At 63.1% G+C, this 221,705-nt stretch carries 220 protein-coding genes, 4 tRNA genes and 7 pseudogenes (1 of these 231 only partly in view); 149 read left to right on the top strand and 82 right to left on the bottom strand.

Annotation, left to right across the window (positions count from 1 at the left end; translation table 11 throughout):
• From GWG67_RS06330 to GWG67_RS06320, 3 genes are all read left to right on the top strand, one after another.
• A protein-coding gene (locus GWG67_RS06330; protein WP_275168259.1) for an ABC transporter ATP-binding protein crosses the window boundary here: on the top strand, positions 1–449 show its 3' portion. The gene continues 277 nt to the left of window position 1, outside the view; only the last 449 of its 726 coding nucleotides appear in the window; the start codon falls outside the window, past its left edge; it ends in the stop codon at positions 447–449.
• Between the two features lie 46 nt (positions 450–495).
• A complete protein-coding gene (locus GWG67_RS06325) occupies positions 496–1,257 on the top strand; it encodes an SDR family NAD(P)-dependent oxidoreductase (protein WP_275168258.1) in 762 nt (253 codons plus the stop codon).
• Between the two features lie 188 nt (positions 1,258–1,445).
• Positions 1,446–2,849 (top strand): amidase, encoded by a 1,404-nt coding sequence (locus tag GWG67_RS06320; protein WP_275168257.1) that lies wholly within the window; start codon positions 1,446–1,448, stop codon positions 2,847–2,849.
• 524 nt (positions 2,850–3,373) lie between these two features.
• On the opposite strand, the gene GWG67_RS06315 is transcribed toward GWG67_RS06320, so the two are convergent.
• Entirely contained in the window at positions 3,374–4,534 is a 1,161-nt protein-coding gene (locus tag GWG67_RS06315) for an iron-containing alcohol dehydrogenase (RefSeq protein WP_275168256.1), read from the bottom strand.
• A 35-nt stretch (positions 4,535–4,569) separates the two neighbouring features.
• Positions 4,570–5,148: a TetR/AcrR family transcriptional regulator gene (locus GWG67_RS06310; RefSeq protein ID WP_275168255.1), complete on the bottom strand. Its 579-nt coding sequence runs from the start codon at positions 5,146–5,148 to the stop codon at positions 4,570–4,572.
• A 281-nt stretch (positions 5,149–5,429) separates the two neighbouring features.
• Between GWG67_RS06310 and GWG67_RS06305 the strand changes: the two are divergent.
• From GWG67_RS06305 to GWG67_RS06290, 4 genes and pseudogenes are all read left to right on the top strand, one after another.
• Positions 5,430–5,600: pseudogene (locus GWG67_RS06305) on the top strand (efflux RND transporter periplasmic adaptor subunit); the annotation flags it as partial.
• A gap of 25 nt (positions 5,601–5,625) precedes the next feature.
• Positions 5,626–6,081 (top strand): nuclear transport factor 2 family protein, encoded by a 456-nt coding sequence (locus tag GWG67_RS06300; RefSeq protein ID WP_275168254.1) that lies wholly within the window; start codon positions 5,626–5,628, stop codon positions 6,079–6,081.
• 653 nt (positions 6,082–6,734) lie between these two features.
• Positions 6,735–7,934: an ABC transporter substrate-binding protein gene (locus tag GWG67_RS06295; RefSeq protein ID WP_275168253.1), complete on the top strand. Its 1,200-nt coding sequence runs from the start codon at positions 6,735–6,737 to the stop codon at positions 7,932–7,934.
• Positions 7,918–9,792, top strand: coding sequence for an AMP-binding protein (locus GWG67_RS06290; protein ID WP_342761020.1), 1,875 nt, complete (start codon positions 7,918–7,920; stop codon positions 9,790–9,792). Before GWG67_RS06295 ends, GWG67_RS06290 begins: the two co-directional genes overlap by 17 nt.
• Positions 9,793–9,825: 33 nt before the next feature.
• Here the strand turns inward: GWG67_RS06290 and GWG67_RS06285 are convergent, their stop codons facing one another.
• Complete coding sequence (locus GWG67_RS06285; protein ID WP_275168251.1) at positions 9,826–10,338, bottom strand: helix-turn-helix domain-containing protein; 513 nt, start codon at positions 10,336–10,338, stop codon at positions 9,826–9,828.
• A 239-nt stretch (positions 10,339–10,577) separates the two neighbouring features.
• Between GWG67_RS06285 and GWG67_RS06280 the strand changes: the two genes are divergently transcribed.
• Both GWG67_RS06280 and GWG67_RS06275 read left to right on the top strand, forming a co-directional pair.
• Positions 10,578–11,210: a 2-hydroxychromene-2-carboxylate isomerase gene (locus tag GWG67_RS06280; protein ID WP_275168250.1), complete on the top strand. Its 633-nt coding sequence runs from the start codon at positions 10,578–10,580 to the stop codon at positions 11,208–11,210.
• Positions 11,211–11,296: 86 nt separating this feature from the next.
• Entirely contained in the window at positions 11,297–12,496 is a 1,200-nt protein-coding gene (locus GWG67_RS06275; RefSeq protein ID WP_275168249.1) for a CaiB/BaiF CoA-transferase family protein, read from the top strand.
• A 33-nt stretch (positions 12,497–12,529) separates the two neighbouring features.
• Here the strand turns inward: GWG67_RS06275 and GWG67_RS06270 are convergent, their stop codons facing one another.
• Together GWG67_RS06270 and GWG67_RS06265 are read right to left on the bottom strand one after the other, a co-directional pair.
• The gene (locus tag GWG67_RS06270; RefSeq protein ID WP_275168248.1) at positions 12,530–13,207 is read right to left on the bottom strand and encodes a glutathione S-transferase family protein; all 678 of its coding nucleotides are present in this window, start codon (positions 13,205–13,207) and stop codon (positions 12,530–12,532) included.
• 1 nt (position 13,208) lies between these two features.
• Complete coding sequence (locus tag GWG67_RS06265) at positions 13,209–13,952, bottom strand: SDR family NAD(P)-dependent oxidoreductase (protein ID WP_275168247.1); 744 nt, start codon at positions 13,950–13,952, stop codon at positions 13,209–13,211.
• A gap of 501 nt (positions 13,953–14,453) precedes the next feature.
• On the opposite strand from GWG67_RS06265, the gene GWG67_RS06260 reads away from it, so the two are divergent.
• The 6 genes from GWG67_RS06260 (at position 14,454) to GWG67_RS06235 (ending at position 20,544) form a co-directional block, all read left to right on the top strand.
• Entirely contained in the window at positions 14,454–15,191 is a 738-nt protein-coding gene (locus GWG67_RS06260) for an SDR family oxidoreductase (RefSeq protein ID WP_275168246.1), read from the top strand.
• 9 nt (positions 15,192–15,200) lie between these two features.
• Positions 15,201–16,382 (top strand): acyl-CoA dehydrogenase family protein, encoded by a 1,182-nt coding sequence (locus GWG67_RS06255; protein WP_275168245.1) that lies wholly within the window; start codon positions 15,201–15,203, stop codon positions 16,380–16,382.
• A gap of 24 nt (positions 16,383–16,406) precedes the next feature.
• Positions 16,407–17,537, top strand: coding sequence for an acyl-CoA dehydrogenase family protein (locus GWG67_RS06250; protein WP_275168244.1), 1,131 nt, complete (start codon positions 16,407–16,409; stop codon positions 17,535–17,537).
• 14 nt (positions 17,538–17,551) lie between these two features.
• Entirely contained in the window at positions 17,552–18,739 is a 1,188-nt protein-coding gene (locus tag GWG67_RS06245; protein ID WP_275168243.1) for an acetyl-CoA C-acyltransferase, read from the top strand.
• A 21-nt stretch (positions 18,740–18,760) separates the two neighbouring features.
• Positions 18,761–19,774, top strand: a complete 1,014-nt coding sequence (locus tag GWG67_RS06240) for a nitronate monooxygenase family protein (RefSeq protein WP_275168242.1) — start codon at positions 18,761–18,763, stop codon at positions 19,772–19,774.
• 116 nt (positions 19,775–19,890) lie between these two features.
• Positions 19,891–20,544, top strand: a complete 654-nt coding sequence (locus GWG67_RS06235; RefSeq protein ID WP_275168241.1) for a flavin reductase family protein — start codon at positions 19,891–19,893, stop codon at positions 20,542–20,544.
• Positions 20,545–20,554: 10 nt separating this feature from the next.
• On the opposite strand, the pseudogene GWG67_RS06230 reads toward GWG67_RS06235, so the two are convergent.
• Both GWG67_RS06230 and GWG67_RS06225 read right to left on the bottom strand, forming a co-directional pair.
• A pseudogene (locus GWG67_RS06230) lies at positions 20,555–21,672 on the bottom strand (multidrug effflux MFS transporter).
• A gap of 185 nt (positions 21,673–21,857) precedes the next feature.
• Positions 21,858–23,057 carry an acetyl-CoA C-acyltransferase gene (locus GWG67_RS06225; protein ID WP_275168240.1) on the bottom strand — a complete coding sequence of 400 codons (1,200 nt, stop codon included), beginning with the start codon at positions 23,055–23,057 and terminating at the stop codon, positions 21,858–21,860.
• Between the two features lie 169 nt (positions 23,058–23,226).
• Here GWG67_RS06225 and GWG67_RS06220 point away from each other — a divergent pair, with 169 nt between their 5' ends.
• The 10 genes and pseudogenes from GWG67_RS06220 to GWG67_RS39080 all read left to right on the top strand — a co-directional run bounded on the left by GWG67_RS06220 (position 23,227) and on the right by GWG67_RS39080 (position 33,997).
• Positions 23,227–23,847, top strand: a complete 621-nt coding sequence (locus tag GWG67_RS06220; protein WP_275168409.1) for a TetR/AcrR family transcriptional regulator — start codon at positions 23,227–23,229, stop codon at positions 23,845–23,847.
• A gap of 19 nt (positions 23,848–23,866) precedes the next feature.
• Complete coding sequence (locus GWG67_RS06215; protein WP_275168239.1) at positions 23,867–26,188, top strand: molybdopterin-dependent oxidoreductase; 2,322 nt, start codon at positions 23,867–23,869, stop codon at positions 26,186–26,188.
• Positions 26,189–26,205: 17 nt separating this feature from the next.
• Complete coding sequence (locus tag GWG67_RS06210; protein ID WP_275168238.1) at positions 26,206–26,910, top strand: SDR family NAD(P)-dependent oxidoreductase; 705 nt, start codon at positions 26,206–26,208, stop codon at positions 26,908–26,910.
• An 83-nt stretch (positions 26,911–26,993) separates the two neighbouring features.
• A complete protein-coding gene (locus tag GWG67_RS06205) occupies positions 26,994–27,815 on the top strand; it encodes an enoyl-CoA hydratase-related protein (protein ID WP_275168237.1) in 822 nt (273 codons plus the stop codon).
• Positions 27,816–27,907: 92 nt separating this feature from the next.
• Positions 27,908–28,687 (top strand): SDR family oxidoreductase, encoded by a 780-nt coding sequence (locus GWG67_RS06200; RefSeq protein ID WP_275168236.1) that lies wholly within the window; start codon positions 27,908–27,910, stop codon positions 28,685–28,687.
• Between the two features lie 392 nt (positions 28,688–29,079).
• Entirely contained in the window at positions 29,080–30,675 is a 1,596-nt protein-coding gene (locus GWG67_RS06195) for a class I adenylate-forming enzyme family protein (RefSeq protein WP_275168235.1), read from the top strand.
• A 100-nt stretch (positions 30,676–30,775) separates the two neighbouring features.
• Positions 30,776–31,974 (top strand): annotated as a pseudogene (locus tag GWG67_RS06190) (ABC transporter substrate-binding protein).
• A 70-nt stretch (positions 31,975–32,044) separates the two neighbouring features.
• Positions 32,045–33,145, top strand: coding sequence for an NADH:flavin oxidoreductase (locus GWG67_RS06185; RefSeq protein WP_275168234.1), 1,101 nt, complete (start codon positions 32,045–32,047; stop codon positions 33,143–33,145).
• A gap of 65 nt (positions 33,146–33,210) precedes the next feature.
• Positions 33,211–33,492 (top strand): hypothetical protein, encoded by a 282-nt coding sequence (locus GWG67_RS06180; RefSeq protein WP_275168233.1) that lies wholly within the window; start codon positions 33,211–33,213, stop codon positions 33,490–33,492.
• A pseudogene (locus GWG67_RS39080) lies at positions 33,459–33,997 on the top strand (enoyl-CoA hydratase-related protein). The gene GWG67_RS06180 and the pseudogene GWG67_RS39080 overlap by 34 nt, the downstream one beginning before the upstream one ends.
• Before the next feature lie 585 nt (positions 33,998–34,582).
• Here GWG67_RS39080 and GWG67_RS06165 read toward each other — a convergent pair.
• Both GWG67_RS06165 and GWG67_RS06160 read right to left on the bottom strand, forming a co-directional pair.
• Positions 34,583–35,623, bottom strand: coding sequence for a tripartite tricarboxylate transporter substrate binding protein (locus GWG67_RS06165; protein WP_275168231.1), 1,041 nt, complete (start codon positions 35,621–35,623; stop codon positions 34,583–34,585).
• Positions 35,624–35,833: 210 nt separating this feature from the next.
• Complete coding sequence (locus tag GWG67_RS06160) at positions 35,834–36,778, bottom strand: LysR family transcriptional regulator (RefSeq protein ID WP_275168407.1); 945 nt, start codon at positions 36,776–36,778, stop codon at positions 35,834–35,836.
• 158 nt (positions 36,779–36,936) lie between these two features.
• Here GWG67_RS06160 and GWG67_RS06155 point away from each other — a divergent pair, with 158 nt between their 5' ends.
• The 11 genes and pseudogenes from GWG67_RS06155 to GWG67_RS06105 all read left to right on the top strand — a co-directional run.
• Entirely contained in the window at positions 36,937–37,557 is a 621-nt protein-coding gene (locus tag GWG67_RS06155; protein WP_275168230.1) for a UbiX family flavin prenyltransferase, read from the top strand.
• Between the two features lie 27 nt (positions 37,558–37,584).
• Positions 37,585–39,006 carry a UbiD family decarboxylase gene (locus tag GWG67_RS06150; RefSeq protein ID WP_275168229.1) on the top strand — a complete coding sequence of 474 codons (1,422 nt, stop codon included), beginning with the start codon at positions 37,585–37,587 and terminating at the stop codon, positions 39,004–39,006.
• Between the two features lie 124 nt (positions 39,007–39,130).
• Positions 39,131–39,970 carry an AraC family transcriptional regulator gene (locus GWG67_RS06145; RefSeq protein WP_275168228.1) on the top strand — a complete coding sequence of 280 codons (840 nt, stop codon included), beginning with the start codon at positions 39,131–39,133 and terminating at the stop codon, positions 39,968–39,970.
• Between the two features lie 142 nt (positions 39,971–40,112).
• Positions 40,113–43,115, top strand: coding sequence for a molybdopterin cofactor-binding domain-containing protein (locus GWG67_RS06140; protein WP_275168227.1), 3,003 nt, complete (start codon positions 40,113–40,115; stop codon positions 43,113–43,115).
• On the top strand, positions 43,112–43,927 hold the full coding sequence (locus tag GWG67_RS06135; RefSeq protein ID WP_275168226.1) for a xanthine dehydrogenase family protein subunit M: 816 nt from the start codon (positions 43,112–43,114) through the stop codon (positions 43,925–43,927). The genes GWG67_RS06140 and GWG67_RS06135 overlap by 4 nt, the downstream gene beginning before the upstream one ends.
• The gene (locus GWG67_RS06130) at positions 43,924–44,442 is read left to right on the top strand and encodes a (2Fe-2S)-binding protein (RefSeq protein WP_275168225.1); all 519 of its coding nucleotides are present in this window, start codon (positions 43,924–43,926) and stop codon (positions 44,440–44,442) included. Before GWG67_RS06135 ends, GWG67_RS06130 begins: the two co-directional genes overlap by 4 nt.
• On the top strand, positions 44,435–45,979 hold the full coding sequence (locus GWG67_RS06125) for an AMP-binding protein (protein WP_275168224.1): 1,545 nt from the start codon (positions 44,435–44,437) through the stop codon (positions 45,977–45,979). The genes GWG67_RS06130 and GWG67_RS06125 overlap by 8 nt, the downstream gene beginning before the upstream one ends.
• 30 nt (positions 45,980–46,009) lie before the next feature.
• Positions 46,010–46,816 (top strand): enoyl-CoA hydratase/isomerase family protein, encoded by an 807-nt coding sequence (locus tag GWG67_RS06120; protein ID WP_275168223.1) that lies wholly within the window; start codon positions 46,010–46,012, stop codon positions 46,814–46,816.
• 73 nt (positions 46,817–46,889) lie between these two features.
• Positions 46,890–48,221 (top strand): MFS transporter, encoded by a 1,332-nt coding sequence (locus tag GWG67_RS06115; protein WP_275168222.1) that lies wholly within the window; start codon positions 46,890–46,892, stop codon positions 48,219–48,221.
• Between the two features lie 60 nt (positions 48,222–48,281).
• Positions 48,282–49,979: a GMC family oxidoreductase gene (locus tag GWG67_RS06110; RefSeq protein ID WP_275168221.1), complete on the top strand. Its 1,698-nt coding sequence runs from the start codon at positions 48,282–48,284 to the stop codon at positions 49,977–49,979.
• A 317-nt stretch (positions 49,980–50,296) separates the two neighbouring features.
• Positions 50,297–51,258 (top strand): annotated as a pseudogene (locus GWG67_RS06105) (5-methyltetrahydropteroyltriglutamate--homocysteine methyltransferase); the annotation flags it as partial.
• A gap of 266 nt (positions 51,259–51,524) precedes the next feature.
• On the opposite strand, the gene GWG67_RS06100 reads toward GWG67_RS06105, so the two are convergent.
• Both GWG67_RS06100 and GWG67_RS06095 read right to left on the bottom strand, forming a co-directional pair.
• On the bottom strand, positions 51,525–52,259 hold the full coding sequence (locus GWG67_RS06100; RefSeq protein WP_275168220.1) for an SDR family NAD(P)-dependent oxidoreductase: 735 nt from the start codon (positions 52,257–52,259) through the stop codon (positions 51,525–51,527).
• A 9-nt stretch (positions 52,260–52,268) separates the two neighbouring features.
• Positions 52,269–53,309 (bottom strand): LacI family DNA-binding transcriptional regulator, encoded by a 1,041-nt coding sequence (locus GWG67_RS06095; protein WP_275168219.1) that lies wholly within the window; start codon positions 53,307–53,309, stop codon positions 52,269–52,271.
• 192 nt (positions 53,310–53,501) lie between these two features.
• Here GWG67_RS06095 and GWG67_RS06090 point away from each other — a divergent pair, with 192 nt between their 5' ends.
• The 7 genes from GWG67_RS06090 to GWG67_RS06060 all read left to right on the top strand — a co-directional run bounded on the left by GWG67_RS06090 (position 53,502) and on the right by GWG67_RS06060 (position 60,746).
• Positions 53,502–54,800 (top strand): ABC transporter substrate-binding protein, encoded by a 1,299-nt coding sequence (locus GWG67_RS06090; RefSeq protein WP_275168218.1) that lies wholly within the window; start codon positions 53,502–53,504, stop codon positions 54,798–54,800.
• A 63-nt stretch (positions 54,801–54,863) separates the two neighbouring features.
• Positions 54,864–55,751, top strand: coding sequence for a carbohydrate ABC transporter permease (locus GWG67_RS06085; protein WP_275168217.1), 888 nt, complete (start codon positions 54,864–54,866; stop codon positions 55,749–55,751).
• Positions 55,752–55,755: 4 nt separating this feature from the next.
• On the top strand, positions 55,756–56,583 hold the full coding sequence (locus GWG67_RS06080; protein ID WP_275168216.1) for a carbohydrate ABC transporter permease: 828 nt from the start codon (positions 55,756–55,758) through the stop codon (positions 56,581–56,583).
• A gap of 7 nt (positions 56,584–56,590) precedes the next feature.
• On the top strand, positions 56,591–57,595 hold the full coding sequence (locus GWG67_RS06075; protein ID WP_275168215.1) for a zinc-binding dehydrogenase: 1,005 nt from the start codon (positions 56,591–56,593) through the stop codon (positions 57,593–57,595).
• Positions 57,596–57,601: 6 nt separating this feature from the next.
• Positions 57,602–58,675, top strand: coding sequence for an ABC transporter ATP-binding protein (locus GWG67_RS06070; RefSeq protein ID WP_275168214.1), 1,074 nt, complete (start codon positions 57,602–57,604; stop codon positions 58,673–58,675).
• 68 nt (positions 58,676–58,743) lie between these two features.
• Positions 58,744–59,631, top strand: coding sequence for a sugar kinase (locus GWG67_RS06065; RefSeq protein ID WP_275168213.1), 888 nt, complete (start codon positions 58,744–58,746; stop codon positions 59,629–59,631).
• On the top strand, positions 59,628–60,746 hold the full coding sequence (locus tag GWG67_RS06060) for a tagatose 1,6-diphosphate aldolase (protein WP_275168212.1): 1,119 nt from the start codon (positions 59,628–59,630) through the stop codon (positions 60,744–60,746). The genes GWG67_RS06065 and GWG67_RS06060 overlap by 4 nt, the downstream gene beginning before the upstream one ends.
• Here GWG67_RS06060 and GWG67_RS06055 read toward each other — a convergent pair.
• From GWG67_RS06055 to GWG67_RS06040, 4 genes are all read right to left on the bottom strand, one after another.
• Entirely contained in the window at positions 60,717–61,715 is a 999-nt protein-coding gene (locus GWG67_RS06055; RefSeq protein ID WP_275168211.1) for a 3'-5' exonuclease, read from the bottom strand. The two genes, GWG67_RS06060 and GWG67_RS06055, sit on opposite strands and share 30 nt — an antisense overlap.
• A complete protein-coding gene (locus GWG67_RS06050; protein ID WP_275168210.1) occupies positions 61,715–63,277 on the bottom strand; it encodes an AAA family ATPase in 1,563 nt (520 codons plus the stop codon). Before GWG67_RS06050 ends, GWG67_RS06055 begins: the two co-directional genes overlap by 1 nt.
• An 82-nt stretch (positions 63,278–63,359) precedes the next feature.
• Positions 63,360–63,899, bottom strand: coding sequence for a hypothetical protein (locus GWG67_RS06045; RefSeq protein WP_275168209.1), 540 nt, complete (start codon positions 63,897–63,899; stop codon positions 63,360–63,362).
• A 142-nt stretch (positions 63,900–64,041) separates the two neighbouring features.
• Positions 64,042–64,917 (bottom strand): hypothetical protein, encoded by an 876-nt coding sequence (locus GWG67_RS06040; RefSeq protein ID WP_275168208.1) that lies wholly within the window; start codon positions 64,915–64,917, stop codon positions 64,042–64,044.
• 125 nt (positions 64,918–65,042) lie between these two features.
• Between GWG67_RS06040 and GWG67_RS06035 the strand changes: the two genes are divergently transcribed.
• Entirely contained in the window at positions 65,043–65,321 is a 279-nt protein-coding gene (locus GWG67_RS06035; RefSeq protein ID WP_275168207.1) for a helix-turn-helix domain-containing protein, read from the top strand.
• Between the two features lie 149 nt (positions 65,322–65,470).
• Here the strand turns inward: GWG67_RS06035 and GWG67_RS06030 are convergent, their stop codons facing one another.
• Both GWG67_RS06030 and GWG67_RS06025 read right to left on the bottom strand, forming a co-directional pair.
• Complete coding sequence (locus GWG67_RS06030) at positions 65,471–65,905, bottom strand: PQQ-binding-like beta-propeller repeat protein (RefSeq protein WP_275168206.1); 435 nt, start codon at positions 65,903–65,905, stop codon at positions 65,471–65,473.
• A gap of 155 nt (positions 65,906–66,060) precedes the next feature.
• On the bottom strand, positions 66,061–67,206 hold the full coding sequence (locus tag GWG67_RS06025) for a hypothetical protein (RefSeq protein ID WP_275168205.1): 1,146 nt from the start codon (positions 67,204–67,206) through the stop codon (positions 66,061–66,063).
• Between the two features lie 391 nt (positions 67,207–67,597).
• On the opposite strand from GWG67_RS06025, the gene GWG67_RS06020 reads away from it, so the two are divergent.
• On the top strand, positions 67,598–67,807 hold the full coding sequence (locus GWG67_RS06020) for a hypothetical protein (protein WP_275168204.1): 210 nt from the start codon (positions 67,598–67,600) through the stop codon (positions 67,805–67,807).
• Positions 67,808–68,412: 605 nt separating this feature from the next.
• On the opposite strand, the gene GWG67_RS06015 is transcribed toward GWG67_RS06020, so the two are convergent.
• Together GWG67_RS06015 and GWG67_RS06010 are read right to left on the bottom strand one after the other, a co-directional pair.
• A tRNA-Thr gene (locus GWG67_RS06015) sits at positions 68,413–68,487 on the bottom strand.
• Positions 68,488–68,652: 165 nt separating this feature from the next.
• Positions 68,653–69,162 (bottom strand): hypothetical protein, encoded by a 510-nt coding sequence (locus GWG67_RS06010; RefSeq protein ID WP_275168203.1) that lies wholly within the window; start codon positions 69,160–69,162, stop codon positions 68,653–68,655.
• Between the two features lie 283 nt (positions 69,163–69,445).
• Between GWG67_RS06010 and GWG67_RS06005 the strand changes: the two genes are divergently transcribed.
• The gene (locus GWG67_RS06005; protein ID WP_275168202.1) at positions 69,446–69,931 is read left to right on the top strand and encodes a hypothetical protein; all 486 of its coding nucleotides are present in this window, start codon (positions 69,446–69,448) and stop codon (positions 69,929–69,931) included.
• 39 nt (positions 69,932–69,970) lie between these two features.
• A complete protein-coding gene (locus GWG67_RS06000; protein ID WP_275168201.1) occupies positions 69,971–70,504 on the top strand; it encodes a hypothetical protein in 534 nt (177 codons plus the stop codon).
• Positions 70,505–70,570: 66 nt separating this feature from the next.
• Here GWG67_RS06000 and rlmB read toward each other — a convergent pair whose 3' ends face one another.
• Positions 70,571–71,401, bottom strand: coding sequence for a 23S rRNA (guanosine(2251)-2'-O)-methyltransferase RlmB (gene rlmB, locus GWG67_RS05995; RefSeq protein WP_275168200.1), 831 nt, complete (start codon positions 71,399–71,401; stop codon positions 70,571–70,573).
• Positions 71,402–71,607: 206 nt separating this feature from the next.
• Between rlmB and GWG67_RS05990 the strand changes: the two genes are divergently transcribed.
• Positions 71,608–71,693: transfer RNA gene (locus tag GWG67_RS05990), tRNA-Tyr, on the top strand.
• 121 nt (positions 71,694–71,814) lie between these two features.
• Here GWG67_RS05990 and GWG67_RS05985 read toward each other — a convergent pair.
• Complete coding sequence (locus GWG67_RS05985; protein WP_275168199.1) at positions 71,815–72,846, bottom strand: LLM class flavin-dependent oxidoreductase; 1,032 nt, start codon at positions 72,844–72,846, stop codon at positions 71,815–71,817.
• Between the two features lie 152 nt (positions 72,847–72,998).
• The gene (locus tag GWG67_RS05980) at positions 72,999–73,928 is read right to left on the bottom strand and encodes a LysR family transcriptional regulator (protein WP_342761018.1); all 930 of its coding nucleotides are present in this window, start codon (positions 73,926–73,928) and stop codon (positions 72,999–73,001) included.
• Between the two features lie 107 nt (positions 73,929–74,035).
• Between GWG67_RS05980 and GWG67_RS05975 the strand changes: the two genes are divergently transcribed.
• The 3 genes from GWG67_RS05975 to GWG67_RS05965 are packed head-to-tail and all read left to right on the top strand — an operon-like array spanning position 74,036 to position 77,147.
• The gene (locus GWG67_RS05975) at positions 74,036–75,394 is read left to right on the top strand and encodes an MFS transporter (RefSeq protein WP_275168196.1); all 1,359 of its coding nucleotides are present in this window, start codon (positions 74,036–74,038) and stop codon (positions 75,392–75,394) included.
• On the top strand, positions 75,391–75,882 hold the full coding sequence (locus GWG67_RS05970; RefSeq protein ID WP_275168195.1) for a GAF domain-containing protein: 492 nt from the start codon (positions 75,391–75,393) through the stop codon (positions 75,880–75,882). Before GWG67_RS05975 ends, GWG67_RS05970 begins: the two co-directional genes overlap by 4 nt.
• Before the next feature lie 17 nt (positions 75,883–75,899).
• Positions 75,900–77,147, top strand: coding sequence for an amidohydrolase family protein (locus GWG67_RS05965; protein ID WP_275168193.1), 1,248 nt, complete (start codon positions 75,900–75,902; stop codon positions 77,145–77,147).
• A gap of 30 nt (positions 77,148–77,177) precedes the next feature.
• Here the strand turns inward: GWG67_RS05965 and GWG67_RS05960 are convergent, their stop codons facing one another.
• Both GWG67_RS05960 and GWG67_RS05955 read right to left on the bottom strand, forming a co-directional pair.
• Positions 77,178–78,158 (bottom strand): NADPH:quinone oxidoreductase family protein, encoded by a 981-nt coding sequence (locus GWG67_RS05960; RefSeq protein ID WP_275168191.1) that lies wholly within the window; start codon positions 78,156–78,158, stop codon positions 77,178–77,180.
• 57 nt (positions 78,159–78,215) lie between these two features.
• Positions 78,216–80,273 carry an ATP-dependent helicase gene (locus tag GWG67_RS05955; RefSeq protein ID WP_275168190.1) on the bottom strand — a complete coding sequence of 686 codons (2,058 nt, stop codon included), beginning with the start codon at positions 80,271–80,273 and terminating at the stop codon, positions 78,216–78,218.
• Between the two features lie 129 nt (positions 80,274–80,402).
• Here GWG67_RS05955 and GWG67_RS05950 point away from each other — a divergent pair, with 129 nt between their 5' ends.
• Positions 80,403–80,993 (top strand): TMEM175 family protein, encoded by a 591-nt coding sequence (locus tag GWG67_RS05950; RefSeq protein ID WP_275168189.1) that lies wholly within the window; start codon positions 80,403–80,405, stop codon positions 80,991–80,993.
• 9 nt (positions 80,994–81,002) lie between these two features.
• Here the strand turns inward: GWG67_RS05950 and GWG67_RS05945 are convergent, their stop codons facing one another.
• The gene (locus GWG67_RS05945; RefSeq protein ID WP_007611703.1) at positions 81,003–81,389 is read right to left on the bottom strand and encodes a YciI family protein; all 387 of its coding nucleotides are present in this window, start codon (positions 81,387–81,389) and stop codon (positions 81,003–81,005) included.
• 196 nt (positions 81,390–81,585) lie between these two features.
• On the opposite strand from GWG67_RS05945, the gene GWG67_RS05940 reads away from it, so the two are divergent.
• Complete coding sequence (locus tag GWG67_RS05940; protein WP_275168188.1) at positions 81,586–81,765, top strand: hypothetical protein; 180 nt, start codon at positions 81,586–81,588, stop codon at positions 81,763–81,765.
• A gap of 29 nt (positions 81,766–81,794) precedes the next feature.
• Positions 81,795–81,998, top strand: a complete 204-nt coding sequence (locus GWG67_RS05935; RefSeq protein ID WP_275168187.1) for a hypothetical protein — start codon at positions 81,795–81,797, stop codon at positions 81,996–81,998.
• A gap of 7 nt (positions 81,999–82,005) precedes the next feature.
• Here GWG67_RS05935 and GWG67_RS05930 read toward each other — a convergent pair whose 3' ends face one another.
• Positions 82,006–82,719, bottom strand: coding sequence for an ABC transporter substrate-binding protein (locus GWG67_RS05930; RefSeq protein WP_275168185.1), 714 nt, complete (start codon positions 82,717–82,719; stop codon positions 82,006–82,008).
• Between the two features lie 381 nt (positions 82,720–83,100).
• On the opposite strand from GWG67_RS05930, the gene GWG67_RS05925 reads away from it, so the two are divergent.
• The gene (locus GWG67_RS05925; protein WP_275168184.1) at positions 83,101–85,512 is read left to right on the top strand and encodes an ATP-binding protein; all 2,412 of its coding nucleotides are present in this window, start codon (positions 83,101–83,103) and stop codon (positions 85,510–85,512) included.
• A gap of 366 nt (positions 85,513–85,878) precedes the next feature.
• A tRNA-Gly gene (locus tag GWG67_RS05920) sits at positions 85,879–85,952 on the top strand.
• Between the two features lie 763 nt (positions 85,953–86,715).
• Here the strand turns inward: GWG67_RS05920 and GWG67_RS05915 are convergent.
• The 3 genes from GWG67_RS05915 to GWG67_RS05905 all read right to left on the bottom strand — a co-directional run bounded on the left by GWG67_RS05915 (position 86,716) and on the right by GWG67_RS05905 (position 87,861).
• On the bottom strand, positions 86,716–87,048 hold the full coding sequence (locus GWG67_RS05915) for a hypothetical protein (protein WP_342761017.1): 333 nt from the start codon (positions 87,046–87,048) through the stop codon (positions 86,716–86,718).
• A gap of 64 nt (positions 87,049–87,112) precedes the next feature.
• Positions 87,113–87,376, bottom strand: coding sequence for a GlsB/YeaQ/YmgE family stress response membrane protein (locus GWG67_RS05910; protein WP_007611688.1), 264 nt, complete (start codon positions 87,374–87,376; stop codon positions 87,113–87,115).
• 26 nt (positions 87,377–87,402) lie between these two features.
• Positions 87,403–87,861: a YidB family protein gene (locus GWG67_RS05905; RefSeq protein WP_275168181.1), complete on the bottom strand. Its 459-nt coding sequence runs from the start codon at positions 87,859–87,861 to the stop codon at positions 87,403–87,405.
• 476 nt (positions 87,862–88,337) lie between these two features.
• Between GWG67_RS05905 and GWG67_RS05900 the strand changes: the two genes are divergently transcribed.
• From GWG67_RS05900 to GWG67_RS05885, 4 genes are read left to right on the top strand one after another with little or no spacing between them, the layout of a single operon-like run.
• The gene (locus GWG67_RS05900; RefSeq protein ID WP_275168180.1) at positions 88,338–88,790 is read left to right on the top strand and encodes a DUF2231 domain-containing protein; all 453 of its coding nucleotides are present in this window, start codon (positions 88,338–88,340) and stop codon (positions 88,788–88,790) included.
• The gene (locus GWG67_RS05895) at positions 88,787–90,121 is read left to right on the top strand and encodes a sorbosone dehydrogenase family protein (RefSeq protein ID WP_275168179.1); all 1,335 of its coding nucleotides are present in this window, start codon (positions 88,787–88,789) and stop codon (positions 90,119–90,121) included. The genes GWG67_RS05900 and GWG67_RS05895 overlap by 4 nt, the downstream gene beginning before the upstream one ends.
• Positions 90,122–90,139: 18 nt before the next feature.
• A complete protein-coding gene (locus GWG67_RS05890; RefSeq protein WP_007611681.1) occupies positions 90,140–90,343 on the top strand; it encodes a hypothetical protein in 204 nt (67 codons plus the stop codon).
• Between the two features lie 35 nt (positions 90,344–90,378).
• The gene (locus GWG67_RS05885; protein ID WP_219683770.1) at positions 90,379–90,549 is read left to right on the top strand and encodes a hypothetical protein; all 171 of its coding nucleotides are present in this window, start codon (positions 90,379–90,381) and stop codon (positions 90,547–90,549) included.
• 57 nt (positions 90,550–90,606) lie between these two features.
• Here the strand turns inward: GWG67_RS05885 and GWG67_RS05880 are convergent, their stop codons facing one another.
• Both GWG67_RS05880 and GWG67_RS05875 read right to left on the bottom strand, forming a co-directional pair.
• Positions 90,607–90,990 carry a type II toxin-antitoxin system VapC family toxin gene (locus GWG67_RS05880; protein WP_275168178.1) on the bottom strand — a complete coding sequence of 128 codons (384 nt, stop codon included), beginning with the start codon at positions 90,988–90,990 and terminating at the stop codon, positions 90,607–90,609.
• Positions 90,987–91,244, bottom strand: a complete 258-nt coding sequence (locus GWG67_RS05875; protein WP_275168177.1) for a type II toxin-antitoxin system Phd/YefM family antitoxin — start codon at positions 91,242–91,244, stop codon at positions 90,987–90,989. The genes GWG67_RS05880 and GWG67_RS05875 overlap by 4 nt, the downstream gene beginning before the upstream one ends.
• A gap of 343 nt (positions 91,245–91,587) precedes the next feature.
• On the opposite strand from GWG67_RS05875, the gene GWG67_RS05870 reads away from it, so the two are divergent.
• The 7 genes from GWG67_RS05870 to GWG67_RS05840 all read left to right on the top strand — a co-directional run bounded on the left by GWG67_RS05870 (position 91,588) and on the right by GWG67_RS05840 (position 98,394).
• Entirely contained in the window at positions 91,588–92,976 is a 1,389-nt protein-coding gene (locus GWG67_RS05870; RefSeq protein WP_275168176.1) for an MFS transporter, read from the top strand.
• A gap of 120 nt (positions 92,977–93,096) precedes the next feature.
• Positions 93,097–93,945, top strand: coding sequence for a 3-keto-5-aminohexanoate cleavage protein (locus GWG67_RS05865; protein ID WP_275168175.1), 849 nt, complete (start codon positions 93,097–93,099; stop codon positions 93,943–93,945).
• A 114-nt stretch (positions 93,946–94,059) separates the two neighbouring features.
• Positions 94,060–95,265 (top strand): MFS transporter, encoded by a 1,206-nt coding sequence (locus GWG67_RS05860; RefSeq protein ID WP_275168174.1) that lies wholly within the window; start codon positions 94,060–94,062, stop codon positions 95,263–95,265.
• 170 nt (positions 95,266–95,435) lie between these two features.
• A complete protein-coding gene (locus tag GWG67_RS05855) occupies positions 95,436–96,665 on the top strand; it encodes a CaiB/BaiF CoA-transferase family protein (RefSeq protein WP_275168173.1) in 1,230 nt (409 codons plus the stop codon).
• A 30-nt stretch (positions 96,666–96,695) separates the two neighbouring features.
• Positions 96,696–97,574, top strand: coding sequence for a 3-keto-5-aminohexanoate cleavage protein (locus GWG67_RS05850; RefSeq protein WP_275168172.1), 879 nt, complete (start codon positions 96,696–96,698; stop codon positions 97,572–97,574).
• Positions 97,575–97,677: 103 nt separating this feature from the next.
• Positions 97,678–97,893: a hypothetical protein gene (locus GWG67_RS05845; RefSeq protein ID WP_007602925.1), complete on the top strand. Its 216-nt coding sequence runs from the start codon at positions 97,678–97,680 to the stop codon at positions 97,891–97,893.
• A 108-nt stretch (positions 97,894–98,001) separates the two neighbouring features.
• A complete protein-coding gene (locus GWG67_RS05840) occupies positions 98,002–98,394 on the top strand; it encodes a RidA family protein (RefSeq protein ID WP_275168171.1) in 393 nt (130 codons plus the stop codon).
• Between the two features lie 2 nt (positions 98,395–98,396).
• On the opposite strand, the gene GWG67_RS05835 is transcribed toward GWG67_RS05840, so the two are convergent.
• Positions 98,397–99,059, bottom strand: coding sequence for a TetR/AcrR family transcriptional regulator (locus GWG67_RS05835; protein WP_275168170.1), 663 nt, complete (start codon positions 99,057–99,059; stop codon positions 98,397–98,399).
• Positions 99,060–99,296: 237 nt separating this feature from the next.
• Between GWG67_RS05835 and GWG67_RS05830 the strand changes: the two genes are divergently transcribed.
• The 3 genes from GWG67_RS05830 (at position 99,297) to GWG67_RS05820 (ending at position 102,440) form a co-directional block, all read left to right on the top strand.
• Positions 99,297–100,532 carry an acyl-CoA dehydrogenase family protein gene (locus GWG67_RS05830; protein WP_275168169.1) on the top strand — a complete coding sequence of 412 codons (1,236 nt, stop codon included), beginning with the start codon at positions 99,297–99,299 and terminating at the stop codon, positions 100,530–100,532.
• Positions 100,533–100,664: 132 nt separating this feature from the next.
• Complete coding sequence (locus GWG67_RS05825) at positions 100,665–101,723, top strand: phosphotransferase family protein (RefSeq protein WP_275168168.1); 1,059 nt, start codon at positions 100,665–100,667, stop codon at positions 101,721–101,723.
• Between the two features lie 90 nt (positions 101,724–101,813).
• Positions 101,814–102,440, top strand: a complete 627-nt coding sequence (locus tag GWG67_RS05820; RefSeq protein ID WP_275168166.1) for a LysE family translocator — start codon at positions 101,814–101,816, stop codon at positions 102,438–102,440.
• Positions 102,441–102,579: 139 nt separating this feature from the next.
• Here the strand turns inward: GWG67_RS05820 and argE are convergent, their stop codons facing one another.
• Both argE and GWG67_RS05810 read right to left on the bottom strand, forming a co-directional pair.
• On the bottom strand, positions 102,580–103,752 hold the full coding sequence (gene argE, locus GWG67_RS05815) for an acetylornithine deacetylase (RefSeq protein WP_275168165.1): 1,173 nt from the start codon (positions 103,750–103,752) through the stop codon (positions 102,580–102,582).
• A 462-nt stretch (positions 103,753–104,214) separates the two neighbouring features.
• Complete coding sequence (locus GWG67_RS05810; protein ID WP_275168163.1) at positions 104,215–105,000, bottom strand: SDR family NAD(P)-dependent oxidoreductase; 786 nt, start codon at positions 104,998–105,000, stop codon at positions 104,215–104,217.
• Between the two features lie 134 nt (positions 105,001–105,134).
• Here GWG67_RS05810 and GWG67_RS05805 point away from each other — a divergent pair, with 134 nt between their 5' ends.
• Both GWG67_RS05805 and GWG67_RS05800 read left to right on the top strand, forming a co-directional pair.
• On the top strand, positions 105,135–105,833 hold the full coding sequence (locus GWG67_RS05805; RefSeq protein WP_275168162.1) for a histidine phosphatase family protein: 699 nt from the start codon (positions 105,135–105,137) through the stop codon (positions 105,831–105,833).
• 115 nt (positions 105,834–105,948) lie between these two features.
• Positions 105,949–106,716 carry an SDR family NAD(P)-dependent oxidoreductase gene (locus GWG67_RS05800; RefSeq protein ID WP_275168160.1) on the top strand — a complete coding sequence of 256 codons (768 nt, stop codon included), beginning with the start codon at positions 105,949–105,951 and terminating at the stop codon, positions 106,714–106,716.
• 164 nt (positions 106,717–106,880) lie between these two features.
• On the opposite strand, the gene GWG67_RS05795 is transcribed toward GWG67_RS05800, so the two are convergent.
• The 3 genes from GWG67_RS05795 to GWG67_RS05785 form a co-directional block, all read right to left on the bottom strand.
• Positions 106,881–108,134, bottom strand: a complete 1,254-nt coding sequence (locus GWG67_RS05795) for a serine hydrolase (protein ID WP_275168158.1) — start codon at positions 108,132–108,134, stop codon at positions 106,881–106,883.
• 1,843 nt (positions 108,135–109,977) lie between these two features.
• The gene (locus GWG67_RS05790) at positions 109,978–110,142 is read right to left on the bottom strand and encodes a hypothetical protein (protein WP_275168157.1); all 165 of its coding nucleotides are present in this window, start codon (positions 110,140–110,142) and stop codon (positions 109,978–109,980) included.
• 545 nt (positions 110,143–110,687) lie between these two features.
• Positions 110,688–111,257 carry a hypothetical protein gene (locus tag GWG67_RS05785; RefSeq protein ID WP_275168155.1) on the bottom strand — a complete coding sequence of 190 codons (570 nt, stop codon included), beginning with the start codon at positions 111,255–111,257 and terminating at the stop codon, positions 110,688–110,690.
• A 333-nt stretch (positions 111,258–111,590) separates the two neighbouring features.
• Here GWG67_RS05785 and GWG67_RS05780 point away from each other — a divergent pair, with 333 nt between their 5' ends.
• Positions 111,591–112,049 (top strand): hypothetical protein, encoded by a 459-nt coding sequence (locus tag GWG67_RS05780; RefSeq protein ID WP_275168153.1) that lies wholly within the window; start codon positions 111,591–111,593, stop codon positions 112,047–112,049.
• A gap of 116 nt (positions 112,050–112,165) precedes the next feature.
• On the top strand, positions 112,166–112,453 hold the full coding sequence (locus GWG67_RS05775; protein ID WP_275168152.1) for a hypothetical protein: 288 nt from the start codon (positions 112,166–112,168) through the stop codon (positions 112,451–112,453).
• A 52-nt stretch (positions 112,454–112,505) separates the two neighbouring features.
• Here GWG67_RS05775 and GWG67_RS05770 read toward each other — a convergent pair whose 3' ends face one another.
• The 14 genes from GWG67_RS05770 to GWG67_RS05705 form a co-directional block, all read right to left on the bottom strand.
• A complete protein-coding gene (locus tag GWG67_RS05770) occupies positions 112,506–113,531 on the bottom strand; it encodes a phage tail protein (RefSeq protein WP_275168151.1) in 1,026 nt (341 codons plus the stop codon).
• Complete coding sequence (locus GWG67_RS05765) at positions 113,531–113,965, bottom strand: hypothetical protein (RefSeq protein WP_275168150.1); 435 nt, start codon at positions 113,963–113,965, stop codon at positions 113,531–113,533. The genes GWG67_RS05770 and GWG67_RS05765 overlap by 1 nt, the downstream gene beginning before the upstream one ends.
• Positions 113,966–114,247: 282 nt before the next feature.
• Positions 114,248–114,616 carry a hypothetical protein gene (locus GWG67_RS05760; protein WP_275168149.1) on the bottom strand — a complete coding sequence of 123 codons (369 nt, stop codon included), beginning with the start codon at positions 114,614–114,616 and terminating at the stop codon, positions 114,248–114,250.
• Positions 114,609–115,163 carry a hypothetical protein gene (locus GWG67_RS05755; protein WP_275168147.1) on the bottom strand — a complete coding sequence of 185 codons (555 nt, stop codon included), beginning with the start codon at positions 115,161–115,163 and terminating at the stop codon, positions 114,609–114,611. The genes GWG67_RS05760 and GWG67_RS05755 overlap by 8 nt, the downstream gene beginning before the upstream one ends.
• A 14-nt stretch (positions 115,164–115,177) precedes the next feature.
• Positions 115,178–116,623 carry a hypothetical protein gene (locus GWG67_RS05750; protein ID WP_275168145.1) on the bottom strand — a complete coding sequence of 482 codons (1,446 nt, stop codon included), beginning with the start codon at positions 116,621–116,623 and terminating at the stop codon, positions 115,178–115,180.
• Positions 116,623–117,483, bottom strand: a complete 861-nt coding sequence (locus GWG67_RS05745; RefSeq protein WP_275168144.1) for a hypothetical protein — start codon at positions 117,481–117,483, stop codon at positions 116,623–116,625. Before GWG67_RS05745 ends, GWG67_RS05750 begins: the two co-directional genes overlap by 1 nt.
• 1 nt (position 117,484) lies before the next feature.
• Complete coding sequence (locus GWG67_RS05740) at positions 117,485–117,865, bottom strand: hypothetical protein (protein ID WP_275168143.1); 381 nt, start codon at positions 117,863–117,865, stop codon at positions 117,485–117,487.
• An 865-nt stretch (positions 117,866–118,730) separates the two neighbouring features.
• On the bottom strand, positions 118,731–120,065 hold the full coding sequence (locus GWG67_RS05735) for an AAA family ATPase (RefSeq protein ID WP_275168142.1): 1,335 nt from the start codon (positions 120,063–120,065) through the stop codon (positions 118,731–118,733).
• Complete coding sequence (locus GWG67_RS05730; protein WP_275168141.1) at positions 120,062–120,592, bottom strand: hypothetical protein; 531 nt, start codon at positions 120,590–120,592, stop codon at positions 120,062–120,064. The genes GWG67_RS05735 and GWG67_RS05730 overlap by 4 nt, the downstream gene beginning before the upstream one ends.
• Complete coding sequence (locus GWG67_RS05725) at positions 120,592–120,813, bottom strand: hypothetical protein (protein ID WP_275168140.1); 222 nt, start codon at positions 120,811–120,813, stop codon at positions 120,592–120,594. The genes GWG67_RS05730 and GWG67_RS05725 overlap by 1 nt, the downstream gene beginning before the upstream one ends.
• Positions 120,813–121,232 carry a RusA family crossover junction endodeoxyribonuclease gene (locus GWG67_RS05720; protein WP_275168139.1) on the bottom strand — a complete coding sequence of 140 codons (420 nt, stop codon included), beginning with the start codon at positions 121,230–121,232 and terminating at the stop codon, positions 120,813–120,815. The genes GWG67_RS05725 and GWG67_RS05720 overlap by 1 nt, the downstream gene beginning before the upstream one ends.
• Entirely contained in the window at positions 121,232–121,543 is a 312-nt protein-coding gene (locus GWG67_RS05715; protein WP_275168138.1) for a hypothetical protein, read from the bottom strand. Before GWG67_RS05715 ends, GWG67_RS05720 begins: the two co-directional genes overlap by 1 nt.
• Positions 121,540–121,731: a hypothetical protein gene (locus GWG67_RS05710; protein ID WP_275168134.1), complete on the bottom strand. Its 192-nt coding sequence runs from the start codon at positions 121,729–121,731 to the stop codon at positions 121,540–121,542. The genes GWG67_RS05715 and GWG67_RS05710 overlap by 4 nt, the downstream gene beginning before the upstream one ends.
• A gap of 3 nt (positions 121,732–121,734) precedes the next feature.
• Complete coding sequence (locus tag GWG67_RS05705; RefSeq protein WP_275168133.1) at positions 121,735–121,923, bottom strand: helix-turn-helix domain-containing protein; 189 nt, start codon at positions 121,921–121,923, stop codon at positions 121,735–121,737.
• A gap of 173 nt (positions 121,924–122,096) precedes the next feature.
• On the opposite strand from GWG67_RS05705, the gene GWG67_RS05700 reads away from it, so the two are divergent.
• The 3 genes from GWG67_RS05700 to GWG67_RS05690 all read left to right on the top strand — a co-directional run bounded on the left by GWG67_RS05700 (position 122,097) and on the right by GWG67_RS05690 (position 123,773).
• Positions 122,097–122,456, top strand: coding sequence for an Arc family DNA-binding protein (locus GWG67_RS05700; RefSeq protein ID WP_275168132.1), 360 nt, complete (start codon positions 122,097–122,099; stop codon positions 122,454–122,456).
• Positions 122,453–123,628, top strand: coding sequence for a tyrosine recombinase XerC (gene xerC / locus GWG67_RS05695; protein WP_275168131.1), 1,176 nt, complete (start codon positions 122,453–122,455; stop codon positions 123,626–123,628). The genes GWG67_RS05700 and xerC overlap by 4 nt, the downstream gene beginning before the upstream one ends.
• Before the next feature lie 69 nt (positions 123,629–123,697).
• A tRNA-Trp gene (locus tag GWG67_RS05690) sits at positions 123,698–123,773 on the top strand.
• Between the two features lie 73 nt (positions 123,774–123,846).
• Here the strand turns inward: GWG67_RS05690 and GWG67_RS05685 are convergent.
• From GWG67_RS05685 to GWG67_RS05610, 16 genes are all read right to left on the bottom strand, one after another.
• Entirely contained in the window at positions 123,847–124,881 is a 1,035-nt protein-coding gene (locus GWG67_RS05685) for a Gfo/Idh/MocA family protein (RefSeq protein WP_275168129.1), read from the bottom strand.
• On the bottom strand, positions 124,878–126,089 hold the full coding sequence (locus GWG67_RS05680; RefSeq protein ID WP_275168128.1) for a class I SAM-dependent methyltransferase: 1,212 nt from the start codon (positions 126,087–126,089) through the stop codon (positions 124,878–124,880). The genes GWG67_RS05685 and GWG67_RS05680 overlap by 4 nt, the downstream gene beginning before the upstream one ends.
• Complete coding sequence (locus GWG67_RS05675; protein WP_275168127.1) at positions 126,082–127,299, bottom strand: class I SAM-dependent methyltransferase; 1,218 nt, start codon at positions 127,297–127,299, stop codon at positions 126,082–126,084. Before GWG67_RS05675 ends, GWG67_RS05680 begins: the two co-directional genes overlap by 8 nt.
• Positions 127,292–127,912, bottom strand: a complete 621-nt coding sequence (locus tag GWG67_RS05670; protein ID WP_275168125.1) for a WbuC family cupin fold metalloprotein — start codon at positions 127,910–127,912, stop codon at positions 127,292–127,294. The genes GWG67_RS05675 and GWG67_RS05670 overlap by 8 nt, the downstream gene beginning before the upstream one ends.
• The gene (locus GWG67_RS05665; RefSeq protein ID WP_275168124.1) at positions 127,890–128,555 is read right to left on the bottom strand and encodes a class I SAM-dependent methyltransferase; all 666 of its coding nucleotides are present in this window, start codon (positions 128,553–128,555) and stop codon (positions 127,890–127,892) included. The genes GWG67_RS05670 and GWG67_RS05665 overlap by 23 nt, the downstream gene beginning before the upstream one ends.
• A 25-nt stretch (positions 128,556–128,580) precedes the next feature.
• Positions 128,581–128,973: an LIC12192 family sporadic carbohydrate cluster protein gene (locus tag GWG67_RS05660; RefSeq protein WP_275168123.1), complete on the bottom strand. Its 393-nt coding sequence runs from the start codon at positions 128,971–128,973 to the stop codon at positions 128,581–128,583.
• A complete protein-coding gene (locus GWG67_RS05655) occupies positions 128,966–129,772 on the bottom strand; it encodes a sporadic carbohydrate cluster 2OG-Fe(II) oxygenase (RefSeq protein ID WP_275168121.1) in 807 nt (268 codons plus the stop codon). The genes GWG67_RS05660 and GWG67_RS05655 overlap by 8 nt, the downstream gene beginning before the upstream one ends.
• Entirely contained in the window at positions 129,769–130,887 is a 1,119-nt protein-coding gene (locus GWG67_RS05650) for a DegT/DnrJ/EryC1/StrS aminotransferase family protein (protein WP_275168120.1), read from the bottom strand. Before GWG67_RS05650 ends, GWG67_RS05655 begins: the two co-directional genes overlap by 4 nt.
• Positions 130,877–131,983, bottom strand: a complete 1,107-nt coding sequence (locus GWG67_RS05645; protein WP_275168119.1) for a DegT/DnrJ/EryC1/StrS aminotransferase family protein — start codon at positions 131,981–131,983, stop codon at positions 130,877–130,879. The genes GWG67_RS05650 and GWG67_RS05645 overlap by 11 nt, the downstream gene beginning before the upstream one ends.
• A gap of 8 nt (positions 131,984–131,991) precedes the next feature.
• Positions 131,992–132,951 carry a transketolase family protein gene (locus GWG67_RS05640; RefSeq protein WP_275168118.1) on the bottom strand — a complete coding sequence of 320 codons (960 nt, stop codon included), beginning with the start codon at positions 132,949–132,951 and terminating at the stop codon, positions 131,992–131,994.
• A 10-nt stretch (positions 132,952–132,961) separates the two neighbouring features.
• Entirely contained in the window at positions 132,962–133,810 is an 849-nt protein-coding gene (locus tag GWG67_RS05635; RefSeq protein ID WP_275168117.1) for a transketolase, read from the bottom strand.
• Positions 133,807–134,835 (bottom strand): aminoglycoside phosphotransferase family protein, encoded by a 1,029-nt coding sequence (locus tag GWG67_RS05630; RefSeq protein WP_275168116.1) that lies wholly within the window; start codon positions 134,833–134,835, stop codon positions 133,807–133,809. Before GWG67_RS05630 ends, GWG67_RS05635 begins: the two co-directional genes overlap by 4 nt.
• Positions 134,832–135,443: a hypothetical protein gene (locus GWG67_RS05625; RefSeq protein WP_275168115.1), complete on the bottom strand. Its 612-nt coding sequence runs from the start codon at positions 135,441–135,443 to the stop codon at positions 134,832–134,834. The genes GWG67_RS05630 and GWG67_RS05625 overlap by 4 nt, the downstream gene beginning before the upstream one ends.
• Positions 135,444–135,448: 5 nt before the next feature.
• The gene (locus GWG67_RS05620; RefSeq protein ID WP_275168114.1) at positions 135,449–136,450 is read right to left on the bottom strand and encodes an NAD(P)-dependent oxidoreductase; all 1,002 of its coding nucleotides are present in this window, start codon (positions 136,448–136,450) and stop codon (positions 135,449–135,451) included.
• 27 nt (positions 136,451–136,477) lie between these two features.
• Positions 136,478–138,049: a PfkB family carbohydrate kinase gene (locus tag GWG67_RS05615; protein WP_275168113.1), complete on the bottom strand. Its 1,572-nt coding sequence runs from the start codon at positions 138,047–138,049 to the stop codon at positions 136,478–136,480.
• Positions 138,050–138,132: 83 nt separating this feature from the next.
• Entirely contained in the window at positions 138,133–139,161 is a 1,029-nt protein-coding gene (locus GWG67_RS05610; RefSeq protein ID WP_275168112.1) for an SDR family oxidoreductase, read from the bottom strand.
• 161 nt (positions 139,162–139,322) lie between these two features.
• Between GWG67_RS05610 and GWG67_RS05605 the strand changes: the two genes are divergently transcribed.
• The 13 genes from GWG67_RS05605 to GWG67_RS05545 all read left to right on the top strand — a co-directional run bounded on the left by GWG67_RS05605 (position 139,323) and on the right by GWG67_RS05545 (position 159,531).
• Complete coding sequence (locus GWG67_RS05605; protein ID WP_275168111.1) at positions 139,323–139,910, top strand: SIS domain-containing protein; 588 nt, start codon at positions 139,323–139,325, stop codon at positions 139,908–139,910.
• Positions 139,911–139,962: 52 nt separating this feature from the next.
• On the top strand, positions 139,963–141,255 hold the full coding sequence (locus tag GWG67_RS05600) for a class I SAM-dependent methyltransferase (protein WP_342761016.1): 1,293 nt from the start codon (positions 139,963–139,965) through the stop codon (positions 141,253–141,255).
• 375 nt (positions 141,256–141,630) lie between these two features.
• Positions 141,631–141,822 carry a preprotein translocase subunit SecE gene (gene secE / locus GWG67_RS05595; protein WP_007602984.1) on the top strand — a complete coding sequence of 64 codons (192 nt, stop codon included), beginning with the start codon at positions 141,631–141,633 and terminating at the stop codon, positions 141,820–141,822.
• Entirely contained in the window at positions 141,822–142,376 is a 555-nt protein-coding gene (gene nusG / locus GWG67_RS05590) for a transcription termination/antitermination protein NusG (RefSeq protein ID WP_007602985.1), read from the top strand. The genes secE and nusG overlap by 1 nt, the downstream gene beginning before the upstream one ends.
• A 130-nt stretch (positions 142,377–142,506) precedes the next feature.
• Positions 142,507–142,935, top strand: coding sequence for a 50S ribosomal protein L11 (rplK, locus tag GWG67_RS05585; protein ID WP_007602986.1), 429 nt, complete (start codon positions 142,507–142,509; stop codon positions 142,933–142,935).
• A gap of 6 nt (positions 142,936–142,941) precedes the next feature.
• Positions 142,942–143,634 (top strand): 50S ribosomal protein L1, encoded by a 693-nt coding sequence (gene rplA / locus GWG67_RS05580; RefSeq protein WP_007602988.1) that lies wholly within the window; start codon positions 142,942–142,944, stop codon positions 143,632–143,634.
• A 90-nt stretch (positions 143,635–143,724) separates the two neighbouring features.
• Positions 143,725–144,672: a 2-hydroxyacid dehydrogenase gene (locus GWG67_RS05575; RefSeq protein ID WP_275168108.1), complete on the top strand. Its 948-nt coding sequence runs from the start codon at positions 143,725–143,727 to the stop codon at positions 144,670–144,672.
• Positions 144,673–145,250: 578 nt separating this feature from the next.
• A complete protein-coding gene (gene rplJ / locus GWG67_RS05570) occupies positions 145,251–145,769 on the top strand; it encodes a 50S ribosomal protein L10 (RefSeq protein ID WP_275168107.1) in 519 nt (172 codons plus the stop codon).
• Between the two features lie 54 nt (positions 145,770–145,823).
• Positions 145,824–146,201, top strand: coding sequence for a 50S ribosomal protein L7/L12 (gene rplL / locus GWG67_RS05565; RefSeq protein WP_007602994.1), 378 nt, complete (start codon positions 145,824–145,826; stop codon positions 146,199–146,201).
• Positions 146,202–146,684: 483 nt separating this feature from the next.
• Positions 146,685–150,800: a DNA-directed RNA polymerase subunit beta gene (gene rpoB / locus GWG67_RS05560; RefSeq protein ID WP_007602996.1), complete on the top strand. Its 4,116-nt coding sequence runs from the start codon at positions 146,685–146,687 to the stop codon at positions 150,798–150,800.
• A gap of 128 nt (positions 150,801–150,928) precedes the next feature.
• Positions 150,929–155,125 (top strand): DNA-directed RNA polymerase subunit beta', encoded by a 4,197-nt coding sequence (rpoC, locus tag GWG67_RS05555; protein ID WP_275168106.1) that lies wholly within the window; start codon positions 150,929–150,931, stop codon positions 155,123–155,125.
• 191 nt (positions 155,126–155,316) lie between these two features.
• Complete coding sequence (locus tag GWG67_RS05550) at positions 155,317–157,377, top strand: FAD-dependent oxidoreductase (RefSeq protein ID WP_275168104.1); 2,061 nt, start codon at positions 155,317–155,319, stop codon at positions 157,375–157,377.
• Positions 157,378–157,509: 132 nt separating this feature from the next.
• Positions 157,510–159,531, top strand: coding sequence for an ABC transporter ATP-binding protein (locus GWG67_RS05545; RefSeq protein WP_275168103.1), 2,022 nt, complete (start codon positions 157,510–157,512; stop codon positions 159,529–159,531).
• On the opposite strand, the gene GWG67_RS05540 is transcribed toward GWG67_RS05545, so the two are convergent.
• Positions 159,459–160,697 (bottom strand): NAD(P)/FAD-dependent oxidoreductase, encoded by a 1,239-nt coding sequence (locus GWG67_RS05540; protein ID WP_275168102.1) that lies wholly within the window; start codon positions 160,695–160,697, stop codon positions 159,459–159,461. The genes GWG67_RS05545 and GWG67_RS05540 overlap by 73 nt on opposite strands.
• A 639-nt stretch (positions 160,698–161,336) precedes the next feature.
• Here GWG67_RS05540 and rpsL point away from each other — a divergent pair.
• The 34 genes from rpsL (at position 161,337) to GWG67_RS05370 (ending at position 183,277) form a co-directional block, all read left to right on the top strand.
• Positions 161,337–161,708: a 30S ribosomal protein S12 gene (rpsL, locus tag GWG67_RS05535; protein ID WP_007603006.1), complete on the top strand. Its 372-nt coding sequence runs from the start codon at positions 161,337–161,339 to the stop codon at positions 161,706–161,708.
• A 15-nt stretch (positions 161,709–161,723) separates the two neighbouring features.
• Positions 161,724–162,194 carry a 30S ribosomal protein S7 gene (gene rpsG / locus GWG67_RS05530; protein WP_007603009.1) on the top strand — a complete coding sequence of 157 codons (471 nt, stop codon included), beginning with the start codon at positions 161,724–161,726 and terminating at the stop codon, positions 162,192–162,194.
• Between the two features lie 30 nt (positions 162,195–162,224).
• Positions 162,225–164,297 (top strand): elongation factor G, encoded by a 2,073-nt coding sequence (gene fusA, locus GWG67_RS05525; protein WP_275168101.1) that lies wholly within the window; start codon positions 162,225–162,227, stop codon positions 164,295–164,297.
• Positions 164,298–164,337: 40 nt separating this feature from the next.
• On the top strand, positions 164,338–165,528 hold the full coding sequence (tuf, locus tag GWG67_RS05520; RefSeq protein WP_007603012.1) for an elongation factor Tu: 1,191 nt from the start codon (positions 164,338–164,340) through the stop codon (positions 165,526–165,528).
• 82 nt (positions 165,529–165,610) lie between these two features.
• Positions 165,611–165,919 (top strand): 30S ribosomal protein S10, encoded by a 309-nt coding sequence (gene rpsJ, locus GWG67_RS05515; protein ID WP_002712302.1) that lies wholly within the window; start codon positions 165,611–165,613, stop codon positions 165,917–165,919.
• A gap of 53 nt (positions 165,920–165,972) precedes the next feature.
• Positions 165,973–166,686 carry a 50S ribosomal protein L3 gene (gene rplC / locus GWG67_RS05510; protein ID WP_007603016.1) on the top strand — a complete coding sequence of 238 codons (714 nt, stop codon included), beginning with the start codon at positions 165,973–165,975 and terminating at the stop codon, positions 166,684–166,686.
• Between the two features lies 1 nt (position 166,687).
• A complete protein-coding gene (rplD, locus tag GWG67_RS05505; protein WP_211399436.1) occupies positions 166,688–167,308 on the top strand; it encodes a 50S ribosomal protein L4 in 621 nt (206 codons plus the stop codon).
• Positions 167,305–167,607 (top strand): 50S ribosomal protein L23, encoded by a 303-nt coding sequence (locus tag GWG67_RS05500; RefSeq protein WP_007603019.1) that lies wholly within the window; start codon positions 167,305–167,307, stop codon positions 167,605–167,607. Before rplD ends, GWG67_RS05500 begins: the two co-directional genes overlap by 4 nt.
• A gap of 12 nt (positions 167,608–167,619) precedes the next feature.
• Positions 167,620–168,453 (top strand): 50S ribosomal protein L2, encoded by an 834-nt coding sequence (gene rplB / locus GWG67_RS05495; protein ID WP_007611609.1) that lies wholly within the window; start codon positions 167,620–167,622, stop codon positions 168,451–168,453.
• Between the two features lie 12 nt (positions 168,454–168,465).
• Positions 168,466–168,744 (top strand): 30S ribosomal protein S19, encoded by a 279-nt coding sequence (gene rpsS, locus GWG67_RS05490; protein ID WP_007603021.1) that lies wholly within the window; start codon positions 168,466–168,468, stop codon positions 168,742–168,744.
• A gap of 10 nt (positions 168,745–168,754) precedes the next feature.
• Complete coding sequence (gene rplV, locus GWG67_RS05485) at positions 168,755–169,141, top strand: 50S ribosomal protein L22 (protein ID WP_007603022.1); 387 nt, start codon at positions 168,755–168,757, stop codon at positions 169,139–169,141.
• Between the two features lie 18 nt (positions 169,142–169,159).
• Positions 169,160–169,885: a 30S ribosomal protein S3 gene (gene rpsC / locus GWG67_RS05480; RefSeq protein WP_247497528.1), complete on the top strand. Its 726-nt coding sequence runs from the start codon at positions 169,160–169,162 to the stop codon at positions 169,883–169,885.
• Between the two features lie 32 nt (positions 169,886–169,917).
• On the top strand, positions 169,918–170,331 hold the full coding sequence (gene rplP, locus GWG67_RS05475; RefSeq protein WP_007603024.1) for a 50S ribosomal protein L16: 414 nt from the start codon (positions 169,918–169,920) through the stop codon (positions 170,329–170,331).
• A gap of 5 nt (positions 170,332–170,336) precedes the next feature.
• A complete protein-coding gene (gene rpmC, locus GWG67_RS05470; protein ID WP_007603026.1) occupies positions 170,337–170,543 on the top strand; it encodes a 50S ribosomal protein L29 in 207 nt (68 codons plus the stop codon).
• Between the two features lie 13 nt (positions 170,544–170,556).
• Entirely contained in the window at positions 170,557–170,805 is a 249-nt protein-coding gene (gene rpsQ, locus GWG67_RS05465; RefSeq protein WP_007603028.1) for a 30S ribosomal protein S17, read from the top strand.
• A gap of 83 nt (positions 170,806–170,888) precedes the next feature.
• Complete coding sequence (gene rplN, locus GWG67_RS05460) at positions 170,889–171,257, top strand: 50S ribosomal protein L14 (RefSeq protein WP_007603030.1); 369 nt, start codon at positions 170,889–170,891, stop codon at positions 171,255–171,257.
• Positions 171,257–171,571 carry a 50S ribosomal protein L24 gene (rplX, locus tag GWG67_RS05455; protein WP_007603031.1) on the top strand — a complete coding sequence of 105 codons (315 nt, stop codon included), beginning with the start codon at positions 171,257–171,259 and terminating at the stop codon, positions 171,569–171,571. Before rplN ends, rplX begins: the two co-directional genes overlap by 1 nt.
• On the top strand, positions 171,564–172,121 hold the full coding sequence (rplE, locus tag GWG67_RS05450) for a 50S ribosomal protein L5 (RefSeq protein WP_007603032.1): 558 nt from the start codon (positions 171,564–171,566) through the stop codon (positions 172,119–172,121). Before rplX ends, rplE begins: the two co-directional genes overlap by 8 nt.
• Before the next feature lie 46 nt (positions 172,122–172,167).
• Positions 172,168–172,473 carry a 30S ribosomal protein S14 gene (gene rpsN / locus GWG67_RS05445; RefSeq protein ID WP_275168100.1) on the top strand — a complete coding sequence of 102 codons (306 nt, stop codon included), beginning with the start codon at positions 172,168–172,170 and terminating at the stop codon, positions 172,471–172,473.
• Positions 172,474–172,487: 14 nt separating this feature from the next.
• Positions 172,488–172,886 (top strand): 30S ribosomal protein S8, encoded by a 399-nt coding sequence (gene rpsH / locus GWG67_RS05440; protein WP_007603034.1) that lies wholly within the window; start codon positions 172,488–172,490, stop codon positions 172,884–172,886.
• A gap of 16 nt (positions 172,887–172,902) precedes the next feature.
• On the top strand, positions 172,903–173,436 hold the full coding sequence (gene rplF, locus GWG67_RS05435; protein WP_007611603.1) for a 50S ribosomal protein L6: 534 nt from the start codon (positions 172,903–172,905) through the stop codon (positions 173,434–173,436).
• Between the two features lie 11 nt (positions 173,437–173,447).
• Positions 173,448–173,810, top strand: coding sequence for a 50S ribosomal protein L18 (rplR, locus tag GWG67_RS05430; RefSeq protein ID WP_007603036.1), 363 nt, complete (start codon positions 173,448–173,450; stop codon positions 173,808–173,810).
• 47 nt (positions 173,811–173,857) lie between these two features.
• Positions 173,858–174,445 (top strand): 30S ribosomal protein S5, encoded by a 588-nt coding sequence (gene rpsE, locus GWG67_RS05425; RefSeq protein ID WP_007603037.1) that lies wholly within the window; start codon positions 173,858–173,860, stop codon positions 174,443–174,445.
• Between the two features lie 25 nt (positions 174,446–174,470).
• Positions 174,471–174,677 (top strand): 50S ribosomal protein L30, encoded by a 207-nt coding sequence (gene rpmD, locus GWG67_RS05420; RefSeq protein WP_007603038.1) that lies wholly within the window; start codon positions 174,471–174,473, stop codon positions 174,675–174,677.
• Between the two features lie 73 nt (positions 174,678–174,750).
• Complete coding sequence (gene rplO / locus GWG67_RS05415; protein WP_247497526.1) at positions 174,751–175,236, top strand: 50S ribosomal protein L15; 486 nt, start codon at positions 174,751–174,753, stop codon at positions 175,234–175,236.
• Between the two features lie 152 nt (positions 175,237–175,388).
• The gene (gene secY, locus GWG67_RS05410) at positions 175,389–176,720 is read left to right on the top strand and encodes a preprotein translocase subunit SecY (RefSeq protein ID WP_007611601.1); all 1,332 of its coding nucleotides are present in this window, start codon (positions 175,389–175,391) and stop codon (positions 176,718–176,720) included.
• Between the two features lie 265 nt (positions 176,721–176,985).
• Positions 176,986–177,891 carry an adenylate kinase gene (locus GWG67_RS05405; protein WP_275168099.1) on the top strand — a complete coding sequence of 302 codons (906 nt, stop codon included), beginning with the start codon at positions 176,986–176,988 and terminating at the stop codon, positions 177,889–177,891.
• Between the two features lie 188 nt (positions 177,892–178,079).
• Positions 178,080–178,448 carry a 30S ribosomal protein S13 gene (gene rpsM, locus GWG67_RS05400; RefSeq protein ID WP_007611599.1) on the top strand — a complete coding sequence of 123 codons (369 nt, stop codon included), beginning with the start codon at positions 178,080–178,082 and terminating at the stop codon, positions 178,446–178,448.
• Positions 178,449–178,570: 122 nt separating this feature from the next.
• Entirely contained in the window at positions 178,571–178,960 is a 390-nt protein-coding gene (gene rpsK / locus GWG67_RS05395) for a 30S ribosomal protein S11 (RefSeq protein WP_007603045.1), read from the top strand.
• Between the two features lie 111 nt (positions 178,961–179,071).
• Positions 179,072–180,103 (top strand): DNA-directed RNA polymerase subunit alpha, encoded by a 1,032-nt coding sequence (locus GWG67_RS05390; RefSeq protein WP_007603046.1) that lies wholly within the window; start codon positions 179,072–179,074, stop codon positions 180,101–180,103.
• 120 nt (positions 180,104–180,223) lie between these two features.
• Positions 180,224–180,640, top strand: coding sequence for a 50S ribosomal protein L17 (gene rplQ / locus GWG67_RS05385; RefSeq protein ID WP_275168098.1), 417 nt, complete (start codon positions 180,224–180,226; stop codon positions 180,638–180,640).
• A 160-nt stretch (positions 180,641–180,800) separates the two neighbouring features.
• A complete protein-coding gene (locus tag GWG67_RS05380) occupies positions 180,801–181,589 on the top strand; it encodes an SDR family NAD(P)-dependent oxidoreductase (protein ID WP_275168096.1) in 789 nt (262 codons plus the stop codon).
• Between the two features lie 9 nt (positions 181,590–181,598).
• A complete protein-coding gene (locus tag GWG67_RS05375; RefSeq protein WP_275168095.1) occupies positions 181,599–181,895 on the top strand; it encodes a DUF1330 domain-containing protein in 297 nt (98 codons plus the stop codon).
• 56 nt (positions 181,896–181,951) lie between these two features.
• The gene (locus GWG67_RS05370) at positions 181,952–183,277 is read left to right on the top strand and encodes a chloride channel protein (RefSeq protein ID WP_275168094.1); all 1,326 of its coding nucleotides are present in this window, start codon (positions 181,952–181,954) and stop codon (positions 183,275–183,277) included.
• Positions 183,278–183,280: 3 nt separating this feature from the next.
• Here the strand turns inward: GWG67_RS05370 and GWG67_RS05365 are convergent, their stop codons facing one another.
• Together GWG67_RS05365 and GWG67_RS05360 are read right to left on the bottom strand one after the other, a co-directional pair.
• Positions 183,281–184,294 (bottom strand): zinc-binding alcohol dehydrogenase family protein, encoded by a 1,014-nt coding sequence (locus GWG67_RS05365; protein WP_275168093.1) that lies wholly within the window; start codon positions 184,292–184,294, stop codon positions 183,281–183,283.
• A gap of 82 nt (positions 184,295–184,376) precedes the next feature.
• Positions 184,377–185,990: an OprO/OprP family phosphate-selective porin gene (locus GWG67_RS05360; RefSeq protein ID WP_275168092.1), complete on the bottom strand. Its 1,614-nt coding sequence runs from the start codon at positions 185,988–185,990 to the stop codon at positions 184,377–184,379.
• Positions 185,991–186,301: 311 nt separating this feature from the next.
• Between GWG67_RS05360 and GWG67_RS05355 the strand changes: the two genes are divergently transcribed.
• Genes GWG67_RS05355 through GWG67_RS05345 form a run of 3 tightly spaced genes read left to right on the top strand, consistent with a single transcriptional unit; the run spans position 186,302 to position 190,307 of the window.
• Entirely contained in the window at positions 186,302–187,708 is a 1,407-nt protein-coding gene (locus GWG67_RS05355; RefSeq protein ID WP_275168091.1) for a DegQ family serine endoprotease, read from the top strand.
• Positions 187,705–189,036 (top strand): replication-associated recombination protein A, encoded by a 1,332-nt coding sequence (locus tag GWG67_RS05350; protein WP_275168090.1) that lies wholly within the window; start codon positions 187,705–187,707, stop codon positions 189,034–189,036. Before GWG67_RS05355 ends, GWG67_RS05350 begins: the two co-directional genes overlap by 4 nt.
• 56 nt (positions 189,037–189,092) lie before the next feature.
• The gene (locus GWG67_RS05345; protein WP_275168088.1) at positions 189,093–190,307 is read left to right on the top strand and encodes an RluA family pseudouridine synthase; all 1,215 of its coding nucleotides are present in this window, start codon (positions 189,093–189,095) and stop codon (positions 190,305–190,307) included.
• A 51-nt stretch (positions 190,308–190,358) separates the two neighbouring features.
• Here GWG67_RS05345 and GWG67_RS05340 read toward each other — a convergent pair whose 3' ends face one another.
• Positions 190,359–190,805, bottom strand: coding sequence for a hypothetical protein (locus tag GWG67_RS05340; protein ID WP_275168087.1), 447 nt, complete (start codon positions 190,803–190,805; stop codon positions 190,359–190,361).
• A gap of 74 nt (positions 190,806–190,879) precedes the next feature.
• Here GWG67_RS05340 and GWG67_RS05335 point away from each other — a divergent pair, with 74 nt between their 5' ends.
• From GWG67_RS05335 to GWG67_RS05315, 5 genes are all read left to right on the top strand, one after another.
• Positions 190,880–191,674 (top strand): ATP12 family chaperone protein, encoded by a 795-nt coding sequence (locus GWG67_RS05335; RefSeq protein ID WP_275168086.1) that lies wholly within the window; start codon positions 190,880–190,882, stop codon positions 191,672–191,674.
• A gap of 57 nt (positions 191,675–191,731) precedes the next feature.
• On the top strand, positions 191,732–193,336 hold the full coding sequence (locus GWG67_RS05330) for a flagellar hook-length control protein FliK (RefSeq protein WP_275168085.1): 1,605 nt from the start codon (positions 191,732–191,734) through the stop codon (positions 193,334–193,336).
• Positions 193,333–193,593 (top strand): EscU/YscU/HrcU family type III secretion system export apparatus switch protein, encoded by a 261-nt coding sequence (locus tag GWG67_RS05325; RefSeq protein ID WP_275168084.1) that lies wholly within the window; start codon positions 193,333–193,335, stop codon positions 193,591–193,593. The genes GWG67_RS05330 and GWG67_RS05325 overlap by 4 nt, the downstream gene beginning before the upstream one ends.
• 128 nt (positions 193,594–193,721) lie before the next feature.
• On the top strand, positions 193,722–194,540 hold the full coding sequence (locus GWG67_RS05320) for a penicillin-binding transpeptidase domain-containing protein (protein WP_275168083.1): 819 nt from the start codon (positions 193,722–193,724) through the stop codon (positions 194,538–194,540).
• Positions 194,541–194,602: 62 nt separating this feature from the next.
• A complete protein-coding gene (locus tag GWG67_RS05315; protein ID WP_275168082.1) occupies positions 194,603–195,259 on the top strand; it encodes a carboxymuconolactone decarboxylase family protein in 657 nt (218 codons plus the stop codon).
• A gap of 139 nt (positions 195,260–195,398) precedes the next feature.
• Here GWG67_RS05315 and GWG67_RS05310 read toward each other — a convergent pair.
• The 3 genes and pseudogenes from GWG67_RS05310 to GWG67_RS05300 all read right to left on the bottom strand — a co-directional run.
• Positions 195,399–195,506: pseudogene (locus GWG67_RS05310) on the bottom strand (carboxymethylenebutenolidase); the annotation flags it as partial.
• A 153-nt stretch (positions 195,507–195,659) separates the two neighbouring features.
• On the bottom strand, positions 195,660–196,253 hold the full coding sequence (locus tag GWG67_RS05305) for a hypothetical protein (protein ID WP_275168406.1): 594 nt from the start codon (positions 196,251–196,253) through the stop codon (positions 195,660–195,662).
• A 140-nt stretch (positions 196,254–196,393) separates the two neighbouring features.
• A pseudogene (locus GWG67_RS05300) lies at positions 196,394–196,798 on the bottom strand (DUF4260 domain-containing protein).
• A gap of 138 nt (positions 196,799–196,936) precedes the next feature.
• Here GWG67_RS05300 and GWG67_RS05295 point away from each other — a divergent pair.
• A complete protein-coding gene (locus GWG67_RS05295; protein ID WP_211399411.1) occupies positions 196,937–198,469 on the top strand; it encodes an acyl-CoA carboxylase subunit beta in 1,533 nt (510 codons plus the stop codon).
• 121 nt (positions 198,470–198,590) lie between these two features.
• Positions 198,591–198,938, top strand: coding sequence for a hypothetical protein (locus tag GWG67_RS05290; protein WP_275168081.1), 348 nt, complete (start codon positions 198,591–198,593; stop codon positions 198,936–198,938).
• A 10-nt stretch (positions 198,939–198,948) separates the two neighbouring features.
• On the opposite strand, the gene GWG67_RS05285 is transcribed toward GWG67_RS05290, so the two are convergent.
• Together GWG67_RS05285 and GWG67_RS05280 are read right to left on the bottom strand one after the other, a co-directional pair.
• The gene (locus tag GWG67_RS05285; RefSeq protein ID WP_018456483.1) at positions 198,949–199,101 is read right to left on the bottom strand and encodes a hypothetical protein; all 153 of its coding nucleotides are present in this window, start codon (positions 199,099–199,101) and stop codon (positions 198,949–198,951) included.
• A 90-nt stretch (positions 199,102–199,191) separates the two neighbouring features.
• Entirely contained in the window at positions 199,192–199,839 is a 648-nt protein-coding gene (locus tag GWG67_RS05280) for a glutathione S-transferase family protein (protein WP_275168080.1), read from the bottom strand.
• Positions 199,840–199,964: 125 nt separating this feature from the next.
• On the opposite strand from GWG67_RS05280, the gene GWG67_RS05275 reads away from it, so the two are divergent.
• Positions 199,965–200,279, top strand: a complete 315-nt coding sequence (locus tag GWG67_RS05275) for a hypothetical protein (RefSeq protein WP_275168079.1) — start codon at positions 199,965–199,967, stop codon at positions 200,277–200,279.
• A gap of 130 nt (positions 200,280–200,409) precedes the next feature.
• Positions 200,410–200,688, top strand: coding sequence for a twin-arginine translocation signal domain-containing protein (locus GWG67_RS05270; RefSeq protein WP_275168078.1), 279 nt, complete (start codon positions 200,410–200,412; stop codon positions 200,686–200,688).
• Positions 200,689–200,832: 144 nt separating this feature from the next.
• Here the strand turns inward: GWG67_RS05270 and GWG67_RS05265 are convergent, their stop codons facing one another.
• From GWG67_RS05265 to GWG67_RS05255, 3 genes are all read right to left on the bottom strand, one after another.
• Positions 200,833–201,084 carry a GCG_CRPN prefix-to-repeats domain-containing protein gene (locus GWG67_RS05265; protein ID WP_007603074.1) on the bottom strand — a complete coding sequence of 84 codons (252 nt, stop codon included), beginning with the start codon at positions 201,082–201,084 and terminating at the stop codon, positions 200,833–200,835.
• Between the two features lie 192 nt (positions 201,085–201,276).
• Complete coding sequence (locus tag GWG67_RS05260; protein ID WP_275168077.1) at positions 201,277–202,287, bottom strand: alpha/beta fold hydrolase; 1,011 nt, start codon at positions 202,285–202,287, stop codon at positions 201,277–201,279.
• Positions 202,288–202,463: 176 nt separating this feature from the next.
• Positions 202,464–203,162: an ArsR family transcriptional regulator gene (locus GWG67_RS05255; protein ID WP_275168076.1), complete on the bottom strand. Its 699-nt coding sequence runs from the start codon at positions 203,160–203,162 to the stop codon at positions 202,464–202,466.
• A gap of 193 nt (positions 203,163–203,355) precedes the next feature.
• On the opposite strand from GWG67_RS05255, the gene GWG67_RS05250 reads away from it, so the two are divergent.
• From GWG67_RS05250 to GWG67_RS05240, 3 genes are read left to right on the top strand one after another with little or no spacing between them, the layout of a single operon-like run.
• Positions 203,356–203,664: an NIPSNAP family protein gene (locus GWG67_RS05250; protein ID WP_275168075.1), complete on the top strand. Its 309-nt coding sequence runs from the start codon at positions 203,356–203,358 to the stop codon at positions 203,662–203,664.
• Between the two features lie 25 nt (positions 203,665–203,689).
• On the top strand, positions 203,690–204,040 hold the full coding sequence (locus GWG67_RS05245) for an antibiotic biosynthesis monooxygenase (protein WP_007603077.1): 351 nt from the start codon (positions 203,690–203,692) through the stop codon (positions 204,038–204,040).
• 51 nt (positions 204,041–204,091) lie between these two features.
• Positions 204,092–204,901, top strand: coding sequence for an oxaloacetate decarboxylase (locus tag GWG67_RS05240; protein WP_275168074.1), 810 nt, complete (start codon positions 204,092–204,094; stop codon positions 204,899–204,901).
• Between the two features lie 58 nt (positions 204,902–204,959).
• Here the strand turns inward: GWG67_RS05240 and GWG67_RS05235 are convergent, their stop codons facing one another.
• The gene (locus GWG67_RS05235) at positions 204,960–205,352 is read right to left on the bottom strand and encodes a hypothetical protein (protein ID WP_275168073.1); all 393 of its coding nucleotides are present in this window, start codon (positions 205,350–205,352) and stop codon (positions 204,960–204,962) included.
• Positions 205,353–205,516: 164 nt separating this feature from the next.
• Here GWG67_RS05235 and GWG67_RS05230 point away from each other — a divergent pair, with 164 nt between their 5' ends.
• Complete coding sequence (locus tag GWG67_RS05230) at positions 205,517–206,161, top strand: trimeric intracellular cation channel family protein (RefSeq protein WP_275168072.1); 645 nt, start codon at positions 205,517–205,519, stop codon at positions 206,159–206,161.
• 182 nt (positions 206,162–206,343) lie between these two features.
• Here the strand turns inward: GWG67_RS05230 and GWG67_RS05225 are convergent, their stop codons facing one another.
• A complete protein-coding gene (locus GWG67_RS05225) occupies positions 206,344–207,570 on the bottom strand; it encodes a cytochrome c (protein ID WP_275168071.1) in 1,227 nt (408 codons plus the stop codon).
• A gap of 280 nt (positions 207,571–207,850) precedes the next feature.
• On the opposite strand from GWG67_RS05225, the gene GWG67_RS05220 reads away from it, so the two are divergent.
• The 9 genes from GWG67_RS05220 to GWG67_RS05180 all read left to right on the top strand — a co-directional run bounded on the left by GWG67_RS05220 (position 207,851) and on the right by GWG67_RS05180 (position 221,056).
• Positions 207,851–211,342 carry an indolepyruvate ferredoxin oxidoreductase family protein gene (locus GWG67_RS05220; protein WP_275168070.1) on the top strand — a complete coding sequence of 1,164 codons (3,492 nt, stop codon included), beginning with the start codon at positions 207,851–207,853 and terminating at the stop codon, positions 211,340–211,342.
• 390 nt (positions 211,343–211,732) lie between these two features.
• On the top strand, positions 211,733–212,890 hold the full coding sequence (locus tag GWG67_RS05215; protein ID WP_085360843.1) for a thiolase domain-containing protein: 1,158 nt from the start codon (positions 211,733–211,735) through the stop codon (positions 212,888–212,890).
• Positions 212,890–213,279 carry a Zn-ribbon domain-containing OB-fold protein gene (locus GWG67_RS05210; RefSeq protein ID WP_275168069.1) on the top strand — a complete coding sequence of 130 codons (390 nt, stop codon included), beginning with the start codon at positions 212,890–212,892 and terminating at the stop codon, positions 213,277–213,279. Before GWG67_RS05215 ends, GWG67_RS05210 begins: the two co-directional genes overlap by 1 nt.
• A gap of 214 nt (positions 213,280–213,493) precedes the next feature.
• Positions 213,494–214,354: a MaoC family dehydratase gene (locus tag GWG67_RS05205; protein WP_007603085.1), complete on the top strand. Its 861-nt coding sequence runs from the start codon at positions 213,494–213,496 to the stop codon at positions 214,352–214,354.
• Between the two features lie 149 nt (positions 214,355–214,503).
• Positions 214,504–215,382, top strand: a complete 879-nt coding sequence (locus tag GWG67_RS05200; protein WP_275168068.1) for an SDR family oxidoreductase — start codon at positions 214,504–214,506, stop codon at positions 215,380–215,382.
• 107 nt (positions 215,383–215,489) lie between these two features.
• On the top strand, positions 215,490–216,443 hold the full coding sequence (locus tag GWG67_RS05195; protein ID WP_275168067.1) for a dihydrodipicolinate synthase family protein: 954 nt from the start codon (positions 215,490–215,492) through the stop codon (positions 216,441–216,443).
• A 4-nt stretch (positions 216,444–216,447) separates the two neighbouring features.
• On the top strand, positions 216,448–217,248 hold the full coding sequence (locus GWG67_RS05190) for an NUDIX hydrolase (RefSeq protein WP_275168066.1): 801 nt from the start codon (positions 216,448–216,450) through the stop codon (positions 217,246–217,248).
• Positions 217,249–217,328: 80 nt separating this feature from the next.
• Positions 217,329–218,243: a DMT family transporter gene (locus GWG67_RS05185; RefSeq protein WP_275168064.1), complete on the top strand. Its 915-nt coding sequence runs from the start codon at positions 217,329–217,331 to the stop codon at positions 218,241–218,243.
• A 125-nt stretch (positions 218,244–218,368) separates the two neighbouring features.
• Complete coding sequence (locus GWG67_RS05180) at positions 218,369–221,056, top strand: PAS domain S-box protein (protein ID WP_275168063.1); 2,688 nt, start codon at positions 218,369–218,371, stop codon at positions 221,054–221,056.
• 102 nt (positions 221,057–221,158) lie between these two features.
• Here GWG67_RS05180 and GWG67_RS05175 read toward each other — a convergent pair whose 3' ends face one another.
• Positions 221,159–221,509, bottom strand: coding sequence for a GrlR family regulatory protein (locus GWG67_RS05175; protein ID WP_007603093.1), 351 nt, complete (start codon positions 221,507–221,509; stop codon positions 221,159–221,161).
• Positions 221,510–221,705 lie beyond the last annotated feature (196 nt).

Here is a 221,705-nt window from a genome sequence, read left to right as displayed (position 1 = left end):
AAGGGCGCGACGTGTTTCCACAGATGACCGTCGAGGAGAATCTTCAGGTCGGAGAGCTGATCGGCGGCCCCGGCGGCAAGAAGCTGCCGGAGCTCGTCTATGAATATTTTCCGCGGCTGAAGGAGCGTCGCCGGCAGGCCGCGGGCACCATGTCGGGCGGCGAGCAGCAGCAGCTCGCCATCGGCCGGGCGCTGATCGGCAATCCGTCGCTCATGATCCTGGACGAGCCGTCCGAGGGCATCCAGCCGTCGATCGTCCAGCACATCTGCGAGGCGCTGCGGTCGTTCCGCAACGAGCTCGGAACCACCATCATCTTCGTCGAGCAGAACCTCGACACGATCCTGGCGGTCGCCGAGCGCTGCTACATCATGGAGAAGGGCAAGATTACGCAGTCGCTGGCAGGCGCCGAGGTCAACGAGGAGAACGTCCGCGAACAGCTTCTGCTCTGAATGGCAGCATGCGTGTCTTGAAGTCGTCGATAGGGAGGAAATGAACATGGATCTGGGACTCAAGGGAGCAAGGGTTCTCGTCACGGGCAGCACCAAGGGCATCGGCAGGGCGATCGCCGACACGTTTGCGGCCGAAGGCGCCAATGTCGGCATCTGCTCGCGCAACCAGGCCGACGTCGACAACGCGGTCACCGCGATCAAGGCGAAGGGCGTCGCCGCGTTCGGCAGCTCGGTCGACGTTTCCAACGGCCCGGCGCTCAAGGCCTGGGTAGAGGATATGGCCTCCAGGCTCGGCGGCATCGACGTCGTCGTCGCCAATGTCAGCGCGTTGTCGATCGGGCAGGACGAGGAGAGCTGGGAGAAGGAGTTCTCCACCGACATGATGGGCACTGTGCGGCTGGTCAATGCGGCGATGCCGTATCTGGAGAAGAGCAAGGCCGCCGCGATCGTCACCATCTCCAGCGTGTCGGGCCGCGAGGTCGATTTCGCCAGCGGGCCCTATGGCACGTTCAAAGCCGCGATCATCCACTACACGCAAGGGCTCGCATTCCAGCTTGCTGGCAAGGGCATCCGCGCCAACTCGGTCTCGCCGGGCAACACTTATTTCGAGGGAGGCGTCTGGAACCAGATCAAGGATGGCAATCCCGAGCTGTACAAGGCTGCACTTGCGCTGAACCCGACCGGCCGCATGGGCACGCCGCAGGAAATGGCGAACGGTGCGGTGTTCCTCGCCAGCAAGGCTGCAAGCTTCATTACGGGGACCAACCTCGTGGTCGATGGCGCGCTCACGCGCGGCGTGCAGTTCTAGGGCCGCGAGCGCATCGCGCTTTCTCCCCCCGCCTGCGGGGGAGGATCGGCGAGAGGGTGTCTCCGCGTCGGGAATCCCCAAGAGGAGAAAGCCCTTATCCGTGCAGCGGCGCGACCTCTCCCGCGAGCGGGCGAGGTGCACCGAGTTTGTCGTTCAGTTGAGAATAACACCAAGAAGAAGAGCCTCCAATGTCCACCGATCCAATCCACTACAAGCAGATCACCGAACTCTCCGAACTGTTCCGCCGGGGTGAGCTCCTGCCGTCGAAGGTGACGGAGGCCATGCTGAGCCGGATCGAGAAGCTCGACGGCAGGTTTCACGGCTACGCACTCGTCCTCGCCGAGCGCGCCATGGCTCGGGCGAAAGTTTGTGACGCGGAGCTCGCGAAAGGGATCTGGCGCGGGCCGCTACACGGCGTGCCGATCGGGCTGAAGGATCTCTGCTACACCACCTTTGCGCCGACGGCGGGCGGCACCACGATCCACGCCAAGTTCGTCCCGTCCTTCAATGCGACGATCGTGGACCGGCTCGAGCATGCCGGCGCCGTTACGCTCGGCAAGCTGAAGATGACCGAGGGTGCCTACACCAGTCACCATCCGGACGATCAGGCGCCGCTCAATCCCTGGAACGTCGACTACTGGGTCGGCTCCTCCTCGAGCGGATCGGGCGTGGCGACCTCGGCGGGGCTCTGCTTCGGCTCGATCGGTAGCGACACCGGCGGCTCGATCCGGTTTCCGTCCGCGACCTGCGGGCTGACCGGCATCAAGCCGACCTGGGGACGCGTCAGCCGTCACGGCATCTTTCCCCTGGCGGACTCGCTCGACCACGTCGGGCCGATGTGTCGAAGCGCAGCCGATGCGGCCGCCATGCTTGGCGTGATCGCGGGAGCGGATGTCAACGACCCGACGGCGCTGCAGGCGCCGGTGTCGAACTATCTAGCCGCGATCGGAGACGGCATTCGAGGCTTACGGATCGGCATGGACCGCAGCTACACCCAGAATGGGATCGATCCGCAGGTGGTCGCCGCGCTGCTGGACGCCGAGCGGACGCTTGCGGCGCTGGGGGCCGACATCCGCGAGGTCAAGTTTCCGGCCTATGAGAAGCTCGTGAGCATGTGGATTCCGATGTGCTCGATTGAGACCGCGGAGGCGCATCTCGAGACCTATCCGTCGCGGAAGTCGGAATACGGCCCCGATCTGGCGCAGCTGATCGAGCAGGGGAGGTCAATGAGCGGCGTCGAGATCGCGCAGATCCATCACGAGCGCCTGAAGTTCTGCGGCAGCCTCTCCGCGTTGTTCCGTGACGTCGACCTGCTGCTCATTCCCACCATGCCCGTGCCGATCCCGACGCTAACCAAGATGGGGGAATACGGCGCAGATCCGGGTGTGCTGCTCAGCATCCTGCGCTTCACCGCGGTGTTCGACTTCTCCGGCAGCCCGACGATCACGCTGCCGAACGGCATAGCGTCGGACGGCCTACCGCTGAGCATGCAACTGGTCGGCCCTCATCTGTCCGAGGATGTGCTCGCCCGCTCCGGGCATGCCTTCCAATCGGTGACGGACTGGCACACCCGGCGTGCTCTGATCGATTGAACCTATGTCGGCCCGGCTCAGGGGCCGAACCGTCGCTTTCCGCATCACTGACGGTATTTTGAATTGATACTGTGGCAGTTCAAGAAGTGGCGATTTCCGCCACTTCTGTAGACTATTCGTCGATCGTCTCCGACAGGTAGCCATATCGCCGATACTTCGAACAGCGCAAATTATCCTGTGAATTCGAGATCGAAAATTGCAGCGGATATACCATCGGGATATGTCCGTCAGATGTGGAGATTTGTGCTTGTAGAACAAGGACGAAACTTTCTGCTCAACAATCGAGTGGGGGTAGTGTGGCCGGCGGCTGCCGCGCAATTTGGCTTGGTTTGGCGCGTCGACCTGAGTTGCGGCACCCACTTACCCCCTATCAGGGTGTGAATCCCACAGGCTTACGCAAGCAGCGTGTTGTGGCGCGCTCCAGCGGCCTCCACGAGTTCAACAGGTGTTTTTGTTCTGATGAGCCAATCGCACGTTGCGGCTTCGCGTAACTATCGGTGTGGAGATACTTTGCTGATTGATAGCTAAGCGGCCATTCGCAGCAGATCGAGGATGTCGGCTTCGCTTTTGAATGGCCGCGGATTGGCCAGGACGAAGCGATGATTGATTGCAATCTTGCTAATCTGGTCAAACTTGTCTTCGCCAATCCCGACGTCGGCAAGACGGCCGGGCAATCCAAGTTTCTTGGTGAATTGCGCGAAGGCGGCGGCGGCTTCCATACCGGGCTCGCCAAGGGCCGTCGCCAGGCGTTGCTGCGCATCCTCAGTGAACGGCTTGTTGTAACGAAGCAGGCTCGGCATGATGACCGGTGTGCAATAGTAGTGCGGAACGCCGAACGTTCCGCCGAGCACATGGCCAATGCCGTGACTGGCTCCCATCGGTACCCGCGCCTGGAGGCCGAAAGCGGCGAGCCACGCGCCGTATTGGGACAGTCGGCGCGCCTCCAGATCATCAGGTTGCTGCAAGGTCCGGAGCATTCCGTCGCGCAGGGTGCGGATGCCCGCCAGGACGACCTCGTCGGCGAGCGGGGTGCCGGCAGGGGAGCACAAGGCTTCAATGCCGTGATCCATCGAGCGCGTTCCCGATCCCATCCACAGCTTGGAAGGCGTATGAACGGTGAGCGCAGGGTCGAGAATGATCGCCACCGGCATCATCCGGGGATGAAAGAAAATCTGCTTCAGCCTGTTGCGTTCATCCGTGACAAGCGCTGCTGCATTGTATTCGCCGCCATTCAGCGTCGACGGCACCGCGATCTGTCGAATTTTTGGCGATCGGAACGGTGAGACGGTGACCCCAGGCCCCATCGGGAAGGGATCGAAACCCGCTTCGTCGGCGATGTCATGTTCCATCGCCATGATGACGATCTTGGCGAGGTCGATCGCCGAGCCTCCGCCGACGGCGACGACCAGGTCGGCTCCGGCATCCTTGGCTTGACGGGCAACCTCGGCAGCTTGCTTGCGCGTGGTGTGCTCTGCAATTCCATCGAAGGTCGCGACATGTCTTTCGCCGAGCGCGCGCCGGATCTTCTCGATCTCGTCGGTCCTGGTGTTCAAGGTGCGGCTGACGATCAGGAAGATGCGCTTGGCATCCAGCCGCACCGCTTCATCGTTCAAGGCGTCAGACGCAGCTTTGCCGTATACGACACGATCTATTGCCGGAAAATTGTGTATCCCTGCTTTGCGCATTTGCGTTGTCCCTGTGAGTTATCGAGCACCGGTCCTCAAGCGGCGACAGTGTCGCGAATCTGTCGCGACGCCGTTTTCAGAAAGGCCTGAGCGAGATCGGGATCGTTGACAACGCGTGAGAGTGTCAACGCCCCGACCATTGTCGAAAGAACGGCCATGGCTTTGCTCCTGGATTCTTCGTCGCTCGTTTCAGCGATCAGCCGGCTGAGGATTTCGATATGAGCTTTGATCCCGCCTTCAAACGACGCTTTCACCTCGCTGCTCTGTCTGGCCACATCGGAGCCGAGCGCCACGATCGGGCAGCCGTCCATCTTTTCGTCGCGATGATCCATGCTGAGATAGAACCCCATCACTGCCCGCAGGGGATCCTCAGGGGCCGCGGCGATGGCCGTCGACCACCGAAGTGTGGCGCTCTCCAGCGCGCGCGCCGACGCCTGCGTGGCCAGGTCCTCCTTCGACTCAAACTGCTTGTAGAATGCGCCTTGGGTCAGCCCGGCAGCTTCCATCAGGTCCTTGAGCCCGATGCCGTCAAATCCCCGCGACCGAAACAGGCGGCTTGCGACGTTGATGACGTTTTGCCGGTTTTCCTCAGCCTGATTGCGACTCACTCGCATCACTGGGTCTCCAAATTTGGATTGCGTTCAACATCTATTATTCGATATAGAGCTCGAGCGCAATCTATCTGGTATGAGGCGATCGTATGAGAGCGCGACCCGTGATCGAGCTTGGGAGCGTCCTGATGCGCGGTGGCCGCATTCGTTGCGCTTCGCGCGCCGGCAGCCTCCGCCGTGGGCGACCCGAGACAGGAAGCACCGGTCGTCAGGATCGCGGCCGCGGCGCGGATTACCGGATCGTAGCGTGGCTTCACCGGCATCCATCGGGGCGCGGATACCTTACCGTAAGCTTTCGGCCGATCAAACTTGTTCGGGTGACAGACGAAACGGCCGTGATCTCCGGGTTGACCTCTGGTGATGCGATCGTTTCGCTCGGCGCTCACCTCCCGCAGGAGGGCGCCCGCGTCAGGACCACCGCTGGAAGCCGGAGCAACTGCCTGGTCTCAATCTAACCGCGCTAACCGTTGGAGAAGCTATATGTACAGCTACATTGTCGAGCAAGAAATCCGAAAGAGCTTCGACCATGTCAACAACCATCGCTGGGATGAAGTGGTGAACGGGGCCGTGCCGCACGTCCATCACCGTGTTTCCGGCAATCACGCGCTGGGTGGGGAGCGCCACGACAAAGCCGCCCTGCGCCGCTGGTTCGAGCGGCTCGGACGCGTCCTGCCAACTCTCCAGATTAAGATCAACAACGTGTGGGTGAAGGGCTGGCCCTGGAACACCACCGTGTTTGTCGAGTGGGACGGCACCGCAACGCTGCTCGATGGCGACGGCTTGTACGTCAACCGCGGTCTCCACGTGTTCACCCTGCGGTGGGGCAGAGTCCATGCAATCGATGAATTTCTGGATTCACAGGAAGCCGCGCGCGGGCTTGCAGCCCAAGCGGCAGCTGGCCTCAAGGAAGCTGCCGCCGAACCAATTGTAAGTTAGTAAATGAACCTCAATCTTTCCGCGAAGGCCGTTCGCGAACGGGCCGTCACCCTGTCCGATGGCCTATACGCTGATCGGCGGCACGGCGGTCGGAACGGTGCTGAACCTGCTGTTTCTTCCTGCGCTCTACGTCGCGTGGTTTCGGATCAAGCCCCGGACGAACTCTATGAGAGTTCGGCCAAGAATTTAGAATTGCGAACAGCAATGGCCGCCGAGTAGGGCTCGGCCAAATCTCTCAGTGCAGCGGTGGGTGTCTGCTTAGATAAGCCAGGCACTGCGTGCCCTCGCACCGGCCTCACAGTTCAAAAACAGAATGTAAAAGGATCTTCAGGAGCGTGGAAATACGCCAGCGATCCTCTCCCAGAATAGCCGAATACGCGGCATTTCAGGCTCGATTATAGATCAAAAGCTTTCCAGTGCGAGAGCGGCCCTTTGTCCGAGTCCCGGCACGTGAGCATCTAATCGCTTGACGAGTTCAAAAAAAGAACTGTAGTCTGCGCGAAGGTGGCCGAGCGCAACGGCCGCGAAGCGCCGGATTACAGCTCGACCCGTTCAGCGCGTGCCTCTTCGCAAGGACGCGCGACGAGCCGCCGCCGGCGCAACAAAACAAAAGCCGCACACCCGAAAAGGGTGCACGTTTGGGAGGACGAGCAATGTTGGTGAGATGGAAGATCGTCGCGGCTCTGGCTCTGTTCTTGAGTGGTCCCGCATTCGCCGCTTCCGAGCCGGGAATCTCTGCTACCGAGATCAAGATCGGCGGGGTTTTTCCCTTCAGCGGACCGGCATCATCGATCGGTTTGGTGGGCAAGGGCCTTATGGCCTACATTCAGGCCCTGAATGACCGCGGCGGCGTCAACGGACGCAAGATCAACTACATCGCCTATGACGACGGATACAGTCCTCCCAAGGCGGTGGAGCACGTCCGCAAGCTCGTCGAAAGCGACGAAGTATCGTTCATGTTCGGCCAGCTCGGCACGCCCGGCATCTCGGCCACTGCAAAATACCTGAAGGCCAAGGGGGTACCGAGTGTCGCCATCGTCAGCGGCTCGTCCAAATTCACGGATGTCGCCAATTTCCCGCTGATCACCACGGGTCTCGTCAGCTACGACAACGAAGGAAAAATCTACGCCAAATACCTGACGAGGACGTTGCCGAACGCCAAATATGCCATCCTGTATCAGAACGACGATCTCGGCAAAGATTACCTCGGCGCCTTCAAGGCGTTCCTCGGAAAGGATTTCGATCGCAAGGTCGTCAGCGCTTCCTATGAGGTCACCGAACCGACGATTGACTCGCAGATTACCAATCTGAAGAGCTCGGGTGCCGAGGCGCTGGTGATTGCCGGGACACCCAAGTTCGCGGCACAGGCCATCCGCCAAGCTTCCGTGATCGGCTGGAAGGCGACCGTGATCATCAATTTTCCGTCCGGATCGGTCGGAGGCACGCTTGCACCGGCCGGCCTGGACAAATCGGTTGGCGTGATGGTCGGGACGATCAACAAGGATATCCTGGACGAGACATGGAAGGATGACCCGGGCATGCAGGCCTACCGGGCATTTCTCGACAAATATCTCCCGGGCGTCGATGTCACCAACGGCAGTTATCTGACGGGCTATCAGCAAGGCGTCCTGCTCGAGCAGATTCTGAGGCAATGCGGAGATGATCTGTCGCGGAAGAATATTCTGGCACAGGCGAAGAACCTTAAAGATGTCGTCGTTCCCACTGCGCTGCCCGGGATCAAGGTCAACACCAGCGAGACGGAGAACATGATCTGGACGCAGATGCGGCTGCAGCGCTGGACCGGCACGACGTGGCAAGCCTTCGGAGAAGTCCTGGATGCCAGATCCGAGTGAATCTGGCGCCGCCCGCCGTTCTATCCGTCCGCGGAAATTCAGGAGATCGTTTTCGATGTCGACGAGGCCATTGACGTTTGCGCCAAGGGAGCTCTCTGTCGAGCGTCGGATCGACGGCACGCTCATATTGAGGTCGCCGCTCGAATTGGGGCCATGCGACTGGCGCGTCACCGATTTTCTGCCGCGCTGGGCAAGCGCGGTTCCGGACAGAATATTCCTCGCGCAACGCAATGCCAAAGGGGGATGGGACGAGATCACCTATGGCGAGGCATGGGCGCAGGTCCAGGCGGTCGGCCAGAGCCTGATTGATATGGGCGCAAAGCCGACTGACAGGCTGGCCGTGCTTTCGGGCAACTCCATCGAGAATGCGGTGATCTCCTTTGCGGCAATGTCGATAGGCGTCATTCTGGCGCCAATATCGCCGAACTACACGCTGATGCCCGGCGGCCTTGCGCGCCTCAAGGACATCGCGCAGGTGCTGCGGCCAAACTTCGTTTTCGTTCAGAGTGGACGCGATTTTTCTGCAGCCCGTTCCATTCCCGAATTGGCAGACTCGGCCTGGATCAGCGTCGATGGCACGCCGCAGACGACGCCCTTCCGTGTCCTGATGGATCGAACGGACCGTGACGGATTCACGCGTGCGTCGGGTGCAATCTCCAGCGACGCCGTTGCGAAAGTTCTCTTCACCTCCGGTTCGACCGGCCTGCCAAAGGGCGTGCTGAACACGCACCGCATGATGGCGAGCTCCCTGCAAATGGGGAGCCTGCTCGTGTCGCCTCCGGAGGCGCCGGTTCAGGTCGAATGGCTGCCGTGGCACCATACGATGGGCAGCAACGTCATTCTTCACGGCATTCTCAAGAACGGTGGCACGCTCTACATCGATGACGGCCGGCCGCTGCCTCAGCTCTTTCACAAGTCGGTGGCGAACCTCAAGGAGATCTCGCCGACGGCGATGTTCAACGTTCCCGCCGGCTATAATCTGTTGTGCGATGCCATCGAGAACGACGTCGGCCTCGGCGCGAGCATCTTCAAGCGGCTGGATCGACTGAGCTACGCTGGGGCTGCCATTTCACAAGGCACACTCGAAAAACTCTATCGGTTGACCTCGTCGATCACGGGCCGGCGGATTCCGGTGATGTCGGGCTACGGGACGACCGAAACGGCGCCGACAATCAGCACGACCCATTGGGCAACGGATCGGCCGGGCGAGATTGGCCTTCCCGCGCCGGGCGTGCAGCTGAAACTGATCCCTGTTTCCGACACCTTCGAGGCCAGGGTGAAGGGGCCCAACGTCACCCCCGGTTACCTCGGCAGGGACGATCTCACCGAGAAGGCCTTCGACGAGGAGGGGTTCTATCGCATCGGCGACACCGTGTCGTTTATCGATCCCGAGATGCCGGAGCTTGGTCTGCGTTTCACGGGCAGAATTTCCGAGAACTTCAAGCTCGCGAACGGCACCTGGGTTGCGATCGGAGCGATGCGTGCCGCCATCCTGGCCGCAACGTGCGGCGTCCTGCTGGACATTGTCGTTGCGGGAGAAAACCGTGAAGCCTGCGCGCTGCTATGCTGGCTGAACCCGACCGAGGCGGCGCGGATTTCGAACGCGCCAGCTGCTGATTTGACCTGCGACCCCCGAGTGATCGAATTCCTGAGGCAGCGCTTGCGGGAATACAATGAGGCGGTTGGAAGCAGCGAAAAAATCTGCTCATTCACCCTGCTGAAGGATCCGCCCTCGTTGGCCGCGGGAGAAATCACCGACAAGGCCTATGTCAATCAACGTGCTGTGCTCAAACACCGGGCTGATCAAGCGGACCGTCTCCACTGCAACGAACCCGACGCAGCCGTGATTCGAGTCTGAGGATGCGCTCGGTTCGTGATGCCAGTGGCTGGCTCAAGCGGCGCTGCGGCGCGGCTTTGCCTTCGGCTTGTCAGGTGCCGCGATCGTCCGCAGGCTTTGGGCGCCTGGGCCTGGATGGGTATGAACCTCCTTGGCCAGGAGCGGCTCGCCGCATTCAGAGCACACGATGACCGGATCGAAGTCCTTTCCGCACTTGCGATGCTGGTGCAGCAACGGCCGGCCGCGCTCGTCGACCATGTGAGTGTCGCCCCAATGCACGAGTGCCATCATGATCGGATAAAGATCGAGGCCCTTCTGGGTCAGGATATATTCGTGACGCTTGGGCGCCTCCTGGTAGGGAATGCGGCGCAGGATGCCCTGCCGAACCAGCTTCTTCAGCCGTTCGGCGAGGAGATGACGGGTAATTCCGAGCGCCGACTGGAATCCTTCGAAGCGCCGCGTGCGCAGAAAGCATTCGCGCAGGATCAGAAGGGTCCAGCGGTCGCCGATCACGCCGATGGTTCGGGCCATCGAACACGGCTCTTCCTCCAGTTCTTTCCACTTCATCCGTACTCTCCAATCATCCCGGCAAGGCCCGCTCGAATCGCCGCCGAGGTCGCTGCATTTCCCTAACATTCTAGATAGGTACTGAATTCCAAACAATACCCGATGAACTGGTCAAACCAGCACAAATACCGTCAAATTTGACAGTTCGATTTTAGAACTATAGAAGTGAGAACAGGCAAGCCATGCGATTGGATCGCCGGTCCCTGACCATCCAATACGCTCTGCGGGAGAAAGCGGTCATGACCCTCAAGGTTGAATTCCAGTTCGATTTCGGCAGCCCGAATGCCTATCTGGCGGAGGTCGCCATCCCAGGGATCGAGCGGCGGACGGGCGTAAAATTCGAGTACGTCCCGGTCCTGCTCGGCGGGATCTACAAGGCGACCGGAAACATGTCGCCGTTCGATTCGCTTCGCGGGATCAAGAACAAGCCGGAATACCAGGCGCTCGAAACCCAGCGGTTCATCCGGCGCCACAACATCACGAAATTTCGCCAAAACTCCTTCTTTCCGGTCAATACATTGATGCTGATGCGCGGGGCCGTCGCGGCCCAGTTCGAAGGCGTGTTCGAGCCCTATTTCCGTGCCGCCTATCATCACATGTGGGAGGAGCCCAAGAAGATGGACGATCCCGAAGTGTTCCGGAGTGCATTTGCTTCCTCGGGGATCGACATCGACAGGCTGGTCGCGCGCGCGCAGCAGGATGACGTCAAGAAGAAACTGATCGAGCTCACCAATGACGCCGTCAGCCGCGGCGTCTTCGGCTCGCCGACATTCTTCGTCGGCAAGGAGATGTTTTTCGGCAAGGACCAACTCCGGGACGTCGAGGAATCGATCGTCAAACAGACCCGGCAGCCCGTTTCCAAGACCGGCTAGTTGCCTGTCCGGGCGATCGTGGTGAGGGGGGCAGCGGGAAGAGTTAACCTCAGCCCGTTGGCATAAAAAAATCCAGGGAGAGTGCAATGGCTGGTCCGCTTGGCGGCGTTCGTGTCCTCGATCTGACCGGCGTGGTGTCGGGCCCGTTTGCGACGATGTTTCTGGCAGATCAGGGCGCCGACGTGCTCAAGATCGAGCCGATCGGCGGCGATATCACCCGTCGCAGCCGTGCCACTATCGACAAGGATGGCGAATTCTCGGCGCTGTTTATCTCGTCGAACCGTGGCAAGCGCTCGCTCTCGATCGATGTCAAGAGCACGGCCGGGCGCGAGGTGCTGGCCAAGCTGGTCGCGCAGGCCGATGTCCTGGTGCAGAACTTCCGCCCCGGCACCATGGAGCGCCTCGGTCTCGGCGTCGAAGAGTTGCGTCGGCGCCATCCGCGCCTGATCTACGTGTCGATCAGCGGCGTCGGCGAGACCGGACCGTATGTGAAGAAGCGCGTCTACGATCCAATTATTCAGGGCCTGTCGGGCTTTGCCGATATCCAGTCGCAGCCGGTCACAAACCGCCCGCAGATGATCCGCACCATCGTTTGCGACAAGACCACCGCCGTGTTCACCGCGCAGGCCGTGGCGGCCGCGCTTTACGCGCGTGAGAAGACGGGGCAGGGGGATCATATCCAGGTCGCGATGCTGGACGCGATGATTTCCTATCTCTGGCCGGAAGGCATGATGCAGTACACCGTGGTCGGAGCCGAGGCCGCCGCCGCCGATCCCAACGACCGGCCGGATCTCGTGTTCAAGACCAGCGACGGCTACATCACGGCCGGCACCATCTCCGATTCCGAATGGCAGGGCTTCTGCCGGGCGTCCGGCGATGCCGAGCTTGCCAAAGATCCGCGGTTCGCGACCCCCTCGGCACGTTCGGTCAATGCGACGGCGCGCATCAACAAGATGGCGGAGTATATCGGCCAGCACACGACCGCCGAATGGCTGGAGCGTCTGGACGTCGCGGATGTGCCTTGCGCGCCGATCCTGCGGCGCGGCGAGATCATCCACAATGAGCAGGTCGTGGCGCGCGGGATCATCGCGGAGTTCGATCAGCCGAAGGTCGGCCGTGTGCGCCAGCCCAAGCCCGCGGCCCGCTTCGAGGTCAACCAGGCCGCGATCGGCGGCCCAGCCCCGCGCGTGGGCGAGCACTCGCGCGAGGTACTGCGCGAACTTGGCTACGATGATGGCGCGATCGACGATATGGTCGCTGCTCGCACGTTGCGCGTGGCCGTTTAGGCCGACGCCCTTTCCTCGTCCGGCGATCGGCGATCAAGCCTTGGCAGGCACCGGTGTAATCGGTGCTGCCGGAACATTCGCCGCAGCCGCGTGCTGGTAAGCCTCCCGGCTTCGCATACGCTCGAGATAAGGCAGCGCATTGTCGCAGATGCCGACACCGTAGGCGACCGCCCAGTCCAGGCACGTCGTCAGCAGGATATCGGCGCTGCTGAATCGCTCGCCCATGATAAAATGTCGGCCGTCGGCCAGCGCGACCTCGACATGGCGAAGCTGCGCCCGAAAATATTCGGCGGCTTGAGCTACGACCTCCGGTGCGACGCCGTAGATCGGGCCGAGCGCATCGGCGCTGTGACGGCGCATCACATACAGGCTGGTCGAGTCGAGCTCGGTGACGATGAAGAAGCACCATTCCAGCCACGCTGCATAGTCGCGGGTGGATTCAGGGATCAATGCGCGCTCCGGCGTAGAGTACATGCGCGACAGATAAGCGACGATCGCGGCGCTCTCGCCGATGCGGAAGTCACCGTCCTGCAGCAGCGGAATCTTCTGGCGCGGATTGAGCTTGGTGTATTCGGCGGTCTTGGTCTCGCCGGTCCGTGGGCCGATCGGCTTGATCTCGTAGGGCAGGCCCAGTTCGTGCATCGCCCAGTGCGGCCGAACGGTGCGGCTTGTCCCGACGCCCCACAAAGTGAGGTCTGGACTGTCGCCCATGTCACCATTTCTCCACAGAGGGGCGAAGATCGAGTTCATGGGTCCAGCCGTCGCGGCTTTGCTGATGGGCAAACCAATACGCTTCCGCAATCGAGGAGGTCTTGGTCAGGCTGTCGGGAGGGATTTCACTGGCCTCGATCCCCTTGGCTGCCTTCATGCGCTGATGAATGGCTTCGCTATCGACGCCGGCGTCGATGATGAGATGGACGACGTGAATGTTCTTGGGCCCGAGCTCGCGCGCCATGGCTTGGGCCAGCGCGCGAAGACCGAATTTTGCCGATGCGAACGCGGCAAACCCCTTGCTGCCGCGGATGCTTGCGGTCGCGCCGGTGAAAAAGATGGTGCCGCGTCCGCGCTGAAGCATGACGCGTGCGGCCTCACGTCCGACCAGGAAGCCCGCGTAGCACGCCAGCTCCCAGGCTTTGAAGAAGAGCTTCTCGGTGGTCTCCAGCAGGGGCTTGTTGACGTTCGATCCGGCATTGAACAGACAGATCTCGATCGGCCCGATGTCGCGTTCGACGTCCGCGAACAGCTTCTGCACCTCCGCTTCCTGGCGGGCATCGACGCTGAATGCGTGGATGTCGCAGCCTTTCGCCCTGAGCTCATCCACCAGCGCCTGGGACTTGGCTGCATCGCGCCTGCAGATGCAGACAGTGTAGCCGCCGTTAGCAAACCGCCGCGCAACGGCAGCGCCGATGGCATCACCCGCGCCGACCAGCATCGCGACCCCGCGACTTTCTCCCATGCTCGCCCCTCCCATAAGTTCTTATTTGATACGTTATGCGTAATGGCAGGAAGCTGCGTTGTAAACGGCGATCTCGCAGGTTGGCGATTATGGCAGTGAACTTGCCATTTCCTGATCCGGTTGTGAGAGCAAAATAGCAATTGACGAGTTCTAAAAAAGAACGCATGTTTCGACGCGAGGCGCATTGATGAGGAAGCGTCGATGTTCTTCAGGCGGGAGGTGGTTGGTCGTGGCGAAACTGTCGCAAGCGCTTGGCCTCGACGAGACTGCTGTCGGGTTGCGAGCCGCATCCATCGATCGGCCGGCCGCCAGGCTTCCAAACGCTTGGAGCGAACCACGCCGCTTGATGACTGCGCCTTTGCCCATGGTAACCTCACCAGCGTACTAGCGAGACGGGAGGGGACGAGCGCCTCGTCATCGGCCGCAAAATTGCGCTCCTCGTTCCAGGGCCACTAGAACAGCTTTGCGCACAGCGCGCCTAACCTAACCGGGAGAAGTTCCTTGAAAAAGAGAAATGCAACCGTCGCCGTGATCGGCGCGGGCGATTTCATCGGCGGCGAGATCGCCAAGAAATTTGCCTCCGAGGGCTTTACCGTCTTCGCGGGCCGCCGCAACGGCGACAAGCTGGCGCCGCTGGTCAAGGAGATCGAGGCCGCCGGCGGCGAGGTGCACGCACATTCACTCGACGCGCGCAAGGAGGAGGAGATCATCTCCTTCCTGAATGACGCTGACAAGCACGCGCCTCTGGATGTCTGCATCTTCAACATCGGCGCCAACGTCAACTTCCCAATTCTCGACACGACCGAGCGCGTGTTCCGCAAGGTCTGGGAGATGGCCTGCTACTCGGGCTTTCTCGCCGGGCGCGAAGCGGCCCGGCTGATGCTGCCGCGCGGCCAGGGCAACATTTTCTTCACCGGCGCGACTGCTTCCTTACGCGGTGGCAGCGGCTATGCCGCCTTTGCCAGCGCCAAATTCGGGCTGCGCGCTGTGGCGCAGGCGATGGCGCGCGAACTCGGCCCGAAGAATATCCATGTCGCCCACTTGATCATCGATTCCGGCGTGGATACCGAGTGGGTTCGGCAGCGTCGCCTGGAAGCACTCGGGCCCAATGCGCTTGACGATCCCGATGCACTGATGCCGCCGGCCTCGGTCGCGACGTCCTATTGGCAGCTCTATCAGCAGCCGAAGAGCGCATGGACCTTCGAGCTGGAAATCCGGCCCTTCGGTGAGAAGTGGTAGGACGCCTCGATGGAACTCGCACTGTCTCCTGAAGACGCCGCCTTCCGCGATGAGGTGCGCGCTTTCATCGCCGAGAACTATCCGAAGGAAATGCGGGTCCCCAATCCGGAGACCGACCTCACCAAAGAGCAATCGTTGCTCTGGCATCGCATTCTCTACAAAAAGGGCTGGATCGCGCCGCTCTGGCCCAGGGAATATGGCGGCCCCGGCTGGTCGATTACCCGACGTTTCATCTTCGAGCAGGAGACGAGCCGGGCCGGCACGCTGCCGCCGTTGGCATTCAGCGTCACCATGGTGGGGCCGGTCATCTACACTTTCGGCAACGACGCGCAAAAGCAGAAGTTCTTGCCGCGGATCCTGTCGGGTGAGGATTGGTGGTGCCAGGGCTATTCCGAGCCGGGCTCGGGTTCGGACCTCGCTACCGTCCGCACCAAGGCCGTTCGCGACGGCGACCACTACATCGTCAACGGCCACAAGACCTGGACGACGTTGGCGCAGCACGCCGACTGGATCTTCTGCCTGGTGCGCACAGATGCGAGCGCAAAGCCTCAGGCGAGCATCTCGTTCCTCCTGATCGACATGAAATCGCCCGGCGTCACGGTGCGTCCGATTATCACGATCGACGGATCGCATGAGGTCAACGACGTCTTCCTCGAGGACGTCCGCGTCCCCGTCGAGAATTTGATCGGCGAGGAGAACAAGGGCTGGACCTATGCAAAATTCCTGCTGGGCAATGAGCGCACCAGCATGGCCGGTATCGGGCGGTCGACGCGCTATCTCGACCGGCTGAAGAAGATCGTGAACGCGGAGATCACAGCGGACGACCCGGCCCATCTCGAATTCCGCAAGGAGATCGGTCGGATCGAGCTCGACGTGCTTGCGCTTGAGGCGACCGAGTTGCGCGTTGTTGCCCAGATGGCGCGCGGCATTGATCCGGGTCCTGCGGCCTCGCTGTTCAAGATCCGCGGCACCGAGATCTTTCAGGGGATCACCGAGCTGACGCACCGTGCCATCGGAAATTACGGGCTGGCGCTTCGCGAGCAGCCGCTGAGCGCAAACCAGTTCATGCCGGGTCCCGATTACGGTCATACCGCGACGGAGAAGTACCTGAACGCGCGCAAGCTCAGCATCTACGGCGGATCGAACGAGATCCAGCGCAACATCATCGCCAAAGCAGTGCTCGGTCTCTAGCAACAGGCGCGACAAGAGGATCGGATGGATATCCAGTTCACGGAAGAGCAGGAACTGTTGCGCTCCAGCGTACAGCGCATGCTGCGCGACCAATACAGCTTCGAGGCGCGCCGCAAGATCGTCACCGGCGAAGAGGGATGGAGTCGGAAGCAGTGGAACGGCTTTGCCGAGCTCGGCCTGCTTGCCGCGCCGTTCTCGGAGGAGAGCGGCGGGCTCGGCGGCGGCCCGCTCTCCACCATGATCGTTGCCCAGGAGTTCGGACGCCACCTCGTCGTGGAGCCGTACGTCGAAACGGTCGTTCTGGCCGGGGGCTTGATCGAGCATGCAGGGACAGATGAGCAGAAGCAGGCGTTGATTTCCGATATCATCGCCGGACAGAAGATCTGGGCGCTGGCCTGGACGGAAAAGGGCGCGCGTTTCGATCTTGCCAATGTCGCGACTGCGGCGCGGCGCGACGGCAAGGATTACATCCTCAGTGGTGAGAAGACCGCTGTCATCGCCGCGCCCTGGGCCGATTATCTCATCGTCTCCGCCCGGACTGCTGGCAAGCGCGACGATCGCGCCGGCGTCAGCCTGTTCGTCGTCGACGCCCGGGCGGCCAATCTCGATCTGCGCAGCTTCAAGACCATCGATGGCCGCCGTGCCGCGGAGATCGCCTTCCGCGATGTGCGCGGCGAGTTGCTCGGCAGCGAGGGCGAGGGCGTCGCCTTGTTGGAAGCCTGCCGTGACAGGGCCATTGGCGCGCTCTGTGCCGAGGCGGTCGGCGCCATGGCCGAACTGAACTCCGCAACTCTGGAATATTCCAAGACCCGAAAGCAATTCGGCGTCACCATCGGCAGCTTCCAGGTGCTGCAACACCGGATGGTCGACATGTTCATCGCTCATCAGGAGGCGCTCTCCCTGATGCAGCATCTCAGTCTCAGCCTGGGCGCCGGCGAGAGCGGCGTCTCCCGCCTAGCGTCCGGCGTCAAGTCGAAGATCGGCTATGCCGGCAGGTTCATCGCCGACCAGGCGGTGCAGCTCCATGGCGGCATGGGCATGACCGACGAATTGAATGTCGGCCATTACTTCAAACGAATCTCCTCCATCAACATCCAGTTTGGCGATCCCGCTCACCACTTGCTGCGTTATGTGCAGCTCGACGCGGCTGCGTAACAAAAGAGGCAAGCATGACGACAGAGGCAGTTATCGTTTCCACCGCCCGCACCGGTGTCAGCAAGGCCTATCGGGGTGCATTGAACAACACCGAGGGACCGAGCATGGCCGGTCATGTCATGGCTGAAGCGGTCAGGCGCGCAGGGATCGAACCCGGCGAGGTCGAGGACGTGGTGATGGGCTGCGCGATGCAACAGGGCACCATGGTGATGAACGTCGCACGCAAGGGGGCGATTCGTGCCGGCCTGCCGGTTACCGTCGCCGGCACCACGATCGATCGGCAGTGCGCCTCCGGCCTGCAGGCCATAGCGGTCGCGGCACGCTCGATCATGCTGGACGGCGTCGAGATCGCAATCGGAGGCGGCATCGAATCGATCAGCCTGGTGCAGAACGAGCACATGAACAGGTTCCACGCGGTCGACGACGAGCTGATGGCAATGAAGCCGGACATGTACATGTCGATGCTCGACACTGCGGAAGTCGTCGCCGAGCGTTACAAGATCGGCCGCGACCGGCAGGACGAATACAGTCTCGAATGTCAGCGCCGTATCGGTGCCGCGGTGCAGGCCGGCCGCTTCAATGATGAGATCGTCCCGATCACGACCAGGATGGCCGTCGTCAACAAGGACACCAAGGAGGTCACCTATCAGCAGGTGACGCTCTCGAAGGATGAAGGCCCGCGCCCCGAGACCACGGCGGAAGGCCTTGCGAAGATCAAGCCGGTGTTCGAGGGCAAGACCATCACGGCGGGCAACGCCAGCCAGCTCTCCGACGGCGCATCGGCCTGCGTGATCATGAGCGACAAGATCGCCGCCAAGAAGGGCCTGAATCCGCTCGGCATCTTCCGCGGCTTCGTCGCCGCCGGTGTCGAGCCGGACGAAATGGGCATCGGCCCGGTAGCGGCGATCCCGCGCCTTCTCAAGCGCCACGGCCTGAAGATCGATGACATCGATCTCTGGGAGCTCAATGAGGCCTATGCCGTCCAGGTGATCTACTGCCGCGACAAGCTCGGCATCGATCCGGACAAGCTCAATGTGAATGGCGGCTCGATCGCGATCGGTCATCCCTACGGCATGACCGGCAGCCGGCTCGCTGGCCACATCCTGATCGAGGGGCGGCGGCGCAGGGCGAAGTACGGCGTTGTGACCATGTGCATCGGCGGCGGCATGGGCGCGGCCGGCCTGTTCGAAATCGTCAACTAATCGGAAAGCGGAGAAGCGCACGTGAAGACAGCAATTACCGAACTGTTCGGCATCAAGCATCCGATCATCCAGGGCGGCATGCATTACGTCGGCTTTGCCGAGTTGGCAGCCGCGGTGTCGAACGCCGGCGGACTCGGCATCATTACGGGCCTGACCCAGCGGACGCCGGAGCTGCTGGCGAAGGAAATCGCGCGCTGCCGCGACATGACCGACAAGCCGTTCGGCGTCAACCTGACCTTCCTGCCGAGCTTCACCGCGCCGCCTTATCCGGAATACATCGCCGCCATCAAGGAAGGCGGCGTCAAGGCGGTGGAGACCGCCGGCCGCAGCCCCGAGCAGTACATGCCCGCACTGAAGGCGGCTGGCATCAAGGTGATCCACAAATGCACCTCGGTACGGCATTCGCTGAAAGCCGAGAAGATCGGTTGCGATGCCGTCAGCGTCGACGGTTTCGAATGCGGCGGCCATCCCGGCGAGGACGACATCCCGAACATGATCCTGCTGCCGCGCGCGGCGGATGAGCTGAGAATTCCGTTCGTGGCCTCGGGGGGCATGGCGGATGCGCGGAGCCTTGTTGCCGCGCTGTCGATGGGGGCCGCCGGGATGAACATGGGGACCCGCTTCGTCGCAACCAAGGAAGCGCCCGTCCATGCCAACGTGAAGCGGGCCCTGGTCGGAGCCACCGAGCTCGACACGGTGCTGGTGATGCGTGCGCTGCGCAACACCGAGCGCGTGCTGAAGAACAAGGGTGTCGATCAGCTGCTCGAAGTTGAGCGCGAGAAGGGCGCCAGCCTCAAGATCGAGGACATCCATGAGCAGGTGGCGGGCGTCTACCCCAAGGTGATGGTCGACGGCGATATGGACGCGGGCGCCTGGAGCTGCGGCATGGTGGTCGGACTGATCCACGACATCCCGACGGTGAAGGAGCTCATCGACCGCATCATGATGGAGGCCGAGCAGATCATCCGGGAGCGTCTGATCGGGTTCCTCGATGCTGCCGAGCACAGGCCGGCTGTCGCCCGGGCGATTGCATAAGGGCTTCCACGGTTGTGCTGCTACCGTATGTCTTGACGAGGTTGCGCACACATGATCGAGCGTGCGTTGATTACTATCGATCAGGCTCGACTGTCGGCAGCCTTGAAGGAGAATGTATGGATCCGGCCGACTTCCACTACTATGAGCCTTCGAAGGGTCACGGACTCCGGCACAATCCGTTCAACGCGATCGTCGCGCCGCGTCCGATTGGCTGGATTTCATCGCGGAATGCGGCCGGGCAGCTGAATCTTGCTCCGTACAGCTTCTTTAATGCGTTTCTCTACGACCCTCCAATAATCGGGTTCTCCTCTATTTCATGGAAGGACACCGTCAAAAACGTCAGCGAGACCCGGGAGTTTGTCTGGAATCTGGTTACGATGGATCTGGGCGAGCGCATGAACACGACTGCGGCGCCTCTCGATCACGGCGTGAGCGAGTTCGAAGCGGCAGGGCTTACGCCAGTACCCGGGCGACACGTCGCTGTGCCGCGGGTAGGCGAGAGCAGGGCGGCAATGGAATGCAAGGTCGTCGACGTCTCTCAGTTGGCGAATGCGCGCGGCGAGAAGGTAGAAGGGTGGTTCGTGCTCGGCGAGGTCGTCGCGGTATACATCGACAAGTCCTTGATCGAGGACGGCGTCTACAACACTGCACTTGCGCGTCCCATTCTGCGCGCCGGCCGTGGTGGAGATTACCTCGAGGTCAGGACGGAAAACATGTTTGAGATGAAGCGGCCGCCTGGCAGCAGCAAACCGGAATTCCACGGCACTTGATTGACGCCAATCAAGACCCCCGGCGCCGCGCGTACAGGCAAAGAGCCAGCAGCGAAAACGTGCTCAACACGATGCCTAGCGCCAACATCGCTTGATGCGACACCGTGGCGGCAAGCCATACTCCGATTGCGGCAGTCATCATTTGCGAGAAGCCGAGCAGCGCCGACGCCGCGCCGGCTTTCTCCCCGAATGGAGACAGCGCTCGCGCGGTGGCTAATGGACTGACAATGCCCATGCCGAGGAGAAATACGCTCATCGCGCCTAGAAATGGCAAGAAAGTCGGGTCGACCATCGAGATGAGCAGGATCGCAAGGCTGCTGGCGGCCGTCGCCCACAAGCCTGCCCGGATCGGGCCATCGAGCCCGTAGCGTGGTGCCAATCTCGTTGCGAGTATACCGGCGGCGAATACGATAAAGACGGTTCCGGCGAAGAAGAGACCGAGCTGGATTGGCGTGAAGCGCAGCGCTTCGATGAACAAGCGCGGTGCAGCCGAAAACATCGAGAACAACCCGCCCATGATTAGGCTTGAGGTCGCAGCTGGGATAGCGAAACGACGGTCGCCAATCAGGCCAGCATAGGTCTTTGCGATAGCGAGGGGATTGAGCGGCGTGCGGGTCGAATTGTGGGTTTCGCCAAGGACAATGCTGTAAGCAATTGCGCTAAAAGCGGCAAAGGCCGCGACCAGCACGAATTCGGAGCGCCAGCCAAAACTATGATCGAGTGCGCCACCAAGCAGGGCGAGAATCCAGGAGCTGCTGACATCACGATCATGATCAGCGCCATCGCGCGTGCCAGCGCCGCGCCACTGAACATGTCGCGGGCGATGGCGCGAGACAGCACGGATGTCGCGCAAGCGCCGGCAGCCTGCACGATGCGGCCGGCCAAGAGATTAGGTAAATCGTTGGCCAAACCGCACCAAATGCTGCCGCCAAAGAACACGGCAAATCCGATCAGGACCGGCCAGCGTCTTCCGTAGCGATCCGAAAGCGGTCCGACCAGAAGCTGGCCTACCCCAAACACTGCAAGAAACGCGGTGATGGCGGACGTGACCGCCGCACTCGTGACATTCAATGAGATCGCAATTTGAGGCAGCGAAGGCAGCAAAATGTTGGTCGCAAGCGTTCCCATGGCGGCCAGGAGGGAAAGGATTGCAATCGGCAGCGCGCCGGAGATATTAACACTCGGCGGCGCGGACTCGATTGCTTCGCACTGGTCAGCCATTTGATCTTTCGCGGTAATAGGGAATAGGCAGACAATGCGGCGAGCATCGCGGTTCGCTCTGCTCGCCGTGCCGTTCACAGAGATGGTCCGTCCTATCGGCGGACAATGCGCTCAACCGCGATGGCGGTAGCCTCACCGCCTCCGATGCAGAGTGCAGCCACCCCCCGCTTGAGGTTTTGGGCTTCGAGCGCATGCAATAGCGTCACGATCAATCGAGCGCCGGTGGCGCCGATGGGGTGACCGAGCGCACAGGCGCCGCCATTGACGTTCAGCTTCTCCCTGGGGATGCCGAGATCCTTCTGCGCCGCCATCGCCACCACGGCAAAGGCCTCGTTGATCTCGAACAGATCGACGTCGCCGACGCTCCAGCCGACCTTGTCCAACAGGTTGCGAATCGCCGGGATCGGCGCCGTGGTGAACCATTGCGGCTCCTGACTGTGGGTGGCGTGGCCCTTGATCTCGGCCAGCACAGGGAGGCCGTCGCGATCCGCCAGCGAGCGCTTTGCGAGAATGAGGGCTGCGGCACCGTCGGCATTGGCGGAGGAGGCGGCCGGCGTGATAGTGCCGTTGGCGCGGAACGCGGCTTTCAGCCCCGGGATCTTGGCGGGATCGACCTTTAGCGGGTGCTCGTCATTGGCGATGATCCGCGGCCCGGCCTTTTCGGACAGTGTAATTGGCACGATCTCGGCCTTAAACGCGCCGCCCTCGACCGCCTTGCGCGCGCGGGTCAACGTCTCGATCGCGTAGGCGTCCTGGTCCTTGCGGGTGAATTGATAGGCCTCCGCAGTCGCCTCGCCGAAATCGCCCATCGAGCGCCCGGTCTCATAGGCGTCCTCCAGCCCGTCCATGAGCATGTGATCGATGATCCGGTCGTGCCCAGCGCGATACCCACCCCTCGCTTTCGCCAGCAGATAGGGAGCATTGCTCATGCTCTCCATTCCTCCGGACAACACGATCTCCGCTGATCTCGCGTTGATGATATCGTGCGCGAGCATAGTCGCCTTCATGCCGGAACCGCAGACCTTGTTAACGGTCGTAGCGCCAGTGGCGTCAGGCAGCTTGGCGCCGCGGGCGGCTTGGCGTGCCGGAGCCTGGCCCTGGCCGGCCGGCAGCACATTGCCCATAAATACTTCGTCGATCCTTTCAGGCGCGAGCTTCGCCCGCTCCAGCGCCGCGCCAATCACGTGAGCGCCGAGCTTGTGGGCGCTCACGGACGACAACTCGCCCATGAACCGCCCAAGTGGCGTGCGAGCGGCGGAAACAATGACGACGGGATCGGAAACGGCGGCCATCGCGAACTCTCCTGCTGATATCTGTTGTTATATGATGATAGTCATATAAGATGGTGGGCATTGCAATGAAATCCTGCCGCAGGCTTCAAGGAAGCGCGGTTCCAGAATTGTTCCGGGGGCGAGTACGGTTGCACAGCCGGTCCTCTTGGGAGCTTGCAACGGAGTGGCGATGCGCTACGGAGAAAACCACAGGCGTCGGACTCACCGTCGGATAGTCGAAAATGCCTCTTACGGTTTGCGCCAGAAGGGCGCCAAAGGGCTTAGCGTCATCGATTTGATGAAGCTTGCGGGTCTGACGCATGGCGGCTTCTACAATCATTTCGAGTCGCGTGAGGCGCTTGTTGGCGAGGCGATCGCCTTTGCAATGGACCAAACGACCGAGCGCTGGAAAAAGCTGACGCACGACACGGCCAACGGCGAACGCTTCGAGACCTTGATTGCCGACTATCTGAGTCCGCGGCATCGAGACAATCCCAAACATGGTTGCGCCCTTCCAACCCTGGCTGTCGATATCGCTCGATCGGGCTCGAGCGAGCAGCAGGCGTTTGCCGACAAGCTGGAGAAGATGATCGACGTCTTTGTCGAACTGCTTCCCGATCAGCCGCCTCGACAGGCCCGCCAAATCGCGACCGGCGCTATCGCAACGTTGGTTGGATCAATCGTGCTGTCGCGTGCTGTTGGTGCTGGGAAGCTTTCCGACGGAATTCTCGCTGCGGGACGCATGACTGCCAGTGGCCGGACTCAAAAGCCTCGGCGTCGGGCGACAACGACGATGCGCTGCGACAAATAACAATACCAGGGAGGTCACGATGACGGCCGGCAAGTGGCTCAAAACAGCCTGCAACCTGTGTTACATCAATTGCGGGATCGAGGTGTTCGTGAACAACGAGCGCCTCGAGAAAGTGCGAGGCGACCGTTCGAGCCCGAAATCACAGGGCTATCTCTGCAACAAGGCGACCCGGATTCCCTATTATGCCCATCACAAGGATCGGCTGACCAAGCCGTTACGTCGGCGCGCGGACGGAGGCTTCGACGAAATCGAGTGGGACGTGGCGATCGCGGAAATCGCGGCGCGGCTGCGCGAGATCGTGGACAAGCATGGCGGAAAGACTATTGCCCTTTACGGCGGTGGCGGGCAGGGCAACCACGCCGGCGGCGCCTATGCCAGCGGATTATTGCGCGCGCTGGGTTCGCGCAGCGTGTTCAACGCCCTTTCGCAGGAGAAGACCGGCGACTTCTGGGTCAATGGCCACATGTTCGGCAGCCAGACGTGTCACACCGCCGAGGATGTCCATCATTGCGATCTTCTGCTTGTCATCGGTGCAAATCCGTGGATCGCCCACGGCTTCCCCAATGCGCGCGATCATCTCAATCAAATTCGCAAGGATCCCGAACGCAAGCTGATCGTCATTGATCCCCGGCGAACCGAAACCGCGGAAATGGCGGATCTGCATCTCGCGGTCCGCCCCGGCACCGACTCGTTTCTCCTTGGCGCATTGCTGGCAACGCTAATCCGTTCCGACAGGATCGACCATGCCTTCATTCAGGAGCACACGATCGGCTTCGCGGACGTGAAGCAGGCGCTGCTGAACATCCCTGTCGAAGAATGGGCCGCCGCTGCCGATATCTCGATTGCGGATCTGGAGCGTTGCGCCGCGATGATTGCGGCCGCGAAGGCCATGGTGGTGCGGGTCGAGCTCGGCATTCAGCAAGGCATCAACTCGACACTCAACTCCTATCTCGAGAAGCTCTTGATCATGCTTTCCGGAAATTTCGGCCGAAAAGGTACAAACCATTTGCATAGCTGGCTTCAACCTCTGTGGGGCAATTCACCGAACCAGACGTTCGCGCCGACTGGCGACGCGATTATTGGGGGCCTGTTGCCTCCCAACATCTTCCCTGAAGCGGTGCTCAATGACCATCCCGACCGGTTGTGTTGCGTCTGGATCGACAGTTCCAACCCTGCCAATACGGCGGCAAACACCGAGGCGGTAGAACGTGCGTTACGCTCGCTCGACCTATGCGTCGTGGTCGACGTTGCGATGACCGAAACCGCGCGGCTCGCGCACTACGTTCTCCCGGCGTCTTCGCAATTTGAGAAGACAGAGTTTACCCTGTTCAACTTCGAGTTTCCGACGAACTATTTCCAGGTTCGTGCGGCTGCCTTGCCGCCGCTTGCCGGCACCTTGCCGGAGCCTGAGATCTACACGCGGCTGGCCGTCGCCCTGGGGCTTCTGCCGGGCGATAATGTGCTCGCGCCGCTGCGCGAGATAGCACGGCGCTCGCGACCGGAATTCGCCGCGGCCTTTCGTGCTTTCATCGGGGAAAACCCTGCGGCAGTGCCTGCCCTTGTGCTCTACCATACGCTGGGGCAGACGCTTCCGGATGGTACGGCGGCCGCGGCGCCTATGTGGAGCGCGGCACTGGCTTGCGCGAAACGAACACCGCAAGCGGTGCGGCGGGCGATCGGCGCATCGGACGACGTGGCGGATGATCAGCTCGGCGACCTCCTGTTCGATACGATCGTGTCCGCCCGGCAGGGCACGGCCATTACACGCCACGACTATGACGAGGTCTGGTCATTGATCGGCCATTCGGATCGCAAGGTCCGGCTGGTCGTCCCGCAGATGTTGGAATGGTTGGCGCGTCTCGATCCGCAAGCCGCGGGCGCGCCAAAGGAGTTCCCGTTCATGCTGGCGGCTGGTGGCCGCCGTATGTTCAATGCCAACCAGATCTTTCGCGATCCCGCGTGGCGTCGCGAAGATCCGGACGGCGCCTTGTTGATCAATTCGAGCGACTTGAGCGAGTTGGGCGCGAAGGATGGCGACTGGGTCGCCGTTGAGTCGATGGTCGGGCGGCTCGTGGTGCGCTGTAAGGTCGACGACGGCATGCGGAATGGGCAGCTCGCGCTCCCGCACGGCTACGGTCAGGCGTACCCCGCGTCCGACGGAGAGCGACTGATCAACGGGCCACGTATCAATCTGCTCACAGAGAGTGGTAACCGCGATCCCATTGCCGGTACGCCCTACCACAAGAATGTTGCGGTTCGTCTGGCCCTGGTGTCTGCGCAGGAAGCGGCCGCCTATCAGTCGCAGTCCGAGCGAATTCATATGAGAGCAGCCGCACAATAGCTCGAAGGGAGCGTCAAATGACCGAGAAACCGATCGCGATCGTGACGGGGGTGGGGCCCGGCACGGGAGCTGCCATCGTCAGGCGCTTCTCCGCTGGCGGGTTCCGTGTCATGGCGCTCGCTCGATCAGCGGAGCTCATCAATCGCCTTGCGCAAGAGCTCCCGGACGTGCACGCGGTGACCTGCGACGTCTCAGATGAGGGCCAAGTGCATGCCGCGGTCTGCGATATAAAGCACCGCTTTGGCGCGGCCGAGGTTCTCATTCACAACGCAGTAGGAGGCGGCTGGGGCAGTTTTCGCGAGATCGATCCGAAGATGCTCAAGGGCAATTTCGAGGTCAACGTAATGGGCTTGTTGTACCTCGCGCGCGAAGTGGCTCCTGACATGATCGACCGAGGCAAGGGCGCTATCCTGGTGACCGGAAACACGTCGTCGATCCGGGGCAAAGCCAATTTCGCCGGCTTCGCGCCGACAAAGGCGGCGCAGCGCATTCTGGCTGAATCGATTGCGCGTGAGGTGGGACCTCTCGGCGTCCACGTCTTTTATGTCCTCATCGACGCCGTGATCGACACCCCTCGTATGCGCGCGCGGATGAGCGACAAACCAGATGAAGTTTTCATCAGGCCTGAAGCGATCGCTGAAGAACTATTTCATCTCTACGGTCAGGGCCGATCGGCCTGGTCGTTTCTTACCGAGCTGCGGCCATTCCGCGAAAATTGGTAGTCCCTGGCTGACGCGAGAACGATCACCCGTAGTGCGCGCTTCGTCATTTGGAGAGCTCTGCGCGAAACTTGAAAGGACATGACATGGCGGATGAATCAATCTCAATCGATACCGGAACGGACGAACTGCTGTGTGTGATTCGGGACCGCGTCGCCGTGATCACTTTGAACCGACCGGCGGCACGAAATTCGCTGTCCGATCATCTCACGCCGGCGTTGCGTCGGATGATCAAGCGCAACGGTGACGATCCGGACGTCGGAGCATTGCTGATTACCGGCGCGGGTACCGCCTTCTGTTCGGGCGGCGACGTCAAAGGGATGGGCAGCAACACTGCAGCACCGGCCATGTCAGTCAGCGAGAAGGTCGAGCGATTAAGGGATCGTCAGCGAACCCTCACCGGCGTACTTGTCTCGGTGCGCAAGCCCACCATCGCGGCTTTGCCGGGAGCGGCGGCTGGCGCCGGACTTGCCATCGCGCTCGCTTGTGACATTCGTATTGCAGCCGAATCCGCCATCATGACGACTGGGTACGCCAAGATTGCGCTGACCGGCGATTACGGCATTTCGTGGCTATTGACCCGGTTGGCCGGAACGTCGCGTGCTCGCGAACTCATGTATTTGTCCGAACGGCTCGATGCACGCCGTTGTGAGGCACTGGGGCTGGTAAATCGCGTGGTGTCCGATTCTGAACTGCAACAGGAAGCATTTGCAGTGGCAAGGATGTTGGCGAACGGTCCGGGGAGCGCATTTGCCTCTATCAAGGATAATCTGGATCTTGCGCTGTCGGCTGATTTCCTGACGTCATTGGATCAGGAGGCCGAGCGGATGGTACTTGCGGCAGGGACTACGCAACACGCCGAAGCCGTGCGAGCTTTCATTGAGAAACGTTCTCCCAGTTACAGGTGAAACCCGCTGAGTGAATTGCGATGCCGGGCGCGAAGGACAATGTCGTCACTGCAGTGAAGCAATAGGTCACCAAACGCATCGGAGGCAGTAACATGACTCAATCCAACCGCGACACCCAGACTTCCGCCCAGCTTGTTGCTCTCATTGTCGGCGGCGGCCCGGGTATCAGCTCGAGTTGCGCCAGGCTGTTCGCGGAAAGCGGCATGCGTGTCGGTGTTGCAGCCAGGAATCCCGAAAAAGCGGTGCTTGAAACTCTCGAGAAGACGTCTGGCGTGCGCCGGTACGCCTGCGATGCAAGCGAACCGGCAGCCGTGGCACGGCTGTTCGATAATGTCGTTCAAGACATCGGAACGCCAAGGCTTGTCGTTCACAACATCGACGGCCGGGTTCCCGGCATTTTCCGCAAGAACGTGATCGAAGCCGACCCGGTCATGGTGCTCGCAACCCTTCGAAACGCGGCGTTCAGCGCGTTTTTGGTCGGTCAACAAGCAGCTCGGCTCATGCTCGGAAATGAACCCGACGGCAACGGCGCGAGAGGAACGATCATCTTCACGAACGCCAGCGCGGCGCTCAAGGGCTTCCCCTCAAGTGGCGCGTTTGCAATGGCATGTCATGCCAAGTCCGCACTCGCGCAAAGCATGGCAAGAGAACTGATGCCGCAGGGCGTCCACATAGCGAGTGTGCCGATCGACGCCGCGATCGGCTGGACCCAGGAGGACGGCACTCGCGCGCATCGGCTGGCAGGGACGACTGTCGAGGACAATATGGCCGACCCCGACCACATCGCGAAAACCTATCTGCAGCTTCATCGGCAGCATCGGTCGACCTGGGCGTTCGAAGTCGTGCTCCGGCCGTGGGTCGAGAAATGGTGAGTCTGGAGGCGCGAACTCTCAACCCGACGAACGCATGCCAAGTCCCGACAGAAGCTTCTCAAACCTGAGCGGTAGCGCAAGCGTTGGAACCAGGATCAGCAGACTCCGAGCACTGATCACCGCAGCTCCGTTCGAACGGGCACTCTGCTCTTTCGAGCCGGTGCCACCTTGCGGATTCACCGAACGATCTCCGCCGAGAGATAAAAATTCCAAATAGGAATTATGGCATTGCACCAACAGAACTGGTATCTGAGGCGTGTTGCACAGTCGTTCGTGTTGACAGTTCTGTTTTGGAACGATTTACTGATCGGCAGATGGAGTGACAGTGCGGACCCTCCCGTTCGAAGCGGGCCGCTCTGCGCTCTCAAAAACACAGCACCAGGGAGGACGGCATGAGGAGCGTGGACGATATCACTGCGGCCGAGTTGCTGGATGGACTGCCGTCCAGGGTACACGAGGTCTACGCGCCCTTCGTGCGGGACATCCCGGATCATCCGGCCTTCGTGGAAGGCGGGCGTTCGTGGAGTTACCGCCAGTTCTCGGAAGCCGTCGACGCTGCGGCGAACGATCTTTCCGGTTTGGGGATCAGGCCCGGCGATCGCGTGATGATTGCGAGCGAGAACAGCGTGGCTCTGGGCGCGATGCTCTTTGCGACCAGCAAGCTCGATGCGTGGGGCATCGCGGTCAATCCCCGCCTCTCGGCCCGGGAGATCGACCAGATCGGCACGCACAGCGGCGCCAGGCGCGTGCTGTTCAACGCGGCGCTCTCGAAGGAAGCCGCCAATCACGCCAGCCGCATCGGGGCCAAGATCAGCGCCGTGGGGCCGTTTGGCGGAATTGGCATCGGTCCTCTCAATGCCGATGCGAAGCCGGAGCCGGTCGAGAAGGATGGCGCGCGGCAGATTGCGGGTCTTCTTTACACATCGGGCACGACCGGTGCCCCGAAGGGAGTCATGTTGAGCCACCGCAACCTCCTCTTCACCGGGAGGCTTTCGGGGCTGCTGCGCAAGAACGATCCGGCCGACCGCATCTATGGTGTGCTGCCAATGTCCCACATCGTCGGCTATTCGATTCTGCTGATTGCAACGCTGATGCATGGCAGCACCCTGCACGTCGTAGCCAAGGCCGACCCGGCTGCGCTGGCACATGCCATAGCCGAGGAGGGTATTACGAGCCTGTTCGGCGTGCCCGCCACATATCAGCGTTTGCTAGAATACAAGGCTGTCAAGTGTATCCAACGGCTCGAACGGGGCAGGTTGCGGCTCATGTCGGTCGCCGGCGCTCCCCTCGACCTCGATCTGAAAAAGCGGATCGAGGACGAGTTTGGAATCCCGCTCTTGAACAATTACGGCATCACCGAATGCTCTCCGGGCTTGTCGGGTGTCCGTTCAGAGCATCCTGTCACAGACGAGTCAGTTGGCCCCTTTCTTCCCGGTATCGAGCACCGGATCGTGGACATGCAAGGCAACAAAGTCGCGACCGGTGAGGTCGGCGAATTGCACGTCCGGGGCCCCAATGTAATGCTCGGCTACTATCGCGCTCCGGAATTGACGGCGGCCGCGATCGACCACCAGGGATGGTTCAACACGGGGGACCTCGCCCGGGTCAACGGCGAGGGGCATCTGTATATCGCCGGCCGCACCAAGGAACTGATCATCCGCTCCGGCTTCAACGTTTACCCCGCCGAGGTGGAGGCTGTGCTGAACTCGCACGACAAGGTTGTGCAATCGGCCGTCGTTGGACGATCGGTCGACGGCAACGAGGAGGTCGTCGCGTTCGTGCAGCTTCTTCCCGGCGCACGCCTCAGCGCCGAGGACCTGAAGTCGTACTCGGCTCAACAGCTCGCATCGTACAAGCGTCCGACCGAGGTGATCGTGCTCGAGGCTCTGCCATCGGCCTCCACCGGCAAGATACTCAAACACAAATTGCGCGAGATGGCGACCGCGCCGGCGGTCGCAACCAGGTCCGATGTGGCGGCTGCGGTCTGACGCATGCAGGGAAGATAACCAGGGCGTTCAGAACAAGCTTGGATCGCTGGGAGAAGAAATCGAGAAGCGGCGCGAGCCGTCGCCGGGAGGAGAGATGTCGATGTTTGGGAAGATCATCATTGCGACTGCGCTCGCGGTATCTGTAGGGGGCGCGTCGGCTCGTGCGGAAACGCCGGGGGTCACCGAATCCGAGGTGAAGATAGGGGCGACCTTTCCGTTTAGCGGCCCCGCCTCCCCGCTCGGCAACACCGGAAAGGGCATGATCGCCTACGTCAATTCGCTCAACGAGCGTGGCGGCATCAACGGACGGAAAATCAATCTCGCACCTACGATGATGGTTACAGCCCTCCCAAGACGGTAGAGCAGACCAGAAAACTCATCGAGAGCGATGAGGTTGCCTTCCTGTTCGGTCCGTTGGGCACGCCCGGCATCAGCGCCACCATCAGGTACGTCAACGCGAAGAAAGTACCCCATCTGTTTGTCGTGAGCGGAGTCACCAAATTCACGAATTTCGCTGAATTTCCGATGACCACGACTGGATTGCCGAGCTACGACACCGAGGGACGGATCTACGCGAAGTACATCACCCAGACCCGTCCGGACGCGAAGATTGCCATCCTGTATCAGAACGACGATTTGGGTAAGGACTTCGTCAACGCATTCAAGGGCTACCTGAAGGACGATTTCGACAAGAAAGTCGTCGTGTCCTCCTACGAGGTGACCGAGCCGACCATTGATTCTCACGTCGTGTCGCTGAAGTCGTCAGGCGCAGAGGCCTTTTTGGTGGCCGGCACGCCAAAATTCGCAGCGCAGGCCATCAAGAAAGTCGACGAGATCGGTTGGAAGCCGCTGTTCCTGATCAATCTCGTTTCGAGCTCCGTGTCGTCGACCATCGTCCCGGCGGGACCGGAGAAGGCCATAGGCATAGTCGCTGCGACCATCTTCAAGGACCCGAATGACAAGAAGTGGGCCGACGATCCCGGCATGAAGTGGTACCGCGACTTCTTTGCCAAATACCTGCCGGGCGCCGATATTGGCGATAACAATTATCTGTTTGGTACCCAGCAGGGACAGATCCTGGAGCAGGTGCTCAAGCAGTGCGGCAACGATCTCTCACGCGAGAATATCGTCAAGCAATCGCGGAGCATACGCGGGCTGTCGCTTCCCACTCTCATGCCGGGCGCTACGATCAACACGGGCCCGGAAAGCAGCATGGCGTACACTCAGCTGCAACTGCAGCGTTGGAATGGCACCACGTGGGAGCAATTCGGTAACGTACTCAGCGCCGAGACCAAGTGAATTGGCCGTTTGAAGGCGCAATGCGGGTGATCTGCGCCCGCAAGGCGACCAGCCGAACTATGGAGGACCAATGTCCAGCGACGTTCTTTTCCGGCCTTTCAAGCTGAAAGGCCTGAACCTGCCGAACCGGGTCGTGATGGCGCCGATGACCCGCTCGTTTTCGCCGGGCGGAATTCCAACCGAAGACGTCGCGCAGTATTACCGCCGCCGTGCCGAAGGAGCAGTTGGGTTCATCATATCGGAGGGGACCGGCGTGGATCGTCCGGCATCCCTGAACGATCCGAATGTTCCCCGCTTTCATGGCGAGAAGGAGTTGGCCGGGTGGCGGCGCGTGGTAGACGAGGTGCATGGTGCGGGGGGCCTCATGGCGCCGCAGCTATGGCACGTCGGGGCCGTCCGCACGCGTGCCCAGAATTGGTCGCCTCCTGCAGCCTACGACAGCCCGTCTGGTCTGGCTCGACCCGAGAAGAAGTTCGGGGAGCCGATGAGCGAAGAGGATATCGCGGACGCTATTCGCGCGTTCGCCGATGCCGCGCTTGCCGCGAGGCGCCTGGGGTTTGATGCCGTCGAATTGCATGGGGCGCACGGTTATCTGATCGACCAGTTCTTTTGGGAAGGTACCAATCGCCGCGAGGATGCCTATGGAGGCAAGGATCTGCCAGGCCGGGCCCGGTTTGCCGCTGATATCGTCCACGCGGTGCGCCAAGCCGTGGGACCAGACTATCCGATACTGCTGCGGATCAGCCAGTGGAAGCAGCAGGACTATGAGGTGAAGCTCGCCGACACGCCTCGGGCGCTGGAAGAGTGGCTAAGACCATTGGTCGACGCCGGAGTTGACGTTCTGCATTGCTCACAGCGGCGCTTCTGGGAGCCCGAGTTTGATGGCTCGGATTTGAACTTCGCGGGGTGGGCCAAGAAGGTGACGGGTGTGCCGACGATCTCGGTCGGATCGGTCGGCCTGACCGGCGAGTTCATCGCAGCGTACGGCGGAGAGAGCTCCCGTCCGGCATCCCTCGACGAGTTGATCCGCCGCCTCGATCGCGAGGAGTTCGATCTCGTCGCGGCGGGGCGGGCGCTGCTTCAGGATCCGCAGTGGCTGCTGAAGATACGCGACGGACGGACGGAAGAACTGATGGCTTTTGAACGGACTGCGTTTGCGGCGCTGAGCTGAGCAAATTGACAGGTTAATCCTGCGCAACGTCGCGCAGTTGCCTACGAGCATTCGGAGACTAGCAAATGATCGAGACGACGCAAGTCGGTCAGATCCGTACCGTGGTGCATGGGCATGTGTTCAAGATCGTCATCGGCAACGTGGCCAAGAGGAATTCTTTCAGCCCGCAGATGATGGCTCAGATGTCGGATGCGATGACGCTTCTCGACCGCACCGACGACTATTGGGTCGGTGTGCTCTGCGCCGACGGCCCGGACTTCACGGCAGGCCTTGATATGCCGAAGTTCTTCGGACCCACGGCCGAAATACCGAGATCAAGCCCGGCAACATCGATGCGTTCGCGCTGAAAAGCCGGTGTCGTAAGCCGATCGTGACGGCCGTGCAGGGGATCTGTTTCACGATTGGCATCGAAATGATTCTGGCCGGCGACATCGTTGTGGCCACCGACGACGCCCGGTTCTGCCAAATGGAATCCAAGCGCGGGATCGCGCCGCTCGGTGGCGCCCATTCCGGTACGTGACGCGGGCAGGATGGGGGGATGCGATGTATCACCTGTTCTTGTGCGACGAGTTCAGCGCGGCGCGGGCGTACAAAATCGGGTTTGTTCAGGAAGTCGTCGCTCCTGGTCAGCAGATTCCCCGCGCGATGGAAATTGCTGGTCTGATCGCCAAGAACGCTCCGATCGGCATTCAGGTAACCAAAGAGGCCGCCCTGAAGTACATTGAGGCTGGCGAAAGAGCGGCGATCGATTATATCCCCAAGATCAAGCACCGCGTTTTCAGCAGCGAAGACATGAAAGAAGGCATCCAGTCTTTCGTGGAGCGTCGCCCGGCGGTGTTCCGCGGAAAATAATCCCGCTGGCCACACCGATAGACGTCTGTTTGTGGGTCGGCGAGGTCGACGGCAGCGGCATCAAGGGAATATTCATCTTCTCGGCAAGAACGCCTTTGTCTGTGCGGACCGAGCGAGCGGCCGAGCGCCTTTCCAATCTCTGACGGTATTTGAATTTACACCGCGCCAGTACGCGCACTGCCATCTTCGCTACCTAGGCAGAGCCGATCAGTCGATTGACCCCGATAGGTACCCGGACCGCCAGCGCTGCGAGCGGCTCGAATTTTTCTGTGAATTCAAGACCGAAAAATCGCAGCGGGTATATCGTCGGGGGTTGTCCGTGACGCGTGGAGAATTTTGCTTGCAAATCAACGACGAAGCCGCGTTCGAAATGATAAAGTGGGAGTTGTGTGGTCGTCGGCGGCTGCCGCGCAATTTGGCGTGTTTGGCGAGAATGTTCGCACTTCCTCTCATAGCGTCGACCCGAGTTGCGGCTTCCACTAAACCCCGATCGGTGTGTGGATTCCACGTGCTTCCGCGGGCAGAGTAATATGGCGCATTATAGCGTGCAAAACGGCCGTAGCCACGCGAGGCGAAGCCTCCGATTCACATCGGCTCGATGCCAATCTTTTTGATGATCGTCGCCCATTTCGCGGCCTCCAAGGTCATAAAATCCTTCAGACCTTGCGGGTCCATCACCAGCGGCTCGGCCCCTTGTTCGACGAAGAGGGCGCGCACCTTCGGATCGTTCACGGCTTCGACCATGGCTTTGTAGAGCTTGTCGATGACAGTCTTGTCCGTATTCGCCGGAGCAAGCAGCGCTAACCAAGCGGCACTTTCGTAATCCTTCAGGCCGGCCTCGGCTGCGGTTGGCACGTCCGGCAGGGCCGTCATGCGCTTGTCGCTGGCGACCGCGAGCGGACGCGCATCGCCGTTCCGGATCAGGCCGATGACGTTCGGCAGCAGCTGGAAGCCGAGCGGGACCTGACCCGCGATGAAGTCCGGCGTGTATGCGGCGATGTTGCGATAGGGAACGTGCGTGATCTCGGTGCCGGTGAGCTGCTCGAAATAGGCGGCCGCCAGGTGCTGCGACGAGCCGACGCCGACCGTTCCGTAGTTCAGCTCCCGAGGGTGCTCCTTGGCGTATTCGATCAGCTCGCGCAGGGATTTCGGCGGCAGCCTCGAATTGATCACGACAACATTCGGTAGCGCCGCGAACAGGCCGATCGGGGCGAGATCCTTCAGCGGTTCGTAGGGAAGCTCCTTATAGAGAGACTTGTTCGCAGCCAGTGGGCCGGACGTGCTCATCAGCAACGTGTACCCGTCCGCGGCAGCATGCGCCGCGGCCGCCGTGCCGATATTGCCGCCGGCGCCAGGGCGATTGTCCACCACGAAGGCTTGTCCCAATGACGTCGACATGCGGTTGAGAAGGATGCGCGTGATGACGTCGCTGGCGCTGCCGCCGGCGAAGGGCACGAGCACCTGGATTGGACGCGCGGGATAGTCTTGCGCTTGCGCAGGATGCAGTCCGGTGGCGGAGAGAGCCGCGCCTACGCCGAGCGAGAGCAGAGACCTGCGGTCAGGATGAAATCCCTCAACGTGCCGCCTGGTGCCGCCCGTGATCTTGCTGTGACCGAACCTTGCCATCTCGGACCGAATCTCCCGACGTGTCTTGTTCTGCGAACCTTGGGAGCGTCCGTGACAAGAATAGTCCGGGAGGAGCGCAAGGCCGCGATTTTCTGCGCCTGGACCGTAATCAGCGACTTGACGTGACCGTCATGCTGGCTCGTCTCGAAACTTACCAACCCGTCTCATTTTAGGATGAGCGCGACATCTTGTCCGAGCGGCGTTCGGAATTCAGGAAATCGTCTTCCTGCGTGGCCGTCTGCCGCTGGAAGCGGGCTCTACGAACTCTCTCACCACTGCTGCGGCCTGTGCCAGATCGTGGCTGATGACGTCGAGCACGGCTTTGGCCGCGACCGACACCGCGCGCCGCGGATGATGCACCCAGGCGATCGAACGCACGATCCTTTGTTCGTCGAAGCGATGGGCCCGGATGGTCCCGCTCGCAAGCGATTGCCGGAGCGCGATGGTTGGCAAAACCGTAACGAAATCGGTGGTCGCGATTACGTCGCAGAGCGCGGGCAGGGTGTCGAGCTCGAGCCGCGGCCTCAGGTCAATGCCGGCGGCGGCGGCGTGCTCGTCGAGGATGAGTCGCAGGCCGTGACGCTTCGACGGCAGCACCAGATCGAACCTCGCGATGTGGTCGAAGCGCAGCTTGGCTGGCGGCCTGTTCGGGCTGTCCTTCCGATAGGCAAACACCATCTCCTCGTCCATCACGTGATGCGCGGCGAGGGGCGTTTTCCGGCGCGGCACGTTGATCAGCGCGAAATCGAGCTGACCGGTGTTGACCCAATCGACCAGCGTCTCGGTATAGCCCTCGCAGGCCGACAGCGTGATCTCGGGATAGCGGCTGGCGACGGTCGCCGACGAACTCGCCATGGTGCTCTGCGCCACCGAGGTAATGAGGCCGACCGAGACGCGGCCCGAGATGCGGCCGCCGAGCTGGGCCATCTCCTGCCGCGCATACTCGGCATCGCGCACGATCGGTGCCGTCAGCCGCACCAATACCTCGCCGGCGCTGGTCAGCGTCATACCCTGGACGCTGCGGTCGAACAGTTTTTGGCCGAGTTCGGCCTCGAGCTTCGCGATCTGCATGCTCAGCGCCGGCTGCACGATGTTGAGCTGGCGCGCGGCGCGGGTGACGTTCTTCTCCTCGGCCAGGCACAGGAAATATTGCATCTGCCTGAGTTCCACGGATCCGTCCTTCCTCGCCGGTCTTGCTCCCCGCACCATCATCGCGAATGATGAATGATATAATCAATCATTATTTGTGATGATGGATGGGATTGCCTAGTCTCGCGGCGGACCCGCGTGACCCCGGGAGCGAAACCATAAATATGCAGGACGCAACGCCCAAGCGGATGATCATCGGCATTTCCGGCGCCTCGGGCGTTACCTATGGCGTGCGCCTGCTGCAGCTGCTGCGCAATGCCGGCGTCGAGACCCATCTGGTGATGTCGAAGACGGCCGAGCTGACCTTTGCCTATGAGACCGACCTGAAGATCGCGGAGGTGAGGGCACTCGCCAATGTCAACTATGCCATCGACGACATGGCTTCGGCGATCTCGAGCGGGTCGTTCCGTACCGCAGGGATGATCGTGGCGCCGTGCTCGATGCGCTCGATGTCCGAGATCGCCTCGGGCGTGACCACGACGTTGCTCACCCGCGCGGCCGATGTCGTGCTGAAGGAGCGCCGGCGCCTGGTGCTGATGGTGCGCGAGACGCCGCTGCACACCGGCCATCTCAGGACGATGACGGCACTCTCGGAGATGGGCGCGATGATCGCGCCGCCCGTGCCGGCCTTCTACGCCAAGCCCGAAAATCTCGACGACATGGTCGAGCACACCGTCGGTCGCGTGCTCGACCTGTTCGACATCGATATCGGAATCGTGCGCCGCTGGGGCGAAGATGAAGCGCTCAAGCGCCGCTCGCCGTCGCTGCGCAAGATCGCGCCCTGACTTTGAGACAAAGGAAAGAACCGTCATATGCGAATGGAGAATGTTGCCGCGAAAGGTGTGAGCTCGCCCGCCGATCTGCGCGCCTGGCTCGCCCATCTCGCCGAACGCGGCAAGCTTGCGATTGCCCGTGAGGGCATTGGGCTGGCTGACGAGCTCGCCGCAATCGCCAAGCGCCTGGAGCGCGACAGCGCGGTGCTGTTTCCGCGCCCCGATGGGCACGATATTCCCGTCGTCGCCAACCTCTTTGCCGGTCGCGACTGGGTCGCCGATTCCATCGGTGTGACCGAGGACCAGCTGCTGCCGCGGTTCCTGGCCGCGGCGAATAACCCGTTGCCGACGCATGAGGTCGCGAGCGGGCCGGTGCAGGAGGTCGTGCACGACGAGGTCGATCTGCTCCGTCAGCTGCCGGTCCCCAAGCACAATGAGCGCGACAGTGGTCCCTACATCACCGCCGGTCTGCTGATCGCCCGCAATCCCAAGACCGGCGTGCAGAACGTCTCGATCCACCGCTGCCAGATCAGCAGCAAGAACCGCATCGGCGTGCTGCTGCTGCCGCGGCATACGTTCTCCTATTATCGCATGACGGAGGAGATGGGACAGGCGCTGGAGATCGCGATCGTGATCGGCGCGCATCCGGCGCTGATGCTGGCTTCGCAAGCGATTGCCGCGCTCGACGAGGACGAGATGGCGATTGCGGGCGCGCTGCTCGGCACGCCCGTGGACGTCGTCAAATGCCGCACCAATTCGGTGCGAGTGCCCGCCCATGCGGAAATCGTGATCGAGGGGCGGATTCTGCAGGGTGTGCGCGAGCCGGAAGGTCCGTTCGGCGAATTCCCTCAATATTACGGTCCGCGCGCCAATCGCGAGGTGATCGAGGTTGATGCCATCACGCATCGCATGGCGCCGATTTTCCACACCATCGTCGGCGGCGGTTTTGAGCATCTCATCCTCGGCGGCGTGCCGCGCGAGGCGACGCTGCTTCAGCACTTGCGCCGCAGTTTTCCAAATGTGCTCGACGTCCGCCTCACGCGCGGCGGCACCTGCCGCTATCATCTCGCGATCAGAATGGACAAGACCAACGATGGCGAGCCCAAGAACATCATGATGTGCGCCTTCGGCGCGCATTACGACATCAAGCAGGTGGTCTTGGTCGACAAGGACGTCGACATTTCCTCATCGGAGGAGATCGAATGGGCGGTGGCGACGCGCTTCCAGGCCGACCGCGACCTCATGGTCGTCGCCGGCGCGCTCGGCTCGAAACTCGATCCGACCACCGACAATGGCATCAGCGCCAAGATGGGCCTCGATGCGACCGCGCCGGTCAGCGCGCCCGAGCTCGCCTTCAAGCGCATCCGCGTCAAGGGCGAGGAGGAGGTCGATCTGGCCACCGCTCTGCAAGCTGACCCGAGCGCCGCGGTCGCGCGCCTCCTCGCGGAGACGCGGACGTGAGCCGGTTTCCGCCCGCGAGCAACTTGCGTCCTTGTGCGCGGTTGGAATATGTAGCCGGTGCTGCTTATAGTGCCGCGCCAACAAGCCAATCATTTTGGGGCGCAATGCCGGGAGGAAGGAACTGATGTCGACGGCCCTGCGCATCGCTCATGGCGCTTTCGGCAGGGTCGCTCTGCTCGACATGGACCGTTCGCTGGTCCGCCACGCCCATCATCACTGCCATGTCCTGCTCAAGGTCGAGGGCGCCGATACCCAGTTTCTGGTCGGCGACCGGGTCACGCCGCTCACGGACACCGCCGCCGTGCTGGTCGACGGCTGGAAGCCGCATGCCTATGTGCACGACGCCAACCGTCCGCGCACACTCATCATGGCGCTCTACATCGAGCCGGAATGGCTGAAGGAGTTCCGTCCCGGCTGGGCCGCGAGCGGCGCGCCGGGCTTTTTCGAGCGGCCGTCAGGCGAGGTATCGCGGCGCATCCGCCAGCTCACGTTGCATTTGGCGGCCGAAATGATGGCGAATCCGGATGCGGTGCGCACCCATGAGCAGACCCTGTCGGATCTCATGATCGCGGTGATCGAGCGCTTCACGCCGTGGCGCAGCTTTCCGGTCTCGATCCGCGGCATGAGCGCGGTGAGCTGCGACTGGCGCATCCGCCGCGTGATGGACGTGATGCGGACGCACGATTCCCATGCCAACGTCGATCAGTTCGTGAAGGGCGCCGGCCTCTCGCGCGCCCAGTTCTTCCGTCTGTTCGAGACCTCGCTCGGCGTCTCGCCAAAGCTCTATCTCAACGTCGTCCGCATGGAGCGCGCGCTCGATGCGGTGATGCGCGAGGAGACGCCGCTCGGTGAGCTCAGCGAGCGTTTCGGCTTTCCGGAGCCGGCGCATTTTACGCGCTTCTTCCGCGATCATGCCGGCGTCAGCCCGCGCGAGTTTCGCAACGTCTCGCGTCTTGCGGGCTGATCTTGCGGGCTGATATTGCGCTGCACGCGCTCGAATGAGACGATTTGGTAAGTCGTGAGAGCGGGCGGTATGGCCCGCGCACCTGCCGTCCTGACATCTGTCACCGCCGCGTCATAGAGCGCGTCGGGAGGTATGCCGGGACATGTTACAGGCGGTCAAATCCGCAAATCCGGGAAGCGGCGATGAGCCATGGGTCGGGCGCTCGATCGAACGCGTCGAGGATGCCGCGCTGCTCAGCGGCCATGGCCGCTTCATCGACGATCTCGGCGTTCAGCCTGGCACGCTTCATGCGACCATCCTGCGCTCGCCGCATGCGCACGCCGATGTTCTCTCCATAGACGTTGAAGCCGCCAAGCGCCTGCCGGGCGTTGCGGCCATTCTGATCGGCAGTGACGTCAAGGCCGTTACCACCAGCCTCGTCGTCGGCGTGAAGGCGCCGGTCGAATGCTGGCCGATTGCGATGGACCGTGTACGCTATGTCGGCGAGCCCGTGGCTGTGATCGTAGCGAGCGACCGCGCCCGCGCCGAGGACGCAGCCGAGCTGGTCAATGTCGAATATCGCCCGCGCGCTGCTGTCGTCGATCCGCTCGGCACGCTGTCGCCCGGCGCACCGCTGCTGCACGACGGCTTTCCCGGCAATCTCGCCAGCGATCGCCACTTCAGCTACGGCGACCCTGAAAAGGCCTTCGCCGATGCGCCGCATCGCTTCTCCATCGATATCAAATACCCCCGCAGTTCCTGCACGCCGATCGAGACCTATGGCGTCGTGGCCTCGCATGACGCCGGCGAAGATGCGTTCGAGGTGCTCGCCAATTTCCAGGGCCCGTTCAGCATCCACACGGTGATCGCGCGTGCGCTCAAAGTGCCTGGCAATCGGCTGCGGCTGCGCACGCCGCCGGATTCCGGCGGCAGCTTTGGCGTCAAGCAGGGCGTGTTTCCCTATATCGTGCTGATTGCGGCGGCCGCACGTGTGACGGGACGGCCGGTGAAATGGATCGAGGACCGGCTAGAGCATCTCACCGCATCGGTATCGGCCACCAACCGTGCAACGACGCTGGCCGCGGCGGTCGCGACCGACGGAAAGATCCTCGCGCTCGACTGGGACCAGGTCGAGGATTGCGGCGCGCATCTGCGCGCGCCCGAGCCGGCCACGCTCTACCGCATGCACGGCAATCTGACCGGCGCTTACGACATCCGCCACGTCAAAATCCGCAACCGCGTCGTCGTCACCAACAAGACGCCGACCGGCCTCAACCGCGGTTTCGGCGGACCGCAGGTCTATTTCGCGCTAGAGCGCCTGGTGCAGCGGATCGCAATCGTGCTCGGCCTCGATCCGCTCGATGTCATCAAGCGCAATCTGATCGATGCCGGCGCGTTTCCCTATCGCACCGCGACCGGCGCGCTGCTCGATTCCGGCGACTATCAAGAAGCGATCACGCGCGCCGTCGAGCAGGGAAGGCTCGCGGAGCTCAGGGCGAAGCGTGACGAGGTGCAGGCGCGTGGCGGCCTCTACGGCATCGGCTTCACCGCCGTGGTCGAACCCAGCGTCTCCAACATGGGCTACATCACCACCGTGCTGACGGCGGCCGAGCGCCGCAAGGCAGGCCCGAAGAACGGCGCGCAGGCGACCGCCACCGTCGGGCTCGATCCGGTCGGCAGCGTCACCGTCCACGTGGCGTCGGTGCCTCAGGGGCAGGGCCATCGCACCGTGCTGTCCCAGGTAGTCGCCGATGTCTTCGGCCTTCAGCCAAAGGATATCCGCGTCAACACCGAGATCGACACGGCGAAGGACGCCTGGTCGATTGCATCGGGCAACTATGCCAGCCGTTTTGCTGCGGCCGTCGCCGGTACGGCGAAGGTCGCGGCTGAACGCGTTGCGGGCCGTCTTGCCCGCATCGCGGCCAGCCAGCTCAACGTCGAAGCTGCGGACATCGTGTTCGCAAGGGGCTTCGTTTCTTCGAAACACAATCCGGAAAACCGGATCGCGTTCTCGCGCGTCGCGGCCCTCAGCCACTGGTCGCCCGGCTCGCTGCCCGACGATGCCGTCCAGACCATCCGCGAGACCGTGTTCTGGACGCCGCCGGAGCTGACGCCGCCGGACGAGGACGACCGCATCAACTCCTCGCTCTGCCACGGCTTCATCTTCGATTTCTGCGGCGTCGAGATTGACCGCACCACGCTGGAGACGCGGATCGACCGCTACGTCACCATGCACGACTGCGGCACGATTTTACATCCCGGCATGGTCGACGGCCAGATCCGTGGCGGTTTTGCCCAGGCGCTCGGTGCTGCGTTGTACGAGGAATATGCCTACGCCGAGGACGGCAGTTTCCTCACGGGTACGTTCGCCGACTATCTGCTGCCGACCACCACCGAGGTGCCGGAGCCTGAGATCATCCACATGGAGACGCCGTCGCCGTTCACGCCGCTCGGCGCAAAAGGCGTCGGCGAGGGCAATTGCATGTCGACGCCGGTGTGCATCGCCAATGCGGTCGCGGACGCGCTCGGTGTTGCCGACGTCACGCTGCCGCTGGTGCCGGCGCGGCTCGCAGAGATGGTGCGCCGTGCCGAACCGCCGCCGCCCGCTGGCGGTGCGGCCGCGGCGCCCGTGCGCGAGGGCGACCGGCGGCTGCGCGGCGAGGGGCAGGCCTCGGTGCAGGGCGCGCCGGAGCAGGTCTGGGCGATGCTGCTCGATCCGGATACGCTGCAATCCGTCATTCCCGGCTGCCAGCGTGTCGACAGGATCACCGACACGCATTTCCGCGCCGATGTCACCCTCGGCATCGGCCCCGTCAGCGGGCGTTATCGAGCCGATGTGGAATTGTTCGATCTCGATCCGCCGCGCGCGGTGACCGTGCGCGGAGGGGCCACCGGCGCGCTCGGCTTCGGCAAAGCCGAGGGACGGATCACGCTCGCGCCCGACGGCAGCGGCGGAACAAAGCTGACCTACAGCTACGACGCCGCGATCGGCGGCAAGGTCGCCAGCATCGGCGGCCGCCTGCTCGATGGTGCGACACGCGTCATCATCGGCCAGTTCTTCACGGCGCTGGCCCGCAAGGCCGGCGGCGGTAGTGCAACTGGCGGCGGTTTCTCGCTGTTCGCGGTGCTGACGAAACTCGTCAGCCTGTTCGGGGGGCGCCGATGAAGCCGCCCGCATTCGATTATCTCCGCGCCGAGACTGTCGGCGACGTCCTCGAAGGACTCGCGCAGCAAGGCGGCGACGCGCGCGTGCTCGCCGGCGGCCAGTCGCTGATGGCGATGCTCAATATGCGGCTCGCCAAGCCAAAACTCCTGATCGACATCATGCGCCTCGAGGAGCTGCGCAAGATCGATCGGAAGGCCGATGCCGTCGTCATTGGCGCCGGCGTGCGCCAGGCCGATCTGCTCGCCTGGCCGGAGCTGGCCGAGGCGCTGCCGCTGGTGGCGCTGGCGCTGCCATGGGTCGGGCACATGCAGACCCGTAGCCGCGGCACCATCTGCGGCTCGCTCGCGCATGCCGATCCTAGCGCTGAGATGCCGCTGGCTCTGGTCGCGCTCGGCGGCGAGGTGCTTTTGCGCAGTGCCAAACGTCGGCGCCGCGTCGCGGCCCAGGACTTCTTCGCCGGCATGATGCTGACGGCGCGCAGCGACGATGAATTGATCGAGGGCATCTCGCTGCCTGTTATCCAGGGATCGCGCGTTGCCTTCCGCGAGGTGGCGCGCCGTCACGGCGATTTCGCCATCGTCGCTTGCGCCGCGATGAAGACCGCCACGGGCGTGCGCCTCGCCGTCGGCGGTGTCGCCGACGTCCCGACCGCGCGGGATTGGCCGCCTCTGCAGGGCGGCGCGCTCGACGATGTCCTCAACGCCTTCGCCTACGAGCTCGGTGCGCGCGACGACGTTCACGCCACCGCACGTTACCGCCGCGACCTCGTCCGCATGATCGGCCGCGACCTGATCGGCGAGGTGCTGCAATGACCCGCCTCAAGGCAGATGCCCGCCATTCCGTCCGCCTCACGCTGAATGGCAAGCCCGTCCAGTCGGAAGCCGAGCCGCGCATGCTGCTCTCCGACTTCCTGCGTCACCAGATTGGTGCGACCGGCACCCATGTCGGCTGCGAGCACGGCGTCTGCGGCGCCTGCACCATCGTCGTCGACGGCATGCTGACGCGGTCCTGTCTGACGCTCGCAGCGCAGGTCGATGGCTGCGAGATCCAGACGGTCGAAGGGCTGGCGCCATCGGCGGACCGGCTCGGCGTGCTGCAGCAGGCGTTCCGCCGCAACCACGCGCTCCAGTGTGGCTTCTGTACCGCAGGCATTTTGATGTCGCTCGACCACTATCTCGCCAGGAACCCGGCACCGACGGAAGCGGAGATCCGCGATCTCCTCAGCGGCCATCTGTGCCGTTGCACCGGCTACACCCCGATCATCCAGGCGGCGCTGGAAGCCGCCGCCCAGCTTGCTTCATCCAAAAAAGAGACGTCCGATGCTTGATCTCGCCAGCAGCTTCATGGCCAGCGCCGCGCGCGATCCCCACGCCATTGCATTGGTCGACGGCGATCTCCGCCTGACCTACCGGCAATGGTACGACAAGATCTCCGCACTCGCGGCATCCTTCGACCGCCTCGGCCTCAGGCCGGGCGATCACGTCGTCACGCTGCTGCAGAACCGCTGGGAGGCGGCGACGCTGCACTGGGCCTGCCAGTTTGCGGGTCTCGTGATCACCCCGATCAACTGGCGGGCCAAGGCCGACGAGCTCGACTATTGCATCGAGAACGCCGAAGCCTGCGCGCTTGTCTATCAGGATATTTCCGCGGAGGCAGTGCAGGGATCGGCGCTGGCGGGCAAGCTGCTGCGCGTGTCCGTCGATCCTGGCACAGGCGGAGCGACGAGCTTCGCCGATCTGATCCGGGACGCCGCGCCAGATGCCGAGCCGCGCATCGGCGCGGACTCCTGGTCGATCATGCTCTACACCTCCGGCACGACGTCGCGGCCAAAGGGCGTGCCGCGGCGGCATCGCGCCGAACGTGCCGCGGCGATCGCCCATGTCGCACAAAACCTCTACGGCCGCGGCGAGCGCACGCTTGGCGTGATGCCGCTCTATCACACCATGGGGGTCCGCTCGCTCCTGGCGATGTCGCTGATCGGCGGCAGTTTCGTCTGCCTGCCGCGCTATGACAGCCGCCAGGCGCTGGCGCTGATCGAGCAAGAGGCGATCACCAATCTGTATCTGGTGCCGACGCTCTATCACGACCTCGTGCATCACGAGGCCTTTGCTGGGACCAACGTGTCCAGCGTCCGCAAGCTCGGCTTCGCCGGCGCGTCGATGACCGACGGACTGCTGAAAAAACTGAACGAGGCGTTCAAGCCGGACCTGTTCGTCAATCACTACGGCAGCTCGGAGATCTACACCTTTACCATCGACCAGAACGCCGCGGCAAAGCCGGGGTCGGCGGGCAAGGCCGGGCTGAACCAGCACATCAAGGTGGTGCGCATCGGCGCGCGATCGGTCGCGGAGCTTGCGGCGGTCGGCGAGGAGGGCGAGATCATCGCAACGCTTGCCGGCGACGAGGCGTTCGAAGGTTACTGGCGCCGTCCTGAAGCGGATGCCAAGTCGCTGCGCGAGGGCTGGTATTTCACCGGCGACACCGGCTTCGTCGATCCCGACGGCGACCTGTTCGTCACCGGGCGCGTCGACGACATGATCATCACCGGCGGCGAGAACGTCTCGCCGGTCGAGATCGAGAGCTGTCTGTCGCTGCATCCGGCGGTCGACGAGGTCGCGGTGGTCGGCGTCACCGACGAAAAATGGGGCAAGGTCGTCGCGGCTTTCGTGAAACGCAACCGTCCGGTGTCGGATGTCGAGCTCGAGCAGTTCTGCCGCACCTCGGGCCTCGCCAATTTCAAGCGGCCGCGCCGCTACGTATTCGTCGACGCGATTCCCAAATCGCCGGTCGGCAAGCTGCTGCGGCGACTGCTCGTTGCCGGAGAATACGAGGCCGAGCGCCAGCCGCCGTCGGACGCCGCCTGATCATCACGCACTCAACAGAAGGAAGCCAACATGCCGTCACCCTACACATTCGCCGATGCCCGGCTCGCTAAGCTCGACGGGTTCAAGGTCGAGATCGACGAGGCGCATGAGCGCGCCGACATCATCCTGGGCCGTCCGCCATACAACGTCGTGGCAATGCCGCAGCGCGACCAGCTGCGGCTGACCTTCGAGACGCTCGACGAGGATCCGCGCGTCCGCACCATTGTGGTGCGCGGCGAGGGCGAGCATTTCTCCAGCGGCGGTAATATCGGCGGCTTCATGGAGGCGAGCCCCGAGCACGTCTCCAAGCTCGCCTGGAACATCGCAGCACCGGCGCGCTGCGCCAAGCCCGTCATCGTCGCCAACCGGGGCTATTGCTTCGGCGTCGGCTTCGAGCTGTCGCTCGCCTGTGACTTCCGTATCGCATCCGAGACCACGCAATACGCATTGCCGGAGCAGAAGCTCGGCCAGATCCCGGGGTCGGGCGGTTCGGCGCGCCTGCAGAAGATGGTCGGCATCACCCGCACCAAGGACATCGTGATGCGCTCCAAGCGCATCTCGGCCAAGCAGGCGTTCGATTGGGGCATCGCCACCGAATGCGTGCCGGATGCCGAGCTGGAGAAGGCGACCGACAAGCTGGTCGACGAGCTCCGCACGTTCTCGCCGCTGGCGCAGCGCACGGCGAAAAAACTCCTCAACGACACCGAGGATTCGACGCTCGCCATCGCCATCGAGCTCGAAGGCCATTGCTACAGCCGCCTGCGCCAGTCGGAGGACTTCAAGGAAGGCGTCGAGGCCTTCAACGACAAGCGCCCGCCGAAATTCGCCGGCCGCTGATACGCGGGAAGAACTGCTGCGGTTCGCAATGGCGCGGACCGCGGCTCTATCAAAACGGGGGAGGTAAAACAACATGGCTGAGATGGATATGCCGGTCGCGGGTGCGCGAAGCTCGGCGGACAACAAGCAGATGGTCAATGCGATCATCGCCTCGGTGCTCGGATGGGCGCTCGACCTGTTTGATTTGTTCATTCTATTATATGTCGCGCCGGTCGTCGGCGCGCTGTTCTTTCCATCGAGCAATGCGGCGCTGTCGCTGGCCGCGGTCTATGGCTCGTTTGCCGTGACGCTGTTGATGCGGCCGCTCGGCTCGGCGGTGTTCGGTCACTATGCCGACGTGCACGGCCGCAAGCAGGCCATGCTGATCGCGATCGTCGGTGTCGGCATCAGCACGGCGGCCTTCGGCCTGCTGCCGACCATCGCGCAAGTCGGCGTGATCGCGCCGGTGATCTTCCTGATTCTGCGCCTGGTGCAGGGCATCTTCGTCGGCGGCGTCGTGGCGTCCACCCACACCATCGGCACCGAGTCTGTGCCGGCGCACTGGCGCGGCGCGATGTCCGGACTGGTCGGCGGCGGCGGCGCCGGCATCGGCGCACTGCTGGCGTCCTTCATCTTCCTGATTACGTCCTCGATCTTCCCGGGCGATGCCTTCGCCGTGTGGGGCTGGCGCTTCATGTTCTTCTCCGGCTTGCTGAGCTCGCTGCTCGGCTGGTTCATCTTCCGCAATCTCGAGGAGTCGCCCTATTTCAAGGAGCTCAAGCGTCAGCAGGGCAACAAGCAGGCGAAGGTCTCGAAGGCGCCGGTCAAGGACGTGTTCTCCGGCGAGTATCGGGGCGTCTTGTTGCTTAATTTGCTGATCACCTTCGGCGGCGGCGCCGGCTACTATCTGACCTCGGGCTATCTGCCGAGCTTCCTGAAAGTCATTAATGCGGTCCCGAACCAAACCTCATCGCTGATCCTGATGGGCGCGAGTGTCTCGGCGTTCTGCTCCGCGGTGCTGGTGGGGGCGCTCAGCGACCGCATCGGCCGTAAGAAGACGTTCCTCATCATCGGCGTGCTGGCGGCGGTGCTGCTGCCGCTCTGCTATCTCAACCTGGCTGCCACCAAGGACACGACGCAAATCACGCTCTATGCGTTTGCCATCGCCTTCATTGGCAACGCCGGATACGCGCCGGTGCTGATCTTCCTCAACGAGCGTTTCCCCACCGCGCTGCGCGCCAGCGGCACGGGCCTGTCCTGGAACATCGGCTTCGCGCTGGGCGGCATGATGCCGACCTTCGTCTCGCTGGTGAGCGGCAGCCCCGCGGAGATTCCGATGTCTCTAGCCTACTTCGCGGTGGGGGTGTTCGTGATCTACCTGATCGGGGCGATCGTGATTCCCGAGACCAAGGGCAACTTTCGCTAGATTATATCGGCGCGGCCGCAACGGCCGCGCCGATCCATCGAATTGCAAAACGAGATGGGAATGGATGAGCTGCATTTCGACGATGTGATCGTCGGCGGCGGATCGGCGGGGTGTGTGCTCGCGAACCGGCTTTCTGCGGACGTGAGCCGCCGCGTGCTTCTGATTGAGGCCGGGATGGACACGCCGCCCGAAGCGACGCCGCCGGAAATCCTCGACAGCTATCCGATGCCGCTGTTCTTTGGCGACAAATACATCTGGCCGGGCCTTTCGGCCGTAGCCGGCCGCAATGCCGAGGGCAAGCCGGTCGTCCGCGCCTATGAGCAGGGCCGGGTCATGGGTGGCGGGTCCAGTATCAATGTGCAGTCGGCAAATCGTGGCCTGCCGCGCGACTACGACGAATGGCGCGATCTGGGCGCGCATGGCTGGGGCTGGGCGGATGTGCTGCCCTATTTTCTCAAGCTCGAAACCGACCTCGATTTCAACGGCCCGCTGCACGGCAAGAGCGGACCGATCCCGATCCGCCGCGTCGCACGCGAGGCGATGCCCCGGTTTGGCAAAGCCGTCGGAGAAGCGTTGTCGGCAACCGGCTTGCCGTTCCGGAAAGACCAGAACGCCGAGTTCGAGGATGGCATTTTTCCGCCGGCCTTTTCGAACCACAACGATCGGCGCGTCTCGTCCGCTGCCGGCTATCTCGATGCGGCAACGCGGGCACGGCCGAACCTGACGATCTGGGCCGAAAGCGAGGTGGCGCAGCTTCAGCTTGAAAGGCGTCGCGCGACGGGGGTCGTGGTCGCGCGCGGCGGGCAGAAGCTTGCCGTTAGCGCCAGCCGCGTGATCCTCACCGCAGGCGCGTTGCAATCGCCGGCAATCCTGATGCGGGCGGGAATCGGCCCGGGCGCTGCGCTCCAGGCGCTCGGCATCCCCGTGGCCATTGATCTCGCGGGCGTGGGTAGCAATCTACGCGATCATCCAGCTCTGACGTTCTGCCAATATTTGCCGCGCCGGCTGCGACTGCCGCTGGCGCGTCGCCGCCCGAACTTCGCCGCGATGCGCTTCTCGTCGGGACATCTAGGCTGCGATCCCTCCGACATGTACATAACAGCATCGGCGCGCGGCGGCTGGCATGCTCTGGGCACCCGGCTCGGCCTCTATTTCCTCTGGTGTAACCGGCCGTATTCGAGCGGATCACTGAAGCTGGCAGCGCCCGATCCCAAGACCTATCCCGTTGTCGATTTCGACCTGTTGTCCGATCCGCGTGATCTCGAACGGATGATTGCGTCCGTGCGCCTGCTTGCGAGCCTCGTCGTTCACCCCGCGCTTAATCCTGAAGCCGCCGACTTCTTCCCGGCCTCGTATTCCCCGTGCATCAAGCGGCTGAGCCGGTATGGCACGGCCAACCGCATCGTCGCGTCCATCCTCGGGCCGATGCTCGACGTACCCGTTGGCCTCCGGCAGCTCGTGATCCGGCTCGCGCTGCTCAATGGTACGACCTTCCAGGCCACGCTTGCCGACCACCGCGCGCTCGAAGCTTTCGTGCGGCAGAGCGTTTTCGGCGTCTGGCACCCCGTGGGGACCTGCCGCATGGGCGATCCCACCGACCCTATGGCAGTGGTCGATCCAGAAGGGCTGGTGATCGGCAGCGATAATATCTTCGTGGGGGATGCCTCGATCATGCCGCGGTTGCCGACGGCCAATACCAACATCCCCGTGATCATGGCGGCCGAGAAGATCAGCGATGCGCTTTTGCTTCGAAGTTAGCTGTTTTTGATGCGCCAACCGCAGACGCGCGCAAAGAGCGTCAAGACCGCCCGGCGCGCCACCGCACTTCCGGATCACCCAGACTGGATAACCACAAACAGGAAACGGGACTGTCAATGGGTTGTGGCCAATGACCGCTGACGATATCGCGCGTCGAGAGCGCCAACTGGACTCCTAGCCTTCCCAGATCAGTGGACACCTATAGCTTAAGATTTGTGGTGGCGGCACGTGAACCATCGAACGACTGGACTAGCGCGCTCCTAATCTCTGACGGTATTTGAACAAGCGCCCAACTAGGGCGGTAACGTCCGTTTGGAGCCATGCTGTCGAAGGTGGTGCCGCGCACCCGCCTGCATGACATGTGGCGGTTGCCGGCGGAGCTTCTGGAAGAAGCCCAGGACGATGCCACCATCGTCGCGATCCGCGACATGGAGCGCGCCGGGATTGACATCGTGACCGACGGCGCGATCCGCCGCGAGAGCTACTCCAATCGTTTCGCCACCGCGCTCGACGGTATCGATGGAGACAATCCCGCGATGATCGTGGCGCGCACCGGCAACACCCCGACGCCGGTGCCGCGCGTCGTTGGTCCCGTCAAACGTCGGGCTCCAGTGGAGCTGCACGACATGCAGTTCCTGCGTGAGAATACCGACCGCGCCGCCAGGATCACGTTGCCGGGCCCGTTCACCATGAGCCAGCAGGCCAAGAACGAATTCTACAAGGACGACGAAGAGCTCGCGATGGCTCTCGCCGAGGCCGTCAATGCAGAGGTGCTCGACCTGCAGAGAGCGGGCGCGGACGTGATCCAGCTCGACGAGGCCTGGGTGCGTAACAATCCGGATTTGGCCAAGCGCTACGCCGTGAAGGCGATCAACCGCGCGCTAAATGGCATCACCGTGCCGTCGTCCATCTCTGCTTCGGCCATGCGGCGGTCGTGCCGGGGTCAAACAAGCCGGCCGGCTATTCGTTCCTGGCCGAGCTCGACGACACCATTGCCGACCAGATCTCGATCGAGGCGGCGCAGCCGAAGCTCGACCTCGGCGTGCTCAAGGATTAGTCGAAGAAGATCATGCTCGGCGTGCTCGACCTCGGCAATCCGGCGATCGAGAGCGTCGATACCGTCGCCGACCGCATTCGCAACGGCCTCAAATACGTGTCGGCCGATCGTCTTATCCCGGCGCCGGATTGCGGCATGAAATACATGCCACGCAGAACTGCCTTCGGGAAGCTGAAAGCCATGTGCGATGCGGCAGTTAAGGTGCGGCGTGAGGTTGGTTGAAGAGTTTTGAGAGGCTTCTCGAATGTTGATGTCGGAGCAACGGAAGCGACTACTTTGCGGAAAGGAAAGTCGGCGCAATTCATGTTGCTCTTGATCAACTCCGCCGTCCTTGGGTGGAGTTAGCCCAAATTGGCCCATGATGGACTGGAGCGAGACCGCGGGCCTTTCAGTCGGTTAGATAATGGCGTGTGCATGACGTGTGCACCGGGAGGTCAAGAGAGATCCACACGGCAAGTTGGAATGACTGCGAAGCCGACCTTCTTAGGTCATCCCGCAAGGAAGCCGCCATCTACGGCAAGAACAGTGCCGGTGGCGTATTGGGAGGCCGGCATGCAGAGGAAGGCGACCGCACCTGCAATGTCTTCCGGCTTTCCCCACCGTTTGAACGCAATGCGATCAGCAATGCGCTGATAGTGTGCACCATCGGTGCGGCCCGCGGCGTTGATGGCCGTTTCGATATAGCCGGGCGCCACCGCATTGACGCGGATGCCTTCTTCGGCCCACTTCAAAGCCAGCGCCTTGGTCAGCATCACGACGCCACCTTTGCTGGCGCAATAGGCGGGGATCCGCGGCAACGCCAGCGTGGCGTTCATCGAGGCGATGTTGACAATCGAGCCCTTCGTCTCCGCGAGCAGGGGGTGGAACGCCATGCAGGTCCGGAACGTGCCGGTGAGATTGACGTCGAGCACTTTCATGAAGGTTTCGATCTCGAATTCCTTGTCGCGCGCGAGAATTCCGGCGCAGTTGACCAGCGCGTCCACGCGCTTGTGCTGCCGGGCACAGGACGTGACGGCGTTGTCGTCGGTGACATCGAGCGCCGCGAGCGAGAGCCCGGCACGTGGCTTAAGGAGAGTGCGGGCGAGATCGGCGTCATTGGCGCCTGTTGCCGTCACCGTTGCACCGAGATCGCAAAATTGATTGCTGATCGCGGCGCCAATGTCGCCAGCGCCGCCGATCACGACGGCATGAAAGCCCGGTTTGAGGGAAAAATTCGAACTCATCGGAAGGTCTCACTTCAGGGATTTCGGCGGTGAGGCCGTCGATTCGCGGACCACGAGCGAGAAGTCGATCTCGCGGTGCATGATGGTCTGCTCGCCGGCGAGGCTGCGCACCAGATATTCGCCGGCGCGCTGCCAGGTTTCTCCGGTCGGAACATGGATCGTGGTCAGGCTCGGCCGCAAATGCCGGCTCCAGTCGAGGTCGTCGAAGCCGACCACTGAAAGGTCGCGCGGCACGGCGAAACCGTCGCGCTCCGCCTCGAGCAATACGCCGTAGGCGATGACGTCGTTGCCGCACACCACGGCCGTCGGACGGTCCTTGAGGTTGAGGAGATAGCGTGCCGCCTCGCGCGCATCGTCCAGCGTATAGGGCACCTCGACGTGCCATTGCGGAGGAAGCGCGAGGCCGTTTTGGGTCAGCGCGCGGCGAAAGCCGGCGACGCGGGCGCTGGCGCGGTCGTTGTTTCGCTGGAGCGCCGAGACGATTCCGATACGGCGGTGACCGAGCTCGATGACATGTGCGGCGGCGCGGTGGGCTGCGGCTTCGTTGTCGGTGCCGACGCAAGGGTAGGGCCTGTCGGGCTGGTAGATGCCGACATTGATGAAGGGCACCTTGTTGTCGGCAAGCAGCTTGCGCAAGGCCTCATGATGGCAATCGCCGCGCAGCACGAGGCCATCGACGCCGCGGCTGATCAGATTGCGCGCCTGCTGCAATTCGACATCGAGATCATATCCGCTCGTGGTGAGGAACAGCATGTACCCGACTGACGATAAATATTGCTGGAGCGAGGCGATGCCGCGCGCGAACATCGTGTTGTCGATCGTCGGCACGATCGCGCCAAGCGTGCGTGAGCGGCGCGACGACAGGATCCGCGCCGGCGCATGCGGGATGTAGCCAAGCGCGTCGATGGCCTGCTCGATTCGCGCGCGCAGGGACGGGCTGACCGCGTTCGGATTGTTCAGGGCGCGCGACACCGAGGCGGTCGACACGCCGGCGCGCGCCGCGACGGCGCGGATGCCCTGCTTGACGGACTTGACGTTGGTCAATCTCATGAGTGTAACGTTACATTCTGCGTCGCGAGCCATATAGTAGTGGCACACGCCTAAATTTGTCGTAGATTGCGCGATCTGTCCATCGCTTGACACGGCGGATGTGAGGTCTATTTTGTAACCGTTTTCAAGTGACGCTCAACCATGTTCAAAATGGTCCGCCAGCTTAAGGCGGCCGGCCGGGAGGAGACTTCGATGAAGGCCAGGATGCTCGCGACGCATGTCGCGTTGCCCGTTCTCGCGATTGCCGTCAGTGCGCAGGCGCATGCCGCCGATTTTGACTGGATGAAGTTCAAGGGCAAGACCGTCGCCTTTCTCGCCAACAACAATCCGGTCGCGCAGGCACTGCTGACCTACAAGGCCGATTTCGAGAAGCTGACCGGCATGACCCTGAAGGTCGATGGCTATCAGGAACAGCAGATGCGCCAGCGTCTGGTCACCGTCATGAACGCGAACAGCGACGAGGTCGACGTGTTCATGACGCTGCCCTCGCGCGAGGGCGAGCAGTTCGCCGCTGCCGGCTGGTACGGCGATCTCACCGCGATGGCCAAGAACGACGTCGCCAAGGACTACGATCCGAACGGGCTGAGCCAGGCCCTGCTGAAGGCCGCGACCTTCAATGGCAAGCTCACCAGTATGCCGATGAATCTCGAAGGGCCGATCTTCTATTACCGCACTGACATCTTCAAGAAGTGCGGTCTCGAGGCGCCGAAGACCATCAAGGACGTCGAGGCCGCCGCCGTGAAGATCAAGGCTTGCGACAGCGCGGTGACGCCGTTCGTCTCGCGCGGCCTCAAACCCGCGGTCGCCTACACCTTCAGCAACATGCTGCACAATGTCGGCGGCAGCTATATCGCCAACGGCAAGTCGAATCTCTGCTCGGCCAAGGGCAAGGAGGCGCTCGACACCTATAGCCGGTTGCTGCGCGATTTCGGACCGCCCGGCGTCGTCAACTACAGCTTCCAGCAGATTTCCGCGCTCTATCGCAGCGGCCGCGCCGCGATGGCGTTCGAATCGTCGAACGAACTGCGCACAGTGATGGAAGGCGGCGCGCGCCTGAAGGATACCGGCCTGCTGCCGTTCCCGGCGGGTGAGGCCGGCCAGGTGCCGACCACGATCGGCTGGGGCATGGCAGTCTCCTCACACAGCAAGCAGCCGGAAGCGGCCTGGTATTTCGTGCAATGGGCGACGAGCCCCGAGGTGCAGAAGAAAATGGCGCTCCAGGGCATTGCCCCGCCGCGTCCGTCGGTCGCCAAGGATCCCGAATATCGCAAGTGGATCGATGAGGAGCCGGTGCGCAAGCAATGGCAGGCCGCGCTCGACGTGCTCGCCAGCAAGGGCTCCTCCGAGGTCGGCTATCCCATCGTTGCCAATCCGGCATCGCGCGAGTTCATCGGCCAGGCGGTGCAGGACCTGATCCTCAAGCAGAAGCCGATCGACCAGGCCTGCGCGGATGCCGACAAGGCGCTCGATGCGCTGATCGCCCAGAAGTAACGGCTTCATGCCGGCAGGCTCGCTGCCTGCCGGCATTTCCCCACACACTGAGGACGCGAACGGATGTCTGACTCGGCTGCGACACTCACGCAGGACCGGCAGAAGCTGGAAATGGCGGCGCTATCGGCGCCGGCCGTGATCTTCACGGTCGCAATGATCGCGTTTCCGGTCGTCTATACGATCTGGCTTGGCTTCCAGACATTTTCCTCGACCGGCAAGCAGTCCTTTGCGGGCCTTGCCAATTATTCCAAGCTGATCTCCGATTATGAGTTCTGGCACGGGCTGTGGATCACCATCGCTCTCTTCGTGCTGTCGCTGGTGCTGCAGCTCGTGTTCGGCGTCTGGCTGGCGCTGGTGCTGTTTCACGCCAAGCGGTTGCCGGGCATTGTGCGCTCGCTGTTCATCTCACCCTTCATGATGCCGCCGGTGGTGGCCGGCATGATGTGGCTGGTGATCCTCGATCCCTCGCTGGGCGCCGCCAATTATATCCTGCAATCGTTCGGTCTACCGCCGTCGGACTGGCTGGCCTCGCCGTCGCTGGTCATTCCGACCGTCGCGCTGATCGACAGCTGGCAGTGGACGCCTTACGTCGCCCTGATCGTGCTGGGCGGCTTGCAATCCCTTCCGACGAGTGTCTACGAGGCCGCGCAGATCGACGGCGCATCCGCGTTCAAGACCTTCCAGCGCATCACGCTGCCGCTGCTGCTGCCGACCATCGTCACCGCGGCGATCCTGCGCAGCGTCGATCTCCTGCGCTTCTTCGACATCATCTACATCACGACCCAGGGCGGCCCCGGCAACGCCTCGAACACGCTCAACATCTACGGTTTTCGCGTCGGCTTCGAGTTCTTCAACATCGGCTATGCCAGCGCTCTGATGCTGACCTTGACGGCGATCGTGTTCGGCGCCGTGCTCGCCTTCAACCGCCTGCGCGGCGCAGTGGCGTGGTGATGTCATGAACGATGCCGCCAACACCGAGCGCTGGATCCACCGCCTCAACACGGTGCAGCTCGTGCTCGCCGGCATCATCATCATGGCGCCGACGGTCTGGATGGTGCTGTCCTCGTTTAAGCCGTCCTTCGAGGTCACCGCCTATCCGCCGACGCTGGTCTTCACGCCGACGCTGGAGAATTACGCCGAGCTGACCAGGACCACGCCGTTCCTGAGCTACGCGCTCAACAGCCTCATCGTTACCGTCGGCTCGACCGCGCTCGGGCTGCTGTTCGGGATTCCCGCCGCCTTCGCCGTCTCCTGGACGCGGATTACCTGGCCGGCGATCCTGACGCTGGCGGCGCGGATGGCGCCCGGCACGCTGTTCCTGCTGCCGTGGTACGTCATGTTCCGGCAAATCGGCATGATCGGCTCCTACACCGCGCTGATCCTCAGCCACGCCGTCATCACGCTGCCGATCGTGATCTGGGTTTTGCTGCCGTCGTTCGATGTCATCCCGCGCAGCGTGTTCGAGGCTGCGCAAGTCGATGGATGCAGCTTCACGCGTATCCTCTGGCGCATCGCGATGCCGCTGGTGGCGTCGGGCGTCGCCGTCTCGGCGATCCTCGCCTTCGTCTTCTCGTGGAACTACTTCCTGTTTGCGCTGGTGCTCTCCAATGGCGACACCAAGACGTTGATCGCGGCGGCCTTCAACTTCATCGGCGAAGGCTCGACGCAATGGGGCGCCCTCATGGCCGCGGCGACGCTGATCGCATTGCCGCCGCTGGTGCTGGCGGCCTTGGTTCAGCGCTGGCTGGTGTCCGGACTGACGCTCGGCGCAGTGAAAGGCTAGGTATCTGATGAATATGTCCCCCAGTCCGAATTCGATCATGCAGGCCGCGGTCTTCCACGGCAATGATCGCATCACCATCGAGCGTGTGGCGATGCCCGAAATCGGCGCCGGCGAGGTGCTGGTCCGTGTCTCGCGAACGGCGCTGTGCGGCTCAGACTTCAAGCTCTGGCACAAGGGCGCCGAGTTCACCGCCGGCCACGAGATCTTCGGCGTCGTCGAGCAGCCAGGCCACGGTCTGTATGGCCGCCGCTGCGCCGTCTACATTCCCTTGCACTGCGATCACTGTGCCGCCTGCAAGCGCGGCGATACCCAGATGTGCCTCGAGGTCTCCAGCCTGATCGGCTGGAACAGGCCGGGCGGCTATGCCGAATACGTGCCCGTGCCGGAAAATTGTTTGCTGCCGGTACCCAATGATATCGAGGACAGCCTCGCGCCGCTGTTGCTCGACACCATCGGCACATCCGGCCACGCCGTACGGTTCGTCAGCCGCGTGGTGCCGGCGAACGAGGCCGGTCCGGCCCTCGTGATGGGGGCGGGGCCTGTCGGTCTCGGCGTCGTGCTGGCGCTTCGCGCGCTTGGCTACAACGACATTCATGTCGCCGATCCCAATGCGGCGCGGCTGAAGATCGCACAGTCCTTCGGCGCGAAGGCGCACCCGGTCGGCGACACCTCGAAGCGCTTCGCGCTCATCATGGAATGCTCGGGCGCCCATGCGGCGCGCAATCTCGGCATCGAGCTCGTGTTGCCGCGCGGCGCGCTGGTGCTGGTCGGCGAGAACGCCGCGCCATGGACCATCGAGGAGGGCAAGGTATTCCGCCGCAAGGATTTTTACATGATCCGGACCTTCTACTTCCCGGTCTCGGATTTCGAGCAGAATGTCGAGCTGCTGCGCAAGTACAAGGACGAATACCGCGTCCTCGTTGACGGCGAGTTCGGTCTTTCGGATCTCCCTGAAAACTTCGCGCGGTTCGCCAACGGCGAGCTGATCAAGCCTGTGCTGGCGCTGGACTAAGCGATCATGGCCTCGATCTCGATCCGCAATCTCACCAAGCGCTACGGTAATTTCACCGTGATCCCCGATCTCAATCTGGAGATCGCGGACCATGAATTCGTGGTGTTCGTCGGCCCATCCGGCTGCGGCAAGTCGACCTTGCTGCGCATCATCGCGGGCCTCGAGCCTATTTCGGGTGGAGACCTTTACATTGGCGACAAGCGCGTGAATGGCGTGCAGGCGGCCCACCGCGATATCGCGATGGTGTTCCAGGATTACGCGCTCTATCCACACATGCGAGTCTACGACAACATGTCGTTTGCGCTGGAGCTGCGGGGAACGCCGAAAGCGGAAATCGACGCGCGGGTGAAGCGCGCCGCCGCGCTTTTGCACATCGAGCCTTATCTCGACCGCAAGCCGAAGGAGCTGTCCGGTGGCCAGCGCCAGCGCGTCGCCATGGGCCGCGCCATCGTGCGCAATCCCAAGGCGTTTCTGTTCGACGAGCCGCTGTCCAACCTCGACGCCAAGCTGCGCGGGCAGGTGCGCGCCGAGATCAAGGCACTATCGCAGCAGTTGAAGACCACCATGGTCTTTGTCACCCATGACCAGATCGAGGCCATGACCATGGCCGACCGCATCGTGGTGCTTCAGAGCGGCACGATCCAGCAATACGACACGCCGGAGACGGTTTACGAGCGACCCGCCAACCAGTTCGTCGCCGGCTTTATCGGCTCGCCCGCCATGAATTTCTTCGCGGTCGAGTGGCACGACGACTGCGCAATCCTCTCCCAAGGTGGAACGGCGGTGCCGGTGGACGGCGAGATCGCGAGTAGTCTGCGCCGGGCCGGCAATGCCTTACTCGGCATTCGTCCCGAACATTTCACTGTCGCCACCAATGCTGCCGATGGCATTGCCATCGAGGTCAAGCTGGTCGAGCCGCTCGGCTCCGATACGCTAATCCATTTTGATCTCGCCGGTGTCTCCGCGATCGCGCGGATCGACCCGTCGCTGCGACCGAAAGTCGGCGACCGCCTCGCGCTGCGCCCGCAGTCGAGCAAGACGCATCTGTTCGACGCCACCAACGGACAGGTCCTGCGGTGAGTACGTCAGCCAACATCGGTGATCTCTCAGCGCTGGCGGGCGTCGGGTCCAAAGCCCGACCCGTGCACGTGATCTGCCTCGGGCTCTCGGCGCTCGATCAGGTCTGGCGCGTCGATCGGCCGTTCGCGGGTGGAAGCGAGAAGATCAAGGCCCTCGCGTACGGCACGCTGGGCGGGGGCATGGCCGCCAATGCGAGCGTGGCGGTGGCGAAGCTCGGCGCGACCGTCGCGTTCTGGGGGCGGGCGGGGAATGACGCCGCCGGCCACGAGATGAGATCCGCCTTCGCCGCGGAAGGCGTGGATGTCGAGAATTTCCGGCTGTTTCCCCATGGCCGCTCGTCGGTCTCCGGGATTATTGTCGACAGTAGCGGCGACCGGCAGATCGTGAACTTCCGCGGCCTTTTTCCTGAAGCCGCGGATTGGCTTCCGCTCGAAGCTGTAGCCCGCGCATCCTCCGTACTAGCCGACCCGCGCTGGGTGGAGGGCGCCGCGACGCTGTTCCGCGAGGCGCGCTCGCGCGGCATTGCGACGGTGCTCGACGGCGACATGGCAGATGCCGAAGTGTTCGAACGGCTGCTGCCCCTGACCGATCACGCCATCTTCTCCGAGCCCGCGCTCGCCGTTTTTGCCGGCTCCGCCGATGATGAATCCCTCGCGTCCGTCGCCCGCTTCGGCTGTCGCGTCATGGCCGTCACGCGCGGCGAGGGTGGCGTGAGCTGGTACGAGAACGGCCAGCTTCACCGGCAGGCCGCCTATTCGATTGAGGTCGTCGACACCACAGGCGCGGGTGATGTCTTTCACGGGGCCTACGCGTTGGCGATCGGCGCCGGCCTGGAGGTGCGCGCCGCCATGGCATTTTCGGCGGCGACGGCCGCCATGAAATGCCGCCACGCCGGCGGCCGTAACGGAATCCCCGATATCAACGAGTGTCTTGCATTCATGAGGACGAAGCCATGAGAACGATTGGAAAGAACCGCGGCCTGGCACGGCTTGCTGATGCGGATGGCCACTTTCGCATGGTCGCGCTTGATCAGCGGCCACCCTTGTTCGATGCCATCGCGAACGCAAAAGGCATCACGCGGGACCAGGTCGAGTATTCCGACGTCACGGCGGCCAAGCGCCTTCTCGTCGAGAACCTTGCGCCGCATTGCAGCTCGATGCTGTTCGACCCGAACTTTGCCGTGCCTGCCGCGATCGATCTGCTGCCGCCGCGCTGCGGCCTGATCATGACGCTGGAAGAGCATCGCGTCGAGGAGACCGCGGGCGGTCGCAAGTCGCGGGCCATCACCAACTGGAGTGTGGAGAAGATCCGCGCCATGGGCGGTGACGCCGTCAAGGTGCTGGCCTGGTACCGGCCAGACGCCGATGCCGCGGTGAACGAACACCAGAAGAAGTTCGTGCGCGAGATCGGGCAGGACTGCGCCCGTCACGACATTCCCTATGTTCTCGAGCTGCTTGTTTATCCCTTCCTGGGCAGCGCCAATCACACCGCTGATTATGTCGAATCGCCGGGCAAGCTTCCCGGTCTGGTCATCGACAGCGTGCGCGAGTTTGCCAAGCCCGAATATGGCGTCGATCTCCTCAAGCTGGAGAGCCCAGTCGCGGCCAACAGCCTGCCGGCCCGCGATGGCAGCGCGGAAGCCAAGGCCGCGCAGAAGGAGTTTGATTCGATCGGCGATATCTGCCGCGAGCGCAACGTTCCCTGGGTGCTGCTGTCAGGCGGCGCTGCACCGGAGAAGTTCGAACGCGTGCTCGACTACTCCTATGCTGCAGGGGCCAGCGGCTTCCTGGCGGGCCGCACGATCTGGCTCGACGCCGTTCTAAAGAATTTTCCCGATCGGGCCGCGGTGTCTGCAAGTCTGCGCAAGGACGGTCTCAACGTGCTCGAACGGCTCAGCCAGATAACCACAGCCAAGGGCACGGCCTGGAAACCGCGCTATCCTGTCTTCACTGATATCAAGCAGGAGGGTGACTTCGCGCGCGCTTACTGTTCATTCCGTCTTGAAGTTCAATCCGAACCCACGCAGAGCTATGTTGAACCGCTAAATCCGTGTCGAGAACCGATCGAGTGATGTTATCGTCCGCCATACGATATCTAGGTCGTCCTGGCGGTAAATCTCCTTTCGGAGAAAATCGAGCTCGGCCTCGACAGCATCGGCGTCGAGGTACCAGGCTTTGGGGCGACCATCGGTACCGTCGTGCCACCGATAGCCACGTTGCTTGAGAGTGTCTTTCAATGCGAACGGCGCGCCATCGGCCCAGATGCGGTGCTGAGGGCGATGCGCGCGATCGAGCAGAGCCGCAAGTCTGGATTGCTCGGTCCCGGGAAGATCGAGTGCCAAAATCTCAAGTACTGCACGACAATCATCCAGCGCCCGGTGAGCGTCGTGGAAAAGGCCGTATTCCGAGAGCAGGTAGGCGGGGCGGGCGCCGAGGCCATGGGCTTTCCAGTCGATGCCGGTCGCTGAACAGGCACAGTGACAGTCCGCGAAGACCGGCCAGTGCCGTTCCGCGACCTTGCGGTCGAAGGCAGCGTTGTGAGCAATTACGATGTGTGCGTCCGCTACGAACTGCTCCAGCGCCGTGTTATCGATATTATGCCCGTCCACCATTGCATCCGTGATGCCGGTCAATGCGGTGATCGCAGCCTCAATCGGCTCCGACGGCTGCTGGAATCCTTGGAAGGTGCCGATGACGGAAGTGTTCCGGTCGTCGGCGTAGCCGAACTTGATGGCGGCGATTTCCAGGACCTCGTTGCGCGTGGTATCGAGGCCGGTCGTTTCCAGGTCAATGATCAGGCCGATTCGACCAGCCGCGGGGCGAGGCTCGGCAGTCCGTGGGGCAAGACGGCGAAGGATTTTGTAGTTGCCGGTGGCCTCGAGCATGCGCGCCATCGTCTCGGGCGTTCCCGTATCCTCGGACAGAACAATCTCCGGCTGGCTCGGTACTTGGGTGGCGACTTCGACTAAAGGATTCGCCGGTTGTCTCCAAGGCAGGCCGAACGGGAGGTTTGGTGACTTGTACATGGCGGTACGGCTCATCAGTTTCGGGTCGCGTTGGCGTCGCGATCGCGGAGGATAGCCTCGACGATGCGACGGAGGAGCCGGACCGAGCCGCCGTGCCAGCTTTGCGCGGCGGCGATGTGTTCAGTGCCGTCGAGCGGCGGAACCCAGTGGGTGTCGAGGCCGCGATCCTTCGCAAGGTCGGCGATGATCGCAGGCAAGAGCGCGTCGAGATCAGCGGACGTGGGGTTCGGAAATCTCACGACCCGAAAGCGGTCGCGGATCGGCGAGGGCAGAGGATCGACGCTGTTGGCGGTAGCGACGTAGGAGACGTGCGACAAGTCCAGATTCGTCTGCAGCGCTGGATCTGGATAGCGACTGTTCGTCTCGAATTCGAGGAAGCCGAGGAGGCAGTCCCAGAGCCGGCCATAGTCATTCCGCGTCGCGCTTTTTTCGATCTCATCGATAATCACCAGTGGGTTGGCGCTCGCGCCCTGCGCAACCGCAAGAAAAGGATGGCAAGGTTCGGCGGAATACCACCGGCGGTCGGTGCCGCCGAACGCGGCGCCATCAGCGCGGCTGGCATCAGTGCGCCAGACGTTGACGCCCAACAACTCAGCCAGGCGCCGTGCGAATCTGCTCTTGCCGCCGCCGGATTCGCCCACGAACAGTAGAGGACGTAAGCGAACTGTTGGTCGGCCGACAAGATCGGCGAGCGCAAAATCAATCACTTCGGCGGCATAGGGGAATTCAAAAAGGAGGGCACTACGCACGACATGCAGAGGCGGCGCCTCGACAAGCGGCATGGCGACGTTGACGATACCTTTGAATGGCCCAAGAACGTCTTTGAGCTTGGTGTTCTTCATCTGCTGCTCAGAGAGCTGTGCCACAACGACGCTGCGCTCCGGCGCTGAAGGCGCCAGAGGTTTCTGCAACTCACTCGTGGAGGCGGTCTCGGCATCCCTCTGCTGCCGTCTTTCTTCCTCCTCTTTCAGCTTGCGACGCAGAGCTACCTTGGTCGCTGTGAGGCGGTGCTCTGCCGTGAGGGGGCCAAGCCTGGCGGCGCCGGCGGCGGCGCTGCCATGCCGTGAAACCAGATCGCTGCACGCCGGCAGCGCGGCCCAGCCGAAGACAAACTCTTCCAGCTCAGCACACAGGTTCTCATCGGCGTCGTGGCAGACCTTCCCAAAGCTTGCGATCAAAGCTTTGCCCACCCTCTGATAGTCATCGAAGAACTCTGCGCTGCAGGGTAATGGCAGACTAAAAACGCGAACGCAGTCGGAAAGGCTGCGTAAGGCGGGCTCGTCCTGTTTGACGGCTCGCCGGTCGAGCTCGGCGGCGAGCTCAAGACCGGCGGCCGAGGTCTGCGTCACGATCCAGGCCGAGGTCTCGGCAAGACCAGGACAGACCTCATTGATCTCTCCGACGAGTCGCTCCTGGGTGTGCTCTTCGCCTTTGCTCGAAAGCAATGCGTAGCGCAGGAGGCGCGGCAACTTTTTCAGTTCTTCATCGAGGTCCGAAGAATCGGCCGCGGCTCCAGTCGACGCAGCATCGTCCTCGACTGTGTGATCGAAATCATCGGAATCGTCCGAGGTCGTCATGCTTCGTGCTCCCAGCCGCCGTGTTGGCGGGAGCCGGACATCATCTGAGAAGCGTTTGGGGTGGAGACCAGCACCGCGTCCGTCACCGCGATCCGGAACGGTCGAGTTCATGGAAGGTCTTCAAGAGCACGGTCTCGGCCTCGCGGAATTTGCGCGGATCACTCGCGTAGCGCAGTCCGTGCCTGTACCAGGACATGGCAAGTTCGATGGACAACCCGTGATCGAAGTTGGTCAGGCCGATCACTTGCGCCATGACCAGCGCCGACGCCGCGTGTCGCGCAAGCGCGCAACGGCAGAGCGCGGTCATCCCGATGTCGATGGCCAGCGTGGTCTTCTCGATCGGCATCATCGAGAACGCCATGTTGATGGCGGCCGCCGCGTCGCCGGCGAGCGCGGCTTTAAGATCATCGACCGGATGGAGCACGCCGATTCGATCCAAGGTCGTCAGCATGAGGGACTGCTCGGCGTCGCGAAGCGCATCTGAGGGCAGCGTTCGCCACCATTGTAACGGCACGACATCGGCGGCCTTGAAAGGCCAACGGCGATCCGGCTGCTCCTTGACCGGCCAGACGGGGCGGTGGCCGCAAGCGTCGGGGGTCGATCGCCGATCGATCGCGACCACGGACCCAGCTCCGTCAACTCGGCGGTCATCCTCATGCCGAGCATTGGACGCGGGCGCATTGGTGTTGTCAGTCATGTCTTGGACGTCCACTTCCGTCGGGTTTGATTAGCGCCGCCGACGGGCCGTCGGCGGCGCCGATGGATTAAGCCGCGCCGATCTTGGCGGTCACGGCCGGTTTGCGCGGTCCCGGCCCGGTCGGGCGCGCGTTGGCGAAATGAACGACGGGCGCTTCGGCCCGCAACGGATCAAGATCGGGCATCAGCCCGATGCCGCAGGTCGTCTCATCCTTCTTGGCGTTCTCGCGGATAACCCCCTCGATGACGGTGGAGAAGAGGTGCGGCAGTTCGGCGAGCAGCGCCTTGCGAAGGCACGAGGTGACCGTGTCCAGCGTCTCACGGACCGGGACCTCGAAGTGCGAATCGAGCTCCTCGCGACCGATCTTGAAGTCCTTGGTGAAGCCGGTGTTCCCGTAGTAGTCGATCACGCCCGCCGTGACGCGCAAGATATTGCGGTAGCCTCGCTTCGCGAGATAGCTGGACAGCACCATGCCCGCCGCCCTCAAGTCATGCTCGGTCGGCCGCCGGGTGCGGCCGTCGACCGGGCCATTGCCCCGCTTGAAGTCGTAGACGCCGGCCCAGCCCACCTCCGGATCAACCACCACGAGATCGACCGTGACGATGCGCTCGGCAGACGCGTCGGCCCGGATATTGATCCGAGCAAGGTCTTCCGCGGCATTGCGGGCGAGCAGCAATTCGCTGGCGGCGTCGACGATCGGGATCGCGATGTCGACGAGGACGTCGAACCGGCCGCTGGCGGCGAGCGCATTGGCCGTCGTGCTCTGGAGCAAAAGGCCGTGGCGCTTCACGACGGAGCCCACCACCGAGATCGCTCGGCTGAGATCCGGGCCGATCACCGGGTCTTCATTGAAAGCCGATGCGACGGCGTTGGCAACGAGCGTTCGAGCGCTGCGCGCGAGCGCGGCCTCGGAAATGGACTCACTGAGCGACTCAACTTCCATGTAACGATCTCCTTTGGTTGACAATCGTGCTACTATAGCACGAATTAAGGAGGCCGCAACGTTTTCATGCCGAGGTACTCCGATCCAGCCGTGTTAACCTTAATCGCACCCTGAGGAGCGATTCGGTGACGGAGTTGGACCGGGAGGAGATGCTGACGTCGGCGATGATCCGTGCAGCAAGGGGACTGCTCGGTCTCGATCAGGCAGGAGCAGCCAAATTGGCAGGGCTCAGCCAGCGGACGATCTCGAAATTGGAAGCCGAGGACGACCTCTCCTCCAAAGATCTGCGCCGAAGGAATGCCCTGAAGGCCATCAGATCTGGCTTCGAGAAAGCAGGCATAGAATTCATTTTTCCGGACGAGAAGTCCGGTCAGGGAGTTCGGATTAAGCTCGCCTCCAAATAGTCGCTCAGGAAGACGGGAATATGCGAACGGGCTAGATCGCCAGGCGCTGTTTCATTGTGATGCTGGCGAGTTGATGGGACCTTCTCGGATCGGCGAATCGAAACGGACACCGGTCGGGGTCTCGATGACATCTATTTTGCCGGCAAAGCTTAAGCCACCAAGGAATCGCCGATCGGCGTCTCCATGAAATGATGACCGCTGGTCATGATCGCGTGGTATTGGCGGCCGTCGGCCTCATAGGTGATCGGCGTGGCCTGGCCGCCGGCAGGAAGCACGTCCTTCCAGATGGTTTTTCCGGTCTTAATGTCGATGGCACGGATCACATTGTCGGTCGTCGCTGGCATGAAGATCAGGCCGCCGGCGGTCACGACGGCACCGCCATTATTTGGCGTCCCAATTCTGATCGGCAACATCGACGGGATCCCGAACGGGCCGTTCGTCCGGGCTTCACCCAACGGACGATCCCACCGCGTCCTGCCGGTCTTCAGATCGATAGCGCGAATTCCGCCATAGGAGGCGTCGCTAATTTCGTGCGGAGGTTGGGTCGGGAGCCGAAAACGTTTGGTCGCTAGAAAAGATTGCAAATCGGCCAGGCGGATCGTGACTGTGCTCTCGCGATTGGCGTTGTTTCACGCGCCCCTACGCGCGGAATCTGCGCGGCCCCTGCCTTGCGCGTCTCCGATCACGGCCGCCACTCCGAGCCCAGTTGACTAGCGTCCTACAGAGATGGCGAATTCCTTTAAGGCATGCCAAACCCAAGCCCCTCGTCGGAGTTGTCATTGCCACGGGGCGTCAGCGTTTCACCCGCTGCGGTTGGGTCATCCGGGCGGGGCTGGTTCAAATTAGCGATCAATGGACGTTCGACCGGCGCGGTCGCATCGATAACCTCTCGTTTGCTGGTCTCGGCCCTGACAGCGACTGCCGGGCGAATGAGCGTCGTATTGTTACGCAACGAGATCAAGGCCGTCAGATCGGGGTCTGGCCGGGCGCAAGCAAATTTGGCCGTCCAACCATGGCGGCCGCCCGCGTAATGATTGCGGGCTGTCTTGATCGAGATATGTCCAGCTAGGGCCGCGATCTCCGCGGCGCCGAAGCCGGCGCGCTTCCAGTTAGCCATGGCTACGTGCCGTGTGGTGTACAACGACCACCTACGGATGCCCAACCGCGCACAAACCCTCGCCAGCCTCTCGCCAAGCCGCCCGAGGAGCCGCCTCCAGTTTTCTTCCAGTCCATAGAAAAGGCGGCGAAGCCCGGCGATCAGCTGCTCTACTAGATGCGTGATACCCTCCGGAAAGTTGTCGAGCAGAATAGTGCGGGTCTTGCCTGCCGATCGCCCGTTGGTTGATTTCGCGTTGGCAACAATCATTTTGTCGCCAAGGATCGTCGTGTTTAGCCATTCCTGGGGACGGAGCCCGAGGTAGGGGCCGAGGGCGATCATCAGGGACAGAACGGTATCGGTCTCGTCCAGCCCGCCGGCGAGCCTCCAGCGGCGATTGAAATCACTGCAAATCTGGAGGTATTCCGCTTTGGTCGGCGCCTTGAGTTTCGCTCCTGATGTACGCTTCCGGCAGGGGCCGCGGCGGTCCTTCAGCAGAGTCGTCAGGTCGGCGAGGCCGGACACTGCGCGATCATGGGCCAGTTCTCCTTTATTGAGCTTGTACTCAATGACCGCACGTACCTGCTGCTTGTACTGCCGCGTTGTTGCCGCCCGGAGCACGAGTGTGGGATCGGAAAACAGATGCATGAGGGCATCGATAATGTCGCCCGGCCTGGTCAGTTTCTTCTGCGCACGCGCCAGTAGCAACCATCCGCCCTTCAAGTATGAGCGCTTCGTGTCCTGCGTATGGGTCGGTTTGATCTTGCTGCCAGGAGGTTGTTTGGGCATCGCTTATGCTCCCGCTTGCGTTAGTCCATGCCCTGTTCCCTATACCCGCGGTTGGCAAGCCGGAAATTTGCCTGATCCGAAGCCACGGCGGCGCCAGTCTGGCACCGGAAAGTTTGCCCTCAGCAGGCGAGCGCAATGTTGTCCCGACAAAGAGGCGCACGAAGCTTGCATCCGGTTGGGTTTGTTCTTGTTTTGTTCTTTTTGAAAAAATGAGTGCCGTCGCCAGTGGCCTAAGTTGAGTTTGGGAATGGTCTTATACCCGCGCCAACGTTGCCAGCCTGGCCCTGTGCGTCGGCATGGGCTGCATGGAGCTGCACGACCGCATCATGGTCGGCGTGCGCACCGAGCGCCTTGCCTTGAGCTTGACGAGTTGTGGAGCTTCGTTGGCAAGATGCAAAAGAACGTCCAGTGCCACGAGATTAACGCCAAGGGCGATCAGTATGTTTTCATCGGCATCGCCGGAACGCAGAAGGCAATCATCAGCTGGGGCGTTGGCAAGCGGAGCGACGAAAGTACTTTGGAGACTTCCTACGCGACCTCCGCAACCGGGTTATTGGTCAGCCTGAGATTTCGACGGACGGCTTCCACCCCTAACGCGTAGCGATCCGCGACGCCTTTGGCCCGAATGCCTCACATGGCGTGATCGTAAAGACGTACTCGGTAACGCATCTGGTAAAGGAAGCGCAGGGCCGGTACTCGCCCGCCGCCGTAGTAGCTGTAAGCCGTGACGTAGTATCGGGCGACCCGACCAGTACGTTTCGACCTCCTACGTCGAGCGCCAGCACCTTTCGCTGTGCCTGGCCTCGCGTCGGTTCATGCGATTAACGAACGGCTTTTAGCAAGAAGCTTGACAACCACGTTGCAGCCGTCGCGCTGTACGTCGCTCACTACAATCTATGCCGTAGCCAAGTTCTTCTCCACGGCGAGTTCGACATCGCGCTTGGGGCCATCGGGCTCACGGTGCTTGCGGAGCATCTCAGCCCGCGTTCGCTGAGTTTCGAGGCATCGTTTGCGCCAAGCAGCTGTTGCACGTCGGCGAGTTGTCGTCCCGTATTCGGTTCATATCTTTAGGGTCTTCAAAATAGATGTTGGGGCTTCCGTGGGGTCCTGTTGCATTAGTGTAGCCCAGCGTAGCCCAAGAAGCTATCTGCGGCGATGAGCTGAGATAGGTCGGGCTACAAATCAGGGATAAGCTGTTGTAAACGCTGGTGCCGGCTGAGGGGATTGAACCCCCGACCTTCGGTTTACAAAACCGCTGCTCTACCGCTGAGCTAAGCCGGCGCCGCCTGGAAAAACGGGGCAGGGCCGGCGTATGCCGGGGCTGTCCGCCCGTGCGCGCCGCAATACCAGACTTGCCCGGAAAGTGCCAGAACCCGCGATGCTCCTGCAAACATGAATCAGGCGGCCCGAAGGCCGCCTGATCTGTCGCGTTCGGTTCAAACCGCCTTACTGGCAGATATGGCGGCGCCCGTCTTGGCCCTTGAACCAGGTGCCGGGCGTGCAGACGAAGCCGTTGCGCTGGGCGTAGGTGCGGGTGTCCCAGCCGCGGTTGTCCCAAGAATTATTCCACGAATTATCCCAGCCACTGTCGTAGGCGTAGGCGTCGTTCGTGGCACGGAACGGGGCGGTTGCGATTGCGCCCGCAGTCCCGATGGCTGCGCCGGCCACGCCGGCGGCTGCTCCGACCGCGCCAGTGGCTACGTCGGTCGGCCAGAAGCCGGTGCGGCTCCTGTTCCAGTCGTTATTCCAATCGCCGTTGTTGGTCTGGCGATAGGACACGCGACGATGCCGATAGCCGCTATCGGTGTACGGATTTCCCGGTCCGACGTTCTGACAGTTGGCGTTGGGGAATTGCGCCGCGCACCGGCCCGGATTGGTGATCACGGCCTGCGCCATGGCAGAGCCTGTCACCAGGGTCGCCGCAATCGCCGTGGCTCCGAGAAGTTTGATATTCATGATTGTTTGGCTCCCGTTCTGTTGACGGGGGCTAAACGCCGAGGGCGCCGGACGTTCCGCTGAAACCGGTGGATTTTCGTCAACGATATTCAAACGGAAGTGAGCACGCACCATGGTTCCCGACTGCAGGGTCCAGCGGCGTTAATGCTTCGCTAGTTCGCCTTACAGCATTTGAGCGGCGCGCAATCCTTACACATTAGGCTTACCAGCAATTGGTGAGAGGGCCTTAACCCTCTCTGCGTCGCTATCGGGTAGGTTGTCGCCGAATAAATGGGATCCCCTCATGCGCGCATCTGCGCTCGCTGCGTTTCTGATCGGACTGCCCGCGACGGCGTTTGCCGGCGGCGGCTTCGATATCGTCGTTCCCGGCCGCCCGGGCGTGCCCATCATCATCAACAACATCGACGCGTCCTATGCCGCGGTCGAGGGGACCTGGGGCCTGGGGAAGAACGTCCAGGTGCAGCCCACGATCTATGGCGGACGTTATGTCGCCGAGCGCCAGCCCGCCGACGTCGGCCATTACTACCCGACGCTGGGCCTGCGGCCCGGCTATGGGCGGCTCGAGGTCGAGCCGCCCGCGAACCGCAAAATGCCCAAGCCCGCCGAGAGCTATTACCAGAGCTGGGGCGCGCAATCGGCGCCGCTGCCGCCGCAGATGGACGTGCCCGTCAATCCGCCGCCGGTGATCCTCGCGCCTGAGATCAACGACCAGCCGCGGCGTCCTCGGCCGCGGCCGCGTGCAGAGATGCCCGGCAGGCCGCCGGGTTAAGAAACGAAAACAACAAACGAAAATCAACAGGAGAGAGCAATGCGTCAGATGATTTCGGGACTGGTCATGGCGGCTGCCGCGATGTTCGTCGCTACCGCGCCCGCCGCGGCCTGCGGCTTCAATCCGTGCCAGCCGGTCGCGCCGGTCTATTCCGGCTGCAACACCGGCTGCGGCGGTTATGGGGCCGGCTACGGCTACGGTTATGGCGCCTATGAGCGTCTCGCCGAGCCCACCACGCAATATTATCACGTCAACCAGGGCCCGACCTATACCGGCCCGGGCGCCTTCGCGCCGTATCCGACCTATCGTGAAGACGCGGTGGTTGCGCCCGCCAATTACGGCTACGGCCGTGGCTATGGTTACGGCAACGGCTACGGCTATCGCGCCGCCGCGGTCGAAGCGCCGGCCGCCTATCCCTACCGCCGCCCGTATTACCGTCCGTATCGCTACGGCTACGGCCCGCGCGCCGGCTATCTGCCGCGCACGCATTACGGCTACGGTCCGCGCTACGGCTACGCTCCGCGCCATGCGCCGTACTATGGCGGCCACCGCGTGCTGCGCCGCTATTACTGATCGCTTGATCGGTTGAGCCAACGAGACGCCCGTCCGCGATGCGGACGGGCGTTTTGTTTTGCTTTGTTATCGCTTCATCAGCCCGAGCCGACTGGCGCCGACATAGAGCGAGAGCACGGCGGCATTCGAGACGTTGAGGCTCTTGATCTCGCCGGGCATGTCGAGCCGCGCCACGACGCTGCAGGTCTCGCGCGTCAATTGCCGCAGGCCCTTGCCTTCGGCGCCCAGCACCAGCGCGAGCGGCTCGCGCAGGGCGACCTCGGAGAGATCCGCGCTGCCTTCACTGTCCAGTCCGACGGTCTGGAAGCCGAGCTCGTTCAGCGTGGTCAGTGCGCGGGCGAGGTTTTGCACCGTCACCATCGGGACCAGCTCCAGCGCGCCGGAGGCGGCCTTGGCCAGCACGCCGGTCGCTTCCGGACTGTGACGCGCGGTGGTGACGATCGCCTTCACCGCAAACGCCGCAGCCGAGCGCAGGATGGCGCCGACATTGTGCGGATCGGTGATCTGGTCGAGCACCAGCACGATGCCGTCCTGCTCCAAATCCTCGATGTCGGGCGAGGGGAGGGGATCGGCCTCGGCGAGCAGGCCCTGGTGCACGGCGTCGGGCGACAGCAGCCGGTCGATCTCTTGGGGCCGGACGATCTCGGGTGTGACCGGGATCGCGATGTTCTCGTCCGCCAGACGCCTTGCGGCGTTCTCGGTCAGGGTCAGCTTGCGGATCTGCCGCTGGGGGTTGGCGAGCGCCATGGTGACGGTGTGCCAGCCATAGAGGATGACAGGCCCGTCGGTGTCCGAATCGCGATCGCGCCGGGCCGGCCGTCCAGCCGATTTTCCGGGCCTGTTGAAGGGCTTAGACCCGCCGCGGGGGCCCCTCGGGTTGAATTTTCGATCCTTCATGGGCTCGCTTGTGTCACGGGTCCCGGAATATGGCAATTTGGGTGGCTTCGGGGGCGATTTTAGCTGTTCGCCTCGGTTGACTTTACCCCACCGCTTCGCCGATAACCGCGCCCGGTCGCGCCCCCATCCGGGCTGTCGCGGCCTTCACGTTCCATGGCCGTCTTCGGTCGCCGGCAAGGTCCGGCCCGATTGTGCTGCCGTCGAGCGGGGGAGTGTCCCGAGTGGCAAAGGGAGCTGACTGTAAATCAGCCGCCTTATGGCTTCGCAGGTTCGAGTCCTGCCTCCCCCACCAGCCTTCGCTCGCTTCGCGAGCTACGGCTCGGCAAGCCGGCACCGATGGTCATGGCGCGAAGTGAGCGAAGGCTGTCGCGCCGTAGCCCGCAGGGCGTAGGCGGACTCGCTCAGAGCGTAAGTTACCCCATCATCTCCCGCACCATCGGCACCACCTTCCGCCCGTAGAGCTCGATGCTCTTCATCAGCTTCTCGTGCGGCAACGGGCCCGCCGAATACTTCAGCTGGAAGCGCGAGATGCCGAGTGCCTTGGCGGTCTTGGCGATCTTGCGCGCGACCGTCTCCGGCGAGCCGACATAGAGCGAACCATGCTCGGCCTCGTTCACGAACTCGTCGCGGCCCATCGGTGGCCAGCCGCGTTCCTTGCCGATGCGGTCGCGCATCGCCTTGTAGTCGGGCCACAGCTCCTCGCGCGCCTGTTCGTCGGTCTCGGCGAGGTAGCCGGGCGAGTGCACGCCGATCGGCTGTGCCGGGCGGCCGAACTCCTTGAATGCGCGGTGATAGAGATCGACGAAGGGGGCGAAGCGCGCCGGATCGCCGCCGATGATCGCGAGCATCAAGGGCAGGTCGTAATGTGCCGCGCGCACCACCGATTGCGGACTGCCGCCGACGCCGATCCAGGTCTTGAGCGTGCCGTTCTCGACCGGGGGATAGACCAGCTGATCCTTGAGCGGCGGACGCAGCTTGCCTTCCCAGGTCACCGGCTTCTGCGACAGCAGTGCCGCGAACAGATCGAGCTTCTCCTCGAACAGCTCTTCGTACTTGCGCAAATCAAAGCCAAACAGCGGAAAGGACTCCGTGAACGAGCCGCGACCAAGGATCACCTCGGCGCGTCCGTTCGAAAGCGCGTCCAGCGTGGCAAAGCGCTGGAAGACGCGGATCGGATCATCCGAGCTCAGCACGGTCACGGCAGAGCCGAGATGGATCCGCTTGGTCCGCGATGCGACGGCGGCCAGCACGGTCTCGGGAGACGAGATCGCGAAGTCGGCGCGGTGATGCTCGCCGAGGCCGATGAAATCGAGGCGGAGGTCATCAGCCAGCACCGCCTCGTCGATGACGTTGCGGATCACCTGCGCGTGCGGAAGCATCGCGCCGGAGGCGTCCCTGGTGACGTCGCCAAAGGTGTCCAGTCCGAATTCGAGCGGTGCGGTCATCGATGAGATCTCTGCGGGCGCGGCTTGCGCGCCTGTCACTGTGGGGGATTGCTTTAGTCGCAGCTAAGCAGCCGGGACGGGTGCACAATGCTGCTTCGAGAAACCCATTGTTTCCTTTTTTCATGGTGTCGGCCGCCCGCTGCCCGCGGCTTTCAGTCGGACCTGGCGAACATCTCGACCAGGGTCTCGCGCAGCCAGCGCTGCGCCGGCACGGTGTCGTTGCGCTGGTGCCAGAATAGGCTGACGATGCGCGGCGGCGCCTTGAGCGGAAGCGGCATCGCGTGCAGGAACGGCGCGTGCCGGGATTGCGAGCGCAGATCGCTCGGCAGCACGGCGATCAGGTCGGACTGGCGCACGACCTCGTAGGCGGCGCTGTAGTGATTGACGGTCGCAACCAGGTTGCGCGACAGCCCGCGCGAGGCGAGGAAGAGGTCGTAGGACGGCAAGGTCTTGCCCGCGAGGCTCACATCGACATGCCCCGCGTTGAGGAAGCTGCGCGTGCTCAGCCGCTTCATCGTCGCGAGGGGATGACCGCGCCGCATGAAGCAGGCGTAGTCGACGGTCCACAGCGAGCGCGAGCGGATGGCGGCCGGCTGCTGTGCTTCGTTGACATAGACGCTCAACACACAATCAACGCGATTGTCCTCGAGCTGGTCGGCGATCTCCACGACGGTGTTGGGGACGGTATGGATTCGCGCCTTCGGCGCGACACTGCCGAAATGGTTCAGCAGGTTCGGCATCACCAGCGAAGCGACATAATCCGACATCGACAGGCTGAATTCGGTCTGCGCACGGCGCGGATCGAACACCTGCTCGTCGAGCGCGCCGCGGACGGTTTCGAGCGCTTCGCCAATCGGCTCCCACAGCACAACGGCGCGCTGGGTCGGACGGATGCCCGTGCCGGACCTGACGAACAGGGGATCGCCGAGCGCGTCCCGCAGGCGTGCGAGCGCGTTGCTGACCGCCGGCTGCGTCATCAGAAGCGCGTTGGCCGCGCGCGTGACGCTGCCCTCGGTCATCAGGGCCTCGAAGACTTTCAGCAGGTTGAGGTCGAGCTTTCGGAACGACAGAACATTCACCACAGTGATGTGCTAGATCATGATTATAAATTATGACGATAATATCTCCTTGTCTATGGTTCCCCCGGGAATGAGCGGAGTGCCGGGCCGCCAGACACAAGGGGACTTTCATGTCGATGATCTCGGCGCGCATCGAGCGCCTTCCATTCGCGCGCTTCCACGGGCATCTGCTGCTGATGGGCGGGCTCGGCTACATGTTCGACGCGATGGACGCAGCCGTGCTGGCGTTCATTTTGCCGGTGCTGCGCACGACCTGGAATCTGTCGAGCGTGCAGATCGGCGTGCTCGGCAGCAGCACCTATATCGGCTTCCTGTTCGGCGCGCTGCTGGCGGGCACGCTGGGTGACCTAATCGGCCGTCGTGCGGTGATGATGTCGGCGCTGGCGCTCTATTGCGTCGCATCCATCGTCAGCGCGGCGGTGAACGATTGGTCGTCCTTCTTCGCCGCCCGCGTCGTCGCGGGCATGGGCACCGGCGCGGAGAGCGCAATCATTGCGCCCTATCTCGCGGAATTCGTCGCACGGCGTTACCGCGGCAGCTTTACCGGCGCGCTCGCCGGATTCTTCTCCTTCGGTTTCGTCGCGGCGGCCTTGCTCGGCTATTTCATCGTGCCCGCCTACGAGAACGGCTGGCGCATCGTTCTGGTGATCACCGCGGTGCCGGTCGTCATGCTGCTGTGGTGGCGCAGGGCGCTTCCGGAATCGCCGCGCTGGCTGGAAAGCCGGAGTCGGGAGAAGGAAGCCGAAGCCGTGCTGGACAGGATCGAGGCCGGTTTTGCGAGCCAAGGCCATGTCCTGCCGCAACCGGTCATCGAAGCCACGGCGCCTGCGGTGACTGGTGGGACGCTGCTTGCCAATTTCGCCGCGCTGCTCGCCGGCCGCCAGGCGCGCATCACCATCATGACCTGGATCATGTGGCTTGCGATCACGTTCAGCTACTATTCCTTCTTCGTCTGGATTCCCGGCCTTCTGGTCCAGAACGGCATGAGCATCACCAAGAGCTTCGCCTATTCGATCGCGATCTATTGCGCGCAGATCCCCGGCTATTTCAGCGCCGCGTACTTCAACGAGCGCATCGGCCGGCAGGCGACGATCGCCTCCTACATGGTGCTCGGCGGCGCCAGCGCGCTCGGGCTGGCGTTCGCGCACAGCGACCAGCACATTATGATGGCGGGAATCTTGCTGTCCTTCTTCATGAACGGCACCTATGCGGGCGTCTATGCCTATACCGCCGAGGTCTTTCCGACGGCGGTCAGAACCACCGGCGCCGGGCTCGCCTCGGCAATCGGCCGCATCGGTGCGATCGTGTCGCCGATCCTGGTCGGCTATCTCTATCCGAATTTCGGCTTCGCCGGCGTGTTCGGCCTCACCACGAGCGTGCTGCTGTTAGGCGCGCTCACCGTGGTGCTGATGGGGGTGCCGACGCGCGGCCGTTCGCTGGAAGAGATTGCGGCGGGTGAAGTCGCATGAGGGAGACGAAACACCGGTCCGATCCGCTGCTCTGCGCCGTGGCGGCCGCGCAGGGCAGGGGGGATCAGCCGAAGGCTCTGTACTCGGCGCTGGACGACGCCTTGAAATCCGCGATCGGGCACAAGCTGTTCACGATCCTGACCTATGACGACGACACAAGGGAAGCAGCGCGGGTGTATTCCAATCTCCCCGGACCTTACCCGGCGGGCGGACGCAAACGCCTGGCGCCGGGGCCGTGGACCGAGGCCGTGCTCGACCGCGGCGAGGCCTATATCGGCCGCACCCGGGACGATCTGCGCGAGGTGTTTTCCGATCACGAGCTGATCGCTTCGCTCGGCTGCGAAAGCGTGCTCAACATGCCCGTGCGCTGGTGCGGGCGCACGCTCGGCTCGCTCAATCTGCTCCATGAGGCAGGCTGGTACGGCGAGGACGATGTCGCTGCGTGCCTTCCATTCGCCCAGCTCGCCTTGCCCGCGTTGCTCACCTGATAAGACAGGAAGTCGTCATGTCCCGTGTGCTCTTCAAGAACGCCGCTCTGCTCGATCCGCTTCAGCCGGACCTCCTGGAGGGACATCATGTGCTGGTCGAGGACAATCTGATCAAGGAGGTTTCCGATCAGCCGCTCCAGGCCGAAGCCGATCGCACCATCGATCTGAAGGGCAAGACGCTGATGCCCGGCCTGATCGACTTGCACGTGCATGCGATCGCCGTCGAGCTCAATTTGGCGCAGCAGGTGCACATGCCGAACGTGCTGGTGACGCTGCGCTCGACGCTGCTGCTGCGCGGCATGCTGCGGCGGGGCTTCACCACCGTGCGCGACGCCGGCGGCGCCGGCCATGCGCTGAAGCAGGCGATCGAGACCGGACTCACCGACGGTCCGCGGCTGTTCGTCTCGGGACGTGCGCTCAGCCAGACCGGCGGGCACGGCGACATGCGGGCGCGTTCGGATTACCTCGCCAGCGACGCACCGTGCCCCTGCTGCGTGCGTGTCGGCGCGCTGGCGCGCGTTGCCGACGGTGTCGACGGCGTGCGCAGGGCGGCGCGCGAGGAGCTCCAGATGGGGGCGGACCAGATCAAGATCATGGCCTCAGGCGGCGTGGCTTCACCGACCGATCCGGTCGGCGCCTTCGGCTACTCCGAGGACGAGATCCGCGCCATCGTCGAGGAGGCGCGCGGGCGTCAGACCTATGTGCTCGCCCACGCCTACACCGCTGCTGCCATCGAACGCGCGGTGCGCTGCGGGGTACGCACCATCGAGCACGGCAACCTGGTCGATGCTCCGACCGCGCAGCTGATGGCCGAGAAGGGCGCCTATGTGGTGCCGACGCTCGTCACCTATGAGGCGCTCGCCAACGAGGGCGCCCAATATGGCCTGCCGCCCGAAAGCGTTGCCAAGATCGCCGATGTGCGCGACGCCGGCCTGCGTTCGCTCACGATCTACCGCGATGCGGGCGTGAAGATGGGGTTTGGCAGCGACCTGCTTGGGCCGTCCCAACGGCTCCAGAGCGACGAATTCCGTATCCGCGCCGAGATTCTCGGTCCGCGCGCCGTCATCGCCAGCGCGACATTGGTCGGCGCCGAGGTGCTCGGCATGGAGGGCAGGCTCGGCCGGATCGCGCCCGAAGCCATTGCCGACCTGCTGGTGGTCGACGGCAATCCGCTGCGCGATGTCGCCTGCCTTCTCGGCCAGGGCGAGCACATTCCGCTGGTGATGAAGGCAGGCAAGGTCCAGTTCGATCGGCTGGGCGCTTAGCTGCCGCCACATCCCGCGCCCCGGTGCGTCCTATTTCGGGATGCGCACGACCATCTTGCCAAGCGCCCCGCGCGTCTGCATGGTCCTGAACGCTTCCCGGAAATCATCCAGCGCGAAGACGCGACCGACCACAGGCTTCAGCTGGCCCTCGGCCAACCAGGCCACCAGCTCCGACATCAGGCGCTTCTGCACCTCGGGCTCGCGGATCGGAAGCTGCGCGAGGTCGACGCCGAGCAGGGCGCCGCCCTTCAGCAGCGGCAGATTGAACGGTAGCGCGGGGATCGCGCCGGCAGCAAAGCCAACCACGAGATGACGTCCGCGCCAGGCGATGGAGCGAAAGGCCTGCACCGAGACCTCGCCGCCGACGGGGTCGAAGATCACGTCGGCGCCGTGTCCTCCGGTTAATTCCTTCAACGTATCGCGCCAGTTGATCTGCGTGTAGTCAACCACAGCATCGGCGCCGTGCTGTCGCGCGAACTCGCGCTTGTCTGGTGTCGATGCCGCTGCCATCACACGGGCGCCGAGCAGCCTGCCAATCTGGACAGCCGCGATTCCCGTGCCGCCGGCTGCGCCCAGCACCAGGAGCTGTTCGCCTGCGCTGAGCGACGCGCGCGCACTCAGCGCATAGAGGGCTGTCAGGTAATTGGCACGAAACGAGGCGGCGACCTCGGCCGCGACGCCGTCCGGCAGGGGGTAGAGCGCTTCGGGGGTGACGACGATCTCTTCGGCAAGCGCGCCCGAGCGCGTCATCCCCATCACGCGCATGCCGGGTTGATAGCCGCCCGGTGCACCGGGCGCTTCGTCCACGATCCCTGCGAATTCAGTTCCGGGAATAAAGGGCAGGGGATCTTTGGTCTGATAGCGCCCCTCGATCTTCAAGCCGTCGACAAATCCGATCCCTGCCGCCTCTACCCGGACGCGCAGCTGTCCGGGCTCGATGCGCGGAGACGGAACGTCCTTCAGGGCGATTTGATCGATGGGCGCGTATTGTTCGACGACGACCGCTTTCATGTCGGACCTCTGTTGTTCCAGTTATCCTGACAGGCCCCGACACCAGCCTCTTGTGTCTTACCGCCACATTCCCCGCATCCGAGCGCCGATGTCGACCTTCGGGCCTTGCGCGGCAGTGCGCGCTGCGCTTGCCCCGGCCTTCGGCCAGGCAGTACGCTCGAACAGATAGACGAGCTGCTCCGGGATGAAGCGGGTGCGCGAGGCGTAGACGTGGCGGTCGCCCTTGGCGGCCTGGCCGTGGACGAAGAAGCGCTGCGGCACCACGAGGTGCAGATCGTCCTTGGCGCGCGTCATCGCGACATAGAGCAGGCGGCGTTCCTCCTCGAGCTCGGCGCTGGTGCCGGCGCCGAGATCCGACGGCATGCAGCCGTCGACTACGTTGAGCACGAACACCGATTTCCACTCCTGGCCCTTGGCGGAGTGGACGGTGGAGAGGATCAGATAGTCCTCGTCGCGCAAGGGGGGCCCGGATTTGTCGCTGGTTGCATCCGGGGGATCGAGCGTGAGCTCGGTCAGGAATTTCTCGCGTGAGGCATAGCCGCTCGCGATCTGCTCGAGCTGCATCAGATCGGCGCGGCGCGTCTCGGAATCCTCGTGCAGGCGATCGAGATGCGGTTCGTACCAGAGCCGCACGCGTTCGAGATCGGCCGGCCATTCCGAATAGCGCAAATTTTCGATCGTGCGGACGAAGCCGGTCCAGTCCGCGCCGGTGCGTGGCGGCACCGGGAGCTGGCCGAGCGCGGCGAGCGGATCGGAGCTCTCCGCCATCTGGTCGAGCACACGCTGCGCCGTCGCAGGTCCGATGCCCGGCAACAGATGCAGGATGCGAAACCCGGCGACGCGGTCGCGCGGATTCTCGGTGAAGCGCAGCAGCGCCAGCACGTCCTTGACATGCGCGGCGTCGAGAAACTTGAGCCCGCCGAACTTGACAAAGGGAATGTTGCGGCGCGTGAGCTCGATCTCCAGCGGGCCCGAATGCGAGGAGGTCCGGAACAGCACCGCCTGGTGCTTCAGGAGCGCGCCTTGCTCACGGTTGGCCAGCACCTCCTCGACGATGTAACGGGCCTGGTCGGTCTCGTCATGCACGGTGACGAGCTGTGGTTTTTGCGCGGAGCTGCGGTCGGTCCAGAGGTTCTTGGTGAAGCGCTCGCGCGCCAGGCCGATGACGCCGTTGGCCGCGGCCAGCACGGGTTGCGTCGAGCGGTAATTGCGGTCGAGCGTGATCATCTCGGCGCGGGGCGAGAAGCTCTGCGGAAAATCCAGGATGTTGCGGACAGTGGCGGCGCGGAACGAGTAGATCGACTGCGCGTCGTCGCCGACCACGGTGAGGCCGCGTCCGTCCGGCTTCAGCGCCAGCAGGATCGAGGATTGCAGGCGGTTGGTGTCCTGATATTCGTCGACCAGCACATGATCGAAGCGGCCGCCGATTTCTTCCGCGATCAGCGCATCGCTCATCATCTGCGACCAGTAGAGCAGGAGATCGTCGTAATCGAGCACGTGCTGGGCCTGCTTGGCCTCGACATAGGCCGCGAACAGGCCCTTCAGCTCGGCCGCCCAGCCCGCGCACCAGGGATAGTGCGCCCCTAACACTTTCTCGATCTCCATCTCGGCATTGACGCAGCGCGAGTAGATCGACAGGCAGGTGCCTTTGGCGGGAAAGCGGCTCTCCGTCTTCGACAATCCGCGCTCGTGCCGGACCAGGTTCATCAGGTCGGCGGAATCCTCGCGGTCGTGGATGGTGAAGGCAGGATCGACGCCGATCCGCTCGGCATATTCGCGCAGCAACCGCGCGCCGATGCCGTGGAAGGTGCCGGCCCAGGTAAGCGCGTCGCGCATGATCGCGGCGTTGTTCTCGCCGAGTACTTTTCGGGCGATGCGCTCGACCCGGCCGGACATCTCGGCCGCGGCGCGGCGCGAGAACGTCATCAAGAGGATGCGGCGCGGATCGCTGCCCGCGACGATCAGGTGCGCGACGCGATGGGCCAGCGTGTTGGTCTTGCCGGAGCCCGCACCGGCGATGACGAGCAGGGGCGCGCCCACGGTCGCACCATCGACCACGCCATGCTCCACGGCGCGGCGCTGCTCCGCATTGAGCGTGTCCAGATATGTCGCCACGAATCGCCCCGGTGAAACAGCCAGAGTCGGCGATCCCGCTGCGAATCGCAATGCGTCTGGACGGGACCGATGTTAAGACCTAGGGACAAGACGGCCCAAGGTTCCATTCCGAAAAGAGCGCCACCTGGCATGACCGAGCTCAAATCCGACCAGTTCGAGATGCGACGGCTGGAATCGCTCAGCAACACCATCTTTGGCGTCGCCATGACGCTGCTCGCCTACGACCTGCCCAAGGCTGCGGTGTTCACCAGCGCGCCCGACTGGAACGATCTCGCCCGGGTCTATTCCGGCAAGCTCGCGGGTCTCGCGCTCAGCTTCATCATCGCCGGCGTGTTCTGGATCAGCCATCACCGGCGGCTGGCGCGCCAGCCCGTCGGCAGCCGCGGCGCGGTGATCCTCAATCTGTTCTTCCTGCTGTCGATCGTGCTGCTGCCGGTGACCAACGGCCTCTACACCAACTACCCCAGGAGCAGTGCGGTCGCCGTGCTCTACGGCCTGCACCTGACTGCGATCGCCGGCCTCAATGCCTGGCTGTGGTGGAGGATCCTGGGCGGCTGGCGCCACGAGATCATGGCCTCGCTGTTTCCGCTGCTGGTGTTCATCCCGGGCACGGTCGTTGCGGCGTTCGCGCCGCAAGTCGCGCCGTTCGTGTGGTTCATCGCCTTCGGCGGGCTGCTGATCCAGCGCTTCTATGTCGGGCCGACCGGGACGGACAAGTAGGCCTGCCGTTCATTCGCCGGAAGGCGTCGCGCCGAACCCGTCGGCCGGCACGTAAAGCTTGACCGGGCGGATTTCGTAGACCGCTGACGGATTGACCTGCCGCAGCGTCCGCGCGGCCGCGATCGCCTCCTCGTCCGTGTCGTATTCGACGAGGTGGAAGCCCAGAAGCTGCTCCTTGGTCTCGGCAAACGGGCCGTCCAGCACGACGCCCGCGCCGGGGCCACGCAAGGTGCGGGCCTTTCGGGTCTCATCCAGGCGGGCGGCCGGGCCAAAGTGCCCGCTTGCCCGGAGGGGAGCCTGAACCTCGATGACTTTGGCCACGACCGCGGCGTCCTTCTCGGGGGTCCAGGACAAGATCTCGTCTTCCACGTGATAGGCCAGGATGGCGTAAAGCATCGTCACCTCGTTGATTTTCGCTGCGCGCGTCCGAAGGACGTATCACCACCGTCGCAGCCGACAATGGGGTTTGGGAAATATTGCGTCGCGGGGCAGGGCGACGAAACCTTCCCGAAACCCGATTGCGGCCGAAAGATGTGAACGCCGTCCGAAATCGGCGCGACTGATTGCCACCAAGAACACTTCGGAGGCGGCCATGTCGACCATCAAGATCATCTGCGACGCGCGTCGGGCGGGAAAGTCGGACGCTGCGGATCTGCACGACCAGAGCGGCCACCACCGCTATTATGGCAGCTCGGCCGAGAGCGGCGGCGAGCGCATCGTCGAAAGCCGGCGCGGCAAGCGCCCGCGCGCAATGAACGTTTGCGGCTTCTAAGCCCAACACTTGCGAAACAGCGTGCGACAATGAACGCCGTGCAGATATCGATCGCCGCGATGCCGTTTCTGCTTTCGCTCGCGAGCAGGTCCGGTAAGGCGATCGCGCCATGCCTGCTTGCGGGCATCTTCACCGTGCTGCTCGGCAGCGAGCCGCCGCGGGCCGCCATGGCCTGGTGCGTCGGGCTGTTGATCGCCGCGGTAGCGGTGCGGGAGCGGCCTCGCACGAACTGACGGCTTGTCACATCCCGCTCAGCACCTGCTTGATCAGGGTTTCCCGCAACCGGGCGAGCTCGCCGCTCGCCTCCATCTGCTCGATCATCCTTCCTACCTTCGGCACGAGATCGCGATGGCGTTCATGCAGATGGTGGTAGATGCTGATGCGCTCGAGTGGCGGTGAGAGCGGATGGATCCTGGCCTGGAGATTGAGTTTCCTCACCGCAGCCAACCCGCTGAAGAGGTCGGCGACCATCACGTCGAAGCGCTCGGCATCGAGCATCTTGACCATGTTGTCGAGGCTTGTGGTCGCCGTGACCCGGGTCATGCCGCGCGTACCGGCTTCCGACGAGCCGACGCCGCGTACGATGCCGATGCTGTAGTCCCTGATTGAATTCCAGCCGGCGACGTCGAACTGCAGTTTCGTGGTGAAGACAGCGGGCTCGATGTAATTGATCGCAGGTGTCACCTGGATCAGCGTCGGGTAGTCGCGAGAGAGCGTTCCGATCCGTTGGACCTCTCCGTCGACCTCGCCGGTGCTCGACAGCGCGAGCGCGCGCTTGCCGGGGACATCCTCGAATTCGAGCTTGATGTTCAGCCTGGCATAGACCGCGCGGAGCATCTCGCCGCCGACATATTGATCGGGGATATCGGCGATGCGTGCCAGCCGGATGACCTCTTGCGCCTGCGACGGGCTTGCCGCGAGCAGCAATAGGCAGACCACGACTATCCGCCTCATGACGCATCTCCCTGGCCATGCCTTTTGGGCGTGCCCTGCTACCATCGGATTGCGGTGCCGCGCGATCTACCGGAGATGGCAGCTGTGCCGGCCCGCAACGTTTGCAGCGCGTTCCCGTTGTGCGGGCGTCTCCGGACTTTCACCGATGTCATTCTAGCATGCGAGGTGGTAGTTTGCGCGGGAATCCTGTTGCTGGGCGCAAGATATGACCCCGTCGAGCTCAAGCCGCCCAAGGGCCAACAGGATCATCGGCCGACAGGATCATGGGCCGACAGGATCGCCACACGTATCGCCTGCTGAGGCAGGGTCTCGACCGTTCACTTTGCTCGCGGCTGCGACCGGTAGGCTGAGCAGGTGCCGCCATTTTCGGGGACGTGGTGCATGGGCAACGCAGGCGACGACGATAGCAAGCGTGGCCGCGCCATTGCGCCGGTGGCTGCGAAGCAGGATTTGACCGGCATTGGCGCCGCGCTCGCGCCTCCCATGTTCGCGGCGCTCCTGTCGCGGATCTTCAACTGGTCGCGCAGCGGCGTCGGGCCCCGGCTGCTTGCTGCCGTGCTGCTGTTCTCATCGGTCGTGACGCTGACCCTGACCGTGCTCCAGCTCTATCTGGATTACAATCGTGAGGTCGGACTGATCGAGACGCGGCTGGACGAGATCGGCCGCAGCACCACGGGCAGCCTCGGAGAGAGCCTGTGGAATCTCGACCAGAACCTGCTCAAGCTCCAGCTCGATGGCATTCTGCGGCTGCCTGACGTTCGCGCGGCGGAGGTCCGCGAGATCGCCGATCGGCCCGATCCTATCCGTGTCGAAGTCGGCGAGCGAAACAGCCGTTCGATCATGACCCGGGAATTTCCGCTGACCACCATGGTGCAGGGGACCTCGCGCGCCATCGGCACGCTCCGGGTCGAGGCGACGCTGACCGACGTCTATCAGCATTTGCTGAACAGGGCCCTCGTCATCCTGGCAAGCCAGGCGGCAAAGACGTTCCTCGTCTCGTTGTTCATCATCTACATGTTTCATCTGCTGGTGACGCGGCATCTCGGCGCCATCGCCGAGTACGTCGGCAAATACAGCCTCGGACGGCCGCCGCCGCCTCTGCGCCTGGAGCGCCGGCCGCCTTACGAGGCCGACGAGCTGGACAAGGTGGTCGTTGCTTTCAACGCCATGTGCGCCAACCTCGAACATGCCTATGGCGAGCTGCGCGAGGCCAATGGGAATCTCGAGCGTGACCTGAAGATCCGGCAGCACGCCGAGGAGAACGCCCGCGCGAGCGAGCAGCGCTTCCGCGATTATGCCGAGACCGCATCCGACTGGTTCTGGGAGACCGGCCCGGATCACGTGTTCACCTACATTTCAGAGCGGGCCGATGCTTTCGGCATGGACCCGAGGGCGCTGATCGGGAGGCGCCGTTCAGACGCCGCCTTCGACCACGATGCCGAGCCGCAGAAATGGCGCGGTCACCTGGCGACGCTGGATCGCCACGAGCCGTTCCGGAAGTTCGAGTATCGCGGCCGCGATGCGGCTGGGCGCGCGCGCCATTTTAGCGTCAACGGCCAGCCGGTGTTCGGCGCCGATGGACGCTTCATGGGATATCGTGGTTCGGCCACCGACCTGACCGAGCAGCACGAGACGGAGGAGCGGCTTCGGCAGTCGCAGAAGATGGATGCGATCGGTCAGCTCACCGGTGGCGTCGCGCATGACTTCAACAACGTGCTCACTGTCATCACCGGCACCATCGAGATCGTCCGGGAGGGGCTGGCGGACAAGCCCGACCTCGCCGCGATCGCCCAGCTGATCGACGATGCGGCGGCGCGAGGCGCGGAGATCACCTCGCAGCTCTTGACCTTTGCGCGTCGCCAGCCGCTGGAGCCGCGCGAGATCGACGTCAACGGCCTCGTGCTCGAGACGGCGAAGCTGTTGAAGCCGATCCTGGGCGGAAACGTCGAGATCGTGACCCACCTCGCGGACGACGCCTGGCCGGCGATGGCCGATCCGTCGCAGCTGTCGTCGGCGATCATCAATCTCGCTGTCAATGCGCGCGATGCGATGCCTGGCGGCGGCACGCTGACGCTCGAGACCGCGAACCGCGAATTCGATGGCGCGGATGGTGCTGGTGACGGCGACGCCACGCGCGGCGCCTTCATCATGGTCGCGGTGACCGACACCGGCCATGGCATCCCCGCCGATATCCGCGACCGCGTGTTCGAGCCGTTCTTTACCACCAAAGGGGTCGGTCGCGGCACCGGGCTCGGCCTCAGCATGGTCTACGGCTTCGCCAAGCAGAGCGGCGGCAGCGTTGCGATCGAGAGTGAGGAAGGCCGCGGCACCGTGATTCGGCTGTTTCTGCCGCGATCTGCGGGCGGAGCGCAGGCGAGGGTCGGGTCGCTGCAGGCGCCCGCGGCGGCACGCGGGCACGAGACGGTTCTCGTCGTCGAGGACGATCCGCTGGTGCAGGGCTATGTCATCGCCCAGCTCGGCAGCCTCGGCTATCGCACCTTCGTAGCCGGCGACGGCGCAACCGCGCTTGCGCTGGTGCAGCAGGGCGCCCAATTCGATCTGCTGTTCACCGACATCATCATGCCCGGCGGCATGAACGGGCAGGAACTGGCCGAGGCCGTGCGGCGCCTCCGCCCCGGGATGAAGGTGCTCTATACGTCCGGCTACACCGACAACGCCCTCGACCACGAGGGTCAGCTCGGTCCCGGCGTTGCGCTGCTGAGGAAGCCGTATCGGAAGGCGGACCTGTCACTGAGGATCCGCGAGGTGCTCGCCGGCGAGCCGCCCGCGTGAGCAGCAGGCGCGTGACCTACGAAAAAGGCGCGGCGAGGAGACCCCGTCGCGCCCGATTTCTTGCTCGCTGGTCCAGGGCTGAGAGCGCCCCGATGCCAAGCCCTTATTCAAAGCTTAGCGGGCGATCCCAGCGAGGTGACAGCGCTTGGTAAGAGACACTGGATCACCTCCTTTCGTTGGTTGCGGAAGATTTCAATATAGGCGGCAATTCCGCCATTGTTAAGGGGAGGCGGGTCGGGAGGAACCAGCGGCGGTTCGCAAGGCCGGGAAGGCGCTGGAAGCCATCAATTGGGCAGTTGATCTTGTCTTGGGCCGTTGATCTTGGGCAGTTGAGACCGCCGCCCGGCCGTGTTAGGGAGCCCTGTCGCGGGTGTAGCTCAATGGTAGAGCAGCAGCCTTCCAAGCTGAATACGAGGGTTCGATTCCCTTCACCCGCTCCAATGTTTTCATGTCCGGCCTGTTGAAGACGGCTGTGAGCACGGTAAGGCCGAGATGCTCAGCACGAGGTTCTTGCAGCTGCACTCGGAGGTGTGGCTCGTGTGTCGAATACCGGGACCGGTAAGTTGAAGGCCAAGGCGAGCGCTCCCCGGAAAAAGCGGCGAGCTGCCTAGCTCAGCGCCTTGGTTCGGTTGCTGGACCTGGCCTTCTTGGGTGAAGCAACACCTCGCTCCCGGCGAGACTTCGCAGGAGCTTCAGGTTCGATCCCGTTCTGGCGGTCGAACTTCCTGATCCATGATTGAATGTAGCCCGGATCGTCCGGACAAAGCTGCTCAAGTAAACGAAGGTTCTGCGCTCTGAATTCCACTAGGGTTTTCGGCAATTGTGCCTCCTCAAAACCCTGCCCATATCTAGGCTGCGGCATCGGGAAAAAGTGGTCAAGCCAAAAGGGTGCTTGAAAAGATCGGTGCGTTGATGCAGCGCCGACAGCGAAAACCCCGCCTGGGGGAAGCGGGGCTTTCTGGTAGGGGTGAAGCTTAGGGACGCTTCGACAGTATGACGCGCGATCGCGGAAAAAGTTCAAAGCTAAAAAGCAAACCACGCCAATACTGCAATGATCGGGATGATTGCCACGCCGAGAAGCACCAAGGGTGCAGGTTCATTGCCCGTCCTGTCGCTCAATGCTGATCTCCTCCAAAGTCCGGAGCGTATCGAAAGCAATTGCAACATTCGTTTGCGACCGCCCCTGTTCGGAAGGTTCAAACGTCACGTTTTCGGACTTGGCTGCGGCGTAGGTGCGGCTTGAGGAGAAGGTGTCGGATTGCTCTGCTGCTGAGGCGCTGCGGCCTCGCCGCCTGCGTGAGGAACGCAGGTACCGATGTTGCTGAGCAGCCGTTTCGCCTGGAGGTCGCGCACCTTTGAGTATTCGCGTCGTCGCTCGATATTGGCCGCGGCCCATCGGTCCCAGGCCTCGAAAGCGTCCGTGTAGTGCTTTCGCATCTGCTCCTCGGCGGCAAGGCAATCGGCGAACTTGTCGAAAACCAGGTCGGTGTTGACCGGGGTCATACCTCCTACCAGGACAACGAGCATCCATTTCATCTTGCCGATCGCCTTTCGCGCCGGGCGAATTCTCCGCTAACGCGCGGAATTCCGTTCGCTGTGGTTAGATGGCCCGACGGCTGCGACCGGCTACAAAACCGTAGACGAGAAGCACGATGATGGCGCCTACCACGGCCCCCACCAGTCCTGCGCCTTCTCCTGGCCGGTACCAGCCGAGAGATTGGCCAAGATAGGTCGCAACGAACGCGCCCACTATTCCCAGGATCGTGGTCAGGATGAAACCCGAGGGCTCGTTGTCGCCAGGCATGATGAACTTCGCGATGACGCCTGCGATGAAACCGATGATGATCGTCCAGATGATGCTCATATCTTTTCTCGAGTCTTGAGGAGTGCCTATCCCACGGATTGCGCCGGAAGTCGTCCGTCCGGGGTGTATTTGTCCACCGCTGCCGGAAGCTCGCGCGACAATCGGTCGAGGATCTCCTGCTGCGACAGGCCGGTCTGCTGCTCCAGCTTTTGAAGAACGTCCGGACCGATAGCCTGCTGGAGTTCGGGCGGGGTGACTTCGCGATTTGGCCCCTGATTGATCCAGGATTGAGCCGCATCGCCCTGTCCGTTCTGCTTGAAGTGCTCGAGCAACTCGCCGATCCCGCCGTTCAGCAGCGAACCGACGCCGCCGCCTCCCACAAGGCCGCCAAGATTGCCGAGCATGCCGCCCAGGGAATCCTTGGCACCCGACGGCTGACCGGAGGTCGCATTGCGAAACATGTCGGCGAGCTTGTCCCGATTTTGATAACCGGCGATTGCGAGCATACCCAAGAGGGCGGTCATCGATGGCATTCCGCGGCTCATTTCCGGCTCCTGAGTTCGATGATGGGCAATCGTGCGTAAGCAATTACGGCCCGCCTTGTGCTAGCCGCCGCATCACTCATCGCCCACAACATACGCGGGGCTGGGAAGTTCCACGTTTCCCCAGAGCCACGTTTCCTCGGAACAGCACGATGGCCCACCATCGCCGCTCCAGCTCCGGCTCACCCTCGGTGCGGATCGTCTCTTGGATGAGTGCGGCGTTCGGCCGGCTTTGGGATTCGATCTGCTCGGTCTGGCGCCGCGAGACGCCATCGAGCTTCGAGGCTGGATTGAAGGAGGCGCCGTCTCCTGAAGGGCAGGTTCATCTCGAGACTCGGAGCGGCAAGGGGTTTCTCGTGAGTGCTTCGACGCCGCAGCGCTGTTGAGGTACGGCGGCGCCGTGGTCCACCATCAGGAACCTTCGTTGGAAGCGGGTGTTTTCTACCGGGGAGGGGCTGCGATCTGACAAGAGGCCAACCGTGCAAGATAACGTGCGTGTGCGCTCGACCGCGCAAATCGCAGGCCATCCGAGTCATCCGATGCTGGTGCCGATCCCAATCGCTTGCTTCATCGGGGCGCTGCTGACCGACATCGCCTATGTCGTCAGTGCCGAGATCATGTGGGCGGATTTTTCCGCCTGGCTTCTGGTGGTCGGCGTCATCTTCGGCGTGCTCGCCGCCATCGCGGGCCTGACCGATTTCCTCGGCAACCGCCTGGTGCGGGCGCAGCCGCCGGCCTGGCCGCATCTGATCGGCAACGCGCTGGCGCTGGTCCTGGCGATCGTCAATGCGTTGATCCACACGCGCGATGCCTGGACCTCGGTGTGGCCGACCGGGCTCATTCTTTCAGCCATCACCGTATTGATCCTGCCGATCACCGGCTGGCTCGGCTGGGCCATGGTGTATCGCCACGGCGTAGGAGTTGCGCGATGAACTCCGCAATCGCTCGGGCGCTGTTGTGCGCCTCGCTGCTGTGTCTCGCCGGCTGCAATGACGGCAGCGGCGATCCGAAGGCGCAAATCGGCGCCAACCCGACGCTGCCCGACATCCAGCAATACCTGCTGCCGCCGATGCACATCGCGCGCATCGTCGGCTGGAAAAAGGACGAGACCCCGGCCGTTGCGCAGGGCTTGCAGGCCAAGGCCTTTGCGACCGGCCTACAGCATCCGCGATTCCTTTACGTGCTTCCCAACGGGGACGTGCTGGTCGTGGAATCCAAGGCGCCGAAGGGTGCTCCGATCAAGCGGCCCAAGGAAATCGTGATGGGATACATCGAGTCCTGGGCGACATCAGGCGGCGACACCGGCGAGAGCAACCGCATCACGCTGCTGCGCGACGTCAACGGTGACGGCGTCCCGGACACGCAAGGCGTCTTCCTCGACCATCTCAACTCGCCGTTCGGCGTCGCGCTGGTCGGCAACGATCTCTATGTCGCCAACACCGATGCAATCGTCAGATATCCCTACAGCGAAGGCGATACGAAGATCACCGCGCCGGGCACGGTGCTGACGCCGCTGCCGGGCGGACCGATCGACCATCACTGGACCAAGAGCCTGGTCGCGAGCCCCGACGGTTCGAAGCTCTATGCCGGCGTCGGCTCCAACAGCAACATCACCGAGAACGGCATGGAGGCCGAGCACAATCGCGCTGCCATCCTCGAGATCGACCGCGCCAGCGGCCGCTGGCGCATCTTCGCAAGCGGCTTGCGCAATCCCAACGGTCTCAGTTTCGAGCCGCAGACCGGGACGCTGTGGACGGTGGTGAACGAGCGCGACGAACTCGGTCCCGATCTCGTACCGGACTACATGACGTCGGTGAAGGACGGCGGCTTCTATGGCTGGCCCTACAGCTATTACGGCCAGCATGTCGATCCCCGCGTCCAGCCGCAGCGTCCTGATCTCGTCGCCAGGGCGATCGTGCCTGACTATGCACTGAGCTCGCATGTCGCGCCGCTTGGAATGGCCTTCAACACAAGCGCGAGTTTGCCGGCGGCCTATCGCGGCGGCGCCTTCGTCGGCGAGCACGGCAGTTGGAACAGACAGGTCTTGAACGGCTACAAGGTGGTGTTCGTGCCGTTCACGGATGGCAAGCCGAGCGGCCCGCCGCAGGATGTCGTCACCGGCTTCCTCAACAACGACAATCACGCGCGCGGGCGGCCCGTTGGTGTCGCCATCGACAAGGTCGGGGCGCTGCTGGTCGCCGATGACAGCGGCAACACGGTCTGGCGCGTGACGGCGGCGCACCCGCAGCTCACGCAGCGATAGATCTCGAGGAGTTACACCATGGGCCTTGCTCAATACACGATCGTGCCGGTGCAGGACGAATGGGGCGTGCTGCACGACGGCGATGTCAAGAACAGATACTCCACCAAGGAAGCCGCGTTCGAATCGGCGGTGGCCGCAGCATCGCTGGCGCTTCGCGAGGGACACGAAGTCCATGTCAGCGTGCCCGGCCGCGAAGCCGGCGAGAACGCGCTGGGAATTTGACGGACACTCCGAGCAGAACACTTCAGGAGCCTGCGATGACCAAGCCCCGTGAGCCGAACGGCATTGAGCCCTCCCGCTCCGAAGACGACATTCAGCGTGATCAGCTCGGGCCGCGCGGCGTGCCGGATGCGCCGGATCCGGCCAAGATGACACCCCAACGCGACAAGAAAACGCCGAAGCACGTCGATCCCGGCCATACAGCCTGACGGCTGCCCCGCGGCTTTTCTGTTCGGCCGGTAGGTCGCCGCCCGGCAGTCGTCGACTTACGCCGCCGCAACGATATCCGTTTTGGCAAAGTCGTCGCCGACGTAAAGAAGTGCGCAGCCATGCTCCTTGGCGACATCGTAGGCGAAGCAATCACCAAAGTTGAGACCGGCGGGACGAATGCCTTTGCCCCAACGCGAGTAGATCTGCGCCACGCGTTCGGCCGAAGCTTGGGTCACCGAGATCACGTTCAAACCGAGATCGTTGATCAGCCTGTTCATCTCTTCGTCGACGCCCCGCCGTGCCGCGACGATCAGGCTTTCTGCAACGGAGGCGGCCGAGATCAGGATTTCGTCGGCGGTCTCCAGTGCGGTGATGCAAGCATCGGCTTGCGGTTCGTCGAGCACGATCGCCATCAGCGCGGAGGTGTCGACTGCGATCATTCCGGCAGCCCGTCATCGCCGAAAAGAAAGTCCTGACTGCGCGCGGCGGTCGGTCCGGGGATAGCTTTGGCCCCGCCGGTCCTTCGCGCCGCCTCGAGCACGGTCCGGCGGGCGGCGCGGTCCGGCGCAAGCCTGACCGGGACGAGCCGCACCGCGGGATGTCCATGCCGCGTCAGGATCACCTCGTCGCCGGCCTCTGCGCGGCGGACAAGATCGGTCAATTGTCCTTTTGCGTCGGTGACGGAGACCCGCATCTCATTGTCCTTCCTCAATTTCTATAAAATGGACCGTGTAATGGTCCAATGTCAACCGCCTCCCACCCCGCCATCGCCGGACGCATTCTTGCGGCCGATCTCGGCATGACCCTGCCGGCGGTGTTCGCCGGGACGTCTCGCGCGCAAATAACATCATGTTAGGTTTGTCGCATAACTGGGTAATTGTGTTAGCCCGGCGAAAGCCTATCGTCGCCACCAAGCAGACACCCATCGGCAATGATAAGCGCTCGCGAAACTCCGCAGAGCGGCCGGAGAGTGCTGCCCAATTTTGAGCGAAGCCCGTCAACGGGACGTCAGCAAAACCCAAGGGAGGAATCTTGAGATGACTGCGATCCGATACATGAGTCAGTCCAGGAAGGCCGCTGCCAGCGGTTGGATCGGGTCAGCTCTCGAATATTATGACTTCTTCATCTACGCGACCGCCGCGTCGCTAATCTTCCCGCAAATCTTCTTCCCGTCCGAGAATCCGACCGTCGCGATCGTTGCTTCGCTGGCGACCTATGGCGTCGGATATGTGGCTCGTCCGATCGGCGCCTTCGTGCTGGGACATTGGGGCGACACCCATGGCCGCAAGACCGTTCTCATCGTCTGCATGTTCCTGATGGGCATCTCGACCATGGCGGTCGGTATCCTGCCGACTTATCATCAGGTCGGCATCCTGGCGCCGATCCTGCTCGTCATGCTGCGCCTCGTGCAGGGATTTGCCGTGGCCGGTGAAATCTCCGGCGCGAGCTCGATGATTCTGGAGCACGCCCCGTTCGGCCGGCGCGGCTTCTATGCGAGCTTTGCGCTTCAGGGCGTGCAGGCCGGGCAAATTCTCGCGGCCGCGGTGTTCCTACCGCTGGCGGCCTACATGCCGACCGAGGCCTTCAACAGCTGGGGCTGGCGGATTCCCTTCCTGCTCAGCTTCTTCGTCATCGTCGCGGGCTACATCATTCGTCGCGAAGTCGACGAGACCCCTGCCTTTGCCCGCGACGGCGAACGGGGAGAAACGCCGCGGGCGCCCATCGTCCAGGCCATCAAACTGAGCTGGCGCGACATGCTCAGGGTCATCTGCATGGCACTGATGAATGTCATTCCGGTGGTTGCGACCATCTTCGGTGCGGCCTATGCGGTGCAGCCGGCCTACGGCATCGGTTTTGCCAAGGACGTTTATCTCTGGATCCCCGTGCTCGGAAACATGCTGGCCGTGTTCGTCATTCCCTTCGTCGGCAATCTCTCCGACAAGGTCGGCCGCAAGCCTCCGATCGTCGTCGGCGCGCTGCTCTCGGGCGTGCTGGCTTTCGGTTATCTCTATGCCATCAGCATCAGGAACGTGCCGCTGGCGATCCTGCTGTCGCTCTTGATGTGGGGCGTGGTCTATCAGGGTTACAACGCGATCTTCCCGAGTTTCTACCCCGAACTGTTTCCAACCCGCACCCGCGTGTCGGCGATGGCGATCTCGCAGAACATCGGCACGACCATCACCGCATTGCTTCCGGCCTTGTTTGCGACCGTGGCGCCTCCCGGCTCGGCCAACATTCCCCTGACTGTGGGGGCGATCGCCTTCGGCATCACTGTCATCGCAGCGCTGGCGGCGGTCACGGCCCGGGAGACCTATCGGGTCAGGATCGACGATCTCGGCAATCCCAACGCCGTTCCGATGCCGCGGGCAGACTATGAGCGGCAGCGTGCGGAGGTGGCGAGCGGTGCGGCCGCAATTCCGACCTGACGGGTACGCAAGGAAGTCATGCCGCTGCGATCGAGGACGGTTGCAGCGGCAGGGTGTGAGTCGTTACCTAACTGCCTGCTCGAATTCCGCGCGCGAGCGCGATCATCATGAGGTTGCAGAATGAACCCCGTCGTCGTCGCTGTCGCCATCACCGGCTCCGTTCCGCGCAAGAAGGACAATCCCGCGGTCCCGATCCTGCCGTCCGAACAGATCGAGTCGACGCACCAGGCCTTCGAAGCCGGTGCCACGCTTGCCCATATCCATGTTCGCAACGATGACGAGACGCCATCCTCCGATCCCGAGCGTTTCGCCGCGGTGCAGGCGGGGATCAGGAAGCACTGTCCTGACATGATCGTTCAGTTCTCGACCGGCGGGCGGGGCCGAGATCCCTCGGCGCGCGGATCGTCGCTCTACCTGAAGCCGGACATGGCCTCGCTGTCCACGGGATCGGTGAACTTTCCGACCATCGTCTACGAGAACGGCGCTGCTCTGGTCGAGATGCTCGCCACCGGGATGAAGGCGAATGGTATCCGGCCGGAAATCGAAATCTTCGATCTGTCGCATCTGCATGGTGCCCGCCGTCTGATCGAGGCGGGGCTGATCGACCAGCGTCCGCACGTTCAGTTCGTCATGGGCGTCAAGAACGCCATGCCCGCGGACGAGCATGTGCTCGACATCCTGCTGGGCGAGCTCAGGCGGCTGATCCCGAAGGCGACGTGGACGGCAGCCGGGATCGGACGCCACCAGGCCGAGGTCATGGGCTGGGCGCTCGCGCGGGGCGCCGATGCGGTCCGCACCGGGCTCGAGGACAATATCAGGATCGACAAGGCACGCCTCGCCGCCAGCAACGCGGAGCTCGTGGCCATCGCCGGTGAGGCTGTGGCGCGCCACGGCCGGCGCGTGGCGACTGCGGCCGAGGCGCGATCCCTGCTCGGGCTCGCAGGGCAGGGAGCTCCTGCCGCCTCCTGACATGCTCCCGGCCGCCTGCTGCCATTCGACGGCCGGCGTTTCCGTACGCTGAGTCTCCGGGTAAGACTGGCGTCACGGGCGTGATCTGCGCCTGGCGGGCAGGCGACGGTTGGAATGCGGTTCTTGAAATCTGACAGCAGGCTCATCGGGGTCCTGCTGGTGCTTGCGGTCTCCCAGCTTGTCGGGTGGGGTACGATAGGTCTTCCCGCCATTGTCGGCCGCGATCTCGCGGCCGATCTCGGCATGAGCCTGCCGGCGGTGTTCGCCGGGACGTCCGTTCTCTATGTCTCGATGGGCCTGTGCGCGCCCTGGCTCGCCAAGTCGTTTGCGCGGCACGGCGCACGAAAGGTGATGATCTCAGGCACGGTCCTCACCGCGCCGGGCTTCATCCTGCTGTCCCTCGCGCGCGAGCCGATACTGTATTTCGCTGCCTGGATCGTCCTCGGCACTGCCGGCAGCGCCACGCTTTCGACCGGCGCCTATATCATGCTGAACGAGGTCGCCGGGCGGCAGGCCAAGAACGCCATCGGCGCGCTGATGCTGGTGACGGGCCTGTCGAGCAGCATCTTCTGGCCAACGACATCGTTCCTCAGCGGTCTGCTCGGCTGGCGCGGGACGTGCCTCGTCTATGCGGCCATGATGCTCGTCATCAACCTTCCGCTCTATGCATTCTTTGCACCGCGCCGGAAAATCGTCGGTGATCGTGGCGGTGAGCCGGTGAAGCCTTCGCCGCCGCCTGCGATTCCCAGGAGCACGTTCGGCCTCGTCGTCGCCGCGATCACGCTCAATGCCTTCGTCAATTTCGGCATCGGCGCCATCATGATCGAGTTGCTCCGGGCGGAGGGGCTTCCCCCGGCGCAGGCGCTTGCGTTCGGCTCGATGCTGGGCGTGATCCAGGTCAGCGCCCGCGGGCTCGATTTTCTCGGCGGAGGGCGGTGGGATGGAATCACGACCGGGCTCGTTGCCGGCACGGCGCTCCCGGTCGCCATGCTGCTGCTGATGACGAGCGAGGGCGCGACCTGGGCGGTTGCGGCCTTCATCCTGCTCTATGGTGCCGGCAGCGGCGCGATGGCGGTGGCGCGGGCGACGATCCCGCTCGTGTTCTACGATCAGACCGAGTTCGCCAAGGCGATGTCGATGATCGCGCTGCCGCTCAATCTCGCATCCGCGGTCTCGCCGCCGCTCCTTGTCGGCCTGCTCACCCAGTTCGGCAGCCGCGGCGCGCTCGGTCTCACCTTCGTCTGCTCCTGCGCCACGGTGCTGATCCTGGTCCTGCTCGGCCGCCGGCGGCCGCAGGTGGCTGCAGCGGCCGCGACCTGAGAATATTCGCGCTGCGGAAATTCACCGCGCGGGTGATCTGCGCCGGGCGGGCGGGCGGATAGCCGTATGCCCCCAGTGCAGTGCTCGGACCACCAAAATGGTGTATCGGCAGGGAGCGCGTCCCGCGATCTCGCCGCCGCGCCAAGATCCAGTTCCCGGAGGAATTCGACATGTCGGCCCTGCCGCTCTCAGGCATCAAGATCCTTGACCTCACCCGCGTGCTTGCCGGGCCGTTGTCGGCCCAGATGCTGGGTGATCTCGGCGCGGAGGTGATCAAGATCGAGCGGCCGGGCACCGGTGACGACGCGCGCGCGTTCGGCCCGCCCTATCTGACCGACCCCGATGGCAAGGCCAACAACAACAACTCGTTTTACCTCTGCGCCAACCGCAACAAGAAGTCGGTCACGGTCAACATCGCCAAGCCCGAAGGGCAGGCGATCATCCGCGAGCTCGCCAAGGACGTCGACGTCTTCATGGAGAACTACAAGGTCGGCGATCTCAAGCGCTACGGCCTCGACTACGAGACCATCAAGGCGATCAATCCCGGCATAATCTATTGCTCGGTGACGGGCTTCGGCCAGACCGGCCCCTATGCGCCGCGCGCCGGCTATGACGCCATCCTGCAGGCGATGGGCGGCCTGATGAGCGTCACCGGCCATATCGACGGCGAGCCCGGCGAGGGCCCGATGAAGGTCGGCCCGTCGATCGTCGACTACATGACCGGCATGAATACCTCGATCGGGATTCTCTCGGCGCTCTATCATCGCGACGCCAATGATGGCGTGGGACAGCACATCGACGTCTGCCTGTTCGACACCGTGATCGCGTCGCTGTCGCACTGGCTGCAGATCTACCTCGTCAACGGCAAGACGCCGCCGCGCCGCGGCACCTGGGGTAATGGCGGCATGCCGGCCGGCGTGTTCCGCTGCACCGACGGCGAACTGATGCTGGTGGTCGGCAATGACGGCCAGTTCCAGCGCACCTGCGCCGTGCTCGGCGCGCCCGAGCTCGCGAGCGACAAGCGCTTCGTCAAGAACAACGACCGCGTCGTGCACGGCAAGGAGATCATGGCGATCTTCGCCGGACTGTTCCTGAAGCAGCCGGTGGCCTATTGGCTGGACAAGCTGGAGGAGGCCGGCGTGCCCTCGGGCCCGATCAACAATTTCGAGCAAGTGTTTTCGGATCCGCACGTCCAGTCGCGCGGCATGCGGGTGAAGGTCGACCATCCCTTCCAGCCCGATCTCTCGCTGATCCGCAACGCGCTGACGCTCTCGGAAACCCCGATCAAGGATTACCGCGCCCCGCCGCTGCTGGGTGAGCACACCCAGGAGGTGCTCGCCGGCAAGCTCGGCTACGATGCCGGCAAGATCGAGGCGCTGAAGCAGCAGGGTATCATCTAGCTGCTCGTTGACCGGCAAGGGACAGCACGCATGACCCCCACCAAAACCATCATCACCTGCGCGATCACGGGCAACCTGACCAAGCCGGAGCAGTCGCCGCATCTGCCGATTACACCCGAGCAGATCGCGACATCGGCGCTGGAAGCCGCCGAAGCCGGCGCCGCCATCGCCCATATCCATGTCCGCGATCCCGCGACGGGGCGGCCCTCGATGGAGATCGATCTCTACCGCGACGTGGTGGACCGCATCCGCGCGCGCAACAAGAGTCTCGTCATCAACCTCACGACCGGCCCCGGCGGTCGCTTCGTGCCTTCGATCGAGGACCCCCGCGTCGCCGCTGCAGGCACAACGCTGCTGCCCCCCGAAAAGCGCGTCGAGCACATCGAGCTGCTCAAGCCCGACATCTGCACGCTCGATCTCAACACCATGAATTCGGGCGGCGAGGTGGTGATCAACACCCCGCGCAACGTCCGCATCATGGCCGAGCGGATGAAGGCGGCCGGCGTGCTGCCGGAAATCGAGCTGTTCGATTCCGGCGACTGCCATCTCGCCCGTGACCTCCTTGCCGATGGCACGCTGAAGGGACCGGGCCTGTTTTCGCTCGTGCTCGGCGTCAAATACGGCTTCTCCGCAACGCCCGAGACGATGTTCTATGCCCGCAGCCTGTTGCCGCCGGGCGCGATCTGGTCCGGCTTCGGTATCGGCCGCGCTGAATTCCCGATGGTGGCGCAGGCCTATTTGCTTGGCGGCCACGTCCGCCTCGGCATGGAGGACAATCTCTATATGTCCAAGGGCGTGCTGGCGAAGACCAATGCCGAGCTGGTTACGCATGCCGCCGGCATCCTCAAGAGCCTGGGGGCGAGCGTCGCGACCGCCGCCGAGGCCCGCGCGACGCTCGGGCTTGCCTGAGGCTTGCGGGCAATCCCCAGATAATCCCGGTCCGTACTCACACAGGCTTCCGCTCCGCGCGCGACTCAGATTCGATCCATCCACTCAGTCCGGGAGGGAAAGCATGTCCTACACGATCGGGTTTCAGGCCAAGAACCAGAAGGCAATTCTGGCGACCGAGGCAGCAACAGCCAATCAGGCCGTCGCGATCGTTGCCGCGTTGCGGCAAAGCGCCGACGAAATAAAGTTCATCCGCTCGCCGCAGGAAGGCGACATGGGTATCGAGATGCTGCTGCTGCTCGCCAAGGAAGAGGCCGAGGAGATGCCGCAGCACGCCTAGCCGGCTCGGCGAGCACACTTCGATCAGAAGCGAAGCATGACGGCTGCACAATGATGTAGCAAGCCGTCATCTCGCTTGCACCGAAGGTGGCCGCCCGTGAAACTTGAAATGAAACGCGAAGCGCTCCGCGTCGAACCGATCTCGACATTCCTCGACCGCCGGAACGCTCCGGTCTCGCCGGTCACGCGCGCCGGCAACATGATCTTCGTCGCCGGTCTGCCGCCGTTCGACCCCGAGACGGGCGAGATCGCGGAAGTACCGATCGAACGGCAGAGCGAACTCGTCATGGAGCAGATGAAGCTGTGCCTCCAGACGGCGGGCGCGAGCCTCGACAACGTCATGAAGTGCAACGTCTACTGCACCTCGACCAAACACTTCGCGGCGTTCAACGCCGTCTATGCGCGCTATTTCCCACACGATCCGCCAGCGCGGATCTTCGTCTGCACGCCGGAATGGTTCGGCCCCTTCGACGTCGAGATCGACTGCATCGCGATGATGTGAGGTTAGCGTGCCGCCACCCTTGACGGCGCCTTCGTCTCCATCCGTCCCGCCGTCAGCGCGATCGTCGCTACGCTGACGACGCGCGCGACCACGTCCTCGACGTCGTCGAGATCGCATTTGCCTTCCGACAATTTCGTCAGCCGTTCGCTCTCGCGGATGGTGTGATGCGCCATGGCGAGCGCGAAATTCAGGCCCCAATAGATATCGACGTCGCTGCGGTCGGGCAGGGACCTTCGCATCGCGCCAGCGAACTTGCGCAAATGGTCGATCTCGCGGTTCTTGATGCGGCGGATCGGCGGCACGGATTCGATCGAGGCGCGGATCATGAAGCGCGCCGCGCTCGAGCGCTGGTTCTCTGGGCCAAGGCAGCCGCGCAGCGTCGGGCCGACCAGGGCATGCAGGATCATTTCGATCGGCGCGCGGCCGCCGCCTTGTTCTTCCGCCGCCTTCAATTCGCGCAAACGCTCGCGGTTGGTGGCGATCGAGCGTGTCACGAACAGCTCCGCGATCAACTCGTCCTTCGAGCCGAAATGATAGTTCACCGCCGCGAGGTTGACATTGGCCTCCGCGACGATGTCGCGCAGCGTCACGTCGCCGAACCCGCGATCGGCATAGAGCCGTTCGGCGGCGGCGAGAATGGCAGTCCGGGTATGATCGCTGGCCATGGGAGCCCCTCGGGGAGGGAGTTGCAATTCAAACAGTTGTATGAAACTATCGTTTGAAGGCCGGGAAAGTCAATCCGCAATCGGGACTTGTTCGCAACGTCGCGAACCGGTTCCCCAGCGTCCGCAAGTCGCGCATTCGCACTTGCGGGTCGCACAATGCGGGTGGACAGTCCGGCGCAAAACAAGTTCGCCAAAACAAGTTCGCCAAGACGAGTTGGCAAAGACGAGGAGCGTCCCATGGATTTCGATCTGTCGCCGAAGCAGAAGGAATGGCTCGACCGCGTGCAATCCTTCATGGCCAAGCACGTGCGCCCGGCGGTGCCGGTCTATGATGAGCAGGATCGCAGCGGCGAACGCTGGAAGGTGATCCCGGTGCTCGAGGACCTCAAGAAGAAGGCGAAGGCCGAAGGCCTCTGGAACATGTTCATGCCGCCGAACGAGCATGAGGACGACGAATTCCGCGGCGCGGGACTGACCAATCTCGAATACGCGCTGCTCTCGGAGCAGATGGGCCACATCTCCTGGGCTTCGGAAGTTTTCAATTGTTCCGCGCCCGACACCGGCAACATGGAAGTGTTCATGCGCTACGGCTCCAAGGAGCAGAAGCGCAAATGGCTGCGTCCGCTGATGGACGGCGAGATCCGCTCGGCCTTCCTGATGACGGAGCCGGCCGTGGCCTCGTCCGATGCCACCAACATCGAGACCAGCATCGCGCGCGACGGCGACCATTACGTCATCAACGGCCGCAAATGGTGGTCGTCGGGCGTCGGCGATCCCCGTTGCAAGATCGCGATCCTGATGGGCAAGACCGATTTCAAGGCGGCCAAGCATCAGCAACAGTCGCAGATCCTGGTTCCGCTCGACACCCCCGGCATCAAGGTCGAGAAGATGCTGCCCGTGTTCGGCTTCGACGACGCGCCGCATGGCCACGCCCAGGTGCTGCTCGAGAACGTGCGGGTGCCGAAGGAGAACATCCTGCTCGGCGAAGGCCGCGGCTTCGAGATCGCGCAGGGCCGCCTCGGTCCCGGCCGCATCCATCACTGCATGCGCACCATCGGCAAGGCCGAGGAGGCGCTGGAGAAGATGGTGAAGCGGCTCACCTCGCGCACGGCCTTCGGCAAGCGGATCGTCGAGCATTCTGTGTGGGAGCAGCGCATCGGCGAAGCCCGCACCAATATCGAGATGACGCGGCTGTTGTGCCTCAAGGCCGCCGACATGATGGACAAGGTCGGCAACAAGACCGCGCAGGCCGAAATCGCCATGATCAAGGTCGCAGCTCCCAACATGGCGCTGAAGATCATCGACGAGGCGATCCAGGCCTTCGGCGGTGCAGGCGTCTCGGACGAAGCCGGCCTTGCCAAGGACTACGCTCACATCCGCACACTCCGTCTCGCCGACGGCCCGGACGAGGTGCACAATCGCGCCATTGCCAGGCTCGAGGTTCGGAAGTATGCAAACTCTTCCAGTCATTAAGCGGGAGAGCATGCTGGCGCTCCCGATTTGAAGAAACGACAGAACATGATCCGTGATCGGATGACCGCTTGACGCAAGTGCGCTGGGGGTTACCGATTAGGATCATGTTCGGACTGAAGAGGGAGCGTCATCGTGGCTGACGGCGTCAGGAAAGACGAAGAATTCTCGGGCACCAAGCCCGTCGAGGAGCGTCATCGTATCGACGAGATGCGGCTCGAAGCCTGGATGCGCGACAACGTCGAAGGCTATGAGGGACCGCTGGTCGTCCTCCAGTTCAGGGGTGGCCAGTCCAACCCGACCTACCGGCTCGACACGCCGAACCGCTCCTATGTGATGCGTAGAAAGCCGTTCGGCAAATTGTTGCCGTCGGCGCATGCGGTCGATCGCGAATATCGCGTGATCGCGGCACTGGGAAAACAGGGTTTTCCGGTCGCGAAGGCCTATGCGCTGTGCCAGGACGACAGCATCATCGGTTCGGCCTTCTACATCATGTCGATGGAAGACGGCCGGGTGTTCTGGGATCCGACGCTGCCAAGCCAGACGCCGGAAGATCGTCGAAAGATCTTCACCAGCAAGATCGAGACGTTGGCCAAGCTTCACATGTTCGATCCCGTCGCGATCGGTCTTGGCGACTTCGGCAAGCCCGGCAATTATTTCGCGCGCCAGATCGACCGCTGGACCAAGCAGTACCGCGCGTCCGAGACCCAGACCATTCCGGAGTTTGAGAAGGTCGCTGAATGGCTGCCGAAGACCGTGCCGGAGCAGGCGCGCATCTCGATCGTCCACGGCGACTATCGCCTCGACAACATGATTTTCCATGCGACGGAACCGCGCGTGCAGGCCGTGCTCGATTGGGAATTATCGACGCTCGGCGATCCCATGGCCGACTTCACCTATCTGTTGATGCAGTGGGTCATGCCCGGCCTGGACGGCGCCGACCTCAAGGCGCTCAACATTCCGAGCGTGGAAGAGGCCGCGCAGATCTATTGCAACGTCACCAAGATGACGGTCCCTGATCTCAACTGGTACTTCGCCTACAACCTGTTCCGCCTCGCCGGCATCACGCAAGGCATCGCCGGCCGCGTCCGCGACGGCACCGCGGCAAACGCCAAGGCGCTGGAGTCAGCCAAGCGCACCGTGCCGCTGTCGAAGGCATCGTGGGAATACGCGCAGAAGGCGGGGGCGGTTTAAGGAATCCGAAGGCGCGGCCGGCGGCCGCGCCTTTGCTTGCGTTCCTCTCGTGTCCGGGACACGAGACAGAATGACGAGAGAGATGTCCGCATGATCGACCACACCACGCTCATCACCTACATCCTTATCGTCCTCGGGTTCGTCTTCATTCCCGGACCGGCGACACTCCTCACCATGGCGCGCGCCGCAAGCTCGGGAACCAGGGTCGGCATCGCGACGGGGGCGGGAATTGCGGCCGGTGACGTGGTCCACACCACAATGGCAATCGTCGGCCTCTCTGCGGTCATCGCAACGTCGGCGCTCCTGTTCAGCGTTGTCAAATACGCAGGCGCAGGCTTCCTGATCTATCTCGGCATTCGCGCCATGCTCGACAAGACGCCGCTCGAGGTGAATGGCGGCGCGCCCGCGATCAGCGCAGCGCGGGCATTCCGGCAGGCCGTGCTGACTGAGGTGCTCAATCCGAAGACCGCGCTGTTCTTCCTTGCGTTCCTGCCGCAGTTCGTCCGTCCCGAGCATGGTTCGACGACGCTGCAGCTCGCGCTGTTCGGCGCTGTCTTCGTGTGGCTCGGCCTCGTCAGCACGGTGGTGTTCGCCGTCGGCGCCGGTCGCCTTGGCAATTTGCTACGCCGCCATCCAGCCGTCGTGAAATGGCAGGGCAAGGTGGTCGGGACCATCTACTGCGCGATCGGCGTGCGGCTGGCATTGCAGGAGCGCTGAGGCGCACCGCTCACGTGGGATACGCGCTGCCCCACATACTCCCGTCATTGCGAGGAGCTCTTGCGACGAAGCAATCCAGACTGCCCCCGCGGAACGATTCTGGATTGCTTCGCTTCGCTCGCAATGACGAGAAGAAGCCTCACCCCTTCTCGCAATGCGCGATCAGCTTCTCCACGAAGCTCGCGCATTTCTCCAGCTCCGCCATTTCCACGAACTCGTCCGGTGTATGAGCCTGTGCGATCGAGCCGGGGCCGATCACGACGGACGGGATATCGACCATGCTGGCGAACAGGCTTGCCTCGGTGCCGAAGGCGACCTTGGCGTGGTCGTTGCGCCCCGCAAGGCTCTTGGCCAGCGTGACGATTGTCGCATCGGCCGCCGTGTCGAGGGCGGGGTAGTCGAGGATCTCCTCGAAATCAATGCCGCACTCCGGATGTCTGGCCTTCATCGCGGGCTCGATCTCCGCCTTGGCCCAGGCAACGATCGCATCCGTGACCTCGCGCGACTCGGTGATGCCGATGCCACGGCATTCGAAATCCACCGTGCAAGTATCCGGCACGATGTTCAGCGCGGCGCCGCCATGGACGATGCTGGTGAGCAGCGTCGAGTGCGGGACGTCGTAGAGGCTGTCGGCCGCTCGCACGGCTGCGAGCGCCACGGCGCGGCGTCGGATCTCGACGATCAGCTCGGCGGCGTATTCGATGGCGTTGACCCCGTCGGGCGCGATCGAGGAGTGGCGGGCGAGCCCCTTGAACGTGGCGCGCACGCCGTGCTTGCCCTTGTGCCCGATGATGACCTTCATCTCGGTCGGCTCGCCGATGAAGGCGCCGAGCGGCTTCACGCGTTTCTTCGCTACCTCGCGCAGCATCGGCCGCACGCCGACGCAGCCGATCTCCTCGTCATAAGAGATCGCGAGGTGAATCGGCGTCGCGAACTTCGCTTCCAGCATCTCCGGCACCATGGCGAGGCACACGGCGACAAAACCCTTCATGTCGGTGGTGCCGCGGCCGTAGAGCTTGCCGTCGCGCTCGATCAGCTTGAATGGATCGTGGCTCCAGTCCTGGCCGACCACGGGCACCACGTCGGTATGTCCCGACAGCACCAGACCGGGGCGGTCCTCGGGTCCAATGGTGACCCATAGCGAGGCTTTCTGTCCGGTCTCGTCAACGATGCGCTCGCCCTTGACGCCGAGCGCGGCGAGATAGCCTTCGATATGCGCGATCAGGGGCAGGTTGGAGCGATCGCTGATCGTGTCGAAGCCGACGAGGTCGGCGAGCAGCTTGCGAATGCGGTCGGGTCTTGAGCTTGGCATTTTCACGTTCTTGTCAGGGGGATGGAAGCTGAAGTGCCTGCACGAACCATACCAATGCGGTGGCTGGAGGCGCAAATCCAGATCACAGGTCCGTAGCCCGGATGGAGCGAAAGCGTAATCCGGGACCTCTTGTCCGCGTGAATGGATTCCCGGATTTCGCTGCGCTCCATCCGGGCTACAAGACTTTGCGTTGCCTGTCGGGCAAAACACCCCAATTGTGGTCAACGCGGGACGCAACCCTGCGCCCTCTTTCGTTGAGCGTAAGGCGACGAAGCAAAGCTCGGGCGCAATGAGCCGCGAGAGGGCGAAGGTGTGTCTGCGATCTGGAGTGCGAATGGAAGCGCGACCCTGCCACCCACAGGCTCCGTCATTGCGAGCGCAGCGAAGCAATCCAGGCTCCCGCTGCGGAAAGACTCTGGATTGCTTCGCTACGCTCGCAATGACGGTGCTGAAGCAGTTGTGCTAAACCGGCTTCCCCGTATACGGCATCGACGCGGTGAGGCCGCCGTCCACCGGGAACGCCTGGCCGTTGACATACGACGCCTCGTCGCTGGCCAAGAACAATCCCATCGCGGCGAGCTCGTGCGGCTGGCCGGGGCGCTTGAGCGGGTTGAGCTGACCGATCTTGTCGGCGGTGCCGCGCTCCTTGGCGCGGTCGAAGATCGGCTTGGTCATGCCGGTCTCGATCAGGCCCGGGCACACTGCGTTAATGCGCACGCCGGTGCTGGTGAGCGAATAGGCGGTGGTCTGCACCAGGGAGATGACGCCGGCCTTGCTCGCGGCATAGGGATGTCCGCTGGCGCCGGCCTTGAGGCCCGCGACGGACGCGGTCAGCACGATCGCGCCGGACTGCTGCTTCACCATGTGCGGCATCGCATGCTTCACTGCGAGGAACGGCCCGATCAGATTGATGCGCAAGACCTCCTGCCATTGCTCGACGGTCTGCTCGCCGAGCGGAACGAGTCCGCCGGAGACGCCGGCATTGGCCCAGATCACGTCGAGCCGCCCGTGCGTCTTCACCGCCTTGTCGATCACGGCGATGACGTCCTGCTCGGAGCCCGCGTCCGCCATCATGGCTTCCGCGACACCGCCGGCCTTCTTCACCTCGTCGACCGTCTCCTTCACCGCCTCGGTGCGATCGACCGCGATCAGCTTGGCGCCTTCCCTGGTGAATAGCAGCGCGGCGGCGCGGCCGATGCCGCTGCCGGCACCGGTGATGATGACGGATTTGCCTTGCAGACGGCCCATGCGATTTCTCCCTTTGGTTCGCACGCGACGCTTGCCGCGCGACGGAATTTCAAACAAGATTTCAAACGGTAAAGTGTCTTGAGACACGTTCACTACTGACGTACAGCGACATCAAACGCGATGGAAGGGTTTCGATGGCAGGCGCAGACAAGCCCAAAGTGGTGACGACACGCTGGTGGTGGGTCCGTCACGCGCCCGTGCGCAATGACGGCGGCAACATCTACGGTCAGTCCGATCTCGCCTGCGACACCAGCGATACCTACGTCTTCAATGCTGTTGCCAAGGTGCTGCCACGCAAGGCGGTCTGGTATTCGAGCAATCTGATGCGCACGCATCAGACTGCCGAAGCGATCTGGGCGGCGGGCTTCCCTAGGCCTGCGTCGATGACATGGGAAGCGGACCTCGCCGAACAGAATCTCGGGCGATGGCAGGGCATGAACCGCGCCGAGTTCATCGCCAGCCGTCCCGTCGGCTCGAGCTGGTTCGCCGACATTAACGAGCCCGCACCCGGCGGCGAGAGCTTCATGGACCTCTACAACCGCACCCGCCGCACCATCGAGCGGATCAACATCGAGGCAGCCGGGCAGGACGTGATCGCGGTCGCACATGGCGGCACCATCAAGGCGGCGCTGGGGCTGGCGCTCGACAATCAGCCGGAGCGGGGGCTCGCGTTCGATATCGACAATTGCTCGGTGACGCGGCTCGACTATTTCGCAAGTCCCGAGCGCAATGTCTGGCGGCTGCCGATGGTGAACCAGCAGCCGTGGATCGCGGACGACGCGCATGCGGCGATGCATCAACCCGCGGGGCCGGAAGTCAAGAAGCTCGCCTGAGTGAGCTGTCATTCCGGGACGGTCCGCAGGACCGGACCCGGAATCTCGAGATTCCGGGTTCGGCTTCGCCGCCCCGGAATGACAATGAACACGAAGATCAATCTGGGAGAGAAACATGACCTTGTTCGACATGAAGGGGAAAGTCGCCGTCATCACCGGCTCGACGCGCGGCATCGGGCTTGCGATCGCCGAACGCATGGCCGAGCACAGCGCCAAGGTGGTGATCTCCTCGCGCAAGGCTGACGTTTGCGACCAGGTCGCGAAGGGCATCAACGACAAGTTCGGCAAGGGCACGGCGGTCGCGATCGCCGCCAACATCTCGTCGAAGGAAAACCTGCAAAACCTCATCGACGAGAGCAACCGCGTCTTCGGCAAGATCGACGTGCTGGTCTGCAACGCCGCGTCGAACCCGTATTACGGCCCGCTCGCCGGCATCTCCGACGATCAGTTCAGGAAGATCCTGGACAACAACATCGTCGCCAATAACTGGCTGATCTCGATGGTGGTGCCGCAGATGATCGAGCGCAAGGACGGTTCGATCATCATTGTGTCCTCGATCGGCGGCCTCAAAGGCTCGACCATCCTCGGCGCCTACGCGATCTCGAAAGCCGCCGACATGCAGCTCGCGCGCAACCTGGCCTGCGAGTACGGCCCGCACAACATCCGCGTGAACTGCATCGCGCCCGGCCTGATCAAGACCGATTTCGCGAAAGCGTTGTGGGACAATCCGGAGAATCTGAAAGCCTCCACCGCGCGTTCGCCGCTGCTGCGCATCGGCGTCCCCGACGAGATCGCGGGCGCTGCGGTGTTCCTGGGCTCGAAGGCCGGCGACTTCATGACCGGCCAGACCATGGTGATCGACGGCGGCGCAACGATCAGCTGAGGCCCCAGTAGCTGTCATCGCCCGCGAAGGCGGGCGATCCAGTACTCCGCAGCGGTCGTTGGAGAGCTCGCTCTCACCACATCCGCTGCGGAGTACTGGATGCCCCACCTTCGCGCGGCATGACAGGGAGTGTGGAGGTGCGACGCTGCGACTAGGCAAAGACCTCAATCCACCGCCGCGTACACCAAATCCCGCACCAGCGTTCGCGTAAAGTCGCGCTGTCCCGGGCCCTGGCTCATGAAGACGACGAACAGATCCTCCTTTGGATCGATCCAGAAGAACGTCCCCGCAATGCCGCTCCAGAAATACTGGCCGACGCTGCCGGGGAAGGGCGCGATGCCGGCCTCGCGGCGCACCGCGAAGCCGAGGCCAAAACCGTGGCCCGGCGACAGCAGCGTGCCGTTGGTCACGACGTGAGGTCCGAGATGATCGGAGGCCATCAACTCCAGCGTCTTGCGGCCGATGATCCTGTTGCCGTCGAGCGTGCCGCCATTGCGCAGCATCAGCGCGAAGCGAGCATAATCCATGGTGGTGGAGACAAGGCCACCGCCGCCGGACTCCATGATCGGCTGCTCGAGCATATTGAACAGCGCGACCTTGTCGCCGGTCCAGGGATCGGCCGCGAACGGCTCGGCAAGCCGGCCGACATTGGCCTCGGCTGTCGAGAAACCGGTCTCGGCCATCTGCAAGGGCGTGAGAATGCGCTCGGCGAGGTACGTGCCGAGCGACTTGCCGCTGACGATTTCGATGATGCGCCCGAGGATGTCGGTGGAGCGGCTGTAGTTGAACTCGTCGCCGGGATGGCAGACCAGCGGGAAGCTCGCCACCAGGGTGGCGTGCTCGGCATTGGTGATCTTGCGGCTGCGCACCCGCGAGTCCTGGTAGATCTTGTGCACGGGGCCGTCGCCCTGGTGCTCGTAGGTCAGGCCGGAGGTGTGGCGGAGCAGGTCCTGCACCGTCATCGGGCGTTTCGGCGGAACCAGTTCCAGTTTGCCGCCGCTGACCACGCCAACCTTCTGGTCGGCGAACTCCGGAATGAATTTCGCAACCGCGTCGCCAAGAATTAGGTGGCCGTCCTCGACCAGCGCCATGATGCCGACCGACACGATCGGCTTGGTCATCGAGAAGATGCGGAAGATCGAATCATGGGCCATCGGCGCCGCGCCCGTCGGGCTCTGCCTGCCGAGCGCCTCGAACCAGCCGACTTGGCCGTGCCGTGCCACCAGCACGGTGACGCCCGGCACGGTTCCCTTGTCGATCTCGCGCTTGAAGGCCTCCGACATGGCCTGGAGGCGGGGGCGCGACAGCCCGAGCGTCTCGGGGCGGGATTCCGGCAGATGCGGGGTCTTCGGCGCGGTCGACGGGCGGTGGGCGGCTGTAACGGACGCTTGGGCAGTCGCAGAGGCTTGGGCAGTCATGGGCACTCCCGGTTGCTTATTATTGTTCGGAGCGGACTGTGGCCCAGAAGGCGCGGCACAAACAAGCGAAGCCAGCGCGCTTCACCCTTGCAATCCGGCCTTGCAATCCGGCCGCCCCCTGTGCTTCAAAGCGGCCTGATCCGAGCGGCAACGCAGGGTCCGTAGGAGTGTAGCTCAATTGGTAGAGCACCGGTCTCCAAATTCTGGATCGGTCGTGCCAGGCTCTCCTACGTGACCCCTTATCGTGCTGAAATACTGGGTATTTCCCTGGTCCAGCCGGCCTTCCATTCCCGCCTATCTCACGTCGTCCCAACTAGTTGGGTAGCAATCCGGTAGCAACCGGCCTTCGCCCAACGCGATTGAGGGGCGGGCGATGGACGCGCTTATCGGGCTAATTTTCGGCATGCTGCTGGGGATCATGGGCCGGGAGCTGTGGCCGCGTCGCGATCGGTTTCGGGGCCATCATCAAATGCAGCAGGTCTGCCGCGAATGGGCAGAAATTGTTCAGCACGAGCCCAGTCGAGCTGCCCTGCTTGAGATGGCGGAGAACTACTGTAAGGCGGCGTCTGCTAGGACAGAGCCCAAGTTATCGCCCGCACTAGAAGGTGCCCCAAGAAGTACGCCCAGGCCGCCGTAGCAACAAGGATACCGGTCCCGAAAGTTAGGCTGATGGCCATCTCTGTTAATCTGGCCTTCGACGATTCCGGCGCTGCCTCGCCGATCTGTTCCAAAGCATTCATTACGCCGCCCCTGGGTTCGATCGGGAAAAAGCGGCAACCGGGAGGAAAGCAGTTCGTTCCTAAAGCAGTTGAGCTAATCACGGTTCAGACGAGAGGCCGCCCACCTGAGGCGGCCCTACTATCGCTGGGTCTGCCTTGCGAGTTCGGCAGTCAAGCCCCAAAGCACGCGCTGTGCCGCAACTGGGGTGCCGCCAGCACAAATGGACTCCGCAATCATCTCGACCACGCGGTCCATCCGAAGCACGATCGCGGCAATCCATTCTTCCCGGCGCATCGTGCGTACTCCCTCACAAAGCACCAACGCTTAGCCTATGTTAAAGGTCCCGGAGCGCCCCTTCTTTCCGCTTCTTCATAATCCGCTTGCTGTTGGTACTCTTCGGCCATTTCCAGGAGAGCGGCGCGCACCTTTGAGTTTGAAGTGAGGACGGCCTGCCTTTCGCAGAGCCTCTTGAAGGCGCCTCGCGTCATTCAGTGTTCCCGGCTCAGTCGTCCCACGTGAGCTTCTGGCAGTTGGTGCACTTGAAGATGCGGACTGTCTTACCGGAGCGTGTGTCGAGATAGCTTTGGACCCGCAGCAAGCGGCCGTCGCAATGCTGGCAATTCCCAAATTGACTTGGGCTAAGTGGCGGGGAGTTGGAATCAAGAGGGAGCATCTGCAAATCGCTAGCTGTTGACGTAGCTAACGACACTAACCGCAGCCGGGCGTTCCCAAATTTAAGAAGGATTCCAAACAGGGAAAAGCCGCAGCGTGGTTCCAGCCCCACTGCGGCATTCCCGGGAAACTTGAAATTGGTTGGTATTTAAATCGCGCCGGTGTTCTCACAGTAGAACACCCCGTTCCGAAATTGGAGTCGGTAAGCCGCCTTGCTACGAATTGTCGCTGCAGGGCGAACATGGTACGGTTCCCATTCCAGCCCCAATGCTCTCGGCTGCCGATTCAATTACGGATCAGAGCGCCGGAGCTCGAAAGTGAAGGTCGCAGGAACGGCTAAAAGGCTGCTCCTGCGACCGACGCCGCGACGTTCCGCACGATCGGCACGGCACCGGTGGTGCTAGCACAGAGAGGCCCGCCAGCGTGAACCGGCGCAGACGAATAGTCCGCTTCAGTGGGCGGCCTTCTCTTTGTCTAACGCTTGGATTTGCCGCTTCACCTCGGCAATGAGGTCGAGCATTGTTTCGTTGACGGCACCTTCGGGGAAAGCCCTCGCCAACTCATGGTACTTAGCTAGCTGCTCTTCCAGCAGACGTTTTTCTCGTTGTCGGTCCATCGGACGGTTAACACAGTTTGCAGCCAACGTTCCTAGATCAGATTTTCAAACTAGGCCACTACGAACTGAACCTTCACACTCCACGCCCATACTCATGAATATCCGGGATTTTTTGCTAATCCCAATCTCGGGGCTGGACTGAAACAAACGCCGCCGGGACAAGGTATTTTTTGCCCGGCGGCGCATTTCTAGAACCGATGCAGCCGCTGACCTAGCTCGGCAAGCCCCATGCTCAGCTGAAAGCAACGGCGGGCCCATCTAAGCCGCTGGAGTGCCCATAGGGCCCGGATCAGTCGCATGTGGTCTCCCCATGAAAGGCGGCCTGATACCTGTCGACGAGCGTGTCGAGCATCTCGGATAGATGCAACACGGCAAAGCATAGCTCTGGCCGGGTGCCGTCGTCTGCGTCCGACATGAGTTGCGCGGGATCTTACCCATCACCGCGCAATCATAAATCGGCGTGTCCAGATCGCTCAAAGCCCTTCCGCGCAGCGCGTCCTTTTCTTCCGCGGTCCGGGTCGTCCTCGGCAATCCAACAATATTGCTCACGCCACCACCCCCAGCGCTAATTCGGGCATGATCTCGGCAAGGTTCTCAACTAGCAGTTGATGCCATGAGCCGGTCCTGGTCGGGCCAGGGTCGTTGACGTCGCGATACAGACCCTCAGGCCAACTCATACCGTCGGTATCGGCTTCGACGGCGTATTTGAGCAACGCTATACAGCCCGCCATTGTTGTCGGCCCCTCGGAAAGCAGAGCGCAGGCCGCGTCGGTTTCGGCGTCGTGGCAGCGGTCTAAAGCTCTCTCGGATTCGATCCATCGGGGATCATCGGTCTCCACTATGGTTTCTTCCCACGCCGTCACCCGAGACCGGCATTTTTCCAAGGGCAATTCGCGGTCCAGCGCCGAATACAGGTGGAGGGCAGCCTCTAAGGCTGCCTTGGCTGTCTTGTGAGCTTCGATGGCCGCATAGATCGGGTCCGGACTCGCCACAGCGGCTACAGCCGGTTGGGGCAGCGGAAGTGCCATCCCGAGCACGGCGCTACCAGCGGCCACGCCAGCGGCTTGCAGGAGGAATCGCCGCCTGGGCGGGAACATAGGTCTTTCAATGGTCATGGTGGTTGCTCTCGGTATCGGCTTCTTAAGGCCGTCGCCGGTGTCAGACCGGCAGCCGGGAGTTAAGAACTGGCCGAGAGACCAGCGGCGACGCTTTTAAGGGTTGCCCCTCTGGACATAGCGTGGCCCTCCCGGCCATAATGGCCAGGTTGGGACGCACGCCAATGCGCCACCACATTCAACCGCAACCCCGCGACGCCAATCGAAGGGGCATTCTGACAAGGAATGGTGCGGCTATATCTCGGTCCGGGTTCTTAAGCCCACGGACATGCAATCACTGATTTGCTTAAAAATCCACTCCCCACCGGGGAGAAAACATGCTGCCATGCCACAATGGCCCAAGCCGCAATGGTTCATCATTCGCTGAAAATCCAGAGCTGGCGCCTGAACTATTCGTTTGGGACCGGCAAGAACCGATTCTGTCGTGAGTTGTATTCGGACGGGCGACATCTGACCATTCGAGCCCGGATCGAGCAGCCTCAGAACATCAAAGCTAAAATCGCCCAGATCAGATGTATTCCATACGAGGCGCTGATCGCTGGCTATAAAGAGCATGCGAGCGCGTCGCACGACCCCCGCCCTGTTGGGGAAGTCTCTTACAGAGGCGCCGACTATTCCGCCGTCCTGTTTATGCCCGCCGACGCTCTTCCCCTAATCGTTCCGCTATTGACCGCGGGTAAGTATAGCTTCCTGTCGATCTATGTCGCAAAAGGTGGAGCAGTCGACAGCTACAGCTTCCTAGACTATTTGGGCCCTGAGCCCGACCTTGCCGGCAGTTGGGACGACGTTTGATCATGTCCCGACCTCGCCGAATCGAGTTTGTTCTTGCAGCCCTGCTGATGGCAGGATGGGCCGCCTACTGGCTATGACCGCACTTAGCCGCGCGTGGCCTTACAAATGAGGGCGCTATGACCGAACGCGATGTACTCTCCAAACTTGAAGAACAGGTGGTCAAGATTTCGGCCGAGAACCTCGCGATGCAGTTTATCTTGACCTGCCTACTTCAGAGGCTCGGCACGCTCAACGTCGGCTTTAGAATCCCGATCTTGCAGGCGTTCGATGACGCCGCGAACCATGCTGAGCAATTCAGCATTGGCGCCGGGGCCAAGGCCGGTCACCTTCCAGAAACTCTCCGCATTATCGAGCAAATGAGGTTGATGTTGGTAGGCGAAGACAAGCCGCGCCGCGAGGTTTAGGTCGGTTGGTGTCACCTTAGTTTCTCCTAATCCACGCTACGGCGGTGTTGCGCTAGATAATCCTGAGCAGCTTGTTGGCGATGATCGTGGGCTGCAACATGGCGTGCGCGCTGCCGCTGGTGTTGTTTGATGTCATCGTGTTGCCGGTTGGTCCCAAGGTTCCGATACCGCTCCAGAAAGAACCGCTGGCGATTGGTAGATGCGTGCCGCCAGAAGTCGCCGAGCCATACGAACCGTCGGCAATCGCATTGGCGACGGCGACATTTTGTGCGCTCGGAACGTTGACCGAAATATTTCCTGCTGACGTGATCCCTGTTGGTAGCTCAGCAAGGGTCGTAACGTGCGTGGACGAACCGCCGACAGAGCCTAGCGTTGCGCCAACGATCGTCGCGCTATCCGTTACAACAGAGCCGATGCGGCTTGCAGCACTGCCGCCCATGTCATCCTTGCCGGCGACAACGCGCCCGCGCAGATCCGGGATGTTGAACGTCGTTGATCCGTCGCCAGGACCAAACGTCGTGCTCATCATCGTGAACAGAGCTGAATAAGTTGCGCGCGAGATCGCCTGCCCGTAGGGAAACACGAAGTTGCTGTTCGGCGAGGCGGTGCCGAAAAAGTCGATCGTGCCGCCGATCGGAACGGTGAACGGGAGCTGATAGAAGTTCTTCAAACGCCATGCCGTCCCGGAAAAATAGTAGACAGCAGTATAGACGCTGCCGGCGATCAGAGTCCCCGTGGGGACCGCGTTGACGCCATCAAGCGTAATGGGGTCGCCTCCGAGTCCATCCACGTTAAGCGTGGGGGAAGCGCCGTTCGTCGCGTTGACCGTGAACGAGATTTCAGCGCCATCCATCAGAGCTTTGGAGGTGAACACCTGGTTCGTGGCCAAGGTGTAGGCCGTCGCGGTCCCGCCCGTAATCAGTGATCCGGCCGTGTCAACGCCCCATCCCTTCAGAGCGGCCATCATGGCGCGGGCGGAATCGTTGAGGGAGGAAGGTGCCTGGCCCTCGCTGTAGTTGATCGTCGGATCAGCGCTGGCATTAACCGACGCAGTAAGGCTCCACCTAAAGAACGGCATTACATGTGCTCCAGCGTCTTGGAAACGATAGGATATGTGCACACCACGCGGCCACCCTCGATCGAGTAGACCGGAGTAAGCCGCCAATGGCGTGCGATGTCGAATGGCTCGCTGTCTACATGCACGACCGGTAACCACGTTCGGCCGTCTTCCGGCTTGGCGTGGTGATAGGTGATGCCGGCGATGTCATCGCCAACCACCAGGGCGTACCGCTGCTTGCCCTCTACGATGTCGTACAGCGATCCTGCTGCTGTAGGGTCAAAACCATCGGCGCGCAGCCCTGCTAGCAGCGTCTGGCGAATGTACTCCGCCGGACGCGTGCCTTTCGACGTGGCGGCCCGCTCAATCATGTCATTCATGACCGGCTGGCATCGCACGTGCAGGAGATGCGAATAGCTTACCGCGTCGGATGCGGAGTTTACGTTGCTGTTCATATGAACATCCTTCACGGTCTATCGGTTGCGCCGCTCGTTCGAGCAGCCGGTTCAAAGAAATGCCGGGCAGCCAAGCGTCCCTGGCCACTCCGCACCCGGCATCACCGCAAGCGTCCCCGCTGCGATACCGGTTGACCACTCTGATCAAGCGTCCTCGATCTCGGCAGTCGTCGTCGTGCCTATCGTGTGCTTGGCGTTGCCGCCTTGCCTTGACGATGGCAGCTCGGTTCGGTCGATTGTCCGCTGTTAGGATTCGCCCGCGCCGATGCTGCCTGCACCTCACTATCCAACTCTCAAGTGTCCCACCTGATCTGTCAGCGCCTCGGCCGCGCCATCCTGCGCGCCGTCCGCCGCCTTCAGCTTTCGATAAATAGCCATGATCTGCCCCGAGCCGGGCGACCACGGATCGCCGCGGTTTCTGCTCCAGTTACGGACCAGGACAATCTCGGCATCCGAGAGCAGCGGAGAGCTGATCCGCGAAACGCAAAACTGGAGCTTGCGGCACCACTCCTGGATAGCGGCATGCCATTCGGGGCTGGCGTATGTCGGTATCTCTTCCGTCACACGCTCCAGCGCCGCACGCGCGGCATCACGCTCGCCAGCAACGGGGCTGTTGAGCAGTGCTTCGATCTTTTCGCGACGATCAGACATGGGCGGTGTACTGCTTTGGAATCTCACCATTTGGGAACAAGCCCAATGCCGTGCGCGCGGCCTGCAGCTCGCGATCCTCGACCAGCCCCATGAGCGACCCGATCTCGAGCTTGGCGAATTCGAGAGCGCGGAAAACGCTGTTCAACACCTGCTTGGCGAGTTGTCGCGGCGGATGGTTCGCCAGCGCGTGAATGCGCTCGATGCCGTAGGCTCTCGGGGAAAGCTCATGCTTGGGCGCCCCATCACGCATCAGGCTCAGCAGAAACAGGGTGACACATTCCACCTTGACCGGCAGCGCGTGCAGACCCTGCGTCGCGCACCACCGCTCAAATTCCTGGAATGGCGCGATGTCCTGTTCGTTGCCCCGCTCCACGGTCTCCGCAAAGATCCGCGCGCGAAGATCATCGCGCCATTCCTCAGCGGCCGACACATCCGCGGGCACCGTTTCAACAGCGGTACCTTGCTGGATCCGGTCCATCGCGTGGGTTCGCGGAAGATGCAGGGTCTTGCCGGTATATCGGTCAACAACAGTAATTTCGTTTTGCATTGTGTTCTCCACTGTTACGCCACCTGCCGCGGCCGGAAGTTATTCCATTCCCGATCGCTTACGATCAGCGACGGACCAGCGGCCACCAGCGTGATCACGCCTGCGACGACATTGGCAACGTCATCGTGTGAATTCTTTTCATGGTCGATCAGGTCTTTTCCGGAACGACCGACGCGCCGCTCTAGGCTGGCGATCTGGTTCACCATCCGGTCATTTTCGAGGAGCTGGCAGGCGCGCGAATTTATCAGAGGCAGAAAATCGCGGTACAGATCCGACTTCGGACGCGCGTTCGCTTCGTAGAAGATGCCGGCGCGCTGGAACGGCTCTCTGGTCCATTCGCCTGCGTAACGGTCGCCGGTCACTCGGGAAATGCGATAGGTTTTCAGCAGCTCTGCGAATTCGGCTACGGTGGCTTCCGGGGAGAATGGCGGCTTGATCTCGCGGATAGCGTCCAGAATTGCAGTGTCTCCCTCCTTATGGGCGATCGCTACCGTCATCGAGTCCACAGCACCCCCACTGGGGTCAACGAACCCGACATAGCGGAACTGCTTTTGCGGCGGTCGTTCCCGCACGCCAGTTTCAACGCAGGCCTCGACCGCTTCCTTGGTGATAAAGCTGGAAATATCGGAACGAAAGATTGCGCCAAATTCTGCTGACGCGGATTCCGGATCGTCGGTGTAAGCCTCCTGGATCAACTCGCCGTCGCGCGGTACATTGGGGTTCATGACCCAAGTCGGCGCCTGCACAACCAGAACCTTGCCGGCCTTCCCGTAGTGTTTCTTGTATTTGTTCCAGAGCAGACCGCGGCGCGCGTATGGACTTGAGATCCCGACCACCATGGCCCCTGGCATGGTAGCCATGGCGGGCTTAACCGCGCGGTGCACATCGATGTCAGGCGACATCGTGTTTTCGGAGCGCCAAAAACTGACCTCATCGTACACAGCGGCGACGACTGTTCGACCCCGCACACGGCGCTGATCAGCAGTCGTCACCTCGATTGCAAAACCGTTCAATAATTCGATGGTGTCAGCCGTGCGCCGCTTGACCATTTTGGCGAACACGGGCTTCTCAAAGAACCCCTCGATATAACGGAACGCGACCTGAGCCTGATCCCGGTCAACTGCTAGCAACTGAACGACGCCGCGCTCGCCGCGAACAAGGCGTTCTTTCCAGCCATAGGCCTCCACGCCTATTGTCGCGAGGTAGACCGACAACGCTGCGGATTTTACGTCTTTGCCGCCGCGACGACCAATTACCAGCCAAACCTCCTCGGCGGGATCAGTAGGAGCGTCGTCGCGGCCGGTCAGGTGCCGAAAGATTTCGAGTTCGTCGGCATCGAGCTGCAGCCCGAAAATCGCCTTGTCGATCACGCGCCAATTGGCCCAGGTCGGACCACTGAACCAATCCCCGAACAGGGCTGGCTCCAGACACGCATCGGCAAAGGTGATCGTTCCCTGCATCAGTCGAAATCCAGACCCATCGCCTCAGACATGGTCAGGCCCCCACGGCCTTGGCCCGACACTAGGCGGGGCTTGGCGGGAGGCTTGACGCTCTCACGCTTGGCTGAGCCTCCCTGCCGCTTTTCCAATGCGGTGGCAGCAAGTTCGAGAACCTTGAACGCCCTGGAATCAGTAACCTGCATAAGCTCGCTTGCATGATAGCCGCAGGCCTCCGCAGCCGGCGTAATCCGAGTCACAAACTGATTGAGCCACTCCGGGTCCTTTGCCTGGGGATAATCCTCCAGGAAGCACGCCAGCCCGAATGTAGCGCTGTCCTTTGAGCTCTGTGCCTTGGCCCACTCGGCATTCTGCTGCGCGAGGCCCTGAGCGTAGCGCGTCACCTGGATAGCGGCGTTGTTGACTTGCTCGTGGACGACCTGGGCTTGCTGGTAGCCAATGGGATCTGTAGTCGCCATGGCAGCGTTGGGGTGTGGAAACAGCGTTGCCAGCAATTCCGCGATGGCGTTGGCCCCGATGTAGACGTTTCTGCCGGCTTGCTCGACCGCGTCGTAACGCGAGTTGATATCGTCAACCACTTCGTAGAGCTTCAGACCTTCGTTGAAGCCTTGGATCAGGTGCTGAAGCTTCAGGGGCTTGCCGTTGTGGTAGGCCAGCGCGCGACCGGCAGCTACGGGGCTGTCGTCCTCGAGCAGGTCCACGGCCTCGGCTTCGGTCAATCCGCCCCGCGAGCGGTATTCCGCTGGCGTGTCGCTCTCGATTTGGCCGGGATCATAGACCGCGGGCGCCGAGGTGGGGGTTTCGACCAGAGCGTTTGCCGCGTCCTCGATCGAATAGGTCTCAGCTACAGCGACTTCCGCCATCTCAAGCGCTCCTCTTTCCTAGGTAGTCGGTTAGGTTCGGGGTCACGTCGTTCTGCCGGCGCTTGAGGCCCAGCGTCTCCAGCAAGCGGCGTTCGGCATTGCCGAGGGTGCAGAACACGGCCGGATCTACCGGCTCGCCAGTCAGCCACCGCGCCGCCAGGTCTTCGCTCATGGCGGCCGTCATCGCGACATTGCGCACCAGAAGCTGCTCACCGGTGCTGAGATTGTCATTGCCACCGAGGTCAGCGGTGATGGCGTCTATTGTTCTGCCGACCAGTTGCGCCGCTCGCGTCCGGCCATCGAGGTCGGCAAGACAGAGCAGCCGCACCTTCCCCTTATCGCCGTCAGGCTTGGCATTCATCTCGGTGGTATCGGCGGGCATTCATCGCGACTTTCTGCAAATCAGCATGCAGACGAGTGTGACGATGTCTTACGGGATATGAAAGACTTAAATGGCTAAATCAACAACAATATCAGAGACTTATACCATCTAGTCCCATTTAGTGCGACGATGTTTCCGAACTATAGAACCGGTGCTGGCCGGCGAGAATGTTGAGCCAATTCAGCGCGATGAATCGATGTGGTGCGCGCGCTGCTACCAAGCTGCTACCGAACGGCTCGTCACCGCCGCCGCTGATCTGGCCAGAGCGAGCCGACCACCCGCCGCAATATCGAAGTCGATGGCCGGGAATATCCCGGTCATGCGGGAAGGATTTCACCGGCAAGAAAACTAGCGCCAGCGGCGTGCGCGTTGTTCCGCGCGTTGTTCCGTGTGTGCGACGTTGTGCCGGATGCCGTCCCGCCGACGCTTCCCAAGGTGAACTAGTCACCAATCGCCGGGAGCCCGCTCGAAGTCTTCCGGCTTAAGCTGCCGCCTGCCTCTAACGAACGCGTAAGCGATTGCGCCAATCCATACGGCGTCGAAGACGACGACGCCTAAAATAATCCAGTACATGCAATTCCCTCAGCCGGGAACGTATGTAGCGGCGAGGGCACCGGCGGTCTACTTCTATTCAAGCGTGCAGTGCGGTAACTCAGAACTTCTTCAGCAGCCGCGCCGCTTCGTCCTGCGTCAGCACCCGCCCCAGCATCTTTGCAGGGATGGCCTTGTTTGCCACACCTCACTTGCCCCATCCTTCTTTGCCATGCCCCACCCCCACACCCCTAAGGGGGTGGTGGTGTGGCAAGCTTTCTGCCGAACCTGCCGAACCTTTGCCGAACCCATGGTGTGGCAGTGTGGCAGAGCCTCATTCATCGCTTTCGGCCTTCACCTCGACGAACTTCCGAGGCATCCGCTTTTCGTCCAGGCCATCCACGATCGCGAGGGAGCCGGCGGCGAGCCAGATTTTGATCAAGGCGGAGACCTTGGCCTTGTCGGCTTTGTTGCTGGCGACATCGAGCCCGAGGACTTGAGCAATAGGCCAGCCCACCCAATCCTTGGCTTGCGGGTTCTCGCGCCACTTGCCGGCTCTGATGGCTCTGGCGACGGCTTCGAAGTCGTTACCTGACACACCGTCCAAGGGGTCTGGCCATTTCCATTTCACGACGATGCCGACGTTATCGCCTTGGCCGATTCCGCTGCCGTTGCCGAGTGGCACCCCCAGGATGCGGAACCAGTTCTTGCCTTCGGATGGCGGGGCAAGGTTGGCTTTGCCGTTCTCGACGTTGAAATACTGGCGATAGTTGTCAACGCCGGCCTTGAGCCCATCGGCTTCGCTCATCTTGTTGAGCACCTGTGCCGAGCGGACGGCATTGAGCACCGCCACGGCCCCGCGGCCGTCTTCGACCGTGGCTTCAGCTCCACCGGTCTTCCGGGTGTGATGGATCAGCTCGATGGCGATCTTGGTTTCATCCGCGATCGCGGTCCACCGCTTGGCCACAAGGTCCATGGCCATGGTGTCATTTTCGGTGACGCGATGGGACGATACGAAGGGGTCGATAAACACAACGTCGATTTCGTTGTCTTCGATGGTGTCGATAAGGGCCTTGACCACGGGCTTGGCAATCATCGCGCCGCCCTTTGGGGTCTGCTCCGCAATGATGATTTGCTGGTCGCGGCCGCTGTCGATAAACAGCCAGCCTTCGAGCTCTTCAGCCGTGATGCTAAAATGCACGCAGATGGCCGCTATTCGGCGTTCCGTTTCGTCTACGGGATCTTCGCCATTCCAATACCAGACCCGGCAACGTTTGGCGGGTTGGATGCCGAGCAGCGCGCGGCCAGTCGCCAATGCAATCGCCTCAGTTAGTGCGAGGATAGACTTTCCGACGCCGCCCGCGGCGAACTTGGCCGATGCAAACTTGCGGATCAAATGCTGGCCGTACAGAAATTCCCGCTGTGGGATGCTGGCCGGCTCTCGCCAGACGTATGGCGTAGCCTGGAGCTTCTTAGGCTTTGGCGGCACATAGGCCGGATGGGCGGAGGGATGCTCCACCCACCAAGCCCGGATCACCTCCGGGTCGGTGCTGGCCTTCTCCACCGCGACCAGCGGTTCACCCGTTCGGGCGTTCGCCGGCAACACGGAATAGCCGTTCGCCGCAGCGTTCAAGGCGTCATACAGATAGGCGGAGTGATTGTGCTTCATGCTGCCCCCTTTGCCGGGATGGGGAGGCAAAAAGTGATTGGTAACTTGCCGGCAAAATCATCGGCCGCGCGCACGCCCTCGATACGCTGAAGCCAAGCTTCCTTCTGATGCGGAAGGCTTTCGATCAGGAGACAATTCTTGCGATCTCGAACCGCGACCGTGGCCGCGACGCGGTAAGGGAAGGGGTCGGGTCCGCTTAAGACCATGACGCAATGACCGGCCGCCTTGATCGCGGCGTCCAGAGAGTCGGCCGGGAAGGCCTTCGGGCCCCAGGCGCAATGCATGTCGTCACCCACCGATATGATCCATGGATCGCGCGGCAGATCGAACGGCTTGCAGCCCTGAGGCATGACCAGCAGCGAGCAGGCAAACCGTGCCGTCGCGTCCAGAAGCGGGAAGAGATGCGAGCGGCGGACATTCCGGTCCCGCTTGATCGCCTGCCGGGCCTGTTCTGGGTCGAGCAGGCAGGGGTTGGCTTCCGGCAGGAGAACCGTAAAGCCCTCTTCGGGTTCAAAGCTGATGCTCATCACTCGCACCTCATCAGTTCGGGATAGACGAGGTCGAGCGCGCCCAATTCCTCGAGCCGGGTGTCAACTTCGGAGGTGGAGAGGGTGCCCTTTTTGAGGGCCACCCCCAGGATCATTGCCTCGCTTTTCAGCCACTCCGCGCGACTGCACATGAAACGGAGGCCGGCAAGCTGGAGCTGCTTTCTGATATTCGGGTCGGAGACCATAAGGGGACGGCTCATTAGATGGGCCTCACAGTCACGACGACGAGCGGCTGAGGCCCGTAACGCTTCTCCGAGGTCATCCGACAAATCAGGCTGTCATCCCGATAGGCCACCCCATTGAGAGCGTCGTTCCACGCCTTCACGATGTTATCGAGGTCCGGTTTTTTGCCGGGCTTGATCTCGCCGGTTAGCGCCTGCTGACGCTTTCGGGCAGACCATGACGCCGGCACCGGGAAGATGGCGCGCAAGACGAACTCAATAGGCTCATCGAGGGCAGGGCGCCCCGCGATCGCGTCCATTGCCGCGGTGCGGATCATGCCCTCATAACTGCGGGTTTTCTCCGGCGTGTAGTGGCCGATATGGCCACCTCGCAGGAACGCGCGAGCCCGGCCTTTGCCCTGGGGCTGGCCGGCAAGGGTGATGGTGACAGGCTCCATTACAACACCTCCGGGCTGGAGATGCGGTCGAGCGCGGCGCCGATCGGAGACGAGGCGATGCCGAACTTGTCGCGCTTGATCGAATGAGCGATCTGCCGCAGCGAAACCCCATACTGCAGGGCGAGGCTGGCAATGATCGCGGCGTCCGACATGAGGACGTCGAGCATCGAGTCCGAACGATCAGCGTTCAGGAAGATCTCGCCCACGCTGCCGTCCGGCTTGTAGCCGACGGTCAGGGTGATGCGGATGCCATCCCGGTCAAACTCAAGGGTTTCGTTCGGCCGGCGGTTGGGAAGCTGCTCGCGGCTCATCGCGTGGCCTCCAGTCCGAAAGCCAGTTCGGCAACGGTGGCCGCGGTGCACGCCGGCATCTGGAAGATTTCAGCGAGGTATTGCGCGCGAAGCTGAGCGAGGGCATATTCCGGGTTGTTCGTTCTTGCCTGAACAGTTACCGGATTGCCCCGTGCCGCCAGCGCGGGGTTTTCCATTTTGGAGGCCATGATCTATGCGGCCTCCGTCTTGCGCGGGCTGTCGAGCATCTGCTCCAGCGCCTTAACAGGCACCTTCAGCAACCGGCCGATCTTGATGGTGGGGATGTCCCCGCGTTCTGCCGCGGCATAAGCCGAGTTGCGGCACAGGCCGAAATATCGCCTGCCGGCCTCTGGCACGCTGATTGTGAGTTCATCAGACATTTTCACCTCTGAGCAAATGGGGACAGATGTGTCCCCATTGCCCACGAGATATGATTTGGTGTGATTCCGTCAAGTGGGGACAGAAGTGGTCCCAAATAAAGTTGTGGGGTCACTTGCGGCCCCATCCATTCCGTGCCATCTTGTACCAGTCAGTGCAAGAGGAGAGCGCCCAAGTGGCCCGCAAGCTCACGGAAACGGTTCAGTTCAAGTTGCGCTTCAGCGAGGAGTTGAGGCGCAAGCTGGAAAAGGCGGCCGAGAAGAACGACCAATCCATGAACCTCGAAATTATCGAGCGCCTCGAAGCATCGTTCCGGCAGAAAGAGCTGCTCGACGCGCTCGACGCACAGGCGAGGGCTTTGGCGGACGATCTCAGGAAGGAAATGGCGGACAGCCTCAGGAAGGAGCTCCGCCAGCAAATCTTCGCTGCCATGACGGGCAAGCCTGCCGAGACGGTTCCGCCAGCGGACGAAACTCCGAAGGGTCTTCTTGCTGCCCTCGGCTACAGCCTCAAGCCAGACGGGAACGCAAAATGAAGATGAAAAACGGCGTCATCGAGCGCGGCGAGACTTGGTATGCGGTCGTCGAGACACGAGACCCGGCCACCGGCAAGCGCAAGCGGAAGTGGGTATCGCTCCCAGGCTGCAATGGACGGCGCCAAGCCGAGCTCGAACGAGCCCGCATCGTCTCCGAAATGAGCAGCAGTGCTTATGTCGAGCCGAGCAAGACGACGCTGGCGCAATTCTTCGATCGATGGCTGAAGCACATCAAGCCAAACGTCGCCCCGCGGACCTATGAACGGTACGAGCAGATCGCGACCAAAAACATTGTCCCGCTGCTCGGCGCCAAGATCCTATCCAAGCTCCAGCCGATCGATATTAGTGAGGCTTATGGCAAGGCATTGGAGAACGGCCGGCGGGACGGGAAGGGTGGCTTGTCGCCGCGCACCGTCAACCACATCCACCGCGTCCTCTTTTCCGCGCTGGGGCAGGCTGAGCGCTGGAAAGTAATCACTCGCAATCCGGCGGCGCTGCTCGAAAAGCGCGACCGCCCTAAGATCGAGCGCAAATCCGTCACCACCATTGACGCGGCGACGACCGCGACCGTGCTGGACGCCGCTCGGGCACGGCGCCTGTTCATTCCGCTGGTGCTCGGTGCGCTGTGCGGTCTACGCCGCGGCGAGATCGTTGCCCTCCGCTGGCGGGCTGTGGATCTGGAGAATGGCCAGCTAGCCGTGGTCGCGAGCACCGAGCAGACGGATGCCGGCGATATCCGGGAAAAGGAGGCCAAGAGCGGCAAGGCGCGCACGGTGGCGCTGCCGATGATGGCGGTGGAGGAGTTGCGCCGCTGGCGAGTGGCGCAGGCGGAGGAACTGCTTAGGCTGGGCGTCAGGGCAGATGACAGTTGGCACGTCTTCACTCTGGCGGACGGAACCCAGATGCAGCCTCGGAGCCTCACTCACATGATGTCCGATTTCCTCGATCAGTGGGGCATCACTCTCCACGGTCTCCGGCACAGCCACGCCAGCCATATGCTGGCCGCCAAGGTCCATCCCAAGGTCGTGCAGGAACGCCTCGGGCACTCCTCAATTTCCGTCACGATGGACATCTATAGCCACCTGATGCCGAACATGCAGGGCGAGGCGGCCGCCGCGGTTGACAGCGCACTCCGGGCCGCCATAAAGAGACCTGCCGACGACGTTGGGTAGCAAACCGGTAGCAGAGTGCTCGTAATGTTCTCTGCCAACCCGGAAAAGGCCGAACGATTTGAGGCACGTAGGAGTGTAGCTCAATTGGTAGAGCACCGGTCTCCAAAACCGGGGGTCGCAGGTTCGAGCCCTGCCACTCCTGCCAGCGAAATCAAGCACTTAGCTAGGATGTGGGCGATCAGCCATCGTCGGGATATTGCCGCCGGACGGCGTGAAACCTAACCGCTGACCTGCCGTTTCCAGATCGCCTCCGCAAGGGCGATATCGGCCACGGAATCTGCGCCGGACGCCAGCGGCGTCCTCCGTTCCACGATATCGGCGACGAATGCATCGGCTTGACGCTGAAACGCCCAACTGGTGTCGCGCGGCAATTGCGTGCGTTGTCCTTGCTGATCGAGGATGACCTCCGCCTCCTGCTCGGCAAAAGGCGGGGGCAATTCGATGGTCAGCGCGCCCCGCTCGAACTTGATGCTCAGTCCCTCGCGCCAAACGCCTTCGGATTCATTCGCGAGTTGCAGCACGCAGGCGACGCCGTCGAAGTCGAGTGTCACGGTCGCCGCGCCCGAGCTCGCAATGGTGCTTTCGGCGACCGCCGGTGACGATCCGAGCACGTAGCGTGCGAGGTTGATGATATGGCTGAACACGTTCAGAAAATTGTCGTAGCCGGGTCGCATCGCGCCCGGCATCCAGTCGGGGCCATCCTGCCAGAGTTCGAGCCCGTCCGGCCGTACCTCGCCGGTCATGACGAAATTGTCCTGCGACCGGCCCGTGCTGCCGCCGAAGCACCAGCCTCGCGTGCCGACAATGCGTCCAAGCGACTGATCCGCTCGCAGGCGCGCCAATTCGGCCATCGCGCGCGCCACCCCGGCGTCGTGACGCTTCATGTAGCCGATGCTGTAGACGCGGTTGTGCCGCCGCGCCGCCTCGGCCAGTGCAACGGCCTGAGCCGTGGTGTAGGCCATCGGCTTTTCCGAGAGCACATGGCGGCCGCTGTTCAACGCATCCAGCACGATCGGGCCGGTGGCGCGACGCTTGGTCACGACGACGACGGCCGACACCTCGCTGTCCGCCAGCAGTTCCCGGTGCGTGCCGTAGACCCGCGCGATGTCGAATTTTTGCGCCGCTGCCGCGGCGAGATCAGGCCGCAGATCCGCGATCGCGACAACGCGGCAGGCGGGATTGGCGACGAAATTGGCGAGGTGGCACATCTGGCCGACCATGCCCGTTCCGATGATGCCAATGCCCGGCCTCACTTGTTAGGACCCTCGAAGCGTTTCCGGAGAACGAGGAAATGCGCCGGCTGTCCCCAGGTGTGGATGAACGCCTGGTCTGACTGGGTGAGGGCGGTAACTGTGGACACGTCCCGTCGCCCGATCGCGCCAAAGATGCGATGGAAACTGTCGAGGGTCGCAATGATGGCATCGAGGTCGGACGCATCGTCGGCGAGAACATCTGTCGTCGGTATCGTCTCGCGCAGCGAAGCGAGGTTCGCGATCACACGGGGCAGGCTGTCGCCGAAGGGATCGTCGATCATCGCGTCGACATCGTGAACCAGAGTCTCGATCGAAGCCGAAATCGCGTCGACCGCTTTGGTCTTGCCGGTCAGATAGAGCTTCCGTCCGCCGAGAAAGCTCAGACGGCTGCGACCGAGGTGGCGCGTCGCGCGCCGCAGCTTCTCGTCGTCGGAGAGAACCTTCTTGTGCCAGTAGACATCCAGGCTGTCGCGATAGGCGGGCCACGCCGAATGGATGTCGAATCCCTGCTCATGTGCCGCCGTGCACAAGGCTCCCGCGTCGAGAAAGTAGCGGTGCCGGACGAAAGGATTTTCGAGCACGTCCATCAGCCAGGATTCGAAGCTGCGCGTGTGCGGAATGCTGTTCCATTTCGCGTCGAACAGCAGCTTCGCCGTTTCGAGTCCGGGACGGCCCGTCAGTGCCTTGCCGGCCGCATGAATCGCCTTGAGCGCGAGTTCGAAGAAGCCGCCGTAGCGCTCGTAGTAGGAAACGACGGCGTAACCGTCCGGATTGAGTAGCCGGTGAAAGATGCCGAGCCAATTTTCAGTCGGTTGTACCGTATAGATGAATCCTTCGGCATCGATGATGTCGAAACGACGATCGCTGCGAAAGCCTTCGACGTCGAACGACACGAGTTCGCGGAGACGTTCCGCTTGGCTGAAATGCGCGAAGTAAGCCTGGATTTTCGCGTGCGCATGCCGGTTCGGCTCGGCGAGCGTCATGTTCGCGCCCCAGCCTGCAAACACCAGCGCGTTCTCGCCGGAATCGGGGCCGAATTCGAGCACGTCTGCATCGCGGAACAACCGCGGCGGCAGCACCAGCTTGTCCGAAAACAACTCGCGCCGCAGGCCGGCATAGGCTCCGAGTTCGGCGGCGGATTTGAAATTCCCGAACGTCGGCAGGACGTCCTGGCGTTCGTAATAGTTGAAGAGCTTGTCCTCAGCCATGCCGCGACCCCGCGGCCGCCTCGAGGCGATCGAGCTCGCTCCAGATGTCCGAGGGCGCGAAGATCGAAACGATGTGGAGCGGACGCTTCACGTTTTCACGTAGTCGGCTACCGACCTTGTCTTCGTTCTCCTGGTTCACGGCCAGAAGACAGACGAGCGGATTCGACTTGCCGGCAAGGTCCTCCGGCGGGCGGATCGGAATGCCGGTCCCGGGCAGGAATAAGCCCTGGCGCTCCTTCTGGTCGTCGACCGAGAGATCGACGAGATCCCCGAGTTCATGGGCATTGGTGAAGGTGCAGGCGCGGCAGCCGGCGCCGTAGATGGCGATTTCGGCCCTGTTGGCGCGGGCCTTGGCGAGGATCGGGCGAAGACGCGCGCCGTACTCCCTGGCGCGCCGACCGAATTTCTCGCCGACGCCGGATGGCGCGGGCGGGGCCGTCACGTCGCGCGTCGCGCGTCGCGCTGCGATCGCGAGACTGCCGCCGCTGAAATTGTATTTCTTCACCGACACCGCCTCGAAGCCGTGGCGCGCCAGCAGCGCGAGCAGCGTCGGCTCGGTGAAGTAGCTGACGTGCTCCTCCCAGAGGACCGAGAGGTCGCCCGCCGTCGAGCCGGGTGCGAAATCAGGTACGTCGATGAACAGCAGCCCGTCGTCGCGCAGCGCGATCTTCACGCAGTCGAAAAAGTTCTCGAAATCGACGATGTGCTCCAGCACCTGGCGCGAGACGACGAGGTCGAACTTGCCGGCCTCGGCAATCGCGTCGTGACACAGCGCCGGGCTGATCATGTCGGCATAGACCTTGATGCCACGCTCGCGGGCGATCTTGCCGGACACCGGGTTGGGCTCGACGCCCACCAAGACCTTCGCACCGCGTTCGCGAAGCCTGTCCATGAACAGGCCGTCATTGCATCCGATCTCGAACACGGATTGGTGGGCTGAGAATTTGGCGATGGTGTCGAGTTCGTCGACCTGGTGCGGCTCCGGCTTCCAGCTGCTGAAATTGTAGTTGAACTGCCGGTACAGAATGTCGGGATCGATCGGCTTGACGATCTGGGGCAGGCCGCACTCGCCACACGCCAGCACCTCGAACGGATACCGTTCCTCCTGTTCGTCGCGGCTGTGCCGAAGCCGATGCGCAATCGGCATCTGTCCGAGGTCGATGACCGGGCGCAAATTGGTCGAATGGCAGAGGCGGCAATGGTCAGTCATCGGTAGAAACCTCTGCTGGAATGGCTCGTGAAGTATGGCGATGGGCCAGATGCTCCGTGGCGAGCGCACCAACCTTGGTGACGTAGTTCTGGACCTCCGCCACATCGCCGCCATCCGGTGCCCAGTCGGGAAACGCCGTGCGGGAGGGATCGAACGGACCGGCGGTGGTTTCGTGAAACACCAGCCACTCCGAGGTGATCAGGATCGAGTGAAACACCTGCTCGGGCATCCGGTAATAGCAGAGCGCGCCCCGGCCGTACGGCGCCATATCGAGCACATCGCGAATGCGGCCGTCGTCCTCGAAGATCACGACCTGCGCAGTGCCCTCGATCAAGTGAAACGATTCAGGTTTGCCAAAATGCTTGTGAGGCCGCACATAGGCCTCGCGCTGATGCACGATCAGCATCTCGTGAAGGTCGGACGAGGGCTCGGGATGCGTGCACAGCCGGCTGCGCAGACGCGGATTGCCGGCAGCGATGCGCTTCAGCTCCGCGATCGTGGCGTCGTCCGCCGTGACGATGGCGTCATCCGAATAATACACTTCGGGATTTTGCGCCCGCAACGAGGCCGGCCGGCGCAGGCCCGTTGCTTCATTCGAAGAAGATGAACCCATGGTCGCCCCGGTAGCCGCATTTGTCGTAGATCCAGGCCCAGGTTTCCGGACCATGGAAACTCAGGCAGGTGAGCTGCCAGTAGAGCAGGTTCGCCTTCTCGCGCTCGTCGCGGAACGATTCCACCATCAGATATTTCGAGGCGCCGCGTCCAACGCGCTCGATCTCCGACACGGCGCGGAAGACGTCCTCGAGCGGAAGATTGTGGAGCACGCCGAGCGACACCACGAGATCGAAGCTATGGTCGGGGTAGGGGAGCTCGACGGCGCTGCCGACCTTCAATTGCGGTCGCACCTCCTCCTTGGCGTTGGCGATGCCATAGTCGGAGATGTCGATGCCTGCGATGGTGAGGCCGGGGACGAGCTGGGTGAATTCGTAGAGCAAATAGCCCTTGCCGCAGCCGACATCCAGTACGCTCATCCCGGGCTTGATGCCGTAGCGGTCGATCAGGGTCTGGGCGAGCGGGCGCCAGCGTCCGTCGTAGCGGTAGCCGCCGTAGCCATAGCGGCGGTCGCCGTCCCAATAGTCGTATCCCCATTGCCGCGCGACGGTGGCGGATTCCGCCTTGTCGTGCTCGACGACCCGCTGAACGTAGTTCCGCTTGGTCGATGCGTGCATCGGCTGGAGCAGGTTGATCTCGGTCATTGTCCTGAACCGGTCCGCGGCATCGTTACAGGATAGTCGCGAATTTGTTGACGAGCAGGATGTCCTCGACGGCTTGTATGTTGTCGCGCGAGGACAGCGTGATCTCCTCGACGGCCGCGTGCAGATCGCAGCCCTCGCTCAGCACGCGGTCATAGATCGCCCGCCGCCGTGCCTCGTCGGGCGGCAGCATGAAGATGCTGTAGAGGATCAGGCCGCGCAAACGCGGCAGCTCGTCGAGGATGTCCTCGAGCACCATGTAGCTGCTGGGCATGGTGTGCTCGGCGGCGCTGAGCAGATAGTGCAGGTTTTTCCGCCGCGCATAGTCGCGGATCACGATGTTCTGGACGTGCTGGGGGGTACGGCTGCCGTTCAGCGGCCGGGCGCCGATATAGCCGCGATGGCCGGCTCGCTCAGCCATGGAAGCCTCCCGGCAGCTTGTACTGCATGCCGACGCGTGTCGCCGGACGCAGCAGGATTGGTTCGAAGAATTCGCCGAATCGCTTGTCCGCATAGGGCGACATGATGCTTTTAAAGCGGCAGTTCATGCTCCAGCGCGAGCCGGCTTCCTCGTTGATGCGATTGCCGTGCATCAGGGTCTGGTTGAACAGCATCACGTGACCGTAGGGAATCTCGATGAAGGTCGCGTGCGGCTTGATGGTCTGGTAGAGTTCCTCGGCGCTGCGCAAGCTGGCCATCCGGTCCTGCATGTCGCCGTTCAGGGATGGCGGCAGCAGATACATCGATTTGGTGCGGTGGACGTCGACCAGGGGTACCCACACCACGACCTCGAACGGGGAGTCGCCCGACCAGACGTCGGAATGGGTGGCGAGCAGCGACGAATCGTCTCCCGGCAGCTGGATGCTGAGATTGACGCGGCGCTGCATGCAGAGCTCGTTGCCGACGATGGTCTCGATCGTCGAGCGCGCGAGACGGAAATAGGTCGGCCGGAACCAGGGCTCGGCATTGAGGCCGTTGAAGACGTGCAGCCGCAGGCCGTTGAGATCATCCACGCTCACCCGCGTGTGGATGGTGTCGAGCATCGCGTAGGGGTCGTTGCCGTGTGGCAGCTTCAGATAGTCCGCCGCGAGCTCGGCGGCGCGCCGCTGGATCCGGTCCAGCCCGGCGCGATGGTCGGCCGGCGTGGTGACGAAGCCGTCGTCGATGAAGCGTTGCGCCAGTGCCTGCTCATCGGCCTCGAGGAAAGCCGTGTCCGTCATGCAAAATACTCCCGGGCGGTCGCGCAAACATAGCTGATATCCGAGGCCGAGAGGAACTGGTTGATGGGAAGCGTGAGGATCTGATCCGCCTGCCGCTCGGTCACCGGAAACGCGCCGCGACCGTGGCCAAGATGCGCCGCCGCCTCCTGGAGGTGGATCGGTACCGGATAATGGATCGCGGTCTCGATACCCTTGTCGGCAAGATATTTCTGGAAGTCGTCGCGACGGTCCGTCTGCACGACAAAGGTGTGGAAGGTGTTGAACTCGATGTTGCGGCAAACCGGGATGAACAGGGGAAGACCGGCGAGTTCGGCGCGGTATTGCGCGGCGTTGCGACGCCGGCGCTCGATGACGGAGGGCAGGTGACGCAAGCGAATGCGAAGCACCTCGGCCTGGACCGTGTCGAGGCGCGACACGATGCCCCATTCCTGAACGTCACTGCGATTGATCAGGCCGTGATTGCGCAGGCGGCGAATTCTCGCGGCAAGCTCGGCATCGGCGGTGACGACGAAGCCGGCGTCGCCCGCGGCATTGAGGTTCTTCAGCGGGTGGGCGGAGAAGCAGCCGAACGTTCCGATGGTCCCGCTCATCCGCCCGTCATAAGTCGAGCCGACGGCCTGCGCGCTGTCCTCGATCACGGCGAGAGCATGCTTGGCGGCGATCGCCATCAGCGGGTTCATGTCGGCCATGCGCCCGGTCAGGTGCACCGGCATGATCGCCCTGGTCCGCGAAGTGACGGCGGCCTCGACTGCGGCGGGATCGATATTCTGGTCCGGCAGCACGTCCGCAAACACGGGCCTGGCGCCGACGGCGATAATGGCCGCGGTCGATGCCACGAACGAATTCGGCGGGGTAATCACCTCGTCCCCGGGACCGATGTTGAGCGCCCTCAAGGACAGGATCAACGCATCGGTGCCGGAATTCAGCGTCACCACATGCGGCGAGCCGAGATAGGTGGCGAGCTCCTCTTCGAGTTTCGCAACGGCCGCGCCGCCGATGAAATCGCCGCGCTGGAATACGCCCTCGACCGCCTGCATGATCTCAACGCGCTCTTCCTCGAATTGCGCGGGAAGATTGACGTAACCGATGCGCCGGCGGCCGGTGTCAGCGTCCATGGCAGAACTTCCGAACGATCTCGATGACGCGGTCCTGCTGGGCGCGCGTCAGATGCTGGTCGACGGGGAAGCTGATGACTTCCTGGGCGTGGCGGTCGGTGACTGGGAACGTCCCCGGCGCGTAGCCGAGGTGCTTGAGGCCCTCCTGCTGATACAGCGGGATGGGATAGTGGATCTTCGCTTCAATGCCGTTGTCCAGGCAGTATTTGTAGAGCTCGTCGCGACGCTCGGCGAACACCATGTAGAGATGGTAGACGTGCTTCACGTTGGGCCGGCGCGGCGGAGTGCGCAGGCCGGGCAGGTCGGCAAGGCCCGAATCGTAATAGGCCGCGTTCTCGATCCGACGGCGCGTGATCTCGCTGGTCTGGCCGATCAGCCAGTTGCCGACCACCGCCTGGAGGGAATCGAGCCGCGAATTGCAGCCGAGGATCGCGATCTCGTCGCGATTCTTCATGCCGTGGTTGCGGATCAGGCGAAGCCGCTCGTTCATCCCGTCGTCGTTGGTGACGACGACGCCGGCATCGCCCCAGACGTTGAGGTTCTTGAGCGGATGCAGGGAGAAGCCGGCCGCGATACCGTGGGTGCCGGACCGTTTTCCCGCGAACTCCGACAGGATGCCCTGGCAGGAATCCTCGACCACGGGGATGTTGTGACGCTGGGCGATCGCCATCAGCTTGCCCATATCGGTGACCTCGCCGGTCAACTGAACCGGCATGATCGCCTTGGTCTTCTCCGTGATCGCGGCTTCGACGTAGTCGACATTCATGCAGAAGGAGTCGTCGCAGTCGACCAGCACCGGCGTCGCGCCGGTCTCGGCGATGGCGCCGACGGTGGCGATGAAAGTGTTGGCGGCCGTGATGACCTCGTCGCCATGGCCGATGCCGAGCGCCTTGAGCGGCAGCTTGAGCGCATCGGTGCCCGATCCGACACCGATGGCATGACGCACGCCGATCAGTTCGGCAAAGCGCCGTTCGAATTCCGCGACCGGCTTGCCCAGGGTGAAGTCACCCGTCGCCACCAGTCGGCCGATCTCGGCCAGGATCGGTGCCGGATCGGAGAATTGCTCGAGCAGATAGGAATATCGAACGTCGTGCATGGGGCCCGTCAGGTGGAATGAAGTTGAGGAGAAGAGGTGGGCGAGGCGATGAGCGCGCGCGCGATCGAGGTCGCAATGGCGTCGGCAGAAAGTCCGTGCTTCTTCAGCAGCGAGTCCTGCGATCCGTAATTGTGCATGAACCGGTCCGGCAGCGACAACCGCAGCATCGCGGGCAGGCCAGAGCCGAGCTTGTCGATCAGCGCCTCGGCGACCGCGCTGCCGAGGCCGCCGGAGGGCACGTGCTCCTCCAGCGTCGCTACTAGCCTGGTGCCCCGGATCGCTTGCAGCAGCGCCTCGGTGTCCAGCGGCTTGACGGTGTGCATGTGCAGGATGCCGGCGCGGATGCCCTGCGCGGCCAGCAAGTCGGCCGCAGCGAGGGCGCGCTGGAGCATGATGCCTGTCGTGACCATGACGACGTCGCCGGGGGGGCGCATCAGGATGGCCTTGCCGATCTCGAAGCCGTGCTCGGCCCTCGAGACGATTGCGTCGCCACCCTTGCCGAGCCGGATGTAGATCGGCCCGGTCCAGTCGAGCGTCTGCTCCATCAGGCGCGCCGCTTCGTCGGCGTCGCACGGGCAGACCACCGTCATGTTCGGCAGCGCCCGCATGATGGCGATGTCCTCGATCGCCTGGTGGGTGGGGCCGAGCGGCGCATAGACCAGCCCGCCGCCGTTGGCGATCAGCCGTACCGGCAGATTGTGCAGGCAGAGATCGACGGCGACTTGCTCGTAGCAGCGGCGGGTCAGGAATGTGGCGATGGTGTTGACGTAGGGCACGAAGCCTTCCATCGCGAGACCGGCCGACATGCCGATGATGTGCGCTTCCGAAATGCCTTCGATCAGGTGGCGCTTGGGAAACTCCTTGCTCATCGCGCGCAAGGTGCCCGCGCCGGGATCGGAGCCGATGTAGAGCACACGCTCGTCGCGCGCGGCGAGCTTGTGGACCATGTTCATCGCGGTGTTGCGCATGAGGAGCCGATCAAAAATCCCCGACGGCGACGCGGATGGCGTCGAGCTCGCTGTCGGTGAGCTTGTTCTTGTGATGCCAATCGGCGTTGGATTCCGCGGCCGGCAGACCCTTGCCCTTGACAGTATGGCAGATGACCGCGGTGGGCTTTCCCGGAACGGCCGGGACCTGCTTCAGCACGGTGCGCAGGGCGCCGACGTCGTGGCCGTTGAGCTCCTGGACGGCAAAGCCGAAGCTGCGCCATTTATCCGCGAGCGGCTCCAGCGGCAGGACGTAGTCGGTGGGCCCGTAGCTCTGCAGCTTGTTGTAGTCGATCAGCGCGACAAGATTGTCGAGCCCGTGCTTGGCCGCGCCCATGGCAGCTTCCCACACCGATCCTTCGTTGATCTCGCCGTCGCCAAGCAGGACGAAGGTGCGGTAGGTGCGCTCGCGCAGGCGCGCGGCGAGCGCCAGGCCGACACCGATCGACAGGCCGTGTCCGAGCGCGCCGGTCGAGGCCTCGATCCCCGGCACCATTCCGTATTCGGGATGTCCGCCCAGAATGCTGTCGGGGCCGCAGAAACCGTCCAGCTCCGACAGCGGAAAGAAGCCGCGATCGGCCAACAGCGCATAGAGCGCCAGACACCCGTGTCCCTTGCTGAGGATCGCGCGATCGCGGGCCGGATCGCGCGGGTTGCTGGGATCAATCCGCAGCACGTCATCGTAGAGCACGCGGACCATCTCGATCAGCGACAATGCCGGACCGACATGTCCGCGCCCCGCGGAGCGGACAGACCCCAAGACCAGGCGGCGCAGATAAAGGCTGCGCTCATCCAGCGTGCAGGTGAGGGCGGCTTCAGCGTGGGGTGAGATCTGGGTCACTTCGGTAAATCGGTTGGGCGAATCGTCTGGTGAAGTCGGCGGGCTTTGTCGAGCTGACCGGCGAGGCGGATCCTAACATCGCCACCTTGCGCAGCCATTGCGCGCCGGGAGCGGCTGTCCGGCAAATAGGCGTTCAGGACAATCAGGCACCAGATTCCCTTGAACACAGGATACAGTACGTCACGTCGGATCGCAAACGCGTCATCGCTCGCCTCGAAGGCGCGCGACAGCCGTTCGATCAAGCGATTCGCGCTCGCCTCGGGCAGATCGCTGCCGGGGTGAATGGCGGTGTCGGACATGAGCTTGACCGGATCGTCCCAGCCGAAATATTCGAAGTCGATGAATCGCAAGCGCCCGTCTTCGGCGCGCAGTGCGTTGTGCAGTCCGAAATCGGACGGACTCAGCGCGCGATGGGTGGGCGCAAGGTCCGCTGCGGGATTCCGACCGAGTTCCGCGTAGCGCCGGCGGAGCTGCCGAATCGCAACGACCGTGCTGGGAACCAGGCTGCCTTCCATGAACGCGCGCAGGTCAGGATGATCATCCGAAGCCCGCCTCAATGCGTCCAGGCGCTGTTCGTACTGGGCGATGGCCGCTTCGGGCGAAAAGATGCTGGCCGAGGCGTTGCGCAAATTCTGCGCGTCTTCGGCCTCGCGCAGCTTCTGCAGCTCGATGAGGAAATCGGCGAGCTGATCGGCATCGTCGCCTTGGGGGCGCAGCACTGCGGCCTCGCCGTCGAACCATTGGTACAGCGCGCAGAACGCATCTGCGTCCTTCGCGACCGGCCGCGGTGTCGACGTGATGCCGTGGCGCGCCAGGAACGAGAGTGCATCATACTCCTGTCCCAGGCGATCGCGTCCGTCGGACGGATAATGCTTGAGGGCGAGGGGCGGTCCATCCGCCATCTCCAGCCGAAAAACCCTGTTGTTGCCGCCGGACCGTGCCGGCTGGGCGGACGCGACACGCGCGCCGGCCAGGCGGCTGCCGATCGCCATCGCATCCGGCGCGGTGATGTCGGTCCCGTTCATGCCGCAAACACCTCGCGGCGGATGTCGGCCCATGTTCCGATCGGCTTGCAGTGTTCGGGGTGGGGAGGCTGCGACCGCGTGAACAGGATCGATCGCGTGGCCTTCGGAAAATGCGGTTGCTCGAAGACATCGACGAGGTCGTCGATGAAGACGTCGAGCTTCAGGCTCACGAGCCTCTCGACCTTGGCGGGCAGTGTGTCCTCGAAATAGATGTCGCCGATGGCCAGCGCCGCATCCGCGGCGTCGATCAGGCTGGCTCCCCGCAGCCAGCCACGGGCGGCGTCACGCAGGTCGGTGCGGTCGGGGTCCTGATGACCGAATCGGGTCTTGTGGCTGACGATGCAGACCTTCGAGCCGGCCTGCTTGCACGCCGCCAGGAATTCCCGCACTCCCGGATAGATTTCGGCGCCGCCAATTCCCTTGCCGTAGACGAAGCCCTGCAGTCCTTGCCAGGCGAGCTCGCCGCCCGCGCGGGACCGGAGATGATCCCGGAGGTCGGTCTTCAGCCCCTCCCACCCTTCCGGCACCAGCCCACGCTGACGCGCGACGGCGGCAAAGACCTTGTCGTAGCAGATGATCGTGTTGTCGAAATCGATGCCGATCCGCACGCCGCTCACTTCAGGCTGATGTTCTGCATCATCTTGATGTTGAAGTACCGGGGGTCGTTGAGCGAGTTCGGCAGGCGGCCGCCCTTGAAGGCGTTGACGAGGCCGGACACGGCCTGCTCGATTGTGTGGGTCGGCGCAAAGCCGAGCTCGCGGCGGATCTTCTCCGAAGAGACGTGGTAGGAGCGGAGATCGTCGGTCGGCTCGACGACGACGTCGACATTGCTGCCGACCACCGACTTGACGATGTCCGCGATCTTCATCAGCGAATGGTTCTCGTAGCCGATATTGTAGGTCTTGCCGTCGATCTTTGCGTCATCCTGCTGGAGCAGGAACAGATAGGCGGCTGACATGTCCTCGATGTGCAAATTGGGTCGGCGCTGCGTTCCGCCGAACACGCGGATGCGGCCGGTGTTGACTGCGAGATTTGTCAGGATGTTCACGACGACGTCGAGCCGCTGCCGCGGTGCGTAGCCGCAGACGGTGGCGGGACGAACCGTGCAGGTGACGAAACCGGACGCGGCCTCGTCGGCAAGGTCGGTCTCGCACATCGCCTTGAACTTCGAGTAGTCCGTGAGCGGCTCGCAGGACAGGTCCTCGGTCACCTCGGCTTCGTCCTTGATGCCGTAGACGCTGGACGAAGAGGCATAGATGAAGCGCTTGATGCCCGCCTTCTTGGCGGCGCGCACCATCGGCCGGAAGCAGTCGTAATTGATGGACTTGCCGAGCCCCGGGTCCAGTTCGAACGACGGGTCGTTGGAGATGCAGGCGAGGTGGATGACGGCGTTGTTGCCGCGCAGGGCCTCGTTGATCGCGGCTTCGTCACGGATGTCGCCCTTGATCAGGCGCAAATTGGGATTGTTGCGGACGGCATCGAACACGTCCTCGCCATACATGAACAGGTCGAGCACGGTGACCTTGTGGCCCGCAGCGAGCAACTGGGGAACCAGCACGCTGCCGACATAGCCGGCACCACCGGTGACCATCACATTCCATTTTTGACCAATCACTGTCGTTCTCCAGTATCTGCCGTCGCGCTACTTCAACAACGCGGTGACGAACTTGACCAGCGGCACCTTCTCGACCGAGCTGCGGTGGCCGACGATCCCGACCTTGATCGCTCCGGCTGCGTTGCCGATGAAGGCGACGTCCTCGATGTTGCCGCCGGCAGCGACCAGCGGCGCGGTGATCGTCAGGAAGGCGTCGCCCGCGCCGACGGTATCGACGACGGTCTTGGTGAAGGCGGGGACGCGCGTGACGCCGGTTTTCGACGAGAAGGGGTAGCAGCCGAAGGAGCCGTGCGTGATGATCATGTTGTCGCAATCGATCTTGCCGTGCAGGCCGGCCTCGATCACGGACGCGATGTCGCTGAACTTGTCGGTTGCAGCCAGACGCGCCTCCGGCGCATCGATGCAGATGTAGTCGGCCCGCGGATATCTCGTGATCAAATTGTAGCCGTGATTGCCGCTGTTGCTCTGGGCATTGACCGCCAGGAATTTGGAATTGGCGATCAGGGTGTCGATCGTGCTCGACGCGATCATGCCGTGACCGAAATCGGTGGCGATCACTACGTCCGCGCCACGCACGCGCTCCGTCGTGATACGGTCGATCTCCTTCCGATCGGCCTCGTCGAGCGGCGTATCGTCCATGGTGTAGACTTCGAACAGCTTGTGCAGATATCCGAGCTCGACGTACCGCGATTTGCGGGTCGTCGGACGGCCCTGAAGGCGGATCGGCGTCAACGTGACGTTCGGGCGGACATGCGCGCGAATGAACTCCTCAGGGTAGTCGTTGCCACCCAGCGTCGTGACGACCTCCACCGACTTGCAGAAGCTCGCGACATGGTTTGCCGCGGCAATGACGCCGCCGGCAAATTGCTCGCCGCTCTTGAACAGCGTGGCGACGATGTTTTCCTTCGAGGCCTTTCCGAGCGCCGTGACGTACTGGTATTCGTCGATGATGGTGTCGCCGACCAGCACGACGTGCATGTCCTGCACTTTGTCGATCAGCTTCAGCAGGCGATCGGCGCCGCCACCTTCACGGACTTTTTGCAGGTAGTCGCGGAGTGGAGGATCGTAGATGTCGAAATACCGGTTCACCAGCGACGAGGAGCTGAATGTCACGTCGCGGGTGAACACGATGCGTCCGCCGTGACGCTCGACGGCGTCGCGCTCGGTCCGGATCTTGCCGGTCACGTCGTCTTCGGGATTTTCGTAGTCGGACCCCTTCACATAGATGTCCGGCCGCACCGTATCCAGGATCGGCTCGGCGCTGGAGGTGTGATTGATGCCGACCCAATCGACGGTCGCGAGCGAGGCCAGCATCTCGGCTCGCATGTTTTCGGGGAAGATCGGCCGACCGGGTCCCTTGTTGACGTAACGGTCGGCGGTGATCGTCACCATGACGACGTCGCCCTCGTTGCGCGCCGCCTGGATGTGCCTGATATGGCCGAGATGCACGAGATCGAAGACGCCGTGGCAGAGTGCAACCTTCCGGCCCCGCGCCTGCGCGGACCGCGCGATCTCGCCCAATTGCTCGATCGTCTTGATCTTTTCGTGCGCCGCCAGTTGGTCGTTCAACGCGGGATTGTCGGTCGGAAGATTGCCCATGTGAATAACCCAAAGCGCCGGCCGGACTCAGCCGGGCGGCCCGGAATTGATCGATTCGCGGCAACAATACCCGGTGAACCTGTTCACTGGCTTGCCTTCTGCGGTGCGCCGGACGCCGCGTCGGTGTTGTCCCCGAGATATTTGAACCAGTCCTTCGTGGCGTCCGCGATCTTGTCCACCGTCCACAAGGGAGCGTCCTTGTACTGATCCATCGACTTCAGCATCGTCGCGACCCCGTCCTCAAATTTTACCCTCGGCGTCCATTTCAGGATCCGCTTGATCTTGGTGATGTCGGCATAGGTGCAATCGGGCTCGCCGGGACGCTTGGGAATGTGGACCTTGTCGCCGCCGAGAAGCTCGACCAGCCGGTTGACACTGTAGGTGTTGTCGGAGCCGACGTTGAAAATTTCGTTCGAGACGTCGGAGCGCGCAGCGGTCACGAAAGCGTCGGCGACATCGCTGACGAAGGTGAAGTCGCGGGTCTGCTCGCCGTCGCCAACCACCGTGAAGGGCTTGCCGGCGAGCTTCTGCGCCATGAACACGCCGAACACGGCGCCGTAGGTGCCCGTGGTGCGATGGCGCGGCCCGTACACGTTGAACAGGCGCAGCGCGACCGCGGGCAGCTTGTAGACCTGGCACCAGTGCATGACGCACTGCTCGCCGAGATTCTTGGTGAGGGCATAGGGATACATCGGGCGGATCTCGGCGCTCTCCGGCGTCGGATAGACGTCCGGAATTCCGTAGCAGGACGACGACGCGGCATAAACGAAGCGGCTGACGCCGGCCTGCCGTGCAGCCTCGAGAACGTTCACGGTGCCGTCGACATTGGCGCGGTGATAGGGGATCGGGGACTCGATCGAGGGAACGATGTCGGCCAGCGCGGCGAGATGGAACACCCAGTCGATGCCGTCGAAATGCGGCTTGATCGATTCGAGTTCGGTGACGTCGGCCCGCACGACTTTCAGTCGATTCGAATCGATGCGCGAGGCCAGATTTTCGGGGCGTCCGATCACGAAATTATCGAGCGCGATGACCTCGTGGCCATCGTCGAGGAGGCGGTCGAGGAGGTGACTGCCGATGAAGCCGGCGCCACCAGTAACGATGCATTTCATAGGAACATCCGTGATGCGAATGCCCAGCGAAACAGGCTCGCCAATGTTGAGTGAAGGTGGAAACCGAATCGGCTGCTGATAGACTTCGAAGGTAATATACCTTTGCAATCCCTGGTGATAGCCGGTATCAGGACGTCATGTCGCCGTCGAGCTGCCAACCTATGCCTGTGGAGCCCATCGATCCCGATCACAAGGCTTTCCTCGACGATTATGTGGGGCGCCTCCATCGCGCGACGGCAATTGACGACGGGATTTTCGCCAGGATTTCCGCCACCCGCACGGCCTGGTTGCGCGCGCGCGAGCAGGGCGGCCGCGTCATCTTCATCGGCAATGGAGGCTCGGCCGGCATCGCCTCCCATCTCGCGATCGATCTGGCGAAGAACGCATCAGTGCCCGCACTCTGCTTCAGCGATGCCAGCATGATTTCGTGCCTTGCCAATGATTACGGTTTCGAGGACTGGCTTGCGCATGCTGTGAGGCTGAGCGCCCGCGCTGGCGATTGCCTCGTCGCGATCAGCTCGTCGGGACGCTCGAAGAACATTCTCAATGCGGTCGCGCAGGCGCGGACGATGAACCTCGATGTGATCACGCTGTCGGGCATGAACGCGGAGAATCCCCTGCGCAATCTCGGCGACGTCAATTATTACGTCGACAGCCGCAGCTACAACATCGTCGAGACCACGCATCAGTTCTGGATGATGGCCGCGATCGACCTCATCATCGGTCGGGCGGAATATCCGGCGTCCTGAGGCGGTGCCGTCGATCTGATCACCACGGGGTGAGATTGCCTCACCTGTTCGCATGTCTCCGTCTTACGGTCCTACGATGAAAAACCTGTTCTACGTCCGTCATACCTGCCGCCTCTGTCATTCGGACAAGCAAGAGCTTGTCGTCCCGATGGCAGGCATGCCCATTGGCACGCCGAACTTCCAGGTGCCGGATGCAAGCGTCGACGATCCCGTCTTTCGGGCCGCGGTGCCGATGGCGCTGCACCTGTGCGCGGACTGCGGCCATCTGCAGATTCTCCACGTCGGCAATCCAGAGATCCAGTACCGAAACTACGTCTATACCACGTCGCTCTCGCTTGGCCTGCGGGAGCACTTCGCGGGCTACGCCAACGACGTCGTCAGCCGGTTCGCCATCGCGCCGGGCTCGCTGGTCGTCGAGCTCGGCAGCAACGACGGATCGCTGCTCGGTTTCTTTAAGGAGCGCGGCATGCGGGTGCTGGGTGTCGATCCCGCCGTCGACATCGCGCGGCGTGCGACGGAAGCGGGAATCGAGACTATCGGCGATTTCTTCACCGATGCCATCGGTCGCCGCATCCTGCAAAGCCATGGCGCGGCCAGCGTCGTAATCGCCAACAACATGATCGCCAATGTCGACAATCTAGACCCGCTGGTGATCGGGGTTCGCGACGTGCTTGCGCCGGACGGGCTGTTCGTTTTCGAAACGCAGTATTGCGTCGACGTCACCGAGAAGAACCTTCTCGACACCGTCTACCACGAGCATCTGTCGTATTTTAACATCAAGCCGCTGACACGCTTCTTCGCGCGGCTTGGCATGGAATTGATCGACGTCCAGCACATCGAGACCAAGGGCGGCTCGATCCGGGTGACGGTGCAGCGTACCGGCGGCGCGAAGAAGCCGTCCGCGGAGGTCGCCCGCTTCATCGCCGAGGAAGACCGGCTCGGCGTCGACCGGTCGGCCTACTATGTGCCCTATGCGAAGAGGATCGCCGCCATCCGCGACGAGCTGGTCGCGATGGCCGATGCCGCCCATGCGCGCGGCCAGCTCGTGGCCGGCTACGGCGTCTCGGTGGGGACCACGACCCTGCTGCCGCAGTTCGGCCTGGAGAACAAGATCGATTTCCTGGTGGACGACGACCCCAAGAAGGGGAACGTGATGGCCGGCCCTGGGTACGACATCCCGATACTGCCGCCCGCCGCCCTTTACGAGCGCAAGCCGGCGTTCGTCGTCGTCTTCGCCTGGCGCTATGTGGATCCGATCCGGGCCAAGCACGCCGGCTATTTCGCAGAGGGCGGAAAGTTCGTTGTGCCGTTGCCGGGCATTTCGACGATCGACCGGGCGGACTGACCTTGAGAGTCGCCAAAGGGGCGGCAGGTGAGGGGCGCCGGTGGTGTCGTCCTGCAAGGAACCGGCTGCGGCCTTGGGACGGCGCATTGCAGGCGGCAGATAAGCCCTTGATCGGCCTGATCTCTGGTTGGTCGCCCGCGGAGGTCGTTTTGCGCGCGCAGGGCCGCCCTATCTTGACCTTTGGCCCCATCCGCAGTAGATACCGCGCACTCGCAGCCGGCCCGTTAGACGCGGATCTCCGGCGCGGCTTTGAAATCCCCGAACAATCGAGCCCGGTTTCCGGCTCATCCTTCGAGACAGAGGGCTGGGCCAACGGCGGCTGTTCGGATCCCTGAAATTCATTCGCGTCTGTCGACGGACGTTGGACATCAAACGATGGCAGTCAGCCCGTTCAAGTTCTTGCAGGAGGTCCGCTCGGAGACCGCCAAGGTCACCTGGCCGACCCGCCGTGAGACCACGATCACCACCATCATGGTGTTCGTCATGGTCGCCGTGGCCTCGATCTTCTTCTTCGCCGCCGACCAGATCATCCGCGTCCTCATCACCTTCCTTCTGGGCATTCACTGATGGCAACAGCAACGGCTCAATTGTCTGACAAGCGCTGGTACATCGTCCACGCCTATTCGAACTTCGAGAAGAAGGTCGCCGAATCGATCCGCGAGCAGGCCAAGCAGCGCGGGCTCGAGGAGCTGTTCGAGCTGGTGTTGGTTCCGACCGAGAAGGTCACGGAAGTGCGCCGCGGCCGCAAGATCGACGCTGAGCGCAAGTTCTTCCCGGGCTACGTGCTGGTGAAGATGAAGCTGACCGACGAGGCGTTTCATCTGATCAAGAACACGCCGAAGGTGACCGGCTTCCTCGGCGCGGAAAACAAGCCGATGCCGATCTCGGAAGCCGAGGCCATGCGCATTTTGCACCAGGTGCAGGAGGGCGTGGAGCGGCCGAAGGCGTCGGTATCGTTCGAGATCGGCGAGAACGTGCGCGTGGCCGACGGCCCGTTTGCCTCGTTCTCGGGTGTGGTCGAAGAAATCGACGAGGCGCGCTCGCGCGTGAAGGTCGCGGTGTCGATCTTCGGCCGCGCCACGCCGGTCGAACTGGAATTCGGTCAGGTCGAGAAGGTCTGATCGCGTAGGCGTGAGACTTCGGTCTCGCGCAACAAGAGGCCGTGGGAGGGAGAGGGCGGTTGCCAGCCGCATCCGACCCAGACCACGAACCTGAAACCGCCGGCCCAGGCCGGCCCAACAGGAGTGATACATGGCAAAGAAAGTGACCGGATACCTGAAGCTTCAGGTCCCGGCCGGTGCGGCGAATCCTTCGCCCCCGATCGGTCCCGCGCTCGGTCAGCGCGGTCTCAACATCATGGAGTTCTGCAAGGCGTTCAACGCCCAGACCCAGAAGGAAGAGAAGAATACCCCGATTCCCGTCGTGATCACGATCTACGCCGATCGTTCATTCACGTTCGAGATGAAGACGCCGCCCATGTCCTTCTTCCTCAAGCAGGCTGCCAAAATCCAGTCCGGCTCCAAGGCGCCGGGCCGTGACAAGGCGGGTGCGGTGACCAAAGCGCAGGTGCGCGAGATCGCCGAGAAGAAGATGAAGGATCTCAATTGCGACTCGATCGAGTCGGCCATGAAGATGGTCGAGGGCTCTGCCCGTTCGATGGGTCTGGAAGTGGCGGGGTAAGGGCTCATGGCAATCGGAAAGCGTTTGAACAAAGCCCGCGAAGGTATTGATCGCGAAAAGCTTTACCCGCTCGCGGACGCCATCAAGATGGTCAAGGAACGCGCGAAAGCGAAGTTCGACGAGACCATCGAGGTCGCGATCAACCTCGGCGTCGATCCGCGTCACGCCGACCAGATGGTCCGCGGTGTCGTGACCCTGCCGAACGGCACTGGCCGTACGCTCCGCGTTGGCGTGTTCGCCCGCGGCGCCAAGGCCGACGAGGCCAAGGCCGCGGGTGCCGATGTCGTCGGCGCCGAGGACCTGGTCGAGAAGGTGCAGAACGGCACGATCGATTTCGACCGCTGTATCGCAACCCCCGACATGATGCCGCTGGTCGGCCGCCTTGGTAAGGTGCTCGGCCCGCGCGGCCTGATGCCGAACCCGAAGATCGGCACCGTGACCATGGACGTCACCGGTGCGGTGAAGGGTGCCAAGGGCGGCTCGGTCGAGTTCCGCGTCGAGAAGGCCGGCATCCTGCAGGCTGGTGTTGGCAAGGCCTCGTTCACCGAGGAAAAACTGGTCGAGAACATCAAGGCCCTGGCGGACGCTGTCTCCAAGGCCAAGCCGGCCGGTTCCAAGGGCACCTACATCCAGCGCGTTGCGGTGTCCTCGTCGATGGGCCCCGGCGTGAAGGTCGAGCCGGGCACCATTCTCGGCTAAGGTCTGGAAATGACATGAGGCGAGGGGCGGAATTGGGCAACCGATTCCGCCCTTCGTCATTTGTGACTGCGTTCACCGGAAACAAGAACAATGACTGACAAGGTCCTGATCTACTCGCGCTTTCCCAAGACGATGATGGCGCGCTTCGCCGAGCGGTTCGAGCTGCTCGACACCGTCGGCAAGCCGGCGCGAGAGGTGTTTTCGGCCGACGAACTCGGCGGCATCCGCGCGGTTCTCACCGCCGGCGGCACGCCGCTGGGCGCGGAGGCGATGGACCTGTTTCCGAAGCTCGGTGCAATCGTCTGCTACGGCACTGGCTATGACGGTGTTGACCTGAAGGCCGCTGCTGCCCGCGACATCGCGGTCGGACATAGCCCGGGCGCCAATGCGGCCTCGGTCGCCGACATCGCGATGACCCTGATGCTCGCGACGACGCGGCGAATCCTGGTGGCCGACCAGTACGTCCGAAGCGGCGATTGGGCCGCGTCAAAGCCCTCGCCGATGATGCGCCCGCAGGTGGGCATGCCGGGCCGCCGCATCGGCATCTACGGCATGGGCGAGATCGGCCGCAAGATCGCAGCGCGCTGCGCATCCTTCGAGAGCGAGGTCGGCTATTTCAGCCGCAGCAAATACGATCTGCCCTATCAATATTTCCCCACGCTGGAGGCGCTCGCCGACTGGTGCAGCGTGTTGATGATCGCGGTCCGGGCAGGAGCCGAGACCCAGCATGCCGTCGGCTCCGATATTCTCAAGCGCCTCGGGGCGGACGGTTATGTCGTCAACATCTCCCGCGGCTCGGTGATCGACGAGAAAGCCCTGGTGCTGGCGCTCACCGAGAAGACCATCGCCGGCGCGGGTCTCGACGTCTACGACAAGGAGCCGCACGCCCCGGACGCGCTGACGGCGCTGCCCAACGTCGTGTTCGCCCCCCATATCGGCGGCCACACCCTGGAATCGCACGTCGCCATGCAGAACTGCGTGCTGGCGAACCTGAGCGCGTTTTTCGAGGGCAAGCCGCTGCCTTACGGGGTCAAATGAGCCTGAATCGGCCCTTGTCGGCCCGGGTCAAGCGCCTGCGGCAACGGATTGGAACTGGTGTGAATTTTGCTCTTGGCAAGCAGGCTCCGAGCGGTTAAAGAACCGCTTCCGGACGCACCGGCCTTGGCTGGCGCGTTCGTGCACGCATTCCGAAAACAAGCGATGGAGATCATTCCTTTTCAGGACGTCCGTGAGGATTGGCTGGAAAAGGAGGGAAATTCGTCGGGCGTGGGATGCGGGCAGAGGTCGGGCGGTTCGCCGGCTGACCTTGTCCTGTCCAAGACTGCAGGCGCCTGCGGGGAATTTCGATTTCTCAACGGCTTAATCGCATGGCCTGCATAGACGGGTGAAGACCGGATTTCACGTCGTGACCACCTTAGGGTCGGTTGCGGAATGGGTTTGGTTCGGACCTCGACACGCCGTGGGCTCTAACGGGCTCCCGGAGGGCAGGCTTTGAATTGTCGTCTTGCCCGGCGTGTCCGATGGGTCTTGGCCCTGAGGTTCAGGTTTGGGCGGGACGATGGGTGCAACCCGGCGGTCCCGCTTTCGCGATGACCGCCAACCGGAAAGAGCTTGCTGTGGAACGAGCGGCAAAAAAGGAAGCGGTCGAACAGCTCAATGGGGTCTTCAAGACCACGAGCGTCGCGGTCGTTGCCCAATATTCCGGCCTGACCGTTGCCCAGATGCAGAAGCTGCGCATGCAGATGAAGCAGGCTGGCGCCTCGGTGAAGGTCTCGAAGAACCGTCTCGCCAAAATTGCTCTTGAAGGCACTGACGTCGTTGCCATCGGCCCCATGCTGAAGGGACCGACCGTGATCGCCACTTCGGACGATCCGGTAGCGGCGCCAAAGGTCGCCATCGAATTCGCCAAGGCGAACGAAAAGTTCGTCATCATTGGCGGCTCGATGGGAAAGACCGTCCTGAATGTCGACGGCGTGAAGGCACTTGCCTCGCTGCCGTCGCTTGACGAACTGCGCGCCAAGATCGTCGGCCTGCTTGTGGCCCCGGCGACCAAGATCGCTCAGCTCGCCAACGCGCCCGCGGGCAAGCTCGCGCGCGTCATCCAGGCTTATGCCTCAAAGGGCGAAGCGGCCTGACGCCCTTCGCAAAACTCAAACCCGAACCAGACTTACATTCAAGGAAACTGAACAATGGCTGACCTGCAGAAGATCGTTGACGACCTCTCGAGCCTCACCGTGCTCGAAGCTGCCGAACTCGCGAAGCTCCTCGAAGAGAAGTGGGGCGTTTCGGCTGCCGCGGCTGTCGCCGTGGCCGGCCCGGCTGGTGGTGGCGCTGCCGCCGCTCCGGCCGAAGAGAAGACCGAGTTCACGGTCGTTCTTGCCGCCGCCGGCGACAAGAAGATCGAGGTCATCAAGGAAGTCCGCGCCATCACCGGCCTGGGCCTGAAGGAAGCAAAGGACCTCGTCGAGGGCGCGCCGAAGCCTGTCAAGGAAGGCGTGAACAAGGACGAAGCCGAGAAGCTCAAGGCCCAGCTCGAGAAGGCTGGCGCGAAGGTCGAGCTCAAGTAAGCATCGCTTACTGGCACGAGATCCCGGTGAGCATCATCGCAACCGGGATCTCGGTCCACTCCTCCGAAAGGGTGGGCCAGATGCAAAAGGCGTGCGACGGAACCGCCCGACGCAGGCCGAACACGAAAAAGTGTGGGGATTTGAGGGTTTGTCCCTCGAATCTGCACTAATGTCGCCCCATATCGGGTCGGCAGCACGAAAGCGCGGTGGGCAGGGATACCGGATTCTCTGTAAGCCGTTGGGAGAGCAAGCTATTTCGGGCTTTTGCAGTCCGTGAAGAGGATGGTTGTGACGGGCGGGCGCGCTCCTGCGCCCCGCGCGTCGTTTTGCGTTTTGAAGGTCTGAAGAACAGATTCAGGACATTCCTGCCTGAAACTGAGTCTCCGGCCCACAAGACGGGTTCGAAAAATTCAACCCGGGGAGCGGCGGTCGCCGCGTTCCGGAGGGCGCGCCCAAATCGGGCGACGAAAATGAGAGGCCACGATGGCGCAGCAGACATTCACCGGTCGCAAACGCGTTCGCAAGTTCTTCGGACACATCAAGGAAGTGGCCGAGATGCCGAACCTCATCGAGGTTCAGAAGGCGTCCTATGACCAGTTCCTGATGGTCGACGAGCCCCAGGGCGGTCGGTCTGACGAGGGCTTGCAGGCGGTGTTCCGCTCGGTGTTCCCGATCTCCGACTTCTCGGGCACCTCGATGCTGGAATTCGTCCGCTACGAGTTCGAGCCTCCGAAATACGACGTCGACGAGTGCCGCCAGCGCGGCATGACCTTCGCGGCCCCCCTCAAGGTGACGCTGCGCCTCATCGTGTTCGATATCGACGAGGAAACCGGCGCGAAGTCGGTCAAGGACATCAAGGAGCAGGACGTCTACATGGGCGACATCCCGCTCATGACGATGAACGGCACCTTCATCGTCAACGGCACCGAGCGCGTCATCGTCTCGCAGATGCACCGTTCGCCGGGCGTGTTCTTCGACCACGACAAGGGCAAGACCCATTCGTCGGGCAAGCTGCTGTTCGCCGCCCGCGTGATCCCGTATCGCGGCTCCTGGCTCGACATCGAGTTCGATGCCAAGGACATTGTCTATGCGCGTATCGACCGTCGCCGCAAGCTTCCGGTGACGTCGCTGATGTTCGCGCTCGGTCTCGACGGTGAGGCGATCCTCAGCACCTTCTACAAGAAGATCCAGTACAAGCGGATCAAGGAGGGCTGGCGCGTTCCGTTCGACGCCAATCGTTTCCGCGGCTACTCGACCATCAACGACCTGATCGACGCCGATACCGGCAAGGTCGTGCTCGAAGCCGGCAAGAAGCTCACCGTGCGCGGTGCGCGTCAGATGCAGGAGAAGGGTCTGAAGGCGCTGCGCCTGTCGGATGCGGAACTCGTCGGTAACTACATCGCCGAGGACCTCGTCAATCCCAAGACGGGAGAGATCCACGCGGAAGCCGGTGAAGAGATCACCGACAAGTCGATGAAGGCTCTCAACGAGCAGGGCTACAAGGAGCTGCCGCTGCTCGACATCGACCACGTCAATGTCGGCGCCTACATCCGCAACACGCTCTCGGCCGACAAGAACATGACGCGTGAGGACGCGCTGTTCGACATCTACCGCGTGATGCGTCCCGGCGAGCCGCCGACGCTGGATTCGGCGCAGGCGATGTTCCAGTCGCTGTTCTTCGACGCCGAGCGCTACGACCTCTCGGCGGTCGGCCGCGTCAAGATGAACATGCGCCTCGACCTCGATGCGCCCGACACCCAGCGCACGCTGCGCAAGGAAGACATCCTCTCCGTCATCAAGACGCTGGTGGATTTGCGCGACGGCAAGGGCGAGATCGACGACATCGACCATCTCGGCAACCGCCGTGTGCGTTCGGTCGGCGAGCTCATGGAGAACCAGTACCGCATCGGCTTGCTCCGCATGGAGCGCGCGATCAAGGAGCGCATGTCCTCGGTCGACATCGACACGGTCATGCCGCAGGACCTGATCAACGCCAAGCCGGCGGCCGCCGCCGTGCGCGAGTTCTTCGGCTCCTCGCAGCTCTCGCAGTTCATGGACCAGACCAACCCGCTCAGCGAGATCACCCACAAGCGCCGTCTGTCGGCACTTGGACCGGGCGGTCTGACCCGCGAGCGCGCCGGCTTCGAGGTGCGCGACGTGCATCCGACGCATTATGGCCGTATCTGCCCGATCGAGACGCCGGAAGGTCCGAACATCGGCCTGATCAACTCGCTCGCGACCTTCGCGCGCGTGAACAAGTACGGCTTCGTCGAGACCCCTTACCGCAAGGTCAAGGACGGCCGCGTCACCGACGAGGTCGTGTACCTCTCGGCGATGGAAGAGGGCCGCTACACGGTCGCGCAGGCCAACGTGCCGCTCGATCCGAAGGGGCGCTTCACCGAAGATCTCGTGGTCTGCCGTCATGCCGGCGAAGTCTTGCCGGTGACCCCGGACAAGGTCGACTACATGGACGTGTCGCCGAAGCAGCTCGTTTCGGTCGCAGCCGCGCTGATCCCGTTCCTCGAGAACGACGACGCCAACCGCGCGCTGATGGGCTCGAACATGCAGCGCCAGGCGGTGCCGCTGGTTCGCGCCGAGGCGCCGTTCGTCGGCACCGGCATGGAAGGCGTGGTTGCACGTGACTCGGGTGCTGCGATCGCGGCGCGCCGTTCGGGCGTGATCGACCAGATCGACGCAACCCGCGTCGTCATCCGCGCCACGGAAGATCTCGATCCGACCAAGTCGGGCGTCGATATCTACCGGCTGATGAAGTACCAGCGCTCCAACCAGTCGACCTGCATCAACCAGCGTCCGCTGGTGAAGGTCGGCGACATCGTCAAGAAGGGCGACATCATCGCCGACGGTCCGTCGACCGATCTCGGCGAGCTCGCGCTCGGCCGCAACGTGCTCGTCGCGTTCATGCCGTGGAACGGCTACAACTTCGAAGACTCGATCCTGCTCTCCGAGCGGATCGTGAAGGAAGACGTGTTTACCTCAATTCATATCGAAGAATTCGAGGTGATGGCCCGCGACACCAAGCTCGGACCCGAGGAAATCACCCGCGACATTCCGAACGTGTCGGAAGAAGCGCTGAAGAACCTCGACGAAGCCGGCATCGTGTACATCGGCGCGGAAGTGCGCGCCGGCGACATCCTGGTCGGCAAGATCACGCCGAAGGGCGAAAGCCCGATGACGCCGGAAGAAAAGCTCCTGCGCGCCATCTTCGGCGAGAAGGCTTCCGACGTCCGCGACACCTCGCTGCGCGTTCCTCCGGGCGTGCAGGGCACCATCGTCGAAGTTCGCGTGTTCAACCGGCACGGCGTCGACAAGGACGAGCGTGCGCTGGCGATCGAGCGGGAAGAGATCGAGCGTCTGGCCAAGGACCGCGACGACGAGCAGGCGATCCTGGACCGCAACGTCTATAACCGTCTTGCCGAGCTGCTCGAAGGACGGCAGGGCATTGCCGGCCCGAAGGGCTTCAAGAAGGACACCAAGATCACCCGTGCGGTGCTCGAGGAGTACCCGAAGTCGCAGTGGTGGCTGTTCGCTTCGCCGAACGACAAGCTGATGGCCGAGATCGAGGCCATGCGGAAGCAGTACGACGAGTCGAAGAAGGGGCTGGAACAGCGCTTCCTCGACAAGGTCGAAAAGCTGCAGCGCGGTGACGAATTGCCGCCCGGCGTGATGAAGATGGTCAAGGTCTTCGTCGCGGTGAAGCGCAAGATCCAGCCCGGCGACAAGATGGCCGGCCGCCACGGCAACAAGGGCGTGGTGTCGAAGATCGTGCCGATCGAGGACATGCCGTTCCTCGAAGACGGTACGCATGCCGACATCGTGCTTAATCCGCTGGGCGTGCCCTCGCGCATGAACGTCGGACAGATCCTCGAGACCCATCTCGGCTGGGCCTGTGCCGGCCTCGGCAAGCGTATCGGCCAGACGGTCGATGCCTATTTGTCGAAGCAGGACATCAGGCCGCTGAAGGAAACCTTGAAGAAGGTCTACGGCGAGGACGAGACGATCAAGTCGCTCAACGACAACGAGTTGATCGAGCTCGGCCACAATCTGAGCCGCGGCGTTCCGATCGCGACGCCGGTGTTCGACGGCGCCAAGGAAGCCGACATCGAGGAGATGCTGAAGCTTGCCGGTCTCGACGCTTCGGGTCAGTCGACCGTCTATGACGGCCGCACCGGAGATGCCTTCGATCGCAAGGTGACGGTGGGCTACATCTACATGCTCAAGCTGCATCATCTCGTCGACGACAAGATCCACGCGCGTTCGATCGGTCCGTACTCGCTCGTTACCCAGCAGCCGCTGGGCGGCAAGGCGCAGTTCGGCGGCCAGCGCTTCGGCGAAATGGAAGTGTGGGCGCTCGAGGCTTACGGCGCGGCATACACGCTCCAGGAGATGCTGACCGTGAAGTCGGACGACGTCGCCGGCCGTACCAAGGTGTACGAGGCGATCGTGCGTGGCGACGACACCTTCGAGGCCGGTATTCCGGAATCGTTCAACGTGCTGGTCAAGGAAATGCGCTCGCTCGGCCTCAACGTCGACTTGCACAATTCCAAGGTTGGACCGGGGACGGCGGAAGCGGCCGAGTAATACGACCCTCATGCCCGGCCTGAACGGCCGGGCATCGGCGCCCAGTCCTGGAGTCGCGAGGGCAGGGCGCCCCGCATAGTGATTTTCGAATTTGCTGCCGGAGGCGACCGGCACGCGAGGAGAAGACGATGAACCAAGAAATTATGAATCTCTTTAATCCGACGACGCCGGCTCAGGTCTTCGACCAGATCCGGATCTCGATCGCGAGCCCCGAGAAGATTCTGTCCTGGTCGTACGGCGAGATCAAGAAGCCGGAAACCATCAACTACCGTACCTTCAAGCCCGAGCGCGACGGCCTGTTCTGCGCCCGCATCTTCGGGCCGATCAAGGACTACGAGTGCTTGTGCGGCAAGTACAAGCGCATGAAGTACAAGGGCATCATCTGCGAGAAGTGCTCGGTCGAGGTCACGCTGTCGCGCGTCCGGCGCGAGCGCATGGGCCATATCGAGCTCGCAGCCCCCGTCGCCCACATCTGGTTCCTGAAGTCGCTGCCCTCGCGCATCGGCCTCCTGCTCGACATGACGTTGAAGGATCTCGAGCGGATCCTGTACTTCGAATACTACGTCGTGCTCGAGCCGGGCCTCACCGCGCTGAAGGACCGTCAGCTCTTGTCGGAAGACGAGTATCTGAAGGCGCAGGACGAATACGGCCAGGATTCCTTCACCGCCATGATCGGCGCGGAAGCGATCCGCGAACTGCTCAAGGGGATGGACCTCGAGAAGCTCGAGCTGACCTTGCGCGCGGAGATGCAGGAGACCGACTCCGACATCAAGCACAAGAAGCTCGCCAAGCGCCTGAAGATCGTGGAAGCGTTCCGCCACTCCGGCAACAAGCCGGAATGGATGATCATGACCGTGGTTCCGGTGATTCCGCCGGACCTGCGTCCGCTGGTGCCGCTGGACGGCGGCCGCTTCGCGACCTCGGACCTCAACGACCTCTACCGCCGCGTCATCAACCGCAACAACCGCTTGAAGCGGCTGATGGAGCTGCGCGCGCCGGACATCATCATCCGCAACGAGAAGCGCATGCTTCAGGAGGCCGTCGACGCGCTGTTCGACAACGGCCGCCGCGGTCGCGTCATCACGGGTGCCAACAAGCGTCCGCTGAAGTCGCTCGCCGACATGCTCAAGGGCAAGCAGGGCCGGTTCCGTCAGAACCTGCTCGGCAAGCGCGTCGACTATTCGGGCCGTTCGGTGATCGTGGTCGGTCCCGAGCTGCGCCTGCATCAGTGCGGCCTGCCGAAGAAGATGGCGCTCGAGCTGTTCAAGCCGTTCATCTACTCGCGGCTTGACGCCAAGGGGCTGTCCACGACCGTGAAGCAGGCGAAGAAGCTGGTCGAGAAGGAGCGGCCCGAGGTCTGGGACATCCTGGACGAGGTCATTCGCGAGCATCCGGTGCTGCTCAACCGCGCACCGACGCTGCATCGCCTCGGCATCCAGGCGTTCGAGCCCGTGCTGATCGAGGGCAAGGCGATCCAGCTCCACCCGCTGGTCTGCGCCGCGTTCAACGCCGACTTCGACGGCGACCAGATGGCCGTGCACGTCCCGCTGTCGCTTGAAGCGCAGCTGGAAGCGCGCGTCCTGATGATGTCGACCAACAACATCCTGCATCCGGCCAACGGCCAGCCGATCATCGTGCCGTCGCAGGACATCGTGCTCGGTCTCTACTACGTCTCCATCATGCGCGAAGGCCTGCCCGGCGAGGGCAAGATCTTCGGCGAGATGGCGGAGCTCGAGCACGCGCTGCACGCGAAGGTCATCCACCTCCACACCAAGATCAAGTACCGGTGGGAAGGCATCGACGATACCGGCAAGATCTCCAAGCGCTGGATCGAGACCACCGCTGGCCGCGTCATGCTGGGCAATCTGCTGCCGAAGAACCCGCGTGTTCCGTACGAGATCATCAACAAGCTGATGACCAAGCGCGAGATCTCCGGCGTGATCGACCAGGTCTACCGCCACTGCGGTCAGAAGGAGACGGTGATCTTCTGTGACCGCATCATGGCGCTCGGCTTCTACAACGCGTTCAAGGCCGGCATCTCGTTCGGCAAGGACGACATGGTCGTGCCGCACTCCAAGTGGAAGATCGTCGACACCACCCGTACGCTGGCGAAGGATTTCGAGCAGCAGTACAACGACGGTCTGATCACCCATGGCGAGAAGTACAACAAGGTCGTCGACGCCTGGTCGAAGGCCACGGAAGAAATCGCCAAGGCGATGATGAAGGAGATCTCCTCGACCAAGAAGACGGCGAGCGGGGCGGATGCCGACATCAACTCGATCTACATGATGGCTCACTCCGGTGCCCGCGGTTCGCCGGCGCAGATGCGCCAGCTCGCCGGCATGCGCGGCCTGATGGCCAAGCCGTCGGGCGAGATCATCGAGACGCCGATCATCTCGAACTTCAAGGAAGGCCTCTCGGTGCTCGAGTACTTCAATTCGACCCACGGCGCCCGCAAGGGCCTCGCGGACACCGCGTTGAAGACCGCGAACTCCGGCTACCTGACCCGTCGTCTGGTCGACGTCGCGCAGGATTGCATCATCACGCAGGACGATTGCGGCACCAAGCTCGGCATCAAGATGCGCGCCATCGTCGATGCCGGCACCGTGGTCGCTTCGCTCGGCTCGCGCATTCTCGGACGCACGGCCTGCGAAGACGTGCGTGACAGCACCGGCAAGGTGATCTTCAAGCGCGGTACGCTGATGGAAGAGAGCCATCTGGATGCCATCCAGCAGGGCGGCGTCCAAGAGGTGAAGATCCGCTCGGCGCTGACCTGCGAGCTCGTCAACGGCATCTGCGGCAAGTGCTACGGCCGCGATCTCGCTCGCGGCACGCCGGTCAACCACGGCGAAGCGGTCGGGGTCATCGCGGCCCAGTCGATCGGCGAGCCGGGCACCCAGCTCACCATGCGCACCTTCCACATCGGCGGTGCGGCGCAGCTGAACGAGCAATCTTTCGTCGAATCCAACTTCGACGGCAAGATCGTGATCAGGAACAAGGCCATCGCCCGCAACAGCGAAGGCCACCTGGTCGCGATGGTTCGCAACATGGTGATCGCGATCGTCGATGCCGACGGCACCGAGCGTGCGACGCACCGTATTCAGTACGGTTCGCGCCTGCACGTCGACGAGGGCGACATGGTCAAGCGTGGCCAGCGTATCGTCGAATGGGATCCCTACACCCGTCCGCTCCTCACCGAGGTCGAAGGCACCATCGGCTTCGAGGATCTGGTCGAGGGACAGTCGATCTCGGAAACGCTCGACGAGGCCACCGGTATTGCCAAGCGCGTGGTCATCGACTGGCGCTCGATGCGCGGCGGCGGGGACCTGCGTCCCGCCATCGTGATCAAGGGCAAGGACGGCAAGGTGCTCAAGCTCGCCCGTGGCGGCGATGCCCGCTACATGCTGTCGGTCGACGGCATTCTGTCGGTCGATGTCGGAGCCAAGGTCCAGGCGGGCGACATTCTCGCCCGTGTCTCGACCGAAAGCGCCAAGACGCGTGACATCACCGGCGGTCTGCCGCGGGTGGCGGAACTGTTCGAGGCTCGGCGTCCGAAGGATGCGGCGATCATCGCCGAAATCGCGGGCACCATCCGGTTTGGGCGCGACTACAAGAACAAGCGTCGCATCTCGATCGAGCCGATGGACAAGACCGACGAGCCGCGCGAGTACCTGATCCCGAAGGGCAAGCACATCCACCTTCAGGACGGCGACGTCGTCGAAAAGGGCGACTTCATCGTGGAAGGCAACCCGGCGCCGCACGACATTCTGGCGGTCAAGGGCATCGAGGAACTCGCGGCCTATCTGGTCAACGAGATCCAGGAGGTCTACCGGCTCCAGGGCGTGCTCATCAACGACAAGCACATCGAGGTGATCGTCCGTCAGATGCTCCAGAAGGTGGAAGTCACCGACCAGGGCGACACGGACATGATCTCGGGCGAGCAGATCGACAAGATCGAGTTCGACCAGATCAACGCCAAGGCCAAGGAAGAGGGCAAGAAGATCGCCACGGGGACGCCGGTTCTGCTCGGCATCACCAAGGCGAGCCTTCAGACCCGCTCCTTCTTCTCGGCGGCCTCGTTCCAGGAGACCACCCGCGTCCTCACGGAAGCGGCGGTCAACGGCAAGGTCGATCCGCTCGAAGGCCTCAAGGAGAACGTCATCGTCGGCCGGCTGATTCCGGCAGGCACCGGCGCCTCCATGGCGAAGATCCGCGAAGTCGCCGTGAAGCGCGACAAGATGATCCTCGACGAGCGCGAGAAGCAGGCGGCCGTCGTGCCGCCGGCGCCGGAAGTGGAGCCGATGGCGCTGCCACCTGCGGAATGATCGTTCATCCGTAGGAATACCGAGGACACTGAAAAGGCCGGCGAAAGCCGGCCTTTTTGCTGCTTTGTTTCCCTGTTGCGGTGCAGGATCAACCTTTGTTCATCTTTCCTTCAGGCGCAAAAGCGCTTCTGCTAGGAGAGCTTAGACCGGTGGTCCCGTGAAGGGGGCGGGCCGGAGACCACGGAATTCTCATGCTTGATCTCGCAATCGTAGGCGGCGGCCCCGGCGGGCTGATGAGCGCTTGGTATCTGAAGCGCAAGCTCGGCGACCTCTGCCGGGTCACCATCTACGAGGCATCCGACCGGCTCGGCGGCAAGATCGTCACGCGCAAATTCGATTCCGCCCCCGCGATGTACGAGGCCGGCGTTGCCGAGATCTACGACTACTCGATGACCGGGCCGGATCCGTTGCGCGAGCTGATCCAGCATTTCGGCCTGCAGACCATTCCGATGGATGCCGAGCAGGTCCAGTTCGGAGGCGAGCTCCTCAACGACGTCGCGGGTATGCGCCGCAAATACGGGGCCAAGACCGCGGCCGCAATCGAGGCGTTCCGCAAGCGCTGCGCCGAGACGATGACGCCGATCGAGTATTACGAGGGCGTCGGCGCGCACGACAACGAGAATCCCTGGGCCTACAAGACCGCCGAGCAGGTGCTCGACGAGGAGGTCGAGGACGAGACCGCAAAGCGATTCTTCAAGGTGATGGCGCGCTCGGACCTCGCGACCGAGAGCCACAACACCAACGGGCTCAACGCGCTCAAGAACTACCTGATGGATGTCGACGGCTATATCGGCCTCTATTCCATCCAGAACGGCAACGAGCAGCTCATCGAGTGCCTCCAGTCGGAGGTCAATGCCGACATCCAGCTCAATCACCGAATCCTCACGGTCGGCAAGGCGACGACCGGCCGCTATCAGCTCAAGATGATGAACGGCAAGGGGCCGGAGACGCGCGACTTCGACCTTGTGCTGGTCTGTCTGCCGCATTCCTGGCTCGGGACCGTCGGCTGGGAGGGCGAACAGCTCCGCAAGTCGATGGTCAAGCACGTCTCGTACTTCGATCGTCCTGCGCACTATCTGCGTGTCTCGATTCTGTTCGACACGCCGTTCTGGGGCGACAAGATCGCCGGCGCCTGGTTTATGTCGGAAGCCTTTGGCGGTTGCTGCGTCTATAACGAGGGCGCGCGCCATGATGTGGGCAAGCACGGCGTGCTGAACTGGCTGATTCCGGGCTCCGACGCCCTGGCCTTTGCGAATCTCTCCGACCAGGAACTGATCGATGCCGCGCTGAAATCGCTGCCGGCATCGCTCGGCGATGCACGCGCGCATTTTATGGAAGGCAAGATCCACCGCTGGCTGTCGTCGGTGAACGCGATTCCAGGCGGCTTGCCCGTGCGCGACGTCATGACCAATCACCGCCCCGAGCCGAAGGAACATCCCGGAATCGTGGTGGTCGGCGACTATCTGTTCGACTCGACGCTGAACGGCCTGCTCGATTCCTCGGATGCGGCGACCGACATCATCTTGACCGAGATGATGCGCCTGCGCCGCGAACGTTCGCAGGACGACAAGCCGCTCTCGGACAAGATCGATCGCGACTATTTTGACAATTATCGCGGCCAGGGTCCTTACAGCGAAGCGTGGCAACACTTCACGGATCCCGACTATCTCACAAAACTGATCGGCATCGTCTGGGGCAAAGCCAAAGGCACGAAGCTCTTGATCGCGGGCTCGGCCAGCGGCGAGCTTGTCGGCGCCCTGCGCGACCGCGGCATCGATGCCTTCGGCATCGAGAACAACCGCGGCATTCACGCCAGAACGCCGAAGGCGCTGAAGAAGTACAACAAGCTCGGTTCGATCACCGACATGCCGTTCAAGGACGGTGCGTTCGACTTCGTATTCGAGACCAGCCTCTGCCATCTTTCCCCGAAGCAGGTGGTCCGTGCGATCAGGGAGCTGAACCGCGTGGTCAAGACCGGCCTCGTGTTCGGCTCGGTCACCTCGGACATGGCGCCGGCACTGATCGACCGCTACGACCTTCTGCGCGGGGTCAAGAAGCTCGGCACCTGGTGGGAATGGTCCGAACTGTTCTTCGGCAACGGCTTCGACCTGTCGATGCACCGCAAGGACTGCACCGACGCGCTCTGGGAGGCGACGCTCGCCGCCAACAAGGGCCCGGGGCAGTGGTACGCCGACGCCGATTCCTTGCGCTATTCCTTTTTCGACAAGGTCGAGGACGAGGAAGACGACTAGCCGCCTGAAGCGGGCGCCTTCGCCAATTGTTTTGCCGAATTCATCTTGATCGCATAGAATCGATGCAATAGCGGTTGCCGCTATCTCCTGCTTTCTCTGCGGTCATGCCGGCCGTCAGCATCGGTTGGTTTCATGGCGTCCAAGCCCCTCCCGCCCGACAAACAGAAGCTCCCCGCGGAAGAGGCGGCCGAGCTCGACGACAAGCTCATCCCTACCGCCAAGCCGGACCTCGAAGTCGAGGAGGACGATGAAGACGAGGAGGATGGCGGGCTGGAGCTCGATGACGACGATGAGGACGAGGACCTCGTCGTCTTTACCGCGCGCGAGGCCGCCGGCGCGCTCGCGACCATCCTGGGTTTCGTCAAACCCTTCCTGGTCAACCACAAGCAGATGCTGTCGTTCGTGGCGTTCGGCGTCTTCGTCGAGACGCTATTCAACGTCATCATGCCGCTCAGCCTGAAGTACCTGATCGACGACGCGCTCGGCGAGGAGGATTTCCAGGCGCTGTACAAGATCCTCGGCGTGCTCGCGGTCGCAGGCATCTTCACCTCGATCGTCGCCGTCTGGTACGAACGCTGGGATGCACGGCTTGCGGCGTGCATCATCTCCGATGTCCGCAAACGGCTGTTCGAGCACGTCCAGGACCTGCCGGCAGCCTATTTCGGCCGCACCAAGCGCGGCGAGATCCTGTCGCGCTTCTCGGTCGATCTCGCGGCCTTCGAGGGCTCGGTCAAGACCTTCGCCAACAGCGCGGCGCTGCCGTTCCTGGAGTTGATCGCGGGCATCATCCTGATGGTGTTCCTGAACTGGCAGCTCGCGGTGGTTGCGCTGCTGGTGTTTCCGATCACGCTGATCGGTCCTCGCATACTCACGCCGAAGGCTGTTCAGGCCAATTACGAGCAGAAACTCAATGAGTCCGCGCTGCTCGGCATGGTGCAGGAGAACGTGGCAGCCCAGGCCGTGATCAAGGCGTTCAGCCTGCAACGCAGGATGTTCGGCTTCTTCACCTTTCGCAACGACGAGACGCGAAACAGGATGGCCTCGGCGACGTTCCTGTCGACCATGGTGGAGCGGACGGTCACCATCTCGGTGCTGCTCTTGCATCTCGTCGTGCTCGCGATCGGCGCGTATCTAGCGACGAAGGGTCAGATCACCATCGGCACCTTCGTCACCTTCGAGAGCGCGTTCTGGGAGGTGTCCTACAACATCGCCCATGTGATGCATTTCATCCCCGTGTCGATCTCCTCGGCAGCCGCGATTCGTCACATGCAGGAGCTGCTCGACGAGCCCACGCGCAGCGCCGATCGTGCCGGCGCGCCCGATCTGCCCCGCATCACCAACGACATCACCTTCGACCACGTGACGTTCCAGTACGAAGGCAGCCAGACGCCGGTGCTGGACAATCTCAGCCTGAAGCTCAATGTCGGCAAGCGCATTGCCATCGTCGGTCCCTCGGGTTCCGGCAAGAGCACGCTGCTGAATCTGATCCTGCGGCTCTATGTGCCGGACGAGGGGCGCGTCACCATCGACGGCGTCGACGTCCGCAAGGTAACGCTGGATTCGCTGCGCCGGAGCATGGCGGTGGTGTTCCAGGAGAACATGCTGTTCAACATGTCGATCCGAGAGAACATCCGGCTCGGCAAAGAGGGCGCGACCGACGAGGAGGTGGAGGAGGCGGCCAAGAAGGCCGAGATCCACCGCTACATCATGAGCCTGCCACAGCGATACGACACGCCGGTGGGCGAGCGCGGCGATACCTTGTCGGGCGGCCAGCGCCAGCGCATCGCGATCGCGCGCGCGGTCATCCGTAATCCCTCGGTGCTGCTGCTGGACGAAGCCACTTCGGCGCTCGACCAGACCACGGAAGCCGCGATCAACCGCACGCTGCTGAAGGTTGCCAAGGGCCGCACCATGATCTGGTCGACCCACCGACTGACCTCGGTGGTCGAGATGGACGAGATCATCGTGATTTCAGGGGGCAGGGCGATCGAGCGCGGCTCGCATGCCGAGTTGCTCGCCAAGAACGGCACCTATCGCAAGCTGTGGAACGACCAGATCCACCAACCTCATGGCGCGCCGGCTCACGTCGACGAGGACAGCGACGATGACGAAGAGGATGATGACGACCTCGACGAGGACGATGAGGAGGAGTGACCGAGGAAGTTCGGCTCCAGATGGAAGGCTCCTCCAAGCGGCCGCAATAGCCCCTGAACCGACCAGGCAATGAAGCGTGCCCAGCGCATCGCCGTCCAATAGGGGCTCGTCGAAATCGAGACCGAGCGGAAGTCGAACGCCTTCGCCGCCGACCAATCGTCGCACGCCCGCTTGACCGGATCTGCGTAGAAGGCGGCGATCTTGCTTGTATCCATCCCGTCGGAAGCCAGCCACTGCGGGATGTAAACGTTGCAGAGGCGCTCGACGTCGGTGAACACCTTGTCGCAACCGGTGCCGGCAGCGGGGCAGGAGGTCGAGAAGGCATCGCCCACCAGCACGAGGCCGGGTTGGCCGCTTGCATCGTTCACATAGAGATCGACCGGGCGGATTTTCAGCTCACCTGGAATGTCGAATGGTCCGGTGATGCGCTTGAGCCGTGGCAGCGCGGCGTTCAGCGTCTCGGCGGGCGCGCGGCGCAGCTCGCGCAGCCAGGGATCGTCGAAGCTGCGATAGACGAACAGATTGGCGCGCATCCGCGTTCCGATCGGAAACAGCGTGAGGTAGGGGATGCGGTCGCTCGGCCGTTCCGAGAAATAAGTCAGCGCCGGGAAGTCGAACGAGGCCCGTCCTGCGGGCACCACGTCGAACCCGATCGAAATCGAATGGCAGGGGCTGACGATCTTTCGCGCGATTCCCAGCTGGTGGCGCAGGCCGACGTTGAGGCCGTTGGCGAGTACGACCAACCGGGCGGAGACCATCTCGTCGCTGGAGAGAGTGACCTTCTGCCGCTCCGCACTTGTTTCGACCGAGACGGCCTTGGCGCAGATGCGCTCGACGCCGGCGGGAATTTCGTCCCGGACAGCGTTGACGAGGGAATCATAGGGGATGTTGAACTGCCGGCTTGGCGCCTTGTCGAGAAGGCGGCCGAAGCGCGCGATCCAGTTCTCACCCACAAAGGTCGCGCGGCGCAGCACCGATTCGGCGATTCCCGTCTGCAGGAATCGCCCGACCTGCACGCGACCGCTGAGTTTTTCGACTCGAAAGTCCGCCGAATAGCTCTCCTGCGGATCGATCAGGATGGTCGAAATGCCGCTACGGCCGAGCATCGCGGCGGCGGTCGAGCCGGACAATCCTCCGCCGATGATGGCAATGTCGGTGTACCGCATGGCGCCAATCTCTGCCCAAGGCGGCACATTGACGCTCCAACAGGAAAGAAAGCCTTAGCCAACGGTTATAAAAGTATATTTAACCCGGGTATAAATAGGATTCGAGGTGGCGGAGCGCTCTCCTCATTTCCATATCGGGAAGGCGCAGCGAGCGACCCAGGAAGCAATTTCGACAGGCGCGGGAAGCGCTTCTGACTGACGTTTCGCCTTGACTTGACCGACTCCCACTTATAGAACCCCCTCACTTAACGACAGGCGGTGAGCATCGCCAACGTCGGAACGGGCCACCTGTTTGATCCCCCGGGATCGCCAAGACAGGCACCAACCTCGACGAATGCCGCTCAAACGCTGTCGATCATAGCTAGGCAATGCCAGTGCGATTTTAGGTCTCTTGAGCATGTTCTCTCGAGATCGAATTCGGATGCATGACCTCGGTGCGCGGGCCGCAGCTGCAAGCTGACGGTTCAACTACTGCGGTCCTCTGTGGCGTCGAAGCGCTTTCCGCCCGTTGATGGGTGGTTGGCGCGATTTCGCTTTGTGCGGATTGTTCCGCGGAAGGCGGCCTCGTCGGGCGGGTAGCTCGAAAGAATTTGCGGACCCGGTGACGGGCCGCGGCAGAACACAAAGGGTAATGCCAGGATGCCGACGATCAACCAGCTGATCGCTCAACCGCGGGAAGTGCAGAAGTCGCGCAAGAAGGTGCCGGCACTGCAGCAGTCGCCGCAGAAGCGCGGTGTTTGCACGCGCGTTTACACCACGACCCCGAAGAAGCCGAACTCGGCGCTTCGTAAGGTTGCCAAGGTGCGCCTGACCAACGGCTTCGAGGTGATCGGTTACATCCCCGGTGAAGGCCATAACCTCCAGGAGCACTCCGTGGTCATGATCCGCGGCGGTCGCGTCAAGGACTTGCCCGGCGTGCGCTACCACATCCTCCGCGGCGTTCTGGATACCCAGGGCGTCAAGAACCGTAAGCAGCGCCGTTCGAAGTACGGCGCCAAGCGTCCGAAGTAAGCGGGAACCAGGTCCATGTCTCGTCGCCATTCTGCCGAAAAGCGCGAAGTCCTTCCCGATCCGAAGTTCGGGAACATCATCGTCACGAAGTTCATGAATTCGGTGATGTACGCCGGAAAGAAGTCGGTCGCCGAAGGTATCGTCTACGGCGCGTTCGGCCTCATCGAAAGCAAGACCAAGCAGAACCCGCTCGGCGTGTTCGAGCAGGCACTCGAGAACGTCATGCCGACGATCGAAGTGCGCTCCCGCCGCGTCGGTGGCGCGACCTATCAGGTTCCGGTCGAAGTTCGCTCGGTGCGCCGTCAGGCGCTGGGCATTCGCTGGCTGATCTCGGCTGCGCGCGATCGCAACGAGAAGACGATGACCGAGCGGCTCTCTGCGGAGCTCCTGGACGCGTCGAACAACCGGGGTAACGCTGTCAAGAAGCGCGAAGACGTGCACCGGATGGCGGAAGCCAACCGCGCCTTCTCGCACTATCGCTGGTAACGGCGACACACGGAATCTAAGGAACACTCCATGCCCCGCGTTCATGCCATAGAGAACTACCGTAACTTCGGTATCATGGCGCATATCGATGCCGGCAAGACCACGACCACCGAGCGCATCCTCTATTACACCGGCAAGAGCCACAAGATCGGCGAAGTGCACGAAGGTGCCGCGACGATGGACTGGATGGAGCAGGAGCAGGAGCGCGGCATTACGATTACGTCGGCCGCGACCACCGCCTTCTGGGAAGGCAAGCGTCTCAACATCATCGACACTCCCGGCCACGTCGACTTCACCATCGAAGTCGAGCGAAGCCTGCGCGTGCTCGACGGTGCCGTCTGCGTGCTCGACTCGAACCAGGGCGTCGAGCCCCAGACCGAGACGGTCTGGCGCCAGGGCGACAAGTACAAGGTTCCGCGCATCGTCTTCGCCAACAAGATGGATAAGACCGGCGCCGACTTCTACAAGTGCATGCAGGATATCGTCGATCGCCTCGGCGCGAAGCCGATCGCGATCCAGCTTCCGATCGGCTCGGAGAACAACTTCAAGGGTTTGGTCGATCTCGTCCGCATGAAGGGCGTGGTCTGGGAAGAAGAGAAGCTCGACGCCAAGTTCGTCGACATCGATATTCCCGAGGACATGGTCGAGAAGGCCAAGGAATATCGCGAGAAGCTGTTGGAAGCCGCCGTCGAGCTCGACGACGACGTTCTCGCCGCTTACCTCGACGGCAATGAGCCCGATCAGGCGACGTTGAAGCGCTTGATCCGCAAGGCCGTGCTGACTGGCGCGTTCTTCCCGGTATTGTGCGGCTCGGCCTTCAAGAACAAGGGCGTGCAGCCTTTGCTCGACGCGGTCGTGGATTATCTGCCGTCGCCGGTTGACGTGCCCGCGATCAAGGGCGTCGATGAAGACGGCAACGAGGTCGTTCGCCGGCCCGACGACAAGGAGCCGCTGGCTCTGTTGGCGTTCAAGATCATGGACGACCCGTTCGTCGGCACCATCACCTTCTGCCGCATCTATTCCGGCACGCTGCTGTCGGGTACCGGCGTCATCAATTCGACGCGCGACCGCAAGGAGCGCATCGGCCGCATGTTGCTGATGCATGCGAACAACCGCGAAGACATCAAGGAAGCCTATGCCGGCGACATCGTTGCGCTGGCTGGCCTGAAGGAAGCGCGCACCGGCGACACGCTGTGCGATCCCGACAAGGCGGTGATCCTCGAAAAGATGGAATTCCCCGAGCCGGTCATCGAGATCGCGATCGAACCGAAGTCCAAGGCCGACCAGGAAAAGCTGGGCGTGGCGCTGGCGAAGCTTGCCGCGGAGGATCCGTCCTTCCGCGTGTCGACCGACCAGGAGTCCGGCCAGACCATCCTCAAGGGAATGGGCGAACTCCATCTCGACATCAAGGTCGACATTCTTCGCCGCACCTACAAGGTCGATGCCAACATCGGCGCGCCGCAGGTGGCGTTCCGTGAGCGCGTCACCAAGCGGGCCGAGGTCAAGTACACCCACAAGAAGCAGACCGGCGGTACCGGTCAGTTCGCGGAAGTGTCGATCGTGGTCGAGCCGAACGAGCCCGGTAAGGGTTACGAGTTCGAATCCAAGATCGTCGGCGGTGCGGTTCCGAAGGAATACATCCCCGGCGTCGAAAAGGGCCTCAACAGCGTGATGGGCTCTGGTGTCGTCGCGGGCTTCCCCGTGGTCGACGTCAAGGTTCAGCTCGTCGACGGCAAGTATCACGACGTCGACTCGTCGGCGCTCGCCTTCGAAATCGCTTCGCGCGCTGCATTCCGCGAAGCCTTGCAGAAGGGCAAGTCCGTCCTGCTCGAGCCGATCATGAAGGTCGAAGTGGTGACCCCGGAAGATTACACCGGCTCGGTCATCGGCGACCTGAATTCCCGGCGCGGTCAGATCCAGGGTCAGGACATGCGCGGCAACGCCAACGTCATCAACGCGATGGTGCCGCTCATGAACATGTTCGGTTACGTGAATAACCTGCGCTCGATGAGCCAGGGTCGCGCGACCTTCACCATGCAGTTCGACCACTACGCAGAAGCGCCGGCCAACGTGTCGGCAGAAGTCCAGAAGAAGTTTGCCTGATTGTCGTCGGTCTCGAACTGACGATTGAACGGAGAGTCAAATGGCCAAAGCAAAGTTTGAACGTAACAAGCCGCACTGCAACATCGGCACCATCGGTCACGTCGACCATGGCAAGACGTCGCTGACCGCGGCGATCACCAAGGTCCTCGCCGAAGCCGGCGGTGCGACGTTCACGGCGTACGACCAGATCGACAAGGCGCCGGAAGAGAAGGCGCGCGGCATCACGATCTCGACGGCGCACGTCGAATACGAGACCAAGAACCGCCACTACGCGCACGTCGACTGCCCCGGCCACGCCGACTACGTGAAGAACATGATCACTGGCGCCGCCCAGATGGACGGTGCGATCCTGGTCGTGTCGGCCGCTGACGGTCCGATGCCGCAGACCCGCGAGCACATCCTGCTCGCCCGCCAAGTCGGCGTTCCCGCGCTCGTCGTGTTCCTCAACAAGTGCGACATGGTCGATGATCCGGAACTGCTCGAACTCGTCGAGCTCGAGGTTCGCGAGCTGCTCTCGAAGTACGAATTCCCGGGCGACACCATCCCGATCATCAAGGGCTCGGCGCTCGCCGCCCTCGAAGATTCCGACAAGACGCTCGGCCACGAGGCCATCCTCGAGCTGATGAAGCAGGTCGACGCTTACATTCCGCAGCCGGAGCGTCCGGTCGACCTTCCGTTCCTGATGCCGGTTGAAGACGTGTTCTCGATCTCGGGTCGCGGCACCGTCGTGACCGGCCGTGTCGAGCGCGGCATCGTCAAGGTCGGTGAGGAAATCGAGATCGTCGGTCTGCGCGCCACGCAGAAGACCACGGTCACCGGCGTCGAAATGTTCCGCAAGCTGCTCGATCAGGGCCAGGCCGGCGACAACATCGGTGCGCTGCTTCGCGGTACCAAGCGCGAGGACGTCGAGCGCGGCCAGGTGCTGTGCAAGCCGGGTTCGGTCAAGCCGCACACCAAGTTCAAGGCTGAGGCCTACATCCTCACCAAGGAAGAGGGCGGTCGCCACACTCCGTTCTTCACCAACTACCGTCCGCAGTTCTACTTCCGCACCACCGACGTGACCGGTGTTGTGCATCTGCCGGAAGGCACCGAGATGGTGATGCCGGGCGACAACATCGCGATGGAAGTGCACCTGATCGTGCCGATCGCGATGGAAGAGAAGCTCCGCTTCGCGATCCGCGAAGGTGGCCGCACCGTCGGCGCCGGCGTCGTCGCCTCGATCATCGAGTAATTACGAGAATAGGGATCGGCGAATAGCGAATGTGACATTCGCTATTCGCTATTCGCCACCCCACTGAAGAAAGACCACGGCAATGAACGGCCAAAACATTCGCATCCGTCTCAAGGCGTTCGACCATCGTATCCTCGATACGTCGACCCGCGAGATCGTGAACACGGCGAAGCGCACCGGCGCGCAGGTCCGCGGACCCATTCCGCTGCCCACCCGCATCGAGAAGTTCACCGTCAACCGTTCGCCGCACGTCGACAAGAAGAGCCGCGAGCAGTTCGAGATGCGCACTCACAAGCGCCTGCTCGACATCGTCGATCCGACCCCGCAGACCGTCGATGCTTTGATGAAGCTCGACCTGGCCGCCGGTGTCGACGTCGAGATCAAGCTCTAAGATTTTTGGATCACGTTCGCCACTAGCGGACAGAAAGAACAGGAAGCACGCCGATGCGCTCCGGAGTGATCGCACAAAAGGTCGGGATGACGCGGGTCTTTACAGAGGCCGGCGAACATATCCCCGTGACCGTGCTGAAGCTCGGCAATTGCCAGGTCGTAGGCCACCGCACCGAAGAGAAAAACGGTTATGTCGCGCTCCAGCTTGGTTCTGGCAGCCGCAAGACCGTGTACATGCCCAAGGCGGAGCGCGGTCAATTCGCGGTCGCCAAGGTCGAGCCGAAGCGGCAGGTCGAGGAATTCCGCGTCTCCGCGGATCAGATGATCCCCGTCGGTGCCGAGATCCTGGCCGACCACTTTGTCGTCGGTCAGTTCGTCGACGTCACCGGTACTTCGGTCGGCAAGGGTTTTGCCGGCGGTATGAAGCGCTGGAACTTCGGCGGTCTGCGCGCCACCCACGGCGTGTCGGTCTCGCACCGTTCGATCGGTTCGACCGGTGGCCGTCAGGACCCGGGCAAGACCTGGAAGAACAAGAAGATGCCCGGTCACATGGGCGTCGACCGCATCACCACGCTCAACCTTCGGGTCGTCCAGCTCGATGTCGAGCGCGGCCTGATCCTCGTCGAAGGCGCCGTTCCCGGCTCCAAGGGCGGCTGGATCCGCGTGCGCGACGCCGTCAAGAAGCCGCTGCCGAAGGAAGCTCCGAAGCCCGGCAAGTTCAAGGTTGCTGGCGAAGCGGACGCTGCTCCGGCTGCGCAGGAGGCGTGAGATGGAATTGAAGGTCACGACCCTCGAAGGTAAGGAAGCCGGCTCGGTCCAGCTTTCCGACACCATTTTCGGCCTCGAGCCGCGCCAGGACATCATTGCACGTTGCGTGCAGTGGCAGCTCAACAAGCGCCAGGCCGGTACGCACAAGGCCAAGGGCCGCGCCGAGATCTGGCGCACCGGCAAGAAGATGTACAAGCAGAAGGGTACCGGTGGTGCTCGTCACGGCTCGGCCCGCGTGCCGCAGTTCCGCGGCGGTGGCCGTGCCTTCGGTCCGGTGGTGCGTTCGCATGCCACCGACCTGCCGAAGAAGGTCCGTGCGCTTGCCCTCAAGCATGCGCTCTCGGCCAAGGCCAAGGACGGCGATCTCGTCGTGATCGACAAGGCCGCGCTGGAAGCTGCCAAGACCAAGGCGCTGCTTGGTCATTTCTCCGGTCTGGGTTTGACCAACGCGCTGATCATCGACGGCGCCGAGCTCAACAACGGCTTCGCCGCTGCGGCCCGCAACATCCCGAACATGGACGTGCTGCCGATCCAGGGCATCAACGTCTATGACATCCTGCGCCGTCGGAAGCTTGTTCTGACCAAGGCCGCCATCGATGCGCTGGAGGCGCGCTTCAAATGACGAAGAACATCGAGCCTCGCCACTACGACGTGATCCTGTCGCCGGTCGTGACCGAAAAGGCCACGATCGCCTCGGAGCACAACAAGGTGCTGTTCAAGGTGGCCGCGAAGGCGACCAAGCCGCAGATCAAGGAAGCGATCGAGAAGCTGTTCGACGTCAAGGTCAAGAGTGTCAATACGCTGGTCCGCAAGGGCAAGACCAAGATCTTCCGCGGCAATCTCGGCTCGCAGTCGAACTCCAAGCGCGCGATCGTGACTCTCGAAGAGGGTCACCGGATCGACGTGACCACCGGTCTGTAAGGTCGTACGACGATGGCACTGAAGACATTCAATCCCACGACGCCGGGCCAGCGCCAGCTGGTCATGGTCGATCGTTCGGCCCTCTACAAGGGCAAGCCGGTCAAGGCGCTCACCGAAGGCAAGCACTCCTCTGGCGGCCGCAACAACACCGGTCGCATCACCGTGCGCTTCCGCGGCGGCGGTCATAAGCGGACGCTGCGTACTGTCGATTTCAAGCGCGACAAGGTCGATGCGCCCGCGACGGTCGAGCGGCTGGAGTACGATCCGAACCGCACCGCGTTCATCGCGCTGGTCAAGTACGAAGACGGCACCCAGGCCTATATCCTGGCGCCGCAGCGTTTGGCCGTCGGTGATTCCGTTGTCGCCGGCAACTATGTCGACGTGAAGCCGGGCAATGTCATGCCGCTCGGCAACATGCCGGTCGGCACGATCATCCACAATATCGAGGTCAAGATCGGGAAGGGCGGCCAGCTCGCCCGTTCCGCGGGCACCTACGCCCAGCTCGTCGGTCGTGACCAGGACTATGTGATCATCCGCCTGAACTCGGGCGAACAGCGCCTGGTGCACGGCCGTTGCCGCGGCACGATTGGCGCGGTGTCGAACCCGGATCACATGAACACGTCGATCGGCAAGGCCGGCCGCAACCGCTGGCTGGGCCGCAAGCCGCACAACCGCGGCGTTTCGATGAACCCGATCGACCATCCGCACGGCGGTGGTGAAGGTCGTACCTCGGGCGGTCGCCACCCGGTCACTCCGTGGGGCAAGCCGACCAAGGGCAAGAAGACCCGCTCCAACAAGTCGACCAACAAATTCATTCTCCTAAGCCGCCACAAGCGGAAGAAGTAAGGAACGCCGGACATGGTTCGTTCAGTCTGGAAAGGCCCGTTCGTCGAGGGTTCTCTGCTCAAGAAGGCAGATGCCGCGCGTTCGTCCGGCCGTCACGACGTCATCAAGATCTGGAGCCGTCGCTCGACGATCCTGCCGCAATTCGTCGGCCTGACCTTCGGCGTCTACAATGGTCAGAAGCACGTGCCGGTGGCGGTCAACGAGGAAATGGTTGGTCACAAGTTCGGCGAGTTCTCGCCGACCCGTACCTTCCATGGCCACTCCGGGGACAAGAAAGCCAAGAAGGCTTGAGGATTAAACGATGAGCAAACCTAAGCGCGAACGGAGCCTCGCCGAGAACGAGGCCAAGGCGGTCGCCCGGATGCTGCGGGTGAGCCCGCAGAAGCTCAACCTGGTCGCCCAGCTCATTCGCGGCCGGAAGGCGGCTGCTGCGCTCGCCGACCTGCAGTTTTCGCGCAAGCGGATCGCGGTTGACGTGAAGAAGTGCCTGGAATCGGCTATTGCCAATGCCGAGAACAACCACGACCTCGACGTCGACGATCTCGTCGTGGCGCAGGCCTTCGTCGGCAACGGCCTCGTGATGAAGCGCTTTGCCGCCCGCGGCCGTGGCCGCTCGGGCCGTGTCTACAAACCATTTTCACAGCTGACGATCATCGTTCGTCAGGTCGAAGCCGCGGCAGCGGCTTAAGGGACGCAGGAGAACACGATGGGTCAAAAGATCAATCCGATCGGTCTGCGTCTTGGCATCAACCGGACCTGGGATTCCCGCTGGTTCGCCGGCAAGCAGGAATACGGCAAGCTGCTTCATGAGGACGTCAAGATCCGCGAGATCTTGCACAAGGAGCTCAAGCAGGCGGCCGTCGCCCGCATCGTGATCGAGCGTCCTCACAAGAAGTGCCGCGTCACCATCCACTCGGCTCGTCCGGGCGTGGTGATCGGCAAGAAGGGCGCCGACATCGACAAGCTGCGCAAGAAGGTCGCGGACATCACCTCGTCCGACGTCGTCATCAACATCGTCGAGATCCGCAAGCCGGAGCTCGATGCGACGCTGGTGGCCGAGTCGATCGCGCAGCAGCTGGAGCGCCGCGTCGCGTTCCGCCGCGCCATGAAGCGCGCCGTCCAGTCGGCGATGCGTCTCGGCGCGGAAGGCATCCGCATCAACTGCTCGGGACGTCTGGGCGGTGCGGAAATCGCGCGCATGGAGTGGTACCGCGAAGGTCGCGTGCCGCTGCACACGCTGCGCGCAGACATCGACTACGGGGTTGCGACCGCGTTCACGACCTTCGGCACCTGCGGTGTCAAGGTCTGGATCTTCAAGGGCGAGATCCTCGAGCACGATCCGATGGCCCAGGACAAGAGAATGGCCGAAGGCGAGACTGGTGGCGGCGGCGATCGCGGCGGTCGGCAGCGCCGTGACAACGCTGCAGCCTGACGCCAGCACAGAGAATTTGAGGGCTTGAAGCCATGATGCAACCTAAGAAAACGAAGTTCCGGAAGGCGCATAAGGGCCGTATCCACGGCGTTGCGTCTTCGGGCGCGACGTTGGCGTTCGGCCAGTTCGGCCTGAAGGCAACCGAGCCTGAGCGCGTCACCGCGCGCCAGATCGAAGCCGCTCGCCGCGCGCTGACCCGCCACATGAAGCGTGCCGGCCGCGTCTGGATCCGCATTTTCCCCGACGTTCCCGTGTCGAAGAAGCCTGCCGAAGTCCGCATGGGTTCCGGCAAGGGTGCACCGGAATTGTGGGTCGCGCGCGTCAAGCCGGGCCGGGTGCTGTTCGAGATCGACGGCGTCAACACCCAGACGGCGCGTGAGGCGCTGACCCTGGCGGCAGCGAAGCTGCCGATCAAGACGCGCTTCGTCGAGCGCATTGCGGAGTAATGGCCATGGCCCAGATGAAAATCGAAGACATCCGCGCGTTGAGCCCCGATCAGCAGGATGACGCCATCCTGAACCTGAAGAAGGAGCGCTTCAACCTGCGCTTCCAGCGCGCCACCGGGCAGCTCGAGAACACCTCGCGCCTGCGCGAGGCCCGCCGTGACATCGCCCGGATCAAGACCGTCGCCGCGCAGACGCGCGCGAAGAAGAAGTAAGAGGCTTACGAAGATGCCGAAACGTACTTTGCAGGGCGTGGTCGTCAGCGACAAGCAAGCCAAGACCATCGTGGTGCGCGTCGATCGCCGCTTCACGCACCCGATCTACAAGAAGACGATCCGCCGTTCGAAGAACTACCACGCGCACGACGAGAGCAACGAGTTCAAGCCGGGCGACATGGTGTGGATCGAGGAATCGAAGCCGATTTCGAAGTTGAAGCGCTGGGTCGTGATCCGGGGCGAACACAAGAAAAGCGCCTGATCTGTTGGCTTTAGCCGACTGACTTCAGGGAAATGTTGAGCGCCGGCTGGGCTGGCGCAAATAGAAGAGGACGAGGTGCATCAATGATTCAGATGCAGACCAACCTCGACGTGGCCGATAATTCTGGCGCACGCCGTGTCATGTGTATCAAGGTGCTCGGGGGCTCCAAGCGCCGCTACGCCACGATCGGCGACATCATCGTTGTCTCGATCAAGGAAGCGATTCCGCGTGGCAAGGTGAAGAAGGGCGACGTGATGAAGGCCGTCGTGGTGCGCGTCCGCAAGGACATCCGCCGCGCCGACGGTTCGGTCATCCGCTTCGACCGCAACGCCGCCGTTCTGATCAACAATCAGTCCGAGCCGGTCGGTACTCGTATCTTCGGGCCCGTGCCGCGCGAGCTGCGCGCCAAGAACCACATGAAGATCATCTCGCTCGCGCCGGAGGTGCTGTGATGGCTGCGAAGATCCGCAAGGGCGACAAGGTCGTCGTGCTGACCGGCCGCGACAAGGGCCGCACCGGCGAGGTGTTCGAAGTGCGTCCCGACGCCGGTACGGCGCTGGTGCGCGGCATCAACATGGTCAAGCGTCACCAGAAGCAGACGCAGGCCCAGGAGGGCGGCATCATCTCGAAAGAGTCGCCGATCCAACTGTCCAACATCGCGTATGTCGGCAAGGACGGGAAGCCGACCCGCGTCGGATTCAAGATTCTGGCGGACGGCAAGAAGGTCCGCATCGCCAAGAGCTCGGGAGCTGAGATCGATGGCTGAGGCCGCTTACACGCCGCGCCTGCGCGCGGAATACGACGCGAAGATCCGGACGGAAATGACCGAGAAGTTCGGTTATGAGAACGTCATGCAGGTTCCTCGCCTGGACAAGGTCGTGCTGAACATGGGCGTTGGCGATTCCGTCAACGACCGCAAGAAGGCAGAGAACGCCGCTGCGGAATTGACCCAGATCGCCGGCCAGAAGGCGATCGTGACCTATTCGCGGATCGCGATCGCGACCTTCAAATTGCGTGAGAACCAGCCGATCGGTTGCAAGGTCACGCTGCGCAAGGCCCGCATGTACGAGTTCATCGATCGCCTGGTGACGGTCGCGCTGCCGCGCGTCCGCGACTTCCGCGGCTTGAACCCGAAGAGCTTCGACGGCCGTGGCAACTACTCGCTCGGTCTCAAGGAACACATCATTTTCCCCGAGATCGACTTCGACAAGGTCACGGAATCCCGCGGTATGGACATCACCGTCTGCACCACGGCCAAGACCGACGACGAGGCGAGGGCCTTGTTGACCGCTTTCAATTTCCCGTTCCGGCAGTGAGACGCTGACCTAAAGCCTCTCAAACGCGGATACCCAGGAGCCAAGCATGGCAAAGAAGAGTTCAATCGAGAAGAACAACCGGCGCAAGCGGATGGCGAAGAACGCCGCCCCGAAGCGCGAGCGGTTGAAGGCGATCATCGCCGACAAGTCGCTGCCGATGGAGGAGCGGTTCGCCGCGACCCTGAAGCTGGCGGAAATGCCGCGCAACTCGTCGGCGACCCGCATCCGTCTGCGTTGCGAGCTGACGGGCCGCCCGCGCTCGAACTACCGCAAGAACAAGCTGTCCCGTATCGCGCTGCGTGACCTTGGCTCCAGGGGCATGGTCCCGGGCCTCGTGAAGTCCAGCTGGTAAGGAGGGTCGTTTAAATGTCTACGCACGATCCAATCAGCGATCTGATCACCCGCATCCGCAACGCGCAGATGCGCTCCAAGAACAAGGTCTCCACGCCTGGCTCGAAGATGCGCGAGAACGTTCTCGAGGTGCTGAAGAGCGAAGGCTACATCCGCGGTTACGCCACGCTCGAGCACTCCTCGGGCCGCAGCGAGATCGAGATTGAGCTGAAGTATTTCGACGGCGAGCCCGTTATCCGCGAGATCGAGCGTGTCTCCAAGCCCGGGCGTCGCGTTTACGCCTCGGTGAAGAACCTGCCGCGGGTCAATAACGGACTCGGTATTTCGGTGTTGTCGACGCCGAAGGGAATCATGGCTGACCACAGTGCGCGTGAAGCGAACGTGGGCGGCGAAGTTCTCTTCACGGTGTTCTGAGAAGGATTTTTGATCCATGTCACGTGTTGGCAAAAGGCCGGTAGCGGTGCCGTCGGGTGTGACCGCGACCGTCGACGGGCAGACCGTCAAGATGAAGGGGCCGAAGGGCCAGCTTCAGTTCGTCGTCCATAGCGACGTCGAGGTGAAGCTCGACAACGGCCAGGTCAAGGTGAACCCGCGGGTCGAGACCAACCGCGCGCGGGCCCTGTACGGGACCGCTCGCGCCCAGGTCGCGAATCTGGTCGAAGGCGTCACCAAGGGTTTCGAGAAGAAGCTCGAAATCACCGGCGTCGGTTACCGCGCCGCGCTGCAGGGCAAGAACCTGCAGCTCGCGCTCGGCTACAGCCACGATGTGGTCTACGCGATCCCGGAAGGGATCACGATCACCGTGCCGAAGCCGACCGAGATCACGGTGACCGGCAGCGACATTCAGCGCGTCGGCCAGGTCGCCGCCGAGATTCGCTCCTATCGTCCGCCGGAACCCTACAAGGGCAAGGGCGTGAAGTATGTTGGCGAATTCATCTTCCGCAAGGAAGGCAAGAAGAAGTAACGGAGCCGGTCATGTCGAAAGCCAAGGTTACGAATGCCCGGCGCAAGCGCAGTGTACGACTGAAGCTGCGCCGCTCGGGTGGCGGCCGTCCGCGCCTGTCGGTGTTCCGCTCGTCCAAGCACATCTACGCCCAGGTCATCGACGACCTGAAGGGCGAGACGCTTGCCTCTGCCTCGTCGCTCGAGAAGTCGATGCGCGATGGCGGCAAGACCGGCGCCGACATCGATGCGGCGAAGGCGGTCGGCAAGCTGCTGGCCGAGCGCGCCGCCGAGAAGGGTGTCAAGGAAGTCGTGTTCGATCGCGGCAGCTATCTCTATCACGGGCGCGTCAAGGCTCTTGCCGACGCGGCGCGTGAGAGCGGGCTGAGCTTCTAACAGAATTTGAGGATTGAGGCGTAAGCCTCTGAAGGACTGGAAAAACCATGGCAGAACGCGAACAACGTGGTGGACGCGATCAACGCGGCGGCGGACGTGAACGCAGGGAAGAGCGCGACAGCGAGTTCGTCGACAAGCTCGTCCACATCAATCGCGTCGCCAAGGTCGTCAAGGGCGGCAAGCGCTTCGGTTTCGCAGCGCTGGTCGTGATCGGCGACCAGAAGGGCCGCGCCGGCTTCGGTCACGGCAAGGCGCGCGAAGTGCCCGAGGCGATCCGCAAGGCAACCGAATCCGCCAAGCGCAACCTGACCCGCGTCTCGCTGCGCGAGGGCCGCACGCTGCATCACGACATCGCCGGCCGTCATGGCGCGGGCCGTGTTTACCTGCGCGCAGCTCCGGCCGGTACCGGGATCATCGCCGGCGGTCCGATGCGCGCCGTGTTCGAGACGCTCGGCGTCCAGGACGTGGTTGCGAAGTCGATCGGTTCGTCGAACCCGTACAACATGGTTCGCGCGACCTTCGATGCGCTGAAGCATCAGGATTCACCGCGCTCGGTCGCTGCCCGCCGCAACATCAAGGTGTCCACCCTCCAGTCCCGCCGTATCGGTGGCGACGCCGAGGCGGTTGCCGAATAACGCAAGCTTTTCGGAGTAGACGCCCATGGCCAAGAGTGCCGTTACGACCGCAAAGACGATCAAGATCGAGCAGACCGGCAGCGCGATCCGCCGCCATCACTCGCAGCGCTCGACGCTGATCGGGCTCAAGCTCAACAAGATCGGCCGCACCAGCGAACTGCCGGACACCCCGGCGGTGCGCGGCATGATCTTGAAAGTTCACCATCTCGTTCGCATCGTCGACGAGAAGTAAGCAAAGGCGCACGATCCCGAAGCGGGGACCCGTTTTCGGTGAAGGTCATGCGCAAGAAACAAGGAGCAGGGCGATGAAGCTCAGCGATATCGCCGACAATGCCGGCTCGCGCAAGAAGCGTATGCGCGTCGGCCGCGGCATTGGTTCGGGCAAGGGCAAGCAGGCCGGCCGCGGTGGCAAGGGCCAGACCGCGCGTTCGGGCGTGCGCATCAAGGGTTTCGAAGGCGGCCAGATGCCCTTGCATCGCCGTCTGCCCAAGCGCGGCTTCAACAACATCTTCCGCATCGAGTTCGCCGAGATCAATCTCGACCGGCTCCAGGACGCGGTCGATGCCAAGAAGATCGACACCGGCAGCGTCGTGAACGTCGAATCCCTGGTCAAGGCCGGCGTGCTGCGCCGCGCCAAGGGCGGCCTGCGGCTGCTCGGCCGCGGCGAGTTCAAGGCCAAGCTCAACATCGAAGTGCACGGCGCCTCGAAGACCGCGATCGCGGCAGTCGAGAAGGCCGGCGGCTCGGTGAAGATCCTCGCGCCTGCCAAGGAAGAAGGCGAGGCGGCGTAACAACTGCGTCATCGGCCCGCGGCTTGCGGGCCTTTACGCATGCGGGACGATGGACTTATCGAAGCCGTAGCCCCAGATAATGTCCGGTGTCCGGTATAATGTAGCCCGGCCGCGGGCATAACGGCGCAAGAAGCGGCGGGAGAAAGTCCAAGATGGCCTCTGCAGCGGAACAACTGGCAGCCAATCTCAATTTCGGTGCGTTTGCCAAGGCCGACGAACTGAAGAAGCGCATCTGGTTCACCCTGGGTGCGCTGCTCGTTTATCGGCTCGGGACCTACATCCCGCTGCCCGGCATCGATCCCAACATCTGGGAGCAGGTGTTCCGCTCCCAGGCGGGCGGCATCCTCGGCATGTTCAACATGTTCGCCGGCGGCGGCATTCACCGCATGGCGATCTTTGCGCTGAACATCATGCCGTACATCTCGGCCTCGATCATCATCCAGCTTCTGACCACCGTCTCTCCGCAGCTCGAGGCGCTGAAGAAGGAAGGCGAGTCCGGCCGCAAGCTGCTGAACCAGTACACCCGTTATCTCACCGTGATCCTGGCCGCGTTCCAGTCCTACGGCATCGCGGTGGGCCTCGAAGGCGCAGGCAACGTCGTCAGCGACCCCGGCATGTTCTTCCGTCTGTCCACGGCGATCACGCTGACCGGCGGCACCATGTTCCTGATGTGGCTGGGCGAGCAGATCACCTCGCGCGGCATCGGCAACGGCATCTCCCTGATCATTCTCTCCGGCATCGTCGCCGAGCTGCCTGCGGCGCTCGCCAACATGCTTGAGCTCGGTCGTCAGGGTGCGATGTCGACCGGCCTGATTCTGGTCGTCATCATCATGGCAGTGGCCGTGATCGCCTTCATCGTGTTCGTGGAGCGCGCCCAGCGCCGGCTCTTGATCCAGTATCCGAAGCGCCAGGTCGGCAACAAGATGTTCGAGGGGCAGTCCTCGCATCTGCCGCTCAAGCTCAACACCTCGGGCGTGATCCCGCCGATCTTCGCGTCCTCGCTGCTGCTGCTGCCGACCACGGTTGCGAACTTCAACGCGGGCAGTGGGCCGGAATGGTTCCAGTGGATCAACACCCAGCTCGGCCACGGCCGTCCGCTGTTCCTGATCATGTATCTGGCGCTGATCGTGTTCTTCGCCTTCTTCTACACCGCCATCGTGTTCAATCCGACCGAGACTGCGGACAATCTGAAGAAGCACGGCGGCTTCATTCCGGGCATCCGTCCCGGCGAGCGTACCGCGGAATATATCGACTACGTGCTGTCGCGCATCACTGTGCTCGGTGCGGTCTATCTGGCGATCGTCTGCTTGATTCCGGAAATCCTGATCTCCTACGCGTCGGTGCCGTTCTACTTTGGCGGCACTTCGCTGCTGATCGTCGTCAGCGTCACCATGGACACGGTGGCGCAGGTGCAGGGCTATCTCCTGGCGCACCAGTACGAAGGCCTGATCCGGAAGTCGAAGCTGCGCGGCCGCCGCCGTTAAGCGCGGCGTCCCCTCGGGCGGCGCAATCGCGCCGCCGATTCGCCGCGCGTGCAACGCGCGCGGACGGCGAGCCGGGCATTCGGTCGCCTCGGCAGAGCCGCTCTTACTGTCGTGCAAGCACTGATTTCAAAGGCTTCTTGGCGTCCGGCCATTTGCTCCCCTATGATATGGGTAGCGGTGCGGCGCTGATTATGATTTGCACTGTAACTGGACTTCAAAACACAGGTGCACGACGTATCGCGCACCAATCGGGGGGCGTACGCCGATGAGAATTATACTTCTGGGGCCGCCGGGATCGGGCAAGGGCACCCAGGCGCAGCTGCTGGTGCAGCGCTATGGCATCGTCCAGCTCTCGACCGGCGAGATGTTGCGTGCAGCGGTGGCGGCCGGAACGCCGGTCGGTCTCAAGGCCAAGGAGATCATGGCCAGCGGCGGTCTCGTGCCCGATGATGTCGTGGTGGGAATCATCTCCGATCGAATCGATCAGCCGGATGCCAAAAACGGTTTCATCCTCGACGGTTTCCCGCGGACCGTGCCGCAGGCCGAGGCGCTGGATGAGCTGCTCAAGCACAAGCACCTCAAGCTCGACGCCGTGATCGAGCTCCGCGTCAACGAGAGCGCGCTCCTGAACCGTGTCGAGACCCGCGTCGCCCAGATGCGCGAGCGCGGGGAGGAGGTCCGGCTCGACGACACCCCGGAGGTCCTAACCAAGCGGTTAGCCAGCTACCGCAACCAGACGGAGCCGCTGATTCACTACTATTCCGAGCGGCGGAAGCTCTCGACCATCGACGGCATGATGGCCATCGACGAGGTCACCCGCGCCATCCATCGCCAGCTCCTGGCGCTCGGGGCGGTCGAGCCCAAGAGTCATGGCAAGACTCATGGCAAGACCCGCGCCCGCAGCGCGGCCAAGGCCGCCCCGGCTAAAAAGGCCAAGGCGGCGACGAAATCGGCTAAAAAGCCGACGAAGACGGCCAAAAAGGCCGCCAAATCCAGGAAGGCGGCTAAAAAGACCGTGACGGGTCCCAAGAAGGCGGCCAAGAAAACCGGCAAGAAAGCCGTGAAGAAGGCAGGGAAGAAGAAGGCAGCCAAAAAGACCGCAAAGAAGGCTGTCAAAAAAGGTGCCAAAAAGGCCGCAAAAAAGGTCACGAAAAAGCGAGCTAAGCGCTAGCAGCGGTTGACGAAAGCCCCCTGAATCCCCTAATAAGCCCCGCATCCAAGTCGGATAGTTTCAAACGATGCCGGGCCCCCAGGAAGACCAGGGGTGGGCGTCGTGTTCGCGTTTGTGAACACCTGCCCGAGAAACCAAGCACTTAAAGCGCGATTCCTGACGAGGAATCGGCGACAGGAGAGAAGGCCGTGGCCCGTATTGCCGGCGTGAACATCCCGACCAACAAGCGCGTGCTGATCGCGCTCCAGTACATCCATGGCATCGGCCAGAAGATCGCCGGTGAGATCATGGAGAAGGTCAAGATCCCAGACGATCGTCGGGTCAATCAGCTCAGCGACGCCGAAGTGCTTCAGATCCGCGAAGTGATCGACCGCGACTATCTCGTCGAGGGCGATTTGCGTCGTGAGGTCGGCATCAACATCAAGCGTCTGATGGACCTCGGCTGCTACCGCGGCCTGCGCCATCGTCGCGGTCTGCCGGTGCGTGGCCAGCGTACCCACACCAACGCGCGCACGCGCAAGGGTCCGGCCAAGGCCATCGCCGGCAAGAAGAAGTAAGTTTTCGCATCCAATCACGGCGTGTGGCGAAAGGGGATGACCCGTTCGCCACGCGCCTTTCGTTCCACAGGTGTAGCCGCTGGCATTACGGCGGCGTTTGAGATCTTCAGGAAAGGTAGTCTATGGGCAAGGAAGCCACCCGCGTTCGTCGTCGTGAGCGCAAGAACATCGCCTCCGGCGTCGCGCACGTGAACTCGTCGTTCAACAACACGACCATCACCATCACCGACGCGCAGGGCAACACGATTGCCTGGTCCTCCGCCGGCACGATGGGCTTCAAGGGCTCGCGCAAGTCGACCCCGTATGCCGCACAGGTTGCCGCCGAGGACGTGTCGAAGAAGGCGCAGGAGCACGGCATGCGCACGCTGGAAGTCGAAGTCGCCGGTCCCGGTTCGGGCCGCGAATCGGCGCTCCGGGCGCTCCAGGCCGCGGGCTTCACCGTCACCTCGATCCGTGACGTGACCACGATCCCGCACAACGGTTGCCGTCCCCGCAAGCGTCGGCGCGTTTGATACCAGATTGCGGGCGCATTGGCGCCCGCAATGATTTTTTGCAAAGCCGTGGAAATGATCTGCGGCCTTTCTCCAACGCCAGTGCCTGCAACAGCAGTCTGACTGGCCTGTATGGGTGAAACAGTGACGATCCAGAAAAATTGGCAAGAACTGATTCGGCCGAACAAGCTGCAGGTACAGCCCGGCAGCGATCCGACCCGTTTCGCGACCATCGTCGCCGAACCGCTCGAGCGCGGCTTCGGCCAGACGCTCGGCAACGCGCTGCGCCGCATCCTGCTGTCCTCGCTCCAGGGCGCGGCGGTGCAGTCGGTGCACATCGACGGCGTGCTGCACGAGTTCTCCTCGATCGCGGGCGTCCGTGAGGACGTCACCGACATCGTGCTCAACATCAAGGACATCTCGATCAAGATGCAGGGCGAAGGCCCCAAGCGCATGGTCGTCAAGAAGTCCGGCCCGGGCGTCGTCACCGCCGGCGACATCCAGACCGTGGGCGACGTCGTCGTGCTCAATCCCGACCTGCAGATCTGCACGCTCGACGAGGGCGCCGAGATCCGCATGGAGTTCACGGTCGCAACCGGCAAGGGCTACGTTCCCGCCGAGCGCAACCGCCCCGAGGACGCGCCGATCGGCCTGATCCCGGTCGACAGCCTGTACTCGCCGGTCCGCAAGGTCTCCTACAAGGTCGAGAACACCCGCGAGGGCCAGATCCTCGACTACGACAAGCTGACCATGACAATCGAGACCAACGGCGCGCTGACGCCGGATGATTCCGTGGCCTACGCCGCGCGCATCCTGCAGGATCAGCTCAACGTGTTCGTCAACTTCGAAGAGCCGCGCAAGGAAGTCGCCCAGGAGATCATCCCGGACCTCGCCTTCAACCCGGCCTTCCTCAAGAAGGTGGACGAACTCGAGCTGTCGGTGCGTTCGGCCAATTGCTTGAAGAACGACAACATCGTCTACATCGGCGACCTCGTGCAGAAGAGCGAAGCGGAAATGCTCCGCACTCCGAACTTCGGCCGCAAGTCGCTGAACGAGATCAAGGAAGTGCTGGCCCAGATGGGTCTGCACCTCGGCATGGAAGTGCCGGGCTGGCCGCCGGAGAATATCGACGAGCTCGCCAAGCGCTTCGAGGATCACTACTGATCCGAACGACAACAGGCTAAGGCGCGAATTCATCGCGCCTTAGCGGGCGAACGCAGGCAGCCCACCTGAGCAACTGGTCCGACGAACCGTCGCGACGAATGAAATTCAAGGAATGAAAAAATGCGTCACGGCAAGGTTCATCGTAAGCTCAACCGCACCGCCGAGCATCGCCGCGCGATGTTCGCCAACATGTGCGCCGCGCTGATCAAGCACGAGCAGATCGTCACCACGCTGCCGAAGGCGAAGGAATTGCGTCCGATCGTCGAGAAGCTGATTACCCTCGGCAAGAAGGGCGGGCTGGCCATGCGCCGCCAGGCCATCTCCGAGATGCGCGACAAGGATCAGGTCCGGAAGCTGTTCGACACGCTCGCGCCCCGCTACAAGGATCGCCAAGGCGGCTACACCCGCATCATCAAGGCCGGCTTCCGCTACGGCGACAACGCCGCGATGGCCGTGATCGAGTTCGTCGATCGTGACGTTGATGCCAAGGGCCAGGACTCCGGTCCGGTGCAGGAAAAGGAAGCCGAGGCGGCGTAAGCCGACCGGTAGAGAGTTTTCAGAAAGCGGCGCCTTCGGGCGCCGCTTTTTTATTAGCCGTCCTTGTTCGTTAGGTCCCGTTCCTCACGCGTCGGTGAGTGCCGATTGCTATCGTGCCGGTAGCGCCCAATATCTCCGTCAGCATCAACGGAGATCACGCATGAACATCGACCTTTCCGGAAAGACCGCCCTCGTGACCGGCTCGACCGCCGGGATCGGCCACGCCATCGCCGAGGGCCTTGCCGGCTCGGGTGCGAGCGTCGTGATCAACGGACGCGGCCAGGACAAGGTCGATGCGGCCGTGCGCAAGCTGGAGGGAGCGGGGGCCAAGGTCCGCGGCATCGCCGCCGACGTCTCGACCGCTGCCGGCTGCAAGGCGCTAGCCGCGGCGCTGCCAGACGTCGACATCCTCATCAACAATGCCGGCATCTTCGCGTCGAAAGATTTTTTCGACATTCCGGACGAGGACTGGAGTCGCTTCTTCGAGGTCAACGTGATGAGCGGCGTGCGTCTCTCGCGCGCGTATATGAACGGCATGCTCAAGCGTAACTGGGGCCGAATCGTCTTCATCTCGTCGGAGTCCGGGCTCAACATTCCCGTCGAGATGATCCACTATGGAATGAGCAAGACGGCCCAGCTCTCGGTCGCGCGCGGCCTGGCGCAGCTCACACGCGGCACCGGCGTCACCGTCAATTCCGTGCTGCCGGGCCCGACCATGTCGGAGGGCGTGGAGACGTTCGTGAAGGATCTTGCCAAGCAGAACGGCCAGTCGGTCGATGAGGCCGCGGCCAATTTCGTCAAACAGCATCGCCCAAGCTCGCTGCTCCAGCGCTTCGCCAGCGTCGACGAAATCGCCAACATGGTGGTCTATGTCGCCTCGAAGGAAGCGTCCGCAACCAACGGTGCGGCGCTGCGCGCGGAAGGCGGCATCGTCAACACGATTGCCTGAGGCCAATTCATGCCGGCCTATGTGATCTCGGAGGTCGAGGCGCGCGATCAGGCCGCGATGGAGGCCTATCGCGGCTTGGCGGCGCAAACCATCGCGCAATATGGCGGCCGCTACCTCGCGCGCGGCGGTGCCGCTGAGGTGGTGGAGGGCGGCCCGCCGCCCAAGACCATCATCATCGTAGAGTTTCCCTCGATCGAACGCGCGCGCGAATGGTACGCGTCGCCGGAATATGCGGCGGCGCTCAAACTGCGGCGGACCGCGCTGGAGCGGCGGTTGATGTTCGTTGAAGGCGTGGTTCCAGTCTAGCTGGTCTGCTCGCTTGCCCCTTCAATTCACGACGTGACCGGCTAAAACTCCGGCTCATGCTCTGGCCCCTGTCGACGCGCCATAAACGCCTGTTCAGGCTGACATCCGCGCGATGGCAGCGGCGGGCAATCTTCGTGCTCGGTGGGATCGGGGTTGGCGCCGCGGCGGTGGCGCTGGCGCAACTCGCCGATCTCGCCCAGCACGCCTTTGCGCTGCTGTTGGCCCAGTCCCGGTACGCCGTGCTCGCGGTGACACCTCTCGGCTTCATGCTCTCGGCCTATCTAACCACCCGGCTGTTCCCGAACGCACAGGGCAGCGGCATTCCTCAGGCGATCGCCGCACGGCATCTGACCGACCAGACGGCGCGCGAGAGCCTGGTCTCGACCCGAATCGCGATCGGCAAGGTGATCCTCACCTTGTTCGGTCTGCTGTGCGGTGGCTCGGTCGGCCGGGAAGGACCGAGCGTTCAAGTCGGCGCTTCCATCATGTTCGCGCTCGGACGCGTCTCGCCACGCCGCCAGCCCGGATTGATCCTGGCCGGCGCGGCCGCCGGCGTCGCGGCCGCCTTCAACACGCCGCTGGCAGGCGTCTTCGGCATCGAGGAGATGAGCCGGGCTTTCGAGACGCGTACCAGCAGTCTCATCATCGCGGCGGTGATCGCGGCCGGCCTGACCTCGCTCGCGCTGATGGGCAACTACGCCTATTTCGGCAGCAGTGCGATGTCGCTGGCCCCCGGTGCCGACTGGCTGGCGGTTCCGGTGTGCGGCGTGGTCGGCGGTTTGGCCGGCGGCCTCTTCAGCCGCATCGTCATCGTGATGGCGCGCGGCTTGGCCCATCCTTTCGGACGCGCGGTGAAGGGCCACCCTCTGTGGTTCGCGCTTGCGTGCGGATTGGCGGTCGCGATCTGCGGCATCGTCTCCGGCGATACGATCTATGGCACAGGCTACCAGCAGGTAAAGACGGCCCTGGAGCAGGGCGCACCGCTGCCGCAGGACTTCGGCATCCTCAAGCTTCTCGCCACCACCTTCGCGGCGATCAGTGGCATACCCGGCGGAATTTTTTCGCCGTCACTCGCCGTCGGTGCCGGCCTCGGCAGCAATATCGCATCCTTCTTCCACGACGCTCCGCTCGGTGCGATCATGTTGCTCGGCATGGTCTCCTATTTTGCCGGTGTGGTGCAGGCGCCGATCACCGCTTTCGTCATCGTGACCGAGATGACCGATAACCATGCCATGGTGGTGCCGTTGATGGCCGCCGCCCTGATTGCACATGCCACATCGCGGATGATCTGCGAGGAAGGGATCTACCACGCGCTCGCCAAGGGCTTTATCGAGCGGGCGACGCGTCCGCCTGAGACGAATGCGGCGCCCACTTCGCGCTAAGACCTACCACCCCTCCAGCACGATCTTGCCGCGCGACTTGCCGCTCTCCAAAAGCGCGTGGGCCCGCTTGAGATTGGCCGCATTGATCGTGCCAAAGGTCTGGTCGAGCGTCGTGCGCAGCACGCCCTTGTCGATGAGGTCGGCGACGTCGTTCAGCAGATGATGCTGCGCGATCATGTCGGCGGTCTGGAACGATGAGCGCGTGAACATCGATTCCCAATGCACCGAGATCGCCTTGCCCTTGAACGTGCTCATGGTGAACTCCGGGGGATCGTCGATCAGACCGAACCGCCCCTGTGGCGCCATCAAATCGGCGATGCTCTTGTAGTGCTGGTCCGTGAAGGTGAGGCTCGCCACCAGCGCGACCGGCGGCAGCTTGAGCTTCTCGATCTGCTCCTTCATCGGCTTACCGTGGTCAATCACCGCATGCGCGCCGAGATCGAGGCACCATTTTTGCGATTCCGGCCGCGTCGCGGTCGCGAGCACCGTCAGCCCGGTGAGGCGGCGGGCGAGCTGGATCAGGATCGAGCCGACACCGCCGGCGCCGCCCGTGATCAAGAGCGTACGCGGATCGACACTCTTGCCGGGCACCGCACCAAGCCGGTCGAACAACAGCTCCCAGGCGGTGATGGAGGTGAGGGGAAGGGCGGCTGCCTGCGCGAACGACAGGCTCTTCGGCTTGTTGCCGACGATACGCTCGTCAACCAGATGGAATTCGGAATTGGTGCCCTGGCGCAGGATCGAGCCGGCGTAAAATACCTCGTCGCCCGGCTTGAACAACGTGACGTCGGGACCAACGGCTTCGATCACGCCGGCCGCGTCATAGCCCAAAATCTTCGTTTCCCCCTCGGGCGGGGCGGCGCGCTTGCGCACCTTGTAGTCGACCGGATTGGCCGAGATCGCCTTCACGGCCACGCGGATATCACGGCCCTTGGGTTCGGGCTTAGCGGTCTCGAAATCGCACAGCGCGTCCTGTTCCTCGATCGGAAGCGACTTTTTGTAACCAACGGCCTTCATGGCTAGTCTCCTTCAGATAGCGGCGTTGCAGATGCGGGGTCCCGGGTCCGCGTTTTGCGCGCCCCGGGACGACAGGCGAGACCTAGAACGCGAACTGCGTCCGCATCGCGACCGCATCGAACTTCGAGCCGACATCGGCGGTCGAGATCGGCGAGGCCTGCCTCGACACCGTGCCATGCAAATAGTCCAGCATGAAACGGACGTTGCCGTTGACATACCAGTTCAGCGCCGCCGTGTAGACGGTCTGCCGACCGCCTGCGATGCCAGTGGCGGTCCCGAGTTGATCGTTGAGGTCAATCGTGGAGAAGCGTCCCGCGACTTCCCACGCACCCCAGCCGCCGCCCTCGAGCGAGAACGGATGCGCCGGCTTGACGCCGCCATAGGCCGCATTCGCCGCATTATAGCTGCGACCCTCGCCTGTCAGCACGTAGCCGGCCTGCGCGTAGCCGCCCTGGAATTTGAGGCTCGGCGCACCCAGCGGCGGCAGGCCGGTATTGGCGCTCCGATCGATGTTGTACCAGAAATACTCGCCTTGCAGGATCAGTGGTCCATAGGTTGCGGCCGCTTCAACGCTGTAGACCTGCGCGCCGGAGGCATTGGCGATTGCGCCGGTCGTGGCCAGTGCCGTGGGATCGATGCGCAGTTCCGGGCGGTCGCTGAGTGTCACCGTCTGTGCGCCCGTCACCATGTTGCGCGACGGCTGGATCAGCCATTCGGCGTTTCCGCCAAGATGCAGCGAGTAATCCTTGGCGCTGACGACCTGGCCGGCAACGCGGGCGACGGCGCCATACTGCTCGGAAGCACCGTTCGGTGCTACGCTCGACGCCGAATGGATCGCGCCGGTCGAGGGTCCCGTGACATAGCCGCCGATCCAGAGCTGGTCGTTGTACCAGCGCGTGCCGATCGCCGAGCGGAAGTCGCCCGCTGCGATGCTGGTGGCGACGATGCCGGCTGAGGCGCGCTCCATGAACATGATGTCGTTGGAGCTCGTGGCCTCATCGAGGGTGTAGGGCAGGTCCATGATGCCGCCCTCGATGGCCATCTTGCCGCCGAACGGTTTCAGGCCGGTGTAGCTGAGATAGGCATTCTCGACGCCGGAGACGCCGCCGCCGGGCAGCGACCCCGGAGCTGCGCCGCCAAACCCGTCGGAGGAGCCGCCGAAGTCGTAGACCAGCGCGAAATTCCAGTCGTGGAAGAACTTGCCGGCGAGACCGATGCGCGCGCGGCGGACATTCTCGCCGCTGTCGAGCTTTTGCGGCACGGTTGCCGCCGTGTTGGGCCGATAGTCGTAGCCGCCGACATCCCAATGCACGCGGCCTGTGATCCCGACGCAGTTTGCCCCATCGGCAGTGCAGATGGTCGGCCGGTTATTCGGCATCGTCACGACGACGCCGGATGCGGGCGCCGGTCCCTTGAGCGGGATCGCCGCGTTGGCGTTGGCGACCGCGGCCTTCGCTTCGGAACGCGCTTCGGCTTTCGCCTCCGCCTTGGCTTCGGTCCTGGCCTTTGCCGCAGCGGCAGTGTTCGCGGCGGTCTGGCTCTGGAGTTTGTCGAGCTTCTGCTCCAGCATCTTCAACTGCTGCTTCAGGAGCGCGATCTCCTGGTCACTGCTGCTCGCCGATTGGGCCTGGGCCTGCGAAGCTGCCAGTGCGGCGGCGAGACCAATCGCCGTGGCTGCAATTCTTGTCCTGCTCACGTCATGACTCCATCGTTTGACGAACTTCCCCAAGTCGCTGCCGGAGAGCCTAGATATGATCGATGACTGCCCCGCGACGCTGCGCCCGGTTGCGCGGTTCCCAGTGGTGTAAATTCGTCGCAACCGAATCCGCCTTGCACCACCATGCAAGATGACGCACATCATGCCAATGCACAGCCCCGCCAAATTGCCATTTGGCACGCAGAGCTTGCAGGCCGGACACACCAAAAAGGGGGCCGAATATGCCGCCGGGCGCCTTCTATTGGGGGGCGAACGCGCCTATATTCCGGCGTCTTTTCCAAGAGGTAGGAATGTTTCGATCGACCTGGACCGCCGTCGTCACGGCGCTGTGCATAGCCTTTTCGGCCAACTTCAATCCGGCCGCCGCGCAAGACCGCCGAGTGCCGTCCTCGCCCGCCGAACTGCGGCTGTCCTATGCGCCGATCGTGCAGCGGGTGCAGCCGGCAGTCGTCAACGTCTATGCCGCCAAGGTGGTGCAGAACCGCAATCCGCTGCTCGACGACCCGATCTTCCGCCGCTTCTTCGGCGTGCCCGGCCAGCAGCAGGAGCAGGTGCAGCGCTCGCTCGGTTCGGGCGTGATCGTCGATGCGTCCGGGCTCGTCGTCACCAACGTCCATGTCATCGAAGGCGCCGACCAGGTCAAGGTGTCGCTGTCGGACAAACGTGAGTTCGAGGCCGAGATCGTGCTGAAGGACTCTCGCAGCGATCTCGCGGTTCTGCGTCTGAAGGACACCAAGGAGAAGTTTCCGGCTCTCGAATTCACCAATTCGGACGAGCTGCTGGTAGGCGACGTCGTGATGGCGATCGGCAATCCCTTCGGCGTCGGCCAGACCGTGACCCACGGCATCATCTCGGCCCTGGCGCGCACGCAGGTCGGTATCACCGACTACCAGTTTTTCATCCAGACCGACGCGGCGATCAATCCCGGCAATTCTGGCGGCGCGCTGGTCGACATGAACGGCCGGCTCGCGGGCATCAACACCGCGATCTATTCTCGCTCCGGCGGCTCGCAGGGCATCGGCTTCGCGATCCCCGCCAACATGGTGCGCGTCGTCGTCGCCTCCGCCAAAGGCGGCGGCAAGGCGGTAAAGCGGCCCTGGCTCGGCGCGAAGCTGCAGGCGGTGACGCCGGAGATCGCCGAGAGTCTCGGCCTGCGTTCGCCGACCGGTGCGCTGGTCGCAAGCGTCGTTCCGAACGGACCGGCGGCCAAGGCCGGGCTGAAATCCTCCGACCTGATCGTCTCGATCGACGGCCAGACCGTGGATGATCCCAACGCCTTCGACTATCGCTTCGCCACACGGCCGCTCGGCGGCACGGCGCAGATCGACGTGCAGCGCGGCGGCAAGCCGGTCAAGCTGACGGTGGCGCTGGACGCCGCGCCCGATACCGGCCGCAACGAGCTCGTCATCACCGCGCGCTCGCCTCTCCAGGGCGCCAAGGTCTCGACCATCACCCCGGCGCTCGCCGACGAACTGCATCTGGACGCCGACACCGAAGGCGTCGTGGTCACCGATCTTGGCGGCGACAGCGCGGCCGCGAATGTCGGCTTTCAGAAGGGCGACGTCATCCTGGCGGTCAACAACCAAAAGATCAGCAAGACCAGCGACCTCGAAAAGGCGGCGGCCGAGCGCCAGCGCATCTGGCGCATCACGCTGGTGCGAGGGGGTCAGCAGATCAACGTCACGCTGGGCGGATGAGTCCGAAGCGACCACAGGAGACGCCAACTCTCTTCGCTGCGGCGGGGCTCGATCACGAGGCTCCGCATCCGCTGCCGGATCGGCTGCGACCGCGCGCGCTCTCGGAGGTCGTCGGCCAGGATCACATCCTGGGTCCCGACGGCGCGCTGACGCGCATGCTGGAGACGCGCACGCTGGGCTCGCTGGTGTTCTGGGGCCCGCCCGGCACCGGCAAGACCACGGTCGCGAGGCTGCTCGCGGACGCCACCGATTTGCACTTCGAGCAGATCTCCGCGGTGTTCTCCGGCGTCGCCGATTTGAAGAAGGCCTTTGAGGCCGCGCGTGCACGCCGCGAGATGGGCAAGGGCACGCTGCTGTTCGTCGACGAGGTGCATCGCTTCAACCGCGCCCAGCAGGATTCGTTTCTGCCCGTCATGGAAGACGGCACGGTGGTGATGGTCGGCGCTACCACCGAAAACCCGTCCTTCGAGCTCAACGCGGCGCTTCTGTCCCGGGCGCGTGTGCTGGTGTTTCGCTCGCTCGACGCGACCGCGATCGAAAAGCTGTTTGCACATGCCGAGGAGGTCGAGGGCCGCAAGCTGCCGCTCGACGAGGAAGCGCGGGCCGTGCTGGTGCGCATGGCCGATGGCGACGGCCGCGCTTCGCTGACGCTCGTCGAGGAAGTCTGGCGCGCCGCGCGCAAGGACGAGATTTTCGACGCCGCGCAGTTGCAGGAGATATTGCAGCGCCGCGCGCCGATCTATGATAAGTCGGCCGACGGCCATTACAATTTGATCTCGGCGCTGCACAAGTCGGTGCGGGGCTCCGATCCCGATGCCGCGCTGTATTATCTCGCGCGCATGCTCGATGCCGGCGAGGATCCGCTGTTTCTGGCCCGCCGCGTCGTGCGCATGGCGGTCGAGGATATCGGGCTTGCCGATCCGCAGGCGCTGGTCATTGCCAACGCCGCCAAAGACGCCTTCGACTTCCTCGGTCATCCCGAAGGCGAGCTCGCGATCGCGCAGGCGGTGGTCTATCTCGCCACCGCACCGAAATCGAATGCCGTCTACACCGCCTTCGGCAAGGCGATGCAGGTCGCAAAGCAGGCCGGCTCACTGCTGCCGCCGAAACATATCCTCAACTCGCCGACCAAGCTGATGAAGTCGGAAGGCTACGGCGCATCTTACGAATACGACCATGACGCCCCCGACGCCTTTTCCGGCCAGGACTACTTTCCGGAGGCCCTGGGCCGCCAGACCTTCTACGACCCGCCCGACCGCGGGTTCGAGCGGGAGATCAGGAAGCGGCTGGATTATTGGGCCAAGTTGCGGAAGGAGCGGGGTGGCTGAAGCCAAAATCGCCATTTCGCCGTGACGTGAGGCCGCTTTTGAGCTAGGCAGGCACCATGAGCCGCCGCATCAAAAGAACCGATCCAAAGCCCCGTTCGCGCGATGAGCGCAAGGAGGCGCGCCCGTTTAAGGCGCGCAGCGCGAAGCCTGCTGGGCTGCGGCCGGGCGGCAAGCCGGGCACGAAGCCGCCGCGCTTTGCCAGCGAGCGCGTCGAGCGGCGCGCGCCCAAAGCCGAACCGGAAAAGGCTGCACCGGCAAAGCCCGTCGAGGCATTGCTGCCGACGAAGGTGCAGACCGTCAAGGTGACAGCCGACGAGAACAACATGCGCGTCGATCGCTTCCTTGAAGCGCACTTTCCCGGCCTGTCGTTCTCCCACATTCAGCGCGTCGTTCGCAAAGGCGAGCTGCGCGTCGACGGCAAGCGCGTCGACAGCAAGGATCGCCTGGAGGAGGGCCAGAGCGTTCGCATTCCGCCGCTGAAGCTCGACACGCCGAAGGCGCCCAACCCGCAGTCGGAGGCGGCGCAAAAGACGCTTGCCGCGCTGAAGGAGATGACGATCTACGAGGACGACGACGTTCTCGTGCTGAACAAGCCGGCCGGACTTGCAGTGCAGGGCGGCTCGGGCATGACGCGACACATCGATCAGATGCTGGAGGTGATGCGCGATTCCAAGGGCCAGAAGCCGCGCCTCGTGCACCGCATCGACAGGGAGACGTCGGGCTGTCTCCTGGTCGCCAAGACCCGCTTTGCCGCCTCGCATCTGACCGGCGCGTTCCGTTCGCGGTCGGCGCGAAAAACCTATTGGGCGCTGGTGCCGGGACTACCGAAGCCGAAGCAGGGCCGCATCTCGACATTCCTTGCCAAGGAGGAGAGCGAGGACGACACCATCATGCGCATCGCCCAGCATGGCGACGAGGGCGCAAGCCACGCGGTAACGTACTATGCGGTGGTCGAGACCGCCGGCAACAAGCTGACCTGGGTGTCGCTGAAGCCGGTGACGGGGCGCACCCACCAGCTGCGCGCCCACATGGAACATATCGGTCACCCCATCGTCGGCGATCCCAAATATTTCAACATCGAGAATTGGCAATTGCCGGGCGGCCTGCAAAACCGGCTGCATCTGCTGGCGCGCCGCATCGTCATTCCGCATCCGCGCGGCGGCTTCATCGACGCCACCGCGCCGCTGCCGCAGCACATGCAGCAGTCGTGGAACCTGCTCGGGCTCGATGCAAGCCGGTTTGATCCGATCGAGAACGCGCCGGAAGAGTAGTTGAGTTTGCGATCGGGTTGCTTCGCTGCGCCCCGAAATAATGAAGCCCGCTCAATTCCGAAACTGCTCCAGAAACATACGCAGGCTATCGTGCGGGCTCTCGACATCCGTGATCAACCAGCCCTCGGGCCCGCTGACCAGGATGAAATTTAAGGTCACCGGCCGGCCGCGGTTGTCAAAATTCGCCGCGACATAGGTCTTGTCGTATTGCCTGCGAATGACCGCGATGGCGACGGGGCCGAGTTTCCAGCTCGGGCTCTGCACCAGAAAATCGTAGGGCGCGACCTGCGGCGCGGACCACACCTTGCGCAAGGAAGGGTCGAAGAATTGCCGGGCGGTGGCGGCATCCCGCGGCAGGCCTTTTGAGAGCTCCGGCGCGCCTTGGCCGTAATGAGCGTAGACGTTGCGGACCACCGATTCCGGAGTCCGAAAGCCGGCCTGCGCCGCGGCCGGCCAAAACCCGGCTAGCAGAGCCACAATGCCCGCAAGTTCCCTCATACCTGCCGCTCGCTTTATCGGTCGCCGCTCTTACCTTACAAGCCTAGCATTGAGTGATCAGGGCCGAAAACCAGATGCGCGAATTGTTCGATGAAGTTGCGGGGCGATCCCCGCTCGATCCGCAAGAGGCGGTCCGCCAGGCCTCGCGCGTGCCGTTGCGCAAGCGCTTCTACAAGGAGGTTGGGGTGGCCGAGGCCGAAGGCGGCTTCGCCATCACACTCGATGGCAAGGCGATCCGCACGCCCTCTGGCCGCCAGGTGGTGATCCCTTCGCGCGCGCTAGCCGATGCAGTCGCCACGGAATGGGCGGATCAGAAAGAGACGATCAATCCCATGACCATGCCGCTGACGCGGATCGCCAATAGCGTGGTCGAGGGTGTCGTCGACCGCGTCGATCTCGTCACGGAAGACCTCGCAAAATACCTCCAGTCCGATCTGCTGTTCTACCGCGCCGGCCATCCCGAGGGACTTGTCGCCCGGGAGGCCGCGCATTGGGATCCCGTGCTGTTCTGGGCCGCGGAGACGCTGGGCGCGCATTTCATCCTGTCCGAAGGCGTCATGCATGTGACGCAGCCGGCGGAGGCGCTCCAGGCCGCGCGTGCGGCGCTGCCGGGGGATGCTTGGTCGGTCGCCGCCCTCCACGTGATCACCACTCTGACCGGCTCGGCCCTGCTGGCGCTGGCGCTCGCCCATGGCGTACGGGACGCCGACCAGGTCTGGGCGGCGGCTTATGTCGACGAGGACTGGAATGCCGAGAAATGGGGCGTGGACGAAGAAGCGGCCGGCCGCCGCGCTGCCCGTCTGCGGGATTTCGAGGCTGCCGTGGCGGTTTTGAACGCCGTGAGGCCGCCCGTGGCCAAGGGTCCTTAACGAGAGGTTTACGAGGGCGGCCTTAGGGTAGGACCCGCGCTCCCCGGGCCCCTCGCGATGCCGACGCCGATAAGCTCGATTCTTCCCGTCAGTGCCGCCAGCCCTGTTGCTGACGCGGCGACGCCCGATCTTGTGCTGCAGGCCGGCAGCGTCGTCGACGCCAGAGTGGTCAGCGTGCTCGCCGATAATCTGGTGCGGATCGCGATCGCCAACCTCTCGATGGATGTGCTGTCCGAGGTGGCGCTGACACCAGGACAAAATCTTCAGCTTGCGGTGTCGCAGAACGGCGGCACCATCCGGCTCGCCGTCATGGGCGGGGCAGGCGAGGCGGCCGCCGATCAGGTCACGCTGACGCCTGCTGCGGCCTCGCTGGTTGACAGCCCCTCGCTTGCTCCGTCGGCGGGCGCGGGACGCAACGTGCTGACGCCATCGGAGCAGGTCGCCGTTACCGCAGCTTCGGCCGAGGCGGTCACAAAACAGGGCAGCCAGGCGCCGCTGTTCGCCAATCTGGCCGCGGTGGTCACCGGCAGCGATCTTCCGGCGGGGCTGAAGCAGGCGATGCTGGGCGTGCTGGCGCAGCAGACGCCGCTCAACACCGGGCTCGATGGCGGCGACGTCGAATCCGCTTTCCAGAGATCCGGGCTGCTCCTAGAGGCCTCGCTCGCCGCAGGCGCGACGCCGTCCTCCGCCACGATGCCGGATTTGAAAGCCGCGCTTCTGGTGCTGCGGCAGACGCTGGCAACGCTCGAGACGGCGCCACAGACGCAAGGTGCCACCCTTCCAGCCGGTACCGGGGCAACACCGCAGGTCGCTACCGCGCAGACGCAGGCTGCACAGGCCGCCTTGCCCGCAACGGAACCCGAGATCGCCCAATCACCGCAAATGCCGCGCAGCGCCAATCTCGCGGCCGCTGTGCTGGCGGACATAGCTGGCGGTGCGCCGCAGGCTGCGATGCCGCGAACCATATCTGCGGGCCTTGCCGCGAGCCTCCTGCAAGAGATCACGCAAAACCTGCCGCGCATGATGGGCAATTTGCCGGGCTCGAACAAAGCCGTGCCCGACGGACAAATTTTCGAAGCCGCCGCGCGCGCGACGCCACCGCCGGTTCGCGGCGCATTACCGTCGCCGCAATCCATCGCCTCGCCGTCACTCGCGCCCGATACGCCGCTCGCCGCGACCGTGCATCGGTTGCTCGATGATACCGATGCCGCGATCGCGCGCCAGACCTTGCTCCAGGTCGCTTCGCTCCCCGATCGCACCGATGCCAGCGGTCACAGGATCGATCCGACCGTGCCGCAGTGGAATTTCGAGATTCCATTCGCGACGCCGCAGGGCACGGCAATGGCGCAGTTCGAGATCTCGCGCGACGGCGGCAATGAATCCGCCGATCCCGCCGGGCGCGCCTGGCGCGCGCGCTTCACACTCAGTGTCGAGCCGGCCGGCCCCGTGCACGCTTTGATTACCCTGAACGGCGACACGACCTTCGTGCGGATGTGGGCGGAGCGGCCGGCGACCGCACAGCAGCTTCGCGCCGGAATCGGTGAGCTCAACCAGGCCCTGACCAGGGCCGAGCTCAAGCCCGGCGACATCCTGGTCCGCGATGGCACCCCGCCACAGCCCGCACCGGCCCGCGCCGGCCACTTCCTGGATCGCGCCACATGAGCGACCCGTCGAAGCTTGCGATTGCGCTCCATTATGAGAAGGGCAGCAACGCGCCTGTCGTCGTCGCCAAGGGGAAGGGCACGATCGGCGAAAAGATCATCGAGATCGCCAAGGCCAACGACATCCCGATTGAGGAAAACGAGATCCTGGCCGGCGCGCTGTCCAAGGTCGAGCTCGGCGAGGAGATCCCGCCCGACCTCTACAAGGCCGTCGCCGAAGTGCTGGTGTTCGTGCTGCGGCTGTCGGGTAGGCGGTAGAGCATGATCCGCAAAAGTGTGCAGCGGTTTTCCGAAGAGATCATGCTCAAGAAATAACCTGTCATCGTTTCACCACGATAGCGGCTGCATGGTCGGAGCCTTCTTCATCGCGTAAACGGACACCGCCAGTGCTCACCCGCCGTTCGACTCTCGGTCTTCTCGCCGCAACCGCGATCCTGCCGTCGCGCGCACTCGCCCATGTCGCGCCGCCGCGCAACGAGATTCGTGACAGCCTCGCAAAGCGCTTCACCGACCTCGGTACGGCCGGGACGTTCGTCGGCTACAAGGTCGAGGATTATCTCGTCATCGCGAGCGACAAGGAACGTTCGGGCGAGGCGAAGCTGCCGGCTTCGACCTTCAAGATACCGAACTCGCTGATCGCGCTCGAAACTGGCGTCGTCGCCGATCCCGACAAGGACGTATTTCCCTGGGATGGCGTGAAGCGTCCGATCGAGGCCTGGAACAAGGATCACACACTGCGCAGCGCGATTCTCGTGAGCGCGGTACCGGTCTATCAGGAGATCGCGCGCCGGATCGGACAAGAGCGCATGCAAAAATACGTCGATCTGTTCGACTACGGCAACCGCGACATCGGCGGCGGCATCGACCAGTTCTGGCTCACCGGCGCCTTGCGCATCGATCCGGTCGAGCAGGTCGATTTCGTCGACAGGCTGCGCCGCCGCGCGCTGCCGATCTCCAAACGCAGCCAGGACCTCGTCGCTGACATCCTGCCGGTGACCAAAGTCGGCGATAGCGTCATTCGCGCCAAGTCCGGGCTGCTTGGCGCCGAGCGCGGCGAGCCGTCGCTTGGCTGGATGGTGGGCTGGGCAGAGAAGGGCGAAGCGCACACCGTGTTCGCGCTCAATATGGACTGCAAGGAGCCGCGTCTGGTCGGCGAGCGCATGCCGCTGACGCAAGCCTGCCTTGCCGAGATCGGCGCGATCTAGCGCTACCAAGCCGGTGCCGCTCGACTAGCATCCTCCGGATCAAGAAAAATCGGGAGGACAACATGAACTCAACGCCACTCTGGCTGTCGTCGCTGACGCTTGCTGCCGCGGGCGGCTGGCTCGCCGCCACGATGTTTGCCGGTCCCGCCACCAGCAGGGAGCCGCGCTTTCCGCAGCTCACCATGGACCAGCTCGACGCCAAGCAGAAACCGCTCGGCGAGCAGATCATGAAGGTCTCGAGCGTCGGCATCGGCGGTCCCTACAATCCGATGATCCGCAGCCCGGTGCTCGGCCAGCGCCTGTTCGACCTGTTCCACTATCTGCGCTGGGAAACCTCGGTCCCGACAAAGCTCAACGAGTTCGCGATCCTGATCATCGGGCGGCAATGGCGCTCGCAGGTCGAATGGTATGCCCATGCGCCGCTCGCGGCGAAGGCGGGCCTGTCGCCTGACATCATCGCGGAGCTGAAGGCCAATAAGCGACCGTCGAAGATGGCCGAGGACGAGACCGTCGTCTACGACTTCGTCACCGAGCTCACCACGACCAGGAAGATCGCCGACGAGACTTACGCGCGCGCGAAGAAGGTCTTCAACGACCAGCAGATCGTCGACCTCACCGCGGTCGCCGGCAATTACGTGATGGTCGCGATGCTGCTGGCAATGGCGGAGGAGACCGTGCCGCCGGACAAGCAGGAGCCGTTCAAGCCGGGCGAGCCGTAGCCTCCGTCATTGCGAGGAGCCCTTGCGACGAAGCAATCCAGGCTGGCTCCGCTGCGAGATTCTGGATTGCTTCGCTGCGCTCGCAATGACGGAGTATTTGGCGCCGACGCCGGCTCCCAAGGCCAGCTGCTTCCCAGCGCTACCCCAGCTTGAACAGCGCTTGCAAAAATCCCTCCACGGCCTTGCGCGACTCGGCGGCAGTCGTTGGATTACCGCCGACATGCGGATCGAGCTCGACGCAAGCGTCTAGCGCGATGGCAATTTGATGCGCGCGGATCGCTCCCGCGTCATGGCCGGGCTTGTCCCGGCCATCCACGACCTTTCTCATCGGCTTCAAGCACGTGGATGCCCGGGACAAGCCCGGGCATGACGCCCAATCGTGAATGTGATTGCGCGGGCCTCAGGCGGGATCGGCCTTTTTCACCGTCAGCGCCTGGTCGATGGCAAAACCGCCGATCTCGCTCATCACCTGCGAGATCACGTCGCCCTTGCGGGCAAAGCCGGCGGAGAGGACATCGAACTGGGTGCGCGCCAGCCGCAGCACCTCGATCGGCACGGAGATGGCGGTCTCGTTCAAACTGTCGAGCGAGGCGTGCAGCGTCTCCAGCTCGCTTGTGAGCTTGCCGATATGGCCCTCCGCGTGCTGCATCAGGCCGAGCAGGTTGCCGCGCTCCGCATCGAATGCCGCGCGCTCGGCCGCCGCGGCCGCGGTGACTTCGGCAAGCTGGCTGCGCAGCCCGTCGATTTGCTTGACCATGGCGTCGGACGCCATCTCACCGGCCTCGCGCAATTCGCTGTTGCGCGTGTTCTCTTCGTGCTCCCGGTGATAGAGGCGTTCCGCCGACATCGCCCGCTGCGCCAGCGACTCGATCAGCGCGGCCGCGCGCAGCAGCATCTCGCCGTTCCGCCCCGACACCATGCTGGCCATGCGCCGCAGGAAGTCGGTGGTTTCGGACGACGAGTTCGGCGGCAGGGGAACGACCGTCGCGGACATGTGGTGATGCTTGCAGCCGGAAATGATGACCGCCGCCGTACCGACTGAGCTCACGCAACATTCGGCGCCTGATCGCAAGCCTGGAGCAAGCCTGAATCGGCAGGCCCGGTCAACCGGGCGGGACCAGATTTGCAACTGCGTCAGTGGTTCTTCTGCCGGCCGATCCGGCCGAGATGGGTGAAGCCGAACCCGGCCGAATATTTCAGGCCATAGCCGAGCGCCCGGTCGAGGCCGATATGGGCGAGCCAGATCAAGGCGATGGACAGGGTGAGCGGCGAGGCGAGGCCGAAACCGAAGGTCAGCAGCGTGACTGGGGCCATGTAGCTGTGGGCGGCGTTGTAGACCAGCGCGCCGAATTTGGCGTCCGACAGATATGCCAGGAAGCTCAGATCCGGGACGAAGAACAGCAGGGCGAACACGAGTCATGAGCCGTCCCAGGCCCAGTAGAGCATCACCATGCCCACGAAGAGGGTCAGTCCCTCCAGCCGCAGCAGGATGTTGACGCCGCCCGTCGCCGCGCCGGCCTCGGCCGTTCCTTCGGTCATGCTCGTCTCCCAGGCAAAACTTTGAATTCCTTGCGCTTTCCCGCTGCGGCAAGGCAGCCCTGCGAGGTCGAAAGGCGCTTTCCGGCTCGCAAAATGCCGTGTTAGAACCCCGCATCACTTAAGAACTGGCGAGAGCAAATGAAACACATCCTGGACGCCCTTGAAGACCGTCGCGCCGGCGCAAAGCTCGGCGGCGGTGAGAAGCGCATCGAGGCGCAGCACGCCCGCGGCAAGCTGACCGCACGTGAGCGCATCGAGCTCTTGCTCGACAAGGGATCGTTCGAGGAATTCGACATGTTCGTCGAGCACCGCTCCACCGAATTCGGCATGGAGAAGAACAAGGTGCCCGGCGACGGCGTCGTCACCGGCTGGGGCACCGTCAACGGCCGCAAGACGTTTGTCTTTGCCAAGGACTTCACCGTGTTCGGCGGGTCGCTCTCGGAAACGCACGCGCTGAAAATCACGAAACTCCAGGACATGGCGATGAAGGCGAGGGCGCCCATCATCGGCCTGTATGACGCGGGCGGCGCCCGCATCCAGGAGGGCGTCGCAGCGCTCGCCGGCTATTCCTACGTGTTCCGCCGCAACGTGCTCGCCTCCGGCGTGATCCCGCAGATCTCCGTCATCATGGGCCCCTGCGCCGGCGGCGACGTCTATTCGCCCGCGATGACCGACTTCATCTTCATGGTGAAGAACACCAGCTACATGTTCGTCACCGGCCCCGACGTGGTGAAGACCGTCACCAACGAGGTCGTCACGGCTGAAGAGCTCGGCGGCGCCTCGGTGCATGCGACGCGCTCCTCGATCGCCGACGGCGCCTTCGAGAACGACGTCGAGACGCTGTTGCAGATGCGGCGCCTGATCGACTTCCTGCCGTCCAACAACACCGACGGCGTGCCGGAATGGCCGAGCTTCGACGACATCGGCCGCGTCGACATGTCCTTGGACACGCTGATCCCCGACAATCCGAACAAGCCCTACGACATGAAGGAGTTGATCCTGAAGGTCGTGGACGAGGGCGACTTCTTCGAGATCGCGGACGCTTTTGCCAAGAACATCGTCACCGGCTTCGGCCGCATCGCCGGCCGCACGGTGGGCTTCGTCGCCAACCAGCCGATGGTGCTAGCCGGCGTGCTCGACAGCGATGCCTCGCGCAAGGCGGCGCGCTTTGTTCGTTTTTGTGACGCCTTCAACATCCCGATCGTCACCTTCGTCGACGTGCCGGGCTTCCTGCCCGGCACCGCGCAGGAATATGGCGGCCTGATCAAGCACGGCGCCAAGCTGCTTTTTGCGTACTCGCAGTGCACCGTGCCGCTGGTCACCATCATCACGCGCAAGGCCTATGGCGGCGCCTTCGACGTCATGGCCTCCAAGGAGATCGGCGCCGACATGAACTACGCTTGGCCGACCGCCCAGATCGCCGTGATGGGCGCCAAGGGCGCGGTCGAGATCATCTTCCGCGCCGACATCGGCGACCCCGACAAGATCGCCGCGCGTACCAAGGAATACGAAGACCGCTTCCTGTCTCCGTTCATCGCCGCCGAGCGTGGCTACATCGACGACGTCATCATGCCGCACTCCACCCGCAAGCGGATCGCGCGGGCGCTGTCGATGCTGAAGGACAAGAAGGTGGAAACGCCCGCGAAGAAGCACGACAATTTGCCGTTGTGAGCGGACTTGTAGCCCGGATGAGCGTAGCGACATCCGGGTTTTCTATCCAACTCCCGTATGTCGCTTCGCTCATGCGGGCTACTGATCTTGTTTCTGACTTGGCATCCTCGATCCGAATCCAATGACCGAAGACGATCCGACCGACGAGATTTCAGACATTGAAGACCGGATTGCGGCTCTGGCCGGGACTGCCGAGCGATGCCGGAAGTATATTTTGGCATCCAAGATTGCCATCGGCGGCGGGGCTGCACTGTTGCTGATCACGATCCTCGGTCTGCTCGGGACGGGGCAGACCGCCGCGCTCGGCTCAGTAGCTCTCGTGCTCGGCGGGATCGTCTCGCTCGGCTCGAACGTCAGTACGCTGCGGCAGACTGACGAGGCCATCGGTGCTGCGGAGGCGCGCCGCTCAGCGTTGATTGGGAGCTTCGACCTTCGCGTGGTCGCCGACACGCCGATGAAGCTCGTGTAACCGAGCAGCCTTACGCCGCAGCCCTGCGCGACAGCACCTGCAACTCCTCGCGGCATTCGGCTGCAAACGCCTGAAGCTGCTCCGCGGTTTGCCGGTCGAGGATCGCTTTTGCCAGCCGTTCGGCGCGGGCAAGCTGGTCTCTGAGATATGCGATGCGGGCCATGTGTCACCTTCCGCAGGGATGATTTGATGGCCGTGACCCTACGGCCATCGCCGGATTTTTTATGTGAGGCACGTCACACTCCACGCCGCGTCAGCGAGCCGCATCCGCCGCCGCGAAATGCGCCATTTGGTCGGCGTGGGCCTTGCCGAAGGCCGGGCGGGCCGTGGCGCGTGCAACATAGGCGCGGCAGGCGGGACTGTCCGCGAGCCCATCGAACTGATCGACGACGCGCAGCACGTCGGACATCAGGATGTCGGCGACGGAGAACGTGCCTCCCAGCCATTCGCGGTTGGCCAGCACCGCCTCCATGTGCTTGAGGCGGAGTTTGAGGAAGTCGTCCACGAATTTCCATGCCGCCGTATCGGTCGGATGTCCCATGAACTTCGACATCCCCCAGGGCAGGCTTGCCATCTCCACCGAATTGAGTGCGGCGAACAGCCATTCCGTGGCTTCGTTGCGGCCGCGCGGATCTGATGGCATCAGCTTTGCGCTGAGGCCGCCGAGATGCAGCAGGATCGCGCCGCTCTCGAAGATCGAGAGGTCGCCATCGGTCAGCCACGGCACCTGGCCGAACGGCTGGTGCGCGAGATGTTGGGCGCCGCGGTCGTCGAACGGCGCGCTCGCGACGCGATAGGGCAATGCGGCCTCTTCGAGCGCCCAGCGCACCCGAAGATCGCGGACGAAACCGCGCGGGGGTGGAGGAACCCAGTCGAAGGTGGTGAGCGTGAGGTCGGGCATGTGGTGTCTCCGTCTGCTGTCCAGGCATAGGACGGACGAGAGGCGCGCGTTCCGACACCGGTGCCGTCTTTTTTGCCGTCGTCGGCGTAACCCGCTAGTCTCCCCAAACAACAGGAGGAAATCCGATGCCGTCAGCCTTCTTCGTCGTCCGCGCCATCGTCGCCGATGCCGGCAGGCGCGCCGCGTTCGACAGATGGTACGAGACGGAACATCTGCCCGACGCGGCGAAGGCGTTCGGTGTGGCTAAGGCCTGGCGGTTCTGGAGCCTCGACGATCCGTCACTGCATCAGGCGATGTATCAGTTCGAGAGCGAGGCTGCGCTGCACGCCATGCTGAAGGGCGATGCGCTGACGCAGCTGGTGGCGGATTTCAAGCGCGATTGGCCCGACGTGACGCGCACGCGCGAGTTGCTGGTGCTGGCGCAGGAGTTTGGCGAGTAGCGCCTGGGGCGGCGTGCCGTCATTGTCAGAGTCGCAACGAACCTGAACGCGCGATTCAGCTTCGGTTCATGTCGTCGCCGCGACACTCGCCTCTGCATCACTGGCACGACCATCCAAGAGGAAAGAAATTATGGAGCGCCGGAACTTTCTGAAATTTGCAATCGGTGTCGCGGCCGGAGCTGCCGCGTTCACGACCGCCGCGAAGGCTGCGCCGCTGGCGCCGCAGCCGCTCGGTGATCCCAGCATGCCGCAAGGCAATCCCGACGCTCATCCCGCAGTCACCAGCAGCGAAGAGGCCGCGCAGTTGAAGCCGGAGCAGGTGCACTGGCACGGCCACCACCGTCATTGGGGTTGGCGCCGCCGTCACTGGGGCTGGCATCGCCGGCGATGGCACCGCCGCCATTGGTAAGCTTCGCGCAAGCCAGGCTCGAACGGGGACCGCGATCGCGGTCCCCGTTTTGATTCGAAACATCCCGGTGCGACGTCAGGTGCCCCAAAAAAAAGGCCGCGCAGGCTTTCGCCGCGCGGCCATTTAGCTATGCAAAAAACGAGATCAGAACGGGCGGCAGCGGCCGGCGTACCAGCGGAAGCCGTAGGGGCACACGCGCGCGCGCGGCACGACGACGACAGGGGCCGGCGCAACCACGATCGGACCCGGGCGGACAACGACCGGACCGCGCATCGGGCGGCAGCCGCCATAGGCGCCGCGATACCAGCCGGGGCCGCAACCGCCGGCGGCGCTGGCCGCCTCGCTGAAACCAACGACCGCGCTGGCAAGCATCACGGCGGCAAACAGGTATTTCATTTGATCTTCCTTCTCGTCTTTGGGGGCAAGTTCTAGGAGGGCTTGGCGTTTTCGGCGCACCATGAATCAAAAGACACGATTCGACACGTTAAAATCGCAACATGCCGACACGACGCGAGCCAAATCTGCCAATCATGACCTGAATGCGGCATGAACATTCCCCGCATGCGGCTCCGGACGACAGCAATGTCGTTAGCGGCCGAGAAAGCCCAGGACCAGCTCCTTGTACTTCTCAGGCGCCTCCAGGAAGACGAGATGGCCGGTGTCCGGGATCACCTCGGCCCGCGCATTCGGCATCTTCACCGCGAGCGCCTTCGCGAGCTCGGCGTTCTCTCCCATTTTCGCGCGCAGCGCCTCCGGCGCGTTCGGTCGGCCCGGTGCGTTGTGGTCGTCGGCACCCATGATGAACAGCGTCGGCTCGGTGATCAGTGCGATCTCGTGCGCCACCGGCTCGCGATAGATCATCTGGCCGGAACTAACGAAGGCGCGCAGCCAGCGCGGATAGTCCGGGCTGCCCTTGATATTGAAGCGGGCATCAATGAACGGCGTGATCGCCTCCGCCGGTAGCTTGATCGCATAATTGGTCTGAAGCTGCTTGCGATAGCCATCGGCCGTGAGCTTGTCCTCGGTCTCGATGATCTTCTCGGTCGGCGTCGGCGGCACATAGAGGCGGTAGTCTTCCAGCCCGATCGGGGCCGTCAGAACAAGATGAGCGACGCGGTCGGGATAGGCGCGGGCGATGCGGACGCCCAGCATGCCGCCGAGCGAATGGGCGACGATCTCGGCCTTGTTGATTTTGAGGTGATCGAGCAGCGCGATGGTGTTGCGCGCCAGATTGTCGAAATGCAGCTCGCCCGTCGGCTTGGAGGATTTGCCGAAGCCGATCTGGTCCGGCACCACGACGCGGAAGCCGGCCTCGCTCAGCATCTTGATAACAGGCGCCCAGTAGCTCGACGGGAAATTGCGCCCGTGCAGCAGCACGACGGTGCGGCCGTTCGGCTGCGCAGGCGTCACGTCCATATAGGCCATGCTGAGCTGCTCGCCGTCATTGACAATAGGCAGCAGGTGCACGGGGTAAGGATAGGCAAAGCCTTCGAGCGCGATGCCGTAAGATCCGCGCGGGGCAGTGTCGGCGGCGTGGGATGAAAGAGGAGCGAAGAAGAGGAGAGCGGCGCAGAGGGCAGCCGGGAGGAAGCGGTTCATTGAGGTCTCTGGTTGGGACTGAGGTGCTCGACACAATCTCCGTCATGCCCGGGCAAAAGCGCGAAGCGCATCTTCGCGCAGACGTCCCGGGCATCCACGTGGCAGCCGCAGTAAAGACGTGGATGGCCGGGTCAAGCCCGGCCATGACGAGATCCTCAGTTCACACGGAGTTGTGTTTATTCCCGCCCGTCACCGAACAACACGGCAAACTGCTTCTCGCCGGTGCGGGTGAAATTCACCACGCGGCTGCCGGGCGTGGCGTCGCGGGCGGCCCATTTCAGCTCGGCGAAACGCTGCATCATCGCGGCGCCGAGCGTGCCGGCGAGATGGTGGCGCCGCTCGCTCCAGTCGAGACAGGCCTTGCAGACCGGACGGCGCGGATGAGCGAGCATGTCGGGCGAGATCTGCAAATGCTTCGCCAGGAAGCGCTCGCCCTCGGCCGTCAGCTCGATCTCCTGCTTCTTCTGCCTGACCAGGTTTTTCGCACGCAGGGTATCGAGCATCTGCACGCCGAGATCGCCGGCGAGATGGTCGTAGCAGATCCGCGCACGCCGCAGCGCCGGATCCTTCGGCCCGGTACGCACGCGCATATGGCCGGTCCGCGCGGCGAGGCCCGCAAGGCCCTCCAGCACACCGGCGACGTCATCGTCGGTGAGGCGGTAGTAGCGGTGGCGGCCCTGCTTCTCCGGCTCGATCAGGCCACCGGCCTCGAGCTTGGAAAGATGCGAGCTTGCGGTCTGCGGCGTGATGCCGGCCTCCTGCGCCAGCTCGCTCGCGGTGAGCGCGCGGCCGTTCATCAGCGCCGTGAGCATGTTGGCGCGTGCGGGATCGCCGACGAGCGAGGCGATCATGGCGATGTCTGGACCTGATTTCATGCTTCGATGGTAGCCGAAGCATTGCGGTGGGGCAAGCGCGTAGCGTGGTGTTGCTCGTCATTGCGAGGAGCCCGTGACAAAATTGCGAAGCAATTTTGCACTGGCGACGAAGCAATCCAGGCTGCCTCCGCAGAGGGATTCCTGGATTGCTTCGCTGCGCTCGCAATGACGGTGTGGAACCAGAGGAGCCATCATGTCCATCACCGTCTTCATCCGCTATCAGCTCGATCCCTTCAAGCGCGCGCAGTTCGAGGAATATTCGAAGCGCTGGCTCACCATCATCCCGAAATGCGGCGGCGATCTGATCGGCTATTTCATGCCGCACGAGGGCACCAACAACATCGCGTTCGCGCTGATCACCTTCGAGAGTCTCGCTGCCTATGAGGCCTATCGCGCTCGGTTGCGTCAGGATACGGAAGGCATGGCGAACTTCCACTTCGCCGAGGAGCACAAATTCATCCTCGCGGAAGAGCGCACGTTTTTGCGTAAGGTGGTATTGTAGGCCATCAACGACAGGAGAGACGCCCATGATCGCCGTGATCTTCGAGGTCTGGCCGAAGCCGGAACACCGCCAGGATTATTTCGACCTCGCGGCCGACCTCAAGCCGATCCTGCAAACCATCGACGGCTTCATCTCGGTCGAGCGTTTCGAGAGCCTGACCGACAAGGGCAAGATTTTGTCGGTGTCGTTCTGGCGGGACGAGGCGGCCGTGCAAGCCTGGCGCAACACGATGGAGCACCGCCGCACCCAGGCGAAGGGCCGCGCGAAGATCTTCGCCGACTATCATTTGCGTATCGCCAGCGTCATCCGTGACTACAGCATGAATGATCGCGAGCAGGCGCCGAAGGACAGCCGCGCGGTGCACGACGCGCACTAGCGCTCGCGGCGGCACGTCCCCATGTCTGCGCGGCCAACAAGGGAGAGAAACATGCATGTGACAACTGCTGACAAGCGCGCGACCTTCAGGAAGATGCACGAGAGCGGCTGCTTCATCCTGCCCAATCCGGTCGACGTCGGCAGCGCGAAAGCGTTGCAGCATCTCGGTTTCAAGGCACTCGCGTCGTCGAGTGCGGGCTTTGCCTGGACCATCGGCAAGGCCGACAACCACGTCTCCGTCGAGGACGTCTGTCAGCATCTGGCGGCATTGAGCACGTCCGTCGACATCCCCGTGAACGCGGATTTCGAGGGCGGCTTTGCGGTCGAGCCGCATCAGGTAGCCGACAATATCGAGCGCTGTGTGCGCACCGGCGTTGCCGGCCTGTCGATCGAGGATTCCACCGGCGACAAGGACAAGCCGATCTACGAGCGCGCGCTCGCAGTCGAGCGCATCAAGGCGTCGCGCAAGGCGATCGGCGATAGCGGCGTTCTCTTGGTCGGCCGCTGCGAGGCCTATCTGTGGGGCGTGACCGACCTCAAGCTCGTCATCGACCGGCTGGCCGCCTACGCCGATGCCGGCGCCGATTGCCTTTACGCGCCGGGCTTGAAGAGCCGCGAGGACATCGCCGCGGTGGTGAAGGCTGTCGCACCCAAACCATTCAACCTGCTGATCGGCGGCTCCGGGCTGTCATTGCAGGAAGCTGCCGATCTTGGCGTGCGCCGGATCAGCGTCGGCGGTTCGCTCGCTCGCGCCGCCTGGGGCGGCTTCATGCGGGCCGCGAAAGAAATGGCGGAGAAGGGCACCTTCGCGGAACTCGCGGGCGGCTATCCCGGCGGCGAGCTCAACAGGATGTTCAGCTAGAGACAAACGAAAGCGGCGGGATGAGCATCCCGCCGCTGTCGCATATTGTTGTAAATCGTTACTTCGCGCCCTCAGTGGGCGCCGGCGTATCCGGGGCCGGCTTGCTCGGCGCGGCGCCCGTGGTCACGCCCGGGCCGGTGTTGGTGCGCGGCGTCACATCACGCATGCCTGGAGGTGCGGCCGGATTGGTAGCCGGCGCCTGCTGGGCGGTCTGCGTTGCCGGCGTGGTGCTCGCCTGGTTGCCGGTGTTCGTGTTGTTCAGGCCGTAGAACACGGCACCCAGCACCAAGGCAATTGCCACTGCGAACAGGGCTACCTTGCCGCTGGAGGCGGGGCCTTCGCCAAGCTCAGGGTCGGCCTGAAGCTGGGCATCCCGTCGCGCCGCATTGCGATACTCATCATCGGCGAGATTCGGGCGGTACGGATCGTTCGTAAAACGGTCGTCAGCCATCGATTGGTTCTCCTCGATTATTGCGGCGGGACAACCCGTGGATGCGAGATTCTGTTCCGCCCTCCTTAATGCTTTCGTCGCATGTTGCGCCCGCGGCGTGAATCGGAACCTGTTCGCCGGGGAACCCGAAGCGTAAGCTCCGCTGACGGAAGGGGGACAAAACGATGTGGAGCTTGCCGCCGAGCGATAGCGTGCTGCATCTGTTGTCGCTGGTCGCGGTCGCAGCGCAAGGCATGACCGCCGCGCTCGCAGCCGGCCCCCGCAGCATGGACTGGCTCGGCGTCTGCTTCCTCGGCTGCATCACGGCGCTCGGCGGCGGCACCTTGCGCGATCTCTTCCTAGGGCATTATCCGCTGGCCTGGGTGCAGAATCCCATCTACCTCGCGCTGGCCGGCGGCGCCGCCTTCCTCACCATCCTGATGGCGCGGCTGGTGCACCGGCTGAAATTGGCCTTCATCGTGCTCGATGCCATCGGCCTCGTCGTCTTCACCATGACCGGCTGCGACATCGCCTGGCAGATGGATGCCACGCTGCCGATCGTCATCGTCTCCGGCATGGTGACCGGTTGTGCCGGCGGCGTCTTGCGGGACGTGCTCTGCAACGACGTCCCGCTGCTGTTTCGCTCCGAGCTCTACGCCAGCGTCTCGGTGGTGACGGGACTGTTCTATGCGACCGCGTTCGGTCTCAAGCTGAACGCTGAGCTCTGGACCATTTTGACGTTCGCCCTCGGCATCAGCTTCCGCCTGCTGGCAGTGCGCTACAAATGGGAGATGCCGAAATTCGTGTTCACGGAAGACGAGCAGCGGTAGGTCTTCTTTCTTACCTCGCCCCGCTTGCGGGGAGAGGTCGACGCGCGAAGCGTGGCGGGTGAGGGGGGGCTCTCCGCGAGTCTAACTGTCACTATCTTCGCTGAAGCAGCCCCTCACCCCAACCCTCTCCCCGTAAGACGGGGCGAGGGAGCGTACCGTCGCTGCGGCGCGAGGTTCTTTCTTTACGGCTCCTGCTTCCGCGCCCTCGCCACCTGCGCCGGCGTCACCAGTGGCGCGGCGTTGCCCCAGGAATTGCGGATGTAGTTCGTCACCGCCGCGACCTCTTGGTCGGACAGCTGGTTGGAATAGGCCGGCATCTCCCCCGTATTGGGCGCGCGTGGCGTGGTCACAGTGTGGGCGCCGTCGAGAATGATGCGCAAGGTCGAGGACGGATTGACCGATTGCAGCAGCGCGTTGGCAGGCAGCGGCGGATAGATCCGCGGTGCGCCGGATCCGTCGGCCTCATGGCAGGCGATGCAGAGCTTGGCGTAGATGGCCTTGCCGGCCTTCATCTCGGCATCGTCAGGCGGCGTCACCATCGTCTCACGCCGTGCTGGCGGCAGGTTCTTCAGGTAAACCGCGATCGCGCGCACGTCGGCGTCGCTCATCTTCGAGGTCGAGTTGACGACCACCTCCGCCATCAGCCCGCTGGCATGGCTCCTGGCGTTGCGCCCGCTCTGAAGATATTCCGTGACGTCCTCGAGGCTCCACGATTTCAGCCCGGTGCGGGCGGCACCATCGAGCCTTGGCGCGTACCAGCCGCCGACCTCGTTGCCCGCGAGGGCCTGCGCCTGCCTGTCCGCGCCAAAATAGTTCTTCGGCGTATGGCAGGCGCCGCAATGACCGAGCCCGGTGACGAGATAGCCGCCCCGATTCCACGCCGCGCTCTGGCTCTGGTCCGGCTCGAACAGGCCGGGTTTGAAATAGACCATGTTCCAGATCCGCATCAGGCCGCGATAGCCAAACGGCCAGCGCAGTTCTGGCGGCTTGTTGCGGCTGCTGATGGCCGCGAGCGTTCCGAGATAGGCCCGGATCGCCAGCGTGTCATCCTTCGTCATCCGCGTGAAATAGGGGTAGGGGAACGCCGGGTAATAGTTGGAGCCGTCGGGCGCGACACCGGTGCGCACGGCGCGAGTGAAATCGGCGTCGGTCCAGGCGCCGATCCCGGTGTCGCGGTCAGGCGTCAGGTTCGGCGCGTAGATCGCGCCGAAGGGCGTGTCGATGCGCTTTCCGCCTGCGAGCGGTTTGGCCGGATCGGCGGTGTGGCAGCCAGCGCAATCGCCGGCCTCCACCAGCGCTTTGCCGTAGGCGATCAGCTCGGGTGACGGCTCGGCAGCAACGGCCGCGCTCGCAACCGCACTGCACAACGCCAGACCCACGAGAGCCAGGCCAGCCAGAATCGTCCGCATCGAAAGCCTCTCCTGCGACCCATCGACGCCGTCCCGGACGAGCGGGCGTCAATTCGTTGCGCGACGGCGGGGGTATGGTGACACAAAATGAAAATCGCGGATGCCAATGCAGCCACGAAATTGCGATTTTTACCCGACGCTGCCTTTGGTCCAGAATTGTGATGCGGAGCGTGAAATATCCGACATAGAGTGGCGGAAATGGTCGGCGCGCCCTAGCTAAAAACAACGGGCAGGCAACGGCTTAAGCAGCCAAGCGCTCAAAAGGGCGGAAGAGGACATAATGGGCATCAACCAGGGTCCGATCAGTCTCGATCAGAAATACACCCAGGACACCGGACATATTTTCACGACCGGCATTCAAGCCCTGGTCCGCCTGCCGATGGCCCAGATCCGGCGCGACCGTGCCGCGGGGCTGAACACCGCGGGCTTCATCTCCGGCTATCGCGGCTCGCCGCTCGGCGGCTATGACCAGCAGCTCTTCGCGGCGCGCAAGCATCTCGAGCAATACAACATCAAGTTTCAGCCCGGCGTGAACGAGGATCTGGCCGCGACCGCGGTCTGGGGCTCGCAGCAGCTCAACCTCTCGCCCGGCGCCAAGTATGATGGCGTGGTCGGCATCTGGTACGGCAAGGGCCCCGGCGTCGATCGCTGCGGCGACGTCTTCCGCCACGGCAATGCCGCGGGCTCCGCCAAGAACGGTGGCGTCTTGTGTCTCGCCGGCGACGACCACGGTGCAAAATCCTCGACCGTCCCGCATCAATCCGACCACGCCTTCATGTCGGCGCTGATGCCCTATCTCTACCCGTCGAGCGTCCACGAGATGATCGAGATGGGTCTTCTCGGTATCGCGATGTCGCGCTACTCGGGCTGCTGGGTCGGCATGAAGGTGATCACGGAGACGGTGGAGACCACCGCCGAGATCGACCTCACCGACGAGATGACGCCGTTCGTGATCCCGACCGATTTCGAGATGCCCGAGGGTGGCCTCAATCTGCGCTGGCCCGACGACCGCTTCGCCCAGGACCGCCGCCTGCAGGACTACAAGGGCTTTGCCGCGATCGCCTTTGCGCGCGCCAACAAGGTCAATCGCATCACGATGGATTCGCCGAACGCGCGCTACGGCATCATGGCGTCCGGCAAGAGCTACGAGGATATCCGTCAGGCGCTGCGCGAGCTCGGTATCACGCCCGAGGTCGCCGCCAAGATCGGACTTCGATTGTACAAGATCGGCATGCCCTGGCCTCTGGAGCCGGAAGGCGTCAGGCAATTCGCTGTAGGCCTCGAGGAAATCTTCATCATCGAAGAGCGCCGCGAGATCGTCGAGAATCAAGTGAAGCAGGAGCTGTTCAACTGGCGCGACGATGTCCGTCCCCGGATCATCGGCAAGATGGACGATCACGACAAGCGCTTCCTCCCCTTTGCCGAAGAACTCAGCGTCGCCTCGCTGGCCAGCTCGCTCACCGAGCGGCTGCTTCGACTTGATCTCAATCCCGAAATTGCAACGATGCTGCGCGCCAAGGCCGATTGGTTCAACGGCCGCCAGGCGTCGCAAATGCAGGCGACCGCGCCTGTCGCCCGCACCCCGTATTTCTGCTCCGGCTGCCCGCACAACACATCGACCAAGGTGCCCGAAGGCAGTCGCGCCTTTGCCGGCATCGGTTGCCACTTCATGGCGCTGTGGATGGATCGCTCCACCGAGACCTTCACACACATGGGCGGCGAGGGTGTGCCGTGGGTCGGCGTTGCCCCCTTCACCAAGGAAGAGCACGTGTTCGCCAATCTCGGCGACGGCACGTATTTCCACTCCGGCAGCCTCGCGATCCGCCAGGCGATCGCCTCCGGCGCCAACATCACCTACAAGATCCTCTATAACGACGCGACCGCGATGACCGGCGGCCAGCATGTCGACGGCGAATTGTCGCCGCAGCAGATCACCTTCCAGCTTCACAGCGAAGGCATCCGCGAGATCTATCTCGTCTCGGAAAATCCCGACGCCTATCCGGCGAACGAGATCGCGCCCGGCGTCAAGACCGCGCATCGTGACGAGCTCGACGCGGTCCAGAAAACGTTGCGCAAGGTCAAGGGCGCGTCCGCGATCGTTTTCGTGCAGACTTGCGCCGCCGAGAAGCGCCGTCGCCGCAAGCGCGGCACGATGGAGGATCCGGCGCGCCGTGTGCTGATCAATCCGGCGGTGTGTGAAGGCTGCGGCGATTGCTCGGTGCAATCGAACTGCATTTCGGTCGAGCCGCTGGAGACCGAGTTCGGCCGCAAGCGCGCCATCAATCAGTCGACCTGCAACAAGGATTATTCCTGCGTCAAAGGCTTTTGCCCGTCCTTCGTCACCGTCGATGGCGGCAAGATGCGCAAGCGCGCGCCGGCGGGCGTCGGCGATATCGGCGATCTGCCCGAGCCGGCATCGCGCCCGAACCTGGACAAGCCCTACAACATCGCGGTCGGCGGCGTCGGCGGGACCGGCGTGCTGACCATCGGCGCGCTGCTCGGCATGGCCGCCCATATCGAGGGCAAGGCCTCGATGATCCTCGACATGTCGGGCCTGGCGCAAAAGGGTGGGGCGGTGCTCAGCCACGTCCGGCTGTCCGACCATCCGGCCGAGGTGACCTGCTCGCGCATCGTCACCGGCACGGCCGATGTCGTGCTCGCAGCCGATGAGGTGGTCGCGGTTGCCAAGGACACCATCTCGCTCTGCGATAGCAGCCGCACCCGTGGCATCATCAACAGCCACGTCATTCCCACCGCCGACTTCGTTCTCAACCGCGACTTCAACTTCCAGACCCGCAAGCTGAACGGGTTGCTGGAAACCGCGCTACATGAGGACTCGGTGTTTTTCGACTTCACCAAGCCGGCCGAGCAGCTGCTCGGCGACAGCATCGCCACCAACATGATGATGATGGGCTACGCCTATCAGAAGGGCTTGCTGCCGTTGTCGGCGGAGTCGATCGAGCAGGCGATCGAGGTCAACGGTGTCTCGATCAAGATGAACAAGGAAGCCTTCCGCCTCGGCCGCCTCGCGGTCGCCGATCCCCAGCGCCTCGCCGGCATGCTGAAGGGGACTGACGAAGTCGTCGCACCGAAGACGCTGGACGCCATGACGCTCGACGAACTCGTCGAGCACCGCGCAAAACACCTCACCGCCTATCAGAACGGCCGCTTGGCCAAGCGCTACCGCAAGCTGGTGGACCAGGTCAGCGACGCCGCCAGACAGGGCGGCTATGACGAGGCGCTGACGCGCGCCGTTGCGGTCAATTACGCAAAACTGCTGGCCTACAAGGACGAATACGAGGTTGCGCGCCTCTACACCGACGGCGCGTTCGAAAAGCAGCTCGGAGACCAGTTCGAAGGCGACTTCAAGTTCAATTTCAACCTGGCCCCGCCTATTCTCAGCAGGGGCGTCGACGCGCTCGGCCGCCCGAAGAAGCGCGCCTTCGGCCCGTGGATGCTTCCGGTGTTTCGTATGCTGGCAAAATTCAAGTTCCTGCGCGGCACGCCGCTCGACATCTTCGGTCGCAGTGCGGACCGCAAGCTCGAACGCGATCTCATCGCCGGCTACGAGAAGGACGTCGCCACCGTGCTCGGCTTGCTGTCGCCGCTCACGATCGACACCGCGGTGGAGCTGCTGTCGTTGCCCGACCGCATTCGCGGCTACGGCCCGGTCAAGGAGAAGGCCGTCGCAGACGCCAAGGCCCGCTACGCCCAGCTCGCCGCCGATTTGGCCAACCCGCCGCCGGCACCAAGGCAGATCGCAGCGGAGTAGAATTTGTGGGGTGGGCTCGCTAATCCACCCCACAAATTCCTGTATGAAATCAACCACCATTCTACTGTGCATGGGGTTGTTTTCGCGGAAAAGGGTTTTTCGATAAAACGAAACCGCTTGTGCCGTCGGGCAAAACACCTTTAGGGTTCTGCCCGTCGTTCCCGTCATTGCGAGCGCAGCGAAGCAATCCAGAAAGCGTCCGCGGAAAGATTCCTGGATTGCTTCGCTGCGCTCGCAAGGACGATCCGGCAGCAGAGGCCCTCCCGCCGCACCTCGGCGATTTGCGCCAACGCGCTGCCCTCTCGCCCGGCGGAATATTTCCGCGCTTGCCAACAGGGCAGCAGCGGTTCAGAAAAAACCGGAAGTGAGAAACGCCAGCGGAGACCTTATTTGACCATCAAGGGCAAGGCCTACATTGCCGGGATCTACGAACACCCGACCCGGCATGCGCCGGACAAATCCACCGCGCAGCTCCATGCCGAAGTCGCCAAGGGCGCGATCGAGGATGCCGGGCTCAGCAAGGACGATGTCGACGGCTATTTCTGCGCGGGCGATGCCCCGGGCGGCGCCTGGCCGATGGTCGATTATCTCGGGCTGAACACCAAAAAGCTCCGTCATGTCGATTCCACCGAGACCGGTGGCTGTTCTTACATCATCCATCTCGGCCACGCCGCTGAAGCCATCGCCGCGGGCAAGTGCTCGATCGCGCTGATCACGCTGGCCGGCAAGCCGCGCACCGGCGCGATGCCGCCGCGCGCGGCCGGCGCGGAAGCCGATTTCGAGACGGCTTACGGCGCGACTACGCACAATGCCTACGGCATGTGTGCCATGCGCCACATGCACGACTATGGCACCACCAGCGAGCAGCTCGCCTGGATCAAGGTCGCGGCCTCGCACCACGCGCAATACAATCCGCACGCGATGCTCAAGGACGTCGTCACCGTCGAGGACGTTCTGAACTCCCCGATGATCTCCGATCCCTTGCATCGCATGGATTGCTGCGTCGTCTCCGACGGCGGCGGCGCGCTGATCGTGACGACGCCCGAGATCGCAAAAAGCCTGAAGAAGCCGCTGGTCAAACTGATCGGACATGGCGAGGCGATGAAGGGGCCACGCGGCGGCAAGGATCTCGACCTCACGTACTCCGCCGGCATCTGGTCGGGCCCGCGTGCGTTCGAGGAGGCCGGCATCACGCCGAAGGACATCAAATACGCCTCGATCTACGACAGCTTCACCATCACCGTCCTGATGCAGCTCGAAGACCTCGGCTTCTGCAAGAAGGGCGAGGGCGGCAAGTTCGTCGCCGACGGCAATTTGATCTCGGGCGTCGGCAAGCTGCCGTTCAACACCGATGGCGGTGGTCTCTGCAGCAACCATCCCGTCAACCGCGGCGGCATGACCAAGATCCTCGAAGCCGTGCGGCAACTGCGCGGCGAGGCGCATCCGAAGGTGCAGGTCAAGAATTGCGATCTCGCCATCGCCCACGGCACCGGCGGGCTTCTCGGCGTCCGCCACGCCGCCTCGACGGCCATTCTGGAGCGCGTGTGATGAGCGAAGCCAAGAAATATCCGGCCCCGGTGACGAACCCCGAGACCGCCGCGTTCTGGGACGCGGCCAAGCAGGGCAAGTTCATGATCAAACGCTGCACCGCCTGCGGCGAAGCGCATTACTTCCCGCGCGCGATCTGCCCGTTCTGCTACTCCGACAAGACGGTGTGGGAGGAGTCTTCGGGCGAGGCCACGATCTACACTTACAGCCTGATGCGAAAGTCGCCGACCGGCCCCTACGCGATCGGCTACGTCACTCTGAAGGAGGGGCCGTCGCTCCAGACCAATTTCGTCGATTGCGATTTGACGACGTTGAAGATCGGCCAGAAGGTGAAGGTGGTGTTCAAGCCGACCGATGGCGCGCCGCTGCCGTTTTTTACGCCGGCGTAGTAGGCGCGGTGAGTTCTTCCCTTCCCCCCTTGTGGGGGAAGGTGGCGCGAAGCGCCGGATGAGGGGTATCTCTCCACAGAGAGATTGTTCGATGAGGAGCGAACCCCTCACCCAAACGAGTTTGTTGCGGGCACCTTGTAGCCCTCTCCCACAAGGGGAGAGGGCGCAACAATGGGCGCCGCTCAGCTGAAGCTGCCGGGAGGAAACAACAAAAATGTCCGCCAGATACGACGAACTCAAAGGCCTCAAGAACCTCGGCCAGAAATATGCCTACACCGATCGCGAAGTGATGCTCTACGCCTACGGCATCGGGCTCGGCGCCGATCCGATGGACGAGAACGAGCTCGCTTTCGTCAACGAGGGCACGCTGACGCCGCGGCCGCTCAAGGTGGTGCCGACTTTTGCATCCGTCGCGGCGTGGGGCGCGGGTCCCGGCGAGATGAACCTCAACCGTGTGATGGTGGTCGACGGCGAGCGCGACATCACCTTCCACCAGCCGCTGCCGGTGGCGGCACACATCACCGCCGATTCCTCCGTGGTCGAAGTCTACGACAAGGGCAAGGACAAGGGCGTCGTCATCAGCCACCAGACCGTGCTCAAGAACGAGAAGGGCGAGAAGCTGGCAACTTTGGTCGCCTCGCGCTTCGCCCGCGGCGACGGCGGCTTTGGCGGGCCGAACCTGACCCAGCCGGATCCGCACAAGATCCCGTCGCGCGCACCCGACACGACCATCGACATCGTGACGCGCCCGGACCAGGCGCTGGTCTATCGTCTCTGCGGCGACCGTAACCCGCTGCACTCCGATCCCGAATTCGCGAAGAAGGCCGGCTTCCCGCGCCCGATCCTGCACGGCATGTGCACCTACGGCATCACTTGCCGCGGCGTACTCCAGACCTATGCCGACTACGACGCCTCCGCCTTCCGCCAGCACGTCGCGCGGTTCTCCTCGCCAGTCTATCCCGGCGAGACCGTGACCATGGACCTCTGGAAGGACGGCAGCGTGATCTCGTTCGAAGCCAAGGTGAAGTCGCGCGGCGTCACCGTGATCAAGAACGGCAAGACGGTGCTGGGTTGATGATGCCGCTCGACGCGCTCTGAGTTATCTCGTCATGCCCGGGCTTGTCCCGGGCATCCACGTTCTTCCGCGCGGTTGGCGACCAAGTTCGTGGATGGCCGGGACAAGCCCGGCCATGACGGAGCAAAAAAACAAAGGGAGACGCCACCATGGGACTACTCGACGGCAAGGTTGCGCTGATCACCGGCGCGGGTGGGGGGCTCGGTGAGGCCTACGCAAAGCTGTTCGCGCGGGAAGGGGCTTCCGTCGTCGTCAACGACCTCGGCGGTCCCCGTGACGGCTCCGGCGCCGACACATCGATGGCGCAGCTCGTGGTGGATGCGATCAAGTCCGAAGGCGGCAAAGCGGTCGCCAACGGCGCCGACATCTCCACTATGGAAGGCGGCCAGTCGGTGTTCGACGACGCCATCAAGCATTTCGGCCGCGCCGACATCCTCGTCAACAATGCCGGCATTCTGCGTGACCAGACCTTCGCCAAGGCCTCTGAGTCTGACTGGGACAAGGTCATCAAGGTGCATCTGAAGGGCACCTTTTGTTGCACCATGCCGGTGTTTCGCTGGATGCGGGAAAACGGCGGCGGGGTCATCGTCAACACCTCCTCGACCTCGGGCTTGATCGGCAATTTCGGCCAGAGCAATTACGGCGCGGCCAAGGGCGGGATCTGGGGCCTGTCCAACGTGCTGGCGATCGAGGGCCGCAAATACAACATCCGGATCTGGACGCTTGCGCCGGGCGCGTTGACCCGCATGACCGCAGACCTGCCCCGCTATAAGGAGAACCCCGGTGCGGCGCTGGGGCCGGACGGCATCGCGCCGGCCGTGCTATACATGGTCAGCGACTTGTCGGGCGACCAGACCGGCAAGGTGCTGGGCGTGTCCGGGCCCCGCGGCGTGCGCGAAATGCGGATGATGGAAATGGACGGCTGGAAGCCGCCGCACACGGGCTGGAAGGCCCAGGACATCGCCGATCATGCCAAGGAGATCTTCTTCTCCGAAGAGCAGATCAAGATGGGGGCGCGGCGGTTTTAGGCCATGGTCGTCCCGGGGCGCGCAGCGCGCGAACCCGGGACCTCGAGATTCCGGGTTCGATGCTAACGCATCGTCCCGAAATGACGAACAAGAGGATAGAGGACTAGATGAAACTCACCCCCGACGCCAAGGGCACCTTCGCAATCGCGCCGACGCCGTTCCACGATGACGGCCGGATCGACGAGCGCTCGATCGACCGTCTGACCGATTTCTACGAGGAGGTCGGCTGCGACGGCGTCACGGTGCTGGGCATTCTTGGCGAGGCGCCGAAGCTCGATGCCGCCGAGGCCGAACAGGTGGCGGTACGCTTCGTCAAGCGCGCCAAGAAAATGCAGGTGATCGTCGGCGTCTCCGCGCCGGGTTTCGCCACCATGCGCTCGCTGGCAAAGGCATCGATGGAGGCCGGTGCGGCCGGTGTGATGATCGCGCCGCCGCCGTCGTTGCGGACCGACGACCAGATCATCGGCTATTACAAGCAGGCGGCCGAAGCCATCGGCCCCGACGTGCCCTGGGTGCTCCAGGACTATCCGCTGACCTTGTCGGTGGTGTTCACCCCCGCCGTGATCCGCAAGATCGTCATGGACAATCCGAACTGCGTGATGCTCAAGCACGAGGACTGGCCGGGGCTGGAAAAGATCTCGACGCTGCGCAATTTCCAGAAGGACGGCTCGCTGCGGCCGCTCTCGATCCTCTGCGGCAACGGCGGGCTCTTTCTGGACTTTGAGATGGAGCGCGGCGCCGACGGCGCCATGACCGGCTATGCCTTCCCCGAGCTTCTGATCGACGTCGTGCGACTTTCGAAGGAAGGCAAGCGCGACGCCGCCCATGATCTGTTCGACGCACATCTGCCGCTGATCCGCTACGAGCAGCAGCCTGGCGCGGGCCTTGCCGTGCGCAAATACGTGCTGCAGAAGCGCGGCATCATCGCCTCCAGCGTCCAGCGCAAGCCAGGCGCCACCATCACGCCGGCGGCGAAGGCAGAGGTCGAGTACCTGCTGTCGCGCGTCGCCCGCGTCGACAAGCGCGCCAATCTCGGCCCGCAATCCAGCGCGGCAGGTTAGTCGAATGGCCGAGACGACAGCATCACGCCCTGCGTCGACGATCCTCCTGCTGCGCGACGGCGCAGCAGCGAAGGAAATTGAAGTCTTCATGATGGTCCGCCATCATCAGATCGAGTTCAGTTCGGGCGCGCTGGTGTTTCCCGGCGGCAGCGTCGATGCCGGCGATCAGGAGATCGTCAAGCGCTCCGACCTGTATTCGGGCGGCGAGGGCCTGAGTGAAGCGGACCGCGGGTTTCGGATCGCTGCGATCCGTGAGACCTTTGAGGAAAGCGGCATCCTGCTGGCGCGGTCGAAGGATTCGGGCACGCCTGTTGACGCCAGGCGCGCCGGCGAGATCGCCGATGCGCATCGCGTCGCGCTCAACGAGCACAAGGTTAGCTTCCTGAGCATTCTGGCCGATAACGGCCTCCAGCTCGCGCTCGATACGCTGGTGCCTTACGCGCACTGGATCACGCCCGAGGGGATGCCAAAACGTTTCGACACCTGGTTCTTCCTTGCGGCAGCACCGCCCGACCAGCTCGGCGCGCATGACGGCCGGGAGTCGACCGATTCGATCTGGGTCTCGCCGCGCGAGGCCGTGGAGGGCGGCGAGAGCGGCCGCTTCAAGCTGCCGTTCCCGACCACGCGCAATTTGATTCGGCTCGCCAAGCAGTCGAGCGTGAGCGCCGCGCTGGAGCACGCCCGCGGCATGTCTGTCGTGACGGTGATGCCTGTCGTGACCAAGACCGACACCGGCCGCCAGCTCCGCATCCCCCGCGAGGCCGGCTATGACGGCGAAGTGTTCGAGGTTGGGGCGGTCGGCTAGGACAGTTCGACACACAACGAAGTATCCGCGAGGGCAGACGCGCTAGGTTCCGTCCCGGACAACGGGACGGAGCGCGCGACATGGACAACCGGCAGGACAACAACATTGCCGTCGAGCTGGCGCTGCTGCTCGCGCTCGCAACGCTCTGGGGCGGCTCCTACACCTTCATCAAGCTCGGCGTCGCCACCATTCCGCCGATCACGCTGATCGCAGCGCGCACCACGATTGCCGGCCTGCTGCTGCTCGCGATTATGTGGGCGCGGGGCATCAGGATGCCGACGGATGCCGCGACCTGGCAACGCTTCGCCTTCCAGGCCGTGCTCAACAGCGTGATCCCCTGGACGTTGATCGCCTGGGGCGAGCGCCATGTCGACGCCGCGCTCGCGACCATCCTCAACTCGGCCGGCCCGATCTTCACCTTCCTGCTCACGGCCGTTGTGACGCGTCACGAGGCGACGACACCGCGAAAGCTGGTCGGCGTGGTCGCCGGCATGGCCGGCATCCTGCTGATCGTCGGCGTCGATGCCTTCCATGATGTCGGAAACGGCCTCGTCGCGGAGGCCGCCATCGTTGCCGCCACCATCTGCTACGCCTGCGCCGCGATCTTCGGTCGCAGCTTCAAGGGCCTCGATCCCATGGCGCCTGCGGCCGGCTCGCTGCTGGCGGGGGCGGCGGCGCTGATCCCGGCCTTGCTCATCGTCGAGCAGCCCTGGACGCTGTCGCCCTCGCTGAGTTCCGTGCTGGCGCTGCTCGCGCTGGCGACCTTCTCGACCGCCGCGGCCTTCGTGATCTATTTCCGCCTGATCCAGACCCTGGGCTCGGTCGGCACCACCGCGCAGGCCTATCTCCGCGTGCCGATCGGGGTTGCCATCAGCGTCGCCTTCCTCGGCGAGGGCCTGAGCCGGACCGCCTGGATCGGCCTTGCCTGCGTCGTCCTCGGCGTCGCCGCCATGACCATCCCGGCCCGGCGGCCGGCCGACGTCAAAACGTCGTAAAACCGGCGCCAGGGAGGGCGGCAGGGCTTTAATATTAAGGATATTCGGCGGCCAGACGCATGTTCCCCCGGGACCGCAATACGTCGTATATTGGGAGCTCCAATAGCCCGGTCCTCACATCACCAATGTCCGCCGAATTGACGCCGACCCCTGAGAAAAAGCGAACATTCTCGCTCTCCATCGGCCAGCTCACGTTCGGCAGCTTCCTTCTGGTGCTGGCGGTGATCATCGTCACCTCGACCGCGAGCGTGATCGCGATCCGGCACATCGACAGGACCTTTGCCGAGCTGCAGCGGCTGCAGAGCGTCGGCGATCTCGCCGAGGACATCGACCGCCGCATGAACGAGCTGCGGCTCGCCGCGCGCGACTTCGTCACCGATCCCGGCGCCGGAATCCAGTTCAAGCAGGTGGGCGAGGCGGCCTCGACGCTCAGTGACATCCTGAAGAAGACCCGCATCGAGCTCGTGCCCGAGCAGCAGGATATGATCGACGGGGTCAGCGAGCGGCTTGCGACCTATCGCAGCGGGCTGGAGCGGATCTCGACCTTGATCGACCGCCGCGCCCAGCTACTTGCCGGCCTGCCGCCGCTCCGCGACCAGTTCGATGCGGCTGTCTCCGGCACCGGGGACCGAGAACTGGCATCCCGCCTGTCGGAAGCGCAGAGCCGGATCGCGCTCGGTTTGCTTGCGCGCAACCCGTCCGCGGCCGAGCAGGCGGCGCAGAGCATGTGGGCGATGGGGATCGCTGATCCGAAGCTCAGATCGGCCGTCAACGATTACGCCGAGGCTATCATCGCGGTCGCTGTCCGGGAACGGCAGATCGCCGACATCGACCGCGAAGTACTGGGAACCGAGGGCCGGCTGATCGGCCGCGTCACCGAATTGCTGCGCGAGGTCAGCGCCCGGCGCGGCCACGTGCTGTCGCGCGACTTTGCCCGCACGCTGACGGAGGCGCGCTGGCAGAGCATCGTGCTCGGTACCATCGGCGTGCTGATCGGCATTCTCGCGGCCGGCTTCGTGGTGCGGCGGACAGTCCGTCCTCTTGCCCAGATCGCGCGGTCGATCCGCGCGCTCGCAGCCGGCGAGAAGAACACCTCGATCCCGTCCGCCGACCTCGATAATGAGATCGGCGACATTGCGCGGGCGGCCGAAGTGTTCCGCCGCGCGCTGGAAGAGGCCGACACGGCGCGCGAGGCGGCGGTGCGCGCACTGACCGAGCAGCGCCTTGCCGAAGAGAGCTACCGGAAGCTGTTCGAGGGCTCGGTCGATGGCATCTATGTCACGACGCCGGCCGGCGACCTCCTCAACGCCAATCCGGCGCTGGCGCGGATGATGGGTTACGATGGCCCGCAGCAGCTGATCGACAGCATCAACGACATCGCCCACACCATCTACGTCAATCCCGAGGCACGCGTCGAATATCAGCGGCTGATGGCACGCGACGGCATGGTGCGCGAGTTCGAATACCAGGTGCGCCAGCGCGGCGGCGACATCTTGTGGCTGTCCGACAGTGCCACCGGCGTCCGCGACGAGGCGGGCAACATCGTCCGCTACGAGGGCACGCTGCGCGACATCACCGACCAGAAGCGCGCCGAAGACGCCATCGCCGAAGGGCGGCGCCTGCTCCAGCAGGTCATCGACACCGTGCCCGCGGTCATCAACGTCAAGGATCGCGATCTGCGCTACGTGCTGATGAACCGTTACATGGCCGGCATCTTCGGAATCGAGCCCGGCGATGCACTGGGTCGCACCACGGCCGACCTGATGTCGCGCTACGGCGCGGCCAAGTCCGACGAGAGCGACAAGCGCGTGCTGACGCTGCGAAAAGGTCTCGGCTTCTACGAAGAGGAGTACATTGATTCTTCCGGCCACATGCGGCAATGGCTCGTCAACAAGCTGCCGCTGCTCGATGCAGAAGGCGAGATCGAGCGGATCGTCACCGTGGCGCTCGATATCGGCGAGCGCAAGCGCGGCGAGCAGGAGATGCGGAAAGCCAAGGAATCCGCCGAGACCGCGCTGCGCAATCTGCGCGAGACCCAGGCCTCGTTGATCGAGGCGGAGAAGCTGGCGGCGCTCGGGCGCCTCGTCGCCGGCGTCGCACACGAGGTCAACAATCCCGTCGGCATCAGCCTCACGGTCGCCTCCGCGCTGGAGCGCAAGACCGCGATGTTCACCGCCGAGGTCGAGCGGGGCGAGTTGCGCCGCTCCACGCTCAACGACTTTCTCCATACCAGCCGCGACGCGTCCTCGCAGCTCGTCTCCAATCTCAATCGCGCCGCCGAGCTGATCCAATCGTTCAAGCAAGTCGCCGCCGACCGCAACTATTCGGACCAGCGCAGCTTCGATCTCGGTGACCTCACCGAGCAGGTGGTGATGAGTCTGCGGCCCGGCCTGCGAAAGCACAATCTGACGCTCAATGTCGAGTGCCAGCCCGATCTGACCATGAACAGCTATCCCGGACCGTACGGCCAGGTCCTGACCAATCTGTTTCTCAACGCGGTGGCGCACGCCTTCCCGGACGGCCGGCCGGGGACCATCGACATCCAGGTGCGCGAGTCCGGCAAGGACAATGTCGAGATCATCTTCTCCGACAATGGCTGCGGCATGTCGCTCGACGTCCGCCGCCGTGCCTTCGATCCGTTCTTCACGACGCGCCGCGACCAGGGCGGCACCGGCCTCGGGCTGCACATCGTCTACAGCATCGTCACGAACAGGCTTGGCGGACGGCTCGATCTGGATTCCGAACCGGGCGGCGGCACACGTATCCAGATCATCCTGCCGCGAGTCGCGCCACTCGAGCAGGCCGCGGAATAGCCCGAGCGTTTTCGAGCGAAGTAGATGCCCGGTTCGCGCGAAGAAAACGTCGAAATAACAACAATTGAGAGCTGAGATTCTGATTCAATCAGAACCGAAGCTCTAGTCGGCCTCTGCAAGCTTGTGCAGCGTTGCGCCGAAAATCTGGCTAGCCTTGCCGACCAGCGCGGTCCCCGTCATGTCCCCGCGCGTCTCCGTGAAGGTGCCGCTGACGCCGATGCCGACCGCGGCAGGGCCGCCGAACAGCGGATTGTCGTCACCCCGCGGCGAGGTGTGACGCTGGACCAGCACCTCGCCCTTGAAGGTATTGTCCTTCACCGTGTAGCTGCCGGTGTAATAGAGGTAGGCATCGCCGCCAAGAATCTTGCCGTCGCGAAAAAGAATCACGCCGCTGCCCTTGCCGACCCGACCATCGAGCAGGTTCACGTGAATCGAATAGAGGCCGTTCTTCATAACGTCCCGAGGCCGGCCGCCATCGCCCAATGGCGTAACCGGTAGGGCATTTATGCCAAAGCGCATGCGCCCACGCAACGCGGGAGTTTGGCCGCCGGGCTTGCGCGCCTGCCCGTGAGCCGTAGTTGTCCCGGCTTGTCTATGACGCCGCCATGACGGTCTGATCATGAAGCGAGGCCAGTCGTTGCGAATCAAG

This window comes from Bradyrhizobium sp. CSS354 (genome assembly GCF_029051725.1).
Taxonomy (GTDB): domain Bacteria; phylum Pseudomonadota; class Alphaproteobacteria; order Rhizobiales; family Xanthobacteraceae; genus Bradyrhizobium.
Note: the sequence above shows the minus strand (reverse complement) of the source record. Positions and strands in the feature narration are given on the sequence as shown.

What these genes read in the sequence shown, in the direction of transcription:
- GWG67_RS06325 (WP_275168258.1), top strand. Translation starts at nt 496, where the DNA reads ATGGATCTGGGACTCAAGGGAGCAAGGGTTCTCGTCACGGGCAGCACC.
- GWG67_RS06320 (WP_275168257.1), top strand. Translation starts at nt 1,446, where the DNA reads ATGTCCACCGATCCAATCCACTACAAGCAGATCACCGAACTCTCCGAA.
- GWG67_RS06315 (WP_275168256.1), bottom strand. Translation starts at nt 4,534, where the DNA reads ATGCGCAAAGCAGGGATACACAATTTTCCGGCAATAGATCGTGTCGTA.
- GWG67_RS06310 (WP_275168255.1), bottom strand. Translation starts at nt 5,148, where the DNA reads ATGCGAGTGAGTCGCAATCAGGCTGAGGAAAACCGGCAAAACGTCATC.
- GWG67_RS06300 (WP_275168254.1), top strand. Translation starts at nt 5,626, where the DNA reads ATGTACAGCTACATTGTCGAGCAAGAAATCCGAAAGAGCTTCGACCAT.
- GWG67_RS06295 (WP_275168253.1), top strand. Translation starts at nt 6,735, where the DNA reads ATGTTGGTGAGATGGAAGATCGTCGCGGCTCTGGCTCTGTTCTTGAGT.
- GWG67_RS06290 (WP_342761020.1), top strand. Translation starts at nt 7,918, where the DNA reads ATGCCAGATCCGAGTGAATCTGGCGCCGCCCGCCGTTCTATCCGTCCG.
- GWG67_RS06285 (WP_275168251.1), bottom strand. Translation starts at nt 10,338, where the DNA reads ATGAAGTGGAAAGAACTGGAGGAAGAGCCGTGTTCGATGGCCCGAACC.
- GWG67_RS06280 (WP_275168250.1), top strand. Translation starts at nt 10,578, where the DNA reads ATGACCCTCAAGGTTGAATTCCAGTTCGATTTCGGCAGCCCGAATGCC.
- GWG67_RS06275 (WP_275168249.1), top strand. Translation starts at nt 11,297, where the DNA reads ATGGCTGGTCCGCTTGGCGGCGTTCGTGTCCTCGATCTGACCGGCGTG.
- GWG67_RS06270 (WP_275168248.1), bottom strand. Translation starts at nt 13,207, where the DNA reads ATGGGCGACAGTCCAGACCTCACTTTGTGGGGCGTCGGGACAAGCCGC.
- GWG67_RS06265 (WP_275168247.1), bottom strand. Translation starts at nt 13,952, where the DNA reads ATGGGAGAAAGTCGCGGGGTCGCGATGCTGGTCGGCGCGGGTGATGCC.
- GWG67_RS06255 (WP_275168245.1), top strand. Translation starts at nt 15,201, where the DNA reads ATGGAACTCGCACTGTCTCCTGAAGACGCCGCCTTCCGCGATGAGGTG.
- GWG67_RS06250 (WP_275168244.1), top strand. Translation starts at nt 16,407, where the DNA reads ATGGATATCCAGTTCACGGAAGAGCAGGAACTGTTGCGCTCCAGCGTA.
- GWG67_RS06245 (WP_275168243.1), top strand. Translation starts at nt 17,552, where the DNA reads ATGACGACAGAGGCAGTTATCGTTTCCACCGCCCGCACCGGTGTCAGC.
- GWG67_RS06235 (WP_275168241.1), top strand. Translation starts at nt 19,891, where the DNA reads ATGGATCCGGCCGACTTCCACTACTATGAGCCTTCGAAGGGTCACGGA.
- GWG67_RS06225 (WP_275168240.1), bottom strand. Translation starts at nt 23,057, where the DNA reads ATGGCCGCCGTTTCCGATCCCGTCGTCATTGTTTCCGCCGCTCGCACG.
- GWG67_RS06220 (WP_275168409.1), top strand. Translation starts at nt 23,227, where the DNA reads ATGCGCTACGGAGAAAACCACAGGCGTCGGACTCACCGTCGGATAGTC.
- GWG67_RS06215 (WP_275168239.1), top strand. Translation starts at nt 23,867, where the DNA reads ATGACGGCCGGCAAGTGGCTCAAAACAGCCTGCAACCTGTGTTACATC.
- GWG67_RS06210 (WP_275168238.1), top strand. Translation starts at nt 26,206, where the DNA reads ATGACCGAGAAACCGATCGCGATCGTGACGGGGGTGGGGCCCGGCACG.
- GWG67_RS06205 (WP_275168237.1), top strand. Translation starts at nt 26,994, where the DNA reads ATGGCGGATGAATCAATCTCAATCGATACCGGAACGGACGAACTGCTG.
- GWG67_RS06200 (WP_275168236.1), top strand. Translation starts at nt 27,908, where the DNA reads ATGACTCAATCCAACCGCGACACCCAGACTTCCGCCCAGCTTGTTGCT.
- GWG67_RS06195 (WP_275168235.1), top strand. Translation starts at nt 29,080, where the DNA reads ATGAGGAGCGTGGACGATATCACTGCGGCCGAGTTGCTGGATGGACTG.
- GWG67_RS06185 (WP_275168234.1), top strand. Translation starts at nt 32,045, where the DNA reads ATGTCCAGCGACGTTCTTTTCCGGCCTTTCAAGCTGAAAGGCCTGAAC.
- GWG67_RS06180 (WP_275168233.1), top strand. Translation starts at nt 33,211, where the DNA reads ATGATCGAGACGACGCAAGTCGGTCAGATCCGTACCGTGGTGCATGGG.
- GWG67_RS06165 (WP_275168231.1), bottom strand. Translation starts at nt 35,623, where the DNA reads ATGGCAAGGTTCGGTCACAGCAAGATCACGGGCGGCACCAGGCGGCAC.
- GWG67_RS06160 (WP_275168407.1), bottom strand. Translation starts at nt 36,778, where the DNA reads ATGCAATATTTCCTGTGCCTGGCCGAGGAGAAGAACGTCACCCGCGCC.
- GWG67_RS06155 (WP_275168230.1), top strand. Translation starts at nt 36,937, where the DNA reads ATGCAGGACGCAACGCCCAAGCGGATGATCATCGGCATTTCCGGCGCC.
- GWG67_RS06150 (WP_275168229.1), top strand. Translation starts at nt 37,585, where the DNA reads ATGCGAATGGAGAATGTTGCCGCGAAAGGTGTGAGCTCGCCCGCCGAT.
- GWG67_RS06145 (WP_275168228.1), top strand. Translation starts at nt 39,131, where the DNA reads ATGTCGACGGCCCTGCGCATCGCTCATGGCGCTTTCGGCAGGGTCGCT.
- GWG67_RS06140 (WP_275168227.1), top strand. Translation starts at nt 40,113, where the DNA reads ATGTTACAGGCGGTCAAATCCGCAAATCCGGGAAGCGGCGATGAGCCA.
- GWG67_RS06135 (WP_275168226.1), top strand. Translation starts at nt 43,112, where the DNA reads ATGAAGCCGCCCGCATTCGATTATCTCCGCGCCGAGACTGTCGGCGAC.
- GWG67_RS06130 (WP_275168225.1), top strand. Translation starts at nt 43,924, where the DNA reads ATGACCCGCCTCAAGGCAGATGCCCGCCATTCCGTCCGCCTCACGCTG.
- GWG67_RS06125 (WP_275168224.1), top strand. Translation starts at nt 44,435, where the DNA reads ATGCTTGATCTCGCCAGCAGCTTCATGGCCAGCGCCGCGCGCGATCCC.
- GWG67_RS06120 (WP_275168223.1), top strand. Translation starts at nt 46,010, where the DNA reads ATGCCGTCACCCTACACATTCGCCGATGCCCGGCTCGCTAAGCTCGAC.
- GWG67_RS06115 (WP_275168222.1), top strand. Translation starts at nt 46,890, where the DNA reads ATGGCTGAGATGGATATGCCGGTCGCGGGTGCGCGAAGCTCGGCGGAC.
- GWG67_RS06110 (WP_275168221.1), top strand. Translation starts at nt 48,282, where the DNA reads ATGGATGAGCTGCATTTCGACGATGTGATCGTCGGCGGCGGATCGGCG.
- GWG67_RS06100 (WP_275168220.1), bottom strand. Translation starts at nt 52,259, where the DNA reads ATGAGTTCGAATTTTTCCCTCAAACCGGGCTTTCATGCCGTCGTGATC.
- GWG67_RS06095 (WP_275168219.1), bottom strand. Translation starts at nt 53,309, where the DNA reads ATGAGATTGACCAACGTCAAGTCCGTCAAGCAGGGCATCCGCGCCGTC.
- GWG67_RS06090 (WP_275168218.1), top strand. Translation starts at nt 53,502, where the DNA reads ATGAAGGCCAGGATGCTCGCGACGCATGTCGCGTTGCCCGTTCTCGCG.
- GWG67_RS06085 (WP_275168217.1), top strand. Translation starts at nt 54,864, where the DNA reads ATGTCTGACTCGGCTGCGACACTCACGCAGGACCGGCAGAAGCTGGAA.
- GWG67_RS06080 (WP_275168216.1), top strand. Translation starts at nt 55,756, where the DNA reads ATGAACGATGCCGCCAACACCGAGCGCTGGATCCACCGCCTCAACACG.
- GWG67_RS06075 (WP_275168215.1), top strand. Translation starts at nt 56,591, where the DNA reads ATGAATATGTCCCCCAGTCCGAATTCGATCATGCAGGCCGCGGTCTTC.
- GWG67_RS06070 (WP_275168214.1), top strand. Translation starts at nt 57,602, where the DNA reads ATGGCCTCGATCTCGATCCGCAATCTCACCAAGCGCTACGGTAATTTC.
- GWG67_RS06060 (WP_275168212.1), top strand. Translation starts at nt 59,628, where the DNA reads ATGAGAACGATTGGAAAGAACCGCGGCCTGGCACGGCTTGCTGATGCG.
- GWG67_RS06055 (WP_275168211.1), bottom strand. Translation starts at nt 61,715, where the DNA reads ATGAGCCGTACCGCCATGTACAAGTCACCAAACCTCCCGTTCGGCCTG.
- GWG67_RS06050 (WP_275168210.1), bottom strand. Translation starts at nt 63,277, where the DNA reads ATGACGACCTCGGACGATTCCGATGATTTCGATCACACAGTCGAGGAC.
- GWG67_RS06040 (WP_275168208.1), bottom strand. Translation starts at nt 64,917, where the DNA reads ATGGAAGTTGAGTCGCTCAGTGAGTCCATTTCCGAGGCCGCGCTCGCG.
- GWG67_RS06025 (WP_275168205.1), bottom strand. Translation starts at nt 67,206, where the DNA reads ATGCCCAAACAACCTCCTGGCAGCAAGATCAAACCGACCCATACGCAG.
- GWG67_RS06020 (WP_275168204.1), top strand. Translation starts at nt 67,598, where the DNA reads ATGCAAAAGAACGTCCAGTGCCACGAGATTAACGCCAAGGGCGATCAG.
- GWG67_RS06010 (WP_275168203.1), bottom strand. Translation starts at nt 69,162, where the DNA reads ATGAATATCAAACTTCTCGGAGCCACGGCGATTGCGGCGACCCTGGTG.
- GWG67_RS06005 (WP_275168202.1), top strand. Translation starts at nt 69,446, where the DNA reads ATGCGCGCATCTGCGCTCGCTGCGTTTCTGATCGGACTGCCCGCGACG.
- GWG67_RS06000 (WP_275168201.1), top strand. Translation starts at nt 69,971, where the DNA reads ATGCGTCAGATGATTTCGGGACTGGTCATGGCGGCTGCCGCGATGTTC.
- rlmB (WP_275168200.1), bottom strand. Translation starts at nt 71,401, where the DNA reads ATGAAGGATCGAAAATTCAACCCGAGGGGCCCCCGCGGCGGGTCTAAG.
- GWG67_RS05985 (WP_275168199.1), bottom strand. Translation starts at nt 72,846, where the DNA reads ATGACCGCACCGCTCGAATTCGGACTGGACACCTTTGGCGACGTCACC.
- GWG67_RS05975 (WP_275168196.1), top strand. Translation starts at nt 74,036, where the DNA reads ATGTCGATGATCTCGGCGCGCATCGAGCGCCTTCCATTCGCGCGCTTC.
- GWG67_RS05970 (WP_275168195.1), top strand. Translation starts at nt 75,391, where the DNA reads ATGAGGGAGACGAAACACCGGTCCGATCCGCTGCTCTGCGCCGTGGCG.
- GWG67_RS05965 (WP_275168193.1), top strand. Translation starts at nt 75,900, where the DNA reads ATGTCCCGTGTGCTCTTCAAGAACGCCGCTCTGCTCGATCCGCTTCAG.
- GWG67_RS05960 (WP_275168191.1), bottom strand. Translation starts at nt 78,158, where the DNA reads ATGAAAGCGGTCGTCGTCGAACAATACGCGCCCATCGATCAAATCGCC.
- GWG67_RS05950 (WP_275168189.1), top strand. Translation starts at nt 80,403, where the DNA reads ATGACCGAGCTCAAATCCGACCAGTTCGAGATGCGACGGCTGGAATCG.
- GWG67_RS05945 (WP_007611703.1), bottom strand. Translation starts at nt 81,389, where the DNA reads ATGCTTTACGCCATCCTGGCCTATCACGTGGAAGACGAGATCTTGTCC.
- GWG67_RS05940 (WP_275168188.1), top strand. Translation starts at nt 81,586, where the DNA reads ATGTCGACCATCAAGATCATCTGCGACGCGCGTCGGGCGGGAAAGTCG.
- GWG67_RS05935 (WP_275168187.1), top strand. Translation starts at nt 81,795, where the DNA reads ATGAACGCCGTGCAGATATCGATCGCCGCGATGCCGTTTCTGCTTTCG.
- GWG67_RS05930 (WP_275168185.1), bottom strand. Translation starts at nt 82,719, where the DNA reads ATGAGGCGGATAGTCGTGGTCTGCCTATTGCTGCTCGCGGCAAGCCCG.
- GWG67_RS05925 (WP_275168184.1), top strand. Translation starts at nt 83,101, where the DNA reads ATGGGCAACGCAGGCGACGACGATAGCAAGCGTGGCCGCGCCATTGCG.
- GWG67_RS05915 (WP_342761017.1), bottom strand. Translation starts at nt 87,048, where the DNA reads ATGAAATGGATGCTCGTTGTCCTGGTAGGAGGTATGACCCCGGTCAAC.
- GWG67_RS05910 (WP_007611688.1), bottom strand. Translation starts at nt 87,376, where the DNA reads ATGAGCATCATCTGGACGATCATCATCGGTTTCATCGCAGGCGTCATC.
- GWG67_RS05905 (WP_275168181.1), bottom strand. Translation starts at nt 87,861, where the DNA reads ATGAGCCGCGGAATGCCATCGATGACCGCCCTCTTGGGTATGCTCGCA.
- GWG67_RS05895 (WP_275168179.1), top strand. Translation starts at nt 88,787, where the DNA reads ATGAACTCCGCAATCGCTCGGGCGCTGTTGTGCGCCTCGCTGCTGTGT.
- GWG67_RS05890 (WP_007611681.1), top strand. Translation starts at nt 90,140, where the DNA reads ATGGGCCTTGCTCAATACACGATCGTGCCGGTGCAGGACGAATGGGGC.
- GWG67_RS05885 (WP_219683770.1), top strand. Translation starts at nt 90,379, where the DNA reads ATGACCAAGCCCCGTGAGCCGAACGGCATTGAGCCCTCCCGCTCCGAA.
- GWG67_RS05880 (WP_275168178.1), bottom strand. Translation starts at nt 90,990, where the DNA reads ATGATCGCAGTCGACACCTCCGCGCTGATGGCGATCGTGCTCGACGAA.
- GWG67_RS05875 (WP_275168177.1), bottom strand. Translation starts at nt 91,244, where the DNA reads ATGCGGGTCTCCGTCACCGACGCAAAAGGACAATTGACCGATCTTGTC.
- GWG67_RS05870 (WP_275168176.1), top strand. Translation starts at nt 91,588, where the DNA reads ATGACTGCGATCCGATACATGAGTCAGTCCAGGAAGGCCGCTGCCAGC.
- GWG67_RS05865 (WP_275168175.1), top strand. Translation starts at nt 93,097, where the DNA reads ATGAACCCCGTCGTCGTCGCTGTCGCCATCACCGGCTCCGTTCCGCGC.
- GWG67_RS05860 (WP_275168174.1), top strand. Translation starts at nt 94,060, where the DNA reads ATGCGGTTCTTGAAATCTGACAGCAGGCTCATCGGGGTCCTGCTGGTG.
- GWG67_RS05855 (WP_275168173.1), top strand. Translation starts at nt 95,436, where the DNA reads ATGTCGGCCCTGCCGCTCTCAGGCATCAAGATCCTTGACCTCACCCGC.
- GWG67_RS05850 (WP_275168172.1), top strand. Translation starts at nt 96,696, where the DNA reads ATGACCCCCACCAAAACCATCATCACCTGCGCGATCACGGGCAACCTG.
- GWG67_RS05845 (WP_007602925.1), top strand. Translation starts at nt 97,678, where the DNA reads ATGTCCTACACGATCGGGTTTCAGGCCAAGAACCAGAAGGCAATTCTG.
- GWG67_RS05840 (WP_275168171.1), top strand. Translation starts at nt 98,002, where the DNA reads ATGAAACGCGAAGCGCTCCGCGTCGAACCGATCTCGACATTCCTCGAC.
- GWG67_RS05835 (WP_275168170.1), bottom strand. Translation starts at nt 99,059, where the DNA reads ATGGCCAGCGATCATACCCGGACTGCCATTCTCGCCGCCGCCGAACGG.
- GWG67_RS05830 (WP_275168169.1), top strand. Translation starts at nt 99,297, where the DNA reads ATGGATTTCGATCTGTCGCCGAAGCAGAAGGAATGGCTCGACCGCGTG.
- GWG67_RS05820 (WP_275168166.1), top strand. Translation starts at nt 101,814, where the DNA reads ATGATCGACCACACCACGCTCATCACCTACATCCTTATCGTCCTCGGG.
- argE (WP_275168165.1), bottom strand. Translation starts at nt 103,752, where the DNA reads ATGCCAAGCTCAAGACCCGACCGCATTCGCAAGCTGCTCGCCGACCTC.
- GWG67_RS05810 (WP_275168163.1), bottom strand. Translation starts at nt 105,000, where the DNA reads ATGGGCCGTCTGCAAGGCAAATCCGTCATCATCACCGGTGCCGGCAGC.
- GWG67_RS05805 (WP_275168162.1), top strand. Translation starts at nt 105,135, where the DNA reads ATGGCAGGCGCAGACAAGCCCAAAGTGGTGACGACACGCTGGTGGTGG.
- GWG67_RS05800 (WP_275168160.1), top strand. Translation starts at nt 105,949, where the DNA reads ATGACCTTGTTCGACATGAAGGGGAAAGTCGCCGTCATCACCGGCTCG.
- GWG67_RS05795 (WP_275168158.1), bottom strand. Translation starts at nt 108,134, where the DNA reads ATGACTGCCCAAGCCTCTGCGACTGCCCAAGCGTCCGTTACAGCCGCC.
- GWG67_RS05790 (WP_275168157.1), bottom strand. Translation starts at nt 110,142, where the DNA reads ATGGACCGACAACGAGAAAAACGTCTGCTGGAAGAGCAGCTAGCTAAG.
- GWG67_RS05785 (WP_275168155.1), bottom strand. Translation starts at nt 111,257, where the DNA reads ATGACCATTGAAAGACCTATGTTCCCGCCCAGGCGGCGATTCCTCCTG.
- GWG67_RS05780 (WP_275168153.1), top strand. Translation starts at nt 111,591, where the DNA reads ATGGCCCAAGCCGCAATGGTTCATCATTCGCTGAAAATCCAGAGCTGG.
- GWG67_RS05775 (WP_275168152.1), top strand. Translation starts at nt 112,166, where the DNA reads ATGACCGAACGCGATGTACTCTCCAAACTTGAAGAACAGGTGGTCAAG.
- GWG67_RS05770 (WP_275168151.1), bottom strand. Translation starts at nt 113,531, where the DNA reads ATGCCGTTCTTTAGGTGGAGCCTTACTGCGTCGGTTAATGCCAGCGCT.
- GWG67_RS05765 (WP_275168150.1), bottom strand. Translation starts at nt 113,965, where the DNA reads ATGAACAGCAACGTAAACTCCGCATCCGACGCGGTAAGCTATTCGCAT.
- GWG67_RS05760 (WP_275168149.1), bottom strand. Translation starts at nt 114,616, where the DNA reads ATGTCTGATCGTCGCGAAAAGATCGAAGCACTGCTCAACAGCCCCGTT.
- GWG67_RS05755 (WP_275168147.1), bottom strand. Translation starts at nt 115,163, where the DNA reads ATGCAAAACGAAATTACTGTTGTTGACCGATATACCGGCAAGACCCTG.
- GWG67_RS05750 (WP_275168145.1), bottom strand. Translation starts at nt 116,623, where the DNA reads ATGCAGGGAACGATCACCTTTGCCGATGCGTGTCTGGAGCCAGCCCTG.
- GWG67_RS05745 (WP_275168144.1), bottom strand. Translation starts at nt 117,483, where the DNA reads ATGGCGGAAGTCGCTGTAGCTGAGACCTATTCGATCGAGGACGCGGCA.
- GWG67_RS05740 (WP_275168143.1), bottom strand. Translation starts at nt 117,865, where the DNA reads ATGCCCGCCGATACCACCGAGATGAATGCCAAGCCTGACGGCGATAAG.
- GWG67_RS05735 (WP_275168142.1), bottom strand. Translation starts at nt 120,065, where the DNA reads ATGAAGCACAATCACTCCGCCTATCTGTATGACGCCTTGAACGCTGCG.
- GWG67_RS05730 (WP_275168141.1), bottom strand. Translation starts at nt 120,592, where the DNA reads ATGAGCATCAGCTTTGAACCCGAAGAGGGCTTTACGGTTCTCCTGCCG.
- GWG67_RS05725 (WP_275168140.1), bottom strand. Translation starts at nt 120,813, where the DNA reads ATGAGCCGTCCCCTTATGGTCTCCGACCCGAATATCAGAAAGCAGCTC.
- GWG67_RS05720 (WP_275168139.1), bottom strand. Translation starts at nt 121,232, where the DNA reads ATGGAGCCTGTCACCATCACCCTTGCCGGCCAGCCCCAGGGCAAAGGC.
- GWG67_RS05715 (WP_275168138.1), bottom strand. Translation starts at nt 121,543, where the DNA reads ATGAGCCGCGAGCAGCTTCCCAACCGCCGGCCGAACGAAACCCTTGAG.
- GWG67_RS05710 (WP_275168134.1), bottom strand. Translation starts at nt 121,731, where the DNA reads ATGGCCTCCAAAATGGAAAACCCCGCGCTGGCGGCACGGGGCAATCCG.
- GWG67_RS05705 (WP_275168133.1), bottom strand. Translation starts at nt 121,923, where the DNA reads ATGTCTGATGAACTCACAATCAGCGTGCCAGAGGCCGGCAGGCGATAT.
- xerC (WP_275168131.1), top strand. Translation starts at nt 122,453, where the DNA reads ATGAAGATGAAAAACGGCGTCATCGAGCGCGGCGAGACTTGGTATGCG.
- GWG67_RS05680 (WP_275168128.1), bottom strand. Translation starts at nt 126,089, where the DNA reads ATGGCTGAGGACAAGCTCTTCAACTATTACGAACGCCAGGACGTCCTG.
- GWG67_RS05675 (WP_275168127.1), bottom strand. Translation starts at nt 127,299, where the DNA reads ATGACTGACCATTGCCGCCTCTGCCATTCGACCAATTTGCGCCCGGTC.
- GWG67_RS05670 (WP_275168125.1), bottom strand. Translation starts at nt 127,912, where the DNA reads ATGGGTTCATCTTCTTCGAATGAAGCAACGGGCCTGCGCCGGCCGGCC.
- GWG67_RS05665 (WP_275168124.1), bottom strand. Translation starts at nt 128,555, where the DNA reads ATGACCGAGATCAACCTGCTCCAGCCGATGCACGCATCGACCAAGCGG.
- GWG67_RS05660 (WP_275168123.1), bottom strand. Translation starts at nt 128,973, where the DNA reads ATGGCTGAGCGAGCCGGCCATCGCGGCTATATCGGCGCCCGGCCGCTG.
- GWG67_RS05655 (WP_275168121.1), bottom strand. Translation starts at nt 129,772, where the DNA reads ATGACGGACACGGCTTTCCTCGAGGCCGATGAGCAGGCACTGGCGCAA.
- GWG67_RS05650 (WP_275168120.1), bottom strand. Translation starts at nt 130,887, where the DNA reads ATGGACGCTGACACCGGCCGCCGGCGCATCGGTTACGTCAATCTTCCC.
- GWG67_RS05645 (WP_275168119.1), bottom strand. Translation starts at nt 131,983, where the DNA reads ATGCACGACGTTCGATATTCCTATCTGCTCGAGCAATTCTCCGATCCG.
- GWG67_RS05640 (WP_275168118.1), bottom strand. Translation starts at nt 132,951, where the DNA reads ATGCGCAACACCGCGATGAACATGGTCCACAAGCTCGCCGCGCGCGAC.
- GWG67_RS05630 (WP_275168116.1), bottom strand. Translation starts at nt 134,835, where the DNA reads ATGAACGGGACCGACATCACCGCGCCGGATGCGATGGCGATCGGCAGC.
- GWG67_RS05615 (WP_275168113.1), bottom strand. Translation starts at nt 138,049, where the DNA reads ATGGGCAATCTTCCGACCGACAATCCCGCGTTGAACGACCAACTGGCG.
- GWG67_RS05610 (WP_275168112.1), bottom strand. Translation starts at nt 139,161, where the DNA reads ATGAAATGCATCGTTACTGGTGGCGCCGGCTTCATCGGCAGTCACCTC.
- GWG67_RS05605 (WP_275168111.1), top strand. Translation starts at nt 139,323, where the DNA reads ATGCCTGTGGAGCCCATCGATCCCGATCACAAGGCTTTCCTCGACGAT.
- GWG67_RS05600 (WP_342761016.1), top strand. Translation starts at nt 139,963, where the DNA reads ATGTCTCCGTCTTACGGTCCTACGATGAAAAACCTGTTCTACGTCCGT.
- secE (WP_007602984.1), top strand. Translation starts at nt 141,631, where the DNA reads ATGGCAGTCAGCCCGTTCAAGTTCTTGCAGGAGGTCCGCTCGGAGACC.
- nusG (WP_007602985.1), top strand. Translation starts at nt 141,822, where the DNA reads ATGGCAACAGCAACGGCTCAATTGTCTGACAAGCGCTGGTACATCGTC.
- rplK (WP_007602986.1), top strand. Translation starts at nt 142,507, where the DNA reads ATGGCAAAGAAAGTGACCGGATACCTGAAGCTTCAGGTCCCGGCCGGT.
- rplA (WP_007602988.1), top strand. Translation starts at nt 142,942, where the DNA reads ATGGCAATCGGAAAGCGTTTGAACAAAGCCCGCGAAGGTATTGATCGC.
- GWG67_RS05575 (WP_275168108.1), top strand. Translation starts at nt 143,725, where the DNA reads ATGACTGACAAGGTCCTGATCTACTCGCGCTTTCCCAAGACGATGATG.
- rplL (WP_007602994.1), top strand. Translation starts at nt 145,824, where the DNA reads ATGGCTGACCTGCAGAAGATCGTTGACGACCTCTCGAGCCTCACCGTG.
- rpoB (WP_007602996.1), top strand. Translation starts at nt 146,685, where the DNA reads ATGGCGCAGCAGACATTCACCGGTCGCAAACGCGTTCGCAAGTTCTTC.
- rpoC (WP_275168106.1), top strand. Translation starts at nt 150,929, where the DNA reads ATGAACCAAGAAATTATGAATCTCTTTAATCCGACGACGCCGGCTCAG.
- GWG67_RS05550 (WP_275168104.1), top strand. Translation starts at nt 155,317, where the DNA reads ATGCTTGATCTCGCAATCGTAGGCGGCGGCCCCGGCGGGCTGATGAGC.
- GWG67_RS05545 (WP_275168103.1), top strand. Translation starts at nt 157,510, where the DNA reads ATGGCGTCCAAGCCCCTCCCGCCCGACAAACAGAAGCTCCCCGCGGAA.
- GWG67_RS05540 (WP_275168102.1), bottom strand. Translation starts at nt 160,697, where the DNA reads ATGCGGTACACCGACATTGCCATCATCGGCGGAGGATTGTCCGGCTCG.
- rpsL (WP_007603006.1), top strand. Translation starts at nt 161,337, where the DNA reads ATGCCGACGATCAACCAGCTGATCGCTCAACCGCGGGAAGTGCAGAAG.
- rpsG (WP_007603009.1), top strand. Translation starts at nt 161,724, where the DNA reads ATGTCTCGTCGCCATTCTGCCGAAAAGCGCGAAGTCCTTCCCGATCCG.
- fusA (WP_275168101.1), top strand. Translation starts at nt 162,225, where the DNA reads ATGCCCCGCGTTCATGCCATAGAGAACTACCGTAACTTCGGTATCATG.
- tuf (WP_007603012.1), top strand. Translation starts at nt 164,338, where the DNA reads ATGGCCAAAGCAAAGTTTGAACGTAACAAGCCGCACTGCAACATCGGC.
- rpsJ (WP_002712302.1), top strand. Translation starts at nt 165,611, where the DNA reads ATGAACGGCCAAAACATTCGCATCCGTCTCAAGGCGTTCGACCATCGT.
- rplC (WP_007603016.1), top strand. Translation starts at nt 165,973, where the DNA reads ATGCGCTCCGGAGTGATCGCACAAAAGGTCGGGATGACGCGGGTCTTT.
- rplD (WP_211399436.1), top strand. Translation starts at nt 166,688, where the DNA reads ATGGAATTGAAGGTCACGACCCTCGAAGGTAAGGAAGCCGGCTCGGTC.
- GWG67_RS05500 (WP_007603019.1), top strand. Translation starts at nt 167,305, where the DNA reads ATGACGAAGAACATCGAGCCTCGCCACTACGACGTGATCCTGTCGCCG.
- rplB (WP_007611609.1), top strand. Translation starts at nt 167,620, where the DNA reads ATGGCACTGAAGACATTCAATCCCACGACGCCGGGCCAGCGCCAGCTG.
- rpsS (WP_007603021.1), top strand. Translation starts at nt 168,466, where the DNA reads ATGGTTCGTTCAGTCTGGAAAGGCCCGTTCGTCGAGGGTTCTCTGCTC.
- rplV (WP_007603022.1), top strand. Translation starts at nt 168,755, where the DNA reads ATGAGCAAACCTAAGCGCGAACGGAGCCTCGCCGAGAACGAGGCCAAG.
- rpsC (WP_247497528.1), top strand. Translation starts at nt 169,160, where the DNA reads ATGGGTCAAAAGATCAATCCGATCGGTCTGCGTCTTGGCATCAACCGG.
- rplP (WP_007603024.1), top strand. Translation starts at nt 169,918, where the DNA reads ATGATGCAACCTAAGAAAACGAAGTTCCGGAAGGCGCATAAGGGCCGT.
- rpmC (WP_007603026.1), top strand. Translation starts at nt 170,337, where the DNA reads ATGGCCCAGATGAAAATCGAAGACATCCGCGCGTTGAGCCCCGATCAG.
- rpsQ (WP_007603028.1), top strand. Translation starts at nt 170,557, where the DNA reads ATGCCGAAACGTACTTTGCAGGGCGTGGTCGTCAGCGACAAGCAAGCC.
- rplN (WP_007603030.1), top strand. Translation starts at nt 170,889, where the DNA reads ATGATTCAGATGCAGACCAACCTCGACGTGGCCGATAATTCTGGCGCA.
- rplX (WP_007603031.1), top strand. Translation starts at nt 171,257, where the DNA reads ATGGCTGCGAAGATCCGCAAGGGCGACAAGGTCGTCGTGCTGACCGGC.
- rplE (WP_007603032.1), top strand. Translation starts at nt 171,564, where the DNA reads ATGGCTGAGGCCGCTTACACGCCGCGCCTGCGCGCGGAATACGACGCG.
- rpsN (WP_275168100.1), top strand. Translation starts at nt 172,168, where the DNA reads ATGGCAAAGAAGAGTTCAATCGAGAAGAACAACCGGCGCAAGCGGATG.
- rpsH (WP_007603034.1), top strand. Translation starts at nt 172,488, where the DNA reads ATGTCTACGCACGATCCAATCAGCGATCTGATCACCCGCATCCGCAAC.
- rplF (WP_007611603.1), top strand. Translation starts at nt 172,903, where the DNA reads ATGTCACGTGTTGGCAAAAGGCCGGTAGCGGTGCCGTCGGGTGTGACC.
- rplR (WP_007603036.1), top strand. Translation starts at nt 173,448, where the DNA reads ATGTCGAAAGCCAAGGTTACGAATGCCCGGCGCAAGCGCAGTGTACGA.
- rpsE (WP_007603037.1), top strand. Translation starts at nt 173,858, where the DNA reads ATGGCAGAACGCGAACAACGTGGTGGACGCGATCAACGCGGCGGCGGA.
- rpmD (WP_007603038.1), top strand. Translation starts at nt 174,471, where the DNA reads ATGGCCAAGAGTGCCGTTACGACCGCAAAGACGATCAAGATCGAGCAG.
- rplO (WP_247497526.1), top strand. Translation starts at nt 174,751, where the DNA reads ATGAAGCTCAGCGATATCGCCGACAATGCCGGCTCGCGCAAGAAGCGT.
- secY (WP_007611601.1), top strand. Translation starts at nt 175,389, where the DNA reads ATGGCCTCTGCAGCGGAACAACTGGCAGCCAATCTCAATTTCGGTGCG.
- GWG67_RS05405 (WP_275168099.1), top strand. Translation starts at nt 176,986, where the DNA reads ATGAGAATTATACTTCTGGGGCCGCCGGGATCGGGCAAGGGCACCCAG.
- rpsK (WP_007603045.1), top strand. Translation starts at nt 178,571, where the DNA reads ATGGGCAAGGAAGCCACCCGCGTTCGTCGTCGTGAGCGCAAGAACATC.
- GWG67_RS05390 (WP_007603046.1), top strand. Translation starts at nt 179,072, where the DNA reads ATGGGTGAAACAGTGACGATCCAGAAAAATTGGCAAGAACTGATTCGG.
- rplQ (WP_275168098.1), top strand. Translation starts at nt 180,224, where the DNA reads ATGCGTCACGGCAAGGTTCATCGTAAGCTCAACCGCACCGCCGAGCAT.
- GWG67_RS05380 (WP_275168096.1), top strand. Translation starts at nt 180,801, where the DNA reads ATGAACATCGACCTTTCCGGAAAGACCGCCCTCGTGACCGGCTCGACC.
- GWG67_RS05375 (WP_275168095.1), top strand. Translation starts at nt 181,599, where the DNA reads ATGCCGGCCTATGTGATCTCGGAGGTCGAGGCGCGCGATCAGGCCGCG.
- GWG67_RS05370 (WP_275168094.1), top strand. Translation starts at nt 181,952, where the DNA reads ATGCTCTGGCCCCTGTCGACGCGCCATAAACGCCTGTTCAGGCTGACA.
- GWG67_RS05365 (WP_275168093.1), bottom strand. Translation starts at nt 184,294, where the DNA reads ATGAAGGCCGTTGGTTACAAAAAGTCGCTTCCGATCGAGGAACAGGAC.
- GWG67_RS05355 (WP_275168091.1), top strand. Translation starts at nt 186,302, where the DNA reads ATGTTTCGATCGACCTGGACCGCCGTCGTCACGGCGCTGTGCATAGCC.
- GWG67_RS05350 (WP_275168090.1), top strand. Translation starts at nt 187,705, where the DNA reads ATGAGTCCGAAGCGACCACAGGAGACGCCAACTCTCTTCGCTGCGGCG.
- GWG67_RS05345 (WP_275168088.1), top strand. Translation starts at nt 189,093, where the DNA reads ATGAGCCGCCGCATCAAAAGAACCGATCCAAAGCCCCGTTCGCGCGAT.
- GWG67_RS05340 (WP_275168087.1), bottom strand. Translation starts at nt 190,805, where the DNA reads ATGAGGGAACTTGCGGGCATTGTGGCTCTGCTAGCCGGGTTTTGGCCG.
- GWG67_RS05335 (WP_275168086.1), top strand. Translation starts at nt 190,880, where the DNA reads ATGCGCGAATTGTTCGATGAAGTTGCGGGGCGATCCCCGCTCGATCCG.
- GWG67_RS05330 (WP_275168085.1), top strand. Translation starts at nt 191,732, where the DNA reads ATGCCGACGCCGATAAGCTCGATTCTTCCCGTCAGTGCCGCCAGCCCT.
- GWG67_RS05325 (WP_275168084.1), top strand. Translation starts at nt 193,333, where the DNA reads ATGAGCGACCCGTCGAAGCTTGCGATTGCGCTCCATTATGAGAAGGGC.
- GWG67_RS05315 (WP_275168082.1), top strand. Translation starts at nt 194,603, where the DNA reads ATGAACTCAACGCCACTCTGGCTGTCGTCGCTGACGCTTGCTGCCGCG.
- GWG67_RS05305 (WP_275168406.1), bottom strand. Translation starts at nt 196,253, where the DNA reads ATGTCCGCGACGGTCGTTCCCCTGCCGCCGAACTCGTCGTCCGAAACC.
- GWG67_RS05295 (WP_211399411.1), top strand. Translation starts at nt 196,937, where the DNA reads ATGAAACACATCCTGGACGCCCTTGAAGACCGTCGCGCCGGCGCAAAG.
- GWG67_RS05290 (WP_275168081.1), top strand. Translation starts at nt 198,591, where the DNA reads ATGACCGAAGACGATCCGACCGACGAGATTTCAGACATTGAAGACCGG.
- GWG67_RS05285 (WP_018456483.1), bottom strand. Translation starts at nt 199,101, where the DNA reads ATGGCCCGCATCGCATATCTCAGAGACCAGCTTGCCCGCGCCGAACGG.
- GWG67_RS05280 (WP_275168080.1), bottom strand. Translation starts at nt 199,839, where the DNA reads ATGCCCGACCTCACGCTCACCACCTTCGACTGGGTTCCTCCACCCCCG.
- GWG67_RS05275 (WP_275168079.1), top strand. Translation starts at nt 199,965, where the DNA reads ATGCCGTCAGCCTTCTTCGTCGTCCGCGCCATCGTCGCCGATGCCGGC.
- GWG67_RS05270 (WP_275168078.1), top strand. Translation starts at nt 200,410, where the DNA reads ATGGAGCGCCGGAACTTTCTGAAATTTGCAATCGGTGTCGCGGCCGGA.
- GWG67_RS05265 (WP_007603074.1), bottom strand. Translation starts at nt 201,084, where the DNA reads ATGAAATACCTGTTTGCCGCCGTGATGCTTGCCAGCGCGGTCGTTGGT.
- GWG67_RS05260 (WP_275168077.1), bottom strand. Translation starts at nt 202,287, where the DNA reads ATGAACCGCTTCCTCCCGGCTGCCCTCTGCGCCGCTCTCCTCTTCTTC.
- GWG67_RS05255 (WP_275168076.1), bottom strand. Translation starts at nt 203,162, where the DNA reads ATGAAATCAGGTCCAGACATCGCCATGATCGCCTCGCTCGTCGGCGAT.
- GWG67_RS05250 (WP_275168075.1), top strand. Translation starts at nt 203,356, where the DNA reads ATGTCCATCACCGTCTTCATCCGCTATCAGCTCGATCCCTTCAAGCGC.
- GWG67_RS05245 (WP_007603077.1), top strand. Translation starts at nt 203,690, where the DNA reads ATGATCGCCGTGATCTTCGAGGTCTGGCCGAAGCCGGAACACCGCCAG.
- GWG67_RS05240 (WP_275168074.1), top strand. Translation starts at nt 204,092, where the DNA reads ATGCATGTGACAACTGCTGACAAGCGCGCGACCTTCAGGAAGATGCAC.
- GWG67_RS05235 (WP_275168073.1), bottom strand. Translation starts at nt 205,352, where the DNA reads ATGGCTGACGACCGTTTTACGAACGATCCGTACCGCCCGAATCTCGCC.
- GWG67_RS05230 (WP_275168072.1), top strand. Translation starts at nt 205,517, where the DNA reads ATGTGGAGCTTGCCGCCGAGCGATAGCGTGCTGCATCTGTTGTCGCTG.
- GWG67_RS05225 (WP_275168071.1), bottom strand. Translation starts at nt 207,570, where the DNA reads ATGCGGACGATTCTGGCTGGCCTGGCTCTCGTGGGTCTGGCGTTGTGC.
- GWG67_RS05220 (WP_275168070.1), top strand. Translation starts at nt 207,851, where the DNA reads ATGGGCATCAACCAGGGTCCGATCAGTCTCGATCAGAAATACACCCAG.
- GWG67_RS05210 (WP_275168069.1), top strand. Translation starts at nt 212,890, where the DNA reads ATGAGCGAAGCCAAGAAATATCCGGCCCCGGTGACGAACCCCGAGACC.
- GWG67_RS05205 (WP_007603085.1), top strand. Translation starts at nt 213,494, where the DNA reads ATGTCCGCCAGATACGACGAACTCAAAGGCCTCAAGAACCTCGGCCAG.
- GWG67_RS05200 (WP_275168068.1), top strand. Translation starts at nt 214,504, where the DNA reads ATGGGACTACTCGACGGCAAGGTTGCGCTGATCACCGGCGCGGGTGGG.
- GWG67_RS05195 (WP_275168067.1), top strand. Translation starts at nt 215,490, where the DNA reads ATGAAACTCACCCCCGACGCCAAGGGCACCTTCGCAATCGCGCCGACG.
- GWG67_RS05190 (WP_275168066.1), top strand. Translation starts at nt 216,448, where the DNA reads ATGGCCGAGACGACAGCATCACGCCCTGCGTCGACGATCCTCCTGCTG.
- GWG67_RS05185 (WP_275168064.1), top strand. Translation starts at nt 217,329, where the DNA reads ATGGACAACCGGCAGGACAACAACATTGCCGTCGAGCTGGCGCTGCTG.
- GWG67_RS05180 (WP_275168063.1), top strand. Translation starts at nt 218,369, where the DNA reads ATGTCCGCCGAATTGACGCCGACCCCTGAGAAAAAGCGAACATTCTCG.
- GWG67_RS05175 (WP_007603093.1), bottom strand. Translation starts at nt 221,509, where the DNA reads ATGAAGAACGGCCTCTATTCGATTCACGTGAACCTGCTCGATGGTCGG.